Annotated in this window: 181 protein-coding genes, 5 tRNA genes, 2 pseudogenes and 1 riboswitch (2 of these 189 running past the window's edge); of the genes and pseudogenes, 84 read left to right on the forward strand and 104 right to left on the reverse strand. The window is 65.3% G+C overall.

All coding sequences use genetic code 11. The features are described from left to right. On the forward strand, positions 1 to 656 hold the 3' portion of the coding sequence (locus tag H0P51_RS18580; RefSeq protein WP_246398071.1) for a maleylpyruvate isomerase family mycothiol-dependent enzyme. Its footprint begins 46 nt before the window's first position; only the last 656 of its 702 coding nucleotides appear in the window; the start codon falls outside the window, past its left edge; it ends in the stop codon at positions 654 to 656. On the opposite strand, the gene H0P51_RS18585 is transcribed toward H0P51_RS18580, so the two are convergent. From H0P51_RS18585 to hrcA, 3 genes are read right to left on the reverse strand one after another with little or no spacing between them, the layout of a single operon-like run. Next, the gene (locus H0P51_RS18585) at positions 598 to 1,383 is read right to left on the reverse strand and encodes a 16S rRNA (uracil(1498)-N(3))-methyltransferase (protein ID WP_180914324.1); all 786 of its coding nucleotides are present in this window, start codon (positions 1,381 to 1,383) and stop codon (positions 598 to 600) included. The genes H0P51_RS18580 and H0P51_RS18585 overlap by 59 nt on opposite strands. Before the next feature lie 15 nt (positions 1,384 to 1,398). Beyond that, positions 1,399 to 2,544, reverse strand: coding sequence for a molecular chaperone DnaJ (gene dnaJ / locus H0P51_RS18590; protein WP_180914326.1), 1,146 nt, complete (start codon positions 2,542 to 2,544; stop codon positions 1,399 to 1,401). A 59-nt stretch (positions 2,545 to 2,603) separates the two neighbouring features. Next, positions 2,604 to 3,635, reverse strand: coding sequence for a heat-inducible transcriptional repressor HrcA (gene hrcA / locus H0P51_RS18595; protein WP_180914328.1), 1,032 nt, complete (start codon positions 3,633 to 3,635; stop codon positions 2,604 to 2,606). A 192-nt stretch (positions 3,636 to 3,827) separates the two neighbouring features. Here hrcA and H0P51_RS18600 point away from each other — a divergent pair, with 192 nt between their 5' ends. The 3 genes from H0P51_RS18600 to H0P51_RS18610 all read left to right on the forward strand — a co-directional run bounded on the left by H0P51_RS18600 (position 3,828) and on the right by H0P51_RS18610 (position 5,688). After that, positions 3,828 to 4,142 carry a type II toxin-antitoxin system VapB family antitoxin gene (locus H0P51_RS18600; protein WP_180914329.1) on the forward strand — a complete coding sequence of 105 codons (315 nt, stop codon included), beginning with the start codon at positions 3,828 to 3,830 and terminating at the stop codon, positions 4,140 to 4,142. A 62-nt stretch (positions 4,143 to 4,204) separates the two neighbouring features. Next, complete coding sequence (locus H0P51_RS18605; protein ID WP_180914331.1) at positions 4,205 to 4,795, forward strand: carboxymuconolactone decarboxylase family protein; 591 nt, start codon at positions 4,205 to 4,207, stop codon at positions 4,793 to 4,795. Next, entirely contained in the window at positions 4,792 to 5,688 is an 897-nt protein-coding gene (locus H0P51_RS18610; RefSeq protein ID WP_180914333.1) for a sigma-70 family RNA polymerase sigma factor, read from the forward strand. The genes H0P51_RS18605 and H0P51_RS18610 overlap by 4 nt, the downstream gene beginning before the upstream one ends. A gap of 9 nt (positions 5,689 to 5,697) precedes the next feature. On the opposite strand, the gene H0P51_RS18615 is transcribed toward H0P51_RS18610, so the two are convergent. The 5 genes from H0P51_RS18615 to H0P51_RS18635 form a co-directional block, all read right to left on the reverse strand. After that, entirely contained in the window at positions 5,698 to 6,204 is a 507-nt protein-coding gene (locus H0P51_RS18615; RefSeq protein ID WP_180914335.1) for an MTB12 family secreted protein, read from the reverse strand. A gap of 185 nt (positions 6,205 to 6,389) precedes the next feature. After that, positions 6,390 to 9,926, reverse strand: coding sequence for a non-ribosomal peptide synthetase (locus H0P51_RS18620; RefSeq protein WP_180914337.1), 3,537 nt, complete (start codon positions 9,924 to 9,926; stop codon positions 6,390 to 6,392). A gap of 30 nt (positions 9,927 to 9,956) precedes the next feature. Then, positions 9,957 to 14,501 carry a non-ribosomal peptide synthetase gene (locus tag H0P51_RS18625; protein WP_180914339.1) on the reverse strand — a complete coding sequence of 1,515 codons (4,545 nt, stop codon included), beginning with the start codon at positions 14,499 to 14,501 and terminating at the stop codon, positions 9,957 to 9,959. 7 nt (positions 14,502 to 14,508) lie between these two features. Beyond that, positions 14,509 to 19,539 (reverse strand): non-ribosomal peptide synthetase, encoded by a 5,031-nt coding sequence (locus H0P51_RS18630; protein ID WP_180914341.1) that lies wholly within the window; start codon positions 19,537 to 19,539, stop codon positions 14,509 to 14,511. Positions 19,540 to 19,572: 33 nt separating this feature from the next. Beyond that, a complete protein-coding gene (locus tag H0P51_RS18635; protein ID WP_180914342.1) occupies positions 19,573 to 20,511 on the reverse strand; it encodes a methionyl-tRNA formyltransferase in 939 nt (312 codons plus the stop codon). A 141-nt stretch (positions 20,512 to 20,652) separates the two neighbouring features. Here H0P51_RS18635 and H0P51_RS18640 point away from each other — a divergent pair, with 141 nt between their 5' ends. From H0P51_RS18640 to nbtC, 4 genes are all read left to right on the forward strand, one after another. Further along, the gene (locus H0P51_RS18640) at positions 20,653 to 21,369 is read left to right on the forward strand and encodes a GNAT family N-acetyltransferase (protein WP_246398073.1); all 717 of its coding nucleotides are present in this window, start codon (positions 20,653 to 20,655) and stop codon (positions 21,367 to 21,369) included. A 130-nt stretch (positions 21,370 to 21,499) separates the two neighbouring features. Next, on the forward strand, positions 21,500 to 22,261 hold the full coding sequence (locus H0P51_RS18645) for a thioesterase II family protein (protein WP_180914346.1): 762 nt from the start codon (positions 21,500 to 21,502) through the stop codon (positions 22,259 to 22,261). After that, positions 22,258 to 23,592, forward strand: coding sequence for a beta-ketoacyl [acyl carrier protein] synthase domain-containing protein (locus tag H0P51_RS18650; protein WP_180914348.1), 1,335 nt, complete (start codon positions 22,258 to 22,260; stop codon positions 23,590 to 23,592). The genes H0P51_RS18645 and H0P51_RS18650 overlap by 4 nt, the downstream gene beginning before the upstream one ends. A gap of 77 nt (positions 23,593 to 23,669) precedes the next feature. After that, the gene (gene nbtC / locus H0P51_RS18655) at positions 23,670 to 26,678 is read left to right on the forward strand and encodes a nocobactin polyketide synthase NbtC (protein WP_246398861.1); all 3,009 of its coding nucleotides are present in this window, start codon (positions 23,670 to 23,672) and stop codon (positions 26,676 to 26,678) included. Between the two features lie 38 nt (positions 26,679 to 26,716). Here nbtC and H0P51_RS18660 read toward each other — a convergent pair whose 3' ends face one another. Both H0P51_RS18660 and mbtG read right to left on the reverse strand, forming a co-directional pair. Continuing rightward, entirely contained in the window at positions 26,717 to 26,932 is a 216-nt protein-coding gene (locus H0P51_RS18660; RefSeq protein WP_180914352.1) for an MbtH family protein, read from the reverse strand. Further along, positions 26,913 to 28,214, reverse strand: a complete 1,302-nt coding sequence (gene mbtG, locus H0P51_RS18665) for an NADPH-dependent L-lysine N(6)-monooxygenase MbtG (RefSeq protein WP_180914354.1) — start codon at positions 28,212 to 28,214, stop codon at positions 26,913 to 26,915. The genes H0P51_RS18660 and mbtG overlap by 20 nt, the downstream gene beginning before the upstream one ends. Before the next feature lie 239 nt (positions 28,215 to 28,453). Here mbtG and H0P51_RS18670 point away from each other — a divergent pair, with 239 nt between their 5' ends. The 4 genes from H0P51_RS18670 (at position 28,454) to H0P51_RS18685 (ending at position 33,920) form a co-directional block, all read left to right on the forward strand. Continuing rightward, positions 28,454 to 30,043, forward strand: coding sequence for a (2,3-dihydroxybenzoyl)adenylate synthase (locus tag H0P51_RS18670; protein ID WP_180919076.1), 1,590 nt, complete (start codon positions 28,454 to 28,456; stop codon positions 30,041 to 30,043). Positions 30,044 to 30,222: 179 nt separating this feature from the next. After that, a complete protein-coding gene (locus H0P51_RS18675; RefSeq protein WP_180914356.1) occupies positions 30,223 to 30,648 on the forward strand; it encodes a hypothetical protein in 426 nt (141 codons plus the stop codon). Positions 30,649 to 30,666: 18 nt separating this feature from the next. Then, positions 30,667 to 31,110, forward strand: a complete 444-nt coding sequence (locus H0P51_RS18680; protein WP_180914358.1) for an MmpS family transport accessory protein — start codon at positions 30,667 to 30,669, stop codon at positions 31,108 to 31,110. After that, entirely contained in the window at positions 31,107 to 33,920 is a 2,814-nt protein-coding gene (locus H0P51_RS18685; protein ID WP_180914359.1) for an MMPL/RND family transporter, read from the forward strand. Before H0P51_RS18680 ends, H0P51_RS18685 begins: the two co-directional genes overlap by 4 nt. Before the next feature lie 48 nt (positions 33,921 to 33,968). Here H0P51_RS18685 and H0P51_RS18690 read toward each other — a convergent pair whose 3' ends face one another. Beyond that, the gene (locus tag H0P51_RS18690) at positions 33,969 to 34,376 is read right to left on the reverse strand and encodes a GNAT family N-acetyltransferase (protein WP_180914361.1); all 408 of its coding nucleotides are present in this window, start codon (positions 34,374 to 34,376) and stop codon (positions 33,969 to 33,971) included. Positions 34,377 to 34,581: 205 nt separating this feature from the next. Between H0P51_RS18690 and H0P51_RS18695 the strand changes: the two genes are divergently transcribed. The 5 genes from H0P51_RS18695 to H0P51_RS18715 are packed head-to-tail and all read left to right on the forward strand — an operon-like array spanning position 34,582 to position 39,836. After that, positions 34,582 to 35,589, forward strand: a complete 1,008-nt coding sequence (locus tag H0P51_RS18695) for an alpha/beta hydrolase (protein ID WP_180914363.1) — start codon at positions 34,582 to 34,584, stop codon at positions 35,587 to 35,589. Positions 35,590 to 35,592: 3 nt separating this feature from the next. Continuing rightward, on the forward strand, positions 35,593 to 36,450 hold the full coding sequence (locus H0P51_RS18700; RefSeq protein WP_180914365.1) for an SDR family NAD(P)-dependent oxidoreductase: 858 nt from the start codon (positions 35,593 to 35,595) through the stop codon (positions 36,448 to 36,450). 25 nt (positions 36,451 to 36,475) lie between these two features. After that, positions 36,476 to 37,396 carry a ferritin family protein gene (locus tag H0P51_RS18705; protein ID WP_180914367.1) on the forward strand — a complete coding sequence of 307 codons (921 nt, stop codon included), beginning with the start codon at positions 36,476 to 36,478 and terminating at the stop codon, positions 37,394 to 37,396. A 2-nt stretch (positions 37,397 to 37,398) separates the two neighbouring features. Then, complete coding sequence (locus H0P51_RS18710) at positions 37,399 to 38,904, forward strand: flavin-containing monooxygenase (protein WP_180914369.1); 1,506 nt, start codon at positions 37,399 to 37,401, stop codon at positions 38,902 to 38,904. Further along, complete coding sequence (locus H0P51_RS18715) at positions 38,901 to 39,836, forward strand: MerR family transcriptional regulator (protein ID WP_180914371.1); 936 nt, start codon at positions 38,901 to 38,903, stop codon at positions 39,834 to 39,836. The genes H0P51_RS18710 and H0P51_RS18715 overlap by 4 nt, the downstream gene beginning before the upstream one ends. Before the next feature lie 13 nt (positions 39,837 to 39,849). Here the strand turns inward: H0P51_RS18715 and H0P51_RS18720 are convergent, their stop codons facing one another. From H0P51_RS18720 to H0P51_RS18730, 3 genes are all read right to left on the reverse strand, one after another. Continuing rightward, positions 39,850 to 40,854, reverse strand: a complete 1,005-nt coding sequence (locus tag H0P51_RS18720) for an acyl-ACP desaturase (RefSeq protein ID WP_425489074.1) — start codon at positions 40,852 to 40,854, stop codon at positions 39,850 to 39,852. Positions 40,855 to 40,879: 25 nt separating this feature from the next. Beyond that, the gene (locus H0P51_RS18725) at positions 40,880 to 41,647 is read right to left on the reverse strand and encodes a sigma 54 modulation/S30EA ribosomal C-terminal domain-containing protein (protein WP_180914374.1); all 768 of its coding nucleotides are present in this window, start codon (positions 41,645 to 41,647) and stop codon (positions 40,880 to 40,882) included. Positions 41,648 to 41,893: 246 nt separating this feature from the next. Further along, the gene (locus tag H0P51_RS18730; RefSeq protein ID WP_425488885.1) at positions 41,894 to 43,246 is read right to left on the reverse strand and encodes a salicylate synthase; all 1,353 of its coding nucleotides are present in this window, start codon (positions 43,244 to 43,246) and stop codon (positions 41,894 to 41,896) included. A 549-nt stretch (positions 43,247 to 43,795) separates the two neighbouring features. Here H0P51_RS18730 and H0P51_RS18735 point away from each other — a divergent pair. Continuing rightward, positions 43,796 to 45,037 (forward strand): sodium-dependent bicarbonate transport family permease, encoded by a 1,242-nt coding sequence (locus H0P51_RS18735; RefSeq protein ID WP_180914376.1) that lies wholly within the window; start codon positions 43,796 to 43,798, stop codon positions 45,035 to 45,037. Positions 45,038 to 45,044: 7 nt separating this feature from the next. Here H0P51_RS18735 and hemW read toward each other — a convergent pair whose 3' ends face one another. Then, a complete protein-coding gene (gene hemW, locus H0P51_RS18740) occupies positions 45,045 to 46,229 on the reverse strand; it encodes a radical SAM family heme chaperone HemW (protein WP_180914378.1) in 1,185 nt (394 codons plus the stop codon). 151 nt (positions 46,230 to 46,380) lie between these two features. Between hemW and H0P51_RS29290 the strand changes: the two genes are divergently transcribed. The 4 genes from H0P51_RS29290 (at position 46,381) to H0P51_RS18755 (ending at position 49,708) form a co-directional block, all read left to right on the forward strand. Beyond that, positions 46,381 to 46,482, forward strand: coding sequence for an Ms4527A family Cys-rich leader peptide (locus tag H0P51_RS29290; RefSeq protein WP_425488886.1), 102 nt, complete (start codon positions 46,381 to 46,383; stop codon positions 46,480 to 46,482). A gap of 108 nt (positions 46,483 to 46,590) precedes the next feature. Beyond that, positions 46,591 to 48,261 carry a nitrite/sulfite reductase gene (locus H0P51_RS18745; RefSeq protein WP_180914380.1) on the forward strand — a complete coding sequence of 557 codons (1,671 nt, stop codon included), beginning with the start codon at positions 46,591 to 46,593 and terminating at the stop codon, positions 48,259 to 48,261. Continuing rightward, positions 48,258 to 48,998 carry a phosphoadenylyl-sulfate reductase gene (locus tag H0P51_RS18750; protein WP_180914382.1) on the forward strand — a complete coding sequence of 247 codons (741 nt, stop codon included), beginning with the start codon at positions 48,258 to 48,260 and terminating at the stop codon, positions 48,996 to 48,998. Before H0P51_RS18745 ends, H0P51_RS18750 begins: the two co-directional genes overlap by 4 nt. Next, positions 48,977 to 49,708, forward strand: a complete 732-nt coding sequence (locus H0P51_RS18755) for a sirohydrochlorin chelatase (protein ID WP_180914384.1) — start codon at positions 48,977 to 48,979, stop codon at positions 49,706 to 49,708. Before H0P51_RS18750 ends, H0P51_RS18755 begins: the two co-directional genes overlap by 22 nt. A gap of 29 nt (positions 49,709 to 49,737) precedes the next feature. Here H0P51_RS18755 and H0P51_RS18760 read toward each other — a convergent pair whose 3' ends face one another. From H0P51_RS18760 to H0P51_RS18785, 6 genes are all read right to left on the reverse strand, one after another. Next, positions 49,738 to 51,120, reverse strand: a complete 1,383-nt coding sequence (locus H0P51_RS18760) for an MFS transporter (protein ID WP_180919078.1) — start codon at positions 51,118 to 51,120, stop codon at positions 49,738 to 49,740. A 503-nt stretch (positions 51,121 to 51,623) separates the two neighbouring features. Further along, on the reverse strand, positions 51,624 to 52,706 hold the full coding sequence (locus H0P51_RS18765; RefSeq protein ID WP_180914386.1) for a sulfate/molybdate ABC transporter ATP-binding protein: 1,083 nt from the start codon (positions 52,704 to 52,706) through the stop codon (positions 51,624 to 51,626). Between the two features lie 21 nt (positions 52,707 to 52,727). Continuing rightward, on the reverse strand, positions 52,728 to 53,546 hold the full coding sequence (cysW, locus tag H0P51_RS18770) for a sulfate ABC transporter permease subunit CysW (RefSeq protein WP_180919079.1): 819 nt from the start codon (positions 53,544 to 53,546) through the stop codon (positions 52,728 to 52,730). Further along, positions 53,546 to 54,430 carry a sulfate ABC transporter permease subunit CysT gene (cysT, locus tag H0P51_RS18775; protein WP_180914388.1) on the reverse strand — a complete coding sequence of 295 codons (885 nt, stop codon included), beginning with the start codon at positions 54,428 to 54,430 and terminating at the stop codon, positions 53,546 to 53,548. Before cysT ends, cysW begins: the two co-directional genes overlap by 1 nt. Continuing rightward, a complete protein-coding gene (locus H0P51_RS18780; RefSeq protein WP_180914390.1) occupies positions 54,427 to 55,461 on the reverse strand; it encodes a sulfate ABC transporter substrate-binding protein in 1,035 nt (344 codons plus the stop codon). Before H0P51_RS18780 ends, cysT begins: the two co-directional genes overlap by 4 nt. A gap of 354 nt (positions 55,462 to 55,815) precedes the next feature. Then, positions 55,816 to 56,007 carry a hypothetical protein gene (locus H0P51_RS18785; protein WP_425488887.1) on the reverse strand — a complete coding sequence of 64 codons (192 nt, stop codon included), beginning with the start codon at positions 56,005 to 56,007 and terminating at the stop codon, positions 55,816 to 55,818. Positions 56,008 to 56,130: 123 nt separating this feature from the next. Here H0P51_RS18785 and H0P51_RS18790 point away from each other — a divergent pair, with 123 nt between their 5' ends. After that, positions 56,131 to 58,167 carry a glycoside hydrolase family 15 protein gene (locus H0P51_RS18790; protein ID WP_180914392.1) on the forward strand — a complete coding sequence of 679 codons (2,037 nt, stop codon included), beginning with the start codon at positions 56,131 to 56,133 and terminating at the stop codon, positions 58,165 to 58,167. 21 nt (positions 58,168 to 58,188) lie between these two features. Here H0P51_RS18790 and H0P51_RS18795 read toward each other — a convergent pair whose 3' ends face one another. Together H0P51_RS18795 and lepA are read right to left on the reverse strand one after the other, a co-directional pair. Continuing rightward, complete coding sequence (locus H0P51_RS18795) at positions 58,189 to 58,935, reverse strand: sensor domain-containing protein (RefSeq protein WP_180914394.1); 747 nt, start codon at positions 58,933 to 58,935, stop codon at positions 58,189 to 58,191. Between the two features lie 2 nt (positions 58,936 to 58,937). Further along, positions 58,938 to 60,855, reverse strand: a pseudogene (gene lepA / locus H0P51_RS18800) (translation elongation factor 4). 13 nt (positions 60,856 to 60,868) lie between these two features. On the opposite strand from lepA, the gene H0P51_RS18805 reads away from it, so the two are divergent. Further along, the gene (locus H0P51_RS18805) at positions 60,869 to 61,480 is read left to right on the forward strand and encodes a type II toxin-antitoxin system PemK/MazF family toxin (RefSeq protein ID WP_180914396.1); all 612 of its coding nucleotides are present in this window, start codon (positions 60,869 to 60,871) and stop codon (positions 61,478 to 61,480) included. A gap of 86 nt (positions 61,481 to 61,566) precedes the next feature. Here the strand turns inward: H0P51_RS18805 and H0P51_RS18810 are convergent, their stop codons facing one another. Further along, on the reverse strand, positions 61,567 to 61,995 hold the full coding sequence (locus H0P51_RS18810) for a CBS domain-containing protein (protein WP_180914398.1): 429 nt from the start codon (positions 61,993 to 61,995) through the stop codon (positions 61,567 to 61,569). Between the two features lie 143 nt (positions 61,996 to 62,138). Here H0P51_RS18810 and H0P51_RS18815 point away from each other — a divergent pair, with 143 nt between their 5' ends. After that, positions 62,139 to 62,981: a ribonuclease Z gene (locus H0P51_RS18815; RefSeq protein ID WP_180914400.1), complete on the forward strand. Its 843-nt coding sequence runs from the start codon at positions 62,139 to 62,141 to the stop codon at positions 62,979 to 62,981. A 112-nt stretch (positions 62,982 to 63,093) separates the two neighbouring features. Next, the gene (locus H0P51_RS18820; protein WP_180914402.1) at positions 63,094 to 63,408 is read left to right on the forward strand and encodes a PE family protein; all 315 of its coding nucleotides are present in this window, start codon (positions 63,094 to 63,096) and stop codon (positions 63,406 to 63,408) included. Here H0P51_RS18820 and H0P51_RS18825 read toward each other — a convergent pair. The 3 genes from H0P51_RS18825 to H0P51_RS18835 are packed head-to-tail and all read right to left on the reverse strand — an operon-like array spanning position 63,405 to position 66,909. Beyond that, positions 63,405 to 64,244 (reverse strand): transglutaminase family protein, encoded by an 840-nt coding sequence (locus H0P51_RS18825; protein WP_180914404.1) that lies wholly within the window; start codon positions 64,242 to 64,244, stop codon positions 63,405 to 63,407. The genes H0P51_RS18820 and H0P51_RS18825 overlap by 4 nt on opposite strands. Then, a complete protein-coding gene (locus H0P51_RS18830; protein WP_180914406.1) occupies positions 64,244 to 65,230 on the reverse strand; it encodes an alpha-E domain-containing protein in 987 nt (328 codons plus the stop codon). Before H0P51_RS18830 ends, H0P51_RS18825 begins: the two co-directional genes overlap by 1 nt. After that, entirely contained in the window at positions 65,230 to 66,909 is a 1,680-nt protein-coding gene (locus H0P51_RS18835; RefSeq protein ID WP_180914408.1) for a circularly permuted type 2 ATP-grasp protein, read from the reverse strand. The genes H0P51_RS18830 and H0P51_RS18835 overlap by 1 nt, the downstream gene beginning before the upstream one ends. Before the next feature lie 144 nt (positions 66,910 to 67,053). Here H0P51_RS18835 and rpsT point away from each other — a divergent pair, with 144 nt between their 5' ends. Further along, positions 67,054 to 67,317 carry a 30S ribosomal protein S20 gene (gene rpsT / locus H0P51_RS18840; protein WP_065146308.1) on the forward strand — a complete coding sequence of 88 codons (264 nt, stop codon included), beginning with the start codon at positions 67,054 to 67,056 and terminating at the stop codon, positions 67,315 to 67,317. A 47-nt stretch (positions 67,318 to 67,364) separates the two neighbouring features. Here rpsT and holA read toward each other — a convergent pair whose 3' ends face one another. Then, positions 67,365 to 68,342 (reverse strand): DNA polymerase III subunit delta, encoded by a 978-nt coding sequence (gene holA / locus H0P51_RS18845; RefSeq protein WP_180919082.1) that lies wholly within the window; start codon positions 68,340 to 68,342, stop codon positions 67,365 to 67,367. Positions 68,343 to 68,460: 118 nt separating this feature from the next. On the opposite strand from holA, the gene H0P51_RS28995 reads away from it, so the two are divergent. Continuing rightward, positions 68,461 to 70,203 carry a serine/threonine protein kinase PknE gene (locus tag H0P51_RS28995; protein ID WP_281373725.1) on the forward strand — a complete coding sequence of 581 codons (1,743 nt, stop codon included), beginning with the start codon at positions 68,461 to 68,463 and terminating at the stop codon, positions 70,201 to 70,203. A gap of 49 nt (positions 70,204 to 70,252) precedes the next feature. On the opposite strand, the gene H0P51_RS18860 is transcribed toward H0P51_RS28995, so the two are convergent. Together H0P51_RS18860 and H0P51_RS18865 are read right to left on the reverse strand one after the other, a co-directional pair. Continuing rightward, positions 70,253 to 71,806, reverse strand: a complete 1,554-nt coding sequence (locus H0P51_RS18860; protein WP_425488888.1) for a ComEC/Rec2 family competence protein — start codon at positions 71,804 to 71,806, stop codon at positions 70,253 to 70,255. 5 nt (positions 71,807 to 71,811) lie between these two features. After that, positions 71,812 to 72,681, reverse strand: a complete 870-nt coding sequence (locus H0P51_RS18865; protein ID WP_180914410.1) for a ComEA family DNA-binding protein — start codon at positions 72,679 to 72,681, stop codon at positions 71,812 to 71,814. Between the two features lie 145 nt (positions 72,682 to 72,826). On the opposite strand from H0P51_RS18865, the gene H0P51_RS18870 reads away from it, so the two are divergent. Genes H0P51_RS18870 through H0P51_RS18880 form a run of 3 tightly spaced genes read left to right on the forward strand, consistent with a single transcriptional unit; the run spans position 72,827 to position 75,527 of the window. Then, a complete protein-coding gene (locus H0P51_RS18870) occupies positions 72,827 to 73,984 on the forward strand; it encodes an acyl-CoA dehydrogenase family protein (RefSeq protein WP_180914412.1) in 1,158 nt (385 codons plus the stop codon). Positions 73,985 to 73,991: 7 nt separating this feature from the next. Continuing rightward, a complete protein-coding gene (locus tag H0P51_RS18875; protein ID WP_180914414.1) occupies positions 73,992 to 75,098 on the forward strand; it encodes an acyl-CoA dehydrogenase family protein in 1,107 nt (368 codons plus the stop codon). 6 nt (positions 75,099 to 75,104) lie between these two features. Continuing rightward, positions 75,105 to 75,527 carry a PPOX class F420-dependent oxidoreductase gene (locus tag H0P51_RS18880; protein WP_180914416.1) on the forward strand — a complete coding sequence of 141 codons (423 nt, stop codon included), beginning with the start codon at positions 75,105 to 75,107 and terminating at the stop codon, positions 75,525 to 75,527. A 2-nt stretch (positions 75,528 to 75,529) separates the two neighbouring features. Here the strand turns inward: H0P51_RS18880 and H0P51_RS18885 are convergent, their stop codons facing one another. Next, entirely contained in the window at positions 75,530 to 86,641 is an 11,112-nt protein-coding gene (locus H0P51_RS18885) for a type I polyketide synthase (RefSeq protein ID WP_180914418.1), read from the reverse strand. A gap of 241 nt (positions 86,642 to 86,882) precedes the next feature. On the opposite strand from H0P51_RS18885, the gene H0P51_RS18890 reads away from it, so the two are divergent. The 10 genes from H0P51_RS18890 (at position 86,883) to H0P51_RS29005 (ending at position 103,137) form a co-directional block, all read left to right on the forward strand. After that, positions 86,883 to 88,304, forward strand: coding sequence for a condensation domain-containing protein (locus tag H0P51_RS18890; RefSeq protein ID WP_180919085.1), 1,422 nt, complete (start codon positions 86,883 to 86,885; stop codon positions 88,302 to 88,304). A 130-nt stretch (positions 88,305 to 88,434) separates the two neighbouring features. Then, entirely contained in the window at positions 88,435 to 91,422 is a 2,988-nt protein-coding gene (locus H0P51_RS18895) for an MMPL/RND family transporter (RefSeq protein ID WP_281373728.1), read from the forward strand. Between the two features lie 68 nt (positions 91,423 to 91,490). Continuing rightward, a complete protein-coding gene (gene pe / locus H0P51_RS18900) occupies positions 91,491 to 92,594 on the forward strand; it encodes an acyltransferase PE (RefSeq protein WP_180914420.1) in 1,104 nt (367 codons plus the stop codon). A 71-nt stretch (positions 92,595 to 92,665) separates the two neighbouring features. Further along, entirely contained in the window at positions 92,666 to 94,630 is a 1,965-nt protein-coding gene (locus H0P51_RS29000; protein ID WP_180914422.1) for a serine/threonine-protein kinase, read from the forward strand. 65 nt (positions 94,631 to 94,695) lie between these two features. Beyond that, positions 94,696 to 95,793, forward strand: a complete 1,098-nt coding sequence (locus H0P51_RS18910) for a Gfo/Idh/MocA family protein (RefSeq protein ID WP_246398080.1) — start codon at positions 94,696 to 94,698, stop codon at positions 95,791 to 95,793. After that, the gene (locus H0P51_RS18915) at positions 95,790 to 96,782 is read left to right on the forward strand and encodes a Gfo/Idh/MocA family protein (RefSeq protein WP_180914424.1); all 993 of its coding nucleotides are present in this window, start codon (positions 95,790 to 95,792) and stop codon (positions 96,780 to 96,782) included. Before H0P51_RS18910 ends, H0P51_RS18915 begins: the two co-directional genes overlap by 4 nt. Before the next feature lie 70 nt (positions 96,783 to 96,852). Further along, the gene (locus H0P51_RS18920) at positions 96,853 to 97,911 is read left to right on the forward strand and encodes an NAD(P)H-dependent amine dehydrogenase family protein (protein ID WP_180914426.1); all 1,059 of its coding nucleotides are present in this window, start codon (positions 96,853 to 96,855) and stop codon (positions 97,909 to 97,911) included. Positions 97,912 to 98,091: 180 nt separating this feature from the next. Next, positions 98,092 to 98,547 (forward strand): MmpS family transport accessory protein, encoded by a 456-nt coding sequence (locus tag H0P51_RS18925; RefSeq protein ID WP_281374058.1) that lies wholly within the window; start codon positions 98,092 to 98,094, stop codon positions 98,545 to 98,547. Then, positions 98,544 to 101,450, forward strand: a complete 2,907-nt coding sequence (locus tag H0P51_RS18930; protein ID WP_180914428.1) for an MMPL/RND family transporter — start codon at positions 98,544 to 98,546, stop codon at positions 101,448 to 101,450. The genes H0P51_RS18925 and H0P51_RS18930 overlap by 4 nt, the downstream gene beginning before the upstream one ends. 163 nt (positions 101,451 to 101,613) lie before the next feature. Then, complete coding sequence (locus H0P51_RS29005; protein ID WP_180914429.1) at positions 101,614 to 103,137, forward strand: PecA family PE domain-processing aspartic protease; 1,524 nt, start codon at positions 101,614 to 101,616, stop codon at positions 103,135 to 103,137. A gap of 7 nt (positions 103,138 to 103,144) precedes the next feature. Here the strand turns inward: H0P51_RS29005 and H0P51_RS18940 are convergent, their stop codons facing one another. From H0P51_RS18940 to H0P51_RS18965, 6 genes are all read right to left on the reverse strand, one after another. Continuing rightward, positions 103,145 to 103,975 carry a DegV family protein gene (locus tag H0P51_RS18940; protein ID WP_180914431.1) on the reverse strand — a complete coding sequence of 277 codons (831 nt, stop codon included), beginning with the start codon at positions 103,973 to 103,975 and terminating at the stop codon, positions 103,145 to 103,147. Next, a complete protein-coding gene (gene octT, locus H0P51_RS18945) occupies positions 103,972 to 104,712 on the reverse strand; it encodes a diglucosylglycerate octanoyltransferase (RefSeq protein ID WP_180914433.1) in 741 nt (246 codons plus the stop codon). The genes H0P51_RS18940 and octT overlap by 4 nt, the downstream gene beginning before the upstream one ends. Next, complete coding sequence (gpgP, locus tag H0P51_RS18950) at positions 104,699 to 105,370, reverse strand: glucosyl-3-phosphoglycerate phosphatase (protein WP_180914435.1); 672 nt, start codon at positions 105,368 to 105,370, stop codon at positions 104,699 to 104,701. The genes octT and gpgP overlap by 14 nt, the downstream gene beginning before the upstream one ends. Further along, positions 105,367 to 105,756 carry a ribosome silencing factor gene (rsfS, locus tag H0P51_RS18955; protein ID WP_180914437.1) on the reverse strand — a complete coding sequence of 130 codons (390 nt, stop codon included), beginning with the start codon at positions 105,754 to 105,756 and terminating at the stop codon, positions 105,367 to 105,369. The genes gpgP and rsfS overlap by 4 nt, the downstream gene beginning before the upstream one ends. Next, entirely contained in the window at positions 105,753 to 106,349 is a 597-nt protein-coding gene (gene nadD, locus H0P51_RS18960; RefSeq protein ID WP_246398872.1) for a nicotinate-nucleotide adenylyltransferase, read from the reverse strand. The genes rsfS and nadD overlap by 4 nt, the downstream gene beginning before the upstream one ends. Before the next feature lie 96 nt (positions 106,350 to 106,445). Beyond that, complete coding sequence (locus tag H0P51_RS18965) at positions 106,446 to 106,703, reverse strand: alpha/beta fold hydrolase (RefSeq protein WP_180914440.1); 258 nt, start codon at positions 106,701 to 106,703, stop codon at positions 106,446 to 106,448. 155 nt (positions 106,704 to 106,858) lie between these two features. Between H0P51_RS18965 and H0P51_RS18970 the strand changes: the two genes are divergently transcribed. Beyond that, on the forward strand, positions 106,859 to 107,851 hold the full coding sequence (locus H0P51_RS18970; RefSeq protein WP_180914442.1) for a class I SAM-dependent methyltransferase: 993 nt from the start codon (positions 106,859 to 106,861) through the stop codon (positions 107,849 to 107,851). 12 nt (positions 107,852 to 107,863) lie between these two features. Here H0P51_RS18970 and H0P51_RS18975 read toward each other — a convergent pair whose 3' ends face one another. Further along, positions 107,864 to 108,298: a MarR family winged helix-turn-helix transcriptional regulator gene (locus H0P51_RS18975; protein ID WP_180914444.1), complete on the reverse strand. Its 435-nt coding sequence runs from the start codon at positions 108,296 to 108,298 to the stop codon at positions 107,864 to 107,866. Positions 108,299 to 108,386: 88 nt separating this feature from the next. Here H0P51_RS18975 and H0P51_RS18980 point away from each other — a divergent pair, with 88 nt between their 5' ends. Beyond that, entirely contained in the window at positions 108,387 to 109,319 is a 933-nt protein-coding gene (locus H0P51_RS18980) for a quinone oxidoreductase family protein (protein WP_180914446.1), read from the forward strand. Between the two features lie 7 nt (positions 109,320 to 109,326). Here H0P51_RS18980 and H0P51_RS18985 read toward each other — a convergent pair whose 3' ends face one another. The 5 genes from H0P51_RS18985 to H0P51_RS19005 are packed head-to-tail and all read right to left on the reverse strand — an operon-like array spanning position 109,327 to position 116,588. Beyond that, positions 109,327 to 110,769 carry a vWA domain-containing protein gene (locus tag H0P51_RS18985; protein WP_180914448.1) on the reverse strand — a complete coding sequence of 481 codons (1,443 nt, stop codon included), beginning with the start codon at positions 110,767 to 110,769 and terminating at the stop codon, positions 109,327 to 109,329. Positions 110,770 to 110,787: 18 nt separating this feature from the next. Continuing rightward, the gene (locus H0P51_RS18990) at positions 110,788 to 111,663 is read right to left on the reverse strand and encodes an AAA family ATPase (protein WP_180914450.1); all 876 of its coding nucleotides are present in this window, start codon (positions 111,661 to 111,663) and stop codon (positions 110,788 to 110,790) included. Between the two features lie 27 nt (positions 111,664 to 111,690). Next, complete coding sequence (locus tag H0P51_RS18995) at positions 111,691 to 112,938, reverse strand: glutamate-5-semialdehyde dehydrogenase (protein ID WP_180914452.1); 1,248 nt, start codon at positions 112,936 to 112,938, stop codon at positions 111,691 to 111,693. A 60-nt stretch (positions 112,939 to 112,998) separates the two neighbouring features. After that, entirely contained in the window at positions 112,999 to 114,402 is a 1,404-nt protein-coding gene (locus H0P51_RS19000) for a mechanosensitive ion channel family protein (RefSeq protein ID WP_180914454.1), read from the reverse strand. Continuing rightward, entirely contained in the window at positions 114,402 to 116,588 is a 2,187-nt protein-coding gene (locus tag H0P51_RS19005) for an adenylate/guanylate cyclase domain-containing protein (RefSeq protein ID WP_180914456.1), read from the reverse strand. The genes H0P51_RS19000 and H0P51_RS19005 overlap by 1 nt, the downstream gene beginning before the upstream one ends. A gap of 163 nt (positions 116,589 to 116,751) precedes the next feature. On the opposite strand from H0P51_RS19005, the gene H0P51_RS19010 reads away from it, so the two are divergent. Beyond that, complete coding sequence (locus H0P51_RS19010) at positions 116,752 to 117,612, forward strand: PfkB family carbohydrate kinase (RefSeq protein WP_180914458.1); 861 nt, start codon at positions 116,752 to 116,754, stop codon at positions 117,610 to 117,612. A 73-nt stretch (positions 117,613 to 117,685) separates the two neighbouring features. Here H0P51_RS19010 and H0P51_RS19015 read toward each other — a convergent pair whose 3' ends face one another. Next, on the reverse strand, positions 117,686 to 119,728 hold the full coding sequence (locus H0P51_RS19015; protein ID WP_180914460.1) for an NAD(+) synthase: 2,043 nt from the start codon (positions 119,726 to 119,728) through the stop codon (positions 117,686 to 117,688). Positions 119,729 to 119,800: 72 nt separating this feature from the next. On the opposite strand from H0P51_RS19015, the gene H0P51_RS19020 reads away from it, so the two are divergent. Continuing rightward, complete coding sequence (locus H0P51_RS19020) at positions 119,801 to 120,634, forward strand: SIR2 family NAD-dependent protein deacylase (protein ID WP_180914461.1); 834 nt, start codon at positions 119,801 to 119,803, stop codon at positions 120,632 to 120,634. Here H0P51_RS19020 and H0P51_RS19025 read toward each other — a convergent pair. Together H0P51_RS19025 and H0P51_RS19030 are read right to left on the reverse strand one after the other, a co-directional pair. Continuing rightward, positions 120,618 to 120,791, reverse strand: a complete 174-nt coding sequence (locus tag H0P51_RS19025; RefSeq protein WP_180914463.1) for a hypothetical protein — start codon at positions 120,789 to 120,791, stop codon at positions 120,618 to 120,620. The two genes, H0P51_RS19020 and H0P51_RS19025, sit on opposite strands and share 17 nt — an antisense overlap. 185 nt (positions 120,792 to 120,976) lie before the next feature. Further along, the gene (locus H0P51_RS19030; protein WP_180914464.1) at positions 120,977 to 122,278 is read right to left on the reverse strand and encodes a cytochrome P450; all 1,302 of its coding nucleotides are present in this window, start codon (positions 122,276 to 122,278) and stop codon (positions 120,977 to 120,979) included. 110 nt (positions 122,279 to 122,388) lie between these two features. On the opposite strand from H0P51_RS19030, the gene H0P51_RS19035 reads away from it, so the two are divergent. Continuing rightward, positions 122,389 to 123,033: a TetR/AcrR family transcriptional regulator gene (locus tag H0P51_RS19035; RefSeq protein ID WP_180914465.1), complete on the forward strand. Its 645-nt coding sequence runs from the start codon at positions 122,389 to 122,391 to the stop codon at positions 123,031 to 123,033. Positions 123,034 to 123,049: 16 nt separating this feature from the next. On the opposite strand, the gene proB is transcribed toward H0P51_RS19035, so the two are convergent. From proB to H0P51_RS19145, 22 genes are all read right to left on the reverse strand, one after another. Next, positions 123,050 to 124,156 carry a glutamate 5-kinase gene (proB, locus tag H0P51_RS19040; RefSeq protein ID WP_180914466.1) on the reverse strand — a complete coding sequence of 369 codons (1,107 nt, stop codon included), beginning with the start codon at positions 124,154 to 124,156 and terminating at the stop codon, positions 123,050 to 123,052. Continuing rightward, the gene (gene obgE, locus H0P51_RS19045; RefSeq protein WP_180914467.1) at positions 124,153 to 125,607 is read right to left on the reverse strand and encodes a GTPase ObgE; all 1,455 of its coding nucleotides are present in this window, start codon (positions 125,605 to 125,607) and stop codon (positions 124,153 to 124,155) included. Before obgE ends, proB begins: the two co-directional genes overlap by 4 nt. 53 nt (positions 125,608 to 125,660) lie before the next feature. Next, the gene (rpmA, locus tag H0P51_RS19050) at positions 125,661 to 125,921 is read right to left on the reverse strand and encodes a 50S ribosomal protein L27 (RefSeq protein ID WP_180914468.1); all 261 of its coding nucleotides are present in this window, start codon (positions 125,919 to 125,921) and stop codon (positions 125,661 to 125,663) included. Positions 125,922 to 125,940: 19 nt separating this feature from the next. Further along, positions 125,941 to 126,252: a 50S ribosomal protein L21 gene (gene rplU, locus H0P51_RS19055; RefSeq protein WP_180914469.1), complete on the reverse strand. Its 312-nt coding sequence runs from the start codon at positions 126,250 to 126,252 to the stop codon at positions 125,941 to 125,943. 226 nt (positions 126,253 to 126,478) lie between these two features. Next, positions 126,479 to 129,418, reverse strand: a complete 2,940-nt coding sequence (gene rne, locus H0P51_RS19060; RefSeq protein WP_180914470.1) for a ribonuclease E — start codon at positions 129,416 to 129,418, stop codon at positions 126,479 to 126,481. 325 nt (positions 129,419 to 129,743) lie between these two features. Beyond that, the gene (gene ndk / locus H0P51_RS19065; RefSeq protein ID WP_180914471.1) at positions 129,744 to 130,154 is read right to left on the reverse strand and encodes a nucleoside-diphosphate kinase; all 411 of its coding nucleotides are present in this window, start codon (positions 130,152 to 130,154) and stop codon (positions 129,744 to 129,746) included. A gap of 42 nt (positions 130,155 to 130,196) precedes the next feature. Continuing rightward, positions 130,197 to 130,577, reverse strand: a complete 381-nt coding sequence (locus tag H0P51_RS19070; RefSeq protein ID WP_180914472.1) for a DUF4233 domain-containing protein — start codon at positions 130,575 to 130,577, stop codon at positions 130,197 to 130,199. Further along, positions 130,574 to 132,022: a bifunctional tetrahydrofolate synthase/dihydrofolate synthase gene (gene folC, locus H0P51_RS19075; protein WP_180914473.1), complete on the reverse strand. Its 1,449-nt coding sequence runs from the start codon at positions 132,020 to 132,022 to the stop codon at positions 130,574 to 130,576. Before folC ends, H0P51_RS19070 begins: the two co-directional genes overlap by 4 nt. After that, on the reverse strand, positions 132,019 to 134,670 hold the full coding sequence (locus H0P51_RS19080) for a valine--tRNA ligase (protein ID WP_180914474.1): 2,652 nt from the start codon (positions 134,668 to 134,670) through the stop codon (positions 132,019 to 132,021). The genes folC and H0P51_RS19080 overlap by 4 nt, the downstream gene beginning before the upstream one ends. A 68-nt stretch (positions 134,671 to 134,738) precedes the next feature. Next, positions 134,739 to 135,359, reverse strand: a complete 621-nt coding sequence (locus H0P51_RS19085; RefSeq protein ID WP_180914475.1) for a LysM peptidoglycan-binding domain-containing protein — start codon at positions 135,357 to 135,359, stop codon at positions 134,739 to 134,741. A 132-nt stretch (positions 135,360 to 135,491) separates the two neighbouring features. Then, positions 135,492 to 136,079, reverse strand: a complete 588-nt coding sequence (locus H0P51_RS19090; RefSeq protein ID WP_180914476.1) for a DUF937 domain-containing protein — start codon at positions 136,077 to 136,079, stop codon at positions 135,492 to 135,494. A 107-nt stretch (positions 136,080 to 136,186) separates the two neighbouring features. Next, positions 136,187 to 137,443 carry a saccharopine dehydrogenase family protein gene (locus H0P51_RS19095; RefSeq protein ID WP_180914477.1) on the reverse strand — a complete coding sequence of 419 codons (1,257 nt, stop codon included), beginning with the start codon at positions 137,441 to 137,443 and terminating at the stop codon, positions 136,187 to 136,189. A 113-nt stretch (positions 137,444 to 137,556) separates the two neighbouring features. Continuing rightward, positions 137,557 to 138,141: a transglycosylase family protein gene (locus tag H0P51_RS19100; RefSeq protein WP_180914478.1), complete on the reverse strand. Its 585-nt coding sequence runs from the start codon at positions 138,139 to 138,141 to the stop codon at positions 137,557 to 137,559. 783 nt (positions 138,142 to 138,924) lie between these two features. Next, positions 138,925 to 139,461: a molybdenum cofactor guanylyltransferase gene (gene mobA, locus H0P51_RS19105; protein WP_180919089.1), complete on the reverse strand. Its 537-nt coding sequence runs from the start codon at positions 139,459 to 139,461 to the stop codon at positions 138,925 to 138,927. Positions 139,462 to 139,543: 82 nt separating this feature from the next. Beyond that, positions 139,544 to 140,638 (reverse strand): 2-oxoacid:ferredoxin oxidoreductase subunit beta, encoded by a 1,095-nt coding sequence (locus H0P51_RS19110; RefSeq protein WP_180919090.1) that lies wholly within the window; start codon positions 140,636 to 140,638, stop codon positions 139,544 to 139,546. A gap of 58 nt (positions 140,639 to 140,696) precedes the next feature. Then, entirely contained in the window at positions 140,697 to 142,643 is a 1,947-nt protein-coding gene (locus H0P51_RS19115; RefSeq protein ID WP_180914479.1) for a 2-oxoacid:acceptor oxidoreductase subunit alpha, read from the reverse strand. Positions 142,644 to 142,871: 228 nt separating this feature from the next. Further along, on the reverse strand, positions 142,872 to 144,089 hold the full coding sequence (locus H0P51_RS19120) for an MFS transporter (protein ID WP_180914480.1): 1,218 nt from the start codon (positions 144,087 to 144,089) through the stop codon (positions 142,872 to 142,874). Positions 144,090 to 144,128: 39 nt separating this feature from the next. Continuing rightward, the gene (clpX, locus tag H0P51_RS19125; RefSeq protein ID WP_180914481.1) at positions 144,129 to 145,409 is read right to left on the reverse strand and encodes an ATP-dependent Clp protease ATP-binding subunit ClpX; all 1,281 of its coding nucleotides are present in this window, start codon (positions 145,407 to 145,409) and stop codon (positions 144,129 to 144,131) included. A 270-nt stretch (positions 145,410 to 145,679) separates the two neighbouring features. Then, positions 145,680 to 146,324: an ATP-dependent CLP protease proteolytic subunit ClpP2 gene (gene clpP2 / locus H0P51_RS19130; protein ID WP_180914482.1), complete on the reverse strand. Its 645-nt coding sequence runs from the start codon at positions 146,322 to 146,324 to the stop codon at positions 145,680 to 145,682. Further along, entirely contained in the window at positions 146,321 to 146,932 is a 612-nt protein-coding gene (locus tag H0P51_RS19135) for an ATP-dependent Clp protease proteolytic subunit (RefSeq protein ID WP_180914483.1), read from the reverse strand. Before H0P51_RS19135 ends, clpP2 begins: the two co-directional genes overlap by 4 nt. 97 nt (positions 146,933 to 147,029) lie before the next feature. Next, positions 147,030 to 148,472 carry a trigger factor gene (gene tig / locus H0P51_RS19140; protein ID WP_180914484.1) on the reverse strand — a complete coding sequence of 481 codons (1,443 nt, stop codon included), beginning with the start codon at positions 148,470 to 148,472 and terminating at the stop codon, positions 147,030 to 147,032. A gap of 50 nt (positions 148,473 to 148,522) precedes the next feature. Then, positions 148,523 to 148,599, reverse strand: a tRNA-Pro gene (locus H0P51_RS19145). Between the two features lie 143 nt (positions 148,600 to 148,742). Between H0P51_RS19145 and H0P51_RS19150 the strand changes: the two genes are divergently transcribed. Continuing rightward, positions 148,743 to 148,813, forward strand: a tRNA-Gly gene (locus tag H0P51_RS19150). Positions 148,814 to 148,845: 32 nt separating this feature from the next. Next, positions 148,846 to 150,045, forward strand: coding sequence for a serine hydrolase domain-containing protein (locus tag H0P51_RS19155; protein WP_180914485.1), 1,200 nt, complete (start codon positions 148,846 to 148,848; stop codon positions 150,043 to 150,045). Positions 150,046 to 150,160: 115 nt separating this feature from the next. Here H0P51_RS19155 and H0P51_RS19160 read toward each other — a convergent pair whose 3' ends face one another. The 4 genes from H0P51_RS19160 to H0P51_RS19175 all read right to left on the reverse strand — a co-directional run bounded on the left by H0P51_RS19160 (position 150,161) and on the right by H0P51_RS19175 (position 154,071). Next, positions 150,161 to 150,967 carry an Fpg/Nei family DNA glycosylase gene (locus tag H0P51_RS19160; protein WP_180914486.1) on the reverse strand — a complete coding sequence of 269 codons (807 nt, stop codon included), beginning with the start codon at positions 150,965 to 150,967 and terminating at the stop codon, positions 150,161 to 150,163. A gap of 6 nt (positions 150,968 to 150,973) precedes the next feature. Further along, entirely contained in the window at positions 150,974 to 151,453 is a 480-nt protein-coding gene (locus H0P51_RS19165) for a ribose-5-phosphate isomerase (RefSeq protein ID WP_180914487.1), read from the reverse strand. A 177-nt stretch (positions 151,454 to 151,630) separates the two neighbouring features. Beyond that, complete coding sequence (locus tag H0P51_RS19170; RefSeq protein WP_180914488.1) at positions 151,631 to 152,242, reverse strand: Rv2466c family mycothiol-dependent reductase; 612 nt, start codon at positions 152,240 to 152,242, stop codon at positions 151,631 to 151,633. Between the two features lie 101 nt (positions 152,243 to 152,343). Next, positions 152,344 to 154,071 (reverse strand): PE family protein, encoded by a 1,728-nt coding sequence (locus H0P51_RS19175; protein WP_180914489.1) that lies wholly within the window; start codon positions 154,069 to 154,071, stop codon positions 152,344 to 152,346. Positions 154,072 to 154,251: 180 nt separating this feature from the next. On the opposite strand from H0P51_RS19175, the gene pepN reads away from it, so the two are divergent. Continuing rightward, positions 154,252 to 156,849 carry an aminopeptidase N gene (gene pepN, locus H0P51_RS19180; RefSeq protein ID WP_180914490.1) on the forward strand — a complete coding sequence of 866 codons (2,598 nt, stop codon included), beginning with the start codon at positions 154,252 to 154,254 and terminating at the stop codon, positions 156,847 to 156,849. A gap of 21 nt (positions 156,850 to 156,870) precedes the next feature. Here the strand turns inward: pepN and H0P51_RS19185 are convergent, their stop codons facing one another. The 4 genes from H0P51_RS19185 to H0P51_RS19200 form a co-directional block, all read right to left on the reverse strand. After that, entirely contained in the window at positions 156,871 to 157,653 is a 783-nt protein-coding gene (locus H0P51_RS19185; protein ID WP_180919091.1) for a hypothetical protein, read from the reverse strand. Positions 157,654 to 157,704: 51 nt separating this feature from the next. Continuing rightward, positions 157,705 to 158,172: a DUF5130 domain-containing protein gene (locus tag H0P51_RS19190; protein WP_180914491.1), complete on the reverse strand. Its 468-nt coding sequence runs from the start codon at positions 158,170 to 158,172 to the stop codon at positions 157,705 to 157,707. Then, positions 158,159 to 158,383, reverse strand: a complete 225-nt coding sequence (gene ctaJ / locus H0P51_RS19195) for an aa3-type cytochrome oxidase subunit CtaJ (protein WP_180919092.1) — start codon at positions 158,381 to 158,383, stop codon at positions 158,159 to 158,161. Before ctaJ ends, H0P51_RS19190 begins: the two co-directional genes overlap by 14 nt. Positions 158,384 to 158,447: 64 nt before the next feature. Then, positions 158,448 to 159,098: an HNH endonuclease gene (locus H0P51_RS19200; RefSeq protein ID WP_180914492.1), complete on the reverse strand. Its 651-nt coding sequence runs from the start codon at positions 159,096 to 159,098 to the stop codon at positions 158,448 to 158,450. 131 nt (positions 159,099 to 159,229) lie between these two features. Here H0P51_RS19200 and H0P51_RS19205 point away from each other — a divergent pair, with 131 nt between their 5' ends. The 3 genes from H0P51_RS19205 (at position 159,230) to H0P51_RS19215 (ending at position 162,266) form a co-directional block, all read left to right on the forward strand. Beyond that, entirely contained in the window at positions 159,230 to 159,625 is a 396-nt protein-coding gene (locus H0P51_RS19205; RefSeq protein ID WP_180914493.1) for a globin, read from the forward strand. Next, positions 159,625 to 161,184 carry a glycoside hydrolase family 13 protein gene (locus tag H0P51_RS19210; RefSeq protein WP_180914494.1) on the forward strand — a complete coding sequence of 520 codons (1,560 nt, stop codon included), beginning with the start codon at positions 159,625 to 159,627 and terminating at the stop codon, positions 161,182 to 161,184. Before H0P51_RS19205 ends, H0P51_RS19210 begins: the two co-directional genes overlap by 1 nt. A gap of 65 nt (positions 161,185 to 161,249) precedes the next feature. After that, a complete protein-coding gene (locus H0P51_RS19215; RefSeq protein WP_180919093.1) occupies positions 161,250 to 162,266 on the forward strand; it encodes an NAD(P)/FAD-dependent oxidoreductase in 1,017 nt (338 codons plus the stop codon). 67 nt (positions 162,267 to 162,333) lie between these two features. Here the strand turns inward: H0P51_RS19215 and H0P51_RS19220 are convergent, their stop codons facing one another. The 9 genes from H0P51_RS19220 to lipQ all read right to left on the reverse strand — a co-directional run bounded on the left by H0P51_RS19220 (position 162,334) and on the right by lipQ (position 177,849). Continuing rightward, on the reverse strand, positions 162,334 to 163,008 hold the full coding sequence (locus H0P51_RS19220) for a DUF8185 domain-containing protein (RefSeq protein ID WP_180914495.1): 675 nt from the start codon (positions 163,006 to 163,008) through the stop codon (positions 162,334 to 162,336). Beyond that, a complete protein-coding gene (locus H0P51_RS19225; RefSeq protein ID WP_180914496.1) occupies positions 162,993 to 163,409 on the reverse strand; it encodes an acyl-CoA thioesterase in 417 nt (138 codons plus the stop codon). Before H0P51_RS19225 ends, H0P51_RS19220 begins: the two co-directional genes overlap by 16 nt. Beyond that, entirely contained in the window at positions 163,406 to 168,259 is a 4,854-nt protein-coding gene (locus H0P51_RS19230) for an NAD-glutamate dehydrogenase (RefSeq protein ID WP_180914497.1), read from the reverse strand. Before H0P51_RS19230 ends, H0P51_RS19225 begins: the two co-directional genes overlap by 4 nt. 51 nt (positions 168,260 to 168,310) lie before the next feature. Continuing rightward, complete coding sequence (gene ettA / locus H0P51_RS19235; protein ID WP_180914498.1) at positions 168,311 to 169,987, reverse strand: energy-dependent translational throttle protein EttA; 1,677 nt, start codon at positions 169,985 to 169,987, stop codon at positions 168,311 to 168,313. A 74-nt stretch (positions 169,988 to 170,061) separates the two neighbouring features. Then, on the reverse strand, positions 170,062 to 170,568 hold the full coding sequence (locus H0P51_RS19240) for a single-stranded DNA-binding protein (protein WP_180914499.1): 507 nt from the start codon (positions 170,566 to 170,568) through the stop codon (positions 170,062 to 170,064). A 208-nt stretch (positions 170,569 to 170,776) separates the two neighbouring features. After that, positions 170,777 to 173,140, reverse strand: coding sequence for a glycerol-3-phosphate 1-O-acyltransferase (locus H0P51_RS19245; protein WP_180914500.1), 2,364 nt, complete (start codon positions 173,138 to 173,140; stop codon positions 170,777 to 170,779). An 8-nt stretch (positions 173,141 to 173,148) separates the two neighbouring features. Beyond that, positions 173,149 to 174,960, reverse strand: coding sequence for an HAD-IB family hydrolase/lysophospholipid acyltransferase family protein (locus H0P51_RS19250; RefSeq protein ID WP_180914501.1), 1,812 nt, complete (start codon positions 174,958 to 174,960; stop codon positions 173,149 to 173,151). Continuing rightward, positions 174,957 to 176,426, reverse strand: a complete 1,470-nt coding sequence (locus tag H0P51_RS19255) for a WS/DGAT/MGAT family O-acyltransferase (protein ID WP_180914502.1) — start codon at positions 176,424 to 176,426, stop codon at positions 174,957 to 174,959. Before H0P51_RS19255 ends, H0P51_RS19250 begins: the two co-directional genes overlap by 4 nt. A gap of 163 nt (positions 176,427 to 176,589) precedes the next feature. Beyond that, the gene (gene lipQ / locus H0P51_RS19260; RefSeq protein WP_180919094.1) at positions 176,590 to 177,849 is read right to left on the reverse strand and encodes an esterase LipQ; all 1,260 of its coding nucleotides are present in this window, start codon (positions 177,847 to 177,849) and stop codon (positions 176,590 to 176,592) included. A 187-nt stretch (positions 177,850 to 178,036) separates the two neighbouring features. On the opposite strand from lipQ, the gene H0P51_RS19265 reads away from it, so the two are divergent. The 10 genes and pseudogenes from H0P51_RS19265 (at position 178,037) to H0P51_RS19315 (ending at position 189,666) form a co-directional block, all read left to right on the forward strand. Further along, positions 178,037 to 178,110: transfer RNA gene (locus H0P51_RS19265), tRNA-Arg, on the forward strand. 1,190 nt (positions 178,111 to 179,300) lie between these two features. After that, positions 179,301 to 179,475: riboswitch (M-box (ykoK) riboswitch) on the forward strand. Positions 179,476 to 179,901: 426 nt separating this feature from the next. Beyond that, entirely contained in the window at positions 179,902 to 180,201 is a 300-nt protein-coding gene (locus H0P51_RS19270) for a PE family protein (protein WP_180914503.1), read from the forward strand. Positions 180,202 to 180,222: 21 nt separating this feature from the next. Further along, positions 180,223 to 181,396, forward strand: a pseudogene (locus tag H0P51_RS29010) (PPE family protein, SVP subgroup). A 21-nt stretch (positions 181,397 to 181,417) separates the two neighbouring features. After that, positions 181,418 to 182,623, forward strand: coding sequence for a PPE family protein (locus H0P51_RS19285; protein ID WP_180914505.1), 1,206 nt, complete (start codon positions 181,418 to 181,420; stop codon positions 182,621 to 182,623). Positions 182,624 to 182,718: 95 nt separating this feature from the next. After that, entirely contained in the window at positions 182,719 to 183,996 is a 1,278-nt protein-coding gene (locus tag H0P51_RS19290; protein ID WP_246398874.1) for a magnesium transporter MgtE N-terminal domain-containing protein, read from the forward strand. Between the two features lie 20 nt (positions 183,997 to 184,016). Beyond that, positions 184,017 to 185,669 (forward strand): NRAMP family divalent metal transporter, encoded by a 1,653-nt coding sequence (locus H0P51_RS19295; RefSeq protein WP_180919096.1) that lies wholly within the window; start codon positions 184,017 to 184,019, stop codon positions 185,667 to 185,669. A gap of 90 nt (positions 185,670 to 185,759) precedes the next feature. Then, positions 185,760 to 187,214, forward strand: a complete 1,455-nt coding sequence (locus tag H0P51_RS19300; RefSeq protein ID WP_180914507.1) for an FAD-dependent oxidoreductase — start codon at positions 185,760 to 185,762, stop codon at positions 187,212 to 187,214. Positions 187,215 to 187,254: 40 nt separating this feature from the next. After that, positions 187,255 to 187,725 (forward strand): hypothetical protein, encoded by a 471-nt coding sequence (locus tag H0P51_RS19305; protein ID WP_180914508.1) that lies wholly within the window; start codon positions 187,255 to 187,257, stop codon positions 187,723 to 187,725. A gap of 188 nt (positions 187,726 to 187,913) precedes the next feature. Then, the gene (locus tag H0P51_RS19310; protein ID WP_180914509.1) at positions 187,914 to 189,092 is read left to right on the forward strand and encodes an FAD-binding domain; all 1,179 of its coding nucleotides are present in this window, start codon (positions 187,914 to 187,916) and stop codon (positions 189,090 to 189,092) included. An 85-nt stretch (positions 189,093 to 189,177) separates the two neighbouring features. Next, the gene (locus tag H0P51_RS19315) at positions 189,178 to 189,666 is read left to right on the forward strand and encodes a nitroreductase family deazaflavin-dependent oxidoreductase (protein ID WP_180914510.1); all 489 of its coding nucleotides are present in this window, start codon (positions 189,178 to 189,180) and stop codon (positions 189,664 to 189,666) included. A 23-nt stretch (positions 189,667 to 189,689) separates the two neighbouring features. On the opposite strand, the gene H0P51_RS19320 is transcribed toward H0P51_RS19315, so the two are convergent. Next, positions 189,690 to 191,207, reverse strand: coding sequence for a flavin-containing monooxygenase (locus tag H0P51_RS19320; RefSeq protein ID WP_180914511.1), 1,518 nt, complete (start codon positions 191,205 to 191,207; stop codon positions 189,690 to 189,692). Between the two features lie 125 nt (positions 191,208 to 191,332). On the opposite strand from H0P51_RS19320, the gene H0P51_RS19325 reads away from it, so the two are divergent. After that, positions 191,333 to 192,541 carry a PucR family transcriptional regulator gene (locus tag H0P51_RS19325; protein ID WP_180914512.1) on the forward strand — a complete coding sequence of 403 codons (1,209 nt, stop codon included), beginning with the start codon at positions 191,333 to 191,335 and terminating at the stop codon, positions 192,539 to 192,541. A gap of 48 nt (positions 192,542 to 192,589) precedes the next feature. Here H0P51_RS19325 and H0P51_RS19330 read toward each other — a convergent pair whose 3' ends face one another. The 10 genes from H0P51_RS19330 to H0P51_RS19375 all read right to left on the reverse strand — a co-directional run bounded on the left by H0P51_RS19330 (position 192,590) and on the right by H0P51_RS19375 (position 202,848). Next, positions 192,590 to 193,408 carry an adenylate/guanylate cyclase domain-containing protein gene (locus H0P51_RS19330; protein WP_180914513.1) on the reverse strand — a complete coding sequence of 273 codons (819 nt, stop codon included), beginning with the start codon at positions 193,406 to 193,408 and terminating at the stop codon, positions 192,590 to 192,592. Position 193,409: 1 nt separating this feature from the next. Beyond that, positions 193,410 to 194,231 carry an HpcH/HpaI aldolase/citrate lyase family protein gene (locus H0P51_RS19335; RefSeq protein ID WP_180914514.1) on the reverse strand — a complete coding sequence of 274 codons (822 nt, stop codon included), beginning with the start codon at positions 194,229 to 194,231 and terminating at the stop codon, positions 193,410 to 193,412. Next, entirely contained in the window at positions 194,228 to 194,797 is a 570-nt protein-coding gene (locus H0P51_RS19340) for a MaoC family dehydratase (RefSeq protein WP_246398084.1), read from the reverse strand. Before H0P51_RS19340 ends, H0P51_RS19335 begins: the two co-directional genes overlap by 4 nt. Next, positions 194,794 to 195,969 (reverse strand): acyl-CoA dehydrogenase family protein, encoded by a 1,176-nt coding sequence (locus tag H0P51_RS19345; RefSeq protein ID WP_180914515.1) that lies wholly within the window; start codon positions 195,967 to 195,969, stop codon positions 194,794 to 194,796. Before H0P51_RS19345 ends, H0P51_RS19340 begins: the two co-directional genes overlap by 4 nt. After that, positions 195,966 to 197,957: an acetyl/propionyl/methylcrotonyl-CoA carboxylase subunit alpha gene (locus H0P51_RS19350; RefSeq protein WP_180914516.1), complete on the reverse strand. Its 1,992-nt coding sequence runs from the start codon at positions 197,955 to 197,957 to the stop codon at positions 195,966 to 195,968. The genes H0P51_RS19345 and H0P51_RS19350 overlap by 4 nt, the downstream gene beginning before the upstream one ends. A 3-nt stretch (positions 197,958 to 197,960) precedes the next feature. Further along, positions 197,961 to 199,541, reverse strand: a complete 1,581-nt coding sequence (locus H0P51_RS19355) for a carboxyl transferase domain-containing protein (protein WP_180914517.1) — start codon at positions 199,539 to 199,541, stop codon at positions 197,961 to 197,963. Further along, positions 199,538 to 200,185, reverse strand: a complete 648-nt coding sequence (locus H0P51_RS19360) for a CoA transferase subunit B (RefSeq protein ID WP_180914518.1) — start codon at positions 200,183 to 200,185, stop codon at positions 199,538 to 199,540. The genes H0P51_RS19355 and H0P51_RS19360 overlap by 4 nt, the downstream gene beginning before the upstream one ends. Continuing rightward, positions 200,182 to 200,337, reverse strand: coding sequence for a hypothetical protein (locus tag H0P51_RS19365; protein WP_180914519.1), 156 nt, complete (start codon positions 200,335 to 200,337; stop codon positions 200,182 to 200,184). Before H0P51_RS19365 ends, H0P51_RS19360 begins: the two co-directional genes overlap by 4 nt. A gap of 49 nt (positions 200,338 to 200,386) precedes the next feature. Continuing rightward, the gene (locus tag H0P51_RS19370; protein WP_180914520.1) at positions 200,387 to 201,130 is read right to left on the reverse strand and encodes a CoA transferase subunit A; all 744 of its coding nucleotides are present in this window, start codon (positions 201,128 to 201,130) and stop codon (positions 200,387 to 200,389) included. Between the two features lie 98 nt (positions 201,131 to 201,228). Beyond that, the gene (locus H0P51_RS19375) at positions 201,229 to 202,848 is read right to left on the reverse strand and encodes an AMP-binding protein (protein WP_180914521.1); all 1,620 of its coding nucleotides are present in this window, start codon (positions 202,846 to 202,848) and stop codon (positions 201,229 to 201,231) included. Positions 202,849 to 202,914: 66 nt separating this feature from the next. Between H0P51_RS19375 and H0P51_RS19380 the strand changes: the two genes are divergently transcribed. Next, entirely contained in the window at positions 202,915 to 203,556 is a 642-nt protein-coding gene (locus H0P51_RS19380) for an SACE_7040 family transcriptional regulator (protein WP_180914522.1), read from the forward strand. Positions 203,557 to 203,633: 77 nt separating this feature from the next. Beyond that, positions 203,634 to 204,413, forward strand: coding sequence for an MmpS family transport accessory protein (locus tag H0P51_RS19385; RefSeq protein ID WP_180914523.1), 780 nt, complete (start codon positions 203,634 to 203,636; stop codon positions 204,411 to 204,413). Here the strand turns inward: H0P51_RS19385 and H0P51_RS19390 are convergent. Beyond that, a complete protein-coding gene (locus H0P51_RS19390) occupies positions 204,387 to 205,715 on the reverse strand; it encodes an MFS transporter (protein ID WP_180914524.1) in 1,329 nt (442 codons plus the stop codon). The two genes, H0P51_RS19385 and H0P51_RS19390, sit on opposite strands and share 27 nt — an antisense overlap. 74 nt (positions 205,716 to 205,789) lie before the next feature. Between H0P51_RS19390 and cmrA the strand changes: the two genes are divergently transcribed. Further along, entirely contained in the window at positions 205,790 to 206,596 is an 807-nt protein-coding gene (gene cmrA, locus H0P51_RS19395; protein WP_180914525.1) for a mycolate reductase, read from the forward strand. Between the two features lie 12 nt (positions 206,597 to 206,608). On the opposite strand, the gene H0P51_RS19400 is transcribed toward cmrA, so the two are convergent. Next, complete coding sequence (locus H0P51_RS19400) at positions 206,609 to 208,153, reverse strand: helicase HerA-like domain-containing protein (RefSeq protein WP_180914526.1); 1,545 nt, start codon at positions 208,151 to 208,153, stop codon at positions 206,609 to 206,611. Positions 208,154 to 208,263: 110 nt separating this feature from the next. Between H0P51_RS19400 and orn the strand changes: the two genes are divergently transcribed. The 3 genes from orn (at position 208,264) to H0P51_RS19415 (ending at position 209,300) form a co-directional block, all read left to right on the forward strand. Further along, positions 208,264 to 208,911, forward strand: a complete 648-nt coding sequence (gene orn, locus H0P51_RS19405) for an oligoribonuclease (protein WP_180914527.1) — start codon at positions 208,264 to 208,266, stop codon at positions 208,909 to 208,911. A 43-nt stretch (positions 208,912 to 208,954) separates the two neighbouring features. Continuing rightward, positions 208,955 to 209,030 (forward strand) — tRNA-His (locus H0P51_RS19410). A 108-nt stretch (positions 209,031 to 209,138) separates the two neighbouring features. Next, positions 209,139 to 209,300, forward strand: coding sequence for a hypothetical protein (locus H0P51_RS19415; protein ID WP_246398085.1), 162 nt, complete (start codon positions 209,139 to 209,141; stop codon positions 209,298 to 209,300). A gap of 168 nt (positions 209,301 to 209,468) precedes the next feature. Here the strand turns inward: H0P51_RS19415 and H0P51_RS19420 are convergent, their stop codons facing one another. Then, a complete protein-coding gene (locus tag H0P51_RS19420; protein ID WP_180914528.1) occupies positions 209,469 to 210,068 on the reverse strand; it encodes a TetR/AcrR family transcriptional regulator in 600 nt (199 codons plus the stop codon). Between the two features lie 304 nt (positions 210,069 to 210,372). Here H0P51_RS19420 and H0P51_RS19425 point away from each other — a divergent pair, with 304 nt between their 5' ends. The 10 genes from H0P51_RS19425 (at position 210,373) to H0P51_RS19470 (ending at position 221,074) form a co-directional block, all read left to right on the forward strand. Continuing rightward, on the forward strand, positions 210,373 to 211,242 hold the full coding sequence (locus H0P51_RS19425; RefSeq protein ID WP_180914529.1) for an MlaE family ABC transporter permease: 870 nt from the start codon (positions 210,373 to 210,375) through the stop codon (positions 211,240 to 211,242). Position 211,243: 1 nt separating this feature from the next. Beyond that, positions 211,244 to 212,107 (forward strand): MlaE family ABC transporter permease, encoded by an 864-nt coding sequence (locus H0P51_RS19430; protein ID WP_180914530.1) that lies wholly within the window; start codon positions 211,244 to 211,246, stop codon positions 212,105 to 212,107. 1 nt (position 212,108) lies between these two features. Continuing rightward, a complete protein-coding gene (locus H0P51_RS19435; protein WP_180914531.1) occupies positions 212,109 to 213,671 on the forward strand; it encodes an MlaD family protein in 1,563 nt (520 codons plus the stop codon). Then, positions 213,668 to 214,723, forward strand: a complete 1,056-nt coding sequence (locus H0P51_RS19440) for an MCE family protein (RefSeq protein ID WP_180914532.1) — start codon at positions 213,668 to 213,670, stop codon at positions 214,721 to 214,723. The genes H0P51_RS19435 and H0P51_RS19440 overlap by 4 nt, the downstream gene beginning before the upstream one ends. Further along, positions 214,716 to 215,762 (forward strand): MlaD family protein, encoded by a 1,047-nt coding sequence (locus H0P51_RS19445; RefSeq protein WP_180914533.1) that lies wholly within the window; start codon positions 214,716 to 214,718, stop codon positions 215,760 to 215,762. The genes H0P51_RS19440 and H0P51_RS19445 overlap by 8 nt, the downstream gene beginning before the upstream one ends. A gap of 5 nt (positions 215,763 to 215,767) precedes the next feature. After that, positions 215,768 to 216,886 carry an MCE family protein gene (locus tag H0P51_RS19450; RefSeq protein WP_180919098.1) on the forward strand — a complete coding sequence of 373 codons (1,119 nt, stop codon included), beginning with the start codon at positions 215,768 to 215,770 and terminating at the stop codon, positions 216,884 to 216,886. Then, the gene (locus H0P51_RS19455) at positions 216,883 to 218,139 is read left to right on the forward strand and encodes an MlaD family protein (protein ID WP_180914534.1); all 1,257 of its coding nucleotides are present in this window, start codon (positions 216,883 to 216,885) and stop codon (positions 218,137 to 218,139) included. Before H0P51_RS19450 ends, H0P51_RS19455 begins: the two co-directional genes overlap by 4 nt. Further along, complete coding sequence (locus H0P51_RS19460) at positions 218,136 to 219,386, forward strand: MlaD family protein (RefSeq protein ID WP_180914535.1); 1,251 nt, start codon at positions 218,136 to 218,138, stop codon at positions 219,384 to 219,386. Before H0P51_RS19455 ends, H0P51_RS19460 begins: the two co-directional genes overlap by 4 nt. A gap of 120 nt (positions 219,387 to 219,506) precedes the next feature. Beyond that, positions 219,507 to 220,283: a tetratricopeptide repeat protein gene (locus tag H0P51_RS19465; RefSeq protein WP_425489078.1), complete on the forward strand. Its 777-nt coding sequence runs from the start codon at positions 219,507 to 219,509 to the stop codon at positions 220,281 to 220,283. Positions 220,284 to 220,300: 17 nt separating this feature from the next. Beyond that, complete coding sequence (locus tag H0P51_RS19470; protein WP_180914536.1) at positions 220,301 to 221,074, forward strand: mannan-binding family protein; 774 nt, start codon at positions 220,301 to 220,303, stop codon at positions 221,072 to 221,074. A 4-nt stretch (positions 221,075 to 221,078) separates the two neighbouring features. Here the strand turns inward: H0P51_RS19470 and H0P51_RS19475 are convergent, their stop codons facing one another. Then, on the reverse strand, positions 221,079 to 222,278 hold the full coding sequence (locus H0P51_RS19475) for a L,D-transpeptidase (RefSeq protein ID WP_180914537.1): 1,200 nt from the start codon (positions 222,276 to 222,278) through the stop codon (positions 221,079 to 221,081). Between the two features lie 208 nt (positions 222,279 to 222,486). On the opposite strand from H0P51_RS19475, the gene H0P51_RS19480 reads away from it, so the two are divergent. Together H0P51_RS19480 and H0P51_RS19485 are read left to right on the forward strand one after the other, a co-directional pair. Further along, positions 222,487 to 222,559 (forward strand) — tRNA-Lys (locus tag H0P51_RS19480). 134 nt (positions 222,560 to 222,693) lie between these two features. After that, on the forward strand, positions 222,694 to 224,004 hold the full coding sequence (locus tag H0P51_RS19485; RefSeq protein WP_180914538.1) for a tetratricopeptide repeat protein: 1,311 nt from the start codon (positions 222,694 to 222,696) through the stop codon (positions 224,002 to 224,004). Between the two features lie 54 nt (positions 224,005 to 224,058). Here the strand turns inward: H0P51_RS19485 and H0P51_RS19490 are convergent, their stop codons facing one another. Continuing rightward, the gene (locus tag H0P51_RS19490; RefSeq protein ID WP_180914539.1) at positions 224,059 to 224,640 is read right to left on the reverse strand and encodes a TetR/AcrR family transcriptional regulator; all 582 of its coding nucleotides are present in this window, start codon (positions 224,638 to 224,640) and stop codon (positions 224,059 to 224,061) included. Positions 224,641 to 224,687: 47 nt separating this feature from the next. Between H0P51_RS19490 and H0P51_RS19495 the strand changes: the two genes are divergently transcribed. Beyond that, positions 224,688 to 225,584: a lysophospholipid acyltransferase family protein gene (locus H0P51_RS19495; protein ID WP_180914540.1), complete on the forward strand. Its 897-nt coding sequence runs from the start codon at positions 224,688 to 224,690 to the stop codon at positions 225,582 to 225,584. Between the two features lie 188 nt (positions 225,585 to 225,772). On the opposite strand, the gene H0P51_RS19500 is transcribed toward H0P51_RS19495, so the two are convergent. The 3 genes from H0P51_RS19500 to H0P51_RS19510 are packed head-to-tail and all read right to left on the reverse strand — an operon-like array spanning position 225,773 to position 228,473. Further along, positions 225,773 to 226,585, reverse strand: coding sequence for an ABC transporter permease (locus tag H0P51_RS19500; protein ID WP_425489079.1), 813 nt, complete (start codon positions 226,583 to 226,585; stop codon positions 225,773 to 225,775). 2 nt (positions 226,586 to 226,587) lie between these two features. Continuing rightward, positions 226,588 to 227,757 carry an ABC transporter substrate-binding protein gene (locus H0P51_RS19505; RefSeq protein WP_180914542.1) on the reverse strand — a complete coding sequence of 390 codons (1,170 nt, stop codon included), beginning with the start codon at positions 227,755 to 227,757 and terminating at the stop codon, positions 226,588 to 226,590. Beyond that, positions 227,754 to 228,473: an ABC transporter ATP-binding protein gene (locus H0P51_RS19510; protein ID WP_180914543.1), complete on the reverse strand. Its 720-nt coding sequence runs from the start codon at positions 228,471 to 228,473 to the stop codon at positions 227,754 to 227,756. The genes H0P51_RS19505 and H0P51_RS19510 overlap by 4 nt, the downstream gene beginning before the upstream one ends. 394 nt (positions 228,474 to 228,867) lie before the next feature. Here H0P51_RS19510 and H0P51_RS19515 point away from each other — a divergent pair, with 394 nt between their 5' ends. Together H0P51_RS19515 and H0P51_RS19520 are read left to right on the forward strand one after the other, a co-directional pair. After that, on the forward strand, positions 228,868 to 230,607 hold the full coding sequence (locus H0P51_RS19515) for a DUF3556 domain-containing protein (protein ID WP_180914544.1): 1,740 nt from the start codon (positions 228,868 to 228,870) through the stop codon (positions 230,605 to 230,607). Beyond that, positions 230,604 to 230,686: the 5' end (the start) of an SDR family NAD(P)-dependent oxidoreductase gene (locus H0P51_RS19520; RefSeq protein ID WP_180914545.1), read on the forward strand. 715 nt of this gene lie beyond the right edge of the window; 83 of the gene's 798 nt are visible here — the first part of the coding sequence; it begins with the start codon at positions 230,604 to 230,606; the stop codon falls past the right edge of the window. Before H0P51_RS19515 ends, H0P51_RS19520 begins: the two co-directional genes overlap by 4 nt.

Below are 230,686 nucleotides of genomic sequence, written 5' to 3' on the forward strand. Positions count from 1 at the left end.
TCTCCGCGAGCCTGACGGCGAACGACTGGTCGCAACCAAGTCTGTGCACCCAGTGGACCAATCACGAAGTGCTGGCCCATCTGGTGCTGGGCTACCGGTCCTCGGTGAGCGAGTTGGCAGTGGGGATGTTCAGGCACCGCGGCTCGTTCGATCGCGCCAACGCGGCGTTAGCCGCCGAATTAGCGCTGCAGCGCGATCCCACGGAACTGATCGACGAATTCGCCGCCCTAATCCACTGTCCCCGTGGCATCGGCCGGGTCTTTCCCCGACGGCTGTTGTTGGGCGACCACATCATTCACGAGCTCGATATTGGGTTTGCACTCGGTAGGAAGCCCGCGATTGACGTTGCAGCACTCGCCTGTGTTCTGAATACCCAAGTGCGCGTTCCGAATCCGTTCGTCCCTGCAGCAGCGCTGGCGCGTGGCCTGAATCTTGCTGCCACCGATGTCGATTGGACCCACGGCTGGGGCGCGCTCACGGTGACCGGTGGCGCGGCACAGCTGGCCTCAGTACTCGCCGGACGACCATGGGGACTGGATCAGCTCAGCGGCGCCGGAGTCAGCGAGTTACGCTCGCGACTGTGGATTCGACGACACATCACCGGGGTGTCGCGTCGTCGAATCCACAGTCGGCTGAGTGATCCCAGCGGGAGGTGAGCACCCCCAGCGCTCCCAGCGCCACAGCGGCCGCGGTGGAGGTGCGCAGCACGGTTGGGCCCAGCCGGCCCACGACGGCACCCGCCTCGGTCAGCGCGGCGATCTCCTCCGGCGCGATACCGCCTTCCGGCCCGATCACCAACATCACCGAATCAGATTGAGCCACAGCAATGTTCGCCATTGGTTCGATAGCTGATTCATGCAAGGCGACCACCACGCCGCCGGCGGCGACCAGATCTCGAATCCGGGCGGTCAACGCCTTGGTCGACACCACGCCGTCGACCGGCGGAATGTGAGCCCGACGGGATTGGCGCGCCGCGGCGCGGGCCACCGCCCGCCACCGGCGCAGCCCCTTATCGACGCGGGCACCCTCCCAGTTGGCCACGCACCGCGCCGCCTGCCAGGCCAGGAACGCATCGGCACCCGCCTCGGTGGCCAACTCGATGGCCAATTCAGAGCGCTCGGACTTCGGCAACGCCTGCACCACGGTCACCCTCGGCCGCGCCGGCGCGACAGTCCACCGCTGCTGCACACGGGCCCGAAGACCGTCCCGCCCAGCATGTTCGACCACGCACCGGGCCAGGCAACCCGCGCCGTCACCGAGCACCAACTCTTCTCCCACCCGGACTCGTCGCACGGTGGCAGCGTGGAAACCTTCGTCTCCGGCTACCTCGACCAGCGCGCCGGCGCCGGCCAACGCATTGACATAGAACAGCGTGGCCACCATGTGCGGGCCGAACGGCTAACGACCGGTGAAGGTCTCGCGCAACCTGCTGAACAGCCCGCCGCCTCCGGCGTGTGCCGAGCGAACCTCCGCCACATCGCGGGTGCGGCGATTCTTCAGCTCGCGCAGCAATTCGACGTCGTTGTGGTCCAGCCGGGTGGGAACCACCACTTCCACGTGCACATGCAGGTCGCCCCGGGTGTTGGAGCGTAGGTGCGGCATCCCCCGGCCACGCAGCGTGATCGTGGCGCCAGGCTGGGTACCGGGCGGAATGACGACGTCGCTGGCGCCGTCCAGGATCGCGTCCAGGGTGACCGTGGCGCCCAGCGCCGCGTCGACCATCGGCACCGAGACGGTGCAGTGCAAGTCGTCGCCCTGCCGGGCGAAGATGTCGTGGGACTGCTCGTGCACCTCGACGTATAGGTCGCCCGCCGGACCTCCCCCGGGCCCCACCTCGCCCTGGGCGGCAAGCCGGACCCGCATGCCTTCGGCGACCCCGGCCGGGATCTTGACGGTGATGTCACGACGCGCGCGCACCCGACCGTCGCCCATGCACTGATAGCAGGGATCGGGAATGGTCACCCCCACGCCGCGACAGGTGGGACATGGTCGCGAGGTCAACATCTGACCGAGCAGCGAACGCTGCACACTTTGCACCTCGCCGCGACCCCCGCAGGTGTCGCACGGGACGGGCGCCGAATCGCCGTTAGTGCCTTTGCCCTGGCAGCGGTCGCACAACACCGCGGTGTCGACGGTGACCTGCTTGGTAACCCCGGTTGCGCACTCCTCCAGATCGAGCCGCATCCGCAACAGCGAGTCCGAACCCGGACGCACCCGGCCTATCGGACCACGTCCGCCGCCGCCTCCACTGAAGCCGCCGCCGAAGAACGCCTCGAACACATCACCCAGACCACCGAAGCCAGCGAAGCCGTTGCCCGCACCGGCGTTTTCGAGTGGATCGCCACCCAGGTCGACGATGCGGCGTTTGTCCGGATCGCTCAACACCTCGTATGCGGCGCTGATCTCCTGAAATTTGGCCTGTGCGGCCTGATCCGGGTTGACGTCGGGATGCAGCTCACGCGCCAACTTGCGGTAGGCGCGCTTGATCTCCGCATCGCTGGCGCCCTTGCTGACGCCGAGCAGCCCGTAATAGTCGCGTGCCACGTCTGACCTCTCTTAGCCGCCGAGCCGGCGGCTGTCCAAAAAACCCGTTCGGTGCGCGGTCATCGCGCACCGAGTACTTCGCCGATATACATGGCAACCGCCGCGACACTCGCCATAGTTCCCGGATAATCCATCCGGGTGGGCCCCAGCACGCCCATGCCGCCGTAGACGGTTTCACTGGTGCCGTACGCGGTGGACACCATCGAAGTGCCCGCAATCTGTTCGGCCTCCGTTTCGTGGCCGATGCGTACCGTCACCTTGCCGGCCTCCTGTTGCGCGGCCAGCAACCGTAGCACCACGACCTGCTCCTCGAGGGCTTCCAGGATGGAGCGCAGTGAGCCACCGAAGTCGGCGGCGTTGCGGGTCAGGTTGGCGGTGCCGCCCAGCAGCAGCCGCTCCTCGGTGTGCTCGACCAGCGATTCCAGCAAAACTGTCGCCGAACGCCCTACCGCGTCGCCGAGGCCGTCGCCGCCGGCGAGCCCTCCGGCCAAGTCAGCTACCGCGACCGAGGCGGCGGCGAGCCGCTTGCCGACCAGCGCCTGGCCGAGCATCTCGCGCAGCCGCGACAGCTGGTGATCGTCGATGACGTCGCCGAGTTCGACGATCCGCTGGTCCACCCGGCCGGAGTCGGTGATGACCACCATCAGCAGCCGCGCCGGGGTCAGCGCGATCACTTCCAGGTGGCGCACGGTCGAAGTCGACAGCGTCGGATATTGCACCACGGCAACCTGACGGGTCAGCTGGGCGAGCAGCCGTACCGCACGACGAAGCACGTCGTCGAGGTCCACGCCGGATTCCAGAAAGCCCTGGATCGCGCGACGCTCCGCCGTCGACAACGGCTTGACGTCGTCGAGTCGGTCGACGAACTCGCGGTAGCCCTTCTCGGTGGGCACCCGCCCGGAGCTGGTGTGTGGCTGGGTGATGTAGCCCTCGGCCTCCAGGACTGCCATGTCGTTGCGGATGGTCGCGCTGGAGACGCCCAGGTTGTGCCGGTCCACCAGGGACTTCGAGCCAATCGGCTCATGCGTGGCTACGAAGTCGGCGACGATCGCATGCAAAACCTGAAACCGGCGCTCATCTGCGCTCCCCATTCGACTGCTCACCTCCCTGGATACTCTGCTGGCCGCGTTCATTTTACGGTCTGCGCAGCAACCGGCATGCCAGCGTGGGCGATCCGTGGCCAATACCTCATCGACCCGGCGTGGCGGCTAGCCTTTGCACGTGGTCCCGTCGAGGGTTGCGTCGGGCCGTGTTTGAGGCGAAAGCGACCGGGAGCGACGACGATGATCTTCAAAGGCGTACGCGAGGGCAAGCCGTACCCCGAACATGGGCTGTCCTACCGGGACTGGTCTCAGATTCCGCCGCAACAGATCCGTCTCGACGAACTGGTGACCACGACGAGGGTGCTCGAACTGGATCGCCTGCTCTCGGAGGACTCCACTTTCTACGGCGACCTGTTCCCGCATGCGGTGCGGTGGCGCGGAATCATCTACCTCGAGGACGGCCTGCACCGGGCGGTGCGGGCCGCGCTACGAAACCGCACGGTCCTGCATGCCCGGGTGTACGACATGGACATGGCTCCCGACGCGGGGCAATAGCTGGTCACGTTTTGGTCGCTCCGCGTGTCGAAGAAGTGAAGACACGTATACGGAGGTACGCCATGCCACGACTCACCGGAGTCCGCGACCGCGACGCCGGGCTCGGCGCCCGGATCGCGTTCTTCTTCACCAAACGCCGCTTCAGGCAGCTTACTGGCCGCGAGACGGCCACCATGCTCGAACCGATACGCATGTATGCGCACGTCCCGCGGCTGCTGCGGGCCTACGGGCGACTGGAACAGGCCGAAGCCAAGCTAGACATCCTCAGCCCCAGGCAGCGCGCGCTGGCCGAACTGAAGTCAGCGACGACGGCGCGCTGCGAATTCTGCATCGACCTCGGCTCACAGATCGCGCGGGGATTGGGATTCACCGATGAGGAATTACTGGCGCTGGCCGACTACCGCACCGCCGCATGCTTCAGCGACGTGGAGAAACTCATCCTCGACTACGCCACCGTGATCACCCGCACCCCGGTCGAGGTGAGCAACGAACTGTTCGACGCATTGCGCCTGCACTTCGACACCGCGCAGTTGGTCGCGCTCACGCACATCGTGACCCTGGGCAATCTGCGCGCCCGGTTCAATCTTGCGCTGGACATCGGATCGTCCGGGCTGTCCGACGGCCTGGTGTGTGCGCTGCCCGACCGGTCATGACGTCGCAGCCGATCGACCGGTTCGAGGCGGCCCGGCCCCAGCTGCGCGCAATCGCCTACCGGATGTTGGGGTCGGTCGAGGATGCCGAGGACGCGGTTCAGGAAGCCTGGTTGCGGCTGAGCCAATGGTCGGCCCGGGAGAACCGCGGTGTCGAGAATGAAGCCGAGAATATCGCCAACCTCGACGCGTGGCTTACTACCGTGGTAGCCCGGATCTGCTTGAACACGCTGCGCGCCCGTCGCACCGGCGAACAAACCCTGGCGCGCCTGCCGGATCCGATCGTGGATTTCGAGGGCGCATCCGACCCCGAGCACCGGGCGCTGTTGGGCGATGCCGTGGGCCTAGCACTGCTTGTGGTGCTCGATACCCTGGCGCCGGCCGAGCGGTTGGCCTTCGTGCTGCACGACGCGTTCGCAGTGCCGTTCGAGCAGATCGCGCCGATCGTTGAGCGCTCACCGGAGGCGACCCGCAAGCTGGCCAGCCGGGCGCGCCGGCGAATCCAGCAGGCAGGGCCGGTTCCCGAGTCCGACGTCGCCACCGGGCGCGAGGCCCGAGACGTCGTGGCCGCGTTCTTCGCCGCCGGGCGCAGCGGCCACTTCGACCGACTGATCGCGGTGTTGCATCCCGACGTAGTGCTGCGTGGCGACCTCGGGTCGGGCACCCCGGTCGTACGCGCCGAGGGGGCTTCGGTGGTGGCCGAGTTGGCCCGCAGTTATGCCGGACCGGAACGCGACGTGCAGGCGGCGACCGTGAACGGGACCGCGGGCGCCGTGGTCTCGGTCGCCGGCCGAGCGACTGCGGTCCTGGCTTTCGTGGTCCACGATCGGCGGATCACCGCGATCGACGTGCTGGCCGACCCGGACCGCCTCGCCAGGCTCGGCCTGGACCGGTAGCGGGCCGGCTCAGTGCGAGGCGGCCTGCAGCAACTCCATCGCGGAGCTGCGGGAGAGCACCCAGCTGCCCTGATTGACGAAGGTGACGTTCTGAGTGACCGGCGGCGAGAGCTTCGGACCTGACACCGAGACGTCAGCGGTGGCCGCACCGTTGGCGGCCGGCTGGATGTTGGCGATGCTGAACGCCAGCGGCAACTGGCCGTTCTTCTGTGCCTTCTTAAGCTGATGATCGGCCAGGTGAGCCTCGGTTCCGCCGATGCCACCCTCGACCAGATCACTCTTGTTCGCGAACGGAACGCTGGGGTCGGCCAGGCTGTTTAGCAGGCCGGTCAGCTGGGCGGCGGTCGGTACTGCTGCAGTCGGCGCCGGCGCGGGGTCCTGCGGCAGCGGCGCGCCGTAGACGACCGGTTGCACGCGGAAGCCGGTCGGCTCGACTACGGCGGTTAATCCAGCGGCGGCAGCGCCAACACCGACGACGGCGGCTGCGCCGAAGGCCAGTTTCTTGATGGTCAGCATTTCGTGTCCCCCTCGATTCTCACGTGCACAGTTGTGCATGGTGTGACTGATGTTTCGGTTGATGGCCTGGTTGCGTTACACCCACCGTAGCGATCCACGCCGACACCGATGCTGTGCCGCAGCTGTGTAGCAGGCATGAATAGCTGTGCGACGCTCACCTGCCCGCAAGTCAGCTCTCTCGCACGTCAACCCTCGGCGAGCACCTCTTCGTCGGTCAACGCCGCGATCTCGAGATAGTGGCGCGCGATTACGGCCAGTCGCTGCGGCGTGCCCCGTTGAGCCTCGCGCGTTTCCAGCCGGTCGGCCAGGCCGGCGACCGTGCGAGTCGCGAAGAGATCGGTGACCACCGCGTGGTCGACGTCGAGCCAGTCGCGGATTCGGGCGATGACGGTTGTGGCCAGCACCGAGTCGCCGCCCTGGGCGAAGAAGTCGTCGTGCACGCCGATCGACGAGCGGCCCAGTACCTCGGCGACAATGTCGGCGACCGCCGCTTCCACATCGGTGCCCGGTGTGCCGGCTCCGGCTTGGAAGGCCTCGGCGGCGTCCGCTGTATCCGACACTCGCGGCTCTAGCAACGCAATCACCGCGCGTCGGTCGAGCTTGGCGTTGGCGGTCAGCGGCATCTGCGGAAGGACGACGATGCGACTGGGAACCATGTAGCTCGGCAGCAGCTCGCCGAGGGCCTCGGTGAGCCGGGCGGCGTCACCGATTTCGGCCGGTTCGCCGGCGACGGCGGCGACGAGCTTGGGCGCCCCGGTGCCAACGACCGCGACGACGGCATGGCGTACCCCGGGCACGGTGCGCAGTGCGCTCTCTACCTCGCCGAGCTCGACCCGATATCCGCGGATCTGCACCTGATGATCGGCTCGGCCCAGGAACTCGATGGTGCCGTCGGGCCAATACCGGGCCAGGTCGCCGGTCTTATACCAACGGATTCCGTCGTGCTCGACGAAGCGCTGCGCGGTTCGTTCGGGGTCGTTGCGGTAGCCGGCGGCCACGTTGGCGCCACCCACCCAGAGTTCGCCGGGCACCCAGTCGAGGCAATCCCGGCCCGACGGAGCGACCACCCGGCACCGCACGTTGCGCAGCGGGACGCCGAACGGCACCGTGGCCCAGTGCGCCGGAGGCGCGCCGCTCACCTCGCAGATGGTGCTGTGGATGGCGGTCTCGGTTGCTCCGCCCAAACCGGAGAACCGGCAATCGGGAACCTGGCGGGCCAATCGCCGGGCCAGGTCCGCGCCGACCCAGTCGCCGCCTAGGATCACCGCACGCAGCGAATCCCCCAACTGGTCACCACCGATCTCCAGGATCATGTCCAGCATGCTGGGCACACAGTTGAGGATCGAAACTCGGTGTCGGCGAATCAATTCCACCCACGAAGCGGCTGCGGCTCGTTCCTCGGCATCGATCGCTACGACAGTCCCCCCGACGGAGAACATGCCGAACATGTCGTACACCGACAGGTCGAACTCGAGGGCCGACAACGCCAGCGCGCGGTCGTGGCCGCCGACCCCGAACCAGTCGTTGACGGCGTCGATGGTGTTCATCGCCGCGCTGTGGGGCACCTCGACGCCTTTGGGCTGTCCGGTGGAGCCCGAGGTGAACAGCACGTAAGCGATCGCCCCAGTATTCGGAACTATCGGCGCCGGAAGGGGTTTGGTGTAGGTGCGGGCGGTGTCCAGGGACAGACAGGGCACCCCGGCGCCCAGGTTAGTTCCGCCCAGCGTCAGTGCTGCCACGACATCGGCGCCCTGCAGGATCTTGGCCTGTCGCGCTTCCGGCTGATCGAACCCGATCGGCACATACGCGCCACCGGCCGCAAGCACCCCCAGGACGGCGACGATCTGGTCGCGCCCCTTGGGCAATTGCACGCCGACCGCGTCGCCGGGCTGGACACCCTGCCCGCACAGCGCCCCCGCGACTGCCAGAGCCGATTCGGCGAGTTGGCCGTAATTCCAGGACCCAGCGGTGTCGCCGCTGCCCCATACCACCGCCGGCGCATCCGGATTTGCGGTCGCGTGCTCGAAAAATCCTTGATGCAAACATCTCTGGCTGACCGGCCCGTCGGTGGCGTTGGTCGCCGCACGCACCGTCGCCTGGGCGCTCGGCAGCCGCACCGCGGCCTCGGCTTCCCAGCCGATGTCACCCTCGCCGAGGCGCTCGACCGCTTCGACGAACCTGTCGAACATGGCCTCGATCAGCCCGTCCGGGAATGCCGATTCCCGGACGTCCCAGTTGATCAGCAATCCGCCTCGCAGCTCGGTGATTTGAGCGTCCAGCAGCACCTGTGGGCCTTGCGAAATGATCCAGACGGGCTCGCCGAACGTGTCGATCACCTGGTCGGTGAACAGCTCACCCAAGTCCAGGGCGCTGGTGAACACGATGGGCGCCAGCACCGGCTCGCCACGTTGCCGGCCCAGGTCACGCAATACATCCAAGCCGGAATATGCTGTGTGGGATCCGCTTTCGTACATACGGCGCTGGATATCGCGGGCCCGTTCGGCCACCGACACGTTCTCGGTGACGTCGACCTCGAGCATGATCGAGGAGGTGAAGTCGCCGACTACTCGATCGATGTCGGGATGCACCGTCTCGCGTTGGAACAGTGGGATGTTCAGGAGGAACCTGCTCTGAGCCGACCACCCGCCGATGGTGTCGGCGAAGACAGCGGCCAGCACCGTGGCCGGGGTGACGCCACGCGCGTGCGCTCCCGTAACTAGCGTCCGCTTGGCATCTGGCCCCAGCCAGTGGTCGTGGCGGACGGTGCGATACGGTGCGCGCCACTCGCCCGCCGCCACGGTCGGCAGTTCGGGCGCACCCGCCATTTCGGGTAGACGCTGCTGCCACCAACGCCGGTCTTGGTCGCGCGCCCCGGCGTGTTCGCGACGTTCGGTCCGGTATCGCCGGTAGCTATAGCCCGGGGTGGGCAGCGTCGCACCGTTGTACGCCTCGGCGAGATCCGCGACCAGAATCCGGTAGCTCATCGCGTCACCGGCCAGCATGTCGATATCCAGGTGCAGTCTGCTACGGTCGCCGTCCCGCAAAGTCAGGGTGATGTCGAAGACCTGCCCATCCTCGATCGCCAAGCGCTGGTGGGTCTTTCGGTCGCGCAGCTCATTTAGTGCCAACTCGGCGCTGGCTGGTTCCTGGCCGCGCAGGTCGACCACGGCGAAGACCGACCGACCTGGCTCGGGCATCGTCTGTTGTGTACCGTCCGGAAGGAATCGGGTGCGCAGCATCGGGTGGGCCGCCACCAGATCGGCCACCGCGCGTTCCAGCCGCACCGGGTCCGCGCCGGTCCCATCGAACTCCACGTAGAGGTGCGCGGCAACGCCGCCGAGCTCCTGCGCATCCTGCCGGCCGATCCAATACGCGTGCTGCATGGCAGCCAACGGGAACGGGTCGAATTCATCCGCCGGCTCCGCCGCCGAGGAGACGACCGGCTCAGCGGCGCCGTCGGGTTCGCCGTCAAGGGCCAGCAGCCCGTACCAGGAGTCCACCGTAGGGCTGGCGGCAAGCTGGGCGAACGTGACGTCGGCACCGCGCTTGCGCCACCCGCCCGCCATCGACATCATCCGGATCGAGTTCAGCCCAAGCTGGATCAGGTCGTCGTGATCGGCGACTTCCTCCGCAGCGCAGCCCAGTTGCGCCGCGATCGTAGCCTTGATCTCGTCCCTGGTGATCCTGTGTTCGGTGTCGCGCACTCCGTGCAGCGGCTCCATGATCATCCCCTCTCGGCCTCCACCTTGCGGTCAGGCCTGACTTCTCTCCAAGCCGGCTGCCAGAGCCGCGATTGCGCGCAGCCAGAATTCGGTCAGACGTTCGATGTCGGTCGGCGTGAACAGCACGTCACTCCAGCGCCAGTTGCTGATCAGTTGAGTGCCCGCCGGTGTCTTAGCCACGAACGCGCTTATGTTCAGGGCGAAGCGCAGCGGCAGATCCGGTTCGGGCGCATTCGGCAGTGCCTCGATGTAAGGCCCGGTCAACAGCGACCATGGCTGGTCGGTGCTGCCGCCGAGGTCCAGCCGTCCCAGATAGCTGAACTGGATCTGCGGTTCCGCGGCCTCCTGCAACTCCGGCAGCCGATCGACATAATGCAACAAGCCGTAATCCATGCCGTCGGTGGGCACCTCGCCGAGATGGGCTACCACCGAATCCACCAGCCGGACCGCGGCCACCGGATCCCGCTCGGCCTGTTCGACACTGACCGCTGTGTCGCCGACGCCGAACCGGACCGGGAAAGCGGTGGTGAACCAGCCCACGGTATTGGTCGTGTCGGTGTCCAGTGCGGCATCTGCGCGGCCATGGCCCTCCAGCGCCACCAACGTACCAGCTGTTGGGTCCTGTCCCCGCGCCTGGCGCCAGCTAGCCATCGTCATTGTCGTTGCAGCCAAAAGGAATTCACGTACTCCCTCGTCGCGGCGCAGGGTGTGCAGAACTTGTGCTGTGACGTCCACCGGGCTGACCACCTGGGTGACCTGCAACGTAGACCAAGTGTCGCGGGTCGGATCTGGATGGCGCGCCCCGAGCGCGGCGTCGGGCCGGCACACCTGGTCCATCCAGTAGTCGCGCTGCGCTTGAACTTCCGGTTCGGCGGCCCGCCGCCACATCAGCTCACACCAGCGCCGGTAAGAGGTGAACTCCGGCAACATCGTCGGCGCCGTACCGGCTTCCACAGACCGCCACGCCTCGGCCAGGTCGCCCAGGATGACGTGCCAGGAAACCACATCCACCGTGAGGTGGTGTGCGGCCAGTAGCAATGCGTCCCCCTGCTCGGCCCCCGAGAACCAGACCGCCCGCACCATCGAACCTGCGTAGGGGTCCATCTCGTCCATCACCCGCGGCGCCGAATCGGCTATCGCGGCGACCAATTCGTCGCCGTCGCGTCCGACGTCGACGCGCGTGAGGATGTCGGCCGCGCTGACCACACCCGGCTCTCGGGTGACCAGCCGGGGGCCGGCCGAGGTGTCGGTGAGAACCGACCGCAAGGTGTCGTGGCCGTCGAGCATCGACTGCAGCAGCGACTGCAGCGCCGGGGAGTCGATACCGTCCGGCAGCCGCAACAGTACGGTATGGGTGAACCGCCGGAAGTTGCCGTGCTCGTAGAGCCAGGAGACCATCGGTAACGGTGGCACCTCGCCGTATTCGGCGGTCTGCTCCGACATACCCGAGTCCACCGCCGAGTCGATCGCATCCGCGAGCTCGCGAATGGTGGGTGCGGAGAACACCATTCGCGGACTCAGCGTCAGACCACGTCGTCTCGCCTTGTGCACCAACGAAATCGCCACAATGCTGTCCAGCCCGAATGCGAAGAAGTCGTCATCCAGATGGGGCACCGCCCCGTTGAACTGCTCGGCGAACAGTTCACACAGCGCCTTTTCCGTGTCCGTGCCGGCAGCAGCCGCCGAGGCATCCGTGTCACGGGTGGGTCGTGACAAAGTGTCCCTGGCGATCGCGTCGAGTGCGTGGCCGTCCAACTTGCCGTTGGCGTTCACCGGAAGCCGCGGCAATGCCACGATCCGCGCCGGAACCATGTACGAAGGCAGCCGATCAGCCAGGACGGCCCGCAGCCGGCCCGGGTCGCCGGCGTTGTCTCGCCAGACTATGAACCCCACCAGGGCGGCGCCACTATCCCGTCGCAACACCGAGACGGCGGCGTCGTGCACCTCGGGCAACCCGCGCAACGCGGCCTCGATTTCGCCAATTTCTACCCGGTAGCCACGGATCTTCACCTGGGTGTCACCGCGCCCCAAATAGGCGTATCCGCCCTCCGGCAAGCGGCGCACCAGATCACCGGTGCGGTACATGCGCTCACCCGGACGGAACGGGTTGGCGACGAACCGGCTGGCGGTCAATGCGGCACAGCCGACATAGCCGCGCGCGAGTTGCACACCGGACAGATACAGTTCGCCCACCACACCGTTGGGCACCAGCCGCAGCGCCGAATCCAGCACGTAACCGAAGGTCCCCGCGTTGGGCGTACCGATCGCCGGTGTCGGGTAGTCGTCGACCCGGGCTACTACCGCTTCGACGGTCATTTCCGTTGGGCCGTAACAGTTGTAGACCGCGTTCGGCAAACCCCGAAGGTAGCTCCACTGGGCGCTGTCGATCGCCTCGCCGCCCAGCGCCAACACCGACAATCCGCTGTCGAACAAACCGGCCGCACGGAGTTGGGTGAACATAGACGGTGTCGTGTCGATCATGTCCACCCGGTGTCGGGCCATCCCCTTGACCAGCCGATCGGCGTCCCGCATCTCCTCGGCGTCGAACAGATGCAGCGCATGGCCGTCGAGCAAACCCACCATCGGTTGCCAGGAGGCGTCGAAACTGAACGACCATGCGTGCGCAATTCGCAGAGGCCGGCCCAGTCGCTCGACGGCCGGACGATATACGCGATCGCGGTGATCGGCGAAGTAACCGAGGATCGCCGCGTTGGTGCCCACGACACCCTTGGGTTCACCGGTAGAACCGGAGGTGAAGATGACGTAGGCCTGCTGCTCGGGATGGCGATAAGCCGCCGGAGTATTGCTTGGCCGCCCCGAAATGCGTTCGGCCACCGCTGGATCGTCCAGCACCACGGTAGGAAGTGCAGATGCGACGCGGCCGGCCCGGTCTGTGTCGGTGATCGCCAGGATCGGTTCGGCCTGGCGGATGATCGATGCGATCCGCACCTCGGGCAGCGTGATATCCACCGGCAGATAGGCCCCGCCGGCGGCCAGCACACCCAGGATGGCGACTACCGATCGCGACGATCGCGGCAGCACCAGCGCCACCACTGTCTCCGGGCCGACACCCTGTGTGGCTAACTCCGCCGCCAATCTGGTTGCCTGGCTATGCAATTCCGCGTAGCTGTAGCTTTCACCAGCACCGGTGGTCAATGCGACGCCATCCGGTGTGGCAGCGGCTTGCCGCGCGAACACATCCCAGACGGTGTCCACGGCAGGTGCGGGCACCACGGCGGCGACTTCGGCGGACGCGGCGCGCTCGGCCGCGGTGAGAACGTCCAGTTGTTCCGGCGTTTCGTCAACGACGCCGGGCAGTTGCAGCAGCACCTGGACGAGCCGCTCACAGATGTCGAGCGCCGGAAGGTGCGGCAGCGCAGCCGGAATCGCCTCGACCACCACCACCAGCTCGTCGCCGCTCAGGTGTGAGACCACGGTCAGCGGATAGTGCGTCAGGCTGTCCATATCGACCGGGCTGAAGCTGGCGCCGTCGGGTGTTTTCACCGTGCGGATCGAGTCTTCGATCGGTGCGTTCTCGAACACGAACAGGCTGTCGAACAGGGCTCCCCGGCCGTGTGCCCGCTGCAGTTCCGACAGGCTCAGGTAACCGATCTCGCGCATGGTCGACGACTCACGCTGCAGCCGCGCGCATTGTTCGACGATCGGGATGCCGGCGCTGAGCTGATGCACCACCGGCACGGTGTTGATGAACAGGCCGACCATGCTTTCGACGCCGGCCAGATGTTCCGGACGCCCGGACACGACGGTGCCGAACACGAGGTCGCGGCGGTCGGTGAGCCTGCTGAGCACCACCGCCCAGGCGAACAGAACCGCCGTGTTCAGGGTCAGGCCGTTGCGGCCAGCCCAGCCGCGCAGCCGGGTGGTATCGGCCGCCGAGAGCAGCGATTTCGTCTGCTCCGGCACCGCACCCCGGATGTCGACCGCGCCGTCGGCCACCATCAGCGGCGCGGACACGGCGCTCAGGTACCGAGTCCACCTGTCCAGCGCGGCCGCGGAGTCCTGGGTGGAAAGCCAGGCGATGTAGTCGCGGTACGGACGTGGGGCCGGCAGTTCGTCTGCCGATCCGCCCGCCCGGTACACGGCGAGCAGCTCGGTGAAGAAGATCGCCAGCGCCCAGCCGTCCATCAGGATGTGATGTGCGGTGAAGACCATTCGGCGCAGCGTCTCGCCCGGCACCGAGATCAGGACGACGCGCAACGCCGGACCGCGACTCAAGTCGAATGGGCGGCGTCGTTCCGAACGGGCGATGGCGTCGAATTCGGCTGGCGTTCCGGTACGTTCGTGCCACGGTAGCTCCGCATGCGAGGGCACGATCTGCACCGGCGTGGGCACATCCTGGTCCCAGAAGGCGGCACGCAGGTTGGGGTGCCGTTGCAGCATCACCGCGGCGCTGCGGCGCAACAGCGCCAGGTCGGCCGGTCCGTCGATATCCACCCGCAGCTGCATGGTGTAGAGATCCACGCTGTCCTCGGCCATCCGGTAGAGCGCGAACAGTCCCTCCTGCAGGGGGCTGAGCGCGAGGACGTCCTCGATCTGCGGTGGCGCCGTGGTCACCAGAGCCTCACGAGCGGCTCTGCCACGCCGCGGACAGTGCCGCGAGCGCGTCCGCGTCCAAGCCCGAGGCGCTCATCGGCGCGGCCGACGGTTGCGCCTCGGAATCCGCTGTGGCCACGGGCGCGGCACCGGCGGCATCGACGGATGCGGCCAGCTCGGCGAGAGTCATGTACTCGAACACCATCGCCGGCGTCAACGCCAGTCCCTGCGCGTTGGCGCGGGCCGCAAGCTGCACCGAGATGATGCTGTCGCCGCCGATCGCGAAGAAGTTGTCCTCGCGGTCGACGTCGGTGATGTCGAGCAACTCCTCCAGCAACGCGATCAAGGTCCGCTCGGTCTCCGCAGAACCTTCGCCGAGTTCCGAGCGTTTGACCATCGCGGGGGTGGCCGGGGCGAGCAACCGCTCCATCGCCTCCGGCGGCAGCAACCGCACCTGCGAAAGCGGCCGGTCCGGCTCGGTTGCCAAGAACTCGAGCGCGGTGTCGAACGCCGCTCCGATCGACGAAACCGTTTGGGGCTCATACAGATCAGCGTTGGCGACGACGCGGACACTCAGCTCGGCATCTGGGGTCACGTCCAGCGAGACGTTCAAGTCCAGCAGCGAGATCTCGAAGTCCATTGGGACGGGGACCACCGTCGTCGCCCCGTCGCGGGTCAGCTCCCGGGGCAGCAGCGCCCAGTCCTCGCCACGGAAGTGGATCGAATTTTGGAACAGCGGGTGATTGCGAGACGGGGAGCGCGGCGGGTTGAGCGCCTCGACTAGTCGCTCGATCGGCAATTCCTGATGCGCCAGCGCATCGAGCACGGCGCCGCGGCTGCGGGAAACGATGTCCCGCAGGCTCGGATCCCCGGACAGGTCGTTGCGCAATACCATCACATTGGCACACGGACCCACCATGTTGGTGGTGGCCAAGTCGACTCGGGCGGCGACCGGACTGCCGATGCCGATGTCGGTGCCGCCGCCGAGCTTGTGCAACAGTACTGCGAGCGCGGCCTCGTACACCATGAACTCGCTGGCGCCGAGGTCGTCGGCGAGTCGGACCAGCGCTGACCGTCGCGACGCTGACACCGTGAAATTGACTAGCTCACCGCGCTTTCCGAGGACCGGCGGCCGGGTATGGTCTGCCGCCATCGGGATCTCGTAGGGCATGCCGGAGACCGCGGTGTGCCAGTGCTGTAGTTGGGCCTGTCCCCAGTCGGTGCTCGCCTCGAATGTATTCCGTTGCCAGAGTGCGTGTTCGGCGAACTGCGCGGCCATCGATCCCCACTGCGGCGGATAGCCGTCCAGCCGTGCCCGGTATGCGGTGAGGAGGTCTTCGAAGATGATGCCCATCGACGAGTGGTCGGTGACGGTGTGGTGGATGAGCAGCAACAGCACGTGCGCGGACGGGCCGAGCCGCAGCAGGGTGGGCCGTACCAGAGACTCGGAGTCCAGCGCGAAGATGTGGCGACGCAACTCTGCGATGGCCTGGTCCAATTCCCCGCCGCCGACATCGATGATCTCGAGCGGCACCTCCCGCGCCGGGTGGATATGCTGATACGGAACACCCTCGTGCTCAATGAAGTTAGTGCGCAGCGCTTCGTGGCGGGCGACGACGTCGTTGATGGCGGCCTCGAGCACCGCGACGTCGAGCGGGCCGTGCACCCGAAGCGTCAGCGCCATGTTGAAGACGTCGTTGGCGCCCCTCATCTTCTGCTGGAACCACATCGCCATCTGCGAGTAGGACAGCGGCGGGCGCTCCGGACGTACGTCAGTCAACTCCGGTCGGGCCGGGCCTTCGGAACCAACGACGTTGCGCTGGGCCGACATCTCGTCGATGTCGGCGTGGACCTCGGCGCTCAACTGCTCAACCAGTCGTGCCGCCAGACCGGCCGGCGTGGGGGTGTCGAACACCGCGCGCACCGTGAGTTCCACGCCGAACTGCGCTCGGATCTGAGCCACCAGCCTGGCGGCGAGCAGCGAGTGGCCACCTAGGCCGAAGAACGAGTCCTCGGCGCCGACCTTCTCCCAGCCGAACAGCCGGGCGAAGATCCCGCACATCCGTCGTTCGGTCTCGGTGGCAGGTTGCCGGAAACTGCGCACCGCGACCGGTGTCGGTGCGGGCAGCGCCCGCTTGTCCAGCTTGCCGCTGACCGTCAGCGGGATCTCTGGGATGACCGCGAATGCGGTGGGCACCATGTATTCGGGCAGAGTCGCGGCCGCGTGGGTGCGCACCTCGTCGAGATTCAGCGCACCGGAATCACCGTCGCCGGTGGCCGGCACCAGGTAGGCCGCGAGCATGGGGCCGGCCTCGGTGTCCTCGGTCACCACCAGGCAGTGCCGGACGGCGGGATGGGTCGCGATCACCGACTCGACCTCACCGAGTTCGATCCGGTAGCCACGGACTTTCACCTGCTCGTCGGCGCGGCCGACGAACTCCAGCTGACCAGAGATGTTGCGGCGAACCAAATCTCCGGTGCGATAGAGCCGCTTCCCGGGATTGAACGGGTCGGCGACGAAACGCGCCGCGGTCAGTCCGGGACGGCCCAGATAGCAGCGGGCCAGCTGTGCGCCACCGAGATAGAGCTCCCCGATCACTTCGGCGGGCACCGGTTGCAGTTCCTCGTCGAGCACATATGCGTAGACGTTGCGGTTCGGCCGACCGATGGGAACCACCCGCGCGCCGTGCGACCCGTCGACCACCATGTGCGTGGCGCAGACCACCGCTTCGGTGGGCCCGTAGTGGTTGCGCAGCTGCGCGTCGAAGTAGCCGGCGAACTTGTCAGCCACCTCCCCGGCCAGCGCTTCACCGCCCACCGGCACGTGGCGCAACTGCCGCCATTCCTCGGCCTGAGGCAGCAGCAACAGGGTGCTCAGCATCGACGGCACCATGTGCAGCACGGTGATACGGTGCCGGCTGATCAAGTCGGCGATGTAACTCATGTCGCTGAAAGCCCCGGTGTCAGATGGTTTCGGCACCACGAGCTGAGCGCCCAGCGAGAGTGTGACGAAGATGTCCAGCAGGGAAGCGTCGAAGCTCACCGAAGACGACTGCAGCAGGCGATCTTCGGCGGTCATGCTCCACTCCGCCGCGAAACCCTGAACGTGCTCGGCGATGGCGTGGTGGGACACCGCGACACCCTTGGGCTGACCGGTGGAGCCTGAGGTGTAGATGACATACGCTAAATGTGCTGGCCGCAAATCCGTTTGGCGATCAGAGTCGATGACCGGAGCATCGGAGCGCTGCGCGGCGGCTCGTTCGGCGTCGGTGAGTTCTCGTTGCCCGAGCACCAGGTGTGGCCGCGCGTCGCTGATCAGATAGTCGATCCGGTCGTCGGGATAGGCCGGGTCGATCGGCAGGTAGGCCGCACCGGCTTTGAGCACCGCCAGCATTGCGACGATGAACTCGACAGACGTCGCCAGCCGCAGACCGACGATGTCCTCGGCGCCGATTCCCTGCTCGATCAGCCAGCGCGCCAGGCGATTTGCCCGGCGATGCAGTTCGTCATAGGTCAGCATTTCGTCGTCGCACACTAGGGCCGTCGCATCCGGTCGAGCCTCGGCGGCCGCTTCGAGCACGGCGACCATGGTGGTCGGCGGGGTGGGAACCAGTTCTCCGTGCGACTGGGCCAGCACCGCCTCGCGTTCGTCGGCGTCGAGCATATCCAAGCTGGTGAGGCGGCGGTCAGGCTCGGTAATCGCGTTGTCCAGCAACTGAATGTAGTGAGCCGCCAACTGTTCGACGAGTGCCGGGCCAAGCACATCGGTCTGATACTCGAACTCGGTCAAGACTCCGTCGGGTTCCAGCACGACGGCCAGGGCAAGGGGCAGATGCGCGGTCACCGCGCCGAGGCCGAGTTGTTGCACGGTCACGCTGTCCAGGGTCAATCCGCTCACGCTCTTGCGCATGCTGAATCCCAACCGCACGAGTTGGTCCATGCCGTCGTGGCCCATGCGCTCGGGGTTGGCCTCCCGCACCACCCGGTCGATACCGACTGACTGATGGGCGAACCCGTCCAGGCAGGTATCGCGGACCGTGTCGACGAAATCGCCGAAATTGACATTCGGTCGTGCGGTCAGGCGGAGCAACAGCGTGTTGCCGAAATAGCCAATCACTTTCTCGGCCAAGGCTTTTCGATCGGTTACCGGCACCGATACCAGGAAGTCTGAGCTACCGGTGTAGCGCCGGACTAACACGCCGTAGGCTGCCAGCAGCACCATGAACGGCGAGGCGGAGTGCCGCCGGGCGAAGTCCTCCAGCCGGTCGAACAGGCCCTCTGGCAAGGACTGGGTCACTCGCTCGGCGAGCCGCGACGGGTGTGCGGTGGGGACACCGGGCAACTCAAGCGGCTCGGGCGCAGGCCGTAGTTTGTCGGCCCAGTAGCCGACGTCGGTCATGCTGGGTTCGGCTGCGCCCTCGAGTACTTCGACCGCGACGAACTGCGGCGCCGGTCCCCCGAGCGGTTGGCCGTTGTAGGCCGCGCTCAGCTCGCCGAAGAACACCGCCCAGGCGTCGTCGTCCCAGCAGATGTGATGAACGACGAGTAACAGCACGAATTCTTCCGGCCCGGTCCGGATCAGGGTGATCCGTAGCGGCACGTCGTTGGCCAAGTTGAATGGTCGCCCAAATTCCTGGCGCGCCGTTTCCGCCACCCGCTGGTCGCGTTCGGCCTCGCCCAGGCCGGTGAAATCGTATTCCAGCCAAGGTGTCTCGACATGATCCTGAAATACCTGGTATGGCTCGCCTTCGCTGTCCACTCCATAGCTGGTGCGCAGCAGGGCGTGTCGTGCGACCACGTCACCGACGGCCGCCCGAAGGCGAGCTGGATCCACCGAGCCGGTCAGCCGATAGGCGACGCAGATGTTGAGCGTGGTGTCCTCGACGTCCATTGCCTGCAGGAACCACATGCGTCGTTGTCCGGCGGAAAGGCGGTAGCGCTCCCCCGCCCTGAGCTGGACCGTCTCGGCCGACTTCCCTGCCGCTAAACCACTTTCGGCGATCCGGCGGCGCAACAACTCGCGACGACGTTCCTGCAGGGTCTTGGCATCGTCCGCCATGGATTGTCCCTACTCCTAGGTTTCGTTGGTCGGTCAGGCCTGGTCGGTCAGATAGCCGCCGCGCAGGAAGAACTCATCGCCCCGGCGTTCGACTCCGTCGGTGCCGCGGACCAGGGTGATCACCAGGCCGCGGTTGGCGCCGCGATACGCATTGGGCCCGGATACCACCGCGCCGCCTTCTTCCTGCACGATCACCCGCCCCGGCGTTCCACCGTAGCGGGCTTCGGACACCCGAGCCTGCAGTACCTCGATGCGTTCGCCACGGTAGTGGGTGTACGCGCGCGGGTAAGGGTCCGACAGGGCTCGCACGAACCTTTCCAGGTCCTCGGCCGGCCAACTCCAGTCGATCAAGCTGTCCCGCTCGGAACGCTTGTGGAAGTAGGTTCGTTCAGCCTTGTTCTGCGGCCGCCACACCGCGGTGCCGGTATGCAGCGCGTCCAGCGCTTCCCGCAACACGCCCGGGATCAGCTCCATACCCTTGACGACCAATTCGGTGCCGGTGTCGTCCGGGCCGATCGGCAACGATCGCTGGACGAGGATGTCACCGGTGTCGAGTCCCTCGTCCATGCGGTGCACGGTCAAGCCGAACTCGGTTTCGCCGCTAATCAACGCCCATAGCACCGGGGAGAAACCGGTGAACTTGGGCAGCAGCGAATCATGCAGGTTAAGCGTGCCGTGCGGCGGCATCGTGTACAGCTCAGGCGGCATCCAGCTGTACCAGCTGTTGACGACTATCACGTCGGGCTCGGCACGTTTCACGATGTCGATGGTCTCGGCGTCGGCGCGGGTGGTGACGTGGACCCGGATGCCGTGTTCGCGGGCGAGTTCCTCGACCGAGGCCGACCAGATGGCTTTGTAGGACTCGGCACTGGCCGGGTGGGTGACCGCGAGGACAACGTCGTGGCCCAGCTCGATCAGTGATTGCAGGGTCTTGTGCCCCCAGGTCTGGAAGCCGAACGACACGACGCGCATCGGATTCAACCCCCTTCGTCATGTAGGTCTGGACGCCACCCGCGCCGGGTCAATCCGGCCTCAGCAGATTATGTTAGCCTTCGCTAAGTTGCGAAGTTTTGGCGGCCGTCGGTCATGGCCGCTTGTCGAACCACTCCCCGCGTGTACGACCTACGCGGCGCCGGCCGCCGCCATCGCGTCGCGACTCGGGTGGGAATTGCCGATTTGGCGGAGGCTACCGGCGTGGAAGTCCAAGACCTCGAGCAGCGATGCGCGCGTATCGTTGCTCCCGGAACGACGTACCGGAGTTTTTCGCTGCAGCGCGTGCAAGCCGATCGCGACCTCGAACTCGTGCACACCTGGATGAACGACCCTGTGGTAGCCCGCTTTTGGGGCAAGCCGTGGCCACGCGACCGAATCGCGGACTACTTGGCCGAGCAGGACCGCAGCGCCATCTCCAAGCCCTACCTGGGCGTGCTGGACGGCGTTCCCATGAGCTATTGGGAGCTCTATCGCGCTGACCTCGACCCGCTCGCGGACCATTACCCCGCCCGCGACCACGACGCTGGGGTGCATCTGCTGCTGGGACCCCCCTCCTACCGCGGCCGCGGCCTCGGGGTGCTGCTGTTGCGCACCGTCTCCGGCTGGCAATTCGACGCAGATCCACGAGCCACCCGCGCGATCGCCGAACCCGACATCGCGAACGTGCGATCAATCCGCGCGTTCGAACGTGCGGGATTCCGCCGCGACGCCGAGATGGCCCTGCCGAACAAGCGGGCCGCACTGATGATTCGTGACCGCCACCACTCAACCGGGCCGGTATCGGGCTCGGGACGCCGGATAGGTACCCCACCCGAGGGACCGACCGAATTATGTTAGCCTTCGCTAAGTTGCAGGGATCCTGGGGGACTGACGTGCAACAAGACCGGCTCCAAGTCTTCCCGACCCGCCGGACCGGGCGGGCCGGTAGGTGCCCGGCGAGTCAGGCGTGAGCGAAAGGTGACGATGCATGCCGCGCACACTTGGGTGGATCAGGCAGTTCCACAAACCTGAATCGCCGGACAGCCCGACGCTGTTGGTGTTTCCCCACGCGGGCGCCGGCGCATCGGCTTACCGCGCCTTCTCCAAAGCTTTGAGCAGCAAATTCGACGTCATCGTATTCCAGTACCCCGGACGTCAGGACCGCGCGGCCGAACCACCGTTGGGTTCACTACCTGAAATCGCCGCCGGCGCCTTCGAGGAGTTCGCACGATCCGAACACAATCGCGATGTCCCCGTTGCGGCATTCGGGCACAGCATGGGCGGCTGGGTGGCGTTCGAGTTCGTCCGGATCGCCGAAGCCAACGGCGTCGAGATCGGCCAACTCACCGTCTCGGCCGCGGTCGCGCCGTGCAACGCGGCGAACAAGCCCTCCCACCCCGAGTCCGACGAGGAGATTCTCGACCACCTCGCGGCGCTGGAGGGCACCAACTCCGACGTCTTCGGCAACCGTGACCTGATGCGGCTGGCGCTGCCGGTCATCAAGGCGGACTATCGCGCCTGCGATGCTTACACGCGCGACGAGGACGTCAGGATCTCCGCGCCAATTCATGCGCTCGGCGGCGATCAGGATCCGATCGTCACGCTGGGTGACCTCTACGGATGGGGCAAGCACACCGACTCCGTCGAAGTGACGATGTTCGACGGTGGGCACTTCTTCCTCAACGAACACACCCACGCGATCGCTGACGTGCTGACCGGCGAACTGCGGCAGTCCGGGTCGAAGTCATGACCTACGGCCGGTCCGTGACAGCCGACTCGACCGAAGACCACATCGTCATCTCCGGGTTGGCAGTCGAGGCGCCCGGCGGCATCGACACGCCGGTCAGCTTGTGGCACGCGCTCACCGAATCCAGGGAGCTGATCGGCCCCTTCCCGCGGGACCGCGGCTGGCCACTCGACGACCTATTCTCGGTATCCGAGATGGACGGCTGGGGCCCGGTCCACGACGCCGGCGGTTTCCTCGACAACGCAACAACATTCGATCCGGCATTGTTCGGGATCACCCACCGTGAAGCACTTGTCATGCATCCCCAGCAGCGCGTCGCGATGCGCGTGGCGTGGAAAGCGCTGGAGAACACCGGCATCAATCCCGGGACGCTGGACGGCGAATTTGTGGGCTGCTTCGTCGGAATGTCACCGATGGAGTACGGGCCGCGCGCCTCGGTGGCCGATGCCTTCACCGGCCACCGGATCGCCAGTCTGGGCCAATTAGGCGGCGCCGCAAGGATTTCGCACAGCTTGGGCCTCACGGGCCCGTCCATCAGCCTCGACACCGCCTGCGCATCCTCGCTGACCGCGGTCCACCTGGCCGCCAGCGCAGTCGCCGGCGACGAGTGCGACTGGGCACTGGCGGGCGGGGTGTGCGTGATGGGTTCGCCAGGCGCTTTCTACGAATTCTCCCGGCTGAACGCGCTGTCCGACGACGGGCACTGTCGCGCTTACGCCAACGACGCCAGCGGCACGGTGTGGGGTGAAGGCGCGGGCATGGTGGTTGTCGAACGCGAGTCACGGGCAAAGCGGTTGGGCCACCAGATCTATGGGCGCATCCTCGCCATCCGCACCAACCACAACGGCAAGGGCAAGCCGATCCTGGTCCCCCGCGTGCGTGCGCAGGAACAGATCGTGCGCAAGACGCTCGACGTAGTGGGAATCGACCCTGCGGACATCGGGATGATCGAGGGACACGGCACCGCAACCCAGGCCGGCGACCCGGTGGAACTGCTGGCGCTTTTCAAGACCTACGGCGCAGCGGGGTCCGAGGCGCTGCTGGGCTCAATAAAATCCAACCTCGGCCATCCCCAGGCCGCCTCCGGAATACTCGGGCTGATCAAGCTGCTGCTGGCCGGCCACTACGGACAGATTCCGCCGACACTCTATGCCGACAACCCGACCAAGGTGCTGGACTGGGACCTGGTCGGGCTGCGGCTGGCCACCAAGGTTCACGAATGGCCAGCCAAGGACGGCTTCCGTTACGGCGCAACTTCGTCCTTCGGCGCGGGAGGCGCCAATGTCCACGCCATCATCGAAATGCCCGCACCGGCAGGGGAAGTGAAGAAGTGACAGTTCCCGATCTTGGCGTGACCTACCGACTCCCGGACGGCTCGACCCCGGTCCTGCTGAGTTCGGAAACCGCGGAACTGCTGCGCGCCGAGGCCGCCGCCGTCCTGGCCTATGTCATGTCGCACCCGGCCGTGTCACCACAGGCCATCGCGCAGATGCTGTTTCGCACCCGGGCGGCCCGCAAGCATCGCGCACTGGCCATGGTCGACGGCCGTGATGATCTGTTGGCAGCGCTGCGCGCGGTCGCCGATGGTCGCGACCATCCGTCGGTAGTGAGCACCCACGGATCGGCGCCCCGTCGGCTCGCGTACGTCTTTCCGGGCCAGGGCAGCCAGCGTCCCGGGATGGGGCGGCTGTTCTATGCGATGGTCCCCGCCTTCCGCGCCGAGGCGGACCGCTGCGCGCTGGCATTCGCGGAGCAATCGGGTCAGTCGCCACTGCCTTATCTACTCGACGACAGACTCACCACCGAGAGCGACGCTGGCACTGTGCAACCGGCCCTGTTCACGCAGATGGCTGGGCTGGCCGCGGCCTGGCGATCGTTCGGGGTCACCCCGCACGTGACCGTCGGACACAGCCAGGGCGAGATCGCCGCCGCCTACGCTTCGGGACTAATCACGTTGGCAGATGCGGTGCGCATCATCGGAATTCGAGCGTTGGCCGCCCGCGAGATCGAGTCAGGTGACTACTCGATGGCCGTCGCGGCGACCGACCGAGATAGCTGCGAGGACCTGCTGGCTCGGTGCACAGGCTGGGCGGAACTGTCGGTGGTCAATTCGCCGACGATGACCGGCATCTCGGGCGACCGCGACACTGTGCAGGACATCGTGGATGCGTTATCCGAGCGCGGTGTGTTCGCGCGGGTCATCGGTGTCCGGTATCCGGCTCACACCAGCCTGATCAGCGGACTCGGCGAGGCGGTACGTACTGCCTCGCAGCATCAACTGGAGAATCCTAGATTCCTGGACAGCGAAATCCACTGTCTCGGGTCCACTCTGGGCGCGGCGATAACACCGGACCTACCAGTGGACCAGTACTGGTTCTGGAACCTTCGCAACACGGTGCGGTTCGACAAGGCGATCGCCGCGGCCGCTGAACTGGGTGTCAACACATTTGTCGAACTGGCGGAGCACCCCACCCTGCAACTGGCAATCCAAGAGAACCTTGCCGCCTGCAGCGGTGAGCGCGACCAACCCCAGGTGGTCGGCACGTCCGTTCGGACCGCCACCGACCTCGGCGAATTCACCAGGAATCTTGCACTTTTGGCGGTGCACGACCTGAACTACTCGTGGGATCATCTCCGCGTCGACTCCAACGGCCCCGCCGCCCCACTGCTGGCGGACTTCCCCAATACCTTGATGAACGAGACCACGCTGTGGCTGCCCTACGACGAGGTGCTGCCGCGGCGCAAGAGCGCCACGTCGCCCAGCGACCCCGCGGCGCCCGAGGTTGCCGCGGCTTCGCCTTCGACACAGCCGCGGCTGCTCGCGGAGCAGTGGGTGCGCCTGTCACGGCGGTCGCTGAGCCGGCCGCGGTCTATCGGGCTCATAGACCACACCGGAGACTGCGCCGAGCTGGTCGACGCAGTGTGCACGGCGGCCGCCGAAATGGGCGCAACGGCTCGGTTAATCGACAGCGAGAATACTACCGCCCAAGCGGATTTGGACACTCACGTCATCCTGCTTCCGGCTTCGCCCAGGCTGGATACCGCCGACGCGGCGGACCGAGTCGCCGCTTTCTTCGCCGAGCGCAAGTGGTGGCACGGTGTGCACGACGGAGTCACCGATTGCTGGTTGGTGACTGTGGCCGGCGAGGCTGTCGTCGACGGTGACGCGCCACCGGACCTCGTCCATGCGGCGGCCAGCGCGGGATTTCGCAGCGTCGGCGCCAAATATCCGGGCGTGCGGTTCCGCCATATCGACCTGGCCGCCGGATCGTCGGCGGCAACGGCGGGCCCTTTGCTCACGGCACTGCACACCGCCGGCGAATCCGAACTCGCGCTGCGCGACGACGGATTGTACGCCAAGCGCGTCGTTGCCGGCGACGGCCGCGTCGACGGTTCGCCGGCCCCGCGTCCGGGACACGTGCTGATCGTCGGCGGCACCGGGAAACTCGGACTGGAGTTTTGCGGGCACTTCGCACAACAAGGGGCCCAACGCATCACGCTGGTCAGCAGATCCGGTGAGACCGCAGCCGTGACCGAGCGACTGCGCCAGATCCGTTCCGCCGCAGCAACTCACATCGATGTTACCAAGTGCGACCTCAGCGATCCGGCTTCGGTGTCACGGTTGGCCGAACAGTACCGTGGCGCTCCCGCGGACGTGATAATCCATGGCGCGGTGGAGTATTCAGGTGTCGAACTCGAAGACATCACCGCCGACAAGGTGCACTCCGCGCTGAGTGCCAAGGTTGTCGGGATCGCACGGATTCTCGGTGACTTCCCCCGAACCGACGACTGTCGCGTAGTCCTGTGCTCGTCGGTGTCAGCCACCGTCGGCGGCCGCGGCTTGGCGTTGTACGCCGCGGGCAACCGCATGCTCGACGCGCTGGCGCACCAGCTTCGGGCCGAGGGCCTGGACTGCGTGTCGGTGCAATGGGGGCACTGGAAGGTGCACCTCGACGACTCGGGTCTGGCCATGCTGGCCGGTCTAGGAGTGGTGCCGATGGCGCCCGCGGACGCGCTGAGGGTCGGGATGACCAGACTCGCCACGAATGCCGCTGTCGCCGCGTTCGACCTGGACCGCGCCCGATCGGTACTCGCGACATGCGGTCGTGACTCTCTGTTGTCGCAGCTTTCTGAACCCGAGTCTCAGCCCGCACCGCAGGCTCGGGCTGTCGCCCCCGTTGCCGTCGAGACACCCGCCCGGGCGTCGCATCGGCTGCTAAGCCTGCTGGCGGAGGCCATCGGGGTGGACAATGCGGATGCCATCGACACCACCGTTCCGATGGTGGTGATCGGCCTGGATTCGTTGCAGGCACTCGAGTTTCGCCGGCGCGTCCAGAAGGAGTTCGACCACGAGCTCGATGTCGCGGACCTGCTGGGTGGAGCTTCGATCGCCGACGTGCTGGCCAAGCTCGACGCCTGAGGCCCGCGCCGGTCGCCGGACCTAGACGGCGGCCATCGTCAGACGGCAGCCATCGCGTCGCGAAGGCTTTTGGGCCGCATATCCGTCCAGGACTGCTCGACATACGCCAGACAGTTGGGTCGGCTGTCAGCGCCGAAGACAACCCACCAGCCGGACGGCCGATCGATGTACGCCGGCCAAAGGCTGTGCTGTTCCTCGTCGTTGGTCAAGACATAGAACATGCCGTCGTCGTCATCAAACGGATTGATACTCACCGGATCTCCTGATCGAGCTGGTCGCGGCAGAACGTCCGGTCCCGTCGATCTCGGCGCCGAGCACTCGATCGGACAGCAGCCCCAGGCAACTCAAGTTGGGAAAGCCGGGCCCCTCATTTACTCCGGACAGATTGGGCAAGAACAGTTTTGGATTAACACCGGCGACCGCCAGGTCAGGGCCGATGCACTCTTCGAGTCGCTCCCCGGACAATGGTGCACCGACCTCCGACTCCAGCAGCCCCACGGCGTCGGGTTGCAGCAGCGGCAAGAACCACAGCGGGTCGGCGCCGGAACCATCGATGACCAGGTCGTAGCGGTGCAGCGTCTCCTGCGGTTCGCCGCAGTTGTCGGTACGCAGCGTGACCCAGATCCTGTTGTCCTGATCCAAGACTCGCGCAACGCGCCCGCGCATATGGGTGATCCGCTCGTCGGCCAGTAACGACTCCTGGACCCGAGCGGAGAACACCCCGCGGTCGGTGCGGGCAATGCAATTGCGGCGTTCGGCGTGACTGAGGCTGCGCCAACCCGTGGGATCGGAGAACAGCGAGTTCTCGAAGAACCCCTCGCCCCGGGTGAACAGCGTGGCCTGGGGCGAGATCGCGGTGATCGACGAAACCCGATGGTGGAAAAGCTCGTTAAGGATCGAGGCCGCGGTCTCCCCACCGCCGATCACCGCCACGCTGTCGGCCACGATCCGCTCGTGCTGACCGGCGCGGGCCCAGAACTGCGCGATCGACAGCACCCGCGGATCACCGGAGAGCATCGATCGCTCCGGCTGTCCGGGTCCGGTAACCATCAGCCCGTCGGCGCAAACGGTGGATTCGGATGTGTGAATGGCCCATCGGAATTGCTCGACGCCGATCTTGCGTACTTCGCCCCGAACGACTTTCAGGCCGGCTACCTCGGCGACCCACCGCAGGTACCGGGCCCAGGTGTCGTGGGCGGGGGCCGGCCTACCCCGATCAACCCAGCCCACAAACTGGTCGGACGCAACCAGATACGACTGCCAACTGAATCGCATCATCTGTTCGTCGACCTCGGACTCGCGCCCGGCCACCAGTGTCGAGCGGTACGGGAATCCAACGTCTTTCTCCGGACTGGTACCCAACCGCTGCCGGCCGTCGGTCCAGCCACCGCCCGGAAGCCAATTGGCCGCCACTTCGGTACGTTCGATGGCCACTACCTCGGGCGTCTCTACGCCCATCTCGCGCAGCACCGCCGCCTTGGCCGCAACCGCGACCGCCTTGGCGCCTGCGCCGATGACCGCCAGAGTCCGGCTCACGATTTACCCGCCGCACGGTTGGCGCCCTCACCGAGGTGGCCCGGGTGGCATTTTCCGTTCGCCGGTGATCCGGCGAATGACGTGCCGCCCACGACCCCCACCTCCCTGTATTAGCTCAGGCTGCCCTAACTTTCTGTACGCTACCCTATGCTCGCAGTGCCGACACGCTCACCCCGAGGAGCTCGCGAGTGCCGCTAAGTTCTCCCCACGGGCCGTCCCGCCGGTCCGAAACCCGCGTTCTGGAGGGCTTCGTCCCATTTCCCCCCGAGCGGGCCGCCGCATACCGGACGGCCGGATATTGGACCGGTCGCGCAGTGGACGACCTGCTCCGCCAGGCCGCCAGCACCTGGCCACTCCATCCCGCCGTCATCGACGCGCACACCCGCCGCACCTACTCTGAGCTGGACCGACTCGCCGATCAGGCAGCGGGCGGCCTGTCCGCGCTGGGCATCGAGCCGGGCGACCGGGTGCTGCTGGCGCTGCCCAATTCGTGCCGGTTCGCCGAGGCGCTGTTCGGCCTGCTGCGCGCCGGCGCTATTCCGGTCATGTGCCTGCCGGGGCACCGGCTGGCCGAGCTGAGTCATTTCGCCGATGTCAGCGGCGCAGTCGCACTGATCATCGCCGACACCGCGAGCGGGTATGACTACCGGCCGATGGCTCAGGAACTCGTGGCAGCACATCCGTCGCTGCGCCACGTCGTCGTCGACGGGGATCCCGGCCCGTTCCTGCCCTGGTCGGCCCTAGTGGCCGCAGATTTGCCCCGGGTCGTCTCCGACCCAGACTTGCCGGCGCTGCTGCTAGTGTCCGGCGGCACCACCGGCACCCCGAAGCTGATCCCCCGCACCCACCACGACTACGTATACAACGCCACCGCCAGCGCGACACTGTGCCAACTGACCCACGACGACGTGTATCTCGTCGCGCTGCCGGCGGCACACAACTTCCCGTTGGCCTGCCCCGGGATCCTCGGCGCGATAAGCGTTGGCGCCACAATCGTTTTCACCGACGACCCTAGCCCCGAAGCCGCGTTCGCCGCCATCGACCGGCATGGCATCACCGTCACGGCGCTGGTCCCGGCACTGGCCAAACTCTGGGCCCAGGCCTGCGATTGGGAACCCATCACACCCGAAACGTTGCGGCTCTTGCAGGTCGGCGGGTCCAAGCTGGAACCCGAGGATGCCGCCCAGGTGCGTGCGACGCTTACCGCGGGCCTACAGCAGGTATTCGGGATGGCAGAGGGGCTGCTCAACTTCACCCGCCTCGACGACTCGCCCGAAGCGCTCGAGCACACCCAGGGCCGGCCGCTGAGCCCGGGCGACGAAATCCGCATCGTCGATGCCGACGGCGCCACCGTGACCCCCGGCACCGAAGGTGAACTGCTGGTGCGCGGGCCGTACACCATCAATGGCTACTTCCGGGCCCGACGAGACAACGAGCGTTCGTTCGACCCGGAGGGTTTCTACCGCAGCGGCGACCTGGTTCGACTTCGCGAGGACGGCAATCTCGTGGTCACCGGCCGGATCAAAGATGTCATCTGCCGCGCCGGCGAGACCATCTCGGCACTGGACCTCGAAGAGCATCTGCTGCACCATCCGGCCGTCTGGTCAGCTGCGGCGGTGCCGCTACCCGACCCGGCTCTTGGCGAAAAGATCTGCGCCGCGATCGTTTTCGCGGGGCCTCCGCCGACAATGTCGGAGCTCAATGCCTTTCTCGACCAACGGGGCGTCGCCTCGCACGTGCGACTAGATCAACTTGCCGCGCTGCCGACGCTGCCCACCACCGCAATCGGCAAGGTCGACAAGAAGGCCATCGTCCAAGCCCTCTCGTAACCCCGCGAATGTGACCGCGCTGCGAAAATTCGGCACCGAGATCGCAGTCCCGTAGCACTCGCGGCGTCCATCGCGCCGGCTCGCCGCGCGGACCCCCGTGTTCTTGGGGTACCTTCTTGAGGAATCAAGATAGCAGACGATAGTGTTCACTAAATCTGTTGGTCGGCGAAGGAGCGGAGATGTTGTCGGGTGTCTACGGCTTCTTGACCATTGCTTCGCTGGTCATGATCTTGATCTTCGCCGCCATTGCATCCACATGTGTGAGACGGCTCAATAATCGCGACTTGCCACCGATCAGCCGGGAGGTGGGCAGCGCCACTTCGGTGGTACGCAAGTTGCGCAAGCGCGAACCAATGTCGGCCGAGGAGCTGAGCTACGCCAGGCAGGTCGTCCTCGATCGTGGATCGCCGATGGCGCTCGCCATCCCCGGCATGATCTTCATGCTCGGATGCTTTTTTGTGTTCGGCAGCCTCGAACACCTGCACGGCGCGCGACCATCCGAACGGACCTTTCTCGGGCTGATCCCGATGTTCACTTCCACCAACCTCACACTTCGGCTGTTAGCCGGTGCCAGGTTGAAAAGTCTTCTGCCAAAGTCGGTTTGAGAGCCTATGGGGAATCACGTGAGTAGTCGTTCAACCGGCCGGACCGTCTTGGCGCGAGCCTGGATGCCCTTGGTTTCCGTCATCGCGGTCGGCGTCGGAGGACTCTGCATGTGGAAGGTACACGAATTCTCAGCTCCGCCGCCGGTCATCACCGTCCTCGGCCCGCAGGCGCCGGAACAGTCCACCCGCAAGGAAATGACCTACGAATTGTTTGGTGCCGTCGGCGGCGGCGGGATGCTCGTTTATGTCGACATCGAAAGCCACCCTCATCGGCTTGACCTCAACACGCTGCCCTGGTCGCACACCGAGACGACGACGCTGACCGTGGTTTCGGGCAGCATCTCGGCACAGGTGCGCGGGGGCCAGATCGGATGCCGAATCCGGGTGAACAACGTCGTCCGCGACGAGCAGTCCGATACCCATCAGGATGCCCACGTCACCTGCCGGGTGAAGTCGGCATGAGCGAGCACCGCGCACAACGGCCTTTCGTCCCCAGGGCTGTCCGTGCACTGGCGATACCGATCATCGTCTTCTGGGCGCTCATCGCCGTCACCACGAATACCTTTGTGCCTCAGGTCGAACGGGTCGCCGAGGAACTCGCTGGGCCGATGGTTCCACACTACGCGCCGTCGCAACGAGCGATGCTGCGCATCGGCGAGAAGTTCCACGAGTCCACGTCGACCAGCATGACCATGATCGTCCTGGAAGCCGACCGTCCGTTGGGCGACGCGGATCACCGCTATTACGACGACTTGATGCGCCGACTCAAGCAGGACACCAGCCATGTGCAGTATGTGATGGACCTGTGGGGCAAGCCGATCACCGCTGCGGGTGCCCAAAGCGTCGACGGCAAGGCGGCATACGTGTTGTTGCGCCTCGCTGGCGATATCGGGCAGATGCAGGCGAACCAATCGGTCGACGCAGTGAAACAGATTGTCGCGCACGACACTGCGCCACCCGGGCTCAAGGTCTATGTCAGCGGCGCGGCCCCACTGGCTTCGGACACGGTGACGATCGCGAACGCGAGCTTGAACAACATCACGATTGTGACGATCATCCTGATCGTCGTGATGCTGCTGCTGGTGTACCGCTCGGTGTCCATCCTGCTGGTTCCGTTGGCCGGCGTGCTGATCGAGATGTTGGTCGCCAAGGGCGTGGTCGCGACCCTGGGACATCTCGGTTTTATCGAACTCTCGTCGTTCGCGGTGAACATCGTCGTTGCGCTGACCTTGGGCGCGGGCACCGACTACGGGATCTTTCTGATGGGCCGTTATCACGAGGCACGCCGGGCGGGTGAGGACCGAGAAGAGGCGTTTTACACCGCTTATCGAGGCGTCACGCCCATTATCATCGGCTCCGGGTTGACGATCGCCGGGGCATGTTTCTGCCTGAGTTTAGCCCGGCTCAACTACTTCCACACCATGGGCCCGGCGGTGGCCATCTCGATGGTGTTGACCATCGCGGCGGCGTTGACGCTCGGGCCCGCCGTGTTGACGGTCGGGAGTCTGTTCGGGCTGTTCGACCCGCGGCACAAAGCCCAGGCGCAGCTGTATCGGCGGATCGGGACCAGCGTGGTGCGGTGGCCGGTACCGATCCTGGTGGCAAGCACCGCCGTGGTCATGTTCGGGGCGGTCTTCGTGCCGACGTACCAGGTCAACTACGACGATCGGCAGTACCAACCGTCGGACGCCCCCGCTAATCGGGGTTTCGCGGCGGCGGATCGCCATTTCTCCAAAAGCAAGCTGTTCTCCGAGATGCTGATGGTCGAGACGGATCACGATATGCGGAACTCGGCCGACTTCATATCGCTGGACCGAGTGGCCAAGAGCCTGATCCGGCTCCCCGGCGTCGCGATGGTGCAAAGCATAACCCGGCCGATGGGGCGTCCGCTCGAGCACGCGACGCTGCCCTACCTGTTTACCACTCAAGGCAGCGGCAACGGTCAACAACTTCCGTTCAATCGCCAGCAGAATGCGAATACCGATCAGCAGGCCCAGATTCAGGCGAACACCGTCGAGGTGTTGGACCGAACCATCGGTCTGTTGCAGAAGATGGCCGACGAGATGCACTCGACGGTTCTCACCATGGAAGACATGAAGAAAGTCACCGAGCAGCTTGACCAGGAGCTGTCCAACCTCGATGACTTCTTCCGGCCCATCCGCGCCTATTTCTATTGGGAGCGGCATTGTTTCGACATTCCGGTGTGCTGGGCGTTCAGGTCGCTGTTCGATGCGCTCGACGGCATCGACAAGATGGCCGCCGATATCAAGGACGCCGTGGCCTCCCTGGAGGTCATCGACAAGCTACTGCCGCAAATGATTTCGCAAATGAAGATCATGCGCGACGACACTCAGGCGCTGCAGGCACTTTTGGTCAACAGCTATGGTTCGGCTGATCTGCAGTCCATTCAGACCGATCAGACCTTCGACGATCTGATCAACGTCGGACTCGATTTCGACCGGGCACGTAGCGACGATTTCTTCTATATTCCCCGAGAAGGATTCGACAACGAGGACGTCAAAACCGGCATGGAGCTGATGATGTCACCGGACGGCAAGGCTGCCCGCTTCATCGTCACCCACGAGGGCAACGCCATGGGCCCAGAAGGCGTACAGCATGTCGAACAGTTCGCCGGGGCCATCACCACTGTTTTGAAAGAGACTTCACTTGCCGGAGCGCGGGTCTATATCGGCGGCTCGGGATCCAACGATAAGGACATCAAGCAGTACGCTGCGTCCGATCTGCTGATCGCGGCCATCGCCGCCTTCGTACTGATCTTCCTCATCATGATGTTTCTGACTCGAAGTCTGGTGGCAGCCTTGGTGATTCCGGGCACGGTTGCATTCTCCTATGCCGGAGCGTTCGGACTCTCCGTGTTGGTCTGGCAGCACCTGATCGGGCTGCACCTGCACTGGCTGGTGTTGCCGCTGACCTTCATCATCCTGGTGGCGGTGGGTTCGGACTACAACCTATTGCTGATCGCCCGGGTCAAGGAAGAGGTGCACGCCGGCTTGAACACCGGTCTGATCCGCGCTCTGGGAAGTACCGGTGCGGTGGTGACCTCGGCGGGTCTGGTGTTCGCGTTCACCATGCTCGCGATGCTGAGCAGCGATCTGCGCAGCATCGGCCAGGTGGGCTCCACGGTGTGTATCGGCCTGCTGCTGGACACGCTGGTGGTGCGGTCGTTCGTGGTGCCGTGCCTGCTACGGATCATGGGGCCGTGGTTCTGGTGGCCTACCCTGGTGCGGTCTCGCCCGCTGCCGCAAGGGTAGGAGCCGCCTTCGCCAGCGCTGTGAAGACCCGAAATTGTTGTCGCACTGCTACTTCAGGCTACTGATGAGAAAGACTGCACCGGGGACGCGGTAGCCGAGCCGATAGTAGAATCCGGTCGATGTCAGCCAGGAATCTGTGATGATTCCGGCGGCCCCGAGTTTACGTCCACGGTCGACGAGTTCGCCGTGCAGAATTCTTCCCGCGCCGGTCCGCTGCCGCTCGGCGACGACGGCGATGTGGCTAAGGAAGACGTGAAATCCGTTGAAGAAAGACAATGCAGCACCGATCAAGTCACTGCCATCCAGGATCACCAAGCACGTTTCAGGAGAGCGCTCAATCGATTGGCGGATTTTGACCCGCAGTCCCTCCGGCTTGCAAAGGCCGACGGCAACGAGCAATTCGGCGATTGGCTCAACATCCGAAGACACCGCTTGGCGGACACGCAATGGGGCCATGAACTCAGCCAGCGATCCGGTCGGCGCAGTACATCGCGCGGAACACCGGCACGTCGCCGGCCCTCGCCCCATGGCGAGGCTGCGCTGAGTCAGCTACACCGTAGACGTTAGCGGTCATGGCGCGGTGCACTGCAAACAAGTGCGACGCAGCCCCTGCCAAAGCTGCCATTGACTAATGTCACCATTTGGTATTGACTCACTTCCTATGGACAACGATGTTCCAGCGCGCGGGTCATTGCGTTCACGCGGTGCAATCGCGGTCAGCTCACTTGTGCTGCGGCCAATCGCCGGCGCGATCCGACCCGACCAGGCCTGGGGGGTATGGGCATCACGTCAGCTCATCGCCGCCGTGATGGAAACCCTCGGCCCTTCGTTGGCCGGCACCCACGTGCGACACGTCGATTCGGTACTGCCGGACGGGCGGCGCGTGGTCGGCGAGTGGGTGTACGGACGTGACACACCCAGGACCCACACCGAGTCGCGCGGCGCGATCTACTACGTGCACGGCAGCGGCTACACGATGTGCTCGCCCCGCACCCACCGCCGGCTGACATCCTGGTTGTCGTCACTGACGGGGCTTCCGGTGTTCTGTGTCGACTATCGCTTGGCACCGCGCCACCGCTTTCCCGCCGCCGCTGACGACGTGCGCGCCGGCTGGGACTGGCTGCCGCACGCCTCTGGACTACCACCGGAACGCATTGTGGTGGTTGCGGATTCGGCCGGCGGCCACCTTTCGGTAGACCTGCTGCTACAACCCGACGTCGCCGAGGACTCGGCCGCCGCGATGGTGTTGTTCTCGCCGCTGATCGACCTGACGTTCGGGCTATGTGCCGCGCGTGAACTGCAACGCCCCGATCCGGCGATCCGTGCGGCGGCCGCGGCCAAGCTGGTCGCCCTGTACCACGCCGGGGTGGACCCGACCCACAGTCGGTTGGCACTCAACGTGGCCGGCGGCCCTGCGCTGCCGCCGACACTAATCCAGGCGGGCGGAGCCGAAATGCTGCAAGACGATGCGCGCCAACTGGCAGACGATATCGATACCGCCGGCGGCAGTTGCGAACTGCAGATCTGGCCCGATCAGATGCACGTATTCCAGGCATTGCCGCGAATGTCGCCCGAAGCACCCAAAGCCATGGCACACGTCAAGCGATTCATCTCGAGATCGTTGCGCGACGGAGCAGCCTCGACCGAACTCGTGCAGGAAGCGGGCTGAACGATGTTGGGACCATTGGACAGATTGCTGAACAAGTCGACGACCAGCCGCGACTCGCTTGCGGTGGTCACCGGCGCGGGTAGCGGCATCGGCGCCGCCTTTGCCGTCGAACTCGGCCGTCGCGGCGGCACGGTGGTGTGCAGCGACATCAATGAGGCCGCTGCCCAGCAGACTGCCGAGACAATCAAGGACCTGGGCGCCAAGGCGATGGCCGTGCGCTGCGACGTGTCCGAGTACGACGAAGTCGCCGACCTTGCCGGACAGGCGCAGGCCTGGTTCGGCGCGCCGCCTACCCTGGTGATCAACAATGCCGGCGTCGGCGCCGGTGGTGCGCCTATCGGCGAAGTGCCGCTTGAGGATTGGAAGTGGACGCTGGGCATCAACCTGTGGGGCCCGATCCACGGCTGCCAGGTGTTCACCCCGATCCTGCGCGACGCCGTCCCGTCGCACGCGCCACGCGGGATCATCAACGTCGCCTCGGCGGCCGCGTTTGGCGCGGCTCCCGGGATGGCCGCCTACAACGTCAGCAAGGCCGGCGTGCTGTCGCTTTCCGAGACGCTAGCAGCCGAATTATCCGGTACTGCAGTCAGAGTCACCGTGCTTTGCCCGACCTTCGTCAAAACTAATATCGTCGAGGCCGGGCGCATCAGCGAGGAGTCCAGCGACCTGGCCAACAGGCTGATGCGCTGGACGGGCTTCTCGGCGCAGAAGGTCGCCCGGGTCTGCCTGGATGCCCACGACCGCGGCGACCTGTACTGCATGCCGCAGCTCGACGCCAAGATCGGCTGGAGCATCAAACGTCTTGCCCCCGGCGCATATACGCGTGGTGTTGGCCTGGTAATGCGAGTGACGGGTAACTGAAAACCATCTGCGGAAAGAGGATCTGATGGCTATCGATATGGAGTCCATGCTCGCCAAGATCAAAGATCGGCAGTGGGCGTTAGCAGACATCGACTGGGACGCACCGGGCGCCGAGACTATCCGGCCCGAATTCCGGCCCAAGCTCAAGGCGTTCATGGCCGACCTGTGCTGGATCGAGAATATCGGTGCCCGCGGGTTTGCCGCGCTGGCCAAGAAGGCGCCGGACCCGACGATCGCCGAGATCTATCGGTACTTCCATGCCGAGGAACAGCGCCACGCCAACGCTGAGCTGGCGCTGATGAAGCGTTGGGGCATGCTCGAAGACGGCGAGGTGCCCAAGCCCAACGTCAACATCCGGTTGGCCATCGAGTGGCTGGACACCTACTCCGACGACATGCCTTTGTCCGTGCTGGGCACCGTGATCCCGATGCTGGAGGTGGCGCTGGACGGCGCGCTGCTCAAATTCTTGCTGGACACCGTCGAGGACCCGGTATGCCACCAGGTGTTCGAGAAGATTAATAACGACGAATCCCGGCACATCGCGGTCGATTTCGCTGTGCTGGAGATGATCGGCAACGCCACCACGCGCCGGCTGGCCATCGAATTCGTCGGCCGCTTCGCCTCCCCCGGGCTGATCCTGGGGATGCTCATGTACGTCCCGCTGCTCAACCGGATCCGCAACGAGATGGCCGGCATGGGCATGGAACCCGAGCGACTGTTCAACGCGGTCAAGCGGTTCAGGCAACTCGGCGAGCGCGGAGAGAACACCCCACGGGTGCCCACCTACAAGCTGCTCAAGCGTCATGCGGGTTGGGTGGTCAACCCGCGGCACCCCTACCAACTGCTGGCCAATTCCATGGTGTGGCTGTCGGATTTCTATCCCAAGCCGCTGCTACGGCCGATGCCTAGTTGGTCGCGGGAGCTGACCCACGAGCCGGCGGCCTGAACATGGTGACTGGACGCATCTATCAGACGCTGATCATCGGGGCTGGTTTCACTGGTCTGGGTGCAGCGATCAGGCTGGCTGAGGCCGGCGTCGACGACGTCGTCATCCTGGAACGGTCCGATCGGGTGGGCGGAACGTGGCGCGACACCAGGTATCCAGGAGCCAGCTGTGACGTGCCTTCGCTGCTGTACTCGTACTCGTTCGTCAAGAACCCGACCTGGTCGCGAACCTACTCCCCCGCCCCGGAGATCTACCGGCACATCGAGGAGATGGCCACCAAATTCGGCATCCGGGACAAGATTCGGTTCGGCCACGAGGTCAGCGGACTGACGTTCGACGAGGAGACCGGCGTTTGGACCGCGAAGACGAAGAATCGCAAGCGCTTTGCGGCCCGTACCGTCGTGCTGGCCTCAGGCCCGCTGTCGGATGCCAGCTTTCCCGAAATCCGCGGACTGGACAGCTTCGAAGGCCACAAGATCCACAGTGCCCGTTGGGATTCCGACTACGACTTCACCGGCAAGCGGGTCGCGGTCATCGGCACCGGCGCCAGCGCGATCCAGATCGTCCCCGAACTGGTCAAGCAGGCCGGGTTTGTCAAGGTGTTCCAGCGCACGCCGGGCTGGGTGCTGCCGCGCCTGGACTTCGCCACGCCTCCGGCGGTGCAGGCACTATTCGCTAAACTTCCTGCTACTCAACAACTTGCGCGTCAAGCGCTGTTCTGGGGACACGAAGCCACCGCCACCGCGATGGTGTGGAACACCCCGCTGACCTCGCTGGTGGCCCGGCTCGGTCAGGCGCATATCCGCGCCGCGGTCAAAGACCCGTGGCTGCGCCGTCAGCTGACACCGGACTTCGCCCCCGGCTGCAAGCGCATGCTGGTCTCCAGCGACTACTACCCGGCTCTGCAAAAGGACAACTGCAAACTGATCGACTGGCCGATCGCGACCCTGAGTCCGGTCGGGATCCGCACCAGCGATGGCGTCGAACACCATCTGGACTGCATCGTCTTCGCCACCGGCTACGACGTGCACCTGACCGGGCCACCGTTCCCGGTCACCGGGCTGGGCGGGCGATCGCTGGCCGAGGAATGGTCCGGCGGCGCACAGGCCTACAAGAGCATCAACGCGCACGGCTACCCGAACCTGTTCTTCATGACCGGCCCCAACTCCGGACCGGGACACAACTCGCTGCTGGTCTACATTGAAGGTCAGCTCGATTACGCGGTGCGGGGCATCACCACCATCCTGAACGACGACCTGCGTTATCTCGATGTGCGAGAAGACGTTCAGCGCCGGCACAACCAGCACATCCAGCGTCGGCTCACCAAGACGACGTGGATGTCGGGTTGCAAGAGTTGGTATCTGACCAAGGACGGGTTCAACGGGTCGATGTACCCCGGGACCGCCACGCAGTATCTTCGCCAGATGCACAACTTCCGATACGAGCACTACGACGCGATTGCCAATAAGGCCCACGACGTCCGGGACCGCGTCAGCGCACCGGCGTGACCGAACGCAGCGGCGGGGCAGCCGATCGACCGCCCCGCCCCGAGCCCGGCACCATCGCCAGCGTGCTGTACAACGTGCGCCGCACGCCCAAACGGGTGCGGCGCCAGTCCCGTGACTTCGTCGAGGCCGCCGTTGCTCAGCTGTTCGACGCTGCGGTCCGCAATCCCCACGGCTCCGCGGAATCCGGAGAATACCGGATCGAGGAGCTGGCCCGGCTGGCCGGCACCACCACCCGCAACATCCGGGTGTATCGCGACCGCGGTCTGTTGCCGCCGCCGCTGCGCGTCGGCCGTATCGCGTTGTTCAACGACACCCACCTGACCCGGCTACGTTTGGTCACCTCGATGCTGGACCGCGGCTACACCATTGCCCATGTTCGGGAGATGGTCAGCGCGTGGGAGGAAGGCAAGAACCTCGGTGACGTGCTGGGCCTCGAGTCGGCCATCGTGGGGAGCTGGACGACCGAGAAACCGCAGACCATGCCGCTAGCCGAGGCGCGCGAACTCGTCGACGATCCAAGCGCTTTCGACCGCATGGTCGGGCTGCAGTTGATCCGTGTCGAGGGCGATCGGGCCACGCTCACCCGGCCGAAACTCATCGAGGCCTTCAACGAGGTCCGCGGCTACGGAATCAGCGCGCACCGACTCATCGACCTGCACGAGCAGATCGTGCCGAAGATCGACGAGATCAGCGACATGCTGGTGCAAGCCGGCTTCGAACACGTCGCCGACCGGATCAAGCCGGGTGAGGCGCTGCCCGCCGACGCCGAGGTCGCCGAACTCATCACCATGCTGGTGCGGTTCCGCACCCAGGCGGTCGCCACCGTCACCGCGACGCTGGCGTCGTCCATCGAAACGAACATCGAGTCCCTGGTCAGCAGACTGCTGGCGGAATACCTGGAGAAGTCGGCCCCCGCGGAGACCGGCACCTGAGCGCGCCCGGAGCTCAGTGCCTGCTCAGGGTCAGCGTCCCGTCGGTCCTGAGCACCTTGCTGGCAGTGATTCGCTCGGCCATGCGCGCCTCACGTTCCAGGTAGCGCTGCTTGGACTCGTCGAACTTCTCGGAAGCCGCCTCGAGCTCCTTGATCAGCAACGCCAGGTCGTCGCGCATCCATGCGGCCTCGCCGGTGAAATCCTCGCGCTCGAAGATCCGCCACTTACGCAGCACCGGCATGACCACCTCTTCAAGGTGGATGCGTGGGTCGTAAACGCCGCCGACGGCGATGATCACCGCTTTGCGACGGAACTCCGGCACAGTGAATCCGGGCATCTTGAAATTGCGCAGGATCCGGTGCACCGACCGCATCGCCTGGTTGGGCGCGATGTCCAGGCCGGCGGCGCTGACATCGCGGTAGAAGATCATGTGCAGGTTCTCGTCGTGGGAAACGCGGGCCAACAGTTGATCGGCGATGCTGTCGTTGCAGGCTTTGCCGGTGTTGCGGTGTGAGACGCGGGTCGCCAGCTCCTGGAAGGAGACGTACATGACGGAGTCAAACACGCTCTCGGCGAACAAGTCGCCCTGCAGGTTCTGCCCCGGACTAAAGCCCCTAGTCATTTGCTCCATACGCAGCTTCTCCAGCTCGACCGGATCTACCGCGCGGGTGACCACCAAATAGTCGCGCAGCGCGGTGCTGTGCCGGTTCTCCTCGGCGGTCCAGCGGTTGACCCACTGCCCCCACGGGCCGTCCATGCTGAAGTTCATCGCGATCTCGCGGTGGTACGACGGCAAATTGTCTTCTGTCAAAAGGTTTTGCACCATCGCCACCTGGGCCACGTCGGAGAGCCGACTCTGCCCGGGCTCCCAGTCCTGTCCGTCCAAGGTGTAGTAGTTCCTGCCGTCCGACCACGGGATGTAGTCGTGCGGGCTCCACTCCTTGAACATCGAGAGGTGCCTATTGAGCAGTTGCTCCACCACCGGCTCCAGCTCTTCGAGTAGCTGCAGGTTGGTCATTTCTTTGGACACAGATGTCTCCCAGTTATTGATGTGAGGGGGTGATCAGCCCCAGGTTGCCGTCGTAGCGCGGGTACAGCAGCTGGCCCCGCCCGGTGGCCTCGTCGGTGTAAAAAAGATGCCGCACCCCGTGCTCGCCCGCACGGTGAACCGCGACATCCTTGGAAAGTACTGGCGCCGCACGGGGATTCACGATCAGCGGTACGGGCGGGCCGGAGCTACCCGGTGACCAGACCCAGCCCGGAGGACGCACATGCTGCTGGCGGGCCAACCGTAATCCAGACGGACCGGCCCGATACACCACAGCGTCCTCCCCCGTCTCGGCATCGGTAAACAAATTCACGTCGTAGTCCATCGCGTCCATCACCCGAACGGCATCCATCGGATCCATACGTTGCAGCACAACCGATTTGCGGCGTGCAACAACGGCATTCGGGCCCACGGTCATCAGCCTTCGAGTCTCGTCCGGCCAAGGGCGGGGCCGCCACGGCGCGCACAAGCGCGCCAGTTGACGGTCCAGCCGCGCCAGCGCCGGCACGAGATCGTCGACCCCACTGGTGACCGCCACCATGCGCGCCGGCAGGTCCCCGACCCGCGTATTGACCTGCACCACCATCGGCCCACGCCCGCACAGCCCGGTCTTTACCCGCACCCGGGCACTCCAGATGATCGCGCGACGATCCAGGATGCACCGGATCGCCCGCGCAATCTGTTCGGCGCGGACGGTAGACAGGCTGCCACCGGAGAAGACGGTGACACCGGGTGATTCCTGAACGAACTCGGGTGCACCCATCGCTCAGCGACCCCGCTTTCCCAGCTATTCACCGTTATTCGCGATATCTTCACGATCAGCGACGACTGCGTGTCGCCGTCTATCAGGGTTGCTGGCGCGCGCTCACACGGATAGGGACCAAAGTCCCGCGCTGGACATGCCGTCGGTCACCTCTTGGTGGCCTCGGCGGAAACGCCACCAACCGAACATGCCGATGTGGCGGTGTCGGACCCCGGGCCCGCTGCGGGTCCGGGCCAGGTCAGCGCGTCAGCGCCGCTCGACGAGATAGGGCGTCAGGGTGGAGAGCTTCTCGCAGGTCTCCTCGAACTCACGCTCGGGATCGGACGCCGCGATGATGCCCGCGCCGGCCCGGAGCCAGCCGCGACCGCCACATTCGTAGGCGGCCCGCAGCGCCAGTGCGGCGTCCAGCCCGCCGTCGGCCGAAAAGGTCACCACCGCACCCGAATACAGCCCGCGGGGACTCTCGTCAAGGCGCAGGATAGCTTCGACACCACCCGCCTTCGGGATACCCGATGCGGTGACCGCCGGGAAAAGCGCCTCCAGCGCGTCCATTCGGTCGCTGGCCGGGTCTAGCCGGCCGGTGACCGTCGACCCGAGGTGCTGCACGCTGCCGCGCTCCCGCACCGCCATGAAGTCTACGACCGCCGCGGTTCCGGGCTCGGCGATCTCGTTGATCTCCTGCAACGATGTACGCACCGAAATCGCGTGCTCGACAATCTCTTTGGAGTTCGACTCGAGGTCGTCGCGAGCCTGTCTGTCATGTGCGGCACCGCGGCCCAGCGCGCGTGTTCCAGCTAGCGGTTCGGTGACCACCACACCGTCGGGCTGTACCGCGGTGACCAGTTCCGGACTGTAACCCAGCGCGCGAATACCACCGAGCCGCAACAGGAACGACCGCACCGGTGTGTTGTGTCGACGGCCTAATCGGTAGGTCTCCGGGAAGTCCAGAGCGAAGGGAATTTCGAGTGAGCGGGACAGAATCACCTTGTCGTACTTGCCTGCGGCGATCTCGCCGACGGCTACGGCCACCCGATTACGGTAGTCGGAGGGATCGGCCGACAGGTCCACCGACCTGGGCCGGGGCACGTCCGCAATGCCGCCGCCAAGCAGCCGTTCCACCGCTTCCCGGTGCTTGGCACCGGGACTGAACAGGCGGATTTCCTCAGCGGTGACCACGATGCGGGTGCGTGGCCAGAACAGCCGGGCCAGTGGCGTGCGCGGTCCCAGCCGTTGTTGCAGACCGAAGCGGTACACACCGAATTCGAAGGCGACCCAGCCGAAGAGGTGGTCAGTCTCGAGCAGCAGGCGGTCGATGGCCTCGCCGAGCACCGCTCCCGGACGTCCTGACCACTGTTGGCGCCGGGTGACGCCGTCTCGGACCACGCGCAGTTCGTCGCTGTCCAGCTCCACCATCGCTTGCACGCCGACGGCCAGCACCCATTGCCCGTTCTGCTCGTAGAGCAGGTACTCGTCGTCCACAGGCTCGGCAAGCTGGGCAGCCAGCTCGGCAGCTAGGTCAGCGGGTTCGATTCCGTCAGGCAACGGGATGGCCAGCGGCTCGATGCTGGCAGAACTCGTCTCGACACTGGCCTCCATCACAGTTAGTAAATGTAGCCTAACCTATCCAATCGGCGCGCGCCGCCCCCGTGGGTCGCCACGTGACCTGCCGTTTGGGGCAAAATCCGGCCGCATTCGGCCCCCTGTGAGTTCTGTAGCTCGATGTCCGGCGCCGCGGGGACCCTTCGAAACCGGACGCTTCACACGGTCCGCTTCGGTCACACGCGGGCATCGAGCATGATTGCGTGCGACCGCAAATCCACCGCGACGTCGAAGTCAAGTCGGCCGCGCTCTACCTGTGCACCGGCGTGACACGTGGCCACCGACGCCTCACAGCAAACTGACAGGCAACTGGCACCTGATCCACACCCTTCCCCGGCAAATCGCGTCAGCCAGCGCAGTTGCGATTTCCCTTGGTTACAAGGAGATTTCGGCAACGGTACTACCGGGATAATTCGTTCGAATCGACTACCACATCCCCATCCGCTCGAGTGGCGAGTGGCCACCGGCACAGTTAGGTTCGCAGCGTTGTCCCGCGGTCGCCCCCCGACGGCCGGAAATTCCGAATCGCCATGAGCGCGGAGGGTGTCGATGCTTCACGAGTTCTGGGAAAACTTCACCCACAACCTGTTCAAGCCGCTGCTGCTGTTCTTCTACTTCGGGTTCCTGATCCCAATCCTCAAGGTGCGCTTCGAGTTTCCCTACGTCATTTACCAAGGCCTGACGATGTACCTGCTGCTGGCTATCGGCTGGCACGGCGGTGAGGAGCTCGCCAAAATCAAGCCCGCAAGCATTGGCGTCATCGTCGGCTTCATGGTGGTGGGCTTCCTGTTGAATTTCGCGATCGGCAGCCTCGCGTACTTTCTGCTCGGCCGGATCACCAGAATGCGGCGCGTCGACCGGGCCACCGTCGCCGGTTATTACGGGTCAGACTCGGCCGGTACGTTCGCCACCTGCGTCGCGGTGCTGACCAGTGTCGGAATTGCCTTCAACGCGTACATGCCGGTGATGTTGGCGGTCATGGAGATTCCAGGCTGCCTGGTGGCGCTATACCTGGTGGCGCGGCTGCGGCACCGCGGCATGGACGAGGCCGGGTATCTGCCCGACGAGTCCGGCTACACCGCGCCGACCAGAGTGAGCATTGGCCCCGGCGCCGTGGCGCGCCCCACCAGCGGCCAAAGCGTGGAGAGCGAACAACGCGCCATCGAGCAAGAACTCGAGTTGTCGATGGAGAAGCGCGAACACGACGGCTGGGACGACGTCGTCGCCAAACCCGGCGCCAATGGCAAGAAGGCCTCGCTGTTCTCCCGTGAATTGCTGCAGGAGGTGTTCCTCAACCCGGGGCTATGCCTACTGCTGGGCGGCATCGTCATCGGCCTGATCAGCGGACTGCAGGGGGAGAAGGTCGTCCACGACGACGACACGTTCTTCGTCACCGCGTTCCAGGGTGTGTTGGCACTGTTTCTGCTGGAGATGGGTATGACGGCCTCACGCAAGCTCCGCGACCTGCGCAGCGCGGGGAAGGGATTCATCGTCTTCGGCCTACTGGCCCCGAATATATTTGCCGCACTTGGCATCATGGTCGCCCACAGTTACGCGGCCCTCACCGGCGCCGACTTCAAGCCGGGCACCTACGTGTTGTTCGCGGTGCTGTGCGGCGCGGCATCCTATATCGCCGTTCCCGCCGTCCAGCGCCTCGCGATCCCGGAAGCGAGCCCGACACTGCCGCTTGCGGCGTCACTCGGCCTGACGTTCTCCTACAACGTGACGATCGGGATCCCGCTGTATATCGAGTTCGCCCGCTTGGCTGGCCACTGGTTTCCTTCGAGCTGACATCCTTTCACCCCAGTAGCGTTCGAACCACACCGTCGGCAAGCAGGCGGCCCCGGTCGGAGAGGACCAGGCGGTCGCCGGCCGATTCGAGCAATCCGTCGGCGACTACCTCCTCGGCACGCTCGAGTTCGGCCGCACCTAGCCGATCCAGCGAAAGACCTTCTCGCAGACGGATTCCCAGCAACACCTCCTCGGTGTGCAGCGCATCCAGGCTCAGTTCTTCGAAACCGGCCACCGGCAAAGCGCCGCCCGCCAGCAACTCGGCATAAGCGTTGGGGTGCTTTACATTCCACCAGCGCGTGGTGCCGACATAGCCGTGTGCTCCCGGTCCCGCACCCCACCACTGGCCGCCGTTCCAGTAGCCGAGGTTGTGCCGGCACTCACCGCCAGGTCGAGACCAGTTCGACACTTCGTACCAGGTCAGCCCGGCCGCGGAAAGAAGTTCGTCCACCAACTCGTAGCGGTGCGCGAGCACGTCGTCATCGGGTGCGGCCAAATCGCCGGCACGGACCCGCCTGGCCATCGCGGTCCCCTGCTCCACCACCAGCGCATAGGCCGACACGTGATCGACACCGGTCTGCACCGCGGTGTCCACCGAGCGCAGCAGATCGTCGTCGCTCTCCCCCGGGGTTCCGTAGATGAGGTCGAGGCTGACGTGCTCGAAGCCCACCTCCAGCGCCTCGCGGGCCGCCGCCGCGGACCGGTTGGGGGTGTGCACCCGGTCCAACACCCCTAGTACGTGCGGAACCACCGACTGCATGCCGAGCGAGACCCGCGTATAGCCGGCCGCACGGATAGCCTCGAAAAACTCCGGCCAGGTCGACTCCGGATTGGCCTCTGTGGTGATCTCGGCGTCCGGCGCCAAGGTGAAGTGTTCGCGCACCTGGTTCAGCAAGGTGGTCAGGCGGGCACCGCCCAGCAGTGACGGCGTGCCGCCCCCGACGAACACGGTGTGCAAGGTCGGGCCCTCTAGCCGTGCGGCCGCCAGCTCCAGCTCGGTGCGCAGTGCCGCCAGCCAGGCATCAGGATTGACCCCACCCAGCTCCGCGGGGGTGTAGGTATTGAAGTCGCAGTAGCCGCACCGCGTAATGCAGAACGGGACGTGCACGTAGAGCCCGAACGGTTGCCCCGCATGGGGTCGCACGTCCGGGAGCTCCGCGTGGGGCGGGATCCAGTGCTCGCTGGGGGCCATGCCCGAAATTCTGGCACGATACCCCTCCCTGGCGCTTTTCCCAGGTTGTTCCCGGTTTCTTTGACCCGTTCACTCAGGTTTCGCCGGTAGTTTTAATCATCATGAAGAAAAATTTGGCCTGGTAGCACAGCACGTCCCGATCCGTGGCAGAATGGCACCCGTGACCGTCGCCAATTCGAACCTGCGAGTAGCGCTGGTGGTGCGGCGGCATATCGACCTCAAGCGCGTTTGCAGCTGTTGCTGTCTGCCTTGATGTCGTAGACCCAGCCCATCTGTACCCCTGGCTGCCGGATCTGCGCCGCCGGAAGCAACGGCGCGCTGCGCGGATTCCAGCCCGTTTTATTCGTGAAGGAGTCTCCGTATGACCACAGCACGCCCCGCCAAAGCGCCCCGCAACGAGGGCCAGTGGGCGCTGGGAAATCGTGAGCCACTCAATCCCAACGAAGAGATGAAGAAGGCGGGCGCGCCCCTGGAAGTGCGCGAGCGCATCGAGAACATCTACGCCAAGCAGGGCTTCGACAGCATCGACAAGGATGACCTGCGCGGCCGTTTCCGCTGGTGGGGCCTGTACACCCAGCGTGAGCAGGGTTACGACGGCTCCTTCACCGGTGACGACAACATGGACCTCCTCGAGGCGAAGTACTTCATGATGCGGGTGCGCTGCGACGGCGGCGCCATTTCCGCGGCCGCGTTGCGCGTCCTGGGCCAGATCTCAACCGAGTTTGGTCGCGACACCGCCGACATCTCCGACCGGGAGAACATCCAGTACCACTGGATCCGGGTAGAGGACGTACCAGAGATCTGGCGCCGTCTCGACGAGGTCGGACTACAGACCACCGAAGCCTGCGGCGATTGCCCGCGTGTGGTGCTGGGTTCGCCGCTGGCCGGTGAATCGCTGGACGAGGTGCTCGACCCCACCTGGGCAATCGAGGAGATCGTCAAGCGCTACATCGGCAAGCCCGAGTACGCCGACCTGCCCCGAAAGTACAAAACCGCCATCTCGGGCTTGCAGGACGTCGCGCACGAGATCAATGACATCGCGTTCATCGGCGTCAACCACCCCGAGCACGGGCCGGGCCTGGACCTGTGGGTTGGCGGTGGGCTGTCGACCAACCCGATGCTGGCCCAGCGGCTCGGTGCCTGGGTCCCGCTGGACGAGGTGCCCGAGGTGTGGGAGGCGGTGACGTCGATCTTCCGCGACTACGGCTACCGACGGCTGCGCGCCAAGGCGCGGCTGAAGTTCCTGGTCAAGGACTGGGGCGTAGAGAAATTCCGCCAGGTTCTCGAGACCGAGTATCTCAAGCGCCCGCTCATCGACGGTCCGGCGCCGGACCCGATCACGCATCCGATCGACCACGTCGGCGTGCAACGCCTCAAGAACGGGCTTAACGCGATCGGCGTCTCCCCCATCGCCGGACGGGTATCGGGCTCCATCCTGAGTGCTGTCGCAGATCTGGCCGACAATGCCGGGTCGGACCGGATCCGGTTCACCCCGTACCAGAAGCTGGTCATGCTCGACGTTCCGGACGACCAGCTCGACGAGACCCGCGCCGGCCTAGAAAGCCTGGGCCTGCAATCGCAACCGTCACGCTGGCGCCGAAACCTGATGGCGTGCAGCGGAATCGAATTCTGCAAATTGTCATTCGCCGAAACTCGGGTGCGGGCACAGACTTTGGCACCCGAACTGGAGGCCCGGCTGGAGGACCTCAACGCCCAGCTCGACGTGCCGATCACGGTCAATATCAACGGCTGCCCCAACTCGTGTGCCCGGATTCAGATCGCCGACATCGGGTTCAAGGGCCAGATGGTCGACGACGGCAATGGCGGCTCGGTCGAGGGTTTCCAGGTTCACCTGGGCGGCGGGCTCGGCCTGGACAGCGGCTTCGGGCGCAAACTGCGTCAGCACAAGGTCACCAGCGAAGAGCTGGGCGACTACATCGACCGGGTGACCCGCAACTTCCTTAAGCACCGCAACGACGGTGAACGCTTCGCGCAGTGGGCGATTCGGGCAGAGGAGGACGACTTGCGATGAGCGAGGCGACCAAACCGAACGAAGACCGACTGCGGGAGCTGGCCGCCCGTGGCGCCGCCGAACTCGACGGCGCCGACGCCACCGACCTGTTGCGCTGGACCGAGGAGAACTTCGGCAACATCAACGGTCCGCGAGGCTGGGCGACGTGCAACTACGTGGTGGCCTCCAACATGCAGGATGCCGTGCTGGTGGATCTGGCCGCCAAGGTGCGCCCGGGAGTGCCAGTGATGTTCCTGGACACCGGGTACCACTTCGTGGAGACCATCGGCACCCGTGACGCGATCGAGTCCGTCTACGACATCCGGGTGGTCAACGTGACTCCGGAGCACTCGGTGGCCGAGCAGGACAAGCTGCTGGGCAAGGATCTGTTCAGCCGGGATCCCGGCGAGTGCTGCCGGCTGCGCAAGGTGGTTCCGTTGGGCAAGGCGCTTCGCGGTTATTCCGCATGGGTGACCGGCATCCGCCGGGTCGAGGCGCCGACCCGCGCCAATGCTCCGCTGATCAGCTTCGACGAGGCATTCAAGCTGGTGAAGATCAACCCGCTAGCCGCGTGGTCCGACCAGGATGTGCAGAACTACATCGACAAGCACGATGTGTTGGTCAATCCCCTTGTCTATGAAGGATATCCGTCAATTGGCTGCGCCCCGTGCACGGCAAAGCCGATCGAAGGCGCCGACCCGCGCAGCGGACGCTGGCAGGGACAGTCCAAGACCGAATGCGGGCTGCACGCCTCGTGACCCCTCTGGTACTAACCGCGCACGGAAGCGCGGATCCACGGTCGGCAGCCAACGCCCGGGCGGTCGCGGATCAGGTGGCCCGCCTGCGCCCCGGCCTTGACGTGCGGGTTGCGTTCTGCGAGCACAACTCTCCGGGATTAGCCGATGTGCTGGAATCCTGTGCCGGCGAGGCAATCGTGACTCCGCTGCTGTTGGCCGACGCGTACCACGCACGGGTGGACATCCCGAACCAGATTTCAGCATGCGGTGTCAGCCAACGGGTGCGGCAGGCCGAGGTACTCGGCGAAGACGATCGACTGGTATCGGTGCTGCGGCATCGGGTCGCAGAGCTCAGCGTGTCGCGACTCGACGACACCGTCGGCGTGCTCGTGGTGGCGATCGGCTCGTCGAACCCGGCCGCCAATGCCCGCACCGCCGAGGTGGCGCCCAAGGTTGCCGTCGGAACCCGTTGGACCGCAGTGGCCACAGCATTCGCCACCCGTCCGGAGCTGCCACTGGACGAAGCGGTCGACAGGCTGCGGCGCCAGGGCGCCGCACGGGTGGTCATCGCGCCGTGGTTCCTGGCGCCTGGCCGCATCCCGGACCGCGTCGAACGATTCGCGCGAGACGCCGACGCGCTGATGGCGTCGCCCTTGGGGGCCCACCGCTTAGTGGCCGCGACGGTGTTGGACCGCTTCGATCAGGCCGCCGCGGAGCGGATCGCCGCGTAGCCGCATCGTGCGATCGCCTACCAACCGGCTCAGGTGACCGCTTGCAGCACCTTGCGCGGGTATACCCGCACGTAGCGCACCCAGGTCAGCACCGCGCCCGCTACGTAGCAAGCCGCGAACGCCCAGAACGCCACGGTCTGCGAACTATGGTTCATATAGGCCTGCCACAAGCCGAGATTGATGCCCATCGCGCCGAGAGCGCCGAGTGTGCCGGCGAATCCGATCAGTGCGCCGGCCATCGCGTGCTCCCAGTCTCGGCGTTGGGCGTCGGGAAGGTTAAGGACGAGGCTTCGTTCGTGCAGTATCGACGGGATCAGCTTGAATACCGAACCCTTGCCCATCCCGCAGGCGGCGAAAAGCGCGATGAAAGCCACTACATAGCCGATGGTGGTCGCGGCGTTCATCTGCCCGGCGGGCCCACGACCGGACTCGCCGGCGGTGCTGACAGCGATCAGCAATCCCGCAGACACGATCATCGCCGCCAGCGCCCGAAGTGTGGCGGGACCACCGCCGAAGCGATCAGCCAACTTGCCACCGAGGATGCGAGTCAGCGATCCCACCAGCGGTCCGACAAACGCAATCTCAGCGGCATGCAAAGACGCCTGCGCGTGGCTTTGCCCGCTCGCGACGAAGTTGTCCACCAGGAGCTGGCCGAAGGCGAACGCAAAGCCGAGGAACGAGCCCGAGCAGCATAGGTAGAGAAAAGCGATACCCCATGCATCCGGGAGCTTCAGGACGGACCGCACATGAGACGCGTCGACGACGTGCGTCCGGTTATCCATGAAAAGCGCAGCTCCGACGCCAGAGACAGCGAGCAAGACTAGATACACGGCGCACACCAAATAGGGCGCCCGGTGTCCGACGGTGGCAAGCGTCAACAGACCGACTACCTGCACCGCGGCCGATCCAAGGTTGGCCAATCCACCGGTGACGCCCAAGGCGAAGCCCTTGAGTCGCAGCGGGTAGAACGATTCGGCATGGGCCAGCGCGGCGGCATAGTTCCCGCCGCCCAGCCCGGTCATCGCCGCACACACCAGATACGGCCAGAGGGGCAGGCCGGGGTTGGCCAGCAGGACGATGGCGCCAACGGTGGGTATCAGTAGCACTAGCGAGGAGAAAACCGCCCATCCCCGTCCGCCGAACCTGCTGGTCGCCATCGCGTAGGGGATGCGCACCGCCGCACCGACCAGGGTTGCCATGGCGTCTATCAGTAGCTTGTCACTGGTTGAGAAGCCGTAGACGGCCTGCGGCATGAAGAGCACCATCACCGACCAGAGGTACCAGATTGAGAAGCCGAGATGCGCGTTCACGTTGGCCCAGATGAGATTACGGCGGGCGATTGCGCTGTTGCCTAACCGCCACGCCACCTCGTCGTCGGGATCCCAGTCGGCTACACGATGCTTTCGCGCCATCAAGAAATCGCTTTTCACAGCGGACATTCGGCAACTATGCGGTGGTCTTGACCGGCAGCCGCGACTGGCGCGCCGACGAGGGACGCATCAACTGTCCAACAATACGAAGTCGGGCGTTTGCTCATTTGCGATGCAGCACGCCGCGAACAGGGCGTACTGCGCACATCGGCGTTGGTCCAAGGCATCGATCCCTCTGTCACTGCGCGCGTCCTTCGGAGTTTCATGCGACCACATCAGGAGGCCCTGGATGGAGGTCGGCGTGTTCTGCTGACACCGATAGCGGTCAGCGAACGACGTACGGTACGGCGAACCGCGTCGCCGTCGTTGCGTTGACGTGCGGCCAACGCTGGAATGCATTCCGGTCGAGAGTCAAGCCGCTGGCCCGTCGATTCGACAACTCGACACGACTGATACACAGGAGATTTTCAGCGGATTGTCGCTGGGATACCTGGCGCAACAGCGCGACGCTCATTTTCATCCCGCACGCGCGCGGTCGCCGATGCTCAGGTGAGCGCTTCTACCTCGTCGGGGTTGGCGGCGCCGTTGGAGTTCTGCGGCGTTTCGACTGCGATCGGCGGGACCCGGGTCGCGCGCACGTAGACGGTATCGCCTTCCTTCAGCGCCAAAGCCTCCGCGTCACCGCGAGTGATCTGCGCGGTGAACGGGCCTCTGCTGACAGCACTGGTGAGCTCGACCCGGACCTCGAATCCGAGCGTCACCACCCGGTCGACGGTGGCGCGCACGACGCCGATCGACTCCGCCGTGCCGTCGCCGCCGGCGACCGCCATGTCAGGGTTGCGACCCACCCGAATGTCGTGCGGACGGACCAGGGCGCCGTTCAGTGCGGACACCGCACCCAGGAAGGACATCACGAAGGCATTGGCGGGCGCGTCGTAGACGTCGGTCGGGGAACCGACCTGTTCGATGCGGCCCTTATTGAGCACCGCGATGCGATCGGCCACGTCCAGCGCCTCGGCCTGGTCGTGGGTGACCAGCACCGTGGTGACATGGACCTCGTCATGCAGGCGACGCAGCCAGGACCGCAGATCCTCGCGGACTTTTGCATCCAGCGCGCCGAACGGTTCGTCGAGCAGCAGCACCTGCGGGTCGACCGCCAGCGCCCGGGCCAGCGCCATCCGCTGCCGTTGCCCGCCGGAGAGCTGGTTGGGATAACGGTGCTGGAAGCCGCTGAGGCCCACCACCTCCAGCAGATGGTCGACCTTGTCCTTGATCTCTGCTTTGGGCCGCTTTCGGATCTTCAAACCGTAGGCGACGTTGTTGCGCACGGTCAGGTGCTTGAACGCCGCATAGTGCTGAAACACGAATCCGATACCGCGGCGTTGCGTTGGTACCCGGGTGACATCGCGGCCCTCGATGGTCACTGTTCCCGAATCGGGTTGGTCCAGGCCGGCGATGGTACGTAGCAGTGTCGACTTTCCCGACCCGCTGGGGCCTAGCAACGCCGTCAGCGAGCCGGTCGGCACCACGAAATCCACGTGATCCAGCGCCACGAAATCGCCGTACTGCTTGAATGCGTTTTGCACCACAATCGCGTAGTCGCGCGGAGCCGCTGCGGTATCGGTCATCGTCGAATCTCCTTGTCCGGCTTACTTACTTGCTCGTGCCCGGCGTGCATCCAACACCACTTGGACGACCAGCACCAGCACGGCAACGGCCATCAGCAACGTCGACAGCGCGTACGCGCCGTACTCCGCGCCGCGGTTGTACCGGTCGGACACCAGCAGTGTCAGCGTCTGCGACTCGCCGGGAAGGTTGGACGACACCATGATGACCGCGCCGTACTCACCGAGTGTGCGCGCGACGGTCAGCACGATGCCATATGTCAGACCCCACCGGATGGACGGCAGAGTAATCCGCCAAAATGTTTGCCACCAGCCAGAACCCAGTGTCGCGGCGGCCTGTTCCTGATCGGTTCCCAATTCGTGCAGCACCGGCTCCACCTCACGCACCACGAACGGCAGCGTGACGAAGATGCTGGCCAGCACGATGCCCGGCAGCCCGAAGATGATTTTGAACCCGAAGTCGCGCTCGACGAATCCCAGCGCACCGCCGGCCCCCCACAGCACGATCAGCGAGACACCCACAATCACCGGTGATACCGCAAACGGTAAGTCGATGATCGCCTGCAGGATACCTTTGCCGCGGAATCGGTTGCGCGCCAACACCAAAGCTGTCGGGATGCCGAAGACCACGTTCAGCGGCACTACGATGGCCACCACAAGCAGCGAGAGGTTCAGTGCCGAGACCGCGGCCGGCGTGGTGATCCAGTCGAAAAACTGGCCGAGCCCGGGTTCGAATGTGCGCCACAGGATGAGCAGTACCGGGATGACCAGCAGCACCAAGATGTAAGCCAGAGCGGTGTAGCGAAGCAGGTAACGAACCGAACGCGACGAAGTCGAAGATATCACTGGCTCATCTCCTCGCGTTTGGCCGCCCGCCCGCCGATGATCCGCAGAACGAGCAGCACGACAAACGAAATCGAGAGCAGCACAATGGATATCGCCGCAGCACCGGTACGGTCGTCATTCTCGATCAAGGTCCGGATCCACTGTGAGGAGACCTCGGTCTTGCCGGGTACCGCCCCGCCGATCAACACCACCGACCCGAACTCGCCGATCGCCCGCGAAAACGCCAGGCCCGCACCGGACAACAACGCGGGCAGCAGCGACGGCAGCACGATGGAGACGAAGATCTTGGGACCGTTGGCGCCCAGCGACGCGGCCGCTTCCTCGGTCTCCCGGTCGATCTCAAGGAGCACCGGCTGCACGGCGCGCACCACGAACGGCAGCGTGACGAACGCCAGCGCGACACCGACGCCCCACTCAGTGTGCTGCAGGTGCAGTCCCACCGGGCTGTGGTTGCCGTAGAGCGCAAGCATCACCAGGCTGGCGACGATTGTCGGCAACGCGAAGGGCAGATCGATCACCGCGTCCACCAAACGCTTACCGAAGAAGTTGTCGCGCACCAGCACCCAGGCGATCAGTAGGCCGAACACCGTGTTTAGCAGGGTCACGCCGGCGGAGATGGTGAGCGTCACCCGAAACGACTCGATCGCCGCATTCGAGGTGACCGCCAGCCGGAAGGCGTCCCAGCCCCCGTCCGCCGCCTGCCACAGGATGGCGGCCAGCGGCAGCAGCACGATCACCGACAACCATACGGTCGCCACGCCGACCCGCAGCGGCGTGCCGCCCGCTCGTCGGGCAGCCGCGGCGCCGCCAGGAGCCGCGCCATCGGGCTGGTCGAGCTCGGGGCGGACCGCCTCTGGGTCTGGGGTAACTGTCACGGTCATCCGGTGGCCTGCGTGTAGATCTTGGTGATGCTGCCGGCGGTTTTGTCGAACAGCTGCGGATCGACGGTGTCCCAGCCACCGAGGTCAGCAATGGTCCACAGCTTCGCCGGCAATGGGAACTGGTCGCGGAATGCCGCGGCGACTGCCGGGTCGACCGGCCGGAACCCGGCCTGCGCCCACAACTTCTGCGCCGCGACGGTGTACTGGAAGTTTTTGAAGGCGGTGGCAGCGGCCAGGTGCGGGCTGGTGGTAATCACCGCCATAGGATTCTCGATCTTGAACGTCTGCGGCGGGGTGACGTGCTCGACCGGTTTGCCCGCGCGTTCGGCGGCGATGGCCTCGTTCTCGTAGCTGATCAGAACATCTCCACTGCCTTGGATAAAGACGTCCGTGGCTTCTCGGCCGGAACCTGGACGCAGTTTCACGTGTTCCCTCACCATCCGGCTGACAAACTCGATGCCCGCTTGGCTGTTGTGGCCGCCCTCGCTCTTGACTGCGTAGGGCGCCAACAGATTCCACTTTGCCGATCCCGAGCTGAGCGGGCTCGGTGTGATCACTTCGATCCCGGGGCGCAGCAGATCATCCCAATCCCTGATGTTCTTCGGATTGCCCTTGCGCACCACCAGCGTAACCACCGATCCGAAGGGAATACCTTTGGTGGCGTCGGTATTCCAGTCCTTGGACACCTTGCCGGACTTGATCAGGCGGGTGATGTCGGGCTCGACCGAAAAGTTGACCAGGTCGGCCGGCTTGCCCTCGGCGACACCGCGCGACTGGTCGCCCGAGGCGCCGTAGGTGGCGATCACCTGCACGCCCCGCCCTTCCTCGGAGGCGTTGAACGCCGGACCCACCTTGGCCCAACCGGGTTCGGCGACCGAATAGGCGACCAAGGTGACGCTGGTCTTGGCGTTAGCCAGCCCGCCGCCGCCGACCACGTCGCTGGGACCGCCGCGGCACGCCGCCACCGCGCCGATCGTCAATATGAGCGCCACCAGCTGTCGCCAGCGCGGTGCACCCCGGTACTTCAACATCTGCGGTCATCAGCCTTCCGGTGCAGGACTTATGGATTGGGTCCCGTAGCTGCGGATAGGCGATTGATCAGAATCGATACGATTCACCAACTCCACACCGGCCGCGCACGGGTTGGGGGAGTCAGCGACAACAGCGCACGCCGGCCGCGGCGCAAACCACGGCCGCAGGGTAGCAACCGGACGCGACAACGCCGCGCTCGAGAATTCCGGTTGCGGCGTGCATGTCGCGAAGCGTAACAGAGTTCGCCCGACTCGCAATTCGACAGGCTGGTCAGTGGGTGAGCAGCCAGCCGACGATCACCAAGACCACCAGAGCGATCAGAATCAGCGACACATGAGAACGTGGCATCGGCGTTAGCCCGAAGCTTCGGAATGGCGTATGCGGCGCATCAACCGAGTGGCCGTGCCCAGCAGCGCGTCCAACGTCACGGCGACGATGTAGGCAAGCGCCAACACGACCGGCATCACCGCCAGCGCCTGAAGCACGAAAGGCAGACCGGAAAGCCAGAGCTCCACGCCGTCCCACCAACTCAGGAAGCCGTTCACCGGGCCAACCCTATGCGGCGCGGCGCCGCGAGACCAAAGGGATCTGATCCACCCATGTTGCCGCCGGTAACACCTAGGTAGCGAAGGTGGACGACGGGCAGGTGAACGGTCGATGATGTCGGGATGGTCCTGCACGCCGACTCCGCCGATTCAGCCGACGAGCAGGTAGTCCCGCTCGACGAACCCGAGCTGCACGCGCTCGACGGGACATCGGTGGCACTCGAGTCGAGTGGGCCGTACGAATCTAGTTCGCCGTCGCGCAACCCGTTCCCGCCGATCGCCGACTACTCCTTCCTGTCGGATTGGGAAACGACGTGTTTGATCTCGCCCGCCGGCTCAGTGGAGTGGCTGTGTGTGCCTCGGCCCGATTCTCCGAGCGTGTTCGGTGCGATCCTGGACCGCAGCGCCGGCCACTTCCGGCTAGGCCCCTACGGGGTGTCGGTGCCCTCGGCGCGGCGGTACCTGCCCGGCAGCCTGATCATGGAGACCACCTGGCAGACCCACACCGGGTGGCTGATCGTGCGCGACGCGCTGGTGATGGGCCCGTGGCACGACATCGAGCGGCGCTCACGTACGCACCGGCGAACCCCGATGGACTGGGATGCCGAGCACATCCTGCTGCGCACGGTCCGCTGTGTCAGCGGCACCGTCGAGTTGATGATGAGCTGCGAACCAGCTTTCGACTATCACCGCACCGGCTGCACCTGGGAGTACTCGGCGAACGCCTACGGCGAGGCCATCGCGCGCGCCAGCCGGCAACCCGACGCACATCCCACCCTGCGGCTGACCACCAACCTCAATATCGGGCTGGAGGGGCGGGAAGCGCGCGCCCGGACCCGGATGAAAGAGGGCGACGACATTTTTGTCGCGCTGAGCTGGACCAAACACCCGGCGCCGCAAACCTACGAAGAGGCCGCGCACAAGATGTGGCAGACCACCGAGTGCTGGCGGCAGTGGATCAACATCGGCAACTTCCCCGACCACCCGTGGCGGGCTTACCTGCAGCGCAGCGCGCTGACCCTGAAGGGTCTGACCTACTCCCCGACCGGCGCGCTGCTGGCCGCCAGCACTACGTCTCTTCCCGAGACACCGCACGGCGAACGCAACTGGGACTACCGCTACGCCTGGATTCGCGACTCGACCTTCGCGTTATGGGGGCTCTACACCCTGGGACTGGATCGCGAGGCCGATGATTTCTTCGCGTTCATCGCCGACGTATCCGGCGCCAACAGCAACGAGCGCCACCCACTGCAGGTGATGTACGGCGTTGGCGGCGAACGCAGTCTCGTCGAAGAGGAACTCAATCACCTGTCCGGCTACGACCATGCCAGGCCGGTGCGGATCGGCAACGGCGCCTTCGACCAGGTCCAGCACGACATCTGGGGTTCGGTGCTGGATTCGTTCTACCTGCACGCAAAGTCGCGCGAGCAGGTCCCCGAGACGCTGTGGCCGGTACTCAAAAAGCAGGTCGAGGAGGCGATCACGCACTGGCGTGAGCCCGACCGCGGGATCTGGGAGGTGCGTGGGGAGCCACAGCACTTCACCTCGTCGAAGGTGATGTGCTGGGTGGCGCTGGACCGTGGCGCCAAGCTCGCCGAACGCCAGGGCGAGAAGAGTTACGCGCAACAGTGGCGCGAGATCGCCGAGGAGATCAAGGCCGACATTCTCAAGCGGGGGGTCGACTCGCGCGGGGTGTTCACCCAGCGCTACGGCGACGACGCGCTCGACGCGTCGCTGTTGCTGGTGGTACTGACCCGCTTCCTGCCGCCGGACGACCCGCGGGTGCGCAACACCGTGCTGGCGATTGCCGATGAGCTCACCGAGGAAGGCCTGGTGCTGCGCTACCGGGTGGAGGAGACCGACGACGGACTGTCCGGCGAGGAGGGCACCTTCACCATCTGCTCGTTCTGGCTGGTCTCGGCGCTGGTGGAGATCGGCGAGGTGAGCCGGGCCAAGCGACTGTGCGAGCGGCTGCTGTCCTTCGCCAGCCCACTGCACTTGTACGCCGAGGAGATCGAGCCGCGCACCGGCCGGCATCTGGGCAACTTCCCGCAGGCGTTCACCCACCTGGCCCTGATCAACGCGGTGGTGCACGTGATCCGGGCCGAGGAGGAGGCTGACGGGTCGGGCGCGTTCCAGCCTGCCAACGCGCCGGTCTGATCCGCCGGCCCGGTTACCGGCTCAGCTCGTACTGGACACCTTGCGTGCCATCGCCTTCACGAGATCGATTGCCCGGGTGTCGGATTGCGCATTCGGGCTGTCGTTGACCTGAACGTCGATGATCACGTCGGCGGCCACCCCGACGGCCCGTTCGACGGGGTGCTGCGGGGCGTCCCGGTTGCCCCAGCTAATGACGGTGGCGGACAAGACCGGCCCCCCGACGCGGACGTCAGTGATCTTGGAGTACAGGTAGGTTTCGCCGGAGTCGGGCACCTGCATGGTGACCGTGCTGCCGCTGCAGTTACGCCATTGCTGCACAAAGGAATCGAAGAGTTGCTGCGCCTCGGTGGTGCTGGCCAACCGCATCGCGCTGGTCGTTGCGGCGGTCGCCGCCACGTTTAGGCCATAGTTCCAATAACTTTGGTAGGCCACACCACGCACCGGAGCCTTCTCGTACACGGCCCGCAAGCGCGGCTCGGTGACGCCGACGCACTTGAACGGCGCGGCGTCTGCGTCGCTGCGAATGCCGTCAGGCAGGATTTCTGCCGTGCCCTCCGAGGGGGTCGGGTGGTGCTGCAGGTCGTTTCCGACGGCAGCGCGGATCTCCGCGTCGGTTGGCATGATCTGACCCAGCGGAATCGAGCTGACGCCGACTTTGGGCTGATCGCGGCGGGGTGCCCCGTCGACCTTGCTGGTGCAGGCGGTCGCCAGCAGGAGCGCGGATAGCCCGGCAATCACCAGTACCACGCCGAATCCCCGTGCCGCCATGGCTATTTCTTTCCCTTGTCCCCCGCGGAATCGGTGGACAGCGCGGCGACGAAAGCCTCCTGGGGGACGTCGACGCGGCCAATGGTCTTCATCCGCTTCTTGCCCTCTTTCTGCTTTTCCAGCAGCTTGCGCTTGCGGGTGATGTCACCGCCGTAACACTTGGACAGCACATCCTTGCGGATAGCCCGAATGTTCTCGCGTGCAATAATTTTCGACCCGATCGCGGCCTGCACCGGCACCTCGAACTGTTGGCGCGGAATTAGCTCCTTGAGTTTGGTCGTCATCTTGTTGCCGTAGGCGAACGCCGAATCCTTGTGCACGATCGCGGAAAAGGCGTCGACCGCTTCGCCTTGCAACAGGATGTCGACCTTGACCAGTTGCGCTTCCTGCTCGCCGGCTTCCTCGTAGTCGAGGCTGGCGTAGCCTCGGGTCCGCGACTTCAGCGAGTCGAAGAAGTCGAAAATGATCTCCCCCAACGGCATCGTGTACCGCAGCTCCACCCGCTCGGGCGACAGATAGTCCATCCCACCGAGCTCGCCGCGGCGAGACTGGCACAGCTCCATGATGGTGCCGATGAATTCGCTCGGCGCGATGATGGTGGTCTTGACCACCGGTTCGTAGACCGTGCGGACCTTGCCTTCCGGCCAGTCGGACGGGTTGGTCACGACGATCTCGGTGTTGTCTTCTTTCTCGACTCGATACACGACGTTAGGTGATGTGGAGATCAAATCCAGGTCGAATTCGCGCTCGAGACGCTCGCGGGTGATCTCCATATGCAGCAGACCCAAGAAGCCACACCGGAAGCCGAATCCCAGCGCCACCGAGGTTTCCGGCTCGTAGGTCAGGGCAGCGTCGTTGAGTTGCAGCTTGTCTAGGGCGTCGCGCAGGTTCGGATAGTCCGAACCGTCGACCGGGTACAGGCCCGAATAAACCATCGGCTTGGGTTCCCGATAGCCGGTCAGCGCCTCCTTGGCGCCGTTGCGGGCCGTCGTCACGGTGTCGCCGACCTTGGACTGCCGCACGTCCTTCACGCCGGTGATCAGGTAGCCAACCTCGCCGACACCAAGGCCTGCACTGGCTTTGGGTTCGGGCGAAACGATGCCGACTTCGAGCAGCTCGTGGGTGGCGCCGGTGGACATCATCGCGATGCGTTCGCGGGGGCTGATCTTCCCGTCGACCACTCGGACGTAAGTCACCACGCCGCGATAAATGTCGTAGACCGAGTCGAAGATCATCGCCCGGGTCGGAGCGTCGGCGTCACCCTGCGGAGGCGGCACCTCGCGCACCACGTGGTCGAGCAGATCGGCGACGCCCGCACCGGTTTTGCCGGAGACCCGTAGGACGTCTTCGGGTTCGCAGCCGATGATGTGAGCGATCTCACCGGCATAGCGGTCGGGATCGGCGGCGGGCAGGTCGATCTTGTTGAGCACCGGGATGATGTGCAGGTCGCGGTCCAGCGCCAGGTAGAGGTTGGCCAGCGTCTGCGCCTCGATGCCTTGGGCAGCGTCGACCAGCAGAACCGCGCCTTCGCAGGCTTCCAGCGCGCGGGACACCTCGTAGGTGAAGTCGACGTGGCCCGGGGTGTCGATCAGGTGCAGCACGTACTCTTCGCCGTCGAGCGCCCAGGGCAACCGGACGTTCTGGGCTTTGATGGTGATGCCACGTTCCCGCTCGATGTCCATCCGGTCCAGGTATTGGGCGCGCATCGAGCGCTCGTCGACCACACCGGTCAACTGCAGCATCCGGTCGGCCAGCGTCGACTTGCCGTGGTCGATGTGAGCGATGATGCAGAAGTTCCGAATCTGCGCCGGCGGCGTGAACGTCTTGTCGGCGAAACTGCTGATGGGAAATCTCCTGGTTGGGCGGTGTTCGAGTAGGCCCAGCGTATCCGTGCAGAACATCCCGGACACAATCACGCAGTTAAACTGCGACCATGACCCCGGGTAAGAAGTCGTCCGGCAAGTCACAGTGGAAAACGTTCCAGCGCTTTGCGGAGAACCTGGTTGCCGAGGCTCCGAAGGTGGTGCAGCGCCTGCAGAACACGCAGGAGACACTGCGGACCCTGCAGCACGCGGTAAGGATCACTGCGAACATCGTGGCAATGGGTTTGCCGGCCGCTCCTACTGAGATCACTGCGGGCCGGCCGGTGACGAACACCAGCTTTCCCACCGCGCAGCGGGCCCGCAAAATCGTGTACGCGCCCGACCTGGACGGTAAGGCCGACCCCGGCGAGATCGTCTGGACCTGGGTCGTTTACGAGGACGATCCGACCCGCGGCAAAGACCGCCCTGTGCTGGTGGTGGGCCGGGAGCGCACCGTGTTGCTCGGTCTGATGCTGTCCAGCCAGGAGCACCACGCCGGACAGCGGGAATGGGTCGGAATCGGTTCGGGCGACTGGGATTACGAGGGCCGCGAAAGCTGGGTGCGGCTGGACCGGGTACTGGACGTACCGGAGGAAGGCATCCGACGCGAGGGCGCAATCCTGGACCGCGAGACCTTCGACGTGGTGGCCGCCCGGCTGCGTGCCGAATACTCCTGGCGCTGAGTTAGGTGGCGAGCAGACGTAAAAGCACGCATTTCGTGCTGAAATGACGTGCTTTTACGTCTGCTCGCCAGTCAGCTGCGCGCCCGTCAGCCCTGGGTGATGTAGGACTGCAGCTGCTGCTGCTCGGCCTCGAGCTCACCCATCCGCGTCTTGACCACATCGCCGATGCTGACGATGCCCACCAGCTTCTTGCCGTCCAGCACCGGCACGTGGCGCACCCGGTTCTCGGTCATCTGCATGCTGACGCTATCGACGGTGTCCGATTTGGTGCAGGTGGCGACGGCGCTGGTCATGATCTTGGAGACGGGCCTGGACAGCACGCTGGCGCCGTGCACGTGCAGCTGGCGCACAACGTCGCGTTCGGAGACGATGCCGGCCACCCCGTCGTCACCCACTACCACCATTGCGCCGATGTTCTGTTCCGCCAAGCCGGCCAACAGTTCCCGGACTGTCGCGTCGGGGTGGATCGTCGTCACCGCCGCACCCTTGTTCCGCAAGACGTCCGCGATCCGCATGTGGCCTCCCATGGGTTGTGATCCGATTCACATCAGGCTACGACTTACTGGCGCGGCGGGAAAGCCGCCCCGCTATCCCGCCCGCGCCGAATCAACTCAATGACGGATACGCAGTGTCCGGCCGACTTGCGAGGATGGTGCCCATGATCGAGGTCACGTTACTTGGCACCGGAAGCCCGGTCCCCGACCCGAACCGCGGCGGACCCGCGACTCTGGTGCGCGCGGGCGGGCAGGTGTTCCTGGTGGATTGCGGACGGGGCGTTTTGCAGCGCGCAGCGGCGGTTGGCGTGGGCGCCGCCGGATTGTCCGGGCTGCTGCTCACACACCTGCACAGCGACCACATCGCCGAACTGGGAGATTTACTCATCACCAGTTGGATCACCACCTTCACGCCCGATCCCGCACCATTGCAGATCATCGGACCGCCAGGGACCTCGGAGGTGGTGGAGCTGACCCTCAAAGCGTTCGGCCACGACATCGGCTACCGGATCGCCCATCACGCTGACCTCAACGCCCCGCCTTCAGTTGAGGTGCACGAGCACACCGAGGGCGTGGTGTGGGACCGCGACGGCGTCAGCATTCGGGTGGCACCCACCGACCACCGGCCAGTGGCGCCGACGATCGGCTTCCGAGTCGAGTTCGACGGCGCGTCAGTGGTGCTGGCCGGCGACACGGTGCCCTGCCCAAGCCTGGACGAACTAGCCTGTGGTGCAGACGCTTTGGTGCACACCGCTATCCGTAAGGACATCCTGACACACGTTGGGCAGCAGCGGGTCAAGGACGTCTGCGACTACCACTCGTCGGTGCAAGAAGCCGCTGCGACAGCGGCTCGCGCCGGGGTGACGACACTGGTGCTGACGCATTACGTGCCGCCGCTGGTGGCGGGCCAGGAGGATCAGTGGCGCGCGCTGGCCGCCACCGAGTTCAGCGGGCGGATCGAACTGGGCGACGACCTGCACCGAGTCCAGGTGAAGCCACGGACTTAGCGGGCGTCCGCACCGATCGCCTGGACACCGACGATCACAGGTGAAAATGTATTCTTCGGGCTCGGAGCGAGGTACGATCCGCTTCTGTTGTTCTTGATTTAGGGGTGGCCGAATGTCGTACGTAGTCGCAGGCCCCGGGGCGCTGGCTGCTGCGGCGTCCGATCTGGCCCGGATCGGTTCGGCGATCACCGCCTCCAACGTCAGCGCGGCCCTGCAGACGGCCGGAGTTCCGGCGGCAGCCGCCGACGGGGTCTCGGCCGCCGTCGCGGACTTCTGGAGCGCACATGCGAAGGGTTACCAGCAGGTCAGCGCCCAGATGTCGGCCCTACACGAGCAGCTGGTGCAGCGGCTGGGCAGCACGGCAGCCAGCTACGCCAATACCGAAGCCGCCGCCGCCGCAGCGGTGCGGAGCTTGCTCGGCGGTTAAGCGAGCCGGGTGATCTCCACGTCCACGTCGAGATCGGTGGCCCCCAGCCCCGAGTAGATGCCCTTGAGTGGCGACACGTCGGCGTAATCACGGCCGACGCCTACGCTGATGTACTGCTCGGAAATGTCGGTGTCGTTGGTGGGGTCGTAATTCCACCAGCCGCCCGTCCACGCCTGGACCCAGGCGTGACTGCGACCCTCGATCGCCTTACCGATCCGCGCGTCGGGCTTGGGATGTAGGTACCCTGACACGTAGCGGCCGGGAATTCCCATGCTGCGCAACACGATCAGCGTCAGATGGGCAAAATCCTGGCAGACGCCCTTGCCCTGTTCCAGCGCGTCCAACCCCGAGGAGTGCACCCCGGTCGTACCCGGCAGATAATCCAGCTCGCTGCGTGCCCAGCGGGCCGCTGCGACCACGGCCTCCTGCGGGTCGTGGTTCTTCATGATCCGCTTTCCGACGGCCGCAACGCGTTTGCTGGTCGGAGTGTAGGCGGTGGGGTGTAGTACCTCGTCGAAACGGTCGATCACTGCGATCGACTTCATTTCTTCCCAGCTGGCTTTCTCCTCCGGAAACTCCGGGCATTCAGTCTCGACAACCGACGACGACGTCACCGTGAGTTCGGTGTGCGGCGCGTGCAGGTCGAAAGCGGTAACCGCGGTCCCCCAGTAGTCGATGTAGCGGTAAGACCGGGTCGCCGGGATGGTCTCGACTCGATTGAGGACGACGTTCTGCCGCGTGTTGGAGCGGGGCGTCAACCGTGCCTCGTTGTACGACGCCGTCACCGGCGACTGATACGCATAACCGGTGGTATGCACCACCCGCATCCGCCACATCAGGAATCTCCTCGGCCGTCCAGAGTCTCGACCAGTTCTCCGCGCTGACGGGCATCCGTCCACGCCACCCATGGCGCAGCGTGAAAATACTGCAGCGCCAATGCATCTCCAACATCGCGACAGGTCCGCTGCAAAGCCCCCAGTCGGTTCTCCAAGGTCTCGAGCAGCACGCCGGGTTGGACGAATTCCAGCTCGCTGCGCGCCTGGCCGAGCAGTCGCTGGGCCTCGGTAGTGGCCCCGATTCGGCTCTGTGGGTTGTGCAGCAGTTCCTCGAGGTTGTGTTCGGCAAGCTTGAGCGAGTAGAAAACCGAGCGCGGAAAAAGCCGGTCCAGCAACATGAACTCGACCACCCGAGCCGCGTCCAGCGCGCCGCGGTAGGTGCGCAGGTAGGTGTCGTGGGCACCCGCCGAACGCAGCAGCGTCACCCAGGCCGGCGACGAGGCACTGTCCCCAACCCGGGACAGCAGCAGTCGCACCGTCATGTCGACGCGCTCGATCGCGCGGCCCAACACCATGAACCGGTAGCCGTCGTCACGCGAGAGCGTGGAATCGGCCAGGCCGGCGAACATTGCCGCACGCCCCTCGATAAACGACAAAAACTCGTGCGGCCCGAGGCGTTTGGCGGCCCGCTCGCGTTCGGGCAAGGCATGGTAGGTGGTATTGATGCACTCCCAGATCTCGCTGGACGTGACTTCCCTCGCCGACCTTGCATTTTCGCGTGCCGCCGAGATGGCTTCGACGATCGAGCAACCACCCTCGGTGTTGGGGTTGAAGGCAACCAGGTCGGTCAGCGACCAGACGTCGAGTCGGTGCTCGGGTGGCTCGATACCCAGCACCTTCAGCAGCAACCGGGAGGCTTGGTCGGGATCGACGCTGGAATCCTCAAGTAGTTGGTGCACCGCCACGTCCAGGATGCGCGCGGTGTCGTCGGCACGTTCGACATAACGGCCGATCCAGTAGAGGGCCTCGGCGTTGCGGGCCAACATCAATCGCTCGCTTTCTGCTGTTGCTGCTGCTGGGGCTGCTCGTCATGTGGTGGGCTGATCGGCTGGGTCTGCGTCGTCGCCGAACGGACACTGTCCGGAGCCTGCTCGGGCAGAGCGCGCGGCAGCGAGCGCACCACCTGGGCGCGACCCAATTCGCGTCCGGCCCCCGAAGCTCGCGACGCCAGCACCCAGGTGTCCTTGGACCCGCCACCCTGGCTGGAGTTCACCACTCGCGACCCCTCGACCAGGGCGGTACGGGTGAGCCCGCCGGGCAGCACCCACACCTCGTTGCCATCGTTGACAGCGAACGGGCGCAGGTCCACGTAACGCGGGGCCAGTGAGTCGCCGATGCGGGTCGGCACCGTCGAGAGCTCCATGACCGGCTGGGCGATCCAGGAGCGCGGATCGTCGCGGATCTTCTTGGCGAGCGCGGTCAGCTCCTTTTCCGAGGCCCCTGGGCCGAACACAATGCCGTAGCCGCCGGAGCCTTCCACCGGCTTGACCACCAACTCCCGGATCCGGTCGAGCACTTCTTCGCGTTCGTCGTCCAGCCAGCAGCGGTAGGTATCCACGTTTGCCAGCAGCGGTTTCTCACCCAGGTAGTACTCGATGATGGTGGGCACATAGGTATAAACCAGCTTGTCGTCGCCGACGCCGTTGCCGATCGAACTGGAGATCACGACATTGCCGGCGCGGGCGGCGTTGACCAGCCCGGCCACCCCCAGCATCGAGTCGGCCCGGAACTGCAGCGGATCCAGGAACGTGTCGTCGATACGCCGGTAGATGACGTCGACCTGCCGCTCACCCGCTGTCGTGCGCATATACACCTGGTTGTCGCGACAGAACAGGTCGCGGCCCTCGACCAGCTCCACCCCCATCTGCCGAGCAAGCAGCGAGTGCTCGAAATACGCCGAGTTGTAGACCCCAGGCGTCAGCACCACCACGGTGGGGTCCGCTTCGTTGGTGGCCGCCGAGTTGCGCAATGCCCGCAGCAGGTGTGCCGCGTAGTCGTCGACAGTGCGCACCCGGTGGGTGGCGAACAGATTCGGGAAGACCCGCGCCATGGTGCGCCGGTTCTCCATGACGTACGACACACCCGACGGCGAGCGCAGGTTGTCTTCCAGGACCCGGAAGTCGCCTTTCTCGTCACGAATCAGGTCGATGCCGGCGACGTGGATGCGCACTCCGTTGGGCGGGACAATCCCGACCGCCTCACGGTGGAAGTGCTCGCACGAGGTGATCAGCCGGCGCGGGATGACGCCGTCGCGCAGGATCTCCTGGTCGCCGTAGATGTCGTCGAGGTACATCTCGAGAGCCTTGACCCGCTGGGTGATGCCGCGCTCCAAACGGGTCCATTCGGCGGCCGAGATCACCCGCGGCACCAGATCCAGCGGGAATGGCCGCTCCTGGCCCGACAGCGAGAACGTGATGCCCTGGTCGATGAACGCCCGGCCCAGCGCGTCCGCCCGGGCTTTCAGCTCCGAGGCGTCGGTGGGCGCCAACTCTGCGTAAATGCCTTTGTACGGGCCGCGCACGTTGCCCTGCGCGTCGAACATCTCGTCGAAGGCCAGCGAGTAGACCGGGTCACAGGTGTTGTAGCCCTCGAAGATGCGCTCCGAACGGGCGCGCGACCGGTGCGGGATTGCATCGATCTGGTTCGAAAGGCTCACCTGTGTCACTCTGCCTCAATTCCCCTGTTCCAGTAGGCCCACAGTTGCCCTTTTGGGCGAAAACGTAACCGACTGCTAACCTGAGCAGTCGCTGTCGGGTTGCAGGCATACCCCGGGCAAAGCCAAATCGAAACGGACTAAGGAACTACACGCGTGGCCAACATCAAGTCGCAGCAGAAGCGCAACCGGACTAACGAGCGCGCCCGGCTGCGCAACAAGTCGGTGAAGTCTTCGCTTCGTACCGCGATTCGCGCGTTCCGGGAAGCCGCTCACGCCGGCGAGAAAGACAAGGCCGCCGAGCTGCTGGTGTCAACCAGCCGCAAGCTCGACAAGGCCGCCAGCAAGGGCGTGATCCACAAGAACCAGGCCGCCAACAAGAAGTCGGCACTGGCGCACGCACTCAACAAGCTCGGCTGAGCTTCCCGCCCCGCGTAGCGGCGTTTGCGCGGCCACCGATTCGACTGTCAATCAGCGACCAGTTCGGCCACCTGCCGCACCGCGGACTCCAGCGCGTAGTCGGCGTCCGCCACGGCCCCTTTCACGTTGGCATTCAGCACTGCCACCACCCGCATCGCTGTTGCCAACCGGTCCCGTGACCAGCGCCGGGCTTGTCGCTGCGCCTTCTGTACCCGCCAGGGCGGCATTTTGAGCTGTCCGGCCAGCCGGTAGGGGTCGCCCGACTGCGGCATCACCAGTCCGATGGTGTGGATGGCCTCGGCGAGCGCATCCGCCAGCACCACCAGCGGCTCGCCGCGCATCATCGCCCAGCGCAGCGCTTCGGCGGCCCCCGAGACGTCACCCGCCACCGCTTTGTCGGCGATGTCGAAGCCCTTCACCTCGGCTTTGCCGCTGTGGTAGCGGCGTACCGCCCGTTCGTCAACGTCACCGCCGGTGTCGGCGACCAGCTGCGAGCAAGCTGACGCCAGCTCCCGGATGTCGGACCCTACCGCGTCAAGCAGCGCTGCCACCGTGTCGTCATCGGCCCTGACCTGCAGCGACCGGAACTCGGAGCGGACGAAGTCGGCGCGTTCGCCGGGTTTGGTGATTCGGGCGCACGGGTGCACTTTGGCGCCCAGCGACTTCAACTCGCCAGCAAGCGCCTTGGCCCGTCCGCCTCCGGAGTGCACGACGACCAGCACAGTGCCCGGCGGCAGCTCGGCGGCGGCCGTGGCGATCAACGCGGCCGCCTCCTTGCCGGCGTCAGCGGCGGCTTCAAGCACCACAATCCGCTCTTCGGCGAACAGGGACGGGCTCAGCAGCTCGGCCAGCTCGTAGGTGCTGACGTCGCCGGCGCGCATCCGGTTGACCGGTACGTCGGCGATTCCCGATTCGACACCCGCTGCCGCGCCCGCGTCCCCGCCAGCACGCTGGCGGGTGGACCGCAGAATCTGCGCGACGGCCCGCTCGATCAGCAACTCTTCTTCACCCAGGACCAGGTGCAACGGCGATACCTCGCTCACGCCACGATGGTGCCACGCCACCACGACAGGCACATCGCCCGGTTGTTTAGGCTCGTTCAATAGTGGGGAATGGCCACGCCAACGCGCCTGGGAGGTCGATGTGGACGGCACACAGTTTGGCCGCTATCGCCTGATCGACTTGGTGGGTCGTGGCGGCATGGGCGAGGTGTGGCGCGCCTACGACAGCGAGACCGACCGTGTCGTGGCGATCAAGGTGTTGTCCGCGCATCTGTCGGCGGACGCGGAATATCAGCGCCGATTTCGCCGCGAGGCCCACGCCGCGACCCGCCTGAACAGCCCACACATCATCCCGATTCATAACTACGGGGAGATCGACGGTCGTCTGTACCTCGACATGCGCCTGATCGAGGGCCGGCCCCTGGAGACTGTGCTCGCTAGCGGCCCGCTCGATCCGGCCCGTGCGGTCTACATCCTCGGCCAGGTCGCCAGGGCGCTGCACGCGGCCCACCGGGTCGGCTTACTGCACCGGGATATCAAGCCGTCGAATGTGCTGCTCGATGCGGACGATTTCGCGTATCTGATCGACTTCGGAATCGCCGGATCTCTCGACGAGACGCGAATAACCAAGGCGGGCAACGCGATCGGTACCTTCCACTACATCGCACCCGAGCGGCTGAGTCTCGGGGCGCAGGAGGATGCCCGTGCGGATGTCTACTCGCTGGCCTGCGCGCTCTACGAATGTCTGACCGGCCACCCACCCTTCCCGGGCGACACCATGCCCCAACTGGTGGCGGCACATCTTGGTGCCACACCGCCGCGGCCGTCGACCGCCCAGCCGAACGTTCCCCGCCCGGTAGACGACGTCATTGAGCGCGGCATGGCCAAGGATCCCGCTCAGCGGTACACCACAACGCTGGAGTTCATCGATGCCGCCCGCGCAGCGCTCAGCGCGACGGACGCTTTGCCCACCGAGCGTCCTACGCCGCCGCCGGTGCCGGGGACGGCCCATGCGGCGCACCAACCAATGCCTTACCCGTGGCCGTCCCCAGCGGTCCGCGCTACGGCGCCGGTCGCGGCGGCCGGTCCGCACGCCGTGCACAGTGTGGCGCCCTGGCCACGCACCGGCGAGAAGCGCGGGATCAGCGGGCGCACAATCGCGCTCCTCACCGGCGCAGCAGCGCTCGTCGCGGTAGCTGCGGTCGCGGGCATCCTGATCCTGGGCGACCGCGGGGCGTCGAACTCATCCCCAACCGCATCGCGGCCGGCCGCCACGCCGGGTTCCAGCGGTGCGGTACGAGTGGCGTCGAACAAGCTGGTCACCCAACCCGGCACTAGCGAACCAAAAGTGGTGGTCGCTTTCTACGAAGACTTTCTGTGCCCCGCGTGCGGCAGTTTCGAGCAGATGTTCGGGCCGACGGTGTCCAACCTGATCGACACCGGCGCCATCGCCGCCGACTACTCGATGGTGTCAATCCTGGACAGCGCACTCACACAGCACTACTCGTCGCGCGCAGGCGCCGCGGCGTACTGCGTCGCCGATGAATCCACCGAAGCATTTCGCCGTTTCCACAACACGTTGTTCGCCGTCGGCGGTCAACCGTCCGAATCCGGTGACTCTTTTCCGGACAACGCGCGGTTGATCGAACTGGCTCGCGGAGCTGGCGCGGCCGGCTCGGTCTCGGATTGCATCAACAGCGGAAAATACCTGTCGAAGGTCACCTCGGCCGCCGCTGCGGCCGGTGTGAACGCGACGCCGACGGTGCAGATCAACGGGCAGGAATACGACGTCACGACGCCGGACGCGCTGGTCGCGGAAGTCGAGAAACTGGTCGGAAATGTGCCGAAGATCGAAGGATCCGGCGCAACCATCTCAAGTCCTTAGCTTCGGCGCGACGCTGCACGCCGTTGCTCGGCGCTGGGTTCGCGGGCGATCAGCGCCCCACTGATCCGGACATGCACCAGGCCACGGCACAAACCAGGCCCGTCACCGCCGCCGAGCCCGCGGTCACGCGGAACCAATGCCATCGCCACATCGCTGCGACCAGCACGGTAGCGCCCCCGACCGTCAACAACCCGGCGAGCCCCGAGGGCACCGGCACACTAGCCGCCGGCAACCCCGCGGCCCAATGCGCAACCCGCAACACCCACCACACCTCCGGTCCGGTGAACCGGATCAACAGCTGCGCGCCGGCCGGCCAGCACCCGGCCAGCACTGCCGCGGCGGTGCCCAGCACGGTAATCGGGGCAATCGCTGGCGCTGCCAGCAAGTTAGCGGCCACGGCCACCACGCTGAACCGGCCAGAGATCGCCGCGACAAGCGGTGCGGTCACCGCCTGGGCCGCGGCGGCGACCGCGACCGCGTCCGCCAACAGTTTGGGCCAGCCACGATCGGTCAGGCGTTGCGAGAACGCGGGCGCGACGACCACCAGCGCGGCCGTGGCAATGACCGACAGCGCGAAACCCAGGTCCACCGCCAGCTGCGGCGCGGCAACCAGCAGCACCAACACCGAGGTCGCCAACGCCGGTATCGCCTGGCGGCGCCGCGACGACAACATCGCCACCAGCGTGATCGCCCCCATCACCGCGGCCCGCAACACACTGGCCGTCGGCTGCACCACGATCACGAACGCCACCAGCGCCGACCCGGCCAGTGTTACGGCTACCCGCGGCCCCACCAGCCGCGCCGAGAACAGCACCGCCGCGCACACGATCGTGACGTTGGCACCTGAGACCGCGGTCAGGTGCGTCATCCCGGCCGCGCGGAACTCACCGCTGGTCGCCGCGGCCACCAGGGAGGTATCACCGAGAACCAGTGCGGGCAGCATCGCCGCCTGGTCGGCCGGCAACACCTCGCGCACCGAGGCGGCGAATCGGCTGCGCACGGCGTGGGCGGCACGCTGCACCGAACCCGCGCTGCCCAGCACCGGCGGACCGGTGACGGTGAGCACCGCGACGGTGAGGTCGTGGCGGGTCGGACGAGTGATGCGTGCGGTGAACCGGACCGGCCGGCCCACCATCAGGTCGCCGAATCCTTCCTCAGATGCGCGGGCGAAAACCACGACCCGGCCCGATATCTCGTCGTCATGCAGCCTCAGTAGCGTCGCGCGGAACAGCAACCGGCCACTACCCAGGGTCAGCGCGCTTTCGCTGGGCATGACCGTCACCGGCACAACGGTGCCGAATGACGCGGTGATCGGGTGGTGCGAGACGGCATCGGCCCGCAACGCGACCGCCAAGCCGTAGCCCGCTCCCACCACACCGATCGCCAGCAGACTGGTGCTGGCCGCGGCCAGCCGAGCGTTGGGGGCGCGCCGTGCGCGCCACCACAACAGACCAGAGCCGATGGCAAGCAAGCCGCAACAGCCCGCGAGCGCGGCGCCGACCGGCCACACAATCCCCGCAGCCGTGACCGCCCAGCAGACCAGTGCCGCAGGTACCAGCCGCACATCCAGGTCCACCGCCGGACCGGGCTCCGGGGCCGCCACCGGGATCAGACACGGACCAGGGCGCGCAGCTTGTCCAACCGCGCCGGACCGATGCCTTCGACTTCGCCCAGCTGGTCAACGTTGCTGAACCGGCCGTTGGCCTGGCGCCACGCCACGATCGCCGCCGCGGTGACCGGCCCCACCCCGGGCAGAGCATCGAGCTGCTCCACGGTCGCGGTGTTGAGGTCGAGCGCCTCCTTGGGAGCCGGTCGGGTTCGGCCCGAGGTCATAGGTGTGTTCGACGGTGCCGGTCCGGCGGGCGTGCCGGTGCCCACCGAACTGCCCAGCACCGCGGGTTTACCCGACGGCGGCGCCAGCCCGACCACGATCTGTTCACCGTCACCGAGTGGGCGGGCCATGTTCAGCCCGACCATGTCCGCGCCATCGACCGCGCCGCCGGCCGCCTGCAACGCATCGGCGACACGCGCGCCCGGCGCCAGGGTCACCAGCCCGGGCTTGTGCACCAGACCCACCACACTGACTATCACCGGCCCCGCCGGCGGACTGGCACCAGCAGACGTTCTGGTGGACGAAACCCGTTCTACCGGTGGCAGTTTGGCTGAGGTGACCGGAGCCGGGCGGTCGCGCACCAGCGTGAACACGGTAATCAGCACAGCTAGCGCGGCGATCACCGCCAGCGCGACGGCTCCGGCCCGGCCCGGATCGGCCCGCACCCGGTCGACCAGACCGCGTCGGCGCGACAATTCGGGTAGCCAGCGCGGCAGCAGCGAGTTCGGGTCGTCCCGGTCGCCGTCGTGGTCCTCGTCCCGGCTGCCGCCGGGGTCGCGGACGCCGGGATCGGAATCTGAGGTGTCCGTGTCAGTGTCGGCACCCAACCGGCGGTGCAGCCTCTCGGCAGGAAGTTCCGTTCGCATGCGCCGACGGTAAGCGTGCGGACCGTCGCGACAGCCGGTGAACACCCCGCCCACCGGCCGGCTGGGGATTAACCCGAGGCTGTGCACAAGCGCTCGATCGGATCAGTCAAGATGGAACCGGCGCGAACGATCACAGGAGGCTGCAATGAAGCTGGCGCTCACCCCCGACGAAGCCGCGTTCCGCGACGAACTTCGTACCTTCTTCACCACCAAGGTCCCCGAGGATGTCCGCGAGCGGGTACGCCAGGGTAAGTCGCTGACCCGCGAGCAGATCGTCGACAACCACAAGCTGCTGCACGAGAACGGGCTCGCGGTGCCCGGCTGGCCGGTCGAATGGGGCGGCAAGGATTGGACCCCCACCCAGTCCCAGATCTACAACGACGAGATGCAGCTGGCCAGCGTCCCGGAGCCGTTGAACTTCAACACCAAGATGGTCGGGCCGGTGATCGCCGAGTTCGGATCCCAAGAGATCAAGGAGCGGTTCCTGCCAGCGACCGCGGCCCTAGACATCTGGTGGTGTCAGGGTTTCTCGGAGCCCGAAGCCGGCTCGGACCTGGCTTCGCTGCGCACCACCGCGGTCCGCGACGGCGACAGCTACGTCGTCAACGGCCAGAAGACGTGGACCACGCTGGGGCAGTATGCGGATTGGATCTTCTGCCTGGTGCGCACCGACCCTCAGGCGCCCAAGCGTCAGGCCGGCATCTCGTTCCTACTGATGGAGATGGACACCCCGGGCATCACCTGGCGGCCAATCAAGCTGATCGACGGCGGCGTCGAAGTCAACGAAGTGTTCTTCTCTGACGTCCGGGTTCCCGCGAATCAACTTGTCGGAGAAGAGAATCAGGGCTGGACTTACGCAAAGTTCCTGTTGGGCAACGAACGCACCGGCATCGCTCAAGTGGGCCGCACCAAAGTCCGTCTGGCCGAGGTGAAGCGACACGCCAAAAACAACGGGCTGCTCGACGACCCGCTGTTCGCGGCGCGGCTTGCCGAAGCCGAAAACGAAGTCCTGGCACTCGAACTCACCCAGGCTCGGGTCGTGTCGGGATCCTCGGGAGGCAAGCCCAACCCGGCGTCGTCGGTGCTCAAACTGCGCGGCAGCCAGTTGCAGCAGCTGTCCACCGAGCTGATGGTCGAGGTCGCCGGGGCCGATGCGCTACCGATCGACACGGACGGGATCGCCTCAGCGGAGTGGGCGCAGAGCAGCGGCCCGCACTACCTCAACTACCGCAAGACCTCAATCTACGGCGGTAGCAACGAAGTTCAGCGCAACATCATCGCGTCCACCATTCTGGGATTGTGAGGCAGTCATGGACTTTCAGCTGAGCGAAGAGCAGGCGCTGCTGCGTGACACCACCCGCGAGCTGTTAGGGCGCAGCTACGACGCCGAAAGCCGCAACAAGGTGATCGACACCGAACAGGGCTGGAGTCGCGAGGTCTGGAATCAGTTGGCCGAGACCGGGATTCTCGGTCTCGGGTTCGATTCCGAGGAAGCGGGCCAGCTCGAGATCATGGTGGTGCTGACCGAGGTCGGACGTCGACTGGCTCCCGAACCGATTGTGCACGCAGCGCTGGCACCAGGCTCGCTGATCGCCGAACTAGGCAGCGACGCTCAAAAAGAGCTACTCGACGAGGTCGCCGCCGGCCAACGGCTGCTGGCCTTCGCCCACCTGGAACCCGGACAGCGCGGCGTCTCCGGTGAGATCACCACTCGCGCCGTGCCGCACGGTGATTCGTGGACCGTCAGCGGCCGCAAGAACCCGGTGCTGGCCGGTGACTGCGCCGAAACCCTGGTGGTGAGCGCCACGTTGCCGGACGGTGGCACCGGGCTGTTCCTGGTAGATGCAAAAGCGGTCACCCGCACACGGTACGCCACCTTCGACGGCCAGCGCGGCGCCCAGATCGACTTCGACGAGGCGGTCGCCGAACCGCTGGGTGCTGCCACGGACGCCTCCGGACCCATCAGAAACGGCATCATCCGAATCCAATCGTCGCTATGCGCCGAAGCGCTCGGGGCGATGGAGGAGGCGCTGCGGCTGACCACCGAATACCTGAAGACCCGCAAGCAATTCGGCGTCACGCTGAACAAATTCCAGGCCCTGACCCAGCGCGCCGCGGACATGTACGTGTCGCTCGAACAAGCACGCAGCATGAACCTCTACGCCGCGATGTCGATCGCCGACGGCAATTATGATCCGGTGATCGCCGCACGCGCCAAGCTGCAGATCGGCCGGTCGGGCCGGCACATCGGGCAGGAGGCGATCCAGCTGCACGGCGGCATCGGCATGACCGCGGAGTACCCGGTCGGCCACTACACCGCTCGACTGACGGCGATCGACAACACGCTGGGCTCCACCGCAGATCAGTTGCGGGTGCTCATCGGCAACATCAGCGAATACGAACTGGCAAGGCTGTAGCCCGCCGTGGTGGAGCTGTCGGACCGGGTGGTTGCCTTCTTGTCCGAAGGTACCCGCACCGGGATGCTCGGATTTGTCGCCTCCGACGGTCGACCGCTGGTGACGCCGGTGTGGTTCGTCGTCGACAACGGCGCGCTGGTGTTCACCACCGAGCGCCGTACGCCGAAAGGCCGTTCGCTGCAACGTGATCCGCGAGTCGCGATCTGTGTGGACGACCCGCACCCGCCCTACTCGTTCGTCCAGGTGCAAGGCCTGGCGACGGTGAGCGAAGACCCCGACGAGCTGCTGGACATCGCGACCCGAGCCGGCGCGCGCTACATGGGCGCCGACCGGGCCGAGCAGTTCGGGCGCCGCAATGCCGCGCCCGGCGAGGTCGTGGTCCGGGTCAGACCCGTCAAGGTCATCGCCGGATTCGACATCAGCGACTGAACTCAGCCCTCCGACGCGGCATCCGGCCGACCATCGGCGTCCCCGTCTGACGGCGGCGCCGACGGTGCCTCCGAGGGCGCCGAATCAGGCTCCGGCAGCTGCTCGGCCAAATACTCCGCCAGTGACCTGATCGTCGGGTAGTCGAAGACCGCGGTGGCGCTAATCGTGAACGCGTCACCGAATTGGCTGTGTAGCCGGTTGCGCAGTTCAACCGCCATCAGTGAATCCGTGCCCAGATCCAGGAACCGGCTGCTGGCCGCCGGCGGTTGCGCCAGGCGCAAGAACTGTTGCACCTCATGCTGCAGGTATTCACTGATGAAGTCGGCCCGTTGCGACTCAGGCACCTCGAAGAGCTGGCGCAGCAACTCGCTGTCACCAGCTGCCGCCGTGGCGTCACTGGGCAGTAGGTGGTCGAGGATCGGTGGACGCGAACCGCCCAGCATTTTGGCCGCCCGCTGCCAGTTCGCTTTGATGACGGTGACCTGCGCGGTTCCGTGCGCGACGATCTCACCGAGCGCACTGAGCGCAGCCGACGGGTCCAGCGGAACGAGGCCTTGCGCACCCAGATTGGCGCGGGCGGCTTGCGAGGTGGCCATGCCGCCCTTCGCCCACGGACCCCAGTTGATGGCGGCTGCCGGCAACCCCTGGGCCTTGCGGTATGCCGCGAGCCCGTCGAGCAACGCGTTCGCCGAGGCGTAATTGGCCTGACCCGGCGAACCCAGGACACTGGAAGCCGAGGAGTACAGCAGGAAGAAGTCGAGATCATCACCCGCGGTCAACCGATGCAAATGCCAGGCTCCCAACGCCTTCGGTTGCAGCGTCGTCTGGAAGCGTTCGGCGGTCTGCTGCGGTACCAACGCGTCGTCGAGTACACCGGCCAGGTGTGCCACTCCGGCCAGCGGCGGCAACTCCGCGCGAATCCGCCCCAGCAACTCGATAGCCTGGCCCTCGTCGCCGACGTCGGCCGCGAACACGTGGACCCGGCAGCGGTGGCGCTCGGTGATGTCGGCGATCGCCCGCTGGGCGTCGGCGTCGGGTTCACGGCGGCTGGTCAACACGATGTCGCCGGCTCCGAGTTGTGCCAGGTGCGCAGCGGTATGCAGACCCAGCGCACCCAGACCGCCGGTGATCAGGTAACTCCGATCACCATGCAGCTGTAGCGGTTTGGGCATCTGCAGCACGATCTTGCCGATATGACGAGCCTGCTGCATGCGTCGGAACGCGGTCTTGGCCTCCGTCAGCGGGTAGATCTCGACGGGCAGCGGCTCCCACTGCCCGTTGGCCAGCCCGTCGGACACCTCCACGAGCAGCCGTTGGATGTGGTCGGGATCGGTCATGATGGTCCCGTCGAGCGCCACAATCTCGTAGGCGATGTCCGGACGCGCCGCGGCCATCTGCTCCGGGGACCAAATGTCTCGCTTGGCGATCTCTGCGAACCGGCCGCCCTGGGCGGTCGCCCGCACGGTCGCCTCGACGAACCCCTCGTTGGTGAGGCTGTTGAGCACCACGTCGACGCCGGTTCCCCCGGTGTCAGCGAGAATTTGGTCGGCGAAATCCGTACTGCGCGAGTCGTACACGTATTGCACGCCCAGCTTGCGCAGCATCGAGCGCTTGTAGGTGCTGGCGGTGGCGAAGACGGTGGCACCGTGCTGCTGGGCCATCTGAACGGCCGCCAATCCGACGCCGCCGCTGGCGGCATGCACGAGCACCTTATCGCCGGGCCGCAGCTGCGCCCAGTCGAACGCGAGTCGCGTCGTGAGTGCGGCAGCCGGGATGCTGGCGGCGTCAACCGCACTCAGCCCCTTGGGAACCGGTGCCAGCAACTTGGCGGGCACGTTGACCCGGCTGGCGAACGCTCCCTGCATGAAGCCCATCACCCGCTGGCCGACCTCGAGTCCGGTGACGTCGCTGCCCAATTCGGTAACGATGCCGGAGAAGTCACCGCCGATCAGGCCCGGGTCACCGGGGTAGAGACCCAGCACGTTGAGCACATCGCGGAAGTTCAGGCCAGCGGCCTCCACCCGGACCTGCACCTGACCTGCGCTGGGCGGCGACACGTCGGTTTCCATCAGACGCAGGTTGTCGATCGCGCCACGTTCAGTCGGTGCCAGCACGTAGTCGCCCGCCCGGGGCACCGCCAATTGCCCGCTGCGCGACCACGGCATCAGCCGCGAGACGAGGTACTTCCCTTGGCGCAGTGCGAGTTCAGGCTCCTCGACCGGCGCGCCGAGCAGTCCGGCCAGTGCGTGCACAGCCTCCTCGGACCCGTCGTGGTCGACCAGTCGGCAGCGCAGGATCGGTTGCTCGTTGATGATCGTCCGGCCCAGCCCCCACAGTGCGGCCTGCACCGGGTCGACGAGTTCGCCGGGTTCGGCGGCAACTGCCCGTTCGGTCACGATCCACAGCCCGCCGGGGAGTTTCAGCGTGTCGTCGGCCAGCAGCGGATGTACCACCCCGATCACGTTGCCGATCTCGGCCTGCAGCCGCGCTGCGAAGTCGACACTCGATTCTTCGGCATCGTGTTTTCCGTTGCCGCGCAGAACAATCCCTGAGATCTGCACGCCCCGCTCCTGCGTTTGCGCAATCAGCTGCCGCACTTGTTCAGGGTCTGCGGACCGCTCGATGCGCAGGCAGCCAGGCAGTTCGGCGGCCAGCTCGTCGAAACCGGCCACGAGCCACGTGCCGACGGCACTGTCAGCAGCATCGGATGCTGGTGGCGGCACCTCGTGCCAGCCGAGCGTGTAGAGCAGGCGCGTCGCGTCGCCACCCAGTCCGCGCAGCAACGCCTCTCGGGGGGCACGCTTGACGGTGAAATCGCGGATGCCGCCTAGCAGGCGACCGTCGCGGTCCACGAAATCGAGGTCGAAGACCTGGGTTTCGCTGTCCAGCGTGCTGTCGTGCCACTTCGCGCGACAGTAGAACCGGCGCGGCATCTTCTCGCGCAGCATCACCCGCCCGTAGCGCAGCGGCAGGAACAGGTCGGCTACCCCGTGCTCGGCCGCCAGTAGTGCCGGGAACGCCGGGAAGGCGACGCCGGTGCACAGATCCAGCAGCACCGGGTGGATCGGCTCGCTGCCGAGGTGTTCGGAGAGTTCGTCCCCGACGACCACGTCGCCGATGGCCTCGCCGTCACCTACCCACAGCGATTTGAGGGAGGTCGACCAGGTCGGGCCCCAAGACAGCTCCATATCGGAGAAGGTCTCGAACAACTCCTGCGGCCGAGTACGGCTCAACCGCTCGGTCGCCGCGTCCACCGAACCCGTTGGATCCAGCAATGATTCATCATCGATACCGGTGACGATGGTGCCGTCGGCATTCAGCGACCAATCGGCGTCGCGCACCCCGTATGGCCGGCTGTGTACCTTGAACGTGAAACCACTGCCGTCATCGACCGGACTCAGCGTCAGCTGTACTTCCCGAGAACTCTTCTCGGGCAGAATGATCGGCTCGTAGAAGAACACATCTTGGACCCGCGCCGGCGGCCCGACGGCGGCCAGTGCCATGGCCGCGTACGTCGCGCCCGGGACGACGACGGTGCCGTAGATGACGTGGTGGGCAAGCCACGGCTGGGACTTGACCGATAGCCGACTGGTGTAGATGACGTCGCCGGACGCGAGATCCTTCGCGCTACCGAGAATTCCGGCGACTGCCACGCCGTCGCCACCGCCACCGATGATGCCGGAGGTCTTGGGCCAGAAGTGCCTGCGCTGGAACGGGTAGGTCGGCAGCTCAAGTCGGCGCCGCGCGCAATGGTGCAGCGCGGCGAAGTTGGGCCGATGACCTGAAACGTAAGCCGCGGCAACCGCTTCAGCGATCTGACGACGAGCGTCGGTGCCCTTGCGCAACGAAACGATAGCGCGGGGGGTGGCGGCGTGTTCCGGCCAGACCTGCACGGCAGCCGCCGTCAGGATCGGCTGCGGCCCGAGCTCCATCAACACCGTGCAACCGAGCTGCGCCACCGTACGCACACTCTCGGCGAACTGTACCGGCTGGCGGGAATGGCGTCGCCAGTATTGGGCGTTGAGTCCGGTGTCGGCGCCTAGCACCGCGCCGGTGCGGTTGCAGATCAATGGCCGCGTCGGGATACCGAACTGGAAACGCTCGGCGTACGACTCGAACTCGTCGAGCGCCGGCTCGAGCAGCTCGGAGTGGAAGGCATGGCTGGTGTCCAGCCAATTGCACCGGATCCCATCGTCACTGAACGCGGCGACGACCATTTCCAGGTCTTCGCCCGGACCAGACAGCACCGTGTTCGGGCCGTTGTAGGCGCCGACTGAGACCCGCGGGAATTTGTCTGCGACCGACTCGACGTGCCCGGCGTCGGCGAATACGGCGACCATCCGACCGCCCTCGGGCAGGTTGCCGAACAGCCGCCCGCGTTCGGCGATCAACCGTGCGCCGTCCTCGAGACTGAACACATCGGCCACGCAGGCTGCCGCGTACTGGCCCACACTGTGCCCGAGCACCACGTCGGGCTCAATACCCCAGGACTGCCACAGCCGGGCCAGACCCATCTCGACTGCGAACAGCGCAGGCTGCGCAAAAGAGGTGTGCCGCAAGGCTTCTGCACTGTCTCGGTCGGTGGCGAACAGCACCTCGAGCAGCGGCTTCCGCAACAGGCCATCGACGGCGTCCGCGCACCGCCGCACGGTGTCGGCGAACACGGGCTCGGCGTCGAACAACTCCCGCGCCATCCCGGGGTACTGGCTGCCCTGGCCGGTGAACAACCACGCCGTCGTCGGGCGGTCGGTGCATTCACCGCGGACCACACCCGGGCGCAGCCGGTTCTCCGTTAACTCCGCCAACAGCTCACGGGCACCCTGCACGGAATCCACCACCAGTGCCGCGCGGTGCTCGAACTGTGAGCGCCCGGCACCGGCGGTGAAGCACACGTCGGCGATGTCCACCTTAGGGTGCGCGTCCAGCCAGTCGCTGTAACGCTGCGCCAGCGCCGTCAACGCCTCGGACGAGCGCGCCGACAGCGGCAGCACGTCGACAGATGCACTGGTCTGCGCCTCCGTCGCTCCGCTGTCATCGGACTCGCCGTCGTCTACCGAGTACGCGTCGTCGGTCGCCAGGCGTGGCGGCGCCTCCTCGATCAGCACATGCGCGTTGGTGCCGGTGAACCCGAAGGAACTCACACCAGCGCGGCGGGGCCGGCCGTTGGCCTGCCACGGCGTGGCATGGTCGACGACCTGTACCGGCAGCGACTCCCACGGAATGTGGGGTGACGGCTTCTCGAAATGCAGGATCTGCGGCAGCATTTCGTGCTGCAGCGACATTACGACCTTGATCAGGCCGGCGACGCCAGCCGCAGACTCGAGGTGCCCGATGTTGGTCTTCACCGATCCCAGCAGCAGCGGCCGATCCGGCTCGCGGCCCGCTCCGTAGACGGCCGCGGCCGCCTGCACCTCGATCGGGTCACCCAGAGCGGTGCCCGTGCCGTGTGCCTCGAGGTAGTCGACGTCTCCGCCACTGAAACCGGCCCGGGCCAATGCCGCGGAGATAAGGCGCTGCTGCGCACCGCCGTTCGGCACCGTCAAGCCGCTGGAGGCACCATCCTGGTTGACCGCACTGCCCCGGATTACCGCGCAGATTCGGTCGCCGTCACGTTCGGCGTCGCTGAGCCGCTTGAGCACCAGAATGCCGCAGCCCTCGCTTCGCACATAGCCATCGGCCGCCGCATCGAAGGTCTTGCACCGGCCATCCGGCGACAGCATCCGGGCACGCGAGGCGGCCACGATCGAGGCCGGGCTCAGCAGCACGTTCACCCCCCCGGCGAGCGCCAGATCGCAGTCGCCGGAGTGCAGCGCCTGGCAGGCCTGGTGCACGGCCACCAGCGACGAACTGCAGGCGGTGTCCACAGCAACTGCCGGTCCTTCCAACCCGAGCGCGAAGGCGACCCGGCCGGCGATGGCGTTGAGCGCGTTGCCGGTGATGAAGTGGGCCTCGATGGTCTCGACCGAGTCGCGGGAGAGCAGGTGCGAATACTCGTTGGCGGCGACCCCTACGAAGATGCCGCTTCGGCTGCCGCGCAACGCCGCCGGCGAGTAACCGGCGCGCTCGAGGCCTTCCCAGACGATCTCCAGCATCAACCGTTGCTGAGGATCCATCCACACCGCCTCGCGCGGCGATATGCCGAAGAACTCCGGGTCGAATCCGTCGATGCCCTCCAGGTATCCGCCGTTGCGGCTGTAGATCTTGCCTGGCGTCTCGGGGTCCGGGTCGTAGAACTCGTCGATGTCGAAACGGTCGTCCGGGATTTCGCGGATCGCGTCCACGCCGCCGGAAAGCAGGTCCCAATAGGCGTCGGGATCAGGTGAGCCCGGGAAGCGGCACGCCACGGCGACGATCGCGATCGGCTCGTCGGCAGCCGTGGACGTGAGCGAGACTGGCCGGGCCGGCGCCGCGGCCGCGGACGGCTGGGTACCCAGGTTCAGGACGTCGCCCAGCAGGTAGTCGGCGACGTCGATCAGGCGCGGATGGTCCATCGCCAGCGTTGCCGGCAGCTGCGTGCCCACTGCCTGCTCGACCCGGCGACGGAGTTCGACGGCCATCAGCGAATCCATGCCGAGGTCGAAGAACCCGGCCTCCTCGCGGATCTCCGATCCGTCGATGCGGGTCACCTCGGCGACAACGTCGCGCAGGAACTCCACCAATATTTTCTTGCGCTGCTGCACCGGGGCGGCGGTGAGCTGCTCGACCAATCGCGTAGTGCCAGATGAACCCAATGCCGCTGGGGCAGTGACGGATTCGGGCACCTCACGCTCCAGCTCGGACAGAAACGCCCGTTTGCCGCCGAGTTGGTACAGCGGCAGGAAGCGGGCCCAGTCGATCCGCGCCACCACACCGTGTCCGGCGTCGGGCGCGGCACCCGAAGACGCAGCGATCACCTCGGCCATGCCGGCCAACGCGTCGGCGGGCGACAGGGCCTTGACCCCGCGCTGCTCGAGACGTGCCCGGGCGTCCGCGTCGGCCATGCCGGTCGTCTCCGCCAGCCCCGACATCCAGGGGCCGAAGTTCACGCTGATCCCGGGCACACCCTGCTCGCGCAGCCGCGACACCAGCGCGTCGAGGAAGGCGTTGGCTGCGCTGTAAGCGGACTGACCGAAGCTGCCCCAGACCGCGGCTATCGACGAGGTGCACAGGAAGAAGTCCAGCCGCAGATCCGCGGTGGCCTCACTCAAATGCCATGCGCCCCAAACTTTTCCAGCGAATACGCGCTCTACCTCTGCGTCGTCGAGGGTTTGCAGCGGGGTGGTGCCCATCTCACCTGCGGCGTGCACCACGCCGGCCAGGGGCGGCAGTTCGGACTGCACGGTGGCCAACAGTCGGGCGACGTCGTGCGGGTTTGCGACATCGGCGGCGACGACCCGGGTCTGACAGCCGTGCTCGGCGAGAATCGCGTCGATGCGCCGTTGGGCGGCCTCGCTGGGAGCGCGCCTGCTGGTTAGCACCAACTGCCGGGCTCCGCGAGATGCCAGGTACCCGGCGATCTCTAGCCCGATGGCGCCCAGCCCACCGGTTACCAGATACGTTGCCCCGGAACGCAATTGCACTGGCGCGGCGGTCGGCAACCCGGCCCGGCGGTGCAGTCGCGGAACATAGACGATTTGGTCGCGCAGCGCGATTTGGTCTTCCCTGACTACCGAGTCGCTCGGTGCAGCCGAGAGTTGATCGATCAGGCGTGACCACTCGTCGGCGCTGCCGGCGGACAGATCCGCGATCCCGCCCCACACTTGCGGATGCTCCAGCGCTGCGGCGCGACCGAATCCCCACACGCAGGCCTGTACGGGCGATGCGCTGTCACTCTCGGTAACTCGTTGTGCCCCACGGGTTATCAGCCAGATGGGAACACGCAGTTCAGCGGCCGCCGCGGCCCGGAAAAGATGCTTTGCGCCACCGAGGACGCGGTGCTGCATTCGCAGTAATGATCGCATCGACGGCGCGGCGACGCTGTCCCGCTCGAGCGGGGCCAGGCACAGGATTCGCAGCGACGGTTCCTCGGCCACCGCCGCGCGCAGCTCGCCTTCGAACCGTTCGCGGTCTGGGTCGGACGCCGGCAATCCGAGAGTCCGATACCGGTGACCGCGTGCGGTCAGGGCGTCTATCAGGGGTTGACTCAGCTCGGCGTCATCGCCGACCAGCAGCCACGCCGAACCCTCGCCGGCGACGGCGGATGCCGGCGAGGCAGCCGCAGATTCCTCCCACCGAACCTCGTAGCGGGCATCGGCGATTGATCGCACTGCGCGCTGCCGATTATGTTGTGCAGCAAGCTTTTTCAGAACTTCAGCGGTTGGCTGGTTGCTACCGTCGCCGTCGAGCAGCGCGGCAAGTTCGTCGAACTTGCCGTCTTCGAGGAGCCGGACCGCTTCGGTGCGTGCGGCCTCGTCGGCCGGGTTGACGGCCTGGCTCGCTGGAATCCGCTTGTCCCGGAACCAGTACGGGCGGTGCTGGAAGGGATAAGTGGGCAGGTCGAGCTTGGTGACCGGCGCCGGCTGCTGCGCGGCGAAGTTGGGCAGGTGGCCAACGGCGTACGCGCTGGCCAGGGCCTCGGTGATCTGCCGGTGGTCGGCACCATTTCGACGCAGCGACGCGATCGCCCGCGGGGCCGTCGCCGGGTCTGGCCAGGCGCGCAGAGCCGCGGCGGTGAGCACCGGCTGTGGCCCCACCTCGAGCAACGCGGCACAGCCCAGATCGGCCAGGGTCGCCACACTCTTGGCGAACTCGATCGGCTGGCGGGCATGGCGGCGCCAGTAGTTGGCGTCCAGCTGCACCGTCCGGCCCAGTGTGGCACCGGTCCGGTTGCACACCAGAATCCTTTGCGGAGAACGGTATTCGAACTGAGCGGCGAAGGTCTCAAATTCGTCGAGGGCCGGATCCAATAACGCCGAGTGGAACGCGTGGCTGGTGTCCAGCCACTCACACCGGACACTATCGGCGGTCAACGCAGCCACGGCTCGGTCCAGATCCTCCGCGGGCCCCGACAGCACGGTGTTGGCGCCGTTGAAGGCAGCCACCGACAGCCGCGGGAACTCATCGGTGAAACTCTCGACCCGCTCGGCGGCCGCGAACACCGCGACCATCCGGCCGCCGGCGGGCAAATTGCCGAACAGGCGGCCGCGTTCGGCGAGCAGCAACGCCCCGTCCTCGAGCGAGAACACACCCGCGACGCAGGCCGCCGAGTATTGACCGACGCTATGACCGAGCACCACGTCGGGCTGTAGGCCCCACGACTGCCAGAGCCGGGCCAACCCCATCTCGACTGCGAAGAGGGCGGGCTGGGCGTAGCTGGTTTGGCGCAGCGTGTGCTCGGCGTCGGGGTCGAAAATTACTTCCAACAATGGCTTTTCGAGCACCTGGGCGACCACCGCAGCACACCGGGCCATCGTCTCGGCGAACACCGGTTCGGTGTCGAACAACTCCCGCGCCATCCCGGCGAACTGGCTGCCCTGTCCGGGAAACAGCCACGCTGTCTTCGGGACGTCGGCGGATTCCCCGCGCACCAGGCCCGGCGCCGGACGGTCGTCGGCGAGTGCGGCAAGTAGCTCACCGGCGGACTCGGTGGAATTCACCACTAGTGCGGCACGGTGCTCGAAGTGAGATCGACCGACCCCGGCGGTGAAACAAAGATCCGCCAGATCGGCGTCCGGATGCGCGGTCAACCACTCGCGGTACCGCTGGGCGAGCTGGACCAGAGCGGCCGGGCTGCGCGCCGACAGCGGCAGCAGGCCGAACCGCCGGTCATCATGCGCCGCGACCGGCGGCGGTGCCGAGCTGATGCGGATCGCCGGATCGGGCGCTTCCTCAATAATGACGTGCGCGTTGGTACCCGAGAACCCGAATGAGCTGACCCCGGCGATACGTGGCACACCATTGCGCTCCCAGGCGGTGGGCTCCTGCACCACCCGCACCGCGAAGCGGTCCCAGGGAATGTGTGGTGACGGCGTGCGGAAATTCAAGTGCTTCGGCAACGCCCCGTGTTCGAGCGAGAGGATGACCTTTATCACACCCGCGATCCCCGCGGCGGCCTCCAAATGCCCGATGTTCGTCTTCACCGAACCGATGAGCAGCGGCCGTTCCGGGTCACGGCCTTGGCCGAGTACGGCACCGGCGGCCTGAACCTCGATCGGGTCGCCCAGCGACGTCCCGGTCCCGTGCGCCTCAAGGTAACCGACATCGCCGGCCGCGACGCCCGAACGCTGCAGTGCCTCGGTGATCACCCGCTGTTGGGCCACCCCGTTCGGGACGGTCAGACCGCCGGACGCGCCGTCCTGGTTGATCGCACTACCACGGATGACGGCCCTGATCCGGTCACCGTCGCGGATTGCGTCGTCGAGCCGCTTGATGACGATGACACCGCAGCCCTCGCCGCGCACATAGCCGTCCGCGGCGGCGTCGAACGTCTTGCACCGGCCATCCGGCGCCAGCATGTGCGCGTGCGAGAAGGTGATCATGGTCGCGGGGCTAAGCAGCACGTTCGCGCCACCGGCCAGCGCCAGGTCGCACTCGCCATACCGCAGCGCCTGGCATGCCTGGTGGATCGCCACCAACGAGGAACTGCAGGCAGTGTCGACCGTAACCGCCGGGCCCTGCAGCCCCATCCGGTAGCTGATCCGCCCGGCTCCGGCGGCCGCTGCGGTCCCGATCGCCATGTAGGCCTCGATCTCGGCGTAACTCAGCTCGTCGGAGGCCATTCCCAGGTAGTCGTGCGTCGACAGGCCCACGAACACTCCGGTGTTGGAGTTCGCCAGGGACATCGGCGCGACACCCGCATGCTCGACCGCCTGCCAGGCAGTTTCCAGCAGCAGGCGGTGCTGCGGATCCATCAACCTGACCTCACGGGCCGACACCCCGAAAAACGGCGCGTCGAAGCCGGTCACATCATCGATGAAGCCGGCCCGGCGGGCGACCATCTTGCCGGGCGCGTCGGGATCCGGGTCGAAGAACTCCTCGACATCCCAACGATCCTTGGGGATGTCCGACACCGCGTCACGGCCCTGTTGCAGCACGTCCCAAAACTCGTTCGCGTCGGCGGCACCCGGGAATCGCGCGGCGTAACCGACGATCGCGAATCCCGATGTCGACGCCGTCAGATCCTCGACAAATGCCATGCGTTGCCCTCCCTGGTCGGCCGGCCTGGTTGCGCCGCAGCTTGAATCTCCCCCGGCACAGTATGGCAAGCGAGGCTGTGCCCGACACGAACGCCAAGCAATGTCACAGAGTGCTCCTGCCATCCCACGAGGCCGTGGTCGGCGCGTCGTCGGCGGCGGCGACGGACCCCGCCGGAGCGGTTATGTTGATCTCGATGGCGGCGTGGCCGCACCGCACCGTCGCGAAACCTTGGAGGAAATATTGCGCATCGGCAAAATCACTATCGGCACCATTGATCAATGGAGCCTGCGGCCGGGCACGGTTATCTCCTGGCACCCGACCGACGCATCCCGGGAAAAAGCTCGGCAAGCCCCGGTCAGTTCTGTCCCGGTAAGCTACATGCAAGGTCAACATCTCCGCAATTATTACGAAAGGACTGCCTCAGGACTCGATTTTTCGCGTCTTATTTTGGCTGGCTGCGAGGTGCCCGGTCAGTGCGATATCGCCGTGATGGATCGAGCTCTCAACGCCTACCTCCGCCGGCACGACACCTACCGCAGTTGGTTCCAGTACGCCGACACCGGCGACTTTGTCAGACACTCGCTCGTCGATCCCGCCGATATTGAATTCGTTCCGATAAATCATGGCGAGATGAGCGCCGAGGAAATACGCGATCACGTAATTGCGACACCGAACCCGCTGGAATGGGGATGCTTCGCTTTCGGCGTCGTACAGAACCAGGACCACTTTACTTTCTATGCCAGCATCGACCACGTTCACGGTGACGCGACGTTGATCGGCATCACGATGCTGGAGTCCCATGCGATGTATCAGTCCCTGACGGCGGGAAAGGGTGCGCTCGCGCTGCCCGACAGCGGCAGCTACGACGACTACTGCGTCCAGCAGCGGGACTTTACCTCGCAGTTGACCGCAGATTCGCCGGCGGTACGCGCATGGATCGACTTTGCCGAGAACAATGACGGTGGGTTTCCCGAGTTCCCGCTTCCCCTCGGCAATCCGTTGAAGCCGTCCGACAGCGACATGGTCACCGAACTGCTGATGGACCCGCAACAAACGGCCCGATTCGAGTCCGCCTGCGAGGGTGCCGGCGCTCGATTCATCGGCGGCTTGTTCGCGTGCATGGCCCTGGTCGAACATGAATTCACCGGCGCCCCCACGTATTACGGGCTGACCCCGCGGGATACCCGGCGCACCTCGGAGAATTTCATGACCCAAGGCTGGTTCACGGGCTTGGTTCCTATCACGGTACCGATTGCGGCAGCATCGTTTGTCGATGCCGCCTGGGCGGCACAGAATTCTTTCGATTCCGGACTCGATATGGCGAAGGTGCCGTATTACCGCGTGCTGGAATTAGCGCCGTGGCTGGGTTGGCCAAGGCCGAACTTCCCGGTGTCGAACTTCTTGCACGGCGACGCCGCTCCGCTCAACGCTGTGCTCGCCGCCGCCGAGATGGGTTACGCGGACAATATCGGGATCTACTCCGACGGCAGGTTCTCGTATCAGTTGACTATCTACATTTTTCGGTACGGAGAAGGCACTTCAATGGCAGTGATGTATCCGGACAACCCGGTTGCGCAAAAATCTGTCGCCCGGTACATCCAAGCGATGAAGGCAGTCTGCACCCGGGTCGCGGAAAGCGGCGATTGGGGACGCGTTGCGTAGTGTGGGGTAGTTCGATGGACGCTGCGGCGCGGAGAAGCTCGACTTCCGATCAAGCGTGGAACAAGGGTTCGCGCGGCGCAGCCAGGGGTGTCGCTGGGGGGCGCACGCTGGGACCGGAGGTGGGGACACTGTGCGACGCCTAGCCGATTTTGTGGTGCGGTGGCCGTGGGTGGTGATCGGGTTCTGGGTCGCGATCGCGGTCGCGCTGCCGCTGACGATGCCGTCCCTCAACGAGATGTCCCAGAAGCATCCGCTTTCCATCCTCCCCAGCGACGCGCCGTCGAGCGTCACCGCCCGCAAGATGACCGAGGCCTTTCACGAGTCGAGCTCGGAAAACCTGTTGCTCGTGGTCCTGACGAACGACAAGGGGCTCGGACCGGCAGAGGAAAGCGTCTACCGCAAGCTGGCGGCAGCGCTGCACGACGACACCCGCGATGTGGTGATGGTCCAGGATTTCGTCAGCACTCCACCTCTGCGCCCCGTATTGACCAGCAAAGACAACAAGTCCTGGGTGCTGCCGGTCGGGCTGTCCGGCGAGTTAGGCACTCCGCGGTCCTATGCCGCGTTCGGACGTGTCTCGCAGATCGTCAAACACACCGTCGCCGGCGCACCGCTGACCGTCAACCTAACGGGGCCGGCAGCCACTGTGGCCGATCTCACTGCCGCCGGGGAGCATGACCGGCTGCCGATCGAGGTGGCTATCGCAGTCCTGGTGCTCGCCGTGCTGCTGGTCGTTTACCGCAACCCGATCACCATGTTGCTGCCGCTGGCGGCGATCGGAATGTCCCTGCTGGTGGCGCAGGCGTTGGTGGCGGGGTTCTCCCAATTGACCGGCTTCGGCGTGTCCAATCAGTCCATCGTGTTCCTGAGCGCCATGATCGCCGGCGCCGGTACGGACTATGCCGTTTTCCTCATCAGCCGATATCACGACTACCTGCGTGCCGGCGCGGACTTCGACGACGCCGTACGCCGGGCGTTGATCTCCATCGGGAAGGTGATCGCCGCGTCTGCGGCCACGGTAGGCATCACCTTCCTTGGCATCAGCTTCGCCCGGATGGGTGTGTTCTCGACGGTCGGCGCGTCGTCGGCAATCGGGATCGGCGTCGCATTCCTGGCCGCGGTGACCTTGCTTCCCGCCATCCTGGTGATCGCTGGACCACGCGGCTGGGTCCAGCCACGGCGCGAACGCACCGCACGATTCTGGCGGCGATCCGGCATCCGTATCGTCCGCCGGCCGAAGGCTCACCTGGTGGCCAGTGTGCTTGTGCTGGTCGCGTTGGCGAGTTGCGCAGGGCTGGTTCGCTTTAACTACGACGACCGTAAGGTGGTGCCGGCGTCGGCTCCGAGTTCGATCGGATATACCGCCCTCGAGCACCATTTCCCGGTGAACCAGTCCGTTCCCGAATACATCCTCATCCAGTCCCCACACGACCTACGGACCCCGAAGGCGCTGGCCGACCTGGAACAGATGGCGGACCGGATCAGCCAGCTGCCGAACATCGCCAGAGTCAGCGGCATCACCCGGCCCACCGGTGTGGTCCCGCAAGAATTCCGCGCGACGTATCAGGCGGGTGCCGTCGGCGCCCGGCTCGGCGGGGCGTCGGACGTGATCAGTGACCACAATGACGACCTCACCAAATTGGTCGACGGCGCCAACACACTGGCCGTCAACCTGCGGGATGTGCGCGGCCAGGTCAACCAGATGGTTGCCAGCATGCAGGGCCTGACCGACGCCTTCGCCTCCATGAAGACCCAATACGGCGGCGAGAAACTGGTGCGGGAGGTCGTGACCGCGGCCAAGCTGGTCAACAGCATCAACACCTTGGGCAACTCCATGGGCGTGAACTTCTCCGCCGTCAAGGACATGTTCGGCTGGATCGGACCGGTGCTGACGGCGCTGCAGGGCAACCCCGTCTGCGACGCCGACCTCTCTTGTAGCGACACCCGCGCCCAGTTCCAGCGGCTGGTCGCCGCCCGTGGCGACGGCAGTCTCGACCAGATCAACGAACTGGCCGGACAACTGCAGACGTTCCAGGACCGGCAAACCCTGAACGCATCGGTGGACCGCCTGCGGGCGGTGCTCACCGGTTTCACCAGAGCGATGCACTCCCTGGGGCTGGACCAGCCGGGCGGCCTGCAGTCGGGCCTGACCAATCTGAAACAGGGTGCCGACCGCTTCGCCGGCGGGAGCCGGCAGCTGGCCGACGGCGTGGAACAGCTGGTCGAACAGGTTAGGCAGTTGGGCGCAGGGCTCGGCGACGCATCGGCGTTCCTGCTCTCGATGAAGAATGACGCGGCCGACCCGTCGATGGCGGGGTTCAACATCCCAGCCCAACTGCTGCACTTGGAGGAGTTCAAAAAGGCCGCCAAGATGTTCATCTCGCCCGACGGACGCTCGGTGCGCTACCTGGTGCAGACGAAGTTGAATCCGTTCAGCGCCGAGGCGATGGACCAGGTCAACGCGATCACCGATACCGCGCGGGGCGCCCAACCCAACACCGCGTTGGCGGACGCCAACATATCGATGGCCGGATATCCCGTCACGCTGCGCGACACACGCAACTACTACGAGCGCGACATTCGCTACATCATCGTCGTGACCGTTCTGGTCGTGTTGCTGACCTTGATGGCGCTGCTGCGTGCCGTGGTCGCACCGCTATACCTGGTCGGATCGGTCATCATCTCCTACCTGTCCGCTGTCGGTATCGGCGTGCTGGTGTTCCAATTCCTACTAGGTCAGCAATTGCATTGGAGCGTGCCACCTTTGGCGTTCGTTGTGCTGGTCGCGGTGGGCGCCGACTACAACATGCTGTTCGTCTCCCGAATGCGTGACGAGTCGCCGCACGGCATGCGTTACGGCGTGATCCGCACCCTGACCTCCACCGGCGGCGTGATAACCGCGGCGGGTCTGATCTTCGCCGCCTCGATGTTCGGTCTGCTGTTCTCCAGCATCGGCACCGTGATCCAGGCCGGATTGGTGATCGGCGTCGGCATCCTGCTGGACACGTTCCTGGTGCGCACCATCACGGTGCCCGCCATCGCTACGCTGGTCGGCAAGGGGAGTTGGTGGCCGTCACACCCGAGGCCGCAAGCGCTACCCGCCGACCAGGCCGACTAGGTGGATTAGGCGGACGAGGACCGAAATATGCAGAACCGTAAGACCGAGCCGAACGAGCGGGACAAACCATGAAGAAACTACTCGCAGGAGTCACGGCGGCGGTAACTCTGGGCGCCTCAGGTTATTTCGGTGCCGGCCTGGCCAAAGCCGACGACCCGCCGCCTGCCGATCCGACGGCTCCCGGCGGCAACGCCTACGCATTGGGCGGTGCGCACGTCTTGGGCATCCCCTACGACGAATACATCCGCCGCGAAGGCGACGAGTGGTTCCCCGGGCTGCGACGGCAGATTGTCGACTATCCGGCAGGTCAGGTCCAGGGCCATGTGCTGGGACGGATCTTCCCGGGAATCGGCAAACTGGACGAGGAATTTCCCGGGCTCGGAGCGGACGGTCCCAGCATCGGCGAGTCCGTCGATGTCGGTGAAAACAATCTGCTCGCGGCGATCCACGCCGGCGGCCCTGGGACGGCAATTGGATTGTCCGAGGGGTCACTGGTGCTCAATGCCGTGCAGGCCCGGCTCGCCAACGATCCGACCGCTCCCCCACCAGACCAGTTGACGTTCGCCACCTTCGGCGATCCGGTCGCGCGGCATCCCTTCGGTCAGAGCTTCCTGACCGCCATGTTCCCGGTCGGCTCCGTGGTGCCCGCGATGGACTACACCATCCCGCCTCCGGTGGAGAGCCAGTACAACACTAAGCAATTCATTTCGGCCTACGACTCGATCGCCGACTTCCCGGACCGGCCGGACAACCTGCTGGCCCTGGCCAACACGCTGGTGGGCCTCGCCACCGGCCACACCGCGGTGGCGTTCACCAACCCCAGCATGGTGCCGCCCCAGAACATCCGGACGACCGTCAATTCACGCGGCGCCACGACGACGACGTATCTGATCCCCGAGCGGCACCTTCCGTTGGTGCTTCCGCTCGGCTATCTCGGCGTGCCGGACGAGTTGCTGAGTCAGATGGACGCCGAGTTGGCGCCGATGATCAACGCAGCCTATTCACGCAACGACGATCCACTGACGGCTCCGGTTCAGGTGGATCCGGTGCACGGGTTCGACCCGGCCGCCGTCACGGCACCGGCGACGCAGGCCACCTTCGGCGGTGGCGCCGATCCGGTCTCGCAGATTCTCTCTGGCGCGCTGGCCGTGCTGAACCAAGGTCATCGCTGAGCAAACGGCGGCGATGTACCCGCTAGGCGCATAAACTCCGAAGTGCAACGAAGGATCGTCAGGAGGCGCTGTTGGCGGAGGAGCCGCCGCTTGGCGGCACGACCGAAGAGTGGCACACCGGATCCCACTTCGGGCCCTACTTGCTCAAGCGACTTCTGGGGCGGGGCGCGTTCGGAGAGGTCTACGAGGCCCTCGACACGCGGAAAAGCCGATCGATAGCGCTCAAGCTGCTGCCGCCGTCCTACTCTGCCGACCCGAGCTTTCGCAGACGGTTGTTCCGAGAGGCCAGCACTGCGGGCAGACTCAACGAACCTCATGTCGTCCCGATCCACGATTTCGGGGAGATCGAGGGAAAGCTCTTCATCGATATGCGTTTGATCCCCGGCACGGACCTCCGCACCGTGTTGGACGAGAGCGGACCACTGGACCCGGTGCGCGCGGTGTCGATCGTCGCCCAGATCGCCTCCGCGCTCGACGCGGCCCATGCCGAACAGATCGTCCACCGCGACGTCAAACCAGCGAATATCTTGCTGGCGCCGGAGGATTTCGCCTGCCTCGTCGACTTCGGGTTGGCCAGCGCCGCCACTGACGTCAAACTAACCAGTACCGGCACCACCGTCGGCACCTTCGCCTACATGGCTCCCGAACGATTCACCGACGCCGAGGTCGATCATCGGTCGGACATCTACGCCTTGACGTGTGTGCTCTACGAGTGCCTGACCGGTGCCACGCCCTACTCGATCAGCGACCGGACGGCCTTGATCGCCGCGCATCTGGCCAGCCCCATCCCCCGCCCCAGCCGATATCCGGGCGTGCCCGCCGGCTTCGACGACGTCATCGCTCAAGGAATGGCAAAGGAAGGCGAAGACCGCTATCCCAAGGCAGCCGACCTGGCCTCCGCCGCGCACCGAGCTCTGAGCAGCGCGCCACCCCAAGACAAAACGACCGTCGCGACCATGGCCCCCGTGGCCGACGCGACGACCGATGCCACGGCGGGGACGGGAAAACGACGACGACGCATCCCGAGCCGAGCCGCGCTGGTCGCTATCGGCGTCGTGGTTGCCCTGGTTGCCGCGGCGGCGGCGATCGGCTGGTTCAGCTCTCGCCATCACCGACCTTCAGCCGCCGCTCCCAAGCCTGCGATGGCATCTATCGCGCGGATCGCGGCCACCATTGGGGTAGGCAAACGCCCCGAGGCGGTAGCAATCGACGCCGTCAATCATGTCGCCTACACCGCTAACTACCAAGACGACAGTGTCTCGATGATCGATACGGTCAGACGCGCCGTCGCGGCGACTGTGCCGGTAGGCAAAGGCCCGGTAGGCATCGCGGTGGACCCGGCCAGCCACACTGCCTGCACGGCCAACAATCGAGATGACAGCGTGTCGGTGATCGATACGGTCGGAGGCGCAGTCGCCGCCACGGTACGAGTGGGCACAAACCCGTGGGGGGTATCAATCGACCCCAGCACCCGCGCGGCCTATGTGGCCAACATGTGGGATTACACAGTCTCGGTGATCAACCTCGACAGCCGCACCGTCACCGCCACGATCCCGGTCGGCAAAAACCCCTACGGTGTGGCGATCGATCCCACCGCACACACCGCCTACGTCGCGAACAGCAGCGACGGCACCTTGTCAGCGATCGATACACACAGCCTCGCCGTCGTGGCCACTATCCCAGTAGGAAACGACCCCCGTGGCGTGGCGGTGGACCCGCTCACCCACACGGCCTATGTCACGAACGAAGCGGAGGGTGCCACGTCGGTGGTCAATCTGGAAAATCGGCGGGTCATCGCAACCATCCACATTGGCAACAGTCCGTACGGAGTGACCGTCGATCCCGCCAACCAGATCGTTTACACGGCAAATCACGATAGTGCCGTCTCGGTGATCGACGCCAAATCGTTCACCATCGTCGGCGCAATTCGTATCGGGAAGGACACCTTCGCTGTGGATGTCGACCCCATCAACCACATCGTTTACACAGCCAACCAAGACAACACGGTATCGGTGATAGAACCAGCAGGGTCGTAGCCGATCCGCCCGGTTCTATACGATTCGGCTCGCACCCCTCGCCCCGTACGGAAAAGAGATTGCGGTTGAGCCAGCCACGTCAGCCACGCAGCGCGATCATCGGCACCGGCATGGTCGGCTCGGTGCACGCCCACGCCGTGCAGCGCGCAGGCGGCCAACTGGTTGCGGTCTGCGCCGCCTCCGCGCAAAGCAGCGAGCACTCCGCGCGACGCCTCGGCGCGCAACGGTGGGCCACCGCGGCAGAAATCTGCGCCGCTGATGACATCGACGTCGTTCACATTTGCACGCCAAATAATCTGCACGTCGAGCAGACCACTGCGGTGTTGGCGGCAGGCAAGCACGTCATCTGCGAAAAGCCTTTGGCCACAACGGTTGCCGAAGCCGAGATTTTGGTCCAAGCGGCTTCGAAGGCGCAGACGGTGGCGGCCGTTTCGTTCATCTACCGGTTCTATGCCATGGCGCGCGAAGCCCGCTGCCGGATCCAGGACTCGGCGGTGTGGTTAATGCACGGTGGCTACCTACAGGACCACATGGCCAAGGCCGACCCAGCTGGCTGGCGATCGGATCCGGCGCAAAGCGGTGTCAGCATGACGTTCGCCGACATCGGCTCGCACTGGTGCGATTTGGCGGAGTTCGTCACCGGCCACCGCATCACGAGCGTGTTCGCGACGGAAGCTGCGGCGCCGCGGTCGGGGGTCCGCCAGGATGACGGTGCCGTGGTCGCATTCCGCACCGACCGCGGAGCAATCGGAAGTGTGGTGGTCAGTCAGGCATCACCGGGGCGGAAGAACGAGTTGTTCTTCTCCTTCGACGGTCGTGAGACGGCGGTACGGTTCAATCAGGAACGCCCGGACGAACTGGTAGTTGGGGGCTTGCGTTCGACCACGGTGCTGGTGCGTGATGCGGATGCACTGGATCCCCGCAGTGCCCGCTACTCATTGCTGCCGCCCGGTCACCCACAGGGTTACCAGGACTGCTTCAACCTTTTCGTCGCCGATGTCTACGAAGCGGTCCGCACCGGCAACGCACCCGAAGGTTTGCCGGTGTTCGCCGACGGTTTGCGCGCGGCGACGATCCACGCCGCGGTAGCGGCATCGGTGTCCAGTGGAACCTGGACCGCCGTCGCCGAATCACCTGCCACGGCGCCGGGAAGCCGGCCATGAACGTCACCCCGGTGCGACTGGCTCTGATCGGCCTGGGCAATATGGGCACCGCACACCTGGAATACTTCCGCGATTTGCAACCTCAGGCGCGGATCTGCGCGGTCGCCGACAGTCACGTTCCTTTTGCCGAGCGGGCTGCCGCCAAAGTGCCTGCCGCGGCCGTCTTTCACGATCCCCTGGAATGCGTTAACGACGCCGACGTAGACGCTGTAGTGGTCGCGACGGCCGACGAAACGCATCACGAGATCGTGCGCGCATGTATCGAGCGCGGCCTGTTCGTGCTCTGCGAAAAGCCTCTCACCACGACTGCGCAACAGTCGCGAGAGTTGGTCGAGGCAGAACGCGCCGCTGGCCGCCCGCTGGTGCAGGTGGGTCATATGCGCCGCTTCGACACCGACTATCTGGACCTGCATCGCAGGCTGCGGTCGGGCGAGGTCGGCGAGCCCGTGCTGATCAGCCAGCGACATCATAATCCGTTGGCGGTGATCAACTTTGACGAGACAGAGCTGATCACGAGTTCGGCTTCGCATGATATCGATGTGTTCCGCTGGCTGGGCGGCGAGGACGTCAGGGACGTGTCTGCACTAACCACGGCCAGCAGTGACGGGTCGACGGTGATCGTCGTTCTCACCTTGACCTCGCGGTCTGGTGTCGTCGGCGTCATGGAGCTTGGCCGTGGGCCGGGTCTGCGTTATGACATCGGTTGCGAACTCGTATGCAGTAGCGGCACGCTTGGCCTTCCGCACCCTGTGGACGATGCGTCCGCCAATAGCGTTGTCGCACAGTCAAAGCCGGGCGCCTGGATGGAGCGCTTCCAGCGTGCCTACCGGGATCAGGATGCCGCGTGGCTGGCCAGTGTGGCCGGGGGGTCGACCAACGGACCAACGGCCTACGACGGATATGCCACCAACGTCGTCATCGACGCGGCGCTGGCAGCGTTGTCCAGTGGGCGCACCCAGCCGGTGTCACTTGAAATCGACCGCGCTTAGGTGCACGCGGAGCCGGCCAATCTGATCGAACATAATTGGGTCCGTTCACACCGGCGCAAAGGAGCACCCGATGAGCACAACCCACCCTGACCGCCCGCTGCGAGTGATCCAGTGGACCACCGGCAATATCGGGCGCCGCTCACTGCACGCCATTATCGGGAGGGCCGATCTGGAATTGGTGGGCGTGTACGCGCACGGGTCTGACAAGGTCGGTGTGGACGCCGCCGAGCTTTCCGGGTGGCCCGAACCCACCGGCGTGCTCGCTACCAACGACATCGACGCGCTGATTGCGTTGGGTGCCGACGCGTGCTGTTATAACCCGTTGTGGCCCAACATCGATGAGTTGGTGCGGCTGCTGGAGTCCGGGGTCAACGTGTGCTCCAGCGCGGCCTGGATCACCGGTGGAAAGCAGAGCCCGCAGGACCGCGAGCGCATCGTCGAGGCTTGCGAGCGGGGTAATTCGACGATCTTCGGCAGCGGTGCACATCCCGGCATGACGAACATGGTCGGGATGGTGTTGTCGGCTTCCTGCGAGCGCGTCGACGAGATCCGTATTACCGAATCGGTGGACTGCTCCACCTACGAGTCGGCCGGGACCCAGACGGCGATGGGGTTCTCGCAGGATCCGGCGACGCCCGGGTTGGCCGAAAGTGTGCGGCGCGAAAGCGAGGTGTTCGCCGAGTCGGCTGCGATGATGGCGGACGCGATCGGTGCCCGCCTGGACCGAATGACCTTTGACGTCACCTTCACCGCGGCCACCGGCGACACCGATCTGGGCTTCATGACGATCCCGGCGGGGACCGTCGGCGGCGTCTACGGCTACCACCGCGGTTGGGAGGGTGATCGCAACGTCGTCAGTGTTGGATTCAACTGGACGATGGGCAATCACATCAATCCGCCCAAACCGCTCGAACACGGCCACGTGATTCAGGTGTTCGGGCTGCCCAACATGCGCACCGTCCTGCACTGCCTGCCTCCCAAGGATTGGAAGGAGCCAGGGTTCATGGGCCTGGGGATGATCTATACCGCGATGCCGGTGACCAACGCGGTCCCAGCGGTGGTTGCTGCCAAACCCGGCATCGTGACCCTGGCCGATCTGCCGCCGATCACCGGTCGGGTGGCGCGTTAGGCGGGCTGTGCCGTTCGGCACAACCGAGCCACCCCGAGGAACGCTGGCGTCCACTAAGGGTTAACATACTTAGCCGAGCAAAGATTCTTGCCCGACAATTTCATGTCGGGCGGAAGCAAGCTCTGCGGCGGGTTGTTACAGGCAGGGTTGGTGCGCGAAAGGCGGTGGCAAGCGGTGGCGGTGCAGACTGGTTCACTCGCGGGGCGCGGTAGCCGCTTCTTGAAAAGAGCCTGGATACCCCTGGTCTTAGTGGTTGTCCTCGCCGTATCGGCCCTGGTGGTGTCCAGGCTGCACAAGATCTTCGGCTCACAGGACCTCAATGCCAATGCGGGCCAGGGTATCGAGATCGTCCAGTTCAACCCCAAAGTCGTGGTTTATGAGGTCTCCGGGACCCCCGGAGCCACCGCCAGCATCAACTACTGGGATGCCGACGCCAACACTCACCAAGTAGACGCGGCGCCGCTGCCGTGGTCGTTGACGATCTCGACGACACTGCCCTCCGTGAGCGCCAACATCATGGCGCAGACCGACGGCAGCCAAATCCACTGCCGCATCACCGTCGACGGTGTCGTGAGGGAAGAGAAGAGCTCCGATGGCGTCAACCCCCAGACCTTCTGCCTGGTGAAATCCGCATGAGCGACCACGAGAACGAGGCGACCGGCCCGATCCGGGTCCAGGAGCCCGCCCGCCCCGGCGAAGCTGCCCCGCGTGCCGAACGCCCGCACCGGCCCGTCATCCCGCACGCCATCCGCATCTTCGCCATACCGATCATCTTGGCCTGGGTGTTTATCACGGTGCTGGTGAACGTCGTCGTCCCGTCGCTGGAGGTCGTGGGTGAAGCCCACTCCGCGCCGATGACTCCGATGGATGCACCGTCGATGAAGGCGATGATGCTGCTGGGCCACAACTTCAAGGAGTTCGACTCCAACAGCACCATCATGATCGTGCTGGAGAGCGGCCAGCCGCTGGGCGATCCGGCGCACCACTACTACGACAACCTGATTCGCCAGCTGCGCGAACAACCCAACCACGTCCAGCACATCCAGGACTTCTGGGGTGACCGGCTGACCGCCGCCGGAGCCCAGAGCGCCGACGCCAAGGGCGCCTACGTGATGTTGAACCTAGCCGGCAACCAGGGCACCACCGAGGCCAACGATTCGGTCGAGGCGGTCCGCAAGGTCATCGACAAGAACCCGCCACCGGCCGGGCTGAAGGTCTACGTCACCGGCCCCGCCGCGCTCAGCGATGACATGCACGTCATCGGCAACGCCAGCCTGGCCAAAATCACCCTATTCACGCTGGGTGCGATCGCCATCATGTTGCTGCTGGTCTATCGATCGATCGTGACCACACTCGTGCAGTTGTTCATGACTTTCGTCGCGCTGGCGTCCGCGCGAGGAATCGTCGCGGTGCTGGCGTACAACAACGCCTTCGGGCTGACCACGTTCGCCGCCAACATCCTGACCATGTTGGCAATCGCCGCGGGAACTGACTACGGCATCTTCCTGGTCGGTCGATATCAGGAGGCACTGCGCGCCGGTGAGGACCGAGAAACGGCCTACTACACGACCTTTCGCGGGGTCACGCCTGTTGTGCTGGGCTCGGGCCTGACCATCGCCGGGGCGACGTACTGCCTGAGCTTTGCGCGGCTGCCCTGGTTCAACACCATGGGTGCGCCGGTCGCGATCGGCATGCTGGTCGTGGTGCTGGCCGGGGTCACCTTGGGCCCCGCGGTGGTGTTCGTGGGTAGCAAGCTGCACCTGTTCGAATCCAAGCGTGCGGCCAAGCAGGGTCGGTTGTGGCGACGGGTCGGTACCGCCGTAGTGCGTTGGCCTGCACCGATTCTGGCGGTCAGCGCCGCGGTTGTGTTGGTCGGCATGGTGGCGCTGCCGAGCTTTAAGACGAGCTACAACGACCGCTATTACCTGCCGACTTCCGCGCCGTCGAACCAGGGCCAGGAAGCTGCCGATCGGCACTTCTCCCAGGCGCGGATGAACCCGGACATGCTAATGGTCGAGGCTAACCACGACATGCGGAACCCGGCTGACATGCTGGTGCTCGACCGGGTCGCCAAGAACGTGATGCGCACGGTCGGCATCGCGATGGTGCAGGACATCACCAGACCGTTAGGCATCCCAATCCAGCACAGCTCCATACCATTTCAGAACAGCATGCAAAGCCAGACCACTATGCAGAACATGGCTTTCCTGCAGGACCGGATGGCCGACATCACCAAGATGGCCGACGAGATGCAATTCATGATCGAGACCATGGAGCGGATGTACACGGTGACGCAGCATCTGGCCAGCGCCGCCGATGACAGCGCCAAGACTACGGCGGAAACCGCCGAGATAACCAATAGATTGCGCGACCACATCGCCGATTTCGACGACTTCTGGCGACCCATTCGTGCCTACTTCTACTGGGAAAAGCACTGTTTCGACATCCCGATCTGCTGGTCGCTGCGGTCGCTGTTCGAGTCGCTAGACGGTTTCGACCAGCTGGCCGGCCAATTCGACTTGCTTACCAAGGACATTCAGCGCACCGCAGATGCGACGCATGAAATGTTGCCGTTGATCCCGCCGATGATTGCGACGATGAAAACCACCAAGGCGCTGACGCTCACGATGCAGTCGACGTTCAAGGCGATGCTGGATCAGATGAAAGCGTTGAGCGACACCGCCATCGTGATGGGGCAGAGTTTCGACGCTTCCAAGAACGACGACATGTTCTATCTACCGCCCGAAGCGTTCGACAACCCGGACTTCCAGACCGGTCTGAGGATGTTCCTGTCGCCAGACGGCAAGTCAGCGCGTTTCTTCATCACCCATCAAGGTGATCCGATGACGCCGGAAGGCATTTCGCGTGTCGAAACCGAACGCACGGCCGCACAGGAGGGCTTGAAGCAGTCGTCGCTGGCCGACGCGAAGGTATATCTGGGTGGCACCGCCGCGACCTTCAAGGACATGCACGACGGCGCCAAGTACGACCTGATGATCGCGGTGGTGTCCGCGCTAACGCTGATCTTCATGATCATGCTGCTACTCACTCGCAGCGTGGTCGCCGCACTGGTGATCGTGGGGACCGCAGCCAGTTCGATCGCGGCGTCGTTCGGGCTGTCGGTGCTGATCTGGCAGGACCTGTTCGGCATCAGAATCCACTGGATCGTGATGGCGTTGTCGGTGATCATCCTGTTGGCCGTGGGTTCGGACTACAACCTGCTGTTGGTATCGCGGTTCAAGGAGGAGATCCACGCCGGACTGAAAACCGGGATCATCCGGTCGATGGCCGGAACAGGTGGCGTGGTGACCGCGGCAGGGTTAGTGTTCGCGTTCACCATGGCGTCCATGCTGGGCAGTGATCTGCGCGTGTTGGGCCAGTTCGGGTCGACGGTGTGTATCGGTCTGTTGCTTGACACGCTGATCGTGCGCACGCTGCTGATGCCGTCAATCGCGACGCTGCTCGGGCGCTGGTTCTGGTGGCCGAAGCTGGTGCATCCGCGCGGCGACAACGCCCGGCGGACCTTCGCGCGCACCTAGCCTAGGAGCCGCGGGGCGCCAAGGGCAGACCGGTGAGCGGTGAAAACGCAAAGGATCCGTAGCAGAATCACGTTCGGCGCGAGTAATGCGCGAAATCTGCAACCAAGCGTGGGCTCGACTGTAGGGTCTTCACCACACAGTCACCGATGCTCAGGAGGCTACCGTGTCCGCGCTGCTGGTTACTCCTGACTTGTTGTCAACGGCGACAACAGAATTGGCGAACATCGGCACCACCGTCCACCTGTCTAATACCTCGGCCTTCGTCGGCACGACTGGGCTGGCGGCCGCGAGCGCCGATGAAATCTCGGTGGCGTTGGCTTCGATGTTCACCGAGTACGGCCAGCAGTACCAGGCGTTGGCTCAGCAGTTCGCGGCCTCCTACGAACAATTCCTGCCCAGACTGCTCGAGGCCGCGCAGGCTTATGCGGCCGCCGAAACCGCCATCGTCAACCACCTTGCCTCCAGCGCATCGCACCTCATCAACGATCCTGTCCTCGAGGTGACCGGGCGTCCGCTGTTCGGCGACGGCGCCAATGGCTACACCAATGCCCAAGGCGTGGGAACCACCGGTGGGGCCGGCGGTTGGCTGTACGGCACGGGCGGAGCCGGGGGCACCAGCACCGCCTACGGAGTCGCCGGGGGCGCCGGGGGCGCCGGCGGTGTGTTGTGCGGCAATGGCGGCATCGGCGGTAGCAGCCTGTACGGCGGCATGCCCGGCGGACCCGGGGGCTCGGCGGGCCTGATCGGCATCGGCGGCACCGGCGGGGCCAGCGGACCCGGCGGCATCGGCGGCCCCGGTGGTCGAGGCGGCCTCTTGGGAATGCCCGGCACCGCAGGGGTCAGCACCGCCTTGGGGCCCAACCAGACGCTGATCCATCCGGGCCAGTACGGCAGCCCGATACTGAATATCTCGGTCGGCGGCGGGCCGAGCTTGCCGGTCACCGTCGATTCAGGCGCCTCCGGTCTGGTGGTGCCCCCGCAATACGTCGACTTTGCGACTCTCGGCGCGCCGACCGGCACGGGCAGCGTCAGTTACGGCGGCGCCGTCGTCGTCAACTACAAGACCTATCTGACCACGCTGAACTTCGGTAATGGAATCGTCAGCCAGCCAACCACAATCGGCGTGGCCACCGATGCTCACTACAGCACGGGACAGTCGATCCCCCTTTCGTCGCTGACCGCCTACCTGGGGGTGGGTCCGAACAACGACTATCCGTTCCCCGCCCCGGTGACCGCGGCGCTGCCGGGAACAATGAGCGATGGTGTGCTGATCAATCTGCCACGCGGCCTACTGCAGTTCGGGCCCAACCCGCTGCCACCGATCCTCGATATAAACGGGTCTCCGAGAACCGTTGTGCAAGTGCAGATCAACAACGGAATGCCGCAGACCGTCGGGACCTTTTTTGACTCCGGTGGGGAGCTGGGTGCTGTCCCTCAATCGTTGGTGCCTGGTCTCGCGATCGGCAACCACCTGCCCGCGGGCACGGTCATTACCGTGACCACGATCAACGGTGTGCCGCTCTACACGCAAACGGTGACCGCGACCCAGACTCCATTTGTTGTCGGGTCGGCCACGGCGAACAACTACTACGTATTCAACACGGGGTCGTACCCATTCTCGCAGTTGCCCGTCTACATCTGGAACAACGACCCGGTAGGTACGACGATCATCGACCAGCAGATCTGACACTGCGCTACTCGGCCAGTTGCGCACACACCGCCAGCGCCCCGGCACCGACATGCACCGCCAGCACCGGACCCAGCGGCGTCACGAGTGCCGGCTGCGCGGCCGGCAACCGGTCGGCCAGCATGGCGGCCACCTCGGCCGCACCGTCCGGGTTTGCGACGTGGTGCACCGCCACCTCGGCAGGGTACTCCCCCACTACCTCGCAGACTTGGTCGACCATCGCGGTGACGGCGCCTTTCGCGGTCCTGATCCGTTGGGCGAGAACGAGCTTGCCGTCATCGACGTGCAACAGCGGTTTCAGTGCCAGGGCCGTGCCCAACCACGCCTTGGCGCCGCCGATTCGACCGCTGCGACGCAAATTGTCCAGCCGCTGCACGATCATGTAGGCATGGGTGCGGTGTACTGCGGCAGCGGCAGCAGCCGCAACGGCATCCAGATCTGCCCCCGCCGCCGCTGCCCGCGCCGCGGCCAGTACCGTGAAGCCCGACCCCATCGCTGTCGACTTAGAATCGACAACCTTTACCGCGGAACCGAACTCAGCGGCGGTGAGTTCTGCGGCGCGACAGGTTCCGGACAGCTCCGAGGAGATGTGCACCGCCACCACACCATCGCCGCCGCTGTCCGCCAGCGCCTGCCGGTAAGCAGCACACAGCTCAGCCGGGGTAGCCGCCGCCGTGGTGGCGTGGCGCTTATGGATGTCGTCGGAAATCTCATCGACGCCGTCACGCAGATCGGCGTTGTCCAACAGAATGTGCAGCGGCACTTCACGTATCGCCCACTTGTCGCGCAACTCCGCCGGCAGGCGCGCCGCGCTGTCGGTGACGAGGATGACAGTCACTTGCGCCGCTCCGGCACCCCGGCTTCGTCCAGCGCCTTGAGCATCAGTTCCGCGACTGCTCGGTGTGCCTGGAAATTCCAGTGGATGCCGTCGGGATTGCCGCGGCCGCTCAAGATCTCGTCGGCGACCGCGGCCTTGAGGTCGACCAGCGGAATGTCGTGCTGCTGCGCCCATTCGGTGATCGCGGCAACAGTTCCGGCCCGGCCATGGTGCGCATTGCCGTAAGTCTCGGCGATGTGCACCGACGGCAGCGACGCCACCATCGGGATACCCGGACGGTTGAAATCGATTGCACCACGGGTCTGTTCGAGGTAATCCACCGTCAAGTGCGGTGGCAGCGCGGGCCGGGCGACCGGCGACAGCCGAGGCTGCAGCCAGCCGTAACCGTCGCGCACCCAGCGCCGCAGCCAAGGCGGGCGGACATAGCGGATGAGTTCGCGCAACGCGGTCGGCAGCACCGAAGGCAGCGAATCCATGCCGCTGGTGGCGAATATCACCGCACCCGCCTTGGGCAGCGCCGCCCAGGCCCTCGGGTCCTGAGTTGCCGCCCACCATACGTCCCGGCACGTCCAACCGATGCGGCCGATCAGCTCGACATCCCAACCCAGTTGGGCACCAACAATATTGGGCCAAATGCGGGTGTCGTCGGCGGGCAGTCCGCCAGTGGGCCCGTAGTAGGACAACGAGTCTGCGAAGATCAGCAGCGTCGGCCTGGAATGGGGATCAGAGGACGTCATTGGACACCTGCGCCGAAGCATTCCACACGTCAAGCCGCCAGCGGATCGCTTCGAAGTCCGCGGTGTCGCCTGCGTGGCCGCTCAACTGCACCCAGCTGCAGTTCCCCATACCACCCAGGATGGGCCAGCTGGCCACCGGCAGTCCCAGCAGCGCGGCCGATAGCGCGGCAATCAGCCCGCCGTGGGCGACCAGCACGACCGGTCGATCCGGTTGGTCAGCGTCACCCCAGTCCGGCTCATCGGCAACCAGTTCGGCCACCACCGGCACGCTTCGCTGCGCCACGTCGACCCTGCTCTCGCCCCCGTGCGGGGCCCAGGTGGCGTCCTCCCGCCAGGCCAGCCGCGCACCCGGGACGTCCGCGTCGATTTGCGTGTGGGTCATGCCCTGCCAGTCGCCGAGGTGTGTCTCTCGCAGCCTGCGGTCCACGCGGACCGGTAGGCCGGTGCGCTCGCCCAATGTGACCGCGGTGTCGAAGGCGCGTCGCAGATCCGAGGACACGATCCGCAGCGGCTGCAGCTTGCCCAGCACCTCGGCGGCAGCGACCGCCTGAGCGCGGCCAAGTTCGCTTAGGTCGGTCTCCAGCTGGCCCTGCATCCTGCTGCCGAGGTTGTAATCGGTCTGCCCATGTCGCAGCATCACGAGCCGGCGCACGCTCATTCGGCGTCCGTCTCGGGCTCAGCGGCCGACTCCATGTTCACCGGAATTACCGGGCAGTCGCCCCACAACCGGTCCAGCGCATAGAAATTGCGATCGTCCTGGTGCTGGATGTGCACCACGATGTCGCGGTAGTCCAGCAGTGTCCAGCGGCCCTCGCGGGCCCCCTCCCGCCGGGCCGGCTTGTGACCGGCCCGGCGCATTTTCTCCTCGACCTCGTCGACAATCGCGTTGACCTGCCGTTCGTTGGAGGCCGACGCGATAACGAAGCAGTCGGTGATGACCAATTGCCCGGACACGTCGATGACCAGCACGTCGTCGGCCAGCTTCGCGGCCGCGGCGGTCGCGGCCACCGTCGCCATGTCGATCGCCTCTTGGTTGGCGCTCATGCGGCGGTCCCTGCCTTCCGGTAGAGCCGACGCTTGGAGACGTACTGGACGACGCCGTCGGGCATTAGGTACCACAGCGGCCGACGTTCCTCGGCACGTTGCCGGCAGTCGGTCGACGAGATCGCCAGCGCCGGAATCTCGAACAGCGTCAGCGTATCCGCGGCCAGCTCGCCGACGGCTTCGGTCACGTGGTCATGGTGCAGCTCGTAGCCCGGCCGGCTGACCCCGACGAAGCGCGCCAAGTCGAACAGCTCCTCCCAGCCGTGCCAGGACAGGATCGACGCCAGCGCGTCGGCGCCGGTGATGAAGTACAGCTCCGCGTCCGGGTTGAGGGTGTGCAGATCGCGCAGCGTGTCGCGGGTGTACGTCGGCCCGGCGCGGTCGATATCGACGCGGCTCACGGAGAACCGCGGGTTGGATGCGGTGGCGATCACCGTCATCAGGTACCGGTCCTCGGCGGCCGAAACCTGACGCTCTTTTTGCCACGGCTGTCCACTGGGCACGAAAACCACTTCGTCGAGCTCAAATTTGTGGGCCACTTCACTCGCGGCGACCAGGTGGCCGTAGTGGATGGGATCAAACGTGCCACCCATCACCCCCAGCCTGCGCAGCCGCTTTTGCATGGTTTGCCAGCTTACTGGAGCGGCGCCGGCGGTTCCGTCCAAGGACTCCCGCCAACCTGCTGGCGATCAGGGTCGCAGGAACTTCTTCAGCTCGGTGGTCACAACGTCCTGTTGGTCAATGAAGATCAGGTGATTCGCGTCATCGCCCAGGACCACCTCTGCGCCGGGCAGCTGCCGCTGGAACCTGTCCGCCGTCATTGCTCCGTCGTGCAATGTCTCCTCGCGTCCGATCAGCGCCAGAACGGGGGTGCCGTTCGTCGCCAGCCGGCCGATGTCACATTTGACCGGGCGAGGCTCGCGTAGCCCGCACCGAAAGGTCGACATGCCCAGATGCCCCACCTCCCTCGTTGCTGCAGTGCAATAAAGATCTAAGGCCTTTGCCCAATGCCGCGGCAATAGTGAGCTCGACCGTGTACAAGGAGTCTGTGGAAAACTCGACGACCAGCTCGCTAGACCAGACTCAACAGTGGAAAGACGCAATGACCCGGCGCTTCCTGAGCCGATCCGTGGTCACCGGCGAGATCTCGCTGCCAGCCGTGCCGAGCATGCTCGACGAGTACGTCAAGATGTGCAGCACCATCTTCGCCAGCGTCGGGCGCAAGTTCAACGACGAAGAACTCGCCCATCTGCGCAAGGTACTGCAGGAGCAGCTCGCCGAAGCCTTCTCGATTTCGCCGCGCTCCAACATCGTTATCTCCTACAACGCCCCCATCGGGCCAACCCTGCACTACCAGGTCAATGCCCGCTGGTTCACCGTCGCCGATTCCTACGCGAACTGGGTCGCCACCCGCGAACCTCCGCTGTTCGGTACCGAACCCGACGCGCGGGTGTGGGTTCTGGCGAACGAGGCCGCCGACCCCGCGACGTATCGGGTGCTCGACATCGGGGCCGGCACCGGTCGCAACGCACTTCCGCTGGCACGACGCGGGCACCCCGTCGACGTGGTGGAGCTGACCCCGAAGTTCGCTGAGATGATTCGGGCGGAGGCGCAGCGCGACGGTCTGGACGTGCGGGTCATCGTGCGCAACGTCTTCGAGACCACGGCCGACCTCCGTAAGGACTACCAGCTGATCCTGCTGTCGGAGGTGGTGTCCGATTTCCGGACCACCCAGCAGCTGCGAGGACTGTTCGAGCTGGCCACCCATTGCCTGGCCCCCGGGGGGCGGCTGGTGTTCAACGCGTTCCTGCCGCGGTTGGGCTACGAGATCGACGACGCCGCCCGCGAATTCGGGCAGCAGGCGTACACGGCGATGTTTTCGCGCCAGGAGGTATCGGATGCGTCGGCCGGTCTGCCGCTGGAACTGATCTCCGACGACTCGGTGTTCGACTACGAACAGGCCCATCTGCCGCCCGGTGCATGGCCACAGACCAGCTGGTACGCCGCGTGGGTCAGCGGTGCGGACGTGTTCCCGGTCGAGCGTGAGCAGATCCCAATCGAGATGCGCTGGCTGGTGTTCCGCAAGTCGCGCTGAGGTCGCTGGGTTTCACGAACCCAGCGATTTGGTCAGCAGCTCGGTGAGTCGCCTCTGCTCGCCGGCGCTCAACCTCCCCACCAGCGGCGCGATCCGCTCGCCGATCGCCCCGGTGATCTCGGGTACCAGGCGGTGGGCATGCCCGGTCAGCGTCACCCGTACCGCGCGACCGTCCAATTGGTCGGCTTTGCGTCGCACCAGGCCGCGCCCGACCGCGCGGTCCACGAGTCCGCTGACCGTCGAGCGCTCCAAACCGGTGTAGGCCGCTAGGTCCGCCATGGTGGGCTCACGATCACGAAGAATCCCCAGCACCCGTAGCTGCGTCAGCGAGATGTCGTGCGCGGCGGCTACCTCGGTAAGCACAGCCATCAACGTAAAAGACATCTGCACCAATGCATCTCGGAGGTCGTCCGGGGGCCCCGGATTGGTGCCGCGCTCACCGGTCATGTCCGGAACATACCGGAAATAGATCGTGTTGCCAACTAATTTAGTTCGCAATACCATCAATCTAGGAAACTAGAGAGATAGGTCGAACATGAAGGCTGCAGTTGTGCGTGCATTTGACGAACCGCCCCGCTACCAGGACTTCCCCGAACCGGACGGCACTGGCACGGACGAGCTGGTGGTCGATGTTGTCGCCGCGGCACTGCACCCGCGAGTGCGGTCTCAGGCGAACGGTTCCCACTACACCAGCACCGGGGAACTGCCGATGGTGCCCGGGATCGACGGAGTGGTCCGCGATGCGACGGGCGCGCTGTACTACGCACTCGTCGAGGACACCAACCTGGGCACCATGGCCCAGCGCACGATCGTCGAAAAGAGTCGCACCGTGCCATTGCCCGCTGACACCGACGCAGCGGCCGTGGCTGCCGCCATCAACCCAGTGATGTCGTCCTGGGTCGCACTGCGGCGACGCATCCACTTCGAGCCCGGCTCGCGGGTGTTGATCCTGGGAGCTACCGGCAACGCCGGACGCATGGCGATACAGGTCGCAAAGCGCTTCGGCGCTGGGGAGGTTATCGGCGCAGGAAGAAACCCCCAGCGGCTGGCCGGCCTGCCAACGCTGGGTGCCGACCGCACACTCACCTTCGACCGGCTCGGCGAGGCAGGCGATGTCGATGTCGTCCTCGACTATGTCTGGGGCCCACCGAGTTCCGCCGGAATGGTCGACTTGCTCACCCACCGCAACAACCGGAACAAGAGACTCACCTGGATCGAAATCGGATCCATGGCGGGCGCGACGGCCGAGATCGCCTCCGCGGCGCTGCGATCCACCCGCCTGCAGATCGTCGGCAGCGGCATAGGGTCGGTCGCCCGGGCCGAGTTCGCCCATGAGATACCCGAAATCGCCGCGGCGGTGGTGGCCGGCGAATTCGACATCGACACCCAGACCGTCCCACTCAGCGAGGTCGAGGCCGCCTGGACCCGGCGACCATCGGACGACAGACGACTGGTGTTTGTACCCTGACCGACGGTCAGACCGGCAGCAGCTGGTCGACCACGCCGGCCAGCTGCTTGGCCGACCGGCACTCGTGCATGGTGATGATTTCCTCGTAGCGCGGCACCGCCGAATCACCGCTGCCCCAAAGGTGTCGGGGCTCCGGGTTGAGCCAGTGCGCGTGCCGGGCCGACTTCACCATGTCTTCCAGTACATCGACAGCCGGGTTGCGGTAGTTGGTGCGCCCGTCGCCCAGGATCAGCAGCGAGCTGCGCGGCGAGAGCACGCTCGGGTTCGCCTGCTGGAAAGTGACAAACGCGTTGCCGTAGTCCGAATGGCCGTCACGGGCGTACACGCCCGCTTCGCGGGTGATCCGCTGAATCGCCACGGCGAGGTCGGCTTCGGGGCCGAACATGTGCGTCACCTCGTCGGTGGTGTCGATGAAGGCGAAGACGCGCACGCGGGAAAACTGTTGGCGCAGCGCGTGGACCAGCAACAAAGTGAAGTGGCTGAATCCCGCCACCGAGCCGGACACGTCGCACAGCACCACCAGCTCCGGCCGCGCCGGGCGTGGCTTCTTGAGTACGACGTCGATCGGCACCCCGCCCGTGGACATCGACTTGCGCAATGTCTTGCGCAAGTCGATCGTTCCGGCCCGCGCGCGACGCCGACGGGCGGCAAGCCGGGTGGCGAGCGTGCGAGCCAGCGGTGCGACGACGCGGCGCATCTGGCGCAGCTGATCGCCCGAAGCGCGCAGGAATTCGACGTTCTCGGAAAGCTGTGGAATGCCGTACATCTGGACGTGCTCGCGGCCCAGCTGCTCGGCGGTGCGCCGCTTGGTCTCGGCATCGACCATCTTGCGTAGCTGCGTTATCTTCTGCGCAGCAAGCGCTTTGGCGATCTGTTCTTGACTCGGCGTGGGCTCGTCGCCGTACGGGGCGAGCAATCCAGCCAGTAGTTTGCCCTCCAGCTCGTCCAACGCCATCGCCTTGAGCGCCTGATACGACGAGAACGACGGACCCCGGCTGGAGTTGTACTTGCCGTAGGCCTCCACGATCCGCGCGATCATCTGCACCAGCCGCTGGTCCATGTCGGCCAGGTCAGGGTTGTCGTTGAGCAGATCGAGCAGCATCTGCCGCATCGCCTCGACGTCGTCGGGCGGGAGGGCACCGTCGCCCTCGCCACCCCCCTCGTCCGACACCGCGGAACGGGCCCCCAGGGCGGCGGGGAACCACAAGTCGAACATGGCGTCGTAAGTTTCACGATGATCGGGCCGTCGCAGTACCGCGCACGCCAGGCCGGCGCGCAGCACCTCGCGGTCGCCCAGGCCCAACGTGGCCATCACTCGGCCGGCATCCACCGTTTCCGACGGCCCTACCGAAATGCCACTCGCGCGAAGCGCTTCCACGAAGCCAACCAAATGACCCGGCAGTCCGTGCGGGGCGAGCGGACGGCTGGGTCGGAGGCGTCGGGTGGCCATCGTGTTCAAGCCCTTTCGTTAATTGAGCCTGAGCTCGCCGCTCGCGCGCTGCTGATCGGACTGATGCTTGAGAACCACACCCAAGGTGGCGGCGACAACGGAGTCATCGATGGTGTCCATTCCCAGAGCTAGCAGGGTGCGACCCCAGTCGATGGTCTCGGCGATGGATGGCACCTTCTTCAGCTGCATCCCGCGCAGCACGCCGATGATGCGCACCAGTTCCTCGGCGAGATGCTGGGGCAGTTCAGGGACCCGCGACAACAGGATGCGCCGTTCCAACTCTGGCGTCGGAAAGTCGATGTGCAGGAACAGGCAACGACGCTTGAGCGCCTCAGACAGCTCCCGGGTGGCATTCGAGGTCAGCACCACCAACGGCGTGCGGGTGGCAGTGATGGTGCCCAATTCGGGCACCGTCACCGCGAAATCGGACAGCACCTCCAGCAGTAGACCCTCGATCTCGATGTCGGCCTTGTCGGTTTCGTCGATCAGCAGCACGGTCGGGTCGGTGCGGCGAATCGCGGTCAGCAGCGGCCGCTGCAGCAGGAATTCCTCGCTGAATACGTCGTCTTTGGTGGCCTGCCAGTCCCCGGAACCGGCCTGGATGCGCAATATCTGCTTGGCGTGATTCCACTCGTAGAGGGCGCGCGCCTCATCGACGCCTTCATAGCACTGCAGCCTGACCAACCCCGAACCGGTGGCCTGGGCGATGGCGCGAGCCAGTTCGGTCTTGCCGACGCCTGCCGGTCCTTCGACCAGCAGCGGCTTACCGAGCCGGTCGGCCAGGAAAACCGCCGTCGCGGTAGGGGTGTCGGGCAGGTAGCCAGTCTCGGCCAAGCGTCGCGAGACGTCGGCGATGTCGGCGAACAGCGGCACAGGCCGCGCGGGAACGCTCATTGGATGGACACTCCTAGGGAGGGCCGGTCAGGCCGGTCGGGTGTGGCCGTCTCCCCAGACGATCCACTTGGTCGAGGTCAATTCCGGCAAGCCCATCGGACCGCGGGCGTGCAGCTTCTGCGTCGAGATGCCGATCTCAGCACCAAAGCCGAACTGCTCACCGTCGGTGAATGCCGTGGACGCGTTCACCATCACTGCGGCGGCATCGACCTGTTCGGTAAACTGTTGCGCCGCAGCGAGATTGGTGGTGACGATGGCTTCGGTGTGCCCGGTGCCGTACTCGTTGATGTGCGCGATCGCGCCGGCTACGCCGTCGACCACCGACACCGCGATGTCCATCGCCAGGTACTCGCGGCGCAGATCGTCCTCGCCCGCGTCGAGATGCACGGTGACGCCGGCGTTCTGCAGCGCCTCGAGCAGCCTCGGCATCGCCCGGGCAGCGATCGCGGAATCAACCAGCAAGGTCTCGGCGGCGTTGCAGACGCTGGGCCGGCGGGTCTTCGAGTTCAGCAGAATGCGTTCGGCGACGTCGAGGTCGGCCGCTTCGTGCACGTAGACGTGGCAGTTGCCGACCCCGGTCTCGATGGTTGGTATCTGCGCGTCGCGCACCACCGCCTCGATCAGACCGGCTCCCCCACGCGGAATAGCGACGTCGACCAGGCCGCGAGCCTGAATAAGGTGGGTAACGGTGGCCCGGTCGGCCGCCGAGAGCAGCTGCACAGCGTCGGCGGGCAACTCCTGAGAGACCAGGGCCCGGCGCAACACCGTGACCAAAGCCTCGTTGGACTTGGCCGCCGAAGAACTGCCTCGCAACAGCGCGGCGTTGCCGGACTTGAGGGTTAGGCCGAAGGCGTCCACGGTGACATTGGGACGGCCCTCGTAGATCATCCCGACCACACCCAGCGGAACTCGCTGCTGACGCAGCTGCAGCCCGTTGGGCAGGGTGGAGCCGCGCAGTACTTCGCCGACCGGGTCGGGCAGCCCGGCGACCTGGCGAAGCCCGGCGGCGATGCCATCGATGCGCTGCGGGTTGAGCGCCAGCCGATCGAGCATCGCGGCAGCCGTGTCGGCCGCGCGGGCCGTGTCCAGGTCCTCGGCATTGGCCGCCAGGATCGCCCCGGCACTGGCCAGGATCTCATCCGCGGCGGCGTGCAGCGCGCGGTCTTTGACGACGGTGGGCGTGCAGGCCAGCACACGGGCGGCGATCCGGGCGCGTCGGGCGGCGTCGTGCACCTCTTGGCGCAGGTCGGGCAGCGCAGGCGCTTGCAGACTCATTATCACAGGGTATCCGGCCTGCTCCGACGGGGCGCGCCCGCCCGTTGCCCCGATGGCGCTTTAGCCGACTCGCTCGCGACGCGTCACACGCCGGGCCGTGCTTTGCCGCTCATCGATGATCCGGCCCAGATCCTGCAGCAACATCGGTTTGTTCATCACTATCTTCTCCAGGTGCTCGCGTTCGATCTCCAGCGCGGTCACCTCGTCGAGCGCGTACGCGCCGGCGACGTTGGGCTGGCGAGTCAGCGCGGTGATCCCGAGGAACGAGCCCTGGTGCAGGGTGGTGACGGGGACGACGTCGCCAACCTCGTCGGTCACCGTCAGCCGGACTGCGCCGGCGACCAGAAATATCATCACCGTGGGAACCGTCCCGGCATACTGCACGATCTCGTCGGCGCCGTACCGCACGACCCTGGCGTACGGCGCCAACAATTGTTGATCGGCGAGGGTCAGCCGCAGTTCCGGCGCAACCACCGTACGCAGCGCCTTGCTGACGCGCTCGGGTGTAGAGAATTCGTCGTCGTCGCCGTCCAAGTGCAGTTCCTCGCGACGTGCGGCGTACCAGACCCAGCGTGCGAAGGTCGACTGCGTCGCACCTTCGTCGGCGGGCGAATTGACCCTGATCGTGGTCTTGTACTCGCCGCCGCCGAGCGCCACTGAGTTCGGCGCGGTACCCGGCTTGATTAACGGCAGCGCGCTGGCCACCAGGTTCAGCATCGCGCACACCTTGTCGGGCGGGTCCGACGTGGCGAACGTGGTGGTGATCGAGCACTTGTGCGGCCCGCTGGGGCGGCTGAGATTGGTGAACGCCGTGGTGGCCAGCATCGAGTTCGGCATGATCCGCAGCCCACTGCCGGTCTGAATGTGCACCGCCCGCCAGTTCACCTCGACGACTCGCCCCCGTGCCGTCTGCGTATCCAGCCAGTCGTTGATCCGGAAAGGCTGCTCGAACAGCATGAACAGCCCCGAGACGATCTGACCGACCGAGTTCTGCAGCATCAGCCCGATGACCACCGAGGTGATTCCGAGCGCGGTAAACACGCCACCGACGCGCACGCCCCAGACGAAGGACAGGATCACGGCCAGCCCGACACCGATCAGTGCGATGCGGCCGACGTCGAGGAAGATCGTCGGGACTCGCTTGCGCCAGCTGTCTTCAGGTGCTCCCTCGAACACGGTGGTGCTCAGCCCGGACAGCAACAGCACCAGTACCAGGAAGCCAAACAGCGTGGTCAGAATGCGCACCGGGGGGTCGTTGGCCGAGATCTCCGACGCCTTCACCAACAACAGCAACAGCGCACCGAGCGGCAAGAGCAAATTGCGCAGCACACCGACCTGACGGGCCAGCCGGTTGTTCCTGCGGACCAGGGCGTGGTGCACCTCGGTCAGCAGGATCAAGCCAACCGGGAATCCGACCGCGATGCCGATGGCCCAGTGAAACCACGACGAGTGCAATGCGTTCATCACCGCTCCGACAACCGATAGATCGCTTGCTCTTCGCCACCGACCAAGATGGTGCCGGTGGGCGTGAACTGCCGGGAGTCTCGCATCGCCTCGTACACTTGCGATGACACATAGATGCCGGGTTGCGGTGTGCCGCTGTGCATCTGGAAAGCCAAGCTGACAGCGCCACCCCACATGTCGAAGACCAAGCCGGATTGACCCACCAGACCGCTGATCACGTTGCCGGTGTTGACACCGACCCGCAGACCCAGGTCGTGCGGACTGCGGCTGTTGAAACGTTCGATGATCCGGCGCATTTCGAGAGCGAACTCGAGGCTACGATGCACGCTGTCCAGGCGCGGTGTGATAACCCCGCAACTGGCCAGATATCCGTTGTGGAAGGTGCGGATACGTTCCACTCCAAGGTTTTCTGCCGCCGAGTCGAATTGGCCGAACAGTTCGTCGACGATCCCGACCAACTCATTGCCCGGCAAGTAGTTGGAGATCTCGTCCAGCCCGATGATGTCGGCGAAGATGATCGCGACGTCCTGATGCTTTTGCGCGATGGTGGGCTCGCCTTCCCGGTATCGCTGGACGACCGATTCGGGCATCAGCGCCAGCAGCATCCGGTCGTTCTCCCTGCGCTGTTCGTTGAGCAGTTCCTCCTTGATCGCCAGATTGCGGCTCATTTCGTTGAAAGCTGCGGTGAGATCGCCGATTTCGTCGCGCGAGGTAACCGGGATGTTGACCTCGTAGTCGCCGGAGCTGATCTGCTGGGTGCCCTTTTCCAGACGCCGGACCGGGCGCACCGCCGCCTGCGCGACCAGCATCGAGATTACGCAGACGGCGAAGATCATCCCCGTGACCGTGATCGCCAGGGTCTTGCTGAACCTGCCGAGCCTGGCAAACGCGTCGGAGTCGTCCCGGGTCGCCAGGATCGACCAGTGCAGGTCCGAATTCGGGATGTTCAGCGGGGCGTAGGCTTCCAGTTCCCTGTTACCGGTGTAGTCGGTGCCGGCGACGACGCCGGTCTCCCCTCGTTGCGCTGCACGCAGACCGGCACTGGTCACAGGCTGCACGAGTGTGGTGCCACCGAGCTGGATGGCGCGGTCCGCGACGCTGGGAGCGGTGCCGGCCTCGATCGCCAGGCGCCGATATTCCTGCGGATCTTCCAGAAAAAGCCTTGAATCAGAACGCATCAGATCGTCGGCCCCGGCCAGGAACGTCTCGGTCGCCGCGCCCATTCCGGCGCCCTTCCAGTTCTTGTCGGCGGTCATGATGCTGTTGATCTTGGCGATGGGCACCGGCAGCGCCATCACTCCGTCGATCTTGCCGTTGAGGCCGATCGGGGACACCACCCAGGCCGTGGGCGCAGCCAACTGCGGCTGGTAGGGCTGAAAATCGGTGATCCAGACGAACTCGACATCGTTGGAACGCAACGCCTTCTGGTAGGCCTCGCGCAAATTCGATTCGCGATACGGTCCGGTGAGGACATTGGTGCCGAAGTCCGGCCCCTTCTTCACTGAGTAGACGACATTGCCATCCTGATCCAGCAGCAGCGCATCCTGATAGTCGAAACGGGTGACAATGTCGCGCATGTAGAAGTCGTAGCGGGCATTGGCCGCCGACCATGCGCTGCCGTCGCCGGCGTCGCTGACTGGTAACGCGTCGGGTTTGGTCGAGGCGGTGTAATGGGCCTGCAAGTACTTCTGGGCGCCGGAATTCGGCAGTACCGCGTTGAGATCGATTTCGTCGCCGGTGATCTTTTTGATCGGTTTGATGATTTGGTTCTGGTAGTAGTCGACGAGCGCCTGCTGTTGGGCGCCGCTGATGGTGGCGTTTGCCAGCTGACCGAATCCGGCGGTCATTGCGATCACGGCCTGGTCGACGCTGAACCCGCCACTGTAGACCACCAGCGAGTCCGTCACCTCCCGGAACAGCGCCTCCACCTGCCGCTTCTGCGACTGGCGCAACTCGATCAGCCGCTCGGACTCGACTTCACGCAGTGCACTGCGCCCCGAGAGCGCGCCGATCAGGCCGACGACAGCGACCGAAAGAATGCTCGAAAGCAGCAGTGCCACCAGGATCTTGGATTGAATGCTGACCCGAAAGCGTATCCCCGGCAGCCGGCGGCGAGCGCCCTTGTTGACCGGAGCTGGTTCAATGTCGCTTACCGGCTCCGACCTTGTTAGCTCAACCGATGTCAATCGGCTTCCCTTCTGCCACCGATTTGTAACGGGTCCCCGATCACGCTGCACGTTAGCTGGCCAGCCAGGCGTTGTCGGCGTTTACCGGAAAGTGACGCCGGGCTGTGTCCTTGCTTTCACCGAAAGGTGATGCCCGCCCGCCGGTGTCGTTAGCCTCGATGCCATGGCGAAGCGGGTGTCGGTCGTCGGCAGCGTGAATCTGGACCTGATGCTTCGGGTCGCGTCCCTGCCGTACCCGGGTCAGACGGTGCTCGCGTCAACGTCGTCGTATTCGCCTGGCGGCAAGGGGGCCAACCAGGCTGTCGCGGCCGCACGGGCGGGTGCACGCGTGCAGTTCGTCGGCGCTGTCGGTGACGACGCAGCCGCTGACCGGTTACGTGCCCACCTGTCGGCTAACGCTGTTGGGTTAGACCACCTGACCCGGGTGCCTGGCCCGAGCGGGTCAGCGGTCGTAGTGGTCGACGCCGGCGCCGAGAACCTGATCGTGGTCGTCCCGGGCGCCAACACCCATGTATCAGTTGGACACGCCGGTGCCTACGACTGCGATGTGCTGTTGACGCAATTAGAGATTCCGGTGCCGACGGCAGTTGCCGCGGCTCGCGAAGCGCGGTCCGCCGGGGCGATCGTGATGGTCAATGCCGCACCATCGAGCAAACACAGCGCAGTGGCCGAGCTGGCGGCGGTCACTGACGTGGTGATCGCTAACGAGGCTGAGGCGGCCGAATGGATTTGGCCGACAGAGCACTTCGTGACAACGCTGGGTAAACGTGGCGCCCGCTACACGGGTATCGACGGAGACTTTGTGGTGACAGCGCCGTCGGTGGCGGCGGTCGACAGTGCCGGTGCCGGTGATGTGTTCTCGGGCGTGTTGGCAGCGAATTGGCCACCAGAACCGGGAACCCCGGTTGAGCGGCTACAGGCTTTGCGACACGCCTGCGCCGCTGGCGCCTTGGCGACGCTGGTGCACGGTGCAGGTAACTGTGCGCCGGATGCCGAGGCGATCAAAGCCGCGCTATCGCCGTGAGTGAAACTTCCTGCGCTGCAGCACCAGAACGACTGCTCAAACTCGACAAAAACGAACCCGATTGACGCCGCTGTCAGTCTTCGGGCACCTGGCGCTCGATCTCGTCCAGCCAGATCCGCGCGGACATGTCTGAGGGAGCCCGCCAGTCTCCTCGGGGTGAAAGTGCGCCGCCATGAGAAACTTTCGGGCCGTTGGGCAACGCCGAGCGCTTAAACTGACTGAACGAGTAGAAACGCTGCACGAAAACCCGGAGCCAGTGCCGGATCTCGGACAGGGAGTAGACCGGCCGCTTGTCCTCGGGAAAGCCCGGCGGCCAGCTGCCACGCGCGGCATCGCTCCACGCGTACCAGGCCAGAAAGGCGATCTTGGATGGGCGGAAGCCGTGGCGCAGCACATAGAACAGTGAAAAGTCTTGCAGGGCATAGGGACCGACCTTGGCTTCGCTGCTCTGCAATTCCTCCTCCTCGCCGGTGGGAACCAGCTCGGGGGTGATCTCGGTCTCGAGCACCGACTGCAGGATCTCACCTACCTGTTCGTCGAACTCTCCGGAGGAGATGACCCAGCGAATCAGGTGCTGGATCAATGTCTTCGGTACTCCGCCGTTGACGTTGTAATGCGACATCTGGTCACCAACGCCGTAGGTCGACCAGCCCAGGCCCAGTTCGGAGAGGTCACCGGTGCCCAACACGATGCCGCCACGCTGGTTGGCCAACCGGAACAGGTAGTCGGTGCGCAAGCCGGCCTGAACGTTCTCGAACGTGACGTCGTAAACCTTCTCGCCGCGCGCGAACGGGTGCCCGATCTCGGCGAGCATCCCCTGGGCCGTCTTGCGGATGTCGATCTCCTCGAAGGTGACTCCCAACGCGCGCGACAACTTGACCGCATTATTCTTGGTGCGATCGCCGGTGGCAAAACCCGGCAACGTGAAGGCCAGAATGTCGCTGCGCGGCCGACCTTCCCGGTCCATCGCCCTGGCCGCGACGATCAGGGCGTGTGTCGAATCCAGACCGCCGGACACACCGATGACCACCTTCGGATAGTCCAGTGCCCGCAACCGCTGCTCGAGACCGGCCACCTGAATGTTGTACGCCTCATAGCAATCCTGTTGCAGCCGTTGCGGATCGGCAGGCACGAACGGGAAGCGTTCGACCATGCGCAGCAGGCCGATGTCGCCGTCGGGTGGGTCGAGCCGAAAGTCGATGCGGCGAAACGCGTCCGTTGCGGCGGCGTGGCGACGCCGGTTGTCGTCGAACGTTCCCATCCGCAATCGCTCCGAACGCAGCAATTCGGTGTCGACGTCGGCTACCGAGCGGCGCCCACCCTTGGGAAACCGTTCGGATTGGGCCAGCAGCGTACCGTTCTCCCAGATCATCGTCTGGCCGTCCCAGGCCAGATCCGTGGTCGATTCGCCCTCCCCTGCGGCCGCGTACACGTAGGCCGCCAGGCAGCGCGCCGACGCCGACCGCGCCAGCAGGGCGCGATCCTCGGCGCGGCCCACGGTGATCGGACTGCCCGATAGATTCGCCAACATCGTCGCACCGGCCAGAGCCGCCTCGGCGCTGGGCGGCACCGGGACGAACATGTCCTCGCAGATCTCCACATGCAGCACGAAACCGGGCAGGTCCGTCGCGGCGAACAACAAATCCGGCCCGAACGGAACGTCCAAACGTCCGACCCGAATGGTCCCACGTTCGTCGTCGCCGGCGGCGATCTGGCGGCGCTCGTAGAACTCCCGGTAGTTCGGCAGATAGGACTTGGGGACCACCCCGAGGACCGCGCCACGATGCACCACAACAGCGGTGTTGTAGATGCGGTGCCGATGCCGCAGCGGCGCACCGATCACCAGGACCGGCAGCAAATCAGCCGACTCGGCCACCAGATCGGCCAGCGCGCACTCGACAGCGTCGAGCAGGGCGTCGGAGAGCAGGATGTCTTCGATCGAGTAGCCGGACAGTGTTAGTTCGGGGAAGACCGCCAATCCGACGCCCTCGTCGTGGCATTCGCGGGCGACGCGCAGGACCGACGCGGCGTTGGCCGCCGGGTCGGCGATCGTGGTGTGGTGCGTGCACGCGGCGACGCGCATAAACCCATGCTGATAGGCCGAGTAGAAGTTCATCGCACCCCATTGTTGCGCGCGGTGGTCGCGATGCCCGAATCCCGTCCCACAAAAGTGCCTAGGCTCGGATCCATGGAGTCCCCCGAACTCATCGCAATGCTGTCCGGCCGGCGGATTGCGGTGCTCACCGGTGCAGGCATTTCCACGGACTCCGGCATACCCGATTATCGGGGGCCCGACTCGCCACCGAGCAATCCGATGACGATCGGCCAGTTCACCTCCGACCCGGTGTTCCGGCAGCGATATTGGGCGCGCAATCACGTCGGGTGGCGGCACATGGACGACACCCGGCCAAATGCGGGGCACTACGCGCTGGCCGCTCTTGAGCAGGCGGGCGTGGTCTGCGGCGTTATCACGCAGAACGTCGACCTGCTGCACACGAAGGCCGGCAGCGCCAACGTGGTGAATCTGCACGGCACCTACGCGCGGGTCGCTTGTCTGGGGTGTGGTCACACCATGAGCCGCGCGGTTCTGGCCGAGCAACTCGAGGCACTCAACCCCGGGTTCATTGAGCGGGCCGAGTCTATCGGCGGGCTGGCGGTGGCACCCGACGCGGACGCCGTGGTCGCCGAGACCGAATCGTTCCGCTATCTCGACTGCCCGGACTGCGGCGGCATGCTCAAGCCCGACATCGTTTACTTTGGCGAGAGTGTACCCAAAGATGCTGTAGCCGAGGCATATTCAGTGATCAACCGGGCCCAGGCGCTGCTGGTCGCCGGCTCGTCGCTGACGGTGTTCTCCGGCTACCGGTTCGTCCGCCACGCCGCGGCCCACGGCATCCCAGTGGGAATCGTCAACCGGGGCGTCACCCGAGGCGACGAGTTGGCCACCGTAAAAGTCGACGGCGGCTGTTCGGAGATCCTGACGCTGCTGACCGCCGAACTGATTGTCAGCGCACCTTTCTGACCTCGGCGACGAACTGCCGGCCCTGGTTGTCGACGACCTGCCAGGAGTACGGCCCGATAGCCTGCGGGTAACCCAGGTTGTGCACGGCCATCCTGGCGTCGTGCTCGTACCGGATGTTGTCGACCCGCAGTCCGTTGGATGTTGTCAGAGCCCACATGATCTTCTCCGAATCTCTTTCGTTGCGAACTGGCCTGATGGCCGGCTTCGCTGATGCGATGAGTTTTTCGGAAGTGACTGTGCGGATTCTCAACGATTTCTTGACGAGTTCTTGAAGCGAACGCCTACGCGGTCACCCGGCACAGTCACAGGCGTGCGCGACTGTACTCGGGATCGAGCCGAACTTCAGAAGGTGCAGGGCAAGCGGCGGATCGCGTGGATGAAGTTGCCGACGACGTAAGACGGCTCCCCGGATCGGATCTCGGGAACCTGGCGGAGCAACTCGCCGAACAGGGCGCGCAGTTGCGCCCTGGCCACGTGGGCGCCAAGGCAGAAGTGTACGCCGCCACCACCGAACCCCAGGTGCGGGTTGGGATTGCGACCCAGGTCCAGCCGTTCCGGGTGGTCGAACGCCTCACGGTCCCAGTTGCCGGAGGCGTAGAACATCGCCACCTTCTCGCCAGCGCGGATCTGCCGGCCGCCCAGTTCGTAATCTGTTGCGGCAGTGCGCCGGAATGTCATCACGGGGGTGGCGTAGCGGATGAATTCCTCTACGGCCGTGCCGATTCGATTGTCGAAATCCGCCTGCAGCCAGGCTTTTTGGTCGGGAAAGTCGGTCAACGCCTTCAGTGCGTGACTTGCGGTCTGGCGGGTGGTGTCGTTGCCGGCTACCGCGAGCAGCACGAAGAAGGCAGCCACATCGGCGTCGGTGAGCCGGTCGCCATCCACCTCGGCGTTTACCAGCGCGCTGAACAGGTCGTCGCCGGGCTTCTCCCGGCGTTCCGCCGCCAGCGCCCCGGCCACCTGGTGCAAATAGACCTGGTTCTGGACCAGGAGCTCGAGCGGGTTACGCCCGGCGAGGTACTCGGGGTCCGCCCAAGACACCACGGCATCGGCGGCGCTGGCTACCTGATGCTCCTCGGATGCGGGGATGCCCGCGATGTCGGACAGGGTGCGGATGGGCAGCTCTTTGGCGCAAAGGTCGACGAAGTCGGCACCGCTACCGGCGGCCCGCAACTCCTCGACGATGGTGCGGGCGTTGCGCTGGATAGACTCCTCGATACGGCGGACCTGGCGCGGGGTGAATGCGGCGCTGACCAGCTTGCGCAGCTTGGTGTGTCGCGGCGGGTCCATGGCCAGGAAGGACTGCGAGGCTTCCAGGAGTTCTTCGGGAATGTCGGCGAACATCACCCCCTTGCCGGACAGGAACACATCGTTGTTGCGGCTGACGGTGACGATGTCGGCGCGGCGGGTGACGGCCCAGTAACCGGGGTCGGCGGGATTCTCGATCAGGTCACCTTCCACGGGCGGCTGCCAGCTCACTGGGCGTTGGGCGCGCAACACGGCAAACGAGCGTTCCCGGTCGGCCGCGGTGGAGGTCCAGAACGCTTTCGACGACAAGTCGATCGTGTCGTACGGACGGGTGCTGGCATCCGCCTGGGACGAACTGTTCAACGTTTGGGACGAAATGCTCGTCGGGCTGGTCATCGGGGCGATCCTCACGTCGACTATGGCGTCGGTCACAACGGGATAGTCACGACATTATGCCTAGACATAGTGTCTAGTCAACACGTCTGCGGGTTCGATATGCTCGGGTTATGCCGACCGTGACCCGCAAATCACCGGGCAATCGCGAGCAGGGACGCCGACAGCGGCAAGAGCAGATGGAAGCCCGCCTCCTGGAAGCCACCGAACGGCTGATGCGCGACGGCACCAGCTTCACCGAGCTCAGCGTCGACCGACTGGCGACCGAGGCAGGTATTTCACGCGCCAGTTTCTACATCTACTTCGAGGACAAGGGCCACCTGCTGCGCCGGCTGGCCGGCCAGGTATTCAACGACCTGGCCAGCAACGGGCGCCGCTGGTGGGACGTCGCCTCGCGGCACAATCCCGACGACGTTCGGGCAGCGATCTCGGGGATCATCGACAGCTACCGCCGTCATCAGCCAGTACTGATCGCGCTCAACGAGGTTTCCGGCTACGACCCAGCGACCGCCCGCGCCTACCGCGACTTGTTGGGCGCTGTCATCGAGCAGGTGACCGAGGTCATCGGGCAAGGGCAGGCCGACGGCTCGATCCGCAGCAAGCTGCCCGCGGTCACCACCGCCTCTGCCCTGACCTGGATGGTCGAGCGGGCCTGCCAGCAAAACCTACCTACAAGACCGCCCGAATATGACGCCGAACTGGCCGCGACATTGGTCGAAATAATCTGGGGCGCACTGTATTTGGAGACAGCCAAATAGCTGCGCAGATGCCTGGTTACACGGCCACCAAGTCGTCGGCGTGTACGGCAGGCCGGCGCAGCTCATCGGGTAGCGCCGAGGTGGACCGGCCCATCATGGTGGCGAGTTCGGTTGCGTCATAGGCGACCACGCCGCGCGCCACCACGACGCCGTCGGGCCCGCACAATTCGACGACGTCGCCACCGAAGAACTTGCCCGACACCGCGGTAACACCCGCGGGCAACAGCGAACGACGCTGGGAGACAACCGCGCGTACCGCACCGGCGTCCAGCGCCAGCGAACCGGCGGACTCGGCCGCGTAACGCACCCAGAACCGGCGCGCCGACATCCGCTCGGCGCGCGGCGCGAACACGGTGCCCACCGAGGCGTCGGTGAGCGCGGCCGCGGCATCGGTCGCCGGGGCCAGCAGGACAGGCACCCCGGCATCGGCGGCCAGCAGCGCCGAGGACATCTTCGACGCCATCCCGCCGGTGCCCAGGTGGCTACCCTGACCCGCAACCACCCCATCCAGATCCTTCGGGCCGGTCACCTCGGGAATGAATCGGGCGCCCTTGACTTTTCGAGGATCTGCATCGTAGAGACCGTCGATGTCAGACAGCAGCACCAGCGCGTCAGCGCCCACCAGATGCGCGACCAGCGCCGAGAGTCGGTCGTTGTCGCCGAACCGGATCTCGTTGGTGGCCACCGTGTCGTTCTCGTTGACTATCGCCACCGCGTGCAGTGCGCGCAGCCGGTCCAGTGTGCGCTGGGCGTTGGTGTGCTGCACCCGCTGCGAGATATCATGCGCAGTCAGCAGCACCTGCCCCACGGTACGTCCGTACCGGGCGAACGCCGCACTCCACGAGTTGACCAACGCGACCTGCCCGACGCTGGCCGCTGCCTGCTTGGTCGCCAAATCCTTTGGCCGACGCGCCAACCCGAGTGGCTCGATACCGGCGGCGATAGCCCCCGAGGAAACGATGACCACGTCGGTGCCCGCCTTCATCCGCGTCTCGATAGCATCGGCCAGGTCGGCCAACCGACCGATGTCGAACATGCCCGACTCGGTGGTCAGTGCGGTGGTGCCCACTTTCACGACCAGACTGCGCGCAGTACGGACGGCGTCGCGGTGCGGGCTGGTCATTCGAGTTCGCCAGGTTGCGCACCGCGTTCGCGGCGCTGCCGCCGGGCCGCCTTGCGTTCGGAGGCACCGACCCGGTCGGTGCGCTCCAGCCGCGCGTCGGTACCCCGCCCGGTCAACGGAACATCAACTCCCGCAGGGGTTTGCGGCTCCCAATCGAACGTCATGTCGCCAATGGTCACCGCGCAGCCGGGCTGCGCGCCCAGACGCAGCAACTCCTCCTCGACACCAAGGCGGGCCAGCCGGTCGGCCAGGTACCCGACGGCCTCGTCGTTGTCGAAGTTGGTCTGGCCGATCCAGCGCTCGGGCCGGGTACCGGTGACCACGAATCCGCCCTGACCGTCGGGTTGCACGGTGAAACCGCTGTCGTCCACCGGAACCGGGCGGATCACCGGCCGTCGCGGCACCACTTCCGGGCGCGCCGCGTTGTACTCCGAAACCATCTGCCAGAGCCCGAAGATCAATGGCTGCAACCCTTCTCGGGTGACAGTGGACACCAGGAACACCGGCCAGCCGCGCTGCGCGATCTCGTCGCGGACGAACTCGGCCAGCTCGCGGGCCTCCGGCACGTCGATCTTGTTGAGCACCACCGCCCGTGGCCGCTCGGCCAAGTCGCCCAGCACCGCGTCCCCCTGCAGGGTGGGTGTGTAGGCGGCGAGTTCGGCTTCCAGTGCGTCGATGTCGGAGATCGGGTCGCGGGCGGGCTCGGCGGTAGCGCAGTCCACCACGTGAACCAGCACCGCGCACCGCTCGATGTGGCGCAGGAAATCCAGGCCCAGTCCGCGGCCCTGCGATGCGCCCGGGATCAGGCCCGGCACGTCGGCAACCGTGAAGGAGTTTTCGCCGGCAGAGACTACGCCGAGGTTGGGGACCAGCGTGGTGAACGGATAGTCGGCGATCTTGGGTTTGGCCGCCGAGATGACTGATACCAGCGAGGACTTGCCCGCGGAGGGGAAGCCAACCAGCCCGACGTCGGCGACGGTCTTGAGTTCCAGTGTCAGGTCACGGGCCTGCCCTGGCTCGCCCAGCAGCGCGAAGCCGGGAGCCTTGCGGGCGCGGGAGGCCAGCGCGGCGTTGCCCAGGCCACCGCGGCCGCCGGCGGCGGCCTCGAACCGCGTGCCCGTGCCGACCAGGTCGGCCAGCAGCCGGCCGTTTTCGTCCAGCACGACGGTGCCGTCGGGAACCTTGACTTCCAGGTCCGCGCCGGCGGCGCCGTCGCGGTTGTTGCCCATTCCCTGCTTGCCCGACGGCGCGGTGACGTGTGGCCGGAAATGGAAGTCCAGCAACGTGTGGACCTGCGGGTCCACGACGAAGACGATGCTGCCGCCGCGGCCGCCGTTGCCGCCATCGGGACCTCCCAGCGGCTTGAACTTCTCGCGGTGGACCGAGGCGCAGCCGTTGCCGCCGGAGCCCGCCCGCGTGTGTATGACGACCCGATCGACGAATCGAGGCATCGGGCTATCCCCTCAATCGACTACCGGCGCGCGCTCGGACACGCCTGCAGCGGTCAGTCGGCGGCGGGTCCGACGATGCTCACTGTCTTGCGGCCGCCCTTAACGCCGAACTGGACCGCCCCGGCCGCCTTGGCGAACAGGGTGTCGTCGCCGCCGCGACCGACATTGACGCCGGGATGGAACTTGGTGCCGCGCTGGCGGACCAGGATCTCGCCGGCCTTAACCACCTGGCCACCGAACCGCTTGACGCCGAGTCGCTGGGCTGCCGAATCCCGACCGTTGCGCGAGCTGGAAGCGCCCTTCTTGTGTGCCATGTCTGTCGCTCCCTACTCGCTACTTGATGCCGGTGACCTTGAGAACCGTCAGCTGCTGACGATGCCCCTGGCGCTTGTGGTAGCCGGTCTTGTTCTTGAACTTGTGGATGCGGATCTTGGGACCCTTGGTGTGCTCAAGCACCTCACCGGTGACCGCGACCTTCTCCAGTGCCTTCGCGTCGGTGGTGACATCGGCGCCGTCGACGACCAGGGCGACCGGCAGCGACACGCTCGCGCCCGGCTCGGACTCCAGCTTCTCAACCTTGACGACGTCGCCGACGGCGACCTTGTACTGCTTCCCGCCGGTCTTGACGATTGCGTAGGTCGCCATCGGTTCTCCTGCCTCTTCGTCCTCGTGCTTCGCGCGCGTGTTAACGACGGCGCGCGGTGGGTGGTCTTGTGCGGGTCCAGTTCGAGATCTGTGGCCCCGCTGTCACCGGCCAGCCTCTGCCCGGCCTGACGACAACTGTCCAAGGGTACGTGACCAGCGGCTACAGGGTCAAACCGGGTCAGTCACGCGGCGTGCTGCTGTTAGTCCTCTTTCGTGGTTTTGTGTTCTAGTCAGCGTGGATTGGCGGTCCGGCCGGGCGGCCGGCTGCGCGCCTGCGACGCGGCCCGATAACCGAGACCTGCTCGACCACCACGACGGAGGCTCGGGAGTCGTCGGACACGTCGTCATCGCCGTCGAGCTCGTCGGATTCATCGGAATCGGAATCCTCGACGTCGTCGATCTCGGCGACGTCCTCGTCGTCCTCGTCGTCCTCGTCGTCAATCTCGTCGGAGTCGTCGCCATCGTCGTCGTCATCGTCATCGTCGTCGCCATCGTCATCGTCATCGTCGTCGTCGTCGAGGTCGTCGTCGTCGACCAGATCCTCGTCGTCGAGGTCATCCTCGTCATCGGAGTCCTCGTCATCATCGGAGTCGTCGGTGTCTTCGTCGGCGTCCTCGAAGTCCGCCTCGTCGGCGTTGTCCGCAGCGACCAAGTCGGCGGCCAGCTCCTCGTCATCCGCACCAGGTGAGTCCGTTCCGGACTCGTCGGCTTCGTCGTCATCGCGCGAGGAGGCGGCCATCGCCTTGAACATCGGGTGCTCACCGGGGGCATGCACCGGCACCTTGGCCACGACGGCCTTCTCATCGTTTTCCTCGGACCGGTTCTTTTTCGACCGCCTGTTGCGCCGACTGGCGGATTCGGACTTACGTCCGGTCGCTGGCGCGGAATCGACCGGGTCGGTGTGCAGCAGAATCCCGCGGCCCGCACACTGCGGACAAGACGTCGAAAATGCCTCGATCAGACCGGTCCCCAACCGTTTGCGGGTCAACTGGACCAGTCCCAGCGACGTCACCTCCGACACCTGGTGACGGGTGCGGTCGCGGGCCAGCGCCTCGGTCAGCCGGCGCAGTACCAGGTCCCGATTGGACTCCAGCACCATGTCGATGAAGTCGATCACGATGATGCCGCCGATATCACGCAGCCGCAGTTGGCGCACGATCTCCTCGGCGGCCTCGATGTTGTTCTTGGTGACGGTTTGTTCCAGGTTGCCCCCAGACCCGGTGAACTTGCCGGTGTTGACGTCGATCACCGTCATCGCCTCGGTGCGGTCGATGACCAACGTGCCACCGGACGGCAGCCACACCTTGCGGTCCATCGCCTTGGTCAGCTGCTCGTCGATGCGGTGCACCGCGAACACGTCGGGCCCGGTCTCGCTCGCCGGCTCGTACTTGGTGAGCTTCGAAACCAGATCGGGGGCAACGGAATTGACGTATTCGTTGATCGTCGTCCAGGCTTCGTCGCCGGATACGATCAGCCCGGAGAAGTCTTCGTTGAACAAGTCCCGGATGACCTTGACCAACACATCGGGCTCTTCGTAGAGCGCCACCGCGGCACCCGCGGCCTTCTGCTTGGTCTCGGCGGCCTTGGCGTCGATCTGGTTCCAGCGTTCCTGCAGCCGGGTGACATCGCCGCGGATGTCCTCCTCTTTGACGCCCTCCGACGCGGTGCGAATGATGACCCCGGCGTTGGACGGCACCACCTCGCGCAGGATCTCCTTGAGCCGCTGGCGTTCGGTATCGGGCAGCTTGCGGCTGATCCCGGTCGACGATGCGCCCGGCACGTAGACCAGGTAGCGCCCGGCCAGCGACACCTGCGTGGTTAGTCGCGCGCCCTTATGCCCGACCGGGTCCTTGCTGACCTGAACGACGACGTAGTCGCCGGGCTTGAGCGCCTGCTCGATCTTGCGATCGGCGCCGCCCAGGCCGGCGGCCTCCCAGTTCACCTCACCCGCGTACAGCACACCGTTGCGGCCGCGGCCGATGTCGACGAACGCCGCCTCCATCGACGGCAACACGTTCTGCACGATGCCCAGGTAAATGTTGCCCACCAGCGAAGCAGAAGCAGCCGACGTCACGAAATGCTCGACCACGATGCCGTCTTCGAGCACCGCGATCTGGGTGTAGCGCGCGCCGGGGTGGGGCGGTTCGGTGCGCACCCGGTCGCGGACCACCATCACACGTTCGACGGCCTCGCGCCGGGCCAGGAATTCGGCCTCGCTCAGTACCGGCGGACGGCGCCGGCCGGCGTCGCGTCCGTCTCGGCGACGTTGGCGTTTGGCTTCCAGCCGCGTCGAGCCGTCGATGCCCTTGATCTCGCCGGAACCCGACGAGTCACCGTTGTCCGAGCCCGACTTACCGCCACGCGGTGCGCGCTCGTGCACGACGGTGTTGGGTGGGTCGTCGGGTGACGGGTTGTCGTCTCCGTCCTCGCCGCCGCCCGACTTGCGCCGCCTGCGTCGCCGACGACGACGGCTGCCACCCTCACCAGTACCGTTGTCGTCGTCGCCGTTCTCGCTGCCGTCGCCGTCGTCGCCGTCGTCGGAATCCTGGTCCTGATCGGCATCGGTGTCGTCGCCGAAACCGTCCTGGCCGCTCTGGTCCTGGTCCCCGGGCCCGTCCGGACCGCCCTGCTCGCCACGGCCGCGGCCGCGGCCGCGGCGACCCCGGCGGCGGCGCTTGTTGGCCGGGCGGTCGGCCGGATCGTCGTCGTCGGCGCCGGAGCCGTCGTCCTCGGAGCCGTCCTCCTCGGTGTCCTCCGCGATCTCCTCGGCGGGGGCAGCCACGGCGGTCCCGGCCCGCTCGGACAGCGGCTGCGGCGCGACGAAGAGCGGCATGTAGTGGGGGCGCTCGGCGGCCGGCTCGGGTGTCTCCGGCGTCTCGAGCAGCAGCCGGGACTCTGGCTCGACGGGCTCAGACTCGGCAGGCTGCGCCTCGGGTTGGGCGTCGGGTTGTGCCGCCAGCAGGTCGCGCACCCGCACCGCGTCAACCTGATCGACGCTGGAATGGGCGCTGCGGACCCGCCCGTCCAGCGCCGCCAGCGCGTCCAGCACCCGCCTGCTGGTGGTACCCAGGGTCCGTGCCAGCGAGTGGACCCTCAGGCGATCCGGCAGATCCTCGTGCTTTGTCGGCTCGGCTGATGATTCTGAAGATGGGGCACCGTCTACCACGAATTCTCCTCAAGCCCCCGGGCGCGTCGTCCTATCGACGCGGCCACGCGAGGGCTTCGCTATGAGTCCGGGTTACTTTCTCCCGGGCTTGTGATGGTCTCGCCCCGAGCAGCCCAGATCGAACCCACTCGGCGCCGTACTGAATGACGGCCCGACCCGCTGCGCCGCACCGCGGACTGGCGATGGTCGCGCTTGTCGAAGTCTTCATTCGGGTGACCGACGCCGGTTCGACGACGTTCACCCGAGAGTCAGTATCCCACACGCGGGAATGGAGTTGAGCACCCCTGAGCCGGGCACCCCGCAAACCACTACCAGCGCGGGGCTGTCAGCGGCTGGGGAACCAGAGCCCGATCTCGCGCTCGGCCGATTCGGCCGAATCGGAACCGTGCACCAGGTTGTACTGCGTCTGAAGGCCGAAATCTCCCCGGATGGTGCCGGGTGTGGCCTTGTCCACCGGGTCCGTGCCGCCGGCGAGTTGCCGGAACGCGGCGATCGCCCGCGGGCCCTCCACCACGGCAGCCACCACCGGTCCCGACGTGATGAACTCCAGCAACGACCCGAAGAACGGCTTGCCGCTGTGCTCGGCGTAATGCTGGCGGGCCAGCTCGTCGCCGACCATCCGCAATTCCAAAGCCGCGATGGTGAGACCTTTGCGCTCAATGCGGCTGAGAATCTCGCCGGTCAACTGGCGTTGCACGCCGTCGGGCTTGATCAGTACCAGGGTCCGTTCGGTCACGCTGGCTAACAGTAGAGGTCCGACGGGCCGCACCCAAACCGGCTACTGACCAGGCGGCCGTTCCTGGCGCCGCCGGACCTCGGCCCGCAGATAGGCGATCAGCGCCCATACCGCGGCGAACAGCACCCCGATGAACCCCACCGCCGGATACACCAGAAAGCCGGCGACCAGCGGCAACTGTACTCCCAGATTGACCCAGATCGCCCACGGTTTGCGCTGAACACCGGCCAACGCCACCAATACCACTGCCAGCCCGATCAGATAGCTCAGCGAACCCGCACCCAGGCCGCCGCCAACCACCCCGACCACCGGTATCGCCAGCAGCACCACGATCGCCTCGAGAATGAGCGTGCCCGCCATCACCCCGGCGAAGCTCTTCCACGGGTCGGGGACGGCGTTGGTCGGCGTCGGCTGCTCGGTCATGCCGGATCACGTCCGAACAGGGTGCGGGCCACGCCGGCGGTGACTACCGAGCCGGTGATGACGATCCCGGCCCCGGAAAATGTCTCGCCCACTAGCTCTTCTTCCAAAGCCGCGGCGTCCACCAGCGCGGTCGCTGAGTCGATGGCCTCGCGCATGTTCTCGGCGGTGATCACCCGGTCCGGCCCGAATCGCTGCTGTGCCGCCAGCGCCAACCCCTCGACGTCGAGTGCCCGCGGCGACCCGTTGTGGGTCACCACGACCGAGTCGAACACCGGTTCCAACGCGGCCAAGATGCCGTCGACGTCCTTATCGGCCATCACGCTGAGGACTCCGACCAGAGTCCGGAAGTCGAACTCGTCGGTGAGCGTCTGCGCCAGCGCGGCGGCACCGGCGGGATTGTGCGCGGCATCGATGAAAACCGTTGGGGCGCTGCGCATCCTCTCCATCCGCCCGGGACTGGCGACGGCGGCAAAGCCGGCCCGCACGGCGTCGACGTCAAGTTGGCGCTGGGACCCCGCGCCGAAGAATGCCTCGACCGCGGCCAGCGCCACCGCCGCGTTGTGCGCCTGGTGCTCCCCGTGCAGCGGCAGGTAGATCTCGGAGTACACCCCACCCAGGCCCTGCAGTTCGAGCACCTGACCACCGATCGCGACCTGCCGCCCCAGCACCGCGAACTCCGAATCCTCCCGGGCCACAGCGGCGTCGGCGCGCACCGTTTGGCTCAGCAGCACCTCCATCGCCTCGGGCTGCTGCCGCCCGATCACCGCGACGGTGTCAGGCGCGCCCTCAGGCGCCCTGGTGATGATGCCCGCCTTCTCCCCCGCGATCGCGGCGATGTCATGGCCGAGGTACTCCACGTGGTCGACGCTGATCGGGGTAACGACGGCAACCGGCGCATTGATGACGTTGGTGGCGTCCCACCGTCCACCCATCCCGACCTCGACGACGGCGACATCTACGGGCGCGTCCGCGAAGGCCGCGAACGCCATCGCAGTGAGCACCTCGAATTTGCTCATGCGAGGCCCGCCGATGGCCTCCGACTGTTGGTCGATCATCTGCACGAACGGCTCGATCTCCTGGTACGTCGCCACGTAGCGCGCCGGACTGATCGGCTTGCCGTCGATCGAGATGCGCTCGACCGCGGCCTGCAGGTGCGGGCTGGTGCTGCGCCCGGTGCGCATCTGCAGGGCGGTGAGCAGCGCGTCGACCATCCGGGCCACCGAGGTCTTGCCGTTGGTGCCAGCGATGTGGATCGACGGGTAGCTCAACTGTGGCGAGCCGAGTAGGTCCATCAGCGCGCTGATCCGGGTCAGGCTCGGCTCGATCTTGGTTTCCGGCCAGCGCTGGTCCAGCAGGTGTTCGACCTGGAGCAGCGAGGCGATCTCGTCCGGCGTGGGCGGGACATCGGTGGCCTGCTCGGACCAGTCGGAAGATTCGGAATTCACTGCAGCGCAGCCAGTCTCGCGGCGATCCGGTCCGACTCCTCCTGCGCCAGCTGCTGACGACCGCGGATCTTGGCGACGACAGCTTCGGGAGCCTTGGCCAGAAAGTCCGCGTTGGCTAGCTTGGCCGCGGTGGCGGCCAGCTCTTTTTGCGCCGCGGCCAAATCCTTTTCCAGCCGCCGGCGTTCGGCAGCCACGTCGATGGTGCCCGAGGTGTCGAGCTCGACGACTACGGTCGCGGCGCTCAGCCGCACTTCCAGCGACACCGACGCCTCGAAGTCGCCGCCAGGCGCGGTGAGCCAGGCCAGCGATGTCACGGCGGGCACCTGCGCCGCCAGATCCGCGTCGTCCACCCCGCTCAGTCGGGCGGGCACCTTCTGCCGGTCGGCCAGGCCCTGATCACTGCGGAACCGGCGGATCTCGGTGACCAGCTTCTGCATGTCGGTGATGCGTTGAGCCGCAACAGGATCCAAAATGATCCCGGATGGCTTGGGCCAGTCGGCGACCACCAGCGATTCCTGCCCGGTGAGAGCCTGCCAGAGCGCCTCGGTGATGAACGGGATCACCGGATGCAGCAGCCGCAACAACGCGTCCAGGCCGGCGGCCAGCACCGCTGTCGTGTGGGTCAGCCCCTGGGCAATTTGAGTCTTGGCCAATTCGACATACCAGTCACAGAATTCGTCCCAGGCGAAGTGATACAGCGACTCACACGCCCTGCTGAACTCGTAGCTGTCGAAAGCCGAATCCACTTCGGCCCGAACCTCTTCCAGCCGGCCCAAGATCCAGCGGTCGGCGTCGGTGAGCTGTTCCAGCGGCGGCAACGGAGCCAGCGCAGCGCCGTTCATTAGCGCGTAGCGGGTCGCGTTGAACAGCTTGGTGCCAAAGTTGCGGGACGCCCGGACGGCATCCTCGCCGATGGCCAGGTCGCCGCCGGGGTTGGCGCCGCGAGCCAAAGTGAACCGCAACGCGTCGGCGCCGTACTTGTCCATCCAGTCCAGTGGATCGATGACGTTGCCCTTGGACTTGCTCATCTTGCGGCCGAACTCGTCGCGGATCAGGCCGTGCAGGAACACGTCGGTGAACGGCACCTGCGGACCACGCGCACCGTCCAGGGTGATGGCGTCGTCACCTCCGACATAGGTACCGAACATCATCATTCTGGCCACCCAGAAGAACAGGATGTCGTATCCGGTGACCAGAACGCTTGTGGGATAGAACTTTTCCAGTTCCCGGGTTTCGGACGGCCAGCCCAGAGTGGAAAACGGCCACAGCGCCGAAGAGAACCAGGTGTCCAGCACGTCGGGGTCCTGCTCCCAACCGTCCGGAGGGGTGTCGTCGGGACCGACGCACACCATCTCGCCGTTGGGCCCGTACCAGATAGGGATGCGATGACCCCACCACAGCTGACGTGAGATGCACCAGTCGTGCATGTCGTCGACCCACGCGAACCACCGTGGTTCCAAACTGGCGGGGTGAATCACCGTGTCGCCGTTGCGAACCGCGTCGCCGGCTGCCTTGGCCATCGACTCCACCCGCACCCACCACTGCAGTGAGAGTCGCGGCTCGATTGGTTCCCCGCTGCGCTCGGAGTGCCCGACGCTATGGAGGTAGGGCCGCTTCTCTTCGATCACTCGGCCTTGGGCTGCCAGTGCCTCACGCACCGCAACCCGGGCCTCGAAGCGGTCCAAACCGTCGAATTGCGTGCCGGTGTCGGCGATGCGGCCCTTGGTGTCCATAATCGAGGGCATCGGCAGCTGGTGGCGCAGTCCGATCTCAAAGTCGTTCGGGTCATGAGCTGGCGTGACTTTGACCGCACCGGTACCGAATTCGGGGTCGACATGTTCGTCGGCGACCACGATCATGTCGCGGTCGACGAACGGGTGCGGCAGCCTGGTCCCGACCAGATGCCGGTAGCGCTCGTCGTCCGGGTGCACCGCGATCCCGGTGTCGCCCAGCATGGTTTCCACCCGGGTGGTGGCGACCACGATATGCGGTTGGGAGTCGTCGAGCGAGCCGTACCGGAACGACACCAGCTCGCCTTCGACGTCTTGGTAGTTGACCTCGAGGTCGGATATCGCGGTCTGTAGCACCGGTGACCAGTTGACCAGGCGCTCGGCCTGATAGATCAATCCGGCGTCGTAGAGGCGTTTGAAGATTGTCCGCACCGCCCGCGACAGGCCTTCGTCCATGGTGAACCGGTCGCGACTCCAGTCGACCCCGTCGCCCAGCCGGCGCATCTGGCCGCCGATCGCGCCGCCGGACTCACGCTTCCAGTCCCACACCTTCTCGACGAACAACTCGCGGCCAAAGTCTTCTTTGGTCTTGCCGTCGACGGCGAGTTGCTTTTCCACCACGCTTTGGGTCGCGATACCGGCATGGTCCATGCCGGGTTGCCACAACACCTCGTAACCCTGCATGCGCTTTCGCCGAGTCAGTGCGTCCATCATCGTGTGCTCCAGCGCGTGACCCATGTGCAGGGTGCCGGTCACATTGGGCGGCGGCAGGACGATCGAGTACGCCGGCTTGGTGCTGTCCGGGTCAGCGGTGAAGTAGCCGCCATCGAGCCACTTCTGATAGATCGCACCCTCCATCGCGGCCGGATCCCACGACTTGGGCAGCTGGTCGTCGGCGGGGCGGGAACTGGCGGTCACCGGTCAATTCTAGGAACCGCCAGCCACGCCACCGTCTATGGCCCTGAATTCGCAGCGCAAACGCCCGATTACGGAATCGTGAGCTCCTGGCCGGGGTGAATCAGGTCCGGGTTGGGGATGCCGCTGGCATCGGCGATCACCTGGTACTTGCTGCCGTCTCCGTAGAAACGCTCTGCGATGGCCCACAAGGTGTCGCCGGACTCCACGGTGTAGGTCCGCGCGGCGGGCGGGGCCGGCTCGGCCGGCTCTTCGGCTACCGCTGCCGACACCTCTTCGGCCGGTGCGCTGTCATCGGCGCTCTTGTCATCGACGGCGGCGGACGCGGCTTCGGCGTTCGGGTTGGGCGGCGGAGGCGCGTCGGTTTCGGTCTTGGTGGACCATGCGGCACCGTCACCGGAGTAGAGCACCAGGTTGCGGTCGTCCTGCAGAACCAGCCTGACGTTCTTCTTGCCCTTGGTGTCGCTGTGCCATACCGGCTTGTCTGCCGTGTAGAGCACGAAGTTTCCGTCCCGCTGCACCTCGGCCCGCACCACCTCCTGCCCGTTGGTCCCAGTGGACCACAGCGGCTTGCCCCACGAGGCGAGCACCAGGTTGCCGTCGTCCTGCAGGGTAAGGGTGTACGCCCCGTTGTTCGAAACCAGCGACTCCCCCCGCACCAGTTTCTGTCCCTCGGTGAGTGTGTCTGACATGACTATTCCCTCTCAATCTCCGTTAGCCGGTCAACATCAACCGTCGTACCCAACACCCCTGAACTCGAAAACTACTGACCTCGAGACGGCTCAGACATGATTCCGATCCACGCAATTCTTTTGCCGCGCTGGCTATTTCTTGCCGCCGAGCAGGCCGCCCAGGATGTCGCCCAGACCGCCACCCTTGGATCCCAGCACACTGCCGAGGATGCCGCCGAGCGACTTGTCGTTACCGCCGCCGAGGATATTGCCCAAAATGTCGCCCAGCCCGCCGCCGGACGTGCGCTGCTGCGCGGCAGTGGTCTCCGCCGCGCCGCCGGAGCCGAGCTGTTTTCCTATGTACGCCAACACAATTGGGAGTATGACGGGCAACAGTTGCTTGATCAGATCGCTATTGCCCGCTCCGCCGCTGGCCAGTGCAGCCGCGACCTGATCGGTGTCCTTACCACCGAACAGCGTTGCGACGGCCTGATGTCCGTCTGCTTCGTCCACCTGGTCCACCCCGCCGCCGGCATCGAGCAATCCCCGGGCGGCGTGGCCGCTAGCAGCGGACTCGATCTTGCTGGCGTTCTCGGGATCCGCTGAGTTGTGCTGCAATCCGCTCAACAGCACCGGCACCAGCGTGTGAACCGCCTTGTCCACCTCGCCTTGGTCTGCACCAAGCTTGGACGCGATGTCCGAGGTCGGAATCTGCGCGTACAAGTCATCGAGCCCGGGCATTGGCTATCCACCTTCGTTGCGGTTAGGTAACGGCGAGTCCCTTACGACACTAGACTCGCGCGATCTGGTTCGACACCCCTAGACGCAGCGCAACTCGAACCCGCGCGTCAATTTAACCGTTCGGTCTGCAGCGATATACCCGCGCTTGGGAGCCGCGCCAGTAACGCGTCACCCATCGCGGCGGCCGGGGTCAGCACACCACGCAACTCGGAGAGCGCTTCCCGGTCTTTGGCCAGGGCCAGACCACACTCGCCCAATATCACCGAAGTGGCCTTGTAACCGGGGTCGCCGCGTTGTTCGATGCGCGTCACGTAGCGCGCTCCGGTCGTCGTGGTCGTGTACGTCTCGACCCTGTAGAACCCGCTCTCGCGTGTCTTTTCACTGGGCCCGCTGCCGGCCTTGGGCAGGACACGCTCCAGCAGGCTTTGCGGCACCCGATTCATAATGCGGCTGCCCACGCCCAGGAGAGCGGCGGAAAATCCCGTCATAGCAACGGAGGCGACCGGAGCAAGCGGTGACGAGCCCATGCTCATGGTTTCGGTGTAGCGGAATCTGCGGCCATAAGCCCAATCCATCAGCGCGTTGCTACGTCGCACGATTCGAGTGTTGGAGGGTGCCATCCCAAAAGCGCCCATCCATAGACCTGCCAGTTCAGGTGCAATTTGACTACCTCGACGCAAGGTGAGGTCGGGTTGCGCGCCGAGCTCCGGCTCGGCCGCGCGGTCGGTACTGAGGGTGTAGGGATCGGCCAACTGACGCCGTACATCGGGATCACTCGATGCGGTGCGCATCATCTCGACCGCCGTGGCAATGGTTCCCCCGGAAGCACCGCCCCGTAATGCCCGAACCACGAAGTTGGTGTCCGTCAGCTCCCCCGCACCCTCGGCGCGCGCGGCGCGAAAGAGTGCGTATACGGACAAATCAGACGGCACCGAATCGAAGCCGCAGGCGTGCACGATGCGTGCACCGTTGTCGGCGGCCTGCTTGTGATAAAGGTCGATGCAGTCGCGGATGAAGTTCGGCTCGCCGGTTAAGTCCGCGTAATCGGTGCCAGCGGCCGCACAGGCTGCCACCAGCGGCAGGCCATAGCGGGCGTAGGGCCCGACGGTGGTGATGACGACCTGGGTGCGGGCGGCCATCTCGTCCAGTGTGGACGGCGATGTGGCGTCCGCGGACACCAGCGGCCAGGACCGGGCGGACTCCCCCAGACTCTCGCGAACCGCCTTGAGCTTGTCGCTCGACCTGCCGGCCAACGCGATTCGTGCGTCGCCGCCGGCGCGGGCGAGATATTCAGCGGTCAACTTCCCCACGAAGCTCGTTGCGCCGTAGAGGACGATGTCGAATTCGCGCGTTGTTTGAGTCACTCGCCCGACGCTACTCGCGCCCGCACGAGCGGGGGTACGGCCCCGGAAACGACAAAGTGCCGGGCTGCGCAGCCCGGCACTTGTCGCGCGCGATGAGCGCTATTGATCCTTGATCAGCCTCGACGGCCGCAGACCGGCCACGCGCCGATGCCCTGCGAGTGCAGCACGTTCTCGGCCACCCGGATCTGCTCCTCACGGCTGGCGCCGGACGGGGAGCCCGATCCGCCGTTGGCATGCCAGGTGCTCGGGGTGAACTGCAGGCCACCGGAGTAGCCGTTGCCGGTGCTGATAGCCCAGTTACCACCGGACTCGCACTGCGCGATCGCGTCCCAGTTCACGCTGTAGGCGCGGACCGGAGCGGGCGCGGGGACCTCGTCGACCGGGGGTGCGTCGGGCGCCGGCTGGCCCGGGTCGAAGCCCGCGTTCTCCATGGCCGGAGGCGCGTCAGGCGCAGGCGGGGCGTCCGGCGCAGGCGGAGCGTCCGGGGCGGGCGGTGCGTCCGGAGCCGGCTGGCTCGGGTCGAAGCCCGCATTCTCGGGGGCCGGCGGCGCATCGGGTGCCGGGGCGCCGGGGTCGAAGCCGGGGGCGACATTGGGGTCGACGCCCGGGACATCCGCATGAGCGATGCCGGAGGTCGGCACGGTCACCAGAGTCCCTGTAATCGCGGCGACGATGAGCGTCTTGCGGACGTGCTTCAAGCTTGTTCCTTTCGTTGCGCGCGCGCCGAAGACAGCCCACGGTGGTGGGTTGAGGTGGTACTTGGTGCGTCAATAGGACGCTGACTAGCTTCGGGGCGTGCCGTCTCGTTCCGGCACGACAGCGGAGGACTGGTCCGTCCAGGTTGGCTGGAAGCCATCACCCACTGGGCTGGCCCCGCTTTCGGGTGCCATACCCAGTTCCGCTCACACGCGTATCCGTGGATTCAATTTTCGGTTTGTTACGACCCGCTTTCGGGCTAGATGGACCGTACGATAACGATTTGGATTCGTCATCTCGGCTCAGTGGAGATGTCGGATCGATTACGGGGGGATCACAAGCCGGCAAACGAATGGTTCCCGCAGGTCAGCCAGACGTTTCGGTGTACGGGCGATCCTTTGTCGCAGAAGCCTTTTCGTGAGCCGAATCACGCAGAGATTGTGAGCTGGGCCACGGGGTTTCATGTCCGACACGTGGCTAATCGCGGCGCAGCCATTCGACTACAAGTGATCTGCCCCACACAGGGCTCCAAAGTCGAACACCGGATTCCAGTCGTCACACCCGAGGCGCGAAATACCGAATACCGAGCGCAGCAACACCTTCCGGCACCATCCGACACGGCGTGTCACCCGCACCAGCCATTCGCGAAGCGCAGGAATTCGACGTCTCGAATTCTGAAAAATATTGCTAGACAATGCTTCAGCGGATTCAGAGCATCGCCCCGAATACGCGCGACATCGAAATGCATTGCAAATTAATGCGATATGTGCAATACCGGTATAACGCTAGCGACCAGACCGCGCCGGAGCGAGCAAATCGTCCTCGGTGTTTACGTTGGCCAACACCCCTGAGGACGCCAGCACTATCTGCTGAGAGTCCGACGCGTCGATCAGCGCACGCATGCTCCGCTTGCCGGACGTGACTAGCTTATCTATCCGCTCGGCCAGATCCGTCCGATACACCGCAGCCAGGTAGTGGCTGCGACCATCCCAGGGCATTACCACTTCGGCATCGGTCTCCACCGCCAAGCGCAACAGATCATCGATCAAATCAGCTGTGAGAGAGGGCATGTCGACCGCAGCGATAAACGCCCACCGGGCCCCGGCGGCCGCGGCTGCGCGCAGTCCGCGCCCGGCGGCGGGCAATGGCCCCAGCCCCCGCACCTCGTCGCGCAGGATTGTAGCCGACAGTGTCGGCAACGGTTGCCCGGGAGCTGCCACCACGTAGACAGGCGAACAGCGTTGGCTTACCACGTCAACAACGTGCTCGACCAGCGTGCCTGTCCCGCCTGGAACGGGCAGGGTGGCCTTGTCACGGCCCATGCGTCGCGATTCACCGCCGGCGAGCACTATTCCGGCGAGTGCGCCAATCGGTGCAGCCCCGTCAGTCACCTGCGCGCCCACCTCAGTCCACGGTCCAGGTGTCGCGGCCCCGCAGTAACGACTGCAGCGCCGCCTGGTCGGACGCGCTGGCGTCCTGCGCGGCTTGAACCTGGGCGCGGGCCGCGTCGTCGTAGGTGGGCCGGCTGATGTCCCGGAAGATGCCCGTCACCATGTGATCGAGGTTCTGATCCGACAGTCGCGACAACGCGAACGCGTAGGCCGAGTCGTCATCGTGTGCGTCGTGCACGACGATCTCCTCCGCCGCCACATCCGCAGTCTTGGCCACGTCGAGGCCGAATCCCGCCTTCACCACGCAATATTCACCGTCCGCGCCGAAGACGATCGGTTCGCCGTGGCTCACCCGGATCAGCCGGTCTTCGGAGCCCTCCTTGCGCAGCGCGTCGAAGGAGCCGTCGTTAAAAATCGGGCAGTCCTGCATGATCTCGACCAGTGCCGCGCCACGGTGCTGGGCCGCGGCGCGCAACACCTCAGTGAGGCCCGCGCGGTCGGAATCCAGCGCACGGCCGACGAACGTCGCCTCGGCGCCCAGGGCCAGCGAGACCGGGTTGAAGGGATGGTCCAGCGAACCCATCGGCGTCGACTTGGTGATCTTTCCGACTTCCGAGGTCGGCGAGTACTGACCTTTGGTCAGGCCGTAGATCCGGTTGTTGAACAACAAAATGGTGATGTTCACGTTGCGGCGCAACGCGTGGATCAGGTGGTTACCACCGATCGATAACGCATCGCCGTCGCCGGTGACCACCCAAACCGACAGATCCTCCCGGGCCAGCGCCAATCCGGTCGCGATGGCCGGGGCACGGCCGTGGATGGAGTGGAAGCCGTATGTCTCCAGGTAGTACGGGAACCGGCTGGAACACCCGATTCCGCTGATGAACACAATGTTCTCGCGGCGCAGCCCCAGTTCCGGCAGGAAGTTGCGGATGGTGTTGAGGATGACGTAGTCGCCGCACCCCGGGCACCACCGCACCTCTTGGTCGCTGGTGAAGTCCTTGCCCTTCTGCGGCTGGTCCGTGACGGGCACGCCATCGTGCTTGGTCGGCCGATGGCTGGTCGTCGACTCGGTCAAACCCAGATCAGTGCCGGCCAAATTGCTCATCACGTTTGTCACGAGCGCCGCTCCTCCTTGTCGCTTCGCTCTGGGCTGGTCACGCGGGTCATCCGTCCACACCCGCTCCGACCGTGGCTGCCGCCAACCGGGCAACCATCGCCTTATCTTGTTCGATCTCGGCCAGCGTCCCGCCCAGCGCGGCGCGGATGATCCGGCCCACTTCGTCGGCCAGGAACGACAGGCCATGCACCTTGCTGACCGACTGCACGTCGACCAGATACTTCGCCCGCAACAGCATCGCCAACTGGCCGAGGTTCATCTCCGGACAGACCACCTGCGGGTAGCGCCGCAGCACGGCGCCGAGGTTGGCGGGGAACGGGTTCAAGTAACGCAGGTGGGCGTGGGCGACCTTGATGCCCTTGCGACGCGCACGCCGGCAGGCTTCGCCGATCGGCCCGTAGGAACTGCCCCAGCCGATCAGCAGCAACTCGGCATCGTTGGTGGGGTCGTCGACTTCGAGGTCCGGGATGCTGATGCCGTCGATCTTGGCCTGACGAATCCGCACCATGAGGTCGTGGTTGACCGGCTCGTAAGAGATGGCACCCGAGCCGTTGGCGGCTTCCAGACCACCGATGCGGTGTTCCAGACCGGGTGTTCCGGGCACCGCGAATTGCCGGGCCAGCGTCTCCGGGTCGCGGGCATACGGCTGGAACGGCTCGCCCGGGATAGCGAACTTGTGCATGATCGGCGGAAACGAGCTGATATCCGGAATGCGCCACGGCTCAGAGCCGTTGGCGATCGCGCCGTCGGACAGCACGATCACCGGAGTGTGGTAGGACACCGCGATGCGCACCGCCTCGATGGCGGTTTCGAAACAGTCCGACGGCGACCGCGGTGCAACCACCGCGACCGGGGATTCGCCGTTGCGCCCGAACAGGGCCTGCAACAGGTCGGCCTGCTCGGTCTTGGTGGGCAGACCCGTCGACGGGCCGCCGCGCTGCACGTCGATGACGATCAAAGGCAGCTCGGTCATCACAGCCAGACCCAGGGCTTCCGACTTCAGTGAGACACCTGGACCCGATGTGCTGGTGACGCCCAGTGCACCACCGTAGGACGCCCCGATGGCCGAGCAGATACCGCCGATCTCGTCCTCGGCCTGGAAGGTGATGACGTTGAAGTTCTTGTGCTTGGACAGCTCGTGCAGGATGTCCGACGCCGGGGTGATCGGGTAACTGCCCAGCATCACCTGCTTGTCGGCCAGTTGGCCGGCGGCAACGATGCCGTAGGCCATCGCGGTATTGCCCGAAATTTGCCGGTACTCACCAGCGGGCAGCGAAGCCTTGGACACCTCGTAGGTAGTGCCGAAAGCCTCGGTGGTTTCGCCGTAATTCCACCCGGCCTTGAGCGCCAACACGTTGGCCTCGGCGACCTCGGGCTTGCGCACGAACTTCTCTCGAATGAAGTTCTCACTGGTCTGAATCGGTCGCCCGTACATCCACGACAACAGTCCCAGCGCAAACATGTTCTTCGCGCGCTGGCCATCTTTTTTCGTCGCGCCGATCGCCTCGACGGCCCCCAGCGTCAGAGTGGTCATCGGCACGGCGTGGACGACGTATTCCTCGAGTTCGTCGGTGTCCAGCGGGTTGGTCACGTAACCGACTTTCGTCAGGTTGCGCTTGGTGAATTCGTCGGAATTCGCGATCACCATCCCGCCGCGCGGCAGGTCGCCGAGATTCGCTTTGAGCGCCGCCGGGTTCATCGCCACCAGCACGTCGGGACGATCACCGGCGGTGAGGATGTCGTAGTCGGCAATCTGAATCTGGAAGGAGGAGACCCCGGGCAGTGTCCCTGCGGGGGCCCGGATCTCGGCCGGATAGTTCGGTTGCGTAGCGAGGTCATTGCCGAAAAGCGCGGCCTCCGAGGTGAATCGATCGCCGGTAAGCTGCATGCCGTCGCCGGAGTCACCCGCGAATCGGATGACTACGTTTTCCAGTCGCTGCCTAACAGATCCGTTATGAGACTCAGTTCCGGCACCATTGCCGTTCGGATCCACGTCTCCGCCTCCCATAGGTACCGGATAGGCACTCCGCTGCAGCTTGTAGATTACGCGCGCCGAAGTGCAATACCGTCATCACGTTTTTGGTGTCACTGCAAGTACCAATTATGACACTTCTCTAAGGATGTCTGGTCAACTCCACGTCGCTATTACCGGCGAGTATGCAGGCAAAAGCACATGTCAGGGTGGCGGCGGCGGGCAGCATGAACAAAACTGTGGTTTTGGTCACTTTCCTGCGGTTTTAGGCCTCGTCTCCGGCATCACGAACAGATACAGGCCGCAACCGGCCACCGCGATAGTTCCCAGGCTCAGGAACGCGACGTGGTAGCCGGCCGCGACGACGATCGCACCGGCCACGTAATTGGACACCGCGGCACCAATTCCGGTCGCTGCCGTGATTGCACCCAAGCTGACGTTGAACCGACCGGTGCCGTGCGTGACGTCCTGGACCACCAGGGGGAACAGTGCTCCGAACACCCCGGCCCCGACACCGTCCAGCAGCTGCACCCCCACCAACCAATATGAGTTGTCGGATAGTGGGTAAAGGAATCCGCGTGCCGCCAGCACAGCGAACCCAACCAGGAAGATCGGTTTGCGACCCCACGAGTCGGCCCTGGATCCGGCGAGGTAGGCGACCGGGACCATCACCACCTGTGCGGCGACGATGCACAGCGACATCAGAGCCGTCCCGACATCCTTGTTCTGCAAGGCCAGCAATTGGCCGACTAGCGGCAACATGGCCGCGTTGGCGAAATGGAAGGCCACCACTGTCACGGCGAACACCATCAGCGGCCGATTGTGCAGCAGGACCCTAATCGGTCGAGCATGTTGGTCCGCGGGCAACTGATCCATTCCGCGGGCCAATTGGTGATCGATTGCGCCGCCGGGGATCCACAACGTGGCGGCGACGCTGCCGGCCGCCATCGCACCGAGCACCCAGAACACCGCCGGCGGCCCGAGAAAGTAGGCCAATCCGCCGGTGATAGCCGCGGCCGTCGCGTTGCCCGCGTGGTTGAACGACTCGTTGCGACCGATCCGCCGGGCGAACAGGCGGGGCCCGGTGAGACCCAGTGTGATGGCGGCCAAGGCCGGCGCGAACACCGAACCAGCCATGCCGGTGACCGCCTGCAGGATCGCAATCAGATACCGGTGCGGAAAAATCGGCATCGCCAGCGACCCTGCGGTCACGATCAGCGCAGCGGTGATGACGAGCGCGCGTTTCGCGGTGGTCCGGTCGACCAGGGCGCCTACCGGTGTTTGGGCAACGATCGCTCCGACGCCACCGACGGCCATCACGAATCCGATCGATTCTTGATCCCAGTGGTGGGTCAGCAGCAGGTAAATCGAGAGGTAGGGCCCGAGACCGTCGCGAACGTCGGCGAGTAGAAAATTCAGCAGATCCAGCGGACGCGACAGCCGATGAGGAAGCGCGTCGTCAGGCACGCCGGCTATCTACCCGAAATGGGGGCGGCTGGGATCCGGTTAAGCGGACTTGTCGCGGCGCTCGCTGCGCGACTGCTTGCGCGGCACGATCGTCGGCAGCACGTTGTCCTGGACGGTCTCCTTGGTGACAACCACCTTGGCGACGTCGTCACGGCTGGGGATGTCGTACATCACCGGCAGCAGGACTTCTTCCATGATTGCGCGCAGGCCGCGGGCGCCGGTACCGCGGTGGATCGCCTGGTCCGCGATCGCTTCGAGCGCGTCGTCGGTGAACTCCAGCTCCACGTTGTCCATCTCGAACAACCGCGTGTACTGCTTGACCAACGCATTCTTGGGCTCGGACAAAATCTTGACCAACGAGTCTTTGTCCAGGTTGGTCACCGAAGCGACCACTGGCAGACGGCCAATGAACTCGGGGATCAGGCCGAACTTGATCAGGTCCTCGGGCATGACTTCGGCGAAGTGGTCGGTGGTGTCGATCTCGGCCTTGGAGCGCACCTCGGCGCCAAAGCCAAGGCCGCGCTTGCCGACCCGTTCGTAGATAATTTTCTCCAGGCCCGCGAACGCGCCCGCCACGATGAACAGCACGTTGGTGGTGTCGATCTGGATGAATTCCTGGTGCGGGTGCTTGCGGCCACCCTGCGGCGGAACCGAGGCCTGGGTGCCTTCCAGGATCTTCAGCAGCGCCTGCTGGACGCCCTCGCCGGACACGTCACGGGTGATCGACGGGTTCTCGCTCTTGCGGGCGATCTTGTCCACCTCGTCGATGTAGATGATGCCGGTCTCGGCGCGCTTAACGTCGTAGTCCGCCGCCTGAATCAGTTTCAGCAGGATGTTCTCGACGTCCTCACCGACGTAGCCGGCCTCAGTCAGGGCAGTCGCGTCGGCGATGGCGAACGGGACGTTGAGCATCTTGGCCAGCGTCTGGGCCAGGTAGGTCTTGCCGCAGCCGGTGGGTCCGAGCATGAGGATGTTGGACTTCGTCAGCTCGACCGGCTCGTAACGCGAGTCGCGACCCTTCTCGCCAGCCTGAATCCGCTTGTAGTGGTTATAGACGGCCACGGCCAGCGTCCGCTTGGCGGTGTCCTGCCCGATCACGTAACCCTCCAGGAAGTCCCGGATTTCGATGGGCTTGGGCAGCTCGTCGAGCTTCACATCGTCGGCGTCGGCAAGTTCTTCTTCAATGATCTCGTTGCACAGGTCGATGCACTCATCGCAGATGTACACACCGGGACCCGCAATAAGTTTCTTGACCTGCTTCTGGCTCTTTCCGCAGAACGAGCACTTCAGCAAGTCACCGCCGTCTCCGATGCGCGCCATGATGCTTCAGGGCCTACTTCCTGTGTCGCCGTATCGTCTTGCCTGCCGCGTGTATGCCACGACGCTACCCGCTAGCTCCGGCCGCCCGCGACCGTTAACGCCGAATAGCTTCCTTGGTATTCGCTGTTATTCCTGGGTCTGAGTTTCTCGCGTGCAGGAAGAACATATCGCCCGACCACGTCCGTCCCTTGTCGAGACGCGCAATACGTGTTCTTGGCGTGTCGCGGTCGTGATGCCACCGAAGCCGGCAACGCGACCACAACTCGACGGTCAGGCGTTCTGGGCGGACAGCTTCCGGTATTCGAGAACGGTGTCGATGATCCCGTATTCCTTGGCGTCCTCGGCCGTCAAGATCTTGTCCCGGTCGGTGTCTTTGCGGATCACCTCGGGGTCCTTGCCGGTGTGACGGGCCAGGGTGGTCTCCATCAGGGTCCGCATCCGCTCGATCTCGGCGGCTTGGATCTCGAGGTCGGAGAACTGCCCCTGAATGACGCCGGAAAGCGACGGCTGGTGGATCAGCACGCGCGCGTTGGGCAGCGCCATCCGCTTACCCGGCGTGCCGGCCGCCAGCAATACCGCGGCCGCGGACGCGGCCTGACCCAGGCACACCGTCTGAATGTCGGCCCGCACATACTGCATGGTGTCGTAGATCGCCATTAGCGAAGTGAAACCGCCACCCGGCGAGTTGATGTACATGGTGATATCGCGGTCAGGATCGAGCGACTCGAGCACGAGTAGCTGCGCCATGATGTCGTTGGCCGACGCGTCGTCCACCTGAACACCCAGGAAGATGATGCGCTCCTCGAACAGCTTGTTGTACGGGTTGGACTCCTTGACGCCAAAGCTGGAGTGCTCGATGAACGACGGCAGGATGTAGCGCGCCTGCGGCTGGAGCTGAGGATGCGGGGTACTCACTGGGCTGACTCTCCGTTGGTGATGTGGGCGGCGCGGGTGATGATGTGGTCGACAAACCCGTATTCCAGGGCCTCCGGTGCGGTGAACCAGCGGTCGCGGTCCGAGTCCGCCTCGATGCGCTCGATCGACTGCCCGGTGAATTCCGCGTTGAGGCGGAACATCTCCTTCTTGATGACGGTGAATTGCTCGGCCTGGATCGCGATGTCGGCAGCGCTACCGGTCACACCGCCCAGGGGCTGGTGCATGAGGATCCGAGCGTGCGGCAGCGCGAAACGCTTGCCCTTGGTACCCGCTGCGAGCAGGAACTCCCCCATCGATGCGGCCATGCCCATCGCGTAGGTGGCGATGTCGCACGGTGCGAGCACCATGGTGTCGTAGATCGCCATCCCGGCGCTGATGGATCCGCCCGGCGAGTTGATGTAGAGGTTGATGTCTTTGTCGGCGTCCTCGGCGGCAAGCAGCAGGATCTGTGCGCACAACCGGTTGGCGACCTCGTCGTTCACCTCCGAACCCAAGAAGATGATGCGCTCGGAGAGCAAGCGCTCATAGACGGAGTCCGTGAGGTTTAGACCCATCGAGTTGGAACGCATGTCAGTCACCCTTCTCAAAGTGGGGACACCTACTTTCTGTGTTGCGTGTTGCACCGACACTAACCAACCAGACCCGTCCTATGACCACCTGAGACGGGCGCGTTCGCTTACAGCGTCATGCGGTCGGTGCGTCGGCGTCGGCGTCGCCCGCATCGTCGGCATCCTCGTCAGCCGTGTCGTCGCCGTTCTCGCCACCGTCGATGCCCTCGTGGTCGTGGTCGTGGTCGTGATCGGCCTGGCGTCTGCCGAACAGCTCGCCGGTGTCGATGGCGTTGCCATCGCTGTCGGTGACCGTCGCCTTCTCGACCACGGCGGCAACGGCCAGGCCTCGTCGGACGTCGGCGAACATGGCGGCCAGCTGATTGTTCTCCTGCAGATAGGCGAACAGCTGCTGCGGCTCGATGCCGTACTGCCGCGATGTGAGCACCAGCCGTTCGGTCAGGTCCTCCTGACCAACCTGGACGTCCAGCTCGTCGGCGATGGCGTCGAGCAGCAGCTGACGCTTGACGTTCTTCTCGGCCGCGGCGCGGGTTTCAGCGTCGAACTCTGCGCGCGAAGTACCTTGCTGCTCGAGCACCTCGTTGAACTTGCTCTCGTCGTTGTTCACCCCGCCCATCGCCGCCTGCAGCGTCTCCTCGATCTGAGAGCGCACCACCGCGTCCGGTACCGGCACGTCGACCTGCTCGAGCAGCGCGTCCAGCGCGGCGTTGCGGATCTGATCGGCCTGCTTGGCCTTCTTGACGTTGCGCACCTGGTCGCCAAGGCTGGCCCGCAGCTCGTCAATGGTGTCGAACTCGCTGGCGAGCTGGGCGAACTCGTCGTCGGGCTCAGGCAGTTCGCGTTCTTTGATCGACCTGACGGTTACCGTGACCTCGGCATCCTTTCCGGCGTGCTCGCCGGTCGCCAACTGCGCGGTGAAAACCTTGGACTCGTCGGCGGCCAGCCCGACGAGCGCGTCGTCCAAGCCGGCGATCAACCGACCGGAACCGACCTCGTGGGACAGGCCCTCGGCAGCGGCGTTCGGCACCTCTTCGCCGTCGACGGTGGCCGATAGGTCGATCGAGACAAAGTCGCCGGTTTGCACCGGGCGGTCAACTCCGGTCAGGGTGCCGAACCGGGCGCGCAGGGAGTCAAGTTCGGCGTCGACCTCTTCATCGGTGATCTCGATGGGGTCGACCGACACGGTTAGCGCGTCCAGATCGGGAATCTCCAGCTTGGGACGGACGTCGACCTCGGCGAAAAACTGCAGTTCCTCGCCGTACTCCTTCTTGGTCACCTGGATGTTGGGACGTCCGATCGGCTGCACCTCGGACTCCGTCAGCGCCTGACCGTAGCGGCTGGGCACCGCGTCCTCGATGACCTGGTCGAGCAGTGCCTCACGGCCGAAGCGCGCCTCGAGCAACCGGGCCGGGGCCTTGCCGGGCCGGAAACCGGGCAGCCTGACCTGCTTGGCCAGTTCCTTGTAGGCACGCTGGAAGTCGGGTTCGAGTTCGGTGAACGGCACCTCCACGTTGATGCGAACCCGGGTGGGGCTCAACTGCTTGACGGTGCTCTTCACGGCTTGCTCCTCGATGTGTAGTTCCGGCGCGCGGCTGTCGGCTTGACGGCTGGTCGGGGTGACAGGATTTGAACCTGCGGCCTTCCGCTCCCAAAGCGGATGCGCTACCAAGCTGCGCTACACCCCGCGGTGACCTCGCGATCCTACGGCCCTGCGACACCGGACCCGCACCGACCTCCGGGCACCCGAGGACCTCACGGAGCGGTCACATGGATGCGTCGATTAGATTTGATCTGCACCAGCACGTACAGTCTCGCTCGACTAATACATGCGGGCGTAGCTCAATGGTAGAGCCCTAGTCTTCCAAACTAGCTACGCGGGTTCGATTCCCGTCGCCCGCTCTGAGCGGCTATTCGCTCTACAGAAAGGCGCCATGAGCGACGTCGAAAACGTCAGCATTCAAGGCTCATGCGCACCGCAGTTCGCCGGGGTGCGGGATGCCTTCGAGCGCAATTTCGCGTTGCGCCAGGAGGTCGGCGCCGCGGTCGCCGTCTGGGTAGACGGGCATCTGGTCGTCAACCTGTGGGGCGGATCGGCCGATGCCGCCGGCACCCACCCGTGGCGGGAAGACACCCTGACCACCGTATTGTCCGGCACCAAGGGCCTGTCCTCGACCTGCGTGCACCAGCTGGCCGACCGCGGGGAACTGGACCTGCAAGCCCCGGTGGCCCACTACTGGCCCGAGTTCGGTCAGGCCGGCAAAGAGGACATCACGCTGGCCATGGTGATGAGTCACCGCTCCGGAGTGATCGGGCCGCGTACCCGGCTGACCACCGAGCAACTGCTGGATTGGGATTTCGTCTGCGAGCAGCTGGCCGTCGCCGAGCCGTGGTGGAAACCAGGTACCGCGCAGGGCTACCACATGACCACGTTCGGCTTCATCGTCGGCGAGGTGTTCCGTCGGGTCACTGGCGTCACGATCGGGCAGTATCTGCGGACCGAGATCGCCGGACCGATTGGCGCCGAGGTCTATATCGGGCTGTCGCCCGCTGAACAGCTGCGCTGCGCCGAGCGGGTAAATAAGCCGACCGGTCGCCAGCTGTTGGCCGAGCTGCAGGCACCGGGTTATCCGACCAGTCTCGACGAGCATCCCAAGGCCGGCATGGCGATCTCGATGGGGTTCCTCGCCGACGACGATCTGGACACCGAGAATCTGCAGCTGTGGCGTCAGCTCGAGTTCCCGGGGACCAATGGCCAGGTATCGGCGCTAGGGATGGCGACGTTCTACAACGCCTTAGCCCAGGAGAAGCTGCTCAGCCGCCAGCACATGGAACTGGTTCGTCAATGCCAGGGAGGTTTCGAACCCGATCTGGTGCTGGGACCCCGGGTGGCCGACCATGGCTGGGGCCTGGGCTACATGCTCAACCAGCGCTGCATCAACGGACCTAACCCGAAAATGTTCGGGCACGGCGGGCTGGGCGGTTCGTTCGCGTTCGTCGACCTGGAGCACCAGATCGGCTACGGGTACGTGTCGAACCGGTTCGACGCCAGCAAAGCCAACGCCGACCCGCGCAGCGTCGCGCTGAGCAACGAGGTCTACCGGGCGCTCGGGGTCATTCCGAGCGACGACTGACGACGGAAAAACGCACCCTGCCGGACAATGCCGGTAGGGTGCGACTGATTTTTCCTAACGAGGCCTTAAGCGTGATGAAGTTTTCATCGCAGCTAGACCTGCTGTGCGATCGATGTCACGTCTGGCAGGTCGGACACCAGAATAGGTTCCGGCCCTCCAGCACCGCGGTGCGCACCGTGTAGCCGCACACCCGGCAGGGATCGCCGGCGCGCCGGTAGACGTAGGTGCGGGGCCGTCCCGGTCCGTACGACGGGGCGCCGTGATCGTGCTCGGGGCGCACCACGACGATTTTGCCGCCGCGCAGGCCTACCTTCATCAGGGCGACCAGATCAGTCCATGCGGCCTCGAACTCTTGCTCGGAGATTTTCTGTCCGACCCGGTACGGGTCAATGTTATGCCGAAACAGCAACTCGCTGCGGTACACATTGCCCACCCCGGCGATAACGCTCTGGTCCATCAGCAATGCACCAATAGGCCTGCGCGACTTGCTGATTCGCTTCCACGGCCAGGCCGGGTCGGCGTCGGCGCGCAGCGGGTCGGGACCCAGCCGGGCTACCACGTCGTCAACCTGGCTGACATCCAGGAGTTCACAAACCGTGGGACCGCGCAGGTCGGTGCCGTGTTCGGCGCCGATCATCCGCATCCGCACCTGACCGACGGGCTCCGGCAGCGTCGCGCCCCCCGATCGCTCCCACTCGGTGAAGGTGCCGTAGAGCCCGAGGTGGATGTGCACGACCGGCCCGCCGGCGTAGTGGTGGAACAGGTGCTTACCCCAGGCGCTGGCCCGGCGCAGCACCCGTCCGTCGACCACCGCGGCCGCGTCCTCGAACCGGCCCTGTGGGCTCGAAACCGCCACCGGGGCACCGGCAAAGCGGCGTTGGTGCAACCGGGCCAATCGGTGCAGGGTATGCCCTTCGGGCACGCCGTCTCAGTTCCCTGCCCCGGGCACCGGCGGCGCCTGGTGAGTGCGCTCGTACTCAGCGAGGATGTCAATACGTCGTTGGTGGCGCGGCGCTTCCGACCACGGCGTGGAAACGAAGGCATCGACGATGGCCAGCGCCTCGTCGGTGGTGTGCATGCGTCCGCCAATGCCGATCAGCTGGGCGTTGTTGTGCTCACGGGCAAGTGACGCCGTCTCGACACTCCACGCCAGCGCGCAGCGGGCCCCAGGGACCTTGTTGGCAGCAATCTGCTCACCGTTGCCGGAGCCGCCCAGCACGATGCCCAGGCTGCCCGGGTCGGCCACCGTACGGGTCGCCGCGGCGATGCAGAACGCCGGATAGTCGTCGTCGGCGTCGTAACTGAAGGCACCACAGTCGATCGGCTCGTGCCCCGTCCGCTTCAGGTGCTCGATGATCTGCTGCTTGAGCTCGAAACCGGCGTGGTCGGACCCCAGGTAGACGCGCATGCCCGACATTGTGCACCACGCCTGATTGGCCGGCGGCCACCCGTCTGCCGACCGACGCGAGGTGCTCGTCGGCCCAAAGGTGAAATCGGCGACGCGCCACCCGCGTGTCGCGACGGGCCATTCACCTTCGCCGCGGCAGACGCGTGGGCGGGCGGCGACGGTGCCGGGCGAGCTGCGTCAGTCGAACTGGGGCGGCTCGGTGCGAGTTCGCTTGAGTTCGAAGAAGTGCGGGTACGACGCGAAAATTACCGAGGCATCCCAGAGCTTGCCGGCCTCTTCCCCGCGTGGGATCCGGGAGAGCACCGGACCGAAGAACGCCACGCCGTTGACGTGGATGGTCGGGGTGCCGACGTCGTCGCCGACGGCGTCCATGCCGGCGTGGTGACTCTTGCGCAGCGCTTCGTCGTAGTCGTCACTGGTGGCCGCGTCGGCCAGGTCGGCGGGCAGACCGGCGTCGGCGAGCGCCAACTTGATCACATCGTCCAGGTCTTTGTTGCCCTCGTTGTGAATTCGGGTGCCCATCGCGGTGTAAAGCGGGTCCAGCACCTTGGCGCCGTGGGCCTGCTCGGCGGCAATTGCCACCCGCACTGGCCCCCATGCCTTAACCATCATCTCCCTGTACTGATCAGGCAGCCCTTCTCGATTCTCGTTGAGCACCGCAAGGCTCATGACGTGGAAATTCACCTCGATGTCGCGGACCTTCTCCACCTCGAGGATCCAGCGGGAGGTAATCCAGCACCACGGACAAAGTGGGTCGAACCAGAAATCTGCGACGTCCTTGCCGGCCATGCTGCGGTCCTCTCCACGTGGGTCTCGACGGGTAAGTCAGGGACGAAACAATCCGCTCAGACTCAACCGTAACCGCGGCGGAAGTGTTCCCGCGGCTGAGATCAGCCGGGCTGTCCCGGGGCGCCGTCGTGGCCAGAACCCCCGGTTGCACCGTTGGCGCCCGCCGATGCGGTTCCGCCGCTCCCATAACCGCCCGGACCGCCCAATCCACCGGCGCCGCCGGAACCCCCCTGACCGCCGGAACCACCGCCTCCCGAACCACCCGAATGCCCAAACAACCCGCCTGCCCCACCAGCACCGCCGTCGCCACCATGCCCGCCGTCACCGCCGAGACCGCCGGTTCCACCGTCGCCGCCGACGCCGCCATCGCCCATCGTCGGCACGCGGCTCCCCTGGCGGCCACCGCTGCCACCGTCGCCGCCGGCACCCCCTACGCCCGCGTCAGCGCCCGTCCCGCCGATACCGCCGCCCCCACCGGCTCCCCCCGCGCCGCCGTCTCCAATCAGCCAGCCGCCGCGACCGCCGGCTCCCCCATTGCCGCCGTGGCCACCAACCCCGCCGCCGACGCCGTCGCCGCCTCTACCGCCAGCGCCGCCGTCGCCACCGGTTGCCGTGGAACTGCTCTCCTGGTTTCCGTCGGCAGTGCCTCCGGCGCCGCCGGCACCGCCGGCCGCACCGGTTCCGCCGTTACCTCCGGCGCCGCCATTACCTCCGGTGACAGCGGACCTGTTGGTAGTGTTCTGAGCGTTGGCGCTGCCGCCGCTGCCACCGGTGCCGCCGACACCACCCGGGCCACCATTACCTCCTGCGCCCCCGTCTCCGCCCAGCGCGGTTAGTTCTGAGGGTCCACTGGAGGCCGTGGCGCTGCCGCCCGCGCCACCGGAGCCGCCCATCGCTCCGGTTCCACCATCGCCACCGATACCGCCTTTTCCACCGACGATGCCCTCAACTGTTGTTGTCGACGAGTTGGTGGCCGCTCCACCGTGACCACCAACACCGCCGATTTGACCACTCGCGGTGCCGGTTTGGCCTGCAGTCCCCGAAAAGGCGACACCGTTGAGGACGTCGGCGCCCGCACTACCCGGACTAGCGTGGCTATACGGCGCACCGGCTGGACCGGGGTTAACGCCGGTGGAGCCCATGCCGCCGGCACCGCCGACTCCCCCGTTTCCGCCCATGCCCCAGATACCCGCGCTGCCACCGGCGCCTCCGTTGCCGCCGAGCCCTCCGGCGACTCCGATTCCGCCGGCGCCACCGTTGCCGCCGTTACCGACCAGGATGCCGCCGGCCCCACCGGCTCCGCCGGACATGCCCGCGCCGCCTGCTCCGCCGTTGCCCCCGTTGCCGAATAGTCCCGCCGCACCCCCCGCGCCGCCGGTCTGGCCTGCCCCACCGGCACCGCCGTTTCCGCCGTTGCCCCACAACAACCCGCCGTCGCCACCGGCCTGGCCGGCTGCGCCGTTTGCGCCGTTGCCGATCAGCGGGCGTCCCAGCAGCGCCTGGGCGGGCGCGTTCACCGCGTTCAGCGCCTGTTGCATCGGCGACACATTGGCTGCCTCCGCCGCCGCGTAGCTGGTGCCGGCACCTTGCAGCGCACGAACAAACTGGTCATGGAACTCAGTTACTTGGGCACTGAGAGCCTGATACGCGTGACCGTGCGCCGCGAATATCGCAGCTATTCCAGTCGACACCTCGTCGGCGCCGGCGGCCAGCAGTCCGGTGGTGGAAGCCGCTGCGGCGGCGCTGGCCGAACTGACACTTGATCCGAGGGCGGCCAGTTCCGAGGAGGCCGTCACCAATAGTTCCGGCGCCACAATCGTAGAAGACATTTGCCCGTAACCTCCTGCCGTACTTGCGAGTTGAGGAATCTGGCCAACCCGCCTCAAGTACTTGAACTACGAGTCATACCTGCCAAGGGTGGGTGTCTGTGCCGTTTCCACGGTTTTTCATCCGTTTGGAGGAGAGACATGATCAGTCGGTTGGCGACGCCAGCCGATATGTTGGAGCCCGTGGCTCTTCCCAACCTCACCCGCGACCAGGCAATCGAACGCGCGGCACTGGTCACCGTGCACAGTTACCAGATCAACCTCGACGTCACCGACGGCTCCGGCGCACCGGGATCCGGAACGTTTCACTCCGTCACCACTGTGGTGTTCGACGCGCTCGCCGGTGCCGACACGGTCCTCGACATTGCCGCTAATACCGTGCGCAGCGCCACCCTCAACGGCTTGCCCATCGACGTCTCCGGATACGACGAATCCACCGGCATCCCGTTGCGCGGGCTCGCCGACCGCAACGTCGTCGTGGTCGACGCGGACTGCCGATACTCAAACACCGGCGAGGGTCTGCACCGATTCGTCGATCCGGTCGACGACGAGATCTACCTGTACTCGCAATTCGAAACCGCCGACGCCAAGCGGATGTTCGCCTGCTTCGACCAACCAGACCTCAAAGCCACCTTCGACCTCCGGGTGATCGCGCCGGCGCACTGGAAGGTGGTATCCAACGGTGCTACGGCCGACGTCGCGGACGCCGGGGACGCCAAAGTGCACACGTTCGCAACCACCCCGCGGATGAGTACTTATCTGGTGGCGCTGATCGCCGGACCGTACGCCGTATGGAACGACACCTACAGCGACGAGCACGGCGAGATTCCGCTGGGCATCTACTGTCGGGCCTCGCTGGCGCCGTTTATGGACGCCGACCGGTTGTTCACCGAAACCAAGCAAGGCTTCGGCTTCTACCACAACAACTTTGGTTCGCCGTACGCGTTCGGCAAGTACGACCAGTTGTTCGTTCCCGAATTCAACGCCGGTGCAATGGAAAACGCGGGCGCTGTGACGTTCCTAGAAGACTACGTCTTCCGCAGCAAGGTGACCCGAGCCTCCTACGAGCGCCGCGCCGAGACGGTGCTGCACGAGATGGCGCACATGTGGTTCGGCGATCTGGTCACGATGACGTGGTGGGATGACTTGTGGCTCAACGAGTCTTTCGCCACTTTCGCATCGGTGTTATGCCAGGCTGAGTCGACCGAGTACACCGAAGCCTGGACAACCTTTGCGACAGTGGAGAAGTCGTGGGCATACCGCCAGGACCAGATGCCCTCGACGCACCCAATTGCCGCGGACATCCCCGACCTGCACGCGGTCGAGGTCAACTTCGACGGGATCACCTACGCGAAGGGCGCCTCGGTGCTCAAGCAATTGGTCGCCTATGTGGGGCTGGAGCAATTCCTGGCCGGACTACGGGACTACTTCCGCGCCCATGCCTTTGGCAACGCCACCTTCGGCGACCTGCTCGGTGCGCTGGAGAAGGCCTCTGGACGCGACCTGTCGAACTGGGGCCAGCAGTGGCTGAAAACCACGGGGCTCAACACACTGCGTCCTGACTTCGACATCGATGGGGACGGCAAGTTCACCCGGTTCACGGTGACCCAGAGCGGCGCCGAGCCCGGTGCGGGCGAGACCCGGGTGCACCGGGTAGCGATTGGCATCTACGACGACGATCCCACATCCGGCAAGCTGGTCCGGGTGCATCGCGAGGAGATCGACGTCGAAGGTTCCGCAGTGGAAGTGCCTGCGCTGGTAGGTGTTTCGCGAGGCCAGCTGATTCTGGTCAACGACGACGACCTGACCTACTGCTCGCTACGGCTAGACCCGGAGTCGCTGCAGACCGTGCTGACGCGCATCGCCGACATCGCCGAGCCGCTGCCGCGGTCGTTGGCGTGGTCGGCGGCGTGGGAGATGACGCGGGAGGCCGAACTGCGGGCCCGCGATTTCGTGGCGTTGGTGTCCGGTGGTGTTCAGGCCGAGACCGAGGTGACGGTGTTGCAGCGACTGCTGCTGCAAGCGCAGACGGCGGTCGGTTCCTATGCCGAGCCGGGATGGGCGCGCGAGCGGGGCTGGCCCCACCTGGCCGACCGGCTCCTCGAGTTGGCCCGCGGCGCCCAGCCCGGATCCGACCACCAGCTCGCCTACGTCAATGCGCTGTGCTCATCGGTGCACTCGCCACGGCATGTGGGGGTGCTTGGTGCGTTGCTCGACGGCGATCCCGCCGAGCAAGGGCTGGCGGGCCTGGACGTCGACGCGGATCTGCGCTGGCGCGTGGTGATCGCGTTGGCCGCCGCCGGCGCGCTCGACGCCGGGGGTCCGGACACGCCCCGCATCAATGCCGAGGTCCAGCGGGATCCGACCGCCGCAGGCAAACGCCACGGCGCCCAGGCGGCGGCGGCTCGTCCGCAGATTGGGGTCAAGGAGGCCGCGTTTACCTCGGTCGTAGAGGACGACACAATGGCCAACGCCATGAGCCGCGCCATCATCGCGGGGATCGGCGCGCCGGGACAGGGTGAGCTGCTCCAGCCGTTCACCCAGCGCTATTTCCAAGCGATCCCGGGTGTGTGGGCGCGGCGGTCCAGTGAGGTCGCGCAATCGGTGGTGGTCGGTCTGTACCCGTACTGGGACATCAGCGAGCCGGCCATCGCTGCCGCCGACGCGTTCCTGGGCGACCCGGAGGTGCCGCCGGCGTTACGCCGGCTGGTGCTCGAGGGCCAGGCCGGGGTGAAGCGGTCACTGCGGGCACGCAGGTTCGACGCCGGCGAACCGAACTGACCGGGAGGCCTGCCGGCCAGGCTAGCGGTAGCCGCCGTCGTGCAGGCCGGCGTCCTCTTCGAGCCGATTGACCTTGCGAACGGCCAACTCGCGCAACAGTTCCCAACCGTATGCCCGCAGCATGCCGGAATAGCCGAGCGCGGCCCACTGGGCGCTGTGCCGCTCCTCGTGGTGCAACAGACCGTCCAGGTTCACGCCCGCGACCGCTTCGCCGCCGGATTCGGAGTGCCAAATCCGCCGCGACGTGATGATTTCTCGGAGCAACCGAGCGGGATCGTCGCCGGCGGCGCAGTTGACCATGAAGATGTCTCCCCAGGTGGTCCCGCCGCGCTGGCTGAACAGACGCTGCACCCAACTGCCGCCCAACCCCATGAGGATGCCGTTCGGAGTCGAGGCCAGCCGGCCGCCGTTTCGATCGACGAATCGGACGTCGCGGGCGTAGCTCCAGGTGTTGGCGCGCTGCCGGTCCATGATCCGCCGCACCTCGGCCGCCGAATACGGCGTCTCGCGGAAGTCGCGAACCACGCCGACATCTGCCCTGCCGTAGTCGGTGCCCGCGTTGAGGATGTAGGTGAGCAAAGCCGCACAGCGCGCGTCGTCCCCTCCGGTTCCCGAAGGGAGCAGAAAGAAGGACTTGCCGCGCGCGTCGTTGACCTCTTCGAAACCGCCGAGGAGGTGCAGCGCCTCAATGCCCAGGCCGCAGACTCCGGCGATCTCAACGATCACCGCGGGGGGCACTGCGCGACGAGCGGCGTTGTCCAGCCATTTTGCGGGGTAACCGGTGAGGCGAGCCCCGCTGAGCAGACCCGCCTCGCGCAGCACCCGCTCGTAGTGAGGGCCCAGCAATTGCGGCGGCTAGGCCGGCGAGATCCCCGAGCTGAGCACCCGGATGGCGCTGACCAGTCCGTCGATCAGGTTGCCCTGCTCGAACGCTGACGACGCCGCGGCGACTCCGAGCGGGGCTGCGGACTCGGCGCCGCGTCCGCGCACCTCCGAGCCGTACACCACTTCGATGACGCTCTGGTTCGGTGACACCGCGAGCAGCACCGCGTTGTTGGGAGTCGGCACCTTGGCCAGGATCTCGCGGGCCCGGGCCGCGGTGTCCTCGCCCAAGTCGCCCAAATAGATGGCGAACCGCGCCTTCGACGCGCGCGAAGCGTACTTCAGCGCATCGTCAACCGCGACAAGGTCTTTGATCGGAAAGGGGTAGTGCGAGGAAAGCTCGCCCGGTTCGGTGACGCCGGAAACCCGCCCACTGCTGGTGATGACCGAGCCGCGGGGCAGGTCGGCGGGGTCGATCGTCGCGACTTCACCATGTGCCACTTGCGCCACCTCCTACCGTGAATTCCGCGCCGTGCCCGCCGTGGTGACCGCCGACATTCTCATCGGTGGCCGCCCACAGGATCGACGGGTGGGTCCACTCTTGCGACAGATCGTAGGTTGCCGGGTGCGGGCTCTTGCGGCTCATGAACACCAGCAAGAGGAAGCCGACCAGCAACAGTGGTATTCCGAGAAACATCCCGTGTAATGCCATCGTGTTCACGAGGCAAACCGTATCCCACCGCGCCGCGAAGCGGTGCACTCAGGACGCAGGAAAGTCAGGCCGCGCCCTCACCCAGGTACCGCGCCCAGGACGGGTCGAGTTCTTTGACCGTCGACAGCAGCCGCCAGTGCTGGCCCGTCGGCGGCAGCGGCGCCCGTCGCAACGACCAGCCAAGTTCGGCGAGTAGTTTGTCGCCCTTGCGGTGGTTGCACGTGGCGCAACACGCCACGCAATTCTCCCAGGAATGGTCGCCGCCGCGGCTTCGGGGCACCACGTGGTCGACGGTGTCGGCCTTCGCGCCACAGTACGCGCAGCAGAACCGGTCGCGGTGCATCAGCGCCGCCCGAGTCATCGGCACCCGCGCCCGGTAGGGCACCCGGACATAGGTGCGCAGCTGGATCACCGAGGGCACCGCGATCGAATGGGTCGCCGAGTGGATTACCGGCCCTGCCGGATCGTGGTGCACGACGTCGGCCTTTCCGCAGATCAGCATCACAATGGCGCGTCGCATCGGCAGTGCGGTCAACGGCTCGTAGGTGGAGTTCAGCAGCAGCACCCGGCGGCGGTTCCAGATCGAGGCGCTCTCGGTGCGGTTGGGCGGGTGAGTTTCAGCGACGCTGTGCAGGCATGGGGCGCTTGCTGGCCCGGTTCCTTTTGCCGCGACACCTGCACTGCGGTGGCCGCGGCGTTTGTTGCGCTGCGCCATAAATCCTCCGCCGACAGTCCACCACGATTTGCTGCCAATCGCACGCCCTTTGTCTCAGCCACGCCGTGTCGATCCAGTGAACATCGGACGCTGTCGGCAGCCAGATCGCGGGTGGCTCACACTGGGGGACGATGGATCAAACAACTGAGTCTTTCTACGACGCGGTCGGCGGTGCGAAGACCTTCGAGGCGATCGTCGGGCGCTTCTACGAGCAGGTGGCCGAGGACGAGATACTGCGACCGCTGTATCCCGAAGAGGACCTCACGGGCGCCGAGCAGCGGTTACGAATGTTTCTCGAACAATATTGGGGCGGTCCGCGCACCTACTCCGATCAGCGCGGGCATCCGCGGCTGCGGATGCGGCACGTGCCCTTCCGGATCACCCCGATCGAGCGCGACGCCTGGTTGCGGTGCATGCACACCGCCGTAGCTTCGATCGACTCGCAGACGCTGGACGACGACCATCGACGCCAGCTGTTGCAGTATCTGGAGATGGCGGCCCACTCGTTGGTGAACTCGGCGTTCTAATGGCCAGCGAACGATGGTGGCAGTCCGCGATCTTCTACCAGGTCTATCCGCGCTCGTTCGCCGATAGCGACGGTGATGGTGTGGGCGATCTCGACGGATTGGCCAATCGGCTCGACTATCTGAAAGAGCTTGGGGTGGACGCTCTTTGGATCAATCCGGTCACCGTCTCGCCGATGGCCGACCACGGCTACGACGTGTCCGACCCGCGCGACATCGACCCGTTGTTCGGCGGGATGGCCGCGTTCGAGCGGCTGGTCGAGGCGGCGCACGCCCGCGGCATCAAAGTCACAATGGACGTGGTGCCCAACCATTCCAGTTCCCAGCACCCGTGGTTTCAGGCGGCGCTGGCCGCCGGCCCGGGCGCCGAGGCGCGGGATCGGTACTTCTTCCGCGATGGCCGGGGACCCGACGGAGCGCTGCCACCCAACAACTGGGAGTCGGTTTTCGGCGGACCGGCATGGACGCGGGTGATCGAGCCCGACGGCAATCTCGGCCAGTGGTACCTGCACCTGTTCGACACCGAGCAACCCGACCTCAACTGGGACAATCCCGAGATCTTCGACGACTTCGAGAAGACACTGCGGTTCTGGCTGGAGCGCGGGGTCGATGGGTTCCGGATCGACGTCGCGCACGGCATGGCCAAGCCGGTGGGCCTGCCGGACTCGCCGGACGTGTCCGAGGTGCTGCGGCACACCGACGACGATCCGAGGTTCAATCGGCCCAACGTGCACGCGATCCATCGCGATATCCGTGCGGTGATGAACGACTATCCGGACGCGGTCACCATCGGTGAGGTCTGGGTGCACGACAACACCCAGTGGGCGCGGTACGTGCGCGCCGACGAATTGCACCTGGGCTTCAACTTCCGGCTCACCCGCACCGAGTTCGACGCCGCCGAGATCCGCGCGGCCGTGCAGAACTCGCTGGACGCGGCTGCCCTGGAAAACGCCACCCCGACCTGGACGCTGTCCAACCACGACGTGGGCCGGGAGGTGACCCGGTACGGTGGCGGCTACGTCGGGCTGCTGCGGGCGAAGTCGATGGCGATGTTGATGCTCGCCCTGCCTGGTGCGATTTTCGTGTACAACGGCGAAGAACTGGGCCTGCCCGACGTGGATCTGCCCGATGAGGTGCTGCAGGATCCGACCTGGGAACGTTCCGGACGTACCGAACGCGGCCGCGACCGGTGCCGGGTGCCAGTGCCGTGGTCGGACGACGCTCCCCCGTTCGGGTTCTCCACGAACCCCGACACCTGGTTGCCGATGCCACCGGACTGGGCGGAGTTGACCGTCGAAAAGCAGTTGGCCGATCCTGATTCGACGTTGTCGTTTTTTCGTCGGATGATCGAATTGCGCCGTGTTCGTACAGAATTGGACGGCACCCAGCTAGATTGGCTGCCCGCCTCGGATGACGAGGTGGTGTTCCGGCGCGGTGGTCTGGTCTGTGCGCTCAACGCCGGAAAGCAGCCGCGGAAACTCCCGTCGGGTGAACTGATCCTGTCCAGTACGCCGGTACCAGACGGCCTGTTGGCCCCAGGCGCCGCGGCCTGGCTGGTCTGACTCGGCATTTCGCGTTTTGTGGCGTGCTGCTCTATATGTGATGCATGGCGCCCTACGCGTGGACAGTGATCGGAGCCGGCCCGGCCGGAATTGCCGCGGTGGGAAGGCTGCTCGATCGGGGGATACCGCAAGAGCAGATCGCCTGGGTTGACCCAGCCTTCCGCGCTGGTGATGTCGGCGCGAAATGGCGCCCGGTGTCGAGCAACACCATCGCCAGCACATTTCTGCAGTATTTGCACGGCGCATCGTCCTTTCGCTTCTCGGACTCTCCGCCGATGCCGTTGCGGGAAGTCGACCCGGATGAGACGTGCGCCCTTGCGCTGGTTGCGGATCCGCTGCTGTGGGTCACCGAGCAGTTGCGGGAGCGGGTTGCGGTGTTCGAGACAACGGCAACCACGCTGCGTCTCGAGCATCGGCGCTGGCGCATCGAAACCGGACTCGGGGAAATCGCCTCGGCCAATACGGTGCTGGCCGTCGGAGCGGTACCCAAAAAGCTTGATTACCCTCAACTGCAAGAGATTCCGGTGGAAGTTGCACTCGACCCCGAGCAGTTGCGTGAGCAGTCGCTGGAGGGTGCCACGGTGGCTGTCTTCGGCTCGTCGCACTCGTCGATGATCGCGTTACCGCATCTTCTGCGGCATCCGGTCGCCAAGGTCATTAACTTCTATCGAAGTCCACTCAAATATGCTGTTTACCTAGACAATTGGATACTATTCGACGACACTGGACTGAAAGGCCGTGCAGCGCAATGGGCGCGGGAGAATATCGACGGAGTTCATCCGGAAAGACTTGAGCGGTACCGTGTTTCGGGTCCGGAGTTTGAAGAGAAGCTCAGCGAGTGCGACCGAGTGGTCTATACCGTCGGATTCGAGCGGCGCGCGCTGCCCAATACACCGCAGTGGGGAACGCTGGGTTACAACCCGCAGAACGGGATCATTGCTCCTGGTCTGTTCGGGCTGGGCATCGCTTTTCCCGAATATGCGGAGGATCCTTACGGATACGGCCAATACCGGGTCGGGCTCAAAAAATTCATGGATTACCTCGACGCGGTGTTGCCGTTGTGGATGGTCTACGGCACCTGACGGGCGCTCTGAGAGTTGTTGCGCTCATGATGATCCGAATCTCACAGTCGCGGCTCCGGCGGGCCGCTCAGTGCACCACCAACGCGGCATGCGCGCGCCGCCGATAGACCGACCCGAATCGCGCGTCGACGCGCAACCAGGCCGAAGTGCTCCGCACCCTTACGATCTCGTCGTCTACCGCGTCAGCCGCTTGCGGCAGGAAACCCATCGCCGTCAACGCGAACACACAACGCATCGGCAGCCCCACCACCTCCCCACCCGCGCTGACTTCGACGACCTCCTGGTCCAGCAGCGAGGTCGGCGGACCATGCGCTGAACCGTGCTCCTTGGCCACAGCGACACCCTGCTGGGACAGGTCCAACAGGACCCGCGCCGGTATGTCGTCGAGGTGGGTGAAGCCAGACTCCGGGGGCAAGCCGCCCCGCCACGCCGAGTCCATCGCGTATCCCGGCTCCACGTATCCGGATTCGTTCATGGCCGCCAGGCCACGCGACAAAGCGTCCGCACCTACCGACATGTCGTCGGGTCGCACCGTGCCGACCACCACGCGGCTGGCCAGGACGTCGAAGCCGGTTGCCGTCCAAGCGGTCAGCAATCCCCGTGAGCGGGCACGAATGCGGATGACGGCGGCATCGTCGAGGCGCAGCGCGTGCTCGACGAAAGCGGCCAGATCCGCCCGATGTGCCGCCGCGCCTTCGGGACCCAACCACAGTCCGCGCTCGCCGCTCACTCCCTGAGCCACCGCTGCAGATACTCCCGGTGGTGCGGCGTGAGTCGAACCAGCCGCTGTTCTTCGATGTGGACCGCAGCTAGCTGAGACTCGGCGATCACCGCCGGCTTGGACTCCGGGGCGGCATTGACCGAGCGCACTTCGTAGCCCAACGTGAAGTCCACCGCCCGCAGCCGTTTGGTCCAGATGGTCACCTGCAAGGGTGAATCAACAAGGCGCAGTTGGTCTTTATAAGTCACCCGGACGTCGGCGATCAATAAGCCGATAGTGGTGATGTCGGCACCAAACGGCTCCTTGAGGAACGGCACCCGCGATTCTTCGAGAATCGTGACCATGGTCGCGTGATTCACGTGCTGGTACATGTCGATGTCCGACCAGCGCACCGGTACGGCTGCGACGAACCCGATACTCAACCCGAAGATCCCCGTCCACTAGTTCGCGTCATGCGGCGGATCTGACGCGCCGCTACCGACAGCGTCGCGAGATCCTTCGCACCGCTATCGCGGATCTCGTTGAGTGTCCGGTGCGCCCGCTCGACCCGGGACGCGCTGATGTGCTCCCACTCGGCGATCTTCTCCTCACCGCTCTCGTCGGGCTCCCCCACCGCCAATACGTCAAAACACAATGAGCGCAACGAAGCATAGATGTCGTCACGAATCGCCAAGCGCGCCAACGAATGCCAGCGATCGTTACGTTCCAGCTCGGAAACCGCCGTCAGCAGCGCGTCGGTGCCCAGGTGATCCATCAGCGCGAAGTAGGTGTCGGCCACTTCCGCGGTCTCGATCTCGGTGATGTCGGCGATGTCGATGATGTCTAGCAGGCTGTAGCGGTACAGGCCGACCGCGACGCGGTAGGCCAGATCCGGCGGTGCACCCAGCGCGGTGAACTCGCCGGCTTCCTTCTCGACGATGGCTTTGTCGTCCCCCCGCAGCCACTCCGACATGCGCGGTGTCAGCGCCTTGACCTTCGCGGCGAACCGGTTGATTTCAGCGCCGACGGCCAACGGCTGCGGACGGTAGTTAAGCAACCAGCGTCCGGCCCGGTCGACGAGCCGCCGGGTGTCCAGGATCAGCCGGTCGGACAACGCAACGGGGAGGTTGGCGGCGCGGATGCGGCGCCAGATGTGTCCCACCCCGAAGATGGCATCGGTGGCCGCGTAGGTGCGCACCGCGTCGAGGTGGGTGACCCCGACGTCCTCGGTGATCCGGAAGGCGTACGTGATGCCGGCGGTGTCCACCAGGTCGTTGATAAGCATGGTGGTGACGATCTCGCGGCGCAGCTGGTGGGTGCGGATTTCCGGGGTGAACCGCTCGCGCAGCGGCCTGGGAAAGTACTGCGGCAGCCGGGAGGCGAATACGTCCTGGTCGGGCAGCTCGGTGGTCAGCACCTGTTCCTTGAGGTCCAGCTTGACGTGTGCCATCAGCGTCGCCAGCTCGGGCGAGGTCAGACCGATGCCGATCTCCGAGCGCCGCGCGATCTCCTTTTCCGACGGCAGCGCTTCCAGTTCACGGTTGAGGCCGCGCTCGGCGACCAGGTACTTGATCTGATCGGCATGCACCGGCAGCAGGCTGGGCGCATTGGCGCGGCTGGTACCCATCAGGTCGTTCTGGTCTTCGTTGTCGGTGAGCACCAGTTGAGCGACCTCGTCGGTCATCGACTCCAGCAGCGCGGTTCGCTCGTCGACCCCGACTTTGCCCGCGGTAACCAGTGAGTCGATCAGGATCTTTATGTTGACCTCGTGGTCGGAGCAGTCCACGCCGGCGGAGTTGTCCAGTGCATCGGTGTTGATCCGGCCGCCGGACAGGTCGAATTCGACGCGGCCCAACGCCGTCACACCTAGGTTGCCGCCCTCGCCGATCACCTTGGCGCGCACCTGGTTTCCGTTGACCCGCACCGGATCGTTGGCGCGGTCACCGACGTCGGCATCGGATTCGTTCTCGGCCTTGATGTAGGTACCGATCCCGCCGTTGAACAGCAGGTCGACCGGCGCTTGCAGGATCGCGCGAATCAGGTTGGGCGGGGGCAATTCGCTGACCTCCCCCTCGATACCGAGGGCCGCGCGGACCTCAGGGCTGACCGGAATCGTCTTCTGGTCCCGGCTGTAGACCCCGCCGCCCTCGCTGATCAGCGTCTTGTCGTAGTCGTCCCAGCTGGACCGGGGCAGTTCGAACATGCGACGCCGCTCGGCCCAGGACGTCGCGGCGTCGGGGTCGGGGTCGAGGAACACGTGCCGGTGGTCGAAGGCGGCGATCAGCCGGATGTGCCTGGACAGCAGCATGCCGTTGCCGAACACGTCGCCGCTCATGTCACCGACCCCGACGACGGTGAAGTCCTCGGACTGAGTGTCGACGCCGATCTCGCGGAAGTGACGTTTGACCGCCTCCCAGGCACCTTTGGCGGTGATGCCCATCGCCTTGTGGTCGTAGCCGACCGATCCGCCGGAGGCGAACGCGTCACCCAGCCAGAAGCCGTAGGCCTTGGCGACGTCGTTGGCGATGTCGGAGAAGGTCGCGGTGCCCTTGTCGGCGGCGACCACCAGGTAGGCGTCGTCGCCGTCGCGGCGCACCACACCCAGCGGCGGGTTCACCGCACCGGTGCGCTGGTCGACGTTGTCGGTGACGTCGAGCAGGCCGGAGATGAACAGCTGGTAGCAGGCGACGCCTTCGGCGCGAGTGACGTCGCGGTCGGCGGTGGGGTCCCCGGTGGGCAGCGGCGGTCGTTTCAGCACGAAGCCGCCCTTGGCCCCGACCGGGACGATGACGGCGTTTTTCACCGCCTGAGCTTTGACCAGGCCCAGGATCTCGGTCCGGAAGTCGTCGCGGCGGTCCGACCAGCGCAGCCCGCCGCGCGCAACCGGGCCGAATCGCAGGTGCACGCCTTCGACGCGCGGCGAGTAGACGAAAATCTCGTACTTGGGCCGCGGCAGCGGTAATTCGTCGATTAGCTGGGCATCGAGCTTGAGCACCAACACATTTCGGGCCCGGGCTGAACCTTCGCGCGTCACGAAGTAATTGGTCCGCAGAGTGGCCTGTACCAGGGAGGCGAACGCGCGCAGGATCCGGTCGGTGTCCAGGCTCACCAGCGCGTCGATGTCGGTGGCAACGGCAGCCGCGGCTGCCTGCGCGTCGCGACCGGACGGCGATCCCTGCGCGGGATTGAACAGTGCCTCGAACAATGCAACCAATGACCTTGCGGTGGAGGCGTGTTCGTTGAGAACAGATTCGATGTAGGACTGGCTGTAGGGGAAGTTTGCCTGCCGCAGATACTTTGCGTAGGCGCGCAGGAGCGCGACCTGCTGCCAGGTCAGCCCGGCACGCATGACCAGCTCGTTGAACCGGTCGACTTCGACCCGGCCGTGCCAGATAGCGGTGACCGCGTCGGCGAAGCGTCGCGCCGTGGCATCCCGCTCGGGTCCCGCCGGCGCCAAGGGGATGGTGGGGTGCGGCGAGATCTTGAACTGGTAGATCCACACCGGCAACCCGTCGGGACGGGTAACGGTGAACGGCCGCTCCTCGAGGACCACCACACCCATGCTTTGCAGCATCGGCAACAGCTGGCTTAGCGACGCGCTGCGCCCGCCCAGGAACCAGGTCAGTTGGGCCAGTCCCTGTTCGCCTTCGTCGGTGAACACCAATTTGACTGTGTCGTCCACCAATTCGTTGATGACAGCGATGTCGTCGATGGCCTGGGCCGGGGTGACGGCCTGTTTGTAAGCCTCGGAGAATGCGGACGCGTAGTGCTCGGCGTCGGCGGCTGCAACGGTGCTCTGGGGCAGGGCGGCCGCGGCCGCGATCAGCCGGTCCGACCAGGTGCGCGCCGCCTCGCTGAGTAGCGCCTGGATGCGGACGCGGTTGGCCTCGGACACGTCGACTGGCGTGGCTTCGCCCTTTTCGCCTGCGCTCGCCGGGATTTCCGACGGCAGCCGCACCATGAAATGCATGAGCGCCCAGGGTGATTCGCTGACCCGGGCGGTGAATTCCAGCCGGGTCCCGCCGAATTCGCGGACCAGGATGTCCTCAATCTGCAGGCGAACTGCTGTGGTGTAGCGGTCGCGGGGGACGTACACCAGGCACGAGACGAAGAATTGGAGCCGGTCCGCGCGCAGGAACAGCAGGGCGCGGCGCTGTGATCCCATGTCGACCACGGCCTTGGCCATGTTCAGCATGCGGTGCGCGCTGAGTGTGAAAAGTTCCGGGCGCGGGACGGTTTGGATGACGTCAAGCAGCAGCTGACCGGGGTGGCTGGGGTCGCTGCCAGCCAGGGTGAGGGCATCGCGAACCCGGTGCGAGATCATTGGGATTTCCAGCACGTCGGCGTTCATGGCGGCGACAGTGAACAGCCCGACGAAGCGGTGCTCGATCACACCGCCGTCGACGTTTTCGCGGATGGCGATCGCATAGGGGTAGGCGCCATAGCGCAGGTAGCTGCCGACGGCGGCCTGGGCCAAGACAATCAACTTGTCGTCGTCGGTGAGACGGGGCCTGGTGCCGCTGCGGGCGCGTAGCACGCCCAGTCCGCTGGAGCCGTCCCCGATGACGAGGCCGTTTTGCACTCGGCACGGTTGATAGCCCAGCAGCAGAAAATTGCCGTCGTCCAACCAGCGCAGCAGCTCGGCGACCTCGTGGCGGTCGGGTGCGGCGTAGTGACCTTCAGGGTCTTCGTCGACAACCGCAGCCAGTTCGCCCAGGGTGGCGATCATGGCCGCCGCGTCGGTGGCCACCCGCTGGACGTCGGCCAGCACCTTGGGCAGCAGCCCCTGCACCTCCGCGAGCGCCTTGCGGTCGACCGTCGGCGAGAGCTGGACGTGGATCCACGCCTCGCCGTGGTAGGGCGATTTGTCCGGGGACTTCGGTTGGATGCTGCGCAGGTCTCCCGCCGGGTTGCGCTGCACCTCGAAGACCGGCGTCATGATCGCGGTGTAGAAGACACCCAGCCGGTGCAGCAGCACCGTGACCGAATCCATCAGCATGCTGCCGTGCTCGGTTACCACTTGCAGCGCCGGGCCGAACCCGCCCGGGTCGTCCACCGCGTACACCGCGACGCGACTCTCGCCGGCCGGGCGGTGCTCGCCGAGCCGGTACTGAGCGGCCAGCATGGCGGGTGTCACCGGCGAGGCGGGCGCCGCACTGGGTTGGGACCCGTCATCCTGCGAAGATCGGTAGCTGTCGGCGTAGGCCTTGGATATCCAGTCGGGAATGTCCTCGCTGCGCGTGAACGTGGTCCACGCCGCGGCCTGCAGTCTGGCTTCGGGATCGATCGTCATTCCGATTGCTCCCCACTCGCGACGGTTACCTTGCGGTTGGCAGAGCTGACACTAGTCCCGTGTCAGCTTGCGGTGGGTGACCCGGTGCGGCCGCGCCGCTTCGGCGCCGAGGCGCTCCACCTTGTTCTCCTCGTACGCGCCGAAGTTGCCTTCGAACCAGAACCACTTGGCCTCGTTGTCCGCGTCGCCTTCCCAGGCCAGGATGTGCGTGCAGGTTCGGTCCAGGAACCAGCGGTCGTGGGAAATCACCACGGCACAGCCGGGGAAGTTGACCAGCGCGTTTTCCAGCGAACTCAGTGTCTCGACGTCCAGGTCGTTGGTCGGCTCGTCGAGCAGGATCAGGTTTCCGCCCTGTTTGAGCGTCAGGGCCAGGTTGAGCCGGTTGCGCTCGCCCCCGGACAGCACACCCGCCGGTTTCTGCTGATCGGGACCCTTGAACCCGAAGGCCGACACGTAGGCCCGCGATGGCACCTCGGTCTGGCCGACCTCGATGTAGTCCAACCCGTCGGACACCACCTGCCACACGGTTTTCTTCGGGTCGATACCGGAGCGGGACTGGTCGACGTAGCTGAGCTTGACGGTTTCGCCGACCTTGACAGTGCCGCTGTCGGGTTCCTCGAGCCCGACGATGGTTTTGAACAGCGTGGTCTTGCCGACGCCGTTGGGACCGATGACCCCGACGATGCCGTTGCGCGGCAACGTGAAGGACAGGTCCTTGATCAGGGTGCGGCCCTCGAAGCCCTTGTCGAGGTGCTCGACCTCGACAACCACTGAGCCCAGTCGCGGCCCGACCGGAATCTGGATCTCCTCGAAGTCGAGTTTGCGCGTCTTCTCTGCCTCGGAGGCCATTTCCTCGTAGCGCTGCAGGCGCGCCTTGCTCTTGGCCTGTCGCGCCTTGGCGCCCGACCGGACCCACGCCAGCTCCTCTTGGAGGCGCTTTTGCAGCTTGGCGTCCTTGCGACCCTGCACCGCGATGCGCTCGGCCTTCTTCTCCAGATAGGTGGAGTAGTTGCCTTCGTAGGGGTAGGCGCGGCCGCGGTCAAGCTCCAAGATCCATTCGGCGACGTTGTCAAGGAAGTAGCGGTCGTGCGTGACGGCCAGGATGGCGCCGGCGTAGCTGGCCAGGTGTTGCTCGAGCCACTGCACGCTCTCGGCGTCCAGATGGTTGGTCGGCTCGTCGAGCAGCAACAGGTCGGGTTTGGACAGCAGCAGCTTGCACAGCGCGACGCGGCGACGCTCACCGCCGGACAGGTTGCTGACCGGCTCGTCGGGCGGCGGGCAGCGCAACGCGTCCATCGCCTGCTCCAGCTGGGAATCCAGATCCCACGCGTCGGCGTGGTCCAGGTCCTCCTGCAGCCGGCCCATTTCCTCCATCAGTTCATCGGAGTAGTCGGTCGCCATCAGCTCGGCGACCTCGTTGAAGCGGTCCAGTTTGACCTTGATCTCGCCTAGGCCTTCTTCGACGTTGCCCCGAACCGTCTTCTCCTCGTTGAGCGGTGGCTCCTGTAGCAGAATGCCGACCGTCGCGTCGTTGGCCAGGAAGGCGTCACCGTTGTTCGGCTTGTCCAATCCGGCCATGATCCGCAAGACGCTCGACTTTCCGGCCCCGTTGGGGCCGACGACGCCGATCTTGGCGCCGGGGTAGAAGCTCAACGTGACGTCGTCGAGGATCACCTTGTCGCCGTGCGCCTTGCGGACCTTCTTCATCGTGTAGATGAACTCAGCCATGCCGCGGTGTTGCCTTTCTGGTCTTCGAGACGGTCGTGATACCCGCGGACCATCCTATGCATCGCCGCGCAACGCTAGGCCGACAGTGGCAGCGGGCTCCTCGTTTGGGTATCGGCGGGCAGTTCCAACCCGGCCGCATTCCCGTCCAATCCGGCGGCATTCGCGCTGACGAGATCACTGTCGCTTGCGCCCACCTCCGCCGTTGCGAGCCTGGCGACATCCTCCGCGGTGCGACCCGGCGTTTCGACGCGCAGCCGGGACAGGTCCGGACCTACCGACGTCGCCCGCATCTCCACCGAGGAACGTCGATTACCGTCCTTGTCGTCGTATTCGCTGGTGTAGACATGGCCCACCACGATCACCGGCGAGCCTTTGCCTAGCGTGGCGCCCACCCCGGTGACCAACCGGCCCCAGCAGTTCACGGTGATGAACAGGGAGTTGCCCGGCTCCCACCCGCCGTCGCTGGTCCGGCGGCGGGAATTGCTGGCCACCCGAAACTTGATCAGATCCTGGTCGCCGACCTTGCGGCGCTGCAGATCGTTGACGATGTGACCGACGACGGTCAGAGACGTTTCGAACATTGCTCAATTCCTTCCCAGTTCGCCGGGGGATGCTCCCGGCGGCGCTTTCACCTGCGGTCCATTCAGCTCGCGATCACTGACAAACCGTTGGCCGCAGCCGCACTGTCGGGGCCATCTGTGGAGCAATCGACAAGTGTGGACAAAGCGTCCTGCGTCAACAAGCTGCGAGCGCAACACCTTTGCGAAGCCGGACGCCAGCCCGGGGCAGTTACATTTGTGTGCCTAGACGCTGTTGGTGCGCTTTTTTCTCTCGCTCGACGAACCGATTGCGGGCTATCTTCCCGACGTGGTTGAAGTCACGCAGGATGTTGCGCAACTCGCGCCGAAACGCTTCTCGCCGCGCGGCCAGGTCGGGCCCCGGCGCAATCAGGTCCTGGTCGGCAACGACTTGGCGTGCGGTCGCGAACAACAGCGTCGACACCGATTCGCTGCTGCGGACCCGGCCCTGTGCCACATATTGTCGACCAACCCCGAGCGCGAGGTCCGTCAGCTCCTTGGGACCAACGTCGGCAGGGGCATCGCGCAGTACATCGGCGACAATCTCGTAGGCCTCGAAGAACACCCGCAGCATCGCGTCCGACATCAACGGTCGTTTGGCGTAAAGAATTTTTTCGATCTTGTCCCCGCCGGCGGCGACGTGGGATTCCCAATCCTGATGCCAGGCCATCTCTTCGGCGATGTTGGCCCGGAAGGCCGCTGAGTCGGCGAAGTAGAAGTCGAACTTCAGCAGATCACGCAGCCGCATCACCTGCGTCCAGAACGCTTCCACCCGATCCCCGTCGGCGTGCCGGGAGTGCGCCAAGGCCAGTTCGACAATCGAAGTCTCTAGAAACGCGTGAATCACTGAGTTGCGGTAGAAAGCCGCCGCGTGTTCGTCCTCGGGCGCGATGTACCACACCGGTTCTCGGCCACTATCCACTCTGGTCACCGGGTGCCGATTGGACAGCGCGTCGACGGCACCGCGCACGCCGTCTCGCGAGCGCAACCGCAACGCGCTGGTGGACACCGGTGTCTGTTTGCGGTCGAGATAGTCCAGCGAGTCCTGCAGGGTGCGGTGCAGCTGATCCAGGGTCAACGCCGTCCCGCGTGTGGTCAGTAGCAACGCCGACACCAAACCGGTCGCGGTCACCGGTGTCGACTGCAGTATCCGCCAGGCGACCTCAAATGACATCTTTTGCAATGCAAGGCGTTTGGCGGCCTCGTCGTGAGCCAGCGGACCGTTCGGCTCGCCGAGGTACTGTCGCATGGAGACCGCTTCGGGGAAGCGGACGTAGATCTTTCCGTAGTTGCGCTCGCCCTGGGCTTTGATGAAGTTGTACAGCCAGCTGAAACCCTCGGGGGTCTTCTCGGCGCCCTGGGCGTAGGCCGCGTACTCCGCGATCTCGTGCAACTGGTCGAAACAGATCGAAACACCCTGCAGCAGAATGTCATCGCTACGGCCATCCAGGTAGGCGTCGGCTACGTAGCTCAACAGACCGAGTTTGGGTGGCAGCATCTTTCCGGTGCGCGATCGGGTGCCCTCGATGGACCAGCTCAGGTTGAATCGCTTTTCGACGATGTAGCCGACGTATTCCTTGAGGACGTACTTGTACAGCTTGTTGTCACCGATATTGCGCCTGATGAAGATGGTGCCCGACCGGCGCATCAGCGGCCCCATCACCCCGAATGAGAGGTTGATGCCGCCGAACATGTGCACCGGGGGCAATCGGTTGTCCTGCATCGCCACCGGGACAACCGCACCGTCGATGTAGGACCGATGCGAGAACAGCATCACCGCGGGGTGCGCTTCCAACGCGGAACGCATTGCAGCAACCTGATATTCGTCGTAGTCAAACTCCGGGTCGAACCCGCGGCTGAGCAGCTTGCCGAGCACCGAAATGACGTCCACCGACGCCTGGCTCCATCCGGTCGCCAGCTCGTCGAGCATCTTGCCGGCTTCCTCGACGGTCGCGCCGGGGATGGATTCAAGTCCGGACCGGAAACGGGCCGACGCCAACATCTCCGGTTTGACCAACCGAGGCGACTTGTATTGCGGTCCAAGGATTCGGTATTCGGCGCGAGCCAAGGCCAGCAGTGCGCGCCGCGTGACGAACTGGGCGAATTCTTGCGGGCTTTCGGCCACCGTGGTCTCGTGCCATTGCTGGCGCAGTTCAGACATTTTAGCCGACTCGCCCGCCACCACTCGTGCCCGCCACGGCTCGGTACGCAGGATGCGGCGCTGCTGACGCTGATTCGGGTGGTAAGGGTCTTGGCCCGGAAGTAGCGCGGCCAATTTAGCCACCTTGCCGCGGTTGGCGGCCGGCAGCCAAAACACCCGCACCGGCACGATCGCGCGGTCTTCGTGCTGTTGCGCACCGGCTTCGAGCTTTTCCACCAGAGCGGTCAGCGCCCCCGGTGGCGCGCTGCCGGCCGGCAGCTTCAGGACGTCGAACGTGGTCCCCGGGCAGCGTGCACGCTGCTGGCGCAGCCACTCCATGACCAGTTCCATCTCGATCGGAGTGTCCATGGAGGCAAGGACCAGCGCGTCCTCATCGGTAAGGACTGCGCTGGTGTCGGCGGCCGGCTTGGTCACGGCCGCCCTCAGGGCCTAGCACCCGGCGAGTCGGCAGCCGACTGCTGATCCGGGTTGGAGCGCTGCGTCTCAACGCTTTTGGGTTCGACGGTGGACTCGTGCGCGGTAAGGTCGGGCGTAGGTTTCGGCGCGGCCTTGGCCGGCGCCTTCTTGGCCGCAGCCTTTTTCGCGGGAGCCTTCTTCGCGGGAGCCTTTTTCGCTGAAGCTTTCTTAGCCGGAACCTTCTTAGCCGCAGCCTTTCTCGCAGGATCCTTCTTGGCCGGAACCTTCTTAGCCGCAGCCTTTTTCGCGGGAGCCTTCTTAGCCGGCTTCTTTGCGGAATACAGATCAACCTCAGGCAGCTCGCCAACCGGCCAGTCGGCCAGCGTATCGAGGTAGAGCTGGCGGATCTCGGCGATGCGGTCAGGCAGGGTGTCAAGGGTCCAGTCGTCGACCGGGATCGGCGGGAACACCGCCACGTCGACCGTGCCCGGGTTCAGTGTGGTGGAATTGCGTGAAGCGATGATCTCGGCGTTGCGAATCACGATGGGAACAACGGGGATTCCCGCCGACATCGCAATCCGGAACGGCCCCTTCTTGAACGGCCCCACTCCGGTGGTGTCCAACCGGGTGCCCTCGGGCGCGATCACGATGGACAGGCCGTTGCGGGCGCGGTCTTCGACCGCGTGCAGGGTCTCCACCGCCGAGTTCACGTCGTCACGGTCGATGAACACCCCGTCGAGCAACTTGCCCAGGGTGCCCATGATCGGGTCGCGCTCCAATTCTTTCTTGCCTACACCCACCCAGTTGTCTTTGACCAGCGCGCCGGAAATGACCGGATCGACCTGGTTGCGATGGTTGAAAATGAATACCGCCGGACGTTGTGCCGTCAGGTTCTCTCGGCCCAGCACGTTGAGGTGCACGCCGCAGGTCGTCAGCAACAGTTGGGAGAAATTCGAGGTGAAGAAATTCACTCCGCGCCGTCGGTTGCGGGTCAGCAAGCCCAGCCCAACCGCGCCGGCGGCCACCGGCACCATCGAACCGAATCCGGCCAACGTACGGATCTGGCGTCGCAGCCCCACCCCGCCGCGGCTGTCGAACTTCAGGATCGGCCAGCCGCGCTTCTTGGCTACGGCGGCCATCTTGCCCTCGGGGTTGGTCGGCCGCGGATTACCGACCAAGTACATCAGGGCGACATCCTCGTCGCCGTCGGCGTAGAAGTAGCTGTCCTTCAGGTCGATGTCGTGCTCGGCGGCAAACCGTTGCACTGCAGCAGCTTTGCCCGGCCCCCACAGGATCGGTTTCAACACACTGCCGGTGAGGATCCCGTCCTCGTTGGTCTCGAACTTGTTGGTCAACGTGTTCGTGATGCCGAGAAATCGGGCCACCGGGTTGACCTGGATCGTCAGCGCCGACGAACTCAGCACCACGGTGTGGCCGCGAGCCACATGGGCGCGCACCAGCTCCCGCATCTCGGGGTAGATCCGGGACTCGATGCGCTGGTTGAACAACCGCTCCCCGATCTCGTCCAGGTCAGTCAGCAAGCGTCCGGCCAAGGCCATCGACGCCTTGCTGATCAGGTCCTCGAACTCGATGCGACCCAGTGAGTGATTCAGCGCGCCCTGCACCATGCTGAGCAGCTCGCCCACCCCCATGTCGCGGCGGCGCAGCCGCTCCTGGGTGAGGATCACCGCGGTGAAGCCGGCCACCAGCGTGCCATCCAGGTCGAAGAATGCCCCGACCTTTGGCCCGGGCGGGCTGGCCATGATCTCGGCTACCGAACCCGGCAACCGCAGATCCTTGGAGTGCGGACCCGCGTCCTTCTCGTCGGCGGCGCTCATGAGCCCGACACCGATCGCGTCGCCGCCGGTCCGGCGACGAACGATGCGGCTACAGCGCGTGGCGGCGGATCACCGGCGAGCGCCAGAATTTCGTCGAAAGCCTCCAACAGGCACTGCGCGAACAAGTCATCCTTTCGTATCGACGCTCGGTCGTAGCGCGCGGTAATGGTGCACCAGCCACCGCGGGAGATCAGCACAACCATCATCGCCACGCCGGGCAACGGACCGATACCGTACTGCCGCAACACTTTTGCACCGGCAATGTACGTGTCGCCCGGATAGACGGGGACGTTGCTGGCCTGCACGTCTGAACCCACCACCGAGCCGGTGATGCCTTCGAGCACTGCGGTCGGCAGCACACTAAGCACCGGCGCGACGGACCCGATGATGTTCATCGCGGGTTCGTCGCGACGCTGGGTCATCTGTGCTCTGATCTTCTTGATCCGAGCCACCGGGTCCACGGTGCCGATCGGGGCCGCCAGGTTGACACCGGTGAAGTTATTGCCGCCGGCGCCGTCTCCTTCAGAGCGCAGGTTCACCGGGACCGCCATCGGCAAAGTCTTGATCGGCACACCGAGGGCCTCGTGGTAGCGGCGCAGCGCTCCGCACACACCGGCCAGATAGGCGTCGTTAATGGAGCCGCCAGCGGCCTTGGCCGCTTTGTGCAGATCGGAAAGCCGGATGTCGATAGCCTCGGTGCGACTGGTTAGGCTGCGCCGTCGCAGCAGCGGCGAAGGTTCGGCAGCCCGATTAAGTACGCGCGCACCGGAAGTGGCGTAACCGACGATGCCCGAGATGGTGGACACCGGGTCCAGTACCGCCCGTCCGGCCGCGGACACCGCCCCGGAGAGCGCCCCCAGTGCGCTACCGACGATCGCGATGGGCAGGTGGTTGAAGCCTTCGCGCATGAGGTCGTTGGGGCTCAGATCCTGCGGGATGGGTTGCGGCGGCTCCGGCCGCTCCGGCGGGTCGCGCTCCAGGTCGTAGATTTCGGCGAACATCTCGACGCTGCCCACCCCGTCGGTGACCGCGTGGCTCAGGTGCAGCAGTGTCGCGGCCTTGCCGTCCGGCAGGCCCTCGACCAACGTCGCCGTCCACAGCGGACGCGAAATGTCCAGCGGCGACTGCAGCATCACCTCGGCCAAGTCGAAGACCTCGCGCAGCGTACCCGGTTCGGTGACGCGGACCCGCCGCACGTGGAAATCAAGGTTGAAATCGGGGTCGACCACCCAGCGCGGCGCGGCTGTCGGCAGGGTGGGCACCACCACTTTTTGCCGCAGCCGCAACACCTTTCGGGAGGCGTGCTCGAAGCGGGTGCGGAAGCGGTCCCAATCGGGGGTGGTGTCCAGCAGCTCCAGCGCCATGATTCCCGAGCGCGTCCGCGGATTCGCCTCCCCCCGGTGCAACAGATAGTCGACGGGTCCCAGTTCGTCCGACAACCCGAGCGCGCCGCCGGACTCAGCCATGGTTACAACCCTCCGGGCGCCGGACACCTCGACACATCACCGCTGATCGACCCTCCTGCTCTCAGCCCAGTGACCCACAATGCCCACCCAACGCTAGTCCGGTTCATCCGGTGGTGAAAGTGAGGATCGGCTGTGCGCGGTTGACCCTGCGACGCGACCTAGATCAGCTGGCCGGGGAGGCCGTCAATGCGAACGAGCTCAGCTCGGCGCTGTCCCGACGGGCGTAGACCACACCAAGGAAGTCGGCGACGGCGTCAGCGGCAAGCCGGGACCGGACCGTCGGGGTGATGTCGAACGCGTGATGCGCGTTGGCCAGCTCGGCGTAGGTGACTGTGGCCGCTCCGGCACCGCGCAATGCCGCGCAGAACGCTCTGGCCTGTCCGTTGGGCACCAGTTCGTCACGCTCACCGTGCAGCACGAAAAATGGCGGGGCCTCACTGTGCACGTAGGAGATCGGCGATGCGGCGACGAAGCGTTCCGGCTCCTCTTCGAAGCGGGCCTTCATCACGAACTGCTCCAAGAAGGGCAGCATCATCTCGTGCATGTTGTCGAAGTCGGTGAAGTCGTAGACGCCGTAGTAAGGCGCAACTGCCTGGACGGTGGTGTCGGCACGCTCGAAGCCCGGCTGAAACATCGGATCGTTCGGGGTCAGCGCGGCGAGCGAGGCAAGATGGCCACCCGCCGAGCCGCCGGTGATGGCGATGAAGTCAGAGTCGCCGCCGTAGTCGCCGATGTTCTCACGGACCCAGGCGATGGCCCGCTTGACGTCGATTATGTGGGCGGGGAACTTGGCGCGCGGGCTCTTGCTGTAGTTGATCGATACGCAGATCCAGCCGAGTTCGACCATCCGGCTCATCAACGTGTAGGCCTGCGGGCGCTTGCCGTTGACGCTCCACGCGCCGCCGGGCACCTGGATCAGCACCGGTGCCCGATGCCCGGGGGCCAGGTCGGAACGGCGCCAGACGTCCAGCAGGTGCTCGTTACCGCCGGGACCGTAGGAAATATTCGACGTCTTGGCCGCATAGCGGCGATGCGGGCCGGGCTTGGGCTTGAGCAGCAGGCCACGCCGCGGCAACACCGATCGGTTGGTAGTCGGGTGAGAAACCTGGTCACGGAAGTCAGCCCCGAAGGCATGCTCAAGTGCGGCGTTCAGCGCCTCGCCGGCACGCTGGGCGGCCCAGCTGGCACCCACCCGGTTGATCGACGGCGGCGCGACCCGGGTCAACGCGTGCCCGGTGACGACGTGCGGCGGGAATTCGGTGGCCAACCAGCCGGCGACCCACCCCACTGCGAAAGGGGATCCGCGCAGCAAGAATGCGCCCGCCCGGTAGGTGTCCTTGGCGTCAGCCGCGAGCTGCGCGCCCTGGCGCAACACCTCGGCGCTCGCGCGCGAGCACCGCGAAGTCACACTGGCCATGTACATAACAGAGCCCACCCCTCGACGTCAGGCACACGCCTCGTTGCGGTTAACGACCGATGACCGGCCGATGTTGTACGTGTGTCGAGGCTCACACCATAACCGATCTACAGTCTGTCTAAACGCATATTCCATCGGTTGTGTCGCCTGTGCCGCTTCATTTTTCGCGGTTGGCTACACTGACCTGCGCATTGCCTCCGTAGCTCAGGTGGATAGAGCAAGGGCCTTCTAATCCCTAGGTCGCACGTTCGAGTCGTGCCGGGGGCACTGGTCAGAGGGTGTATTTAGCCTGACTGAATAGATCGATCCATCGTTTATTCATCGCCTCCTTCTTGCGGAAGCTAACGAGCAACCGCCGACGCGCTAGACCGAGACTCGTCTGCTCCGGTGTAGTAGTAGGTGCTCCGGTGTAGTTGTAAGCGCGGACCCGAGCGGCGTCTGCATGCGTTCGGCATCTAGGCGCAGCATTCTCAAGCAACCGCGGGAGTCAGCAGACGGCAATCTCGAGGTCCCACGTTCGAGTGGCGCTCGGGGGCGCTGGACAGTGGCGCTCGGGGAAGCTGGACAGTGGCGCTCGCCGGGCTTCGCCGACAACTCTTCCGCGCGGAGCTTCCCCGCGAGCGTCCCCGAATGTGCGGCCGAACGGCGCCTTGACCGCCATTCTGGGGCCGCTCGCGCGGGCGGTGCCAGATGCCCGAATTTTTACCGGGCGTTTGTAGGCGCGAACCAGGCGGTCACGTCGATCGGCGAATGCGGCAATGGTCGGCAGGCGCTCTGAGCATCACTACGAGCTGGCCAGGGTTCTGGGCGGGGTCCAGCGCAGTCCCGCCGAACATCCTGGAGCTATCACGCGAGCGTCCCCGAATGTGCGGTCAAACGGCGTCTTGACCGCCATTTTCGGGACGCTCGCGCAGATCGGGCTCGGGATGCCCACCGCCAAGAACTGAGAACCCAGCATCGTCGACCGGAAAAGGCGCACTATGGGTGGGGGCTTTGACAGCCGGCCGCTGATCCTGTCGGTCGCGAACGTCTCAATCGGTCACGAACGCCGCGACCGGCTTCATACGCCAACAACGCTAATAGCTCTTTCGCATTGACCGCCGGGATGCCAACTTTCTGTGTTTCCCAAAACCTCTCGCATTGACGGGTTTTCGGGCCTCATCGATCCAGGGGCCCGGATGGCACGCCACGCGGCGAATACGTCGACGGAGTATGACGGGAAGCTAACTGTCAGAACACTCACAGCAGATTGGCACCTGCCTCGCCACGCGGCCGCCGCCCTTCCGCCCTGCCCCGCCACAGGACCCGAAATCCAATCCTGAAGCGCCAGAACCGAACAAATCTGAGCTTCTAGACTGACGCCGCGAAGGCGCCCAAGCGGCCATACGGTGAACTCCGACGACCAAGCGCCACAGCTCGCTTGACTCGACAACCGGACAGTGCCACCATGGCCTACGCAAGCACCTCGCTAGGTGAGGCGTCTGCACGGACACAGGCCACTGACCTCGAACGTCGAAAGACGCCCCGGGTCAGGACAGCTCTTCCCGGCTTAAGGGTTGAGCCCAAGTGGCTTCCGGCTCGACCAGCCGGATACGCCGTGTGGTGCCAAAGCTCTGACGAGAGGGGTGCCGCGCCCAGGCATTTCAGACTTGGGAGCATCTCCCCATTGTGCAGGAAATTGGCATCCCCGCATGCCGCGGCCGTGAGGAGGTGAGGCGGAAAATGAGTCCCGACGATAGTCCGTATCCGAGACCGGCGACTGTTTCCCTGCGCCCGCCTCGGCTATTCCTCGCACCCGAAATCGGCTGACCCGAAGGCCAATTCCGCACGTAAGTGCGACGATGGGTCACCTTGGCGTGCGCCGGAAATCAGCCACGCAGTAAAGCAACACCTGGGCGAAGCCCGATGTCGCCTGCCATTCGGCGAACCGACGCGTCGACTATGCGCGCCGCTCACATATGCACAGTTGGATTCGCTAAGCGCGGATTTGAGCGGCCAACAGCGACGAAAAGCGACCAAAACATCTCTACTGCACCAATATTCGTTGGGAGAAATCCGATGTCCTTTGTCACTGCACAGCCCGAATCCCTGGCCGCCGCTGCCGGTCGCCTGCAGCAGATCGGCTCGACGCTGACAGCCCAGCACGCCGCCACGGCGACGCCGCTGACCGGCGTGATGCCCGCAGCTGCCGACGAGGTGTCCATTTTGACGGCGGCCAAGTTCGCCACGCACGCCCAGACTTTTCAGTCCATCAGCGCCCAGGCCGCGGCGATGCATCAGCTGTTGGTGGCCACTTTGGAGACCAGCGCCGGATCATATGCAGCTACCGAAGCGTCCAACGCGGCGGCCGCCCGCTGAGCACCCGAGGGGGGACCAGTGATCGATTTCGCGGCATTGCCGCCAGAAATTAACTCGGCCAGAATGTATTCCGGCCCCGGGTCGGGACCGATGATGGCCGCCGCCTCGGCCTGGAACACCATCGCCACCGAAATGCGTTCCGCAGCATCCTCCTACGGCTCGGTGGTCGCTGAGCTCTCCGGGGAGAGTTGGTTTGGACCAGCGTCGACTTCGATGCTGGCCGCTGCGCTTCCGTACCTGGACTGGTTGAACACCACGGCAACTCAGGCCGAGCAGGCCGGCAACCAGGCGACCGCGGCAGCGACCGCGTTTGAGACCGCGTTCACCATGACGGTTCCGCCAGTGGCCGTTGCGGCCAACCGTGCCGAACTCGCCATGCTCGTGGCCACGAACGTCTTCGGCCAGAACACACCGGCGATCGCGGCCACCGAAGCCCAGTACGCGGAGATGTGGGCGCAAGACGCCGCCACGATGAACGGCTACGCCAGCATCTCCGACGTTGCGTCGGCGTTAATGCCATTCACCTCACCGCAGTCCACGACCACTCCTGACGGCCCGGCCGAGCAAGCCAGCGCCGTGACCCAAGCTGCCCAAACACCCACGGGCACTGCGCAGTCGATATTGTCGTCGGTACCGTCCAGCGTTGGCGGTGGGTCGACCGCCGGATCGGTAACAACGTCACTTACCGGTCTGCTGAACGGTTCGGACAACTCGGCGCTGGGCACATTCTTGAGTGGCAATTTCGCCAGCACAGCACTACTGAACGGTACGATCGCGGGTGGACCTTTCAACCCGCAGTTCATCCTGCAAACCGTAGCGGGCTTTTACCCCCAGGCTTGCGTCGAGCCTGGGTTGGAGGCAGCCCCCCCGGGCAATGGCGGAGCTGCGGTCGGCCACGCTGAGTTCGACAGAAATGAGTGGACTGGGCGCCGGTGCCTCAGCTGAGATGGGCGACGCACGCTTGGTGGGAAGCCTGTCGGTGCCGTCCAGTTGGACGTCCGCGTCCAACATTGCCCCCGCTGGAACTGCCTTGCCCGCCACCGGTCTCGGTGATATCGGGTCAAGCGCGGGAGGACCGGGCGGACCGGGCGCCTACGCCGGCCCGATGGTGGGCACCGGCAGACGCGTCAGGCGTGCCATTCCCAAATACGGCTTCCGTCCAGTCGTAATGCCACGTCCGCCGGCCGCCGGTTAACGAGACCTCAAAGGAAATATCATGATCGATTTCGCGGTGCTACCACCGGAAATTAACTCCGCCCGGATGTACACGGGTCCCGGGTCAGCATCCATGCTGGCCGCGGGCTCCTCGTGGAACCAAATTGCCGCTGAAATGCGTTCCGCCGCAGCATCTTATGAGTCAGCAATCTCGGCCCTGACAGACGAAAGCTGGTTTGGTCCGTCGTCCACGATGATGCTGGCTGCGGTCACGCCCTACCTCCAGTGGCTGGGCGCCACGGCGGCCCAGGCCGAGCAGGCCGGTAATCAGGCGAACGCCGCCGCAGCCGCGTACGAGACAGCGTTTGCCATGACGATCCCCCCTGCCGCCATCGCGGCCAACCGAGCCCAACTGTCAAACCTTATGGCCACGAATCTTTTCGGGCAGAACACCGCGGCGATTGCGACCACCGAGGCCCAATACGCGGAGATGTGGGCGCAAGACGCCACCGCTATGAACGGCTACGCGAGCGCCTCGAACACGGCCACACAATTGACTCCGTTCACCTCGCCGCAGTCCACCACCGCGACCGATGGCGTGGCCGGGCAGAGCAACGCCGTCGCGCAGGCCGCCAATGTCTCGACGGCGTCGAGCAACTCAGCCTCCGCGACGTCCAGCCTGGCTGAGTGGCTCGGGATCGCGCCCAATACCAACACCTCCACCACCGGGCTCGCCGGGGTGATGAACTTCCTGGACGGAAGTAACGGATCGTTGGTGGGCAGCTTCCTCAATAACGCCTCGGTTGCGAACATCTCGAATGGATTTACCACCAGTGGGCTGACGAATCCGACGTCGATGATCGACACCGTCACTGCCTTCAGTTACCTGACAAACCCGCCGGGCGCCGCCGCCGCAGCGCCTTCGATCGCAGCAAGCAGCGCAGCGATGGAGACAGCCAGTGCCGGCCTGCCGACGGCCGCAGCACAGCTGGGGCGGGCGAACCTCGTGGGGTCTCTCTCGGTACCCCCCGCGTGGGCCGGAGCCGGGGCAACAATCAACGCCGTTCCCATGGCGACTACTCAGATGGGCGCGGGTGCGTACCGAAGCCTGGGCGCGACTCCCATGGTGATGGAAGACATGGGACCGATGGGGATTCCCGGCATGCCGTTGGGTGGGATCGGGGACGCGGCTGACGACGAGTTCGCAAGCATGCCCACCTACGGTTTTCGTCCTCGCATTCTGGGCCGGCCGCCGGCGGCCGGATAGTGCGAATCTAAATGGCTAGTCCCGCAGCATCATTCAGGAGAGCTTACGTGAGCACATCAGACCAGACGCCCGCCCCTAGCGACGGGCGTGCCCGCATTCACCTCTCTGAGCTGCTGCGTGGACCGGTGCTAGCCCGCTCCGGCGAGGTGGTCGGCCGCGTCGAGGACGTCATCGTGCGACTCCGTGGCGCCGACGAGTACCCGCTGGTGACCGGCATCGTGGCCGGAGTCGGTGGACGGTCGGTGTTCATCGGCCGCAAGGCCTTTCACGAATTTGCCCCGCGACAGGTTGTATTGGCCAAGAACAAGGTCGACCTTCGTCGTTTCGAGCGCCGCGATGGCGAGGTACTGCTGCGCGCCGACGTGCTTGGCCACCGGTTGATCGACGTGGCCGCCGTGGAGTTGGTCCACGCCTACGACGTCACCCTCGAACAATCGGGCGGCGATTGGATCTTGACGCGGCTGGACACCCGGCGCCCGCCGCGGCTGTTCGGACTAATCAAGAGCCCCGGCGGCCACGCGGCACGCGACTGGAAAGCGTTCGAACCGCTGATCGGCCACGTCCGTAGCGACGCGATACGCCGTCACTGGGGACGAGTCGGAGGGTTTAAGCCCGCCGAGATCGCCGACCTGCTCGAGGATGCCGACAAGGCTGAGGGCGGCGAAATTCTCGACCGGGTCCGAAGCGACCCGGAGCTGGAAGCCGACGTGTTCGAAGAGTTGGACCCCGAGAAGGCAAGCCGGCTGTTGAACGACATGCGTGATGACGAGGTCGCAGCACTGCTGGGCCGGATGCGCGCCGACGACGCCGCCGATGCGATCGCCGACCTGCGCCAGTCACGACGACGTCGCGTGTTGGACCTGATGCCCGGCCCGCAGCGCACCAAGGTCATCACGTTGATGGGGTTCAACCCTGACAGCGCGGGCGGGTTGATGAACGTCGACTTCGTCTCGTGCGCCGCCACCTCAACTGCCGGCGTGGCGCTGTCGCTGATCGCGAGTGCGCGCACCATCCAACCGGAGGCGTTGGTTAAGGTGCACATCCTCGATGAGGACCGCCGCCTGATCGGTGTGGTATCGGTGATCACTTTGCTTCAGACCGACCCCGGCGAAAGCGTTGGACCACTGATGGATTCGGATCCAGTGTGCGTCAGCGCAGAAGCCGACCTTACCGACATCGCGCTGCTGATGGCCGACTTCAACCTCTACTCCATCCCCGTGGTCGACGAGCAGGACCGCGTGCTCGGAGTGGTCACCGTGGACGACGTGTTGGAGGCGACCATCCCCGAAGACTGGCGCCGGCGCGAACCCGCCCCCCGTCCGTTGCGCGACAGCACCCAGCCCCACGCGAATTCGCCGGGAGGTGAACTGTGACTTCGATTCCCGACAAGACCATAAGCGCCGAGACAGCGCCCACCGGTCACGTCGAACACGTCCCGCGCAGTGCGGTATTGGACTCAGCGCACCTGGGCGATATCGAAGGTGCTTTCGGGCGCGTCAGCGTGAGTGACGCCAACCTGCCCAGGACGTGGAAGACCCGGTTGCTGACGCTGCTGGCCATCGTCGGACCCGGCATCATCGTGATGGTCGGTGACAACGACGCCGGCGGGGTGGCCACCTACGCCCAGGCGGGCCAGAACTACGGCTACTCGTTGCTGTGGGTGCTGCTGCTGCTCATTCCGGTCCTCATCGTCAATCAGGAGATGGTGGTCCGGCTCGGCGCGGTCACCGGAGTCGGACACGCCCGTTTGATCAACGAACGCTTCGGCCGCGGATGGGGGTGGTTTTCCGTTGGCGATCTGTTCCTGCTGAACTTTTTGACCATCGTCACCGAATTCATCGGAATCGGTCTGGCAGCCGACTACATCGGCGTCTCCAAGTACGTCGCCGTGCCGATATCCGCGGTGGTGTTAGTCGTCATCATGGCCACCGGCAGCTTTCGGCGCTGGGAGCGGGCCATGTTCGTCTTCATCGCGATCACCCTGCTGCAGATCCCTATGCTGTTGATGTCTCATCCGCAGTGGGCTCATGCCGCAAAATCTTTTGTAGTTCCCACCATTTCGGGTGGAGCAACCTCAGACGCAGTGCTGCTTATCATCGCCATGGTTGGGACCACCGTGGCCCCCTGGCAGCTGTTCTTCCAGCAGTCCAATGTCGTCGACAAACGCATCACCCCCAGGTTCATGGCCTACGAACGCGCCGACACCGTGCTGGGAGCCTTCGTCGTCATCGTCGGCGCCGCGGCCCTGGTGATGACCGGCGACTGGGCCGCACGCTCTACCGACACCGTGGGCAATTTCACCGATGCCGGCGCCATCGCGCACCTGCTCGGCCGGCACAGCGACGCGCTGGGTTCGTTCTTTGCCATCGTGCTGATGGATGCTTCGATCATCGGTGCCGCCGCGGTCACCCTGGCCACCAGCTATGCCTTCGGCGATGTGTTCGGCCTGAAGCATTCGCTGCACCGCGGGTTTGCCGATGCCAAGCAGTTCTACCTGTCCTACACCGCGATGGTGGTGTTGGCCGCGGTGATCGTCCTTATCCCCGGCGCTCCGCTGGGATTGATCACCACCGCAGTGCAGGCCCTGGCGGGCCTGTTGTTACCCAGCGCCAGCGTTTTCCTGCTGCTGCTGTGCAACGACCGGCAAGTGTTGGGGCCGTGGGTGAATCGGCCCTGGCTCAACTGGGTTGCCGGCCTGATCGTCGGAACGCTACTGCTGCTGTCGGGGATCCTGATGGCCACCACCATGTTCCGCGATCTCGACGTTGTCGCGGTCACCGGCTACCTGGCCGTGGCTCTACTCATCCTCGCGGCGGCCGCCGTCCCAACGCTGCGCTGGATGAGTCGCGGCCGACCCACGCCCGTCCCACCGCCAGCACCCGCCCGACCCGTCGACCGCGCCACCTGGCGCATGCCACCACTGACCTTGCTCGAGCCGGTGACCTGGTCCCCTGGCACCCGCCTCGGGATGATCGCGCTGCGTTCGTACCTGGTGGTCGGGGCGCTGTTACTCATCGTCAAAGCGATCCAACTCAGCGGCCGATGACCGCCGACCGCGGGTCACAATTCGTCACCAATACCGCGACACGGTAGGCACCACAGCGGTTTTTCACCTCGTGTAACCCACACTGCGGGCATGACGGTACCCGGGCATCCACGTCGTGAGTTCTCGCGGCAGGCCTTCCTGCGCGGTGCAGCCGGCGCGGTGGCGGCGGGCGCACTGTTTGGTACCGGACGGGTCAGTGCCGTCCCGAACGCAACCGACTGGAATACCCTGTCCGGCGCGATCGGCGGGCAGGTGATCGGCCCGGACAGTGGTCAATTCGGCTCTGCCAAACAGGTTTTCAACACTAACTACAACGCTTCGACTCCGGCGGCCGTCGTCACCGTGACCTCGGCTGCCGACGTGCAGAAGGCGATGGCCTTCGCTGCCGCCCGCAACCTCAAGGTGGCCGCGCGCAGCGGTGGGCACTCCTACACAGGCGCGTCCACGGCCGACGGAGCGTTGGTGCTGGATCTGCGGGGGCTGCCCGGAGACATCAAGTATGACGGCGCTAGCGGGCAGGTCACAGTGACGCCCGCGACCCATCTATTGGCCATGCATGAGGCGCTGGCCGCCAACGGACGGGGGCTGCCGACGGGCACCTGCCCGTCGGTCGGGGCCGGGGGACACACGTTGGGCGGCGGTATCGGCGCCCATTCCCGACATGCCGGCCTGCTCTGTGACCAGTTGACATCGGCGACGGTAGTGCTACCGAACGGCCAGACCGTCACCGCGTCCAACAGCAGCAACCCCGACTTGTTCTGGGCGTTGCGCGGCGGTGGTGGCGGCAATTTCGGCGTGACGACGTCGCTGACGTACGCCACCTTCCCGACTGAAGACGTCGACGTCGTCAACCTCAACTTTCCGTCTCAAGCATTCGCACAGGTGCTGGTCGGTTGGCAGAACTGGCTGCGCACTGTCGACAAGAGGTTCTGGGCACTGGCCGACGCGACTGCCGACGCGATGGGCACGCAGTGCCGGATCATGGCAACCTCACCGGCTGGGTCCGGCAACAACGTTGCGGGCGCGATTGTTTCGGCCGTCGGCGTACAACCCACCGGCACCGACCACCACACGTTCAACTATCTGGACCTGGTGAAGTATCTGGCGGTGGAGAACCTCAACCCGTCACCGCTGGGCTATGTGGGGGGATCCGACGTCTTCCCGGCACTCAACGCCGCCGCGGCAAAGGGCATCGCGTCGGCGTTCGACGCCTTCCCGCGCGGGGCGGGCCGGGGCCTAGTGATCATGCACGCGCTCGACGGTGCACTGGCCACGGTGGCCCCCAATGCCACCGCATTCCCCTACCGGCGGCACGCCGCAATGGTGCAGTGGTATGTCGAAACGTCCGGTTCCCCTTCCGCGGCAACAGGTTGGCTCAATACCGCGCACCAGGCGGTGCAACCATATTCGGCCGGCGGCTACGTGAACTACATCGAGGCCAACCAGCCGCCGTCACGGTATTTTGGCGCGAACCTTTCCCGGCTCAGTACGGTTCGACAGAAATACGATCCGGGCAGGATCATGTACTCGGGCATGAACTTCTGACACTTCACTCCGCAGCAGACATCTGCGATCATCAATCCCCATGCGCGACTTTCGGATCCCGACCGGGCTTGTTGGCGTCCTGGCTTGTTGCGCGGCCGCGTTAGCGGGCCCCGCTGCGGCCGACGATAGCCTCAACGGCCACTACCAAGCCGCGGTTGACGGGTCGCGCTCGCACCCGCTTGGCGGGATTCTGATCCTGAACACCAGTTGCAACCCCGCGGGGAATTGCACAGGCTGGGTGTCGACGCCAAAGACCTGGGGCGCCCCGATCGACAAGGCCCCAGGTGGCTCGTGGACGATTAGCCGCGCCGACTCGTCGGCCTGGACGTGCCCGGACGGCAGCAAAGCCGCCGCCGACCTGGTCTACGCGTTCTCGTCGACGAGCCTGGCCGGCTCCATCACGTCGACCAAAGCAGCGGGTGGTTGCGGTGATCCGGCGACGCCGACCACCACGTATTCTCTGCAAGTTCAGAAGTGCGTCGACAGCCCCTCGCGCGGTGTGTGCCCATAGTCGGCACATGAACGCATCGTCATAGCCTCGGCGCGGCCTACGGTTCGTTAGCTGCAACAGCAGTCCACGCGGACTTCGCCGACACTATTAATTCCTAATGCAACTATTGCATAGTGCTATGGTATGCGCAGGCGCCGGCGCATTTCGGCACAAGCCGTCCGTTGACGCCAGGGCGGAGGTGGTCCCGCATGAAGGTTGCGATCAGCGGTGCCGGTGTGGCCGGCCCAGCGCTCGCCTACTGGCTGCACCGCATCGGTCATGAACCGACCTTGATCGAACACGCGCAGCAACTTCGCACCGGCGGTTATGTGATCGATTTCTGGGGCGTGGGTTACCGCATCGCGAAACGTATGGGCCTGGAGGCAACCATCCGCGACGCCGGCTATCAGGTCCAATCGGTGCGCTCCGTCGGTCCCGATGGCCAAATTGAGGCAGATCTGGGCCTTGATGGCTTGCGGCGAGCCGTCGGCGGCGAACTCACCAGCCTGGCTCGTGGTGACCTGGCGGCGATCATCTACGCCACGATCGGAGGAGGCGTCGAAACGATATTTGGTGACACCATCACCGAGATCGGTCAACAAACGGACGGTGTCGAGCTGAGCTTCGCCCATGCCGGCGCGCGTACTTTTGACTTGCTCATCGGCGCGGACGGCCTGCACTCCAACGTCCGCCGGTTGATGTCGGGACCTGATTCGCAACCAGCGCATTATCTGGGCTGTTTGGTAGCTGCGTGCGTCGTCGAGGGATACCGGCCCCGCGACGAACTGGTGTATGTGACCTACAGCCGTCCGGGTCGCTCCGTGGGACGATTCACGTTGCGCGACGATCGCACCATGTTTCTCTTCGTGTTCCGCTCGCCCGACAGCAACCTTCCAGAAGAGCTGGAAGCACGAAAGTCGTTGTTATGGCGTGAGTTCGGTGACTCCGGCTGGGAATGCAAGCAAATCTTGGCCGCCGTAGACGCTGCCGAAGACCTCTATTTCGATGTGGTGAGCCAGATTCGCCTGAACCGTTGGTGGCACGGCCGCGTGGCCTTGCTCGGAGATGCAGCCGGCTGCGTCTCGCTGCTCGCCGGTGAAGGCACTGGACTCGCGATCGCCGAGGCTTACGTTCTGGCTGGTGAGCTCTTGGCCGCTCAGGGCGACCACCAGCGCGCCTTCCAGGCATACCAGACGCGAATGCGCCCTATCGTCAAGGCCCGGCAAGCCAGTGCACAGCAACTGATTCCGGTCTTCGCCACGAAGACACAGCTGGGGATCCGGTTTCGCCATCTGGTGATGCGGGCGATGAACTTCGATCCCCTCGGCGAGTTTCTCGTCTCGCGCAGCCTGCGCGACAACATCGACTTGCCCGACTACCCGATGTGACAAGCGTGAAACGCCAACGCAGGTGCGATCACCGCCCGCGGTCCCGCCACCCGGCGATTGCCGCACGGAATGAAAGGAAGCGATCGTGAAGGTAGTCAGAAACGTCAATCCACCCGCTGGGCTGACTCGCCTGCTGTTCCGGATACCAATCTACGCATACCGGCTCCATCTCGGGTGGCTGTTCGGCGCGCGTCTGGTGTTGCTGAATCACATCGGACGAGTGACCGGCAAGCGGCGCCAAACCGTACTTGAGGTGGTGGCGCACGACCCTGCGGACGACAGCTTCGTCGTCGCGTCAGGGTGGGGGCCCACTGCGGCCTGGTACCGCAATATTGTTCAGGTCCCCGATGTGACCATCCAAGTTGGCAGACGGACAATCCTGGTCCGAGCGGTGCCGTTAACCGACGACGAGGGGGAAGACGTCTTCGCGAACTACGCTGCGCGACATCGCTTGGCGGCCAAGCATCTCCTGCCACGCTTGATGGGATTCGCCGTCGACGGTTCCGATGCCGACTTTCGGGCGGTCGGGCGACGGCTTCCGTTCGTCAGGTTCGTTCCGCGTGACGTCGATTGACGCCCCGGTGTTGGTGGAAGCCTTCAGGCTGAGACCAACTCGACGTCACTCTTAGCTTTGGAGGCGGTCAGCCGCAACGCCGAGTCGACGACGCTGTCGTTGCGCAGCAGCTTCACGTCGGCGTGATAGCTCATCGACGTCAGCCACGGCCGACGGGCGCCCTGTCGGGGCAGCTCGTCGACCGCCCGCTGCACGTAGCCCGCCGAAAAGTCAAGCAGGGGGCGGGTTTCCATGTCAGGGTCGTCGACAACCGGGCAGGCGGTGTCGCAGCCTTGTGCGTCCATATGGGATAGCAGCCGGCAGAAGTGTTCGCACAGCAGCCCGACTTTCAGCGTCCACGAGGAGTTCGTGTATCCGATCGCGTAGGCGAAGTTCGGCACGCCCGAGAGCATCATTCCCTTGTAGGCCAACCGGTCTGACAGATTCACTGGTTCGTCGTCCACCGTGAGCGACATGCCACCGAACGCTTGCAGGTTTAAACCCGTTGCGGTGATGATGATGTCGGCATCCAGTTCGCGACCAGACTCCAGCATGAGCCCAGTCTCGGTGAAAGTCGCGATGCGATCGGTCACGACAGACGCGCTACCGTTGCGAATCGCCTTGAACAGATCGGAGTCGGGAACCGCGCACAGCCGCTGATCCCACGGGTTGTAGGCGGGGCTGAAGTGCTCGTCGACGGGGTAGTCCTTCGGCAGGCGCCTGGCGTTGACTTCTCGAATGATCCTCTTAGCCAGGGTCGGGTACGTCTGGCAAAACTGGTACACCGCGCGCTGCTTAAGGATGTTCTTGCGGCGGGCCAGCGCGTATCCGCGCTCGGCCCCAAGCAGTTTCTGAGCCATGTTCGCGACGGCGTCCTTGGACGGCACCGGCATGATGTAGGTCGGCGAGCGTTGCAACATGGTCACGTGGCCGGCGCGCGCTGCCATCGCCGGTAGCAGGGTTACGGCGGTGGCGCCGCTGCCGATGATGACCACCTTCTTGCCGGTGTAGTCGAGATCCTCGGGCCAACGCTGCGGGTGCACGATCTGCCCGGCGAAGCGCTCCCGCCCCTCGAAGTGCGGCGTGTAACCCTCGTCGTAGCGGTAGTAGCCGCCGGCGCAGAACAGCCAATTGGCACTGATCTGGGTCCGCTGCCCGATGTCGGTCCGTTCGATGTCGACGACCCAGCGCGCCTCACCGCTCGACCAGGCCGCGCCATGCACCTTGTGGTGGAAGCGCACTTTGCGGTCGATGCCATTCTCGGTCGCGGTCTCACGCAGGTAGGCCAGGATCTTGTCGGCGGTGGCGATGGCGGCCTCGTCGCGCCATGGCTTGAATTCGTAACCGAACGTGTGCAGGTCGGAGTCCGAACGAATGCCGGGGTAACGGAACAGATCCCAAGTGCCGCCGGAGGCGCCGCGCGCCTCGAGGATCGCGTAGCTGCGGTTAGGGTGCTCGCGCTGCAGGTAGTACGCGGCGCCGATGCCGGAGATTCCTGCTCCAACGATCAGGACGTCGACGTGCTCGATATCGGTGGCTACGGGTGCGGATGTGCGGGACATGATCCTGACTCCTCAGTGAGTTTGTTGAAATCATGGTCGCCAGGACGAGCACCGAAACCAAGATAAGATAGGACCAATTTTCGATCTTTATGGTGCAATTTGCACCAAAACATTACCATCGCTAAATGTCATGGAAACGCCCGTCGGACCCGGTCAGAGAGCTGATTCGGCAGTGCGCACAGATCAGCCTGAACCCTCGCGCGGAATGGCTGGAAGAACTCGACGCCGAAGTCCTGGCGGCCAGTCCCACCATCGCCGCAGATCCCGAACTGGCGGCGGCGGTCGGCCGCAGCAACCGGGCCAACATGTACTTCTGGGGCGCGGCCAACGTGCGCGATCCCGGCGCACCGGTGCCGCCCAACACCGAGCCCGAGCCGCTGAACATCGCGCGCGAGGTAGCCCGCCGCGGACTTACGCCCTACACCCTGGACGCCTACCGGATCGGCCAGGGCGTCGCATGGCGCCGGCTGATGGAGATCGCGTTCGAGTTGACGTCGGATCCCACCGAGCTGCACGAAATGCTCGACGTGTGTTCACGCTCGATCAGCGCATTCATCGACGCGACACTGGCCGATATCGCCGCGCGGATCGAATCCGAGCGCGACGATCTGACCCGCGGAACGCACGCCGAACGACGGGAGACGGTGGCGCTAATCCTGGACGGGGCTCCCATCGCCCGAACCCGAGCCGAAGCGCGCCTGGGGTACGCCCTCACCGGCCCGCACATTGCGGCTGTTATCTGGAGCGATGACCCCGCCGGCGACATGGCCCGACTCGATGCCGCCGCCGAGGCTCTCGGACAGGCCGCCGCGGCACGACCACTGACCGTCCTGGCCAGCACGGCAACTCGCTGGGTGTGGATACCGAGCAGAGCGATAGATGCTGTTGCACTGCGTAATTCGATCGAAAGCATGCCAGATATCCGGGTCGCGGTCGGGCCGTGCGCCGATAACATCGACGGATTCCGGCGCAGCCATTTCGACGCCCTCACCACCCAGCAGATGATGGCCCGTCTGCGATCACCGCAACGAGTCGCCCAATTCGCCGACGTCGAGCTGGTTGCGTTGCTCACCGCCGACCCCGACCGTGCGACCGAATTCGTCCGACACACCCTCGGTAGCCTCGAAACAGCCGGCAGCGAATTACAGGACGCTGTGCGGGTTTTCGTCGGCGAGCAGTGCAACGCCTCGCGTGCGGCGACACGCCTGTACACCCACCGCAACACGTTGCTGCGGCGGCTGGCCCGCGCCGACGAGCTGCTGCCCCGCCCGCTGTCGGAATGCAGCGTCAGTGTCGCGGCGGCCCTGGACGTGCTGCGCTGGCGGGGCAAGTAGGCGCCTATAGGACTGAAACCAGCTGGTCGACCGGGTTGCGTCACTCCCCTAGCCCGGGGCCGCTAGGACCACCGGGTAGACCTCGTGGCTGCCTCGAAAGCCCTTGAGCTCGACCTCACGTGGGGTGCCCACCACAATGTCGGGGGATCCGGAAATTGCGTCCCGCACCGACTCGCTGATCAAAATCTCTCCGCCGTCGGCCTGGCCGGCTACCCGCGCAGCCAGCGCGACGTTGCGCCCGAACAGGTCGTCTCCGCGCCGTACCGAGCTGCCCATGTGCAAGCCGATGCGCACGCGAATCTGGTCCCAGCGCGAGGGATCTGACTGCAGCGCGCGCTGCACGGCGATACTGCAGCGCACCGCCTTCACGGGATCTGGGAAGGCGATCATGAAGCCGTCGCCCTGGGTCTTCACCACATGACCACCGTGCTCCTCGACCTGCTGGTAGATCAGCTTGTTATGCCGTTCGAGCAGCTTCACCCAACCGCGGTCGCCGAGTTCCTCGTTGAGCTCGGTCGAACCCTCGATATCGGAAAAGGCGATCACCACATTGCCGTCCGCCGTCATCCTGGCCAGATCGGGGCGCTCCACCCGGGCCCATCCCGCGAGGTCCTCGACCGAGTTGCGCACCGTGGCGCCGAGTCCCTTATTGATCAGCGAATCCGCGGTCCGCCATACGGTTTTGATGGCCAGCGGTGCCACTCCAGGCGGCCTGGAACGACGCCGAGGCCGTGTCTCCCGGAGGCGCTGCAACGCCAGCCGCGCTCCGCCCAGTTGTCGGCGCGACACGATGAGCAGCACCCCCACCGCGATCAGGCCGCCGAATTCGACCAGGGCCGCGATTGCCCACACCCATGCCGCGCTCACGTCAGTCAGGTACCGATTCCCCAGCCCGGCGCAACATCACTTCCGCATGCCGCAGCACCGGCGAGTCCACCATCTGCCCCTCGAACGCAAACACCCCGCGCTCAGTCTTCGCCGCGGCCAGAACCCTGCGAGCCCAATCCAGCTTGTCCTCACTTGGCCGATAAGCGTTGCGTACCACAGCGACCTGGCTGGGGTGAATGGATACCGTCACGTCGAAGCCGACCGCGGCGGCGTCGACGGCCTCGTCGCGCAGACCGTCAACATCACGGATATCCAAGTGCACAGCGTCCAGAGCGAGGCGGCCGAAAGCGGACGCCGCGAGCAATATCGTCGACCGCACATGCCGGTCCACGTCGCGATAGCGGCCGTCCGGGCCCCGGCTGGAGCTGCCACCAAGTGAGACCGTGAGATCCTCAGCGCCCCACATCATTCCGATGACGCCCTCCGCGGCGGCGATCTCGGTGGCGAACACGGCACCGCGCGCGCTCTCCACCAACGCGATCACGTCGCGCGGTGCGAGCGCGACCACCTGAGCCGCCGACTCGGTCTTAGGCAGCATCACCGTGGTGTAGGCGGTCTCGGCCAGAACCTCCAGATCGCGCGTGTAGTCATCGGTGCCCGCGGCGTTGATCCGCACCACGGTCCGCGCCGGATCAAGGGGATTGTCCCGCAATGCCGCACGAGCGGCAGGCTTATCGGCTTCGGCCACACCATCTTCGAGGTCGAGGATAACCACATCGGCGGCAGCGGCGGCTTTGGCGAAACGCTCAGGACGATCGGCCGGGCAGAACAGCCAGCCGGGGCCGGCTTCACGCAGGCTCACGATTCCCCCAGCGGCTGCTTCTGCACCAGCGTGGTGCGCACGGCCCGCGCAACGACCTCGCCGTTCTGATTTCGGCCGGTGTGTTCCAGGGTGACGATGCCCTCGCCGGGGCGGCTTTTCGACTCTCGCTTGCCGGTGCAGACCGTCTCCGCGTAGAGGGTGTCGCCGTGAAAAACAGGCTTCGGGAACGACACTTCGGCGAAACCGAGGTTGGCGACAATGGTCCCCAGTGTCAGCTGTGCCACCGACAATCCGACCAGGGTGGACAGTGTGAACATCGAATTCACCAAGCGCTCACCGCGAAAGCCGGGCTGCTCGGCCGCCCACGCCGCATCTAGGTGCAGCGACTGGGTGTTCATCGTCAGCGTCGTGAACAGTACGTTGTCGGCCTCGGTAACGGTGCGACCCGGCCGGTGCAGATATGTCGTACCGACCTCGAACTCCTCGAACCACAGACCGCGCTGGATGATTCTCCTGCCATCCCCTTCGCCGACTGTGAATCCCGCGTCGCGACTCACCGACTTTGTGTCGCCGGATTCACTTTCGGGCGCGGTGGGACTGCTCATGACAGGCCCAAAGATCGCGCGATCAACATCAATTGCACCTCCGTTGTGCCCTCACCGATTTCGAGGATCTTGCTGTCGCGGTAGTGACGCGCCACCGGGTACTCGTTCATGAAACCGTATCCGCCGTGGATCTGAGTGGCGTCCCGGGCGTTGTCCATCGCCGCCTCCGAGGACACCATCTTCGCGATCGCCGCCTCCTTCTTGAACGGTTTGCCGGCCAACATCTTTGCTGCCGCCTCGTAGTAGGCCGTGCGCGCCACGTGAGCTCGGGCCTCCATGCGCGCGATCTTGAAACTGATCGCCTGATACGACCCAATCGGCTGGCCGAACGACTGCCGTTCCTTGGCGTATTTCACGCTCTCGTCTACGCAGCCTTGTGCAACTCCGGTGGCCAGCGCAGCGATCGCAATACGGCCCTCGTCCAGGATCGACAGGAAATTCGCGTAACCCTTACCGCGGACGCCAAGCAAGTTCTCCTCGGGGACGCGCGCGTCGTCGAAAGTCAGCGGATGGGTGTCGGACGCGTTCCATCCGACCTTGTTGTAGACGGGCTCGACGATGAATCCCGGTGTGCCGTTCGGGACGATAATCGTCGAGATCTCCTTTCTACCGTCGGCGATTTCGCCGGTGACGGCGGTGACGGTGACCAGAGTGGTGATGTCCGTGCCGGAGTTGGTGATGAACTGCTTGCTGCCATTGACAATCCACTCGCCGTCCTCCAGCCGGGCGGTGGTTCGGGTGCCACCCGCGTCCGAGCCCGCACCCGGCTCGGTAAGCCCGAAGCCGGCCAGTGCGCGTCCGGCTACCAGGTCGGGCAACCATTTGCTTTTCTGCTCCTCGGTGCCGAACCGGTAGACGGGCATCGCGCCCAGCCCCACACCCGCTTCCAGCGTGATCGCCACCGACTGGTCGACCTTGCCGAGTTCCTCGAGCGCGAGCGCCAATGCGAAGTAGTCGCCACCCATACCGCCGTACTCTTCCGGGAACGGCAGGCCGAACAGGCCCATCTCGCCCATCTTCGCGACAACCTCGTACGGAAAGCTGTGTTCTTCATCATGTTTCGCCGACACCGGCGCCACCACAGAGCGCGCGAAATCAGCCACCGTATCGCGTAGGTCCTCGTATTCCTTGGGTAACGTCCCGGCGGGAATGGTCGTCGTCATAATCCTCAACCCTTGCCTTCTTCTTGTTCTGTCTCCGGTATCAGTCGCGCGAGCACTTGTTCGACCTTCACCTGATCGCCGACACCGACCAGCACCTCCACTCGGCCCGAAATCGGTGCGGCCAGAGAGTGTTCCATCTTCATCGCCTCCACCACCACCACCACGTCACCCTCGGACACCTGAGCCCCGGATTCGACCTGCACCGCGATGACGCTGCCCGGCATCGGGCTGACCACCTCGGCGGGCCGCTCCCCCGCGGCGCGATGGATCTTGTGCTCCTCGGCCTCGCGGATGTGCCAAGTGCCGCGTTCGTCGGCGATCCACAGGTGCCCGTCGGCCTCGGCCAAGCGGTAATCGCGCCGTACACCATCCAGCGTCACCGTCAGCCGATTTTGCTTGAGTTCTGCACTAGCACTGCTAGTTTCGCCGGTACCAATCTGCACGGTGGCCGCCGAGGGCACACCGCGCACGGACACTGTCTCGGTCCGCAACGCCGTCCCCATCGCCGTGCGGACAGGTGCCGTGGCGCCACCCACCCGCCAACCGCTTGGTGCCGCCCACAGATCGTCGCCGGCGCGCCGCGACAGCACCGATTGGACGTAGAGTCCAGAGGCGGCGAACACGTCGTCGGGCGCGGGCGACGGGGCAAAGTCGGCCAACCGCTCGTCTAAGAGCGCGGTGTCGAGGTCACCTGCCTGCACCCGTTCGTCGGCCAGCAGGAAACGCAGGAACTCGACGTTGGTCTGCACACCCAACACGGCGGTATGCGAGAGCGCCTGGTCCAGGCGCGCCAGCGCCTGGGCGCGATCGGCGCCGTGGGCGATCACCTTGCTCAGCATCGGGTCGTAGTCGCTGCCTATTACCGTATTCGCCTGCAACGAAGAGTCAACGCGGACACCGGGTCCGGACGGTTCGATCACATGGAGAACCCGGCCGCCGGTGGGCAGGAATCCGCGGGCGGGATCCTCTGCATACACCCGCGCCTCGATCGCATGACCAGTCAGCTCGACGTCGTCCTGCGCGAAGCCCAGTTTCTCCCCGGCAGCGACCCGCAATTGCCACTCAACGAGGTCGAGTCCGGTGACCGCTTCGGTGACCGGGTGTTCCACCTGCAGCCGGGTGTTCATCTCCATGAAGAAAAACTCGTCGGGACGGTCGCCGGAGACGATGAACTCCACCGTGCCGGCACCGACGTAGTCGACGCTGCGCGCGGTATCGCACGCCGCGGCACCGATGCGCGCCCGGGTTGCCGCGTCCAGCAGCGGCGAGGGTGCTTCCTCGATCACCTTCTGATGACGCCGTTGCAGGCTACACTCGCGTTCCCCGAGATGGACCACGCTGCCGTGCTTGTCGGCAATGATTTGCACCTCAATGTGCCTGGGCTGCAACACAAAACGCTCTAGGAACAGAGTGTCGTCACCGAAAGCGGAGCTCGCTTCGCGGCGGGCACTGATAAGAGCATCGCTCAGGCGCGCCGGGTCCTCCACCATCCGCATACCTTTGCCGCCACCGCCAGCGGACGGCTTCACCAGCACCGGGTAGCCCACCTCGGCGGCAGCCGCGACGAGTTCGTCATCGGTCAGCCCGCGCCGCGCGATGCCGGGGACCACCGGCACGTCGAAGGCAGCGACCGCGTTCTTGGCGGCGATCTTGTCACCCATCACTTCGATGGCATGTGCGGGCGGACCCAGGAACACCACACCAGCGCGGTCGCACGCCGCAGCGAAATCGGCGTTCTCGGAGAGGAACCCGTATCCGGGATGGATCGCTTGCGCCCCGGAACGCTGCGCGGCGTCAATCACCTTGGCGATGTCAAGGTAACTTTCCCGGGCCGGCGCGGGACCCAGCCGCACGGCCGTGTCGGCCTCCGCGACGTGGCGAGCACCGGCGTCAGCGTCGCTGTAGACGGCGACCGACCGAATGTTCATCCGACGCAGAGTCCGGATCACCCGAACCGCGATCTCGCCGCGGTTGGCCACTAAGACGGTGTCAAACATCTGTCACATCCGGAAGACGCCGTAGGAAACCGATTCGAGCGGACTATGCGCACACAGTGAAAGAGCAAGCCCAACAACGGTTCTAGTATCGGCAGGGTCGATGATGCCGTCATCCCACAGCCGGGCGGTGGAATAGTACGGATTGCCCTGATTCTCGTATTGCGCGCGGATCGGCGCTTTGAACGCCTCCTCGTCCCCGGGAGACCACGGCTTGCCGGACGCCGAAAGCTGCTCGCCCCGCACGGTCGCCAGCACCGACGCCGCCTGCTCACCACCCATCACCGAAATCCGGGCATTGGGCCACATCCACAAGAAGCGCGGCGAGTACGCCCGCCCGCACATCGAATAGTTGCCCGCACCATAGGACCCACCGATCACCACGGTCAGCTTCGGCACCCGGGCACAGGCCACGGCAGTGACCATTTTCGCGCCGTTCTTCGCGATACCGCCCGCCTCGTAGTCGCGGCCGACCATAAATCCGGCGATGTTCTGCAGGAACAGCAGCGGAATCTTGCGCTTGTCACACAACTCGATGAAATGCGCTCCCTTGAGCGCGGATTCGCTGAACAGCACCCCGTTGTTGGCGATGATGCCCACCGGATGTCCGTGTATACGCGCGAACGTGGTTACCAGAGATTTGCCGTAGTTGGCCTTGAATTCACTGAATTCACCTCCATCGACCAACCGCACGATTACCTCGTGCACGTCGTAGGGCACCCGCGGGTCCGGGGGCACCACGTCGTAAAGCTCGGTCTGTGCGCAGCCGGGCTCGGCGTAGGGGCTGATGTCCCACTGCGCCGGTTCGCGTGGCCCGAATGTGGCGGCGATCTTGCGGACGATGCGCAGCGCGTCCTCGTCGTCCTCGGCCAGATGGTCGGTAACGCCCGAGACCCGCGAGTGCAGGTCGCCGCCGCCGAGTTCCTCGGCTGTGACGATTTCCCCGGTGGCTGCCTTCACCAGCGGCGGGCCTCCCAGGAAAATCGTGCCCTGCTCGCGCACGATGACGGCTTCGTCGCTCATTGCCGGCACGTAGGCACCGCCCGCCGTGCACGAGCCGAGCACCGCGGCTACTTGCGGAATTCCCTTGGCGCTCATGGTCGCCTGGTTGTAGAAGATCCGGCCGAAGTGTTCGCGGTCCGGGAACACTTCGTCTTGTTTCGGCAGGAATGCACCGCCGGAGTCGACCAGGTAAATGCACGGCAGCAGATTCTGCAGTGCGACCTCTTGCGCACGCAGATGCTTCTTCACCGTGACTGGGTAGTAAGTGCCACCCTTGACCGTCGCGTCGTTGGCGACGATCACGCATTCGCGGCCAGACACCCGCCCGATTCCGGTGATGATCCCCGCACCCGGGGATTCGTCGTCGTACATGCCGTTAGCGGCCAACGCGGACAGTTCCAAAAACGGGCTACCCGGGTCGAGTAGCCGGTCCACCCGATCGCGGGGCAGCAGCTTGCCGCGGCTGACGTGGCGTTCCCGGGCTTTCTCGTTGCCGCCAAGTGCGGCGGCGGCCAGCTTGTCGTTGAGTTCGGCGACCAACCGGCGGTGTTCGTCAGCGAACGACGGCGCGATAGTTGTGGTCATCGAGTCACCAGACCCGAAAGATTCAGTGGTGGTTGGGTTTTGGACAGCACCTCTTCAACCGACACATCGGGAGCGGTCTCGACCAGGTGCAGTCCGTCGTCGCGGACGTCGATCACTGCCAGCTCGGTGACGATCCGGTTGACGCAGCCCACGCCGGTGAGCGGCAGGGTGCATCGCTCGAGGATCTTCGGGCTGCCGTCCCTGGCAGCATGTTCCATCATCACAATCACCTTGCGGGCGCCATGCACGAGATCCATCGCCCCGCCCATGCCTTTGACCATCTTGCCCGGGATCATCCAATTTGCAAGATCGCCGGCCACCGAAACCTGCATGGCCCCAAGGACTGCCACATCGAGATGGCCGCCGCGGATGATGCCGAATGACGTCGAGGAGCCGAAGAATGACGCACCCGGCAGCGTGGTGACCGTCTCCTTGCCAGCGTTGATCAAGTCGGCGTCGACGTCCTCGGGGCGCGGGTAGGGGCCGACGCCGAGGATCCCGTTCTCCGAGTGCAGGACTACATGAATGCCCTCGGGAAGGTGGTTAGGGATCAGGGTGGGCATGCCGATGCCGAGGTTGACGTACTGGCCATCCTCAAACTCTGATGCCACCCGGGCAGCCATCCCGTCTCTGCTCCAGCTCATATGACGGCACTCCTCCTCATCGCAACGCTCTGCATCGTCGTCGCGCCCATATGACGGCACTCCTCCTCATCGCAACGCTCTGCATCGTCGTCGCCGCCCATATGACGGCACTCCTCCTCATCGCAACGCTCTGCATCGTCGTCGCCGCCCATATGACGGCACTCCTCCTCATCGCAACGCTCTGCATCGTCGTCGCCGCGGTCATCGCACCGTCTCTTTCTCAATCCGCTTCTCTGGATTAGGAACATGCACGACGCGCTGCACGAAAACGCCCGGCGTGTGCACCGTGGCCGGGTCGATCTCGCCGGGCTCGACCAACTCCTCGACCTCGGCGATGGTGATGCGGCCCGCCGGCGCGCACTCGGGGTTGAAGTTGCCGGCGGCGTAGCGATACACCAGGTTGCCGTGCCGGTCGCCCTTCCAGGCGTGCACCAACGCGAAGTCGGTGCGGATTCCCCGCTCGAGAACGTAAGTGATGCCGTCGAATTCGCGGGTCTCCTTGGGTGGCGACACCACAGCTACCTCGCCGGACGCGTCGTAGCGCCAGGGCAGCCCACCGTCGGCGATCTGAGTGCCGACCCCGGCCGGAGTGTAGAAGCCGGGAATGCCCAGGCCGCCAGCACGCAACCGTTCGGCCAGTGTGCCCTGAGGGGTCAGCTCGACTTCGAGTTCACCGGATAAGAACTGCCGGGCGAATTCCTTGTTCTCCCCCACATAGGATGAAACGGTCCGGCGAATTCGCTTGTGTGCCAGCAACACTCCCAACCCGATTCCGTCGACGCCACAATTGTTGGACACCGTCTCCAGATCGGTCACCCCACTGTCGGCCAACGCAGCGATCAACGCCTCGGGGATACCACACAGCCCGAATCCGCCGACGGCCAGTGACGACCCGTCAGTTATGTCAGCGACTGCTTCCGCAGCGGTCGCCACCACTTTGTCCATTGCCGCCCCGTCTCACGATTTGAGTTAATAATCATTAACTGGATAGTGAGAATACCATCTGCATAGCGACAGGTCCAGGGAGGCCGGACCACGCGGGGCTATTGCTCACCGGCCAGGTACTCGATCGCTTGCGCACGCATCTCGACCTTGCGAACCTTGCCTGTGACGGTCATCGGAAACTCGTCGACAATCCATACATAGCGCGGGATCTTGAACCGGGCGATGCGGCCCAGACAGAATTCGCGCAACCGCTCCACGGTCAGCTCAGCCGACCCTTCGCGCAACTTGACCACTGCCATCAGTTCCTCACCGTAGCGTTCGTCAGGTACCCCGATGACGTGCCCATCGACGACGTCGGGATGGGTGTGCAGGAACTCCTCGATCTCGCGCGGCGAGATGTTCTCGCCCCCGCGCACGACGATGTCCTTGATTCGTCCGGTGATGCGCACGTATCCTTCTGCGTCCATTGACGCCAGGTCGCCAGTGTGCATCCATCCGTCCGCGTCGAGGACCTCGGCGGTCTTATCCGGCTCATTCCAGTAACCCGACATCACCGAGTAGCCGCGCGTGCAGAACTCTCCGGCCACACCCCGAGGCACCGTCGCACCCGCCGGATCCACCATCTTGATCTCCAGGTGCGGACCCACGCGCCCGACGGTTTCCACCCGTCGCTCCAATGGGTCGTCGGTGCGCGTCTGCGTGGCTACCGGAGATGTCTCGGTCATGCCGTAGCAGATGGAAACCCCTGGCATGTGCATACGTTCGATCACCTTGCGCATCACCTCGACCGGACACGTGGCGCCGGCCATGATGCCAGTGCGCAGACTGTCGAGCCGGTAGGCGTCGAACTCTGGCAGCGCAAGTTCGGCGATGAACATCGTCGGCACACCGTAGAGGCTGGTGCAGCGTTCGTCCTGGACAGCGCGCAGGGTCGCGCCGGGATCGAAACCCGGCGCCGGGATCACCATGCAGGCGCCGTGGCTGGTGGCCGCCAGGTTGCCCAGAACCAAGCCGAAGCAATGGTAGAACGGCACCGGTATGCAGATTCGGTCCGTCTCGGTGTAGTCCAACAGCTCGCCAACCAGGTAGCCGTTGTTGAGGATGTTGCGGTGGCTGAGGGTGACACCCTTCGGGTATCCCGTTGTGCCGGAAGTGTATTGGATATTGACCGGATCGGTGGACACCAAGGTCGCGGCGATGGCCTGCAAGCGAGCAGCGTCGGCGTCGGCCTCAGCCAGTTCGGCCCAGCGCTGACTGCCCATGAGCACTACGTCGCGTAGCTCAGGACAGTCCGGTGCCGTCTCCGCCAGCATCGCAGCATAGTCCGCATCCTTGAAACCCGGCGCAGCTATCACCATCACTACACCGGATTGCCTTAGCGCATAAGTTAATTCGCGGGCACGGTACGCGGGATTGATGCTCACTAGGATCGCACCGATCTCGGCGGCGGCGTACTGGACCAGCACCCACTCCCAGCGGTTGGGGGCCCACACGCCGATGCGATCACCCGTGGCGATCCCTGCCCGCAGCAGCCCGGCCGCCAAACGGCGCACGTCGGCCAGGAACTCGGCGTATGTCCAGCGCCGCCCCGCCGTAACGTCGACCAGCGCGTCGCAATCAGCGAATATGGTTGCGGTGTCTGCAAGATTGGTGCCGATGGTGGTCTCGAGCAGCGCAGGCGTGCTCGAACCCTGTTCGTAGGAAAGCGGAGTTGCCACGGTTCCTCCGGCAGGTGATTGGGTGCTAGGTTAGTGAAGATTAACCGACATGTCCAGGAGGCCGGTATGGCAGCGTCCGCCCCGGATGGGGAACCTGGCCGGCGGGAAGCCCCGAATCGTCGCAGCCAGTTGAAGTCCGACCGGCGGCTGCAATTGCTCGCGGCCGCCGAACGGTTGATCGCCGAACGAGGTTTCCTCGCGGTTCGCCTCGAAGATATCGGCGCCGCAGCGGGCGTCAGCGGTCCGGCGATCTACCGACACTTCCCGAACAAGGAGTCGTTGCTCGTCGAGTTGCTGGTGGGAGTGAGCGCCCGACTGCTCGCGGGGGCGCGTGCCGTCGCGGACCGCGGCGACGACGCGGCCGCCACCCTGGACGGACTGATCGACTTTCATCTCGACTTCGCACTCGGCGAACCAGATCTCATCCGCATCCAGGATCGTGATCTTTCCCACTTCCCCGCGACCGCGCAGCGACAGGTGCGCAAGGCTCAACGCCAGTACGTGGAGATCTGGGTAGGGGTGCTGCGTGAACTGAACCCCGAGCTCGCCGAAGCCGATGCGCGGCTGATGGCGCACGCGGTGTTCGGGCTGCTGAACTCCACGCAGCACAGCATGAAATCCGCAGACACCAAATCGGCGCGAGCGGTCCGGTCCCGCGCCATCATGCGGGCAATGACGATCGCCGCTCTCAAAGCGGCCGATCAGTAGGTGACCTCCTCACACCCCACGGGTGCCATTGGCATTTCAGCGCCGCCGCGACGTACCCAGGTACCCTGCGAAGTGGCATGAGCGATCCACGCAGACCCCAGAATTACGGTCCCCCGCAACAGGGGTCTCATTCGACGCGGCCGCAGGACCCGCAGGATTCGGTCGTCGACTATCCGGCCTACGCCGACGACATGCCGTATAACTACGGTGGCAGCAGTGCCCCGTGGGGCCCGGGCAGCTACCAACCCGCTCCGACCCAACAGTTGCCGCCACAGTACTGGCAACAAGACGGGCCGCCGCCAGACGAGAAGCCGCCCTCAGACTCCCCGCCCTCCCGCTCGCCTCGATGGCTGTGGCTCACCGCAGGCACGCTGGTCCTGGTCGTCATCGGGCTGGTCATCGCCCTGGTGATTGCCAACCAGTCGGGCCGACAGCAAACCGCGTTCGAGCCGCTGCCGCCGATGTCCAGCCCCACCACCACTTTCGCACCCCCGACCACGCGGACTGCCCCTCCGTCCACCACCCGCAGGCCGCCGCGCACCACTGCCCCGCCGAGCACCACACCACCAGACACCTCGACGGTGCCGGGCGCGATGCAATCGGTGGTCTACAGCGTCACCGGAGAGGGCCGTGCGATTAGCGTGGTCTACCTTGACTCCGGCGACCTGATTCAGACCGAATTCAACGTGACGTTGCCCTGGTCCAAGCAGGTCAGTCTGTCGACGTCGTCGACTCATCCCCCCAGCGTCACCGTTGTCAACATCGGCCACAACGTCACCTGCTCGGTCACGGTGGGCGGGGTTCAGGTGCGACAGCGCACCGGCCAGGGCTTAACTATCTGCGACGCTCCGCTCTGAGTCGGGTCTGGGCACCCGCACGACCAAGGTCACTAGCAGCCCGGCCATGAGCACCACGATGATGCCGCCCAGCCCGGCCCGGTCCGCCTTGAATACATCGACGAAGACGGAGAACAGCCACGGCGCCAGGAATGCCACCGCGCGACCCGTCATCGTGTACAGACCGAACGCCACGCCCTCCTTGCCGTGCTGGGCCATTCGGAGCAGCAATGCGCGCGACGAGGATTGCGAAGGTCCGATGAACAGGCACAGCGTCAGCCCACACATCCAGAAAGCCAGCGGCCCCGACAGCACCAACATCGCCACTCCCGCGGCGAGGATCGCGATCAGGGAACCGACGATGACCGGTTTGGACCCGACCCGGTGGTCGACGAAACCGCCCAGCACCGCGCCAACCGCTGCCACTACGCACGCGGCGACGCCGAAGATCAGCACGTCCCCCTGGGCGAGGCCGTACACATTGACGCCCAGCACCGCCCCTACCCCGAATATCGTGGCCAGTCCGTCCCGGAAGAGCGCGCTACCCACCAGGAAGTAGACGAGGTTGCGGTCGCGGCGCCATTCCGAAATGACGTCGGCCCACAGTCTGCGATAACCGCCCAGCAGGGTGGTGGCGGGCTGCATGACCACACCGACATCGGGGAGGCGGTGTGCCACCAGCAACAGCGGCAACGACATGCTCGCCATCCATGCCGCAGCCAGCAGCATCGCGGCGCGGACATTCATGCCCCCGGCATTGGACAGGTGCAGCAGCCCCCGACGGTCGCCCTCACCCGTCATGAAGCCCAGATAGACCACGATCAGCAGCACGACGGTGCCGACGTAGCCCGCCGCATAGCCGAATCCCGAGATCCGGCCGGCCGTTGCCGGCGTCGACAACTGACGCAGCATCGCGTTGTACGGGACACTGGCCAGGTCACCGCAGGCGGCGGTCGCCGCCAACAACACCAAGCCGACGAAAAAGTATCCAGGTTCGTCGCGGATCAGGAACATCGAGCAGGTCAGCGCCACCGCCATACTGGTTAGCAAGGCCAGGGCCACTCGCCGCCGATGCGGCGACTGCACCCATACCCCGACAAGGGGCGCCAATACCGCGATCGTCACTCCGGCGGAGGCTGCGGCCCGCTCCAACCAGCTGATTGGCGTAGCGCCCAGCGGCGCGCCGACGCCCACGCTGTGGGTCAGATACACGGAGAAGACGAAGGTTGCCGTGATGGCGCTAAGACCGGTTTGACCGCAATCCCACAATGCCCAGGCCCATACTCGAGAACGCGTGGGAGTACCGAGCCCCGGGTCAGCCATGCTCGGCAGCCTATTCACATTGGCAGCGACCCGGCGCGCCCGGCCATCCCCGCGCACTGTCTACGATCGTCGTCATGCCGATTCCCGCACCCAGTCCCGACGCCCGCGCGGTAGTCACCGGCGCGTCGCAGAACATCGGCGAGGCGCTGGCCAGCGAGCTGGCCGCGCGCGGCCACAGCCTGATCATCACCGCGCGGCGCGAGGAACTGCTGACCGCCCTGGCCGCGCGCCTGGTGGACAAGTACCGCGTCGCCGTCGAGGTGCGTCCGGCCGATCTTGCCGACCCGACCGAACGCGCGAAGCTGTGCGACGAGCTGACCAGCAGGCCTATCTCAATCCTGTGCGCCAACGCCGGCACCGCGACGTTTGGGCCGGTCGCGGAGCTGGATCCGGCCGGCGAGAAAGCCCAGGTGCAATTGAATGCCGTTGCCGTGCATGACCTTACGCTTGCCGTACTACCCGGCATGATCGAACGCAAGGCCGGTGGCATCCTGATTTCCGGCTCGGCCGCCGGGAATTCGCCAATTCCCTACAACGCAACGTATGCCGCGACCAAGGCCTTCGCGAACACCTTCAGCGAGTCCCTGCGCGGCGAGGTACGCAAGCACGGAGTGCACGTCACGCTACTAGCCCCCGGACCGGTGCGAACCGACCTGCCCGAAGGCGACGAACGCTCGCTGGTGGAGAAACTGGTGCCCGATTTCCTCTGGATCTCCACCGAGCACACCGCCCAAGTGTCGCTGGATGCCTTGGAGCGCAACAAGATGCGGATTGTTCCGGGTCTGACGTCCAAGGCGATGTCGGTGGCAAGCGGCTACGCCCCCCGGGCCATCGTGGCGCCGATCGTCGGGGCCTTCTATAAGAAGCTCGGCGGCGGATAGCGCGGCAGCCCGTTAACGCTTCCGGCGGCCGCTTTTCATCCATTCGCGCAACACGGTGTTGATGCCGCTCGTCACCGCCCGACTATTCAGCACCTCTTTCCACACCGGGGGGCCCTTGGGCTCGGCGGGCGCCGGCATCGGCGGCAGCTCGTAATCCGTTGGCACGGGCGGTAAATCAGATCCTGGAACCGAAGGCGGTTGTGCGCCCGAGGGAACCGCGGGTGGCGGCTCGGTGGGCTGCTCGACCGTCTGGCCGTACTTGGCCTGCAACTGGCTCTCCTTGGCCGCGGCAGTGACGGCGTCTGTGCCGATGGCCGCCATCAGCGACCTGGGCACCCGCATGCGGGTCCACGCGACCGGGGTGGGCGCGCCCTTTTCCGACAGCACCGTGACCACGGCCTCGCCGATACCCAACGACGTCAGCGCCGACTCCAGGTCATAGACATCGGTTTTCGGGTAGGTGCGGACCGTCTTGCTGAGCGCCTTCTGGTCGTCGGGGGTGAATGCGCGTAGCGCGTGCTGGATGCGGGCACCCAACTGAGACAACACGTCATTGGGTAGATCGGTGGGCAGCTGGGTGCAGAAGAACACCCCGACGCCCTTGGAGCGAATCAGCTTGACCGTTTGCTCGACTTGTTCGAGGAAAGCCTTAGACGCGTCGGAGAACAGCAGGTGCGCCTCGTCGAAGAAGAACACCAGTTTGGGTTTGTCGATATCCCCGACCTCATCAAGCTGAGTGAAAAGGTCAGCCAGCAACCACATCAGGAAGGTCGAGAAGATGACCGGACGCACCGATTGACCGCTGAATTCGAGCAAAGAGATGATGCCGTGGCCCTGGTTGTCGGTGCGCAGCAGATCTTGGGGGTCGAGCTTGGGCTCGCCGAAGAACGTATCGCCGCCTTCGCCTTCAAGATTCACCAACGCCCGCAGGATGACGCCCGCCGTCGTCGACGACACCCCGCCTAGCGACTTGAGGTCGGCTTTGCCCTCCTCGCTGGTCAGGTAGCTGATAGTGTCGCGCAACTGCCCCAGAGTGACCAGCGGACGCTTGTCTTTGGCCCAGTGGAAGATCAACCCTAACGTCGACTCTTGAGTCGCGTTGAGCCCCAACACTTTCGACAAGAGCACCGGCCCGAAGCTGTCGACAGTGGCGCGTACCGGCACCCCGATTCCGCCGGTCCCGAGCGACAGGAACTCGACCGGGAATCCCTGCGGCTCCCAGTTGTCCCCGGTGTCCTTGGCGCGTGCAGCGGTCCGGTCGGTGCGCTCGCCGGGGCGCGACAGTCCGGACAGGTCACCCTTCACGTCGGCCATGAACACCGGCACTCCCGCCGCGCTGAGCTGTTCGGCGATCAGCTGCAGCGTCTTGGTCTTGCCGGTTCCGGTGGCCCCGGCCACCAGGCCGTGCCGGTTCACCGTGGCCAGCGGGATGCGAACCTGGGCGGTCGGGTCGGCTTGCCCGTCGACCACCACCGTGCCCAACTCCAAGGCCTGACCTTCGAGGGCGTAACCTGCGGCGATTGTCTTGGCGGGGGTCTCTGCCGATTCAGCGCTCATCGTGCCGCGTCCTTCCCGTGCCGTTGAAAGCAACGCGGCTCACACTACTTGCCTGGTCCCGGACGGGTCCGAGCAGCGCGCGGCCTTGATGTGGGCTTAGTGTGTGCGCTGTGCGCGACGAAATGGTGTGGATCGACTGCGAGATGACCGGGCTGGACCTGGGCTCGGACAAGTTGATCGAAATTGCCGCCTTGGTCACCGACGCCGATCTGAACATTCTGGGCGAGGGCATCGACGTGGTGATCCACGCCGAGGAGGCCGCGTTGTCCTCGATGATCGATGTGGTCAAGGAGATGCATGCACGATCCGGCCTGACCGACGAGGTCAAGGCCTCGGCTGTCGACGTCGCCACCGCCGAGGCCATGGTGCTCGACTACATCCACGAACATGTCAAGCAGCCCAAGACCGCGCCGCTGGCCGGTAACTCGATCGCCACCGACCGCTCCTTCATCGCCCGCGACATGCCGACCCTGGATTCTTTCCTGCATTACCGGATGATCGACGTCAGCTCGATCAAGGAACTCTGTCGGCGCTGGTACCCGCGGATCTACTTCGGGCAGCCCCCCAAGGGGCTCGCGCACCGGGCCCTGGCCGATATCCACGAATCCATCCGGGAACTGCAGTACTACCGTCGCACCGCTTTTGTGCCCCAGCCCGGGCCTTCCACCAGCGAAATCGCGATGGCCGTCGCGAGTCTTGAGACCGCAGCCGACGCACCGGCGGGAAACGATTCGGCCGACGAGCACCCGAGCGGTTAATATCGACGTCGCCGCTTGTTCGTTGGGTCGGCCAGCGGTCGTGGTGGGTGTAGTTCAGTTGGTAGAGCGTCAGGTTGTGATCCTGAATGTCGCGGGTTCGAGTCCCGTCACTCACCCCACAGGTCAGAGGGTGTTTAGCCCTCTGACCTTTTATTTTCGGCCGGCCGACAACGCTGACCAGCAAAGAAATTGATCCACCCACCAGCGAGGGCGGGATCAACGCGGACGTGGCCGGCCTTGCTGACCAATACCTCGGTGCCCACGTTTCCCGTACCTCGGTGCCCACGTTTCCCGCCTTCGCCGCCTCCAACACCGCGACGTGGTTCGACCTCCACGCCTCGCGCGACCTGTTCGCGAAGGCGCCCACAGGGGCCGAATGGCAGAACTAGCTCGCCGGCCAAACCCGCCTCGCGCTCTCCCCGCGGGACGCCTGCGCGCGGTTACGGAACGCCTTGGAACAGGTCAAAGGGCCACAGCAAACGACGAATAAACGACGAGTCGGAGAAATAGATGCTTAAAAGCAATCGGGCCAAAACGCTTGTGGGACAACGTGATAATTATTCGAAGCCAGCTAAGGTCAACCGCAACGCGTGCTCCATCTCCACGTACATCGGCGGGCTTGGGAAGTCCGTCGCGGTCAACCAGCGGTCGATGACGAACCGGATGGTCGCCAGGCTGGTGTGGACCAGCAGTGCCGGGCGGATGTCGGCCGACGCGTCGACGCCCATTCGGGCAGCGACGTGCTCGACGAACTTGCGGTAATCGTCTTCGCTTACCAGTGCCGTCTTCTTCAGCAGGTGCGGCGCAGTCGCGACGGCCCGCTGCCAGGTATCTAAATTGACTTCGCTGGCGATCTTGGCGTGTTCGACGAAGAGGTCGATCAACGCTTCGACGGCTGACTGCCCTGCCGGCCGGGCACTGTAGGACATAACGATCTCGCTGATGGCATCCCGGACCGGATCGATCAGCAGACCTTCCTTTGTCGGCGCGTGCCGAAAATAGGTGCTGATCGAAATCCCGGCGGCAGAAGCGATGTCCTCGGTGGTCACTGCGTCGAACCCGCGCTCGGCGAATAGCTCGTGCGCGGTGTGCTGGATCTGTAGCAACAACTGGGCGCGTCGCCTGTCCCGCAACGACTCGGTATTTGCTGAGGACATGCCGTCACCCTCGTGTGTCTAATAGTGAACACGACATCGCAATCTCCGCATGCACGGTAGATGGGTGACTCTACACTATTGAAAGTGCCTATCAAGTAGGCTACCGTCATACCCCGAAACTCTATTAACCTGCAGAATTATGGGTACGTTGGCGCCCATGTAAATGGTGGTTCCGCCAACGGAACCAATCCTTCTGCTCGGCACTGATCGAATTCGATGGTGGGGAGAGTGTCGATGAAAATCGGTTTCGGGTTGTGATTGAATACATGCTGCGTTTGCTCGAACGGCCGCCGGTCGCGCTGATATGACCACGCACCCAGAACCCGATGTGCGCAACGAACGCCCTGACGAGGGCGTCGAGGCCATCAAGGACTGGGGCTACGGCTACGTCGATCGGCACCCGGTCGCCTCGCTGCGCACCGTCGGCGAGCAGTTCGTTCTCGGGGTGCGCACAGTCGAATGGTTCTTCAGAGATCTGTTCAGCCGGCGATTTCAATGGCAGGAGTTCGTGCGCCAAGGCGCGTTCATGGCCGGCACTGCCGTATTGCCGACGATCCTGGTGTCGCTGCCGATCAGCGTGACGCTGTCCATCCAGTTCGCGCTGCTGGCCGGGCAGGTGGGTGCCACGTCGCTGGCCGGCGCGGCCAGCGGGCTCGCGGTCATCCGGCAGGGCGCTTCCCTGGTGGCGGCGGTGTTAATGGCGGCTGCCGTCGGCTCAGCCATTACCGCCGACCTGGGTTCCCGAACAATGCGCGAAGAGACCGACGCCATGGAGGTGATGGGTGTATCGGTGATCCGCCGTTTGGTGGTACCCCGCTTCGCCGCCGCCATCATGATCGGCGTCGCGCTCACCGGCGTCGTCTGCTTCGTAGGCTTCTTCGCCAGCTACATGTTCAACGTGTACTTCCAGAACGGCGCACCCGGCAGCTTCGTCGCGACCTTCGCGTCGTTCGCCACCACTGGTGACATGATCCTGGCGCTGCTCAAGGCGGTCATCTTCGGTGCGATTGTGGCGATCGTGTCGGCGCAGAAAGGACTGTCCACCAAGGGGGGTCCGACGGGCGTCGCCAATTCGGTGAACGCGGCCGTCGTCGAATCGATCCTGCTGCTGATGATCGTCAACGTCGCCATCAGCCAGCTTTACATCATGCTGTCGCCCAGGACAGGGCTGTGACGTGACCGCTTCTCCCTATCTGCCCTTTGCGCCGGTCAGCGCGCGCCTGCTCCGGCTCTACCGCCGGTCGATCAAGCCGATCGAGCGGTTGGGACACATGCTGGTCTTCTTCGTTCGGGCACTGGCTGCCATCCCACTTACCCTGCGCCACTACAACGGCGAGTTTCTTCGCCTGCTCTCAAACATCACCTGGGGCAATGGCTCGATCGTGGTAGGTGGCGGCACCGCCGGCGTTGCCGTTGTTCTCGGCGTGACCGTTGGCGCCCTGGTCGGCATCGAGGGTTACAATTTCCTCGACCTGCTTGGCCTGGGACCGGCGACCGGTTTCATTTCGTCGTTAGTCAACACCAGGGAGTTGGCGCCGCTGATGGCGGCGATGGCGTTCGCGATGCAGGGCGGTTGCCGATTCACTGCGCAGCTGGGATCGATGCGGATCGCCGAAGAGATCGATGCCATGGAATCGATTGCGATCCGGCCGATTCCGTACCTGGTGACCACCCGTCTGATCGCTTCCGTGATCGCGATGATTCCGCTGTACGCGGCGTGTCTGGCCATCGGTTACCTGACCACTCAGGTAGTCGTCCAGATAAGCAGCGGCGGATCCACGGGGTCCTACCTGCATTACTTCGCGTTGATGCTGGACGGCAAGGACATCATCTATTCGTTGTTCAAGGCGATCATTTTCGTCTGGATCGCCTCGACCGTGCAGTGCTACTTCGGCTTCTATGCCAGTGGTGGCCCCGAGGGTGTTGGGGTCGCGGCCGGGCACGGTATGCGGGCCAGCATCACCGTAATGATCATGGTCAACATGCTGCTCACCATGGCGTTGTGGGGAGTCGACTCCGGCGCTAGGTTCGGTGGTTAGCTTGAACGCCAACTCATTTGACGTCGACGGGCGCGGACCGTCAGACCGGCAGCTGTTCGGCTGCGGTCTGGCGGTGGTGGTGGTCGCCTCGCTTGTCACCGCCGGGCTGCTGTTCAAATCAACCGGACGCCTCGACAACTACGTCCCGGTTGTGGCCGATCTGGTCAACGTAGGTGACGGCCTGCCGCAGAAATCGGACGTCAAGTACCACGGGGTGCTCGTCGGCATGGTCGACGACGTGGTGCCCGCCGAACACGGCAGACCCAACTTTGTCCACATCAACTTGAAACCCGGTTACGCCAAGTCGATTCCGGCTGCGGTAACCGCACGCGTAGTACCCAGCAACGTGTTCGCCGTATCGTCGGTTCAACTGGTCGGCAATGGACCCGGACCGATCATCCGACCGGGTGCGCATATCCAGGAGGACAAGAACCTGCCGACGGTGTTGTTCCAAACCACCATCAGCAAGTTGCGTGACCTGCTCGCCGCCACCGGTCGCGGCCGGGAGGACAGGTCGGTGGGCATTTTGGCGGCGCTCGGAGCGGCCACCGACCACCGTCGGCCGGCGCTGCTACGCAGCGGCAAGCAGCTGACTCGTGTTATCGACGAACTGAATTCGATCGTCAGCACCGACGCTGGGCCGTCGACGGTGTCGGCGTTGCTCGACGCGACGCAGGGACTGCAGGCGACCGCGCCCGATCTGCTCGACGCGTTGCACGAGGCGGTCGGGCCGATGCAGACCTTCGCCGAAACGCGGGGACAACTGACCGGGCTGCTCGGCGACGCGCGATCCACGCTGGGAACCGTGCACGACTCCTTCGACCACCATATGGACCAGCTCATCCGAATCTCTTCTGAACTCACACCGGTGGTTGGCGTGCTAGCAATGCGCTCCAACAACTTTCTGCCCGCGGTGGTCAAGCTGAACAATCTGGCCAGGAAGTTCATGGAAGAGGTCTGGGACCCCCAATTGGGGGTGGGCAACATGAGAGCCCGGCTTTCGTTTAGTCAGACCTTCGCCTACTCCCGCGCCGATTGTCCACACTACGGTGAACTGAAGGGACCTAGCTGCTTCACCGCGCCACTGGTGCCGAACAAGCCTGCTCTGCCGGAATCGCTTCTCCCGCAGAACTATCAGCCACCCAAGAGTCTGGCGCCACCGCCGGGCACGGTGGTGGGCCCGGACGGCAATCTGGTAGTGGTCGGCCCGCCGATGACGATCCCTAATCCCAGCCTCGAAGACCGCAATCCGCCACTTCCGCCGTTCACGCCCCCGTCACCACCGATCCGGACCGGTGTCAACCCCGACGAACCCGATCCGGCTCCGCCGGCGCACGGGCCTGTCCCCCCGCCACCCCTGCTGGGACCGCCGGCGCCGGGATCAGTGGCCCCGTCATCCTTCGGTGGCAATGTCGGTCCGGTCGGCAGCGACTACGAGCGGACCATGTTGGGCGTCATCACCGGTCGACCTGCCACCGCCGCCACCGAACTGTTGTTGGGACCTGTTGCCCGCGGCACCACGGTGTCGCTGGTTCATCCCCCGGCGAGCGGGGAGGCCAAGTGAGATTTCGCGGCCCCTTGATCGGCCTGTCCCTATTCATGGTGATCGCCGTGGTATTGACGTGGCTGGTGTATTCGAGCCTGCGCCGCGACGTCGCGGGCGACACCGAACCGTATTCGGCAATGTTCACCGACGTGTACGGGCTGCGGGAGGGCGATGACGTCCGGATGGCCGGTGTTCGAGTGGGCCGAGTCGAAAAGGTTGAACTTACAGGCAAACTCGCAAAAGTCTCTTTCGTGGTGCAGCAGGAGCAGCACCTGTTCGGCAACACCGTGGCGTCGGTGACGTATCAGAATATCGTCGGGCAGCGTTACCTTGGGCTGTCACTTGGAAAAGACGGGAGCCACGCTCAGGTCCCGCCCGGTAGCACCATCCCCGTCGAGCGGACCGACCCGTCGTTTGACGTCACCGCGCTGCTCAATGGCTACGAGCCGCTGTTTAGCCTGCTCAACCCGCGCGACGCCGACAATCTGACCAAGGGCGTCCTGGAGTCGCTGCAGGGCGACACCGCCTCGATTACCACGCTGATCTCCCAAACCTCAACTCTCACCGAAACGTTCGCCGGACGAGATCAGGCACTCGGTGATGTGATCACCAACCTCAATAAGGTGGTCGTCAACCTCGCCGCGCAGAACGACAACCTCGACGGTGTGATTACCCAGACCCGAGAGGTGGTCGCTGCCCTCGACCAGCGGCGACCGGAGTTGCAGGCCTCGATGGGTTCGGTGGCACGGATGATGGGCAATCTGGCCAAGGCTGCCCGTGACGACTACCCGGCGCTGCGTCAGTTCATCGACCGCCAACCCGGAGTCACCCGGCATGTGCTGAATATCGAACCGCAGGTGGCGTTCTTCGGCGACAACGTGCCGCTGCTGCTCAAAGGCCTGACGCGGATCTCCAACCAGGGCGCCTACGGCAACGCCTACCTGTGCGACGTCAACATCTTCGGATTCTTCCCCGGTCTCAACGACGTCGTGCCGATCATCGTCAACGCTGCCACCCCCGGTAACCGGGCCATGCACACACCGAGATGCAGGAATGTCGGCGATGAGTGATATGACCAGGTGGCAGCGGATCCGCAGACGTCCGCTGGAGAGTTACAGCAAGACGTGGCTCGGTTCGATCGCGGTGGCGGTGGTCGCCGTGCTGATCGGAACCATGCTGGCGATCCACACGTTCGGTGCCGGCTATCGGCACTACACCGCCGAATTCCTGCAGGCGGCATCGCTGCGGCCGGGCAACCCCATCACGGTGGCCGGAATCCCGGTGGGCGAGGTCACCAGTATGAAACTGGTCGGCGACCACGTCGAAGCCGGCCTGAAAATCAAGAATAGTGTTGCCCTGGGTAAGGATTCGAAAGCCTCAATCCGGGTGACGACCATCCTCGGCTCGCGCTATCTATCTTTGGCGCCCGACGGCGCGGGGTCGCTGCCCAACAACACATTCGACCTATCGCACACCGAAGTCCCTTACGATCTGCAAGCTGCATTGCAAGACGCCACAACCACTTTCGAGCAGGTCGACTCCGACCGGTTTGCGCAATCGCTGACGGTGCTCGGCAAGCAAATGCGGGGTCTGCCCGAAGTGGTGCCGCAGGCCATGGCCAATATTGAGACCTTGTCGTCAATCATCGCGCAGCGCCGCGACCAGCTCGGCCAGTTGCTCAAGAGCACCGAGCAGGTCAGCAACACGCTGCGCCGCCAGCAGGCCGGCATCGGCAACCTAGTCGACCAGGCCCAGGACCTGCTGGGCCACTTCGTCGCGCGGCGCGCGGTGTTCCACGCCCTGATGCAATCGATCACCACCCTGGTTGACACGATGAACCAGATCGTGGTCAACGACCGATCCGGGGTGGACACGCTGCTGAAAGACATGCACGAGTTCACCGATCTGATGGCCAAACACGACGATCTGCTGCGTAACCTGCTACAGGTCACTCCGGTCTTCGCCCGGCAAGCGACCAACCTCACCGGTGACGCGAACGCGGTCAGCTTCAACGCGCCCAGCGCCTTGCTTATCGACTCGTGGATGTGCGCCATCAGTGGCCGCGCCAAACAGTTCGGCATGATTCCCTACTTCAAGGACTGCAAGTGAGACGTCTGCGAACCCGGTTTAGCGGCAAGGTGATCGCCGTCGCGGCAGTAGTGGCGTGCGCAGCCGCCGCGGTCGGCCTCGGCGGGTGGTACCTGAGCTCGCGTTCGCAACCAATGACGGTGACCGCCCAGTTCGACAGTGCCACCGGCTTGTACGAGGGCAATGTTGTTGCGGTACTTGGTATGCCAGTCGGTAAAGTCGTGAGGATAACCCCTAAGGGAGGTTACGTCGAAGTTCAGTTCACCGTCGATCGAAACGTCAAAGTGCCGGCCGACGCCCAAGCCGTCACCGTGTCGACCTCTATCCTTACCGACCGGCAGATTGAGCTGACACCGCCTTACCGTGGCGGCCCTGCGCTGCAGAACCATGACACCATCGGGCTGACCCGTACCAAGACGCCTGTCGAGTTCAGCCGAGTCCTGGCCGTTCTCAACAAGGTAACCAAATCGCTGGAGGGCGACGGCCACGGCAACGGTCCCGTTGGCGATGTGATCAACGCCGGTGCCGAAGTGGTCAGCGGCAACGGAGCGAAGATCAAGGCGGCGCTCGACGAATTGTCCAGGGCACTGCGACTGAGCAGCGACGGCGGCGCCCAAACTCGCCAGCAGATCACCACGATTGTCAAGAATCTCAGCTCGTTGTTCGACGCGGCCGCCAACAACGACACCAAGCTGCGCGAATTCGCCTCGACCATCCATCAGGTCAGCCAGATACTCGCCGACGAGGACCTCGGCACCGGCACCACCGGCAAGAAACTCGACCAATTGGTGCAACGTGCGGGCAACCTGCTCGACGCCAACCGCGACATCATCAAACAAGCGCTGCTCGGCGGCAACTCGCTGGCCAAGACGCTGGTCGACGAGCGTCGCGGTCTGGCCGAAACTTTGGATCTGGCTCCGATGTTGGCCGACAACGCCTATAACATGGTGGACCGGGAAAACGGCGCTGTGCGAGCGCATTTCCTCACTGACCGAATGATTTTCGACAGCCAGCTGACCAAAGAGGTCTGCAACCTGATGGGTCTTCGTCAACTCGGATGCAGCACCGGCACCATTCAGGATTTCGGGCCGGACTTTGGATTGACCTACGTGTTGGATGGCCTGGCGGCCATGGGTCAGCGATGACGGGCCGGCGCACAAGAACTGCCGCAGCGGTCGCCGCCGTTGCGATTGCTAGTTCCGCTTGTGCCACCAACGGCCTTGCCAGCCTTCCCCTTCCGGCTCCGGGCCTGGGATCGGGAGGATACATGCTCACCGCGGTGTTCTCCAACGCGCTCAACCTGCCGATGAACGCCAAGGTAAAACTTGCCGGGGCAGATGTGGGTCAGGTCGAGTCGATGGTGGCGCGAAACTATACGGCGGTCACCACCATTCGGATCCGCGACGGTGTCCTGCTACCCAAGGGCAGCACCGCCGAGCTGCGCACCGCGACTCCGCTGGGCGACGTGTTCGTGTCTGTACGGCCGCCGGCCGAAGTAGACGCCAACACACCGATGCTGAAGAACGGAGACACCATCGGCCTGGAGTCGACGGCAGCGGCTGCGACCGTCGAATCGGTGCTCAGTTCGGCCGCGATCCTGGTAAACGGCGGCGCGGTACGCAATTTCACCAACATCATCAACGGGTTCGGCCGCGCCACCGGGGACCAGGGCCACGCGTTCGGTCAACTGATCAGCAAGTCCAATCAACTGCTGCACACGATGGACGCCCGGTCGGGGCAAATCTCGCACGCCCTGACCGAATTGTCCCGGCTCAGCCAGCAACTCGACACCAAGAACCAGACCCTCACCGATCTGATGGCGGCGGCCAGCCCCGGCACCAATGCCCTGGCCGCCAACACTACCGAATTCTCCAATCTGCTCGTCCAGTTGGGTGACACCAGCCGGATGCTGTCGAGGTTCCCGTCGCTGGGTGGCACCGATACCAGCGGCCGCAGCGTGATTCAAGACCTCAACACCCTGGCCGGGGCGGCCAACGACGTCGCCGTGAGCCCCGACACCAGCTTGCTGACGCTAAACCGGATGATGCCCGCGCTCATCAAATCGACTGCGGGGAACGCAATCTCGGTGCACGTCGGCGTTGACCAACTGGTCCTGGGAGCGATCCCCGACATCGGCTTCCCCGGCGACAGAGGCCTGCACGGACCGACCAGGTTCACTTGGAACGAATTCGTGGGCTCCCTCAAGTACACCCTGTTCCGCCTGCAGGAACGGGTGGTTGGCCGCGGACCGGACTCGGTACAGGTACCAGTGATGCCGGACCCGAACGTCCCCGGCGGCATGATCATCGGATCGGCCCCCGGCGTACCACCACCGCCCGGCGCGAGCGCGCCGGCACCGGAACTACCGGGTCCACTGACACCGGGACCGCCGCCATGATCGAGTCGTTCGCCGGCACCATCGTCCGAATGGTACGGGCTGCGCACCGCCGACAAGTCTGGCTATCGGTGGCGGGCTTGGCACTCACCCTCATCGTCGCAACCACCTATCTGCTGGTCAGTGCGCTCCGCGTAAAGCCGTTCGCGTCGTCGTATCGGGTGGTCGTGCATCTGACGGAATCCGGTGGCCTGCTGCCCAATCAGGATGTCTCGCTGCGCGGCGTGCGCATCGGGCGTGTCGATTCGCTGCGCATCACCGACCGGGGTGTGGACGCGATCGCCAGTATCGACGACACCGTGAAGGTACCGGCATCGGCCGTGGCGCACGTCTCGGGGTTGTCGCCGGCCGGTGAGCAGTTCATCGACTTTCAGGCCGAGAACGATACCGGGCCCTATCTGCACGACGGCAGCTATATCTCTCTCGATCGCACCACTGTCCCGGTCAGCCTTGCGCAGTTGCTCGGTGACGCGGACGGGATGCTGGCCCAGGTCGATCCGCACAAGCTCGACGTGATCAAGAAGGAACTCAGCCTGAGCAAGGAAGGTCCCGCCAAGCTGACCGCCATCGTGGACGGCGGGACGTTCCTGCTCTCCACGCTCGATTCGGTGCTGCCGCAGACCACCAGCGTCCTGCGCACCAGCCGGGTGGTGCTGACGCTGGCGGCCGACAAAAACGCCGGACTGGCCGCGGCCACCGTCGACCTCAACCGCACGCTGGGCGGTATCGCCAGGATGCAGGGAGGGTATCGGCGGCTCGCCGACCAATCACCGCAATCACTTTCGACGATTGACGGCCTTTTCAGCGACAATTCCGACACCATGGTCCAGTTGCTGGGCAGCCTGGCCACCGCGTCTCAGCTGCTCTATCTGCGGGTGCCAGCGCTCAACGCATTGTTCCCGAGCTACCGCGGATCAGTGCTGGATGCGGTGGCCAGCTCCTTCCATGACCACGGCGTGTGGGCCACCGCAGAGCTTTATCCCCGCTACGCGTGCGACTACGGGACACCGAGTCATCCGCCTTCGGCCGCCGACTATTACGAGCCTTTCATGTACACCTACTGCCGCGACGATGACCCGGGGGTGGGGATCCGAGGTGCCAAGAACGCGCCGCGGCCGGGAGGCGACGACACCGCCGGCCCCCCACCGGGTGCCGACCTGGGACGGCGGACCGACCCAACACCGCGCGGCCGCTACACGATCCCAACGCCTTACGGCGGACCTACCCTGCCGATCGAACCGCCGCACTGAGCCCAGCGCAAGGAGATCAAGATGACTGCAACAACCGAGAAAGGCGTCGACATCAAGGGCGAAAAGCCGGATGCCGCAACCGGAGCCGCAGAACTCGACAACGCGGAGAAGCCGAGTGAGATGGACGAAAAAGGCGATGAAATCGACGAAACCGCAGGGGCCGAGGACGATGCCCGCGCCGAAGCAGCGAGCAAGTCAGGGGACGCCGATCCCGACGGCGAGTCGGGAGACGCCGATGCCGACACCGAGTCGCCGGACGCCGATGCCGACACCGAGGCCAAAGCCAGCGACATCAACGACGCGTGCGATGAAGACGACTCCGACGATGAAGAGTCCCAGGATGAAGGGGCCGACGAAGACGCCCCACTACTAGGCAAACGCGCCAAGAAGTCCGGCACGGCGTCACGGGTCAAGCGGCCCTGGCGCAGCTACCTGCGCCGCAGCATCATGCCGGGCTTACTCGTTGCATCTCTTGCGATTTCAGGGTTCCTCGGCTGGAAAGTGTGGCAGAACCACCAGATCCAGGTGGCAGGCCAGCAGGCCCAACAAGCCGCCATCAAATACGCCCAAGTGCTGACGAGCATCGACTCCAACAACGTCGACGAGAACTTTCGTCAGGTGCTCGATGGCGCCACTGGCGAGTTCAAGGACATGTATAGCCAATCCAGCGTGCAACTGCGGCAGTTGCTGATCGACAACAAAGCGACGGCACACGGAGTGGTGGTGGACTCGGCGATCGCCTCCGAGTCCACGAACAAGGTAGTGGTGCTGGTCTTCATCGATCAGACCGTGGCCAACATGGCGGTGCCCGACCCGCGCATCGACCGCAGCCGCATCAAGATGACGATGGAAAAGGTCGACGGTCGCTGGCGGGCAGCCAAAATTCAACTGCTCTAAGCGAATCGGAGCCACCGGTGATCAGAAGAATTCTCGCGACACTGCTCTTGACAGCCGTCACGGCACTATCGGGCGGTCCACACGTGGCCACCGCGCAAGCATCGGCCGAATCGTTCTGCGGTGAACTCGGCGGCGGCTGGGACGGCCAGTACTGCCACACCGCGGTGACCTCGGAGCGCAACGCCGTGCGCGACATCAAGGTCGCCGTGCCCGTCGACCTCGTCGACAACCCAACGGCGGGTCCGGTGATTCGCGACTACCTGCGCACACTCGTCGGCAACTGGCGAAAAGCCAACTCCCTGATGGCCGCTGACAGTTACGGCGAAGAGAACTACCAGGTCTTCCAGCACGGCAACCTGCTCAGTGCCGTTTTCCACGAGGACTACCACGCCGACGGGCCCAAGCCGAACAACGCATACCGCACCTTCACCTTCGACATGGCCGGCGGTCGGCGCGTGCAATTGGCGGACCTGACTAACGGACCCCTCGCCGCCATCGCGGGGCCGGCTCAACCGTTCATCGAAACCGCACTCAATCAAGCTGCGCCACCGCATGATCCGGGCACCTATCCGTTTTCGGTGGACCGGTGGACACCGGACAAGGTCTACTCCGGCGCATATCGGGCGTGGGCGCTGACGCCGGACGAGTTGATCATCTACATGCCCGACTACCCGGTCGGACACGACGAGCCGATCGACTTCTCGCCAGGACTGCCGCAGTGGTACATGGACGGCGGCACCGTCGAAGCGCACATCCCGCTATCGGCGCTGGGTTCGGTGCTTCGGGTATAGCGGGTTAGGTGTTGGCGTTACCCGCGCGCCACTGGTCCCAGGGAATGTTCCAGTCGCCGAGTCCCTCGGTTCCCGGCAAGATGCCCCCCACGGTGTTCAAGACCTCGACGATGTCGCCCCGCTTGACATGGTCGTAGAACCACTGCGCGTTGCTCGGGCTCACGTTCAGGCAGCCGTGACTGGTATTGGAGTGGCCCTGCGCGCCCACCGACCACGGTGCAGAGTGCACGAAGATACCGCTGTAAGAGATTTGGGTGGCCCAGTCGACGTCGGTGCGATATCCGTTGGGCGAGTTGACCGGTACCCCGTAGGTCGACGAATCCATGATGATGTGCTTGAACCGGGCGCCGACGGTGTAGATCCCGTTGTTGGTGGGAGTGCTGTCCTTGCCCATCGACGTCGGCATGGTCTTCACCACTTCGCCGTTGATGCGCACCGTCACCATCTTGGTGCTGTCGTCGGCGGTCGCGATCAACTCATCGCCGATGGTGAAGTGCATCTTGACGTTGTCCTCGCCGAACATGCCTTCACCCAGATTGACGCCGTAGGTGTTCACCGCCACGTCGACGGTGGTGCCGGGCTTCCAGAAATGCTCTGGGCGCCAACGCACTTCGCGCCGATTCAGCCAGTAGAACGCGCCCTCAACAGGTGGGTTGGTGGTGATCTTGATGGCTTTCTCAGCGGCCACGCGGTCGGCAATATTCTCGTCGAACCGAATCGCCACTGGTTGGCCCACGCCCACCACTTCGCCGTCACTGGGGACGACATAAGGCATGGTCAGGTGCGCCGGAGAGCTGGTCTGAAAGGTCATCTGGCGGTCCGCGGCTCCACCGAGCCCCGTCGCCTTCGCGTTCAGCGTGTACCGGCGGTTGTAGCCCAACTGTTCGGCGGTCTGCCAGTGCAGCCCGTCCGGGGTGAGTTGACCCGCAATCTGCCGGCCGTTGTCGTTTACCAGGGTGACCGACGCGAGCACTCCGTCGGCGACGCTGACGGTCACCGGCGCATCCACGGTGACACCCACGGCGCCGTCGACGACCGAGGCAGTGAGCTTGGGCACCAACAGATCGGCGTACGGGGTGCCCTTGTTCTCGATCACCTTGGCCGCAACCGGCGAGCTTGGCGCGTTGCCGCAACTGACACCAAACACAGCAACCAGGACCATAGCCACAACCAGCCACGATCGACGTCTGCGCAAAGGCGCCATCAAGTGACCTTCCAAGTTCTGTTGCTGATTCTTGGTCACCGCTGACCGTGATTGTTTCCGTTATTGTAGTGCCTCGCAGGCCCCGGACGCGGACGTGCGACCGTATTGGATTGGCCAGGTTCTGCGCAAGTTATTTTGGGTGGGACCGCGGATTTCCCTCCGCGCCGTGAAGCCTGTTATTGTCGAGAGCCGGTCTGAGGCCGAGCACGCGCCGTTAGCTCAGTTGGTAGAGCAGCTGACTCTTAATCAGCGGGTCCGGGGTTCGAAACCCTGACGGCGCACTGGTCAGTGCAGCGCATGAGATTTCGGTATCCACTGCCCGCCGCCGACTTTTCCGGGCGGTCGAGGCACCGTCGCGACGTCCTGCAAGTCTTTGCCGCAACCCTCATTCGCAGTGCGGGGAATACTGTTTGTCGTGACCCCAGAGCGCGACCACCCCGAGCACGTTCAGGACTCGGCAGCGAGCGCAGCATTTCAACTTGGACTGCGGCTATCCACCGAGGGCGACATCGAGGCCGCCCTAACGGCTTATCAGCAGGCCATCGATTCCGGCCACCCGCACTGGGCGTCGGCGGCCGCCTTCAGTATCGGCTTCCTGCGGGCCGAGCAGGGTGATTCGGAGGCAGCGGTTCGCGCCTATCGGCTGGCGGTCGACTCGGAGCACCCCGAGCACGCCCCGATGGCGGCGCTGAACCTCGGCAATCTGCTCGCCGAGCAGGGTGACACCGACGGCGCGGTAGCCGCCTATCGGGTGGCCATCGAATCGGGACACGAGGAATCAATTCGGATCGCACTGCTGCAACTAGGTGGGCTACGAGCGCGGCGCGGCGATGCCGCCGGAGCCGAGGTGGCTTATCGAATCGCAGTAGCCTCCGGGCACCCCGACGTCCTACCTACCGCCGCGTTCAATCTGGCGTTGACCAGAGAAGCCCTGGGCGATGTCTCAGGCGCCGTGGAGGCTTACGAGATCGTCATCGCCGCCAATCACCCGCAGCTTGCGCCGATGGCTGTCTTCAACCTGGCGTTATTGCAGGACAAGAAGGGCGATCTCGCCCAAGCGGCCGCGGGATACCAGGCTGCGATCGATTCGGGCACCCCCGAACACATGCCAAAGGCGGCGGTCAACCTCGGATTGCTGCGGGAAAAGCTCGGCGATTTCAGCGGTGCGAGCGACGCTTATCGGCTCGCACTGGACAGCGAGGACGTGGATGTGGCACCGGTGGCCGCCATCAGCATGGCGAAGCTGCGCGAGAAGGAGGGCGACGCCGCACAGGCGGCGGCCCTGTACCAGGCGGCGATCGATTCCGGTCACCCCGAGCATGTCCCGGAGGCGGCCAATGCCCTCGGGATGCTGCGGGCCGGGCAGGACGATCCCGACGGCGCCGCCGCCGCCTATCAGATCGCGCTCGACTCCGGACATCCCGACCACGCGCCCGCCGCGGCACTGCGATTCGGGATTCTGTGGGCCGGACAGGGCGAGGTGGCGCGTGCCGCGGCCGCGTTTCAAGTGGCAGTCGACTCGCAAAGTACCGAGGCGTCGTCCGCCGCAGCGTTCGGCCTGGGCACCCTGCGCGCCGAGCACGGCGACACTGCCGCGGCGCGGACGGCGCTGCGGCGCGCGGTCGAGTCGGGCCACCCGGTCTGGGGTCTACGAGCCCAGGAGCGATTACAGACGCTTACGCCAGAACCACGCCGCCGTTCAATCTTCCGCTTTCGCCGTGACTGAATTTCCTTGCCCGCGAACCTAATCTGACTGACCCGCCAGCGCGGAATTGGAGCTCTACGCTGACGGGGTCGATGGGGCGATAATCCGCCGGGCGGCCTCGACCACGTCCGCGCGACGCCGGGCGACAACCTCGGAATCGGTCGTCCGTGCATCCGGATGCGGCGACAGCGCCCAGGACAGCCCTACCCCGAACAACAACACCAGTAACTCCATGGGCTGCCAGCACGGATCGACCCAGCCGCTGGCCTGTGCCTGCTCGATGGCGCGAATGTCGCGGGCCGGCACCGAATCCCATTCGTCGGCCGGCGGTGGGTCCAACGCCAGGCCCTCCAGATTGGCCCAGGTGATCATCCGCAGGTGCTCGGGACGCTGGCGGGCCAGGTCATAGATGCCACCGACGAACTCCGGAACCGCGTCGGGGCACAGGCTGACGGCGTCGAAGAACTCCGCGCTATCGGCAGCCACCACACTGCGGAAAAGCGATTCCTTGTCGCCGAAGTGCGCGTAGAGCCGCTCCTTGCTCGCGTTCGCGGCACGCGCGATTCGGTCGATCCGGGCGCCGGCTAGCCCGTAGCTGGCGAACTCGGAGCGCGCGGCAGCAAGGATGGTGTCGCGGAGTTCATCGGTGCTGCGCACATCACCAACTTAGCAGACGAACTAGTTCGTTCGGTACTGTGGTCGGTATGGCTCCATTCCCAGCTCCACGACGCAACGACATTGCCACCAAACCAATCGATATCCACGCCGTCATGAACCACCCACCGCGGGTTGAGAGACTACGGACCGCACTGGACAAGCTGCAGGACAGCATCTCCCCGCTGATCGACCTCTACCGCCCCTTCGTCGATGGGTTGGATACGCTGCCGGCCGACGGACGATTCCTGTTGGTGGGCAACCACACTCAGTTCTTGGGCGGCGAAGTCCTCTTGGTTCCGCACTTCGTGCGCCGCGCGATCGGTACCCGGGTCCGACCACTCGCCGACCGCCGTTTCGCCCAGCGACCCGGGTTTGGCCACGACGTGATGACTGCCTACGGTGGTGTCATCGGCGATCCCGAGACAGCACGAGAACTGATGCGGCACAACGAAACCATCCTCGTGTTCCCCGGCGGTGGCCGCGAGATCGCGAAGTTCAAGGGCGAGGAATACCAGCTAAGATGGGGCGCCCGCGCCGGGTTTGCGCGTCTGGCGGTGGAGCACGACTACCCGATCGTTCCGGTCGGACTGGTCGGCGGAGACGACGTGTACAAGAGCATGGTCACCCGCGACAGCTTGCTGGGCCGGCTCAGCAGGGCTTTGAGCACCCGGATGTCGGGTGACGCCGACATGGCGATGCCATTGATGCGCGGCGTTGGGCCCACCTTCATCCCGCGCCCCCAGCGGATGTACCTGCGCTTCGGTCGACCGATCGCCACCAGCACGCCCGAGGGCGTGTCGAACGAGTACTGGGTGGCCTCCCTACGGGAGCAGACTCGCGAAGCGCTCGAAGCGATCCTGGCCGACCTGCTTACTATCCGCGCCAAAGACCCTTTCCGCGAGCTCAATCCGCTGGCTTGGTCCAGCGCGATCGGCGAGAGGTGAACCGCGGCAGCGATGCATCGCTTAACGCCTGCCGCGACCGGCGCTCACAATGGCCATCAGCTCCTGACGAGACTTGCGGCGGTTGCGAATCGGTCGGCTAGGGTGAGATCCAGCACCGTCATCGCATGCCGTGCCGATTCCATGGTCAATCCTCGGCGTGGCGCCGATGGTGTGCGCGGCCTGCGCCCTCAACTCTGCCGGTCGGTGCGCGACCCGGACAGCAACCGGCGCGCCGCGAGGTCCAGAACGTATCCGATCGAACCGATTACCACGATCACCGCCACCACCTGACCGTAAGCCAGTTGGTCCCGGGCATTGAGAATCTGGTAGCCCAGACCCGAACGCACACCAAGCATTTCCGCGGGCACCAGCACCACCCAAGCGATGCCCAACGCGACGCGCAGTCCGGTCTGCAGGTGCCCACGGATCGCTGGCAGCACTACGACCTGGAGTTGTTCGGCCCGGGTGGCGCCGAGCGATCGAGCCACCTGGAAGTAGCCCGGGTCGATGGCATGCACACCGGCAGCGGTGTTGATCAGGATCGGCCACACCGATGCCGCGGCAATCAGGAAGATCACCGGCTCATTGCCGATTCCGAAGAGCGCTACCGATATCGGGGCCCAGGACAGCGGCGAGATCATCCGCAAGAACTGCACGACGGGACGAGAGGCGCGATCGGCGGTGTCGTTGAGTCCGATCAGCAATCCAACGGGGATGCCGATTACCCCGCCCACCAACAACCCGATCAGCAGCCGCCACAGGCTGACTCCGGTATCGGCCAGCAGCACGCCGCGCTTGAACAGGTCGACCAGGGACCGGATCACGCGGTCCGGTGTGGTCTCGCGAAGCAGAGACTGCGGCGGAGCCAGCACCGCCGTCGCTAGCCACCACAGCGCGACCGCCGCCGCAATGGCGAGCACGGGTGGCCACCAGCGCCGCACCAACGCACCGGCAGAGGAGTCCTCGGACGCGGAGGGAGTCGGGGTGGTCGGAGTATCCAGGGTCATCGCGGCTGCACCTGTTCGGTTCGGGTGAAATCGGAAGGGATACCGAAAGATTCGACTCCACCGTGGGCGGCCAGCGCGGCCCGAACGAAGGTGTCGTCGACCAATTCGGTATGCACGGTCCCAGGATCCAACCGATCCAGGAAGGCCCGGTCGCCATCGACAACCGTGTCGTGCATGGCCTCCACGAGGCGGCGGGTGAAGCTCGGAAACGGAAAAGGCTGATAGCCGAGCCGTTGTGGCTGCCAGTCCGGGTGGGCGATCCGGTACTCCTGCGGCCGGTAGGTCAGGGCGGTCTTGATCGCCGGCAGCGGTTGCGGAAGGTACGCCCCTGCCGAGAGCGCGGCCGCGGCCGCGGGCCGGTCGGTGTTGATGCGTTGTTGGGCGCCGATGATGGAATCGACGAGTGACGCGGCCGCCTGCGGGCGGTGCTGGATCAGGTCGTCATGGGCCAGCACTACGCAGCAGGCATGATCGCGCCACACGTCGCCAAGAAACGTATGGATGCGGCCGATCCTACGCACCTGCGCCATGGCGTTGAACGGATCCGCCACCACATAGCCGCTGATCGACCGGTTAGCCAGCGCCGGCACCATGTCCGAGGGGCTCATCACGATCAGTTCTACGGTGCGTGAGCTCCGCGAGGCACTGCGACGCACCACCGGCACCAGGTCATGGGCGCGCAGCAGCTGCTGCAGGATGATGTTGTGGATCGACCACCAAAACGGTATCGCCACTTGTGTTCCGGCGAGTTGCCCGAGGTCGGTGATGTGGGGTGCGACAGTGAGGGCCGATCCGTTCGTATGGTTCCAGGTCAGCACCTTCACCGGACGGCGCAGCAGGAAACGCAGTTGGATCGCGGTCGGCATCAGCATGTGCACCGCATCGACCTGGCGGGTGACGAATGCTTCGGCCAGCGACGCCCAGCTGCGGAACAGCACTGGCTTGGCGGCACTCACCACGCCCGGTTGATACAGACCGGCGGCGTGCGCGATTAGCAGCGGTGCCGCGTCGGTGATGGGAAGATATCCGATCCTCAACTGCCCGGTGGTGTTCGTGCGGTCGAGCGCGGCGGCGTGGGCGAGATCGGCGATCCCGGCCACCCCTCCTGCCGCGGCCAGAGTCGCCGCGCCCGTCAACAACGATCGCCGCGAAAGCACGCTAGTCATCGTTCGACCAGGCGGTACTGGTCGAGGATCTCCTGACGCAGCGCGTCCTTGCCCGGTCGCCACTCCCGGCGGATGCGTCCGTCGGGTCCGAGCAGCACCACCCGGCTGGCCAGCAGCAGGGCCTCGTCCACGTCGTGGGTGACCAGGACGACGGTGATATTGAGTTCGGCCGCCAGGCTGTCCAGCCAGGCCTGCAGGTCGGCACGGATAGCGGGGTCCAGGGCGCTGAACGGCTCGTCGAGCAACAGCAGTCGGGGCCTGGTCGCGACCGCGCGGATGATCGCGACGCGCTGCGCCTGGCCACCGGAGAGCTGGTCGGGGTAGCGGTTGGCGACCCGTTCGAGGTCGAACCGGCGAAGCAGCTCCTCGGCGTACTCCCGCTGGAACGCCTTCTGAGCGGCAAAACGCCCGGCGAGCAGCACATTCTCACGGACGGTCAGCCACGGCAGCAGCAGCGCCTGCTGGAAAACCACGCCGGTATGAGGCCGCCTTGAGGCGCTGCCGCCGTGGGCGGCCTCGGCCCATTCAACGGTGCCGGACGTGAGTTGCTCGAGCCCGGCGATCACCCGCAGCAGGGTCGACTTGCCACTTCCGCTTCGTCCGAGGATCGCCAGGAACTCCCCATCGTCGATGGCCAGGTCGATATCGGCCAGCGCAAGACTGTCGGCGTCAAAGCGCTTGTGGCCACCGACTATTCGCACCGTGGCAGCTCCCACGTCACTTTCCTTTCCGGGGCCCGTCCCGGGCTCTTCCGGGGGCCCGATCCTCGGGCACGGCACAGGCAGCACCGTGCCAGCGGGGCCGCCGATTGTCCATGCGTGCGGAGGCGACCACAACGCCCGAATCCCGATCGGCCATCCAGCTGCCACACCTTTGGCTACGGACCCGATAGTGATGGAATATGTTTTTGGGCAAGGCTTTTAGGCCCGCCGGAATCCCGCCCGCCCCTGCCCGCCCACGACGACGTCCACGCCGACCAGACCAATGGGATCGTGCTGATCGCAACAACCGTCCGATCCGGCCGGGAAATGTCCCGCTGAGTTGGCCACGGACCTGTCGCCTCCGCGTCGTAGCAGGTACTTTTTCCTGGCAGCCGTCGAAGGAGCCGCAATGGGATTCATCCAGCCCAACCTGCCCGTCGTCGACATCCCTGAGTGGAGCAAGGGCACTCGCTCCGAACGGGTGGTACCGATGCAGCGACACATCGCCGAGAACGGCTTCGGAACTCCGCTCATCATGCCGGTGATGTACTTCATGAAGATCGTGCTCTATATCCTGGGCGCCTGGGCGCTCGCCTGGTCGACGCCGGGTATCGGCAACTTCACCCACGTGACCGCATGGTGGACCGAGCCGATCGTGTTTCAGAAAGCCGTGCTGTACACGATGCTGTTCGAGGTCGTCGGCCTGGGCTGCTGCTTCGGGCCGATGGCCGGGCGCTACTTCCCGCCGATGGGTTCGATCCTGTACTGGCTGCGACCCGGAACCATCCGGCTGCCCCCTTGGCCGAACCGAATCCCCCTGACCAAGGGCAGCGACCGGACCCTGCTGGAGGTGGTGCTCTACGCCACCTTGCTGGTACTGCTCCTCGTTGCCCTGCTCTCCGGAGGCACCGGGCCAATCCCCGCCCTGGACAGCGCAATTGGCGTACTGCCGAAGTGGCAGCCGGTCGCGATTCTAACCGTGCTGGCCCTGCTCGGCGTGCGCGACAAGATCATTTTTCTGGCCGCCCGCGGCGAGGTGTACGCGCCGCTGACCCTAGCGTTCCTTTTCGCCGGGAACGACATCGTCGTGGGCGCCAAGGTGGTGTTCATGGTGATCTGGCTGGGCGCGGCAACGTCGAAACTCAACAAGCACTTCCCGTTTGTGATCTCGACAATGCTGGCCAACAACCCGTTCATTCCTGCAGGTGTCCTGAAACGATCGTTGTTCCGGCGTTACCCAGATGATCTGCGGCCCAGCGCATTGTCGGGCTTCATCGCGCACTTCTCCACCGCGGTCGAAGGATTGGTGCCGCTGGTGTTGCTGTTCTCCCACGGCGGCTGGCCGACCGCAATCGCGGCGTTCGTGATGATCGTGTTCCACCTCAACATCCTGTTGGCATTCCCGATGGGTGTCCCGCTGGAGTGGAACGTGTTCATGATCTTCGGGGTGCTGTGGCTGTTCGTCGCACACGCGCATGTTGGTCTGTTCGACGCCACCAACCCATGGCCCATCGCGATTCTGTTCGCTGTGGTGGCGGGGACCGTCGTGATCGGAAACCTCTTCCCGCGCAAGGTTTCCTTTCTACCTGGCATGAGGTACTACGCCGGCAACTGGGACACCACGGTGTGGTGCGTGAAACCGTCGGCGGACGAGAAAATCCGGATCGGCTCCAAGGCACTCGGTCCGATGCAGCATCTGCAGCTGGAGCGGTTGTACAAGAGCAAAGAGGATGCCCTGATCCCTATCCATCTGGCCTATGCATTCCGCGGGATGAACACCCACGGCCGCGCGCTGTTCACCCTGGTTCACCGCGCGGTGGCCGGTTCCGACGAGAACGATTACAACCTGTGTGAGGGCGAGGTGCTCTGCGCGATGGTGCTCGGGTGGAACTTCGGCGACGGCCACCTGCACAACGAGTGCCTCATCGAGGCGCTGCAGCAACGTTGCGGGTTTGAACCGGGTGAGGTGCGGGTGGTGATCCTCGACTCCCAACCGATCCAGACCCAGCGCCAGGAGTACCGCCTCGTCGACGCCGCGACCGGCGAATTCGAACGCGGCTACGTCGAGGTCGCCGACATGGCCGAGGCGCAGCCCTGGGCCGACGACATCCCGATCCACGTCACCAGCGCCACGGGACTGCACGCATGACCAGAACCTCGGTCGCACTGGTCACCGGGGCCTCGACCGGCCTGGGACGCGAACTGGCGGCGCTGTTCGCCGCCGACAG

Origin of the sequence: Mycobacterium vicinigordonae (genome assembly GCF_013466425.1) — a bacterium.
In the GTDB taxonomy this organism is placed as follows: Bacteria; Actinomycetota; Actinomycetes; order Mycobacteriales; family Mycobacteriaceae; genus Mycobacterium; species Mycobacterium vicinigordonae.

Coding starts and splice junctions, on each gene's coding strand:
- H0P51_RS18815 (WP_180914400.1), top strand. CDS start 62,139: ATGATCGAGGTCACGTTACTTGGCACCGGAAGCCCGGTCCCCGACCCG.
- H0P51_RS19170 (WP_180914488.1), bottom strand. CDS start 152,242: ATGGCCGGCAAGGACGTCGCAGATTTCTGGTTCGACCCACTTTGTCCG.
- H0P51_RS18695 (WP_180914363.1), top strand. CDS start 34,582: ATGGACAACGATGTTCCAGCGCGCGGGTCATTGCGTTCACGCGGTGCA.
- H0P51_RS18865 (WP_180914410.1), bottom strand. CDS start 72,681: ATGCGAACGGAACTTCCTGCCGAGAGGCTGCACCGCCGGTTGGGTGCC.
- H0P51_RS19350 (WP_180914516.1), bottom strand. CDS start 197,957: ATGTTTGACACCGTCTTAGTGGCCAACCGCGGCGAGATCGCGGTTCGG.
- H0P51_RS19230 (WP_180914497.1), bottom strand. CDS start 168,259: ATGACGATCGATCCCGAAGCCAGACTGCAGGCCGCGGCGTGGACCACG.
- nadD (WP_246398872.1), bottom strand. CDS start 106,349: ATGGGTGGCACGTTTGATCCCATCCACTACGGCCACCTGGTCGCCGCG.
- H0P51_RS19475 (WP_180914537.1), bottom strand. CDS start 222,278: ATGGCGCCTTTGCGCAGACGTCGATCGTGGCTGGTTGTGGCTATGGTC.
- H0P51_RS18765 (WP_180914386.1), bottom strand. CDS start 52,706: ATGACCGATACCGCAGCGGCTCCGCGCGACTACGCGATTGTGGTGCAA.
- gpgP (WP_180914435.1), bottom strand. CDS start 105,370: ATGAGCGTGCGCCGGCTCGTGATGCTGCGACATGGGCAGACCGATTAC.
- H0P51_RS19240 (WP_180914499.1), bottom strand. CDS start 170,568: ATGTTCGAAACGTCTCTGACCGTCGTCGGTCACATCGTCAACGATCTG.
- H0P51_RS18635 (WP_180914342.1), bottom strand. CDS start 20,511: ATGCGCGTCGTGTCGTTCGGCTTCCAGACCTGGGGGCACAAGACCCTG.
- H0P51_RS19465 (WP_425489078.1), top strand. CDS start 219,507: ATGGACGAAAAAGGCGATGAAATCGACGAAACCGCAGGGGCCGAGGAC.
- ettA (WP_180914498.1), bottom strand. CDS start 169,987: ATGGCTGAGTTCATCTACACGATGAAGAAGGTCCGCAAGGCGCACGGC.
- H0P51_RS19325 (WP_180914512.1), top strand. CDS start 191,333: ATGTCATGGAAACGCCCGTCGGACCCGGTCAGAGAGCTGATTCGGCAG.
- H0P51_RS18915 (WP_180914424.1), top strand. CDS start 95,790: ATGAACGTCACCCCGGTGCGACTGGCTCTGATCGGCCTGGGCAATATG.
- H0P51_RS19425 (WP_180914529.1), top strand. CDS start 210,373: ATGACCACGCACCCAGAACCCGATGTGCGCAACGAACGCCCTGACGAG.
- H0P51_RS19460 (WP_180914535.1), top strand. CDS start 218,136: ATGATCGAGTCGTTCGCCGGCACCATCGTCCGAATGGTACGGGCTGCG.
- hrcA (WP_180914328.1), bottom strand. CDS start 3,635: ATGGGGAGCGCAGATGAGCGCCGGTTTCAGGTTTTGCATGCGATCGTC.
- H0P51_RS19165 (WP_180914487.1), bottom strand. CDS start 151,453: ATGCGCGTCTACCTGGGGTCCGACCACGCCGGTTTCGAGCTCAAGCAG.
- proB (WP_180914466.1), bottom strand. CDS start 124,156: ATGACCAGCCCGCACCGCGACGCCGTCCGTACTGCGCGCAGTCTGGTC.
- H0P51_RS18645 (WP_180914346.1), top strand. CDS start 21,500: ATGCCGCGCACACTTGGGTGGATCAGGCAGTTCCACAAACCTGAATCG.
- H0P51_RS19390 (WP_180914524.1), bottom strand. CDS start 205,715: ATGGCTGACCCGGGGCTCGGTACTCCCACGCGTTCTCGAGTATGGGCC.
- H0P51_RS18705 (WP_180914367.1), top strand. CDS start 36,476: ATGGCTATCGATATGGAGTCCATGCTCGCCAAGATCAAAGATCGGCAG.
- H0P51_RS19035 (WP_180914465.1), top strand. CDS start 122,389: ATGCCGACCGTGACCCGCAAATCACCGGGCAATCGCGAGCAGGGACGC.
- H0P51_RS19010 (WP_180914458.1), top strand. CDS start 116,752: ATGGCGAAGCGGGTGTCGGTCGTCGGCAGCGTGAATCTGGACCTGATG.
- H0P51_RS19000 (WP_180914454.1), bottom strand. CDS start 114,402: ATGAACGCATTGCACTCGTCGTGGTTTCACTGGGCCATCGGCATCGCG.
- rpmA (WP_180914468.1), bottom strand. CDS start 125,921: ATGGCACACAAGAAGGGCGCTTCCAGCTCGCGCAACGGTCGGGATTCG.
- H0P51_RS18610 (WP_180914333.1), top strand. CDS start 4,792: ATGACGTCGCAGCCGATCGACCGGTTCGAGGCGGCCCGGCCCCAGCTG.
- H0P51_RS19300 (WP_180914507.1), top strand. CDS start 185,760: ATGACGGTACCCGGGCATCCACGTCGTGAGTTCTCGCGGCAGGCCTTC.
- H0P51_RS18980 (WP_180914446.1), top strand. CDS start 108,387: ATGAAGGCTGCAGTTGTGCGTGCATTTGACGAACCGCCCCGCTACCAG.
- H0P51_RS18930 (WP_180914428.1), top strand. CDS start 98,544: ATGAGCGACCACGAGAACGAGGCGACCGGCCCGATCCGGGTCCAGGAG.
- lipQ (WP_180919094.1), bottom strand. CDS start 177,849: ATGTACATGGCCAGTGTGACTTCGCGGTGCTCGCGCGCGAGCGCCGAG.
- cysT (WP_180914388.1), bottom strand. CDS start 54,430: ATGACCGTGACAGTTACCCCAGACCCAGAGGCGGTCCGCCCCGAGCTC.
- H0P51_RS19020 (WP_180914461.1), top strand. CDS start 119,801: ATGGAGTCCCCCGAACTCATCGCAATGCTGTCCGGCCGGCGGATTGCG.
- ctaJ (WP_180919092.1), bottom strand. CDS start 158,383: ATGGCATTACACGGGATGTTTCTCGGAATACCACTGTTGCTGGTCGGC.
- rplU (WP_180914469.1), bottom strand. CDS start 126,252: ATGGCGACCTACGCAATCGTCAAGACCGGCGGGAAGCAGTACAAGGTC.
- H0P51_RS18795 (WP_180914394.1), bottom strand. CDS start 58,935: ATGGCGGCACGGGGATTCGGCGTGGTACTGGTGATTGCCGGGCTATCC.
- H0P51_RS19420 (WP_180914528.1), bottom strand. CDS start 210,068: ATGTCCTCAGCAAATACCGAGTCGTTGCGGGACAGGCGACGCGCCCAG.
- H0P51_RS19385 (WP_180914523.1), top strand. CDS start 203,634: ATGAGCGATCCACGCAGACCCCAGAATTACGGTCCCCCGCAACAGGGG.
- pe (WP_180914420.1), top strand. CDS start 91,491: ATGAAGAAACTACTCGCAGGAGTCACGGCGGCGGTAACTCTGGGCGCC.
- H0P51_RS19320 (WP_180914511.1), bottom strand. CDS start 191,207: ATGTCCCGCACATCCGCACCCGTAGCCACCGATATCGAGCACGTCGAC.
- H0P51_RS18650 (WP_180914348.1), top strand. CDS start 22,258: ATGACCTACGGCCGGTCCGTGACAGCCGACTCGACCGAAGACCACATC.
- H0P51_RS18605 (WP_180914331.1), top strand. CDS start 4,205: ATGCCACGACTCACCGGAGTCCGCGACCGCGACGCCGGGCTCGGCGCC.
- H0P51_RS19030 (WP_180914464.1), bottom strand. CDS start 122,278: ATGACCAGCCCGACGAGCATTTCGTCCCAAACGTTGAACAGTTCGTCC.
- H0P51_RS19380 (WP_180914522.1), top strand. CDS start 202,915: ATGGCAGCGTCCGCCCCGGATGGGGAACCTGGCCGGCGGGAAGCCCCG.
- H0P51_RS18700 (WP_180914365.1), top strand. CDS start 35,593: ATGTTGGGACCATTGGACAGATTGCTGAACAAGTCGACGACCAGCCGC.
- H0P51_RS18675 (WP_180914356.1), top strand. CDS start 30,223: ATGTTGTCGGGTGTCTACGGCTTCTTGACCATTGCTTCGCTGGTCATG.
- H0P51_RS18745 (WP_180914380.1), top strand. CDS start 46,591: ATGACCACAGCACGCCCCGCCAAAGCGCCCCGCAACGAGGGCCAGTGG.
- H0P51_RS19210 (WP_180914494.1), top strand. CDS start 159,625: ATGGCCAGCGAACGATGGTGGCAGTCCGCGATCTTCTACCAGGTCTAT.
- cmrA (WP_180914525.1), top strand. CDS start 205,790: ATGCCGATTCCCGCACCCAGTCCCGACGCCCGCGCGGTAGTCACCGGC.
- H0P51_RS18720 (WP_425489074.1), bottom strand. CDS start 40,854: ATGACCAACCTGCAGCTACTCGAAGAGCTGGAGCCGGTGGTGGAGCAA.
- H0P51_RS19445 (WP_180914533.1), top strand. CDS start 214,716: ATGAGTGATATGACCAGGTGGCAGCGGATCCGCAGACGTCCGCTGGAG.
- H0P51_RS18725 (WP_180914374.1), bottom strand. CDS start 41,647: ATGGGTGCACCCGAGTTCGTTCAGGAATCACCCGGTGTCACCGTCTTC.
- H0P51_RS19310 (WP_180914509.1), top strand. CDS start 187,914: ATGAAGGTTGCGATCAGCGGTGCCGGTGTGGCCGGCCCAGCGCTCGCC.
- H0P51_RS18985 (WP_180914448.1), bottom strand. CDS start 110,769: ATGGCCACCCGACGCCTCCGACCCAGCCGTCCGCTCGCCCCGCACGGA.
- H0P51_RS19250 (WP_180914501.1), bottom strand. CDS start 174,960: ATGAGCGCCGCCGACGAGAAGGACGCGGGTCCGCACTCCAAGGATCTG.
- H0P51_RS19360 (WP_180914518.1), bottom strand. CDS start 200,185: ATGAGCTGGAGCAGAGACGGGATGGCTGCCCGGGTGGCATCAGAGTTT.
- H0P51_RS18690 (WP_180914361.1), bottom strand. CDS start 34,376: ATGGCCCCATTGCGTGTCCGCCAAGCGGTGTCTTCGGATGTTGAGCCA.
- H0P51_RS18820 (WP_180914402.1), top strand. CDS start 63,094: ATGTCGTACGTAGTCGCAGGCCCCGGGGCGCTGGCTGCTGCGGCGTCC.
- H0P51_RS18790 (WP_180914392.1), top strand. CDS start 56,131: ATGGTCCTGCACGCCGACTCCGCCGATTCAGCCGACGAGCAGGTAGTC.
- H0P51_RS18710 (WP_180914369.1), top strand. CDS start 37,399: ATGGTGACTGGACGCATCTATCAGACGCTGATCATCGGGGCTGGTTTC.
- H0P51_RS19175 (WP_180914489.1), bottom strand. CDS start 154,071: ATGTCTTCTACGATTGTGGCGCCGGAACTATTGGTGACGGCCTCCTCG.
- H0P51_RS19305 (WP_180914508.1), top strand. CDS start 187,255: ATGCGCGACTTTCGGATCCCGACCGGGCTTGTTGGCGTCCTGGCTTGT.
- H0P51_RS19270 (WP_180914503.1), top strand. CDS start 179,902: ATGTCCTTTGTCACTGCACAGCCCGAATCCCTGGCCGCCGCTGCCGGT.
- H0P51_RS19505 (WP_180914542.1), bottom strand. CDS start 227,757: ATGACTAGCGTGCTTTCGCGGCGATCGTTGTTGACGGGCGCGGCGACT.
- H0P51_RS18620 (WP_180914337.1), bottom strand. CDS start 9,926: ATGGAGCCGCTGCACGGAGTGCGCGACACCGAACACAGGATCACCAGG.
- H0P51_RS18750 (WP_180914382.1), top strand. CDS start 48,258: ATGAGCGAGGCGACCAAACCGAACGAAGACCGACTGCGGGAGCTGGCC.
- H0P51_RS18990 (WP_180914450.1), bottom strand. CDS start 111,663: ATGAGCGTTCCCGCGCGGCCTGTGCCGCTGTTCGCCGACATCGCCGAC.
- H0P51_RS19515 (WP_180914544.1), top strand. CDS start 228,868: ATGGGATTCATCCAGCCCAACCTGCCCGTCGTCGACATCCCTGAGTGG.
- H0P51_RS18885 (WP_180914418.1), bottom strand. CDS start 86,641: ATGGCATTTGTCGAGGATCTGACGGCGTCGACATCGGGATTCGCGATC.
- obgE (WP_180914467.1), bottom strand. CDS start 125,607: ATGCCTCGATTCGTCGATCGGGTCGTCATACACACGCGGGCGGGCTCC.
- H0P51_RS19155 (WP_180914485.1), top strand. CDS start 148,846: ATGAGCGACGTCGAAAACGTCAGCATTCAAGGCTCATGCGCACCGCAG.
- H0P51_RS18585 (WP_180914324.1), bottom strand. CDS start 1,383: ATGGTGGCCACGCTGTTCTATGTCAATGCGTTGGCCGGCGCCGGCGCG.
- H0P51_RS18630 (WP_180914341.1), bottom strand. CDS start 19,539: ATGGCGGACGATGCCAAGACCCTGCAGGAACGTCGTCGCGAGTTGTTG.
- H0P51_RS29290 (WP_425488886.1), top strand. CDS start 46,381: ATGGCACCCGTGACCGTCGCCAATTCGAACCTGCGAGTAGCGCTGGTG.
- H0P51_RS18830 (WP_180914406.1), bottom strand. CDS start 65,230: ATGTTGGCCCGCAACGCCGAGGCCCTCTACTGGATCGGCCGTTATGTC.
- H0P51_RS18825 (WP_180914404.1), bottom strand. CDS start 64,244: ATGTGGCGGATGCGGGTGGTGCATACCACCGGTTATGCGTATCAGTCG.
- H0P51_RS19200 (WP_180914492.1), bottom strand. CDS start 159,098: ATGGCGCAGCGCAACAAACGCCGCGGCCACCGCAGTGCAGGTGTCGCG.
- H0P51_RS19015 (WP_180914460.1), bottom strand. CDS start 119,728: ATGAACTTCTACTCGGCCTATCAGCATGGGTTTATGCGCGTCGCCGCG.
- H0P51_RS19025 (WP_180914463.1), bottom strand. CDS start 120,791: ATGTGGGCTCTGACAACATCCAACGGACTGCGGGTCGACAACATCCGG.
- H0P51_RS19340 (WP_246398084.1), bottom strand. CDS start 194,797: ATGAGCAGTCCCACCGCGCCCGAAAGTGAATCCGGCGACACAAAGTCG.
- H0P51_RS18780 (WP_180914390.1), bottom strand. CDS start 55,461: ATGTTGAAGTACCGGGGTGCACCGCGCTGGCGACAGCTGGTGGCGCTC.
- H0P51_RS18920 (WP_180914426.1), top strand. CDS start 96,853: ATGAGCACAACCCACCCTGACCGCCCGCTGCGAGTGATCCAGTGGACC.
- H0P51_RS19070 (WP_180914472.1), bottom strand. CDS start 130,577: ATGACCGAGCAGCCGACGCCGACCAACGCCGTCCCCGACCCGTGGAAG.
- H0P51_RS19085 (WP_180914475.1), bottom strand. CDS start 135,359: ATGTCAGACACACTCACCGAGGGACAGAAACTGGTGCGGGGGGAGTCG.
- rsfS (WP_180914437.1), bottom strand. CDS start 105,756: ATGAGCGCCAACCAAGAGGCGATCGACATGGCGACGGTGGCCGCGACC.
- H0P51_RS19110 (WP_180919090.1), bottom strand. CDS start 140,638: ATGAGCAATTTGGCCGGCACTGATCTGGGTTTGACCGAGTCGACGACC.
- H0P51_RS19365 (WP_180914519.1), bottom strand. CDS start 200,337: ATGGGCGGCGACGACGATGCAGAGCGTTGCGATGAGGAGGAGTGCCGT.
- H0P51_RS18970 (WP_180914442.1), top strand. CDS start 106,859: ATGACCCGGCGCTTCCTGAGCCGATCCGTGGTCACCGGCGAGATCTCG.
- H0P51_RS18685 (WP_180914359.1), top strand. CDS start 31,107: ATGAGCGAGCACCGCGCACAACGGCCTTTCGTCCCCAGGGCTGTCCGT.
- H0P51_RS18870 (WP_180914412.1), top strand. CDS start 72,827: ATGAAGCTGGCGCTCACCCCCGACGAAGCCGCGTTCCGCGACGAACTT.
- hemW (WP_180914378.1), bottom strand. CDS start 46,229: ATGGCCCCCAGCGAGCACTGGATCCCGCCCCACGCGGAGCTCCCGGAC.
- H0P51_RS18755 (WP_180914384.1), top strand. CDS start 48,977: ATGCGGGCTGCACGCCTCGTGACCCCTCTGGTACTAACCGCGCACGGA.
- H0P51_RS18760 (WP_180919078.1), bottom strand. CDS start 51,120: ATGGCGCGAAAGCATCGTGTAGCCGACTGGGATCCCGACGACGAGGTG.
- H0P51_RS19455 (WP_180914534.1), top strand. CDS start 216,883: ATGACGGGCCGGCGCACAAGAACTGCCGCAGCGGTCGCCGCCGTTGCG.
- H0P51_RS18615 (WP_180914335.1), bottom strand. CDS start 6,204: ATGCTGACCATCAAGAAACTGGCCTTCGGCGCAGCCGCCGTCGTCGGT.
- H0P51_RS19285 (WP_180914505.1), top strand. CDS start 181,418: ATGATCGATTTCGCGGTGCTACCACCGGAAATTAACTCCGCCCGGATG.
- H0P51_RS19495 (WP_180914540.1), top strand. CDS start 224,688: ATGGCTCCATTCCCAGCTCCACGACGCAACGACATTGCCACCAAACCA.
- H0P51_RS18735 (WP_180914376.1), top strand. CDS start 43,796: ATGCTTCACGAGTTCTGGGAAAACTTCACCCACAACCTGTTCAAGCCG.
- octT (WP_180914433.1), bottom strand. CDS start 104,712: ATGACGTCCTCTGATCCCCATTCCAGGCCGACGCTGCTGATCTTCGCA.
- H0P51_RS18810 (WP_180914398.1), bottom strand. CDS start 61,995: ATGCGGATCGCGGACGTCTTGCGGAACAAGGGTGCGGCGGTGACGACG.
- H0P51_RS19090 (WP_180914476.1), bottom strand. CDS start 136,079: ATGCCCGGGCTCGATGACTTGTACGCGCAGATTCCGACCTCGGACATC.
- H0P51_RS19255 (WP_180914502.1), bottom strand. CDS start 176,426: ATGGCTGAGTCCGGCGGCGCGCTCGGGTTGTCGGACGAACTGGGACCC.
- H0P51_RS19400 (WP_180914526.1), bottom strand. CDS start 208,153: ATGAGCGCTGAATCGGCAGAGACCCCCGCCAAGACAATCGCCGCAGGT.
- H0P51_RS19355 (WP_180914517.1), bottom strand. CDS start 199,541: ATGACCACAACTATCGCGCCGTCGTTCGCTGACGAACACCGCCGGTTG.
- H0P51_RS18875 (WP_180914414.1), top strand. CDS start 73,992: ATGGACTTTCAGCTGAGCGAAGAGCAGGCGCTGCTGCGTGACACCACC.
- clpX (WP_180914481.1), bottom strand. CDS start 145,409: ATGGCGCGCATCGGAGACGGCGGTGACTTGCTGAAGTGCTCGTTCTGC.
- H0P51_RS18995 (WP_180914452.1), bottom strand. CDS start 112,938: ATGAGTCTGCAAGCGCCTGCGCTGCCCGACCTGCGCCAAGAGGTGCAC.
- H0P51_RS19205 (WP_180914493.1), top strand. CDS start 159,230: ATGGATCAAACAACTGAGTCTTTCTACGACGCGGTCGGCGGTGCGAAG.
- H0P51_RS18975 (WP_180914444.1), bottom strand. CDS start 108,298: ATGACCGGTGAGCGCGGCACCAATCCGGGGCCCCCGGACGACCTCCGA.
- H0P51_RS18600 (WP_180914329.1), top strand. CDS start 3,828: ATGATCTTCAAAGGCGTACGCGAGGGCAAGCCGTACCCCGAACATGGG.
- H0P51_RS19370 (WP_180914520.1), bottom strand. CDS start 201,130: ATGGACAAAGTGGTGGCGACCGCTGCGGAAGCAGTCGCTGACATAACT.
- mobA (WP_180919089.1), bottom strand. CDS start 139,461: ATGGGCCGTGACAAGGCCACCCTGCCCGTTCCAGGCGGGACAGGCACG.
- H0P51_RS18965 (WP_180914440.1), bottom strand. CDS start 106,703: ATGTCGACCTTTCGGTGCGGGCTACGCGAGCCTCGCCCGGTCAAATGT.
- H0P51_RS18805 (WP_180914396.1), top strand. CDS start 60,869: ATGACCCCGGGTAAGAAGTCGTCCGGCAAGTCACAGTGGAAAACGTTC.